General features: G+C 62.6%; 210 protein-coding genes, 1 tRNA gene, 1 other RNA gene and 4 pseudogenes (2 of these 216 running past the window's edge). 94 read left to right on the top strand and 122 right to left on the bottom strand.

Annotated elements, in window-relative coordinates; translation table 11 throughout:
• Nucleotides 1–579, bottom strand: the start of a protein-coding gene (gene glgA / locus GR303_RS07725; RefSeq protein ID WP_246205475.1) for a glycogen synthase GlgA. The gene continues 903 nt to the left of window position 1, outside the view; the window shows 579 of its 1,482 coding nt (coding positions 1–579); it begins with the start codon at nt 577–579; the stop codon falls past the left edge of the window.
• 292 nt (nt 580–871) lie between these two features.
• Between glgA (GR303_RS07725) and treZ the strand changes: the two genes are divergently transcribed.
• From treZ to glgX, 4 genes are all read left to right on the top strand, one after another.
• Nucleotides 872–2,692: a malto-oligosyltrehalose trehalohydrolase gene (gene treZ / locus GR303_RS07720; protein WP_161722515.1), complete on the top strand. Its 1,821-nt coding sequence runs from the start codon at nt 872–874 to the stop codon at nt 2,690–2,692.
• Entirely contained in the window at nt 2,689–7,530 is a 4,842-nt protein-coding gene (locus GR303_RS07715) for a malto-oligosyltrehalose synthase (protein ID WP_161722516.1), read from the top strand. Before treZ ends, GR303_RS07715 begins: the two co-directional genes overlap by 4 nt.
• 146 nt (nt 7,531–7,676) lie before the next feature.
• Entirely contained in the window at nt 7,677–9,923 is a 2,247-nt protein-coding gene (gene glgB / locus GR303_RS07710) for a 1,4-alpha-glucan branching protein GlgB (protein WP_201751944.1), read from the top strand.
• A gap of 80 nt (nt 9,924–10,003) precedes the next feature.
• A complete protein-coding gene (gene glgX, locus GR303_RS07705) occupies nt 10,004–12,214 on the top strand; it encodes a glycogen debranching protein GlgX (protein WP_161747577.1) in 2,211 nt (736 codons plus the stop codon).
• A 13-nt stretch (nt 12,215–12,227) separates the two neighbouring features.
• Here glgX and glgA (GR303_RS07700) read toward each other — a convergent pair whose 3' ends face one another.
• The 4 genes from glgA (GR303_RS07700) to GR303_RS07685 all read right to left on the bottom strand — a co-directional run bounded on the left by glgA (GR303_RS07700) (nt 12,228) and on the right by GR303_RS07685 (nt 16,258).
• Complete coding sequence (gene glgA / locus GR303_RS07700) at nt 12,228–13,679, bottom strand: glycogen synthase GlgA (RefSeq protein ID WP_161722519.1); 1,452 nt, start codon at nt 13,677–13,679, stop codon at nt 12,228–12,230.
• On the bottom strand, nt 13,676–14,959 hold the full coding sequence (gene glgC, locus GR303_RS07695; protein WP_161722520.1) for a glucose-1-phosphate adenylyltransferase: 1,284 nt from the start codon (nt 14,957–14,959) through the stop codon (nt 13,676–13,678). Before glgC ends, glgA (GR303_RS07700) begins: the two co-directional genes overlap by 4 nt.
• A gap of 151 nt (nt 14,960–15,110) precedes the next feature.
• Entirely contained in the window at nt 15,111–15,446 is a 336-nt protein-coding gene (locus GR303_RS07690) for a DUF2934 domain-containing protein (RefSeq protein ID WP_161722521.1), read from the bottom strand.
• Between the two features lie 206 nt (nt 15,447–15,652).
• A complete protein-coding gene (locus GR303_RS07685; protein WP_161722522.1) occupies nt 15,653–16,258 on the bottom strand; it encodes a VTT domain-containing protein in 606 nt (201 codons plus the stop codon).
• 160 nt (nt 16,259–16,418) lie between these two features.
• Here GR303_RS07685 and GR303_RS07680 point away from each other — a divergent pair, with 160 nt between their 5' ends.
• Nucleotides 16,419–17,918: a phospholipase D-like domain-containing protein gene (locus GR303_RS07680; RefSeq protein ID WP_343038419.1), complete on the top strand. Its 1,500-nt coding sequence runs from the start codon at nt 16,419–16,421 to the stop codon at nt 17,916–17,918.
• Nucleotides 17,919–17,921: 3 nt separating this feature from the next.
• On the opposite strand, the gene GR303_RS07675 is transcribed toward GR303_RS07680, so the two are convergent.
• Nucleotides 17,922–18,866, bottom strand: coding sequence for a putative bifunctional lysylphosphatidylglycerol flippase/synthetase (locus GR303_RS07675; protein ID WP_161722524.1), 945 nt, complete (start codon nt 18,864–18,866; stop codon nt 17,922–17,924).
• Nucleotides 18,867–18,958: 92 nt separating this feature from the next.
• Nucleotides 18,959–19,723, bottom strand: coding sequence for an endonuclease/exonuclease/phosphatase family protein (locus GR303_RS07670; protein WP_161722525.1), 765 nt, complete (start codon nt 19,721–19,723; stop codon nt 18,959–18,961).
• A 409-nt stretch (nt 19,724–20,132) separates the two neighbouring features.
• Here GR303_RS07670 and serA point away from each other — a divergent pair, with 409 nt between their 5' ends.
• The 3 genes from serA to GR303_RS07655 all read left to right on the top strand — a co-directional run bounded on the left by serA (nt 20,133) and on the right by GR303_RS07655 (nt 22,832).
• A complete protein-coding gene (gene serA, locus GR303_RS07665; protein WP_161722526.1) occupies nt 20,133–21,380 on the top strand; it encodes a phosphoglycerate dehydrogenase in 1,248 nt (415 codons plus the stop codon).
• Nucleotides 21,381–21,396: 16 nt separating this feature from the next.
• Nucleotides 21,397–22,068, top strand: coding sequence for a hypothetical protein (locus tag GR303_RS07660; RefSeq protein ID WP_161722527.1), 672 nt, complete (start codon nt 21,397–21,399; stop codon nt 22,066–22,068).
• Nucleotides 22,069–22,307: 239 nt separating this feature from the next.
• Nucleotides 22,308–22,832 carry a hypothetical protein gene (locus GR303_RS07655; RefSeq protein ID WP_161722528.1) on the top strand — a complete coding sequence of 175 codons (525 nt, stop codon included), beginning with the start codon at nt 22,308–22,310 and terminating at the stop codon, nt 22,830–22,832.
• A 24-nt stretch (nt 22,833–22,856) separates the two neighbouring features.
• Here GR303_RS07655 and GR303_RS07650 read toward each other — a convergent pair whose 3' ends face one another.
• From GR303_RS07650 to GR303_RS07635, 4 genes are read right to left on the bottom strand one after another with little or no spacing between them, the layout of a single operon-like run.
• A complete protein-coding gene (locus tag GR303_RS07650; protein WP_201751942.1) occupies nt 22,857–23,816 on the bottom strand; it encodes a Rossmann-fold NAD(P)-binding domain-containing protein in 960 nt (319 codons plus the stop codon).
• A 16-nt stretch (nt 23,817–23,832) separates the two neighbouring features.
• Nucleotides 23,833–24,795 (bottom strand): pyridoxal-phosphate dependent enzyme, encoded by a 963-nt coding sequence (locus tag GR303_RS07645; protein ID WP_161722529.1) that lies wholly within the window; start codon nt 24,793–24,795, stop codon nt 23,833–23,835.
• Nucleotides 24,796–24,798: 3 nt separating this feature from the next.
• Nucleotides 24,799–26,187 carry a M20/M25/M40 family metallo-hydrolase gene (locus GR303_RS07640; RefSeq protein ID WP_161722530.1) on the bottom strand — a complete coding sequence of 463 codons (1,389 nt, stop codon included), beginning with the start codon at nt 26,185–26,187 and terminating at the stop codon, nt 24,799–24,801.
• Nucleotides 26,188–26,201: 14 nt separating this feature from the next.
• Complete coding sequence (locus tag GR303_RS07635; protein ID WP_161722531.1) at nt 26,202–27,317, bottom strand: aminotransferase class I/II-fold pyridoxal phosphate-dependent enzyme; 1,116 nt, start codon at nt 27,315–27,317, stop codon at nt 26,202–26,204.
• Between the two features lie 179 nt (nt 27,318–27,496).
• Between GR303_RS07635 and GR303_RS07630 the strand changes: the two genes are divergently transcribed.
• Together GR303_RS07630 and GR303_RS07625 are read left to right on the top strand one after the other, a co-directional pair.
• Complete coding sequence (locus GR303_RS07630; protein ID WP_161722532.1) at nt 27,497–28,612, top strand: aminotransferase class I/II-fold pyridoxal phosphate-dependent enzyme; 1,116 nt, start codon at nt 27,497–27,499, stop codon at nt 28,610–28,612.
• A complete protein-coding gene (locus GR303_RS07625) occupies nt 28,609–29,253 on the top strand; it encodes a helix-turn-helix transcriptional regulator (RefSeq protein WP_161722533.1) in 645 nt (214 codons plus the stop codon). Before GR303_RS07630 ends, GR303_RS07625 begins: the two co-directional genes overlap by 4 nt.
• On the opposite strand, the gene GR303_RS07620 is transcribed toward GR303_RS07625, so the two are convergent.
• Together GR303_RS07620 and GR303_RS07615 are read right to left on the bottom strand one after the other, a co-directional pair.
• Nucleotides 29,244–30,077: an inositol monophosphatase family protein gene (locus GR303_RS07620; protein WP_161722534.1), complete on the bottom strand. Its 834-nt coding sequence runs from the start codon at nt 30,075–30,077 to the stop codon at nt 29,244–29,246. The genes GR303_RS07625 and GR303_RS07620 overlap by 10 nt on opposite strands.
• Nucleotides 30,078–30,204: 127 nt before the next feature.
• Complete coding sequence (locus tag GR303_RS07615) at nt 30,205–31,185, bottom strand: S1C family serine protease (RefSeq protein WP_161722535.1); 981 nt, start codon at nt 31,183–31,185, stop codon at nt 30,205–30,207.
• Nucleotides 31,186–31,461: 276 nt separating this feature from the next.
• Between GR303_RS07615 and GR303_RS07610 the strand changes: the two genes are divergently transcribed.
• On the top strand, nt 31,462–31,761 hold the full coding sequence (locus GR303_RS07610) for a hypothetical protein (RefSeq protein WP_246205443.1): 300 nt from the start codon (nt 31,462–31,464) through the stop codon (nt 31,759–31,761).
• Between the two features lie 420 nt (nt 31,762–32,181).
• Here GR303_RS07610 and denD read toward each other — a convergent pair whose 3' ends face one another.
• From denD to GR303_RS07590, 4 genes are all read right to left on the bottom strand, one after another.
• Nucleotides 32,182–33,162, bottom strand: a complete 981-nt coding sequence (denD, locus tag GR303_RS07605) for a D-erythronate dehydrogenase (protein WP_161722536.1) — start codon at nt 33,160–33,162, stop codon at nt 32,182–32,184.
• Nucleotides 33,163–33,288: 126 nt separating this feature from the next.
• Nucleotides 33,289–34,299 carry a TRAP transporter substrate-binding protein gene (locus tag GR303_RS07600; RefSeq protein ID WP_161722537.1) on the bottom strand — a complete coding sequence of 337 codons (1,011 nt, stop codon included), beginning with the start codon at nt 34,297–34,299 and terminating at the stop codon, nt 33,289–33,291.
• 29 nt (nt 34,300–34,328) lie between these two features.
• A complete protein-coding gene (locus GR303_RS07595) occupies nt 34,329–35,612 on the bottom strand; it encodes a TRAP transporter large permease subunit (protein ID WP_161722538.1) in 1,284 nt (427 codons plus the stop codon).
• Nucleotides 35,609–36,151, bottom strand: coding sequence for a TRAP transporter small permease subunit (locus GR303_RS07590; RefSeq protein WP_161722626.1), 543 nt, complete (start codon nt 36,149–36,151; stop codon nt 35,609–35,611). Before GR303_RS07590 ends, GR303_RS07595 begins: the two co-directional genes overlap by 4 nt.
• A 276-nt stretch (nt 36,152–36,427) precedes the next feature.
• On the opposite strand from GR303_RS07590, the gene GR303_RS07585 reads away from it, so the two are divergent.
• Nucleotides 36,428–37,627: a mandelate racemase/muconate lactonizing enzyme family protein gene (locus GR303_RS07585; protein WP_161722539.1), complete on the top strand. Its 1,200-nt coding sequence runs from the start codon at nt 36,428–36,430 to the stop codon at nt 37,625–37,627.
• Between the two features lie 15 nt (nt 37,628–37,642).
• Nucleotides 37,643–39,019 carry an FAD-binding oxidoreductase gene (locus GR303_RS07580; protein ID WP_161722540.1) on the top strand — a complete coding sequence of 459 codons (1,377 nt, stop codon included), beginning with the start codon at nt 37,643–37,645 and terminating at the stop codon, nt 39,017–39,019.
• A 471-nt stretch (nt 39,020–39,490) separates the two neighbouring features.
• Here GR303_RS07580 and GR303_RS07575 read toward each other — a convergent pair whose 3' ends face one another.
• The 5 genes from GR303_RS07575 to GR303_RS07555 all read right to left on the bottom strand — a co-directional run bounded on the left by GR303_RS07575 (nt 39,491) and on the right by GR303_RS07555 (nt 55,115).
• Entirely contained in the window at nt 39,491–41,599 is a 2,109-nt protein-coding gene (locus GR303_RS07575) for a response regulator (RefSeq protein ID WP_161722541.1), read from the bottom strand.
• On the bottom strand, nt 41,596–47,445 hold the full coding sequence (locus GR303_RS07570; RefSeq protein WP_161722542.1) for a HAMP domain-containing protein: 5,850 nt from the start codon (nt 47,443–47,445) through the stop codon (nt 41,596–41,598). Before GR303_RS07570 ends, GR303_RS07575 begins: the two co-directional genes overlap by 4 nt.
• A gap of 251 nt (nt 47,446–47,696) precedes the next feature.
• Nucleotides 47,697–51,998: a translocation/assembly module TamB domain-containing protein gene (locus GR303_RS07565; protein WP_161722543.1), complete on the bottom strand. Its 4,302-nt coding sequence runs from the start codon at nt 51,996–51,998 to the stop codon at nt 47,697–47,699.
• Nucleotides 51,998–53,968, bottom strand: a complete 1,971-nt coding sequence (locus tag GR303_RS07560) for an autotransporter assembly complex protein TamA (RefSeq protein WP_343038420.1) — start codon at nt 53,966–53,968, stop codon at nt 51,998–52,000. The genes GR303_RS07565 and GR303_RS07560 overlap by 1 nt, the downstream gene beginning before the upstream one ends.
• A 322-nt stretch (nt 53,969–54,290) precedes the next feature.
• Nucleotides 54,291–55,115: a DUF2189 domain-containing protein gene (locus GR303_RS07555; RefSeq protein WP_161722545.1), complete on the bottom strand. Its 825-nt coding sequence runs from the start codon at nt 55,113–55,115 to the stop codon at nt 54,291–54,293.
• Between the two features lie 200 nt (nt 55,116–55,315).
• Between GR303_RS07555 and tam the strand changes: the two genes are divergently transcribed.
• The 3 genes from tam to GR303_RS07540 all read left to right on the top strand — a co-directional run bounded on the left by tam (nt 55,316) and on the right by GR303_RS07540 (nt 58,704).
• On the top strand, nt 55,316–56,089 hold the full coding sequence (gene tam, locus GR303_RS07550; protein WP_161722546.1) for a trans-aconitate 2-methyltransferase: 774 nt from the start codon (nt 55,316–55,318) through the stop codon (nt 56,087–56,089).
• Between the two features lie 212 nt (nt 56,090–56,301).
• Entirely contained in the window at nt 56,302–56,814 is a 513-nt protein-coding gene (locus tag GR303_RS07545; RefSeq protein ID WP_161722627.1) for a FecR domain-containing protein, read from the top strand.
• A gap of 3 nt (nt 56,815–56,817) precedes the next feature.
• Entirely contained in the window at nt 56,818–58,704 is a 1,887-nt protein-coding gene (locus GR303_RS07540) for a CHASE2 domain-containing protein (protein ID WP_161722547.1), read from the top strand.
• Between the two features lie 42 nt (nt 58,705–58,746).
• On the opposite strand, the gene GR303_RS07535 is transcribed toward GR303_RS07540, so the two are convergent.
• Together GR303_RS07535 and hmgA are read right to left on the bottom strand one after the other, a co-directional pair.
• Nucleotides 58,747–60,441: a tetratricopeptide repeat protein gene (locus GR303_RS07535; RefSeq protein WP_246205444.1), complete on the bottom strand. Its 1,695-nt coding sequence runs from the start codon at nt 60,439–60,441 to the stop codon at nt 58,747–58,749.
• 787 nt (nt 60,442–61,228) lie between these two features.
• The gene (gene hmgA, locus GR303_RS07530; protein WP_161722549.1) at nt 61,229–62,587 is read right to left on the bottom strand and encodes a homogentisate 1,2-dioxygenase; all 1,359 of its coding nucleotides are present in this window, start codon (nt 62,585–62,587) and stop codon (nt 61,229–61,231) included.
• Nucleotides 62,588–62,646: 59 nt separating this feature from the next.
• Between hmgA and GR303_RS07525 the strand changes: the two genes are divergently transcribed.
• Nucleotides 62,647–63,084 carry a MarR family winged helix-turn-helix transcriptional regulator gene (locus GR303_RS07525; RefSeq protein ID WP_161722550.1) on the top strand — a complete coding sequence of 146 codons (438 nt, stop codon included), beginning with the start codon at nt 62,647–62,649 and terminating at the stop codon, nt 63,082–63,084.
• Between the two features lie 26 nt (nt 63,085–63,110).
• Here the strand turns inward: GR303_RS07525 and hemN are convergent, their stop codons facing one another.
• From hemN to GR303_RS07510, 3 genes are all read right to left on the bottom strand, one after another.
• Nucleotides 63,111–64,463, bottom strand: coding sequence for an oxygen-independent coproporphyrinogen III oxidase (gene hemN / locus GR303_RS07520; RefSeq protein WP_161722551.1), 1,353 nt, complete (start codon nt 64,461–64,463; stop codon nt 63,111–63,113).
• A gap of 264 nt (nt 64,464–64,727) precedes the next feature.
• A complete protein-coding gene (locus tag GR303_RS07515; protein ID WP_161722552.1) occupies nt 64,728–67,562 on the bottom strand; it encodes a Calx-beta domain-containing protein in 2,835 nt (944 codons plus the stop codon).
• 308 nt (nt 67,563–67,870) lie between these two features.
• The gene (locus tag GR303_RS07510) at nt 67,871–68,308 is read right to left on the bottom strand and encodes an Lrp/AsnC family transcriptional regulator (protein WP_161722553.1); all 438 of its coding nucleotides are present in this window, start codon (nt 68,306–68,308) and stop codon (nt 67,871–67,873) included.
• Nucleotides 68,309–68,432: 124 nt separating this feature from the next.
• Here GR303_RS07510 and rocF point away from each other — a divergent pair, with 124 nt between their 5' ends.
• Nucleotides 68,433–69,383 (top strand): arginase, encoded by a 951-nt coding sequence (rocF, locus tag GR303_RS07505; protein ID WP_161722554.1) that lies wholly within the window; start codon nt 68,433–68,435, stop codon nt 69,381–69,383.
• Nucleotides 69,384–69,386: 3 nt separating this feature from the next.
• On the top strand, nt 69,387–70,442 hold the full coding sequence (locus GR303_RS07500) for an ornithine cyclodeaminase (RefSeq protein ID WP_161722555.1): 1,056 nt from the start codon (nt 69,387–69,389) through the stop codon (nt 70,440–70,442).
• A 24-nt stretch (nt 70,443–70,466) separates the two neighbouring features.
• Here GR303_RS07500 and GR303_RS07495 read toward each other — a convergent pair.
• Nucleotides 70,467–70,805, bottom strand: a pseudogene (locus tag GR303_RS07495) (antibiotic biosynthesis monooxygenase family protein).
• Between the two features lie 220 nt (nt 70,806–71,025).
• Here GR303_RS07495 and GR303_RS07490 point away from each other — a divergent pair.
• From GR303_RS07490 to GR303_RS07465, 6 genes are all read left to right on the top strand, one after another.
• Complete coding sequence (locus GR303_RS07490) at nt 71,026–71,778, top strand: TerC family protein (protein ID WP_161722556.1); 753 nt, start codon at nt 71,026–71,028, stop codon at nt 71,776–71,778.
• 438 nt (nt 71,779–72,216) lie between these two features.
• Nucleotides 72,217–73,767 (top strand): UbiA family prenyltransferase, encoded by a 1,551-nt coding sequence (locus GR303_RS07485; RefSeq protein WP_201751941.1) that lies wholly within the window; start codon nt 72,217–72,219, stop codon nt 73,765–73,767.
• An 80-nt stretch (nt 73,768–73,847) separates the two neighbouring features.
• Nucleotides 73,848–74,243, top strand: a complete 396-nt coding sequence (locus tag GR303_RS07480; protein ID WP_161722557.1) for a GtrA family protein — start codon at nt 73,848–73,850, stop codon at nt 74,241–74,243.
• Nucleotides 74,240–75,574: an FAD-binding protein gene (locus GR303_RS07475; protein WP_161722558.1), complete on the top strand. Its 1,335-nt coding sequence runs from the start codon at nt 74,240–74,242 to the stop codon at nt 75,572–75,574. Before GR303_RS07480 ends, GR303_RS07475 begins: the two co-directional genes overlap by 4 nt.
• Entirely contained in the window at nt 75,574–76,314 is a 741-nt protein-coding gene (locus tag GR303_RS07470) for an SDR family oxidoreductase (RefSeq protein WP_161722559.1), read from the top strand. The genes GR303_RS07475 and GR303_RS07470 overlap by 1 nt, the downstream gene beginning before the upstream one ends.
• Nucleotides 76,315–76,446: 132 nt before the next feature.
• Entirely contained in the window at nt 76,447–77,994 is a 1,548-nt protein-coding gene (locus GR303_RS07465; RefSeq protein ID WP_161722560.1) for a hypothetical protein, read from the top strand.
• A gap of 17 nt (nt 77,995–78,011) precedes the next feature.
• Here the strand turns inward: GR303_RS07465 and GR303_RS07460 are convergent, their stop codons facing one another.
• Entirely contained in the window at nt 78,012–79,199 is a 1,188-nt protein-coding gene (locus GR303_RS07460) for a glycosyltransferase family 87 protein (RefSeq protein ID WP_161722561.1), read from the bottom strand.
• 872 nt (nt 79,200–80,071) lie between these two features.
• On the opposite strand from GR303_RS07460, the gene GR303_RS07455 reads away from it, so the two are divergent.
• The 7 genes from GR303_RS07455 to GR303_RS07425 all read left to right on the top strand — a co-directional run bounded on the left by GR303_RS07455 (nt 80,072) and on the right by GR303_RS07425 (nt 89,194).
• The gene (locus GR303_RS07455; protein ID WP_161722562.1) at nt 80,072–80,905 is read left to right on the top strand and encodes a hypothetical protein; all 834 of its coding nucleotides are present in this window, start codon (nt 80,072–80,074) and stop codon (nt 80,903–80,905) included.
• 650 nt (nt 80,906–81,555) lie between these two features.
• Nucleotides 81,556–83,031, top strand: a complete 1,476-nt coding sequence (locus GR303_RS07450; protein ID WP_161722563.1) for a site-specific DNA-methyltransferase — start codon at nt 81,556–81,558, stop codon at nt 83,029–83,031.
• Nucleotides 83,032–83,042: 11 nt separating this feature from the next.
• On the top strand, nt 83,043–83,495 hold the full coding sequence (locus tag GR303_RS07445; RefSeq protein ID WP_161722564.1) for a DUF5681 domain-containing protein: 453 nt from the start codon (nt 83,043–83,045) through the stop codon (nt 83,493–83,495).
• Nucleotides 83,488–84,960: a phage terminase large subunit gene (terL, locus tag GR303_RS07440; RefSeq protein WP_161722565.1), complete on the top strand. Its 1,473-nt coding sequence runs from the start codon at nt 83,488–83,490 to the stop codon at nt 84,958–84,960. Before GR303_RS07445 ends, terL begins: the two co-directional genes overlap by 8 nt.
• A gap of 351 nt (nt 84,961–85,311) precedes the next feature.
• Nucleotides 85,312–86,640: an SIR2 family protein gene (locus GR303_RS07435; RefSeq protein ID WP_161722566.1), complete on the top strand. Its 1,329-nt coding sequence runs from the start codon at nt 85,312–85,314 to the stop codon at nt 86,638–86,640.
• Nucleotides 86,637–87,173: a hypothetical protein gene (locus tag GR303_RS07430; protein ID WP_161722567.1), complete on the top strand. Its 537-nt coding sequence runs from the start codon at nt 86,637–86,639 to the stop codon at nt 87,171–87,173. Before GR303_RS07435 ends, GR303_RS07430 begins: the two co-directional genes overlap by 4 nt.
• Nucleotides 87,170–89,194: an AAA family ATPase gene (locus tag GR303_RS07425; protein ID WP_161722568.1), complete on the top strand. Its 2,025-nt coding sequence runs from the start codon at nt 87,170–87,172 to the stop codon at nt 89,192–89,194. Before GR303_RS07430 ends, GR303_RS07425 begins: the two co-directional genes overlap by 4 nt.
• A gap of 230 nt (nt 89,195–89,424) precedes the next feature.
• On the opposite strand, the gene GR303_RS07420 is transcribed toward GR303_RS07425, so the two are convergent.
• From GR303_RS07420 to GR303_RS07400, 5 genes are all read right to left on the bottom strand, one after another.
• Nucleotides 89,425–89,844, bottom strand: coding sequence for a very short patch repair endonuclease (locus tag GR303_RS07420; RefSeq protein ID WP_161722569.1), 420 nt, complete (start codon nt 89,842–89,844; stop codon nt 89,425–89,427).
• 2 nt (nt 89,845–89,846) lie between these two features.
• Nucleotides 89,847–90,779 (bottom strand): DUF4928 family protein, encoded by a 933-nt coding sequence (locus GR303_RS07415; protein WP_161722570.1) that lies wholly within the window; start codon nt 90,777–90,779, stop codon nt 89,847–89,849.
• A gap of 256 nt (nt 90,780–91,035) precedes the next feature.
• Nucleotides 91,036–92,187, bottom strand: a complete 1,152-nt coding sequence (locus tag GR303_RS07410; protein WP_161722571.1) for a DNA cytosine methyltransferase — start codon at nt 92,185–92,187, stop codon at nt 91,036–91,038.
• A gap of 313 nt (nt 92,188–92,500) precedes the next feature.
• Entirely contained in the window at nt 92,501–92,668 is a 168-nt protein-coding gene (locus GR303_RS07405) for a hypothetical protein (RefSeq protein ID WP_161722572.1), read from the bottom strand.
• The gene (locus GR303_RS07400; RefSeq protein ID WP_161722573.1) at nt 92,661–93,761 is read right to left on the bottom strand and encodes a hypothetical protein; all 1,101 of its coding nucleotides are present in this window, start codon (nt 93,759–93,761) and stop codon (nt 92,661–92,663) included. Before GR303_RS07400 ends, GR303_RS07405 begins: the two co-directional genes overlap by 8 nt.
• Nucleotides 93,762–94,229: 468 nt before the next feature.
• Between GR303_RS07400 and GR303_RS07395 the strand changes: the two are divergent.
• A pseudogene (locus GR303_RS07395) lies at nt 94,230–95,035 on the top strand (IS5 family transposase).
• On the opposite strand, the gene GR303_RS07390 reads toward GR303_RS07395, so the two are convergent.
• The 7 genes from GR303_RS07390 to GR303_RS07360 form a co-directional block, all read right to left on the bottom strand.
• Nucleotides 95,032–95,538, bottom strand: coding sequence for a hypothetical protein (locus GR303_RS07390; RefSeq protein WP_161722574.1), 507 nt, complete (start codon nt 95,536–95,538; stop codon nt 95,032–95,034). The pseudogene GR303_RS07395 and the gene GR303_RS07390 overlap by 4 nt on opposite strands.
• 317 nt (nt 95,539–95,855) lie before the next feature.
• On the bottom strand, nt 95,856–96,572 hold the full coding sequence (locus GR303_RS07385; RefSeq protein WP_161722575.1) for a hypothetical protein: 717 nt from the start codon (nt 96,570–96,572) through the stop codon (nt 95,856–95,858).
• Nucleotides 96,573–96,898: 326 nt separating this feature from the next.
• Nucleotides 96,899–102,829 (bottom strand): DEAD/DEAH box helicase, encoded by a 5,931-nt coding sequence (locus GR303_RS07380; protein ID WP_161722576.1) that lies wholly within the window; start codon nt 102,827–102,829, stop codon nt 96,899–96,901.
• 17 nt (nt 102,830–102,846) lie between these two features.
• Nucleotides 102,847–104,994, bottom strand: a complete 2,148-nt coding sequence (locus tag GR303_RS07375) for a hypothetical protein (protein ID WP_161722577.1) — start codon at nt 104,992–104,994, stop codon at nt 102,847–102,849.
• Nucleotides 104,995–105,014: 20 nt separating this feature from the next.
• On the bottom strand, nt 105,015–107,375 hold the full coding sequence (locus GR303_RS07370; protein WP_161722578.1) for a hypothetical protein: 2,361 nt from the start codon (nt 107,373–107,375) through the stop codon (nt 105,015–105,017).
• A gap of 908 nt (nt 107,376–108,283) precedes the next feature.
• Nucleotides 108,284–109,180: a hypothetical protein gene (locus tag GR303_RS07365; protein ID WP_161722579.1), complete on the bottom strand. Its 897-nt coding sequence runs from the start codon at nt 109,178–109,180 to the stop codon at nt 108,284–108,286.
• 133 nt (nt 109,181–109,313) lie between these two features.
• Complete coding sequence (locus GR303_RS07360; RefSeq protein ID WP_161722580.1) at nt 109,314–109,733, bottom strand: phosphatase PAP2 family protein; 420 nt, start codon at nt 109,731–109,733, stop codon at nt 109,314–109,316.
• Between the two features lie 77 nt (nt 109,734–109,810).
• Here GR303_RS07360 and GR303_RS07355 point away from each other — a divergent pair.
• The 7 genes and pseudogenes from GR303_RS07355 (at nt 109,811) to GR303_RS24645 (ending at nt 117,946) form a co-directional block, all read left to right on the top strand.
• A pseudogene (locus GR303_RS07355) lies at nt 109,811–110,509 on the top strand (IS6 family transposase).
• 350 nt (nt 110,510–110,859) lie between these two features.
• Nucleotides 110,860–111,864: a hypothetical protein gene (locus tag GR303_RS07350; RefSeq protein ID WP_161722581.1), complete on the top strand. Its 1,005-nt coding sequence runs from the start codon at nt 110,860–110,862 to the stop codon at nt 111,862–111,864.
• A gap of 65 nt (nt 111,865–111,929) precedes the next feature.
• On the top strand, nt 111,930–112,985 hold the full coding sequence (locus tag GR303_RS07345) for a catalase family protein (RefSeq protein ID WP_246205447.1): 1,056 nt from the start codon (nt 111,930–111,932) through the stop codon (nt 112,983–112,985).
• A 45-nt stretch (nt 112,986–113,030) separates the two neighbouring features.
• Nucleotides 113,031–114,152, top strand: a complete 1,122-nt coding sequence (locus GR303_RS24335) for a hypothetical protein (protein ID WP_201751940.1) — start codon at nt 113,031–113,033, stop codon at nt 114,150–114,152.
• Between the two features lie 131 nt (nt 114,153–114,283).
• On the top strand, nt 114,284–114,892 hold the full coding sequence (locus tag GR303_RS07335) for a hypothetical protein (RefSeq protein ID WP_161722582.1): 609 nt from the start codon (nt 114,284–114,286) through the stop codon (nt 114,890–114,892).
• Nucleotides 114,893–114,959: 67 nt separating this feature from the next.
• A complete protein-coding gene (locus tag GR303_RS07330) occupies nt 114,960–116,891 on the top strand; it encodes a LodA/GoxA family CTQ-dependent oxidase (RefSeq protein WP_161722583.1) in 1,932 nt (643 codons plus the stop codon).
• Nucleotides 116,892–117,502: 611 nt separating this feature from the next.
• A complete protein-coding gene (locus GR303_RS24645) occupies nt 117,503–117,946 on the top strand; it encodes a hypothetical protein (protein ID WP_246205448.1) in 444 nt (147 codons plus the stop codon).
• A gap of 408 nt (nt 117,947–118,354) precedes the next feature.
• Here GR303_RS24645 and GR303_RS07320 read toward each other — a convergent pair whose 3' ends face one another.
• From GR303_RS07320 to GR303_RS07305, 4 genes are all read right to left on the bottom strand, one after another.
• Entirely contained in the window at nt 118,355–119,848 is a 1,494-nt protein-coding gene (locus GR303_RS07320) for a M48 family metalloprotease (protein ID WP_210254025.1), read from the bottom strand.
• 6 nt (nt 119,849–119,854) lie between these two features.
• Nucleotides 119,855–120,313, bottom strand: coding sequence for a hypothetical protein (locus GR303_RS07315; RefSeq protein ID WP_161722586.1), 459 nt, complete (start codon nt 120,311–120,313; stop codon nt 119,855–119,857).
• Nucleotides 120,314–120,874: 561 nt separating this feature from the next.
• A complete protein-coding gene (locus tag GR303_RS07310) occupies nt 120,875–121,903 on the bottom strand; it encodes a S1C family serine protease (protein WP_161722587.1) in 1,029 nt (342 codons plus the stop codon).
• Nucleotides 121,904–121,920: 17 nt separating this feature from the next.
• Nucleotides 121,921–122,592 (bottom strand): M12 family metallopeptidase, encoded by a 672-nt coding sequence (locus GR303_RS07305; protein WP_246205449.1) that lies wholly within the window; start codon nt 122,590–122,592, stop codon nt 121,921–121,923.
• A gap of 351 nt (nt 122,593–122,943) precedes the next feature.
• On the opposite strand from GR303_RS07305, the gene GR303_RS07300 reads away from it, so the two are divergent.
• The 3 genes from GR303_RS07300 (at nt 122,944) to GR303_RS07290 (ending at nt 127,337) form a co-directional block, all read left to right on the top strand.
• Entirely contained in the window at nt 122,944–125,085 is a 2,142-nt protein-coding gene (locus GR303_RS07300) for a hypothetical protein (protein WP_161722588.1), read from the top strand.
• 407 nt (nt 125,086–125,492) lie between these two features.
• Nucleotides 125,493–126,446, top strand: a complete 954-nt coding sequence (locus tag GR303_RS07295) for an endonuclease/exonuclease/phosphatase family protein (protein WP_161722589.1) — start codon at nt 125,493–125,495, stop codon at nt 126,444–126,446.
• 162 nt (nt 126,447–126,608) lie between these two features.
• Nucleotides 126,609–127,337 (top strand): hypothetical protein, encoded by a 729-nt coding sequence (locus GR303_RS07290; RefSeq protein WP_161722590.1) that lies wholly within the window; start codon nt 126,609–126,611, stop codon nt 127,335–127,337.
• Between the two features lie 103 nt (nt 127,338–127,440).
• Here the strand turns inward: GR303_RS07290 and GR303_RS07285 are convergent, their stop codons facing one another.
• The 3 genes from GR303_RS07285 to GR303_RS07275 form a co-directional block, all read right to left on the bottom strand.
• On the bottom strand, nt 127,441–128,598 hold the full coding sequence (locus GR303_RS07285; RefSeq protein WP_343038421.1) for an RHE_PE00001 family protein: 1,158 nt from the start codon (nt 128,596–128,598) through the stop codon (nt 127,441–127,443).
• A 360-nt stretch (nt 128,599–128,958) separates the two neighbouring features.
• Complete coding sequence (locus tag GR303_RS07280; RefSeq protein ID WP_161722591.1) at nt 128,959–129,540, bottom strand: hypothetical protein; 582 nt, start codon at nt 129,538–129,540, stop codon at nt 128,959–128,961.
• 520 nt (nt 129,541–130,060) lie between these two features.
• On the bottom strand, nt 130,061–130,339 hold the full coding sequence (locus GR303_RS07275) for a hypothetical protein (protein WP_161722592.1): 279 nt from the start codon (nt 130,337–130,339) through the stop codon (nt 130,061–130,063).
• A 171-nt stretch (nt 130,340–130,510) separates the two neighbouring features.
• Here GR303_RS07275 and GR303_RS07270 point away from each other — a divergent pair, with 171 nt between their 5' ends.
• The 13 genes from GR303_RS07270 (at nt 130,511) to GR303_RS07210 (ending at nt 143,371) form a co-directional block, all read left to right on the top strand.
• Entirely contained in the window at nt 130,511–130,885 is a 375-nt protein-coding gene (locus GR303_RS07270; RefSeq protein WP_161722593.1) for a helix-turn-helix domain-containing protein, read from the top strand.
• 236 nt (nt 130,886–131,121) lie between these two features.
• Nucleotides 131,122–131,391 (top strand): hypothetical protein, encoded by a 270-nt coding sequence (locus tag GR303_RS07265; RefSeq protein ID WP_161722594.1) that lies wholly within the window; start codon nt 131,122–131,124, stop codon nt 131,389–131,391.
• Between the two features lie 115 nt (nt 131,392–131,506).
• Nucleotides 131,507–132,055, top strand: coding sequence for a DUF3489 domain-containing protein (locus GR303_RS07260; protein ID WP_161722595.1), 549 nt, complete (start codon nt 131,507–131,509; stop codon nt 132,053–132,055).
• Nucleotides 132,056–132,063: 8 nt separating this feature from the next.
• Nucleotides 132,064–132,597, top strand: a complete 534-nt coding sequence (locus tag GR303_RS07255) for a DUF2924 domain-containing protein (protein WP_246205450.1) — start codon at nt 132,064–132,066, stop codon at nt 132,595–132,597.
• On the top strand, nt 132,594–134,180 hold the full coding sequence (locus GR303_RS07250; RefSeq protein WP_161722596.1) for a recombinase family protein: 1,587 nt from the start codon (nt 132,594–132,596) through the stop codon (nt 134,178–134,180). Before GR303_RS07255 ends, GR303_RS07250 begins: the two co-directional genes overlap by 4 nt.
• Nucleotides 134,181–134,323: 143 nt before the next feature.
• Nucleotides 134,324–135,076 carry an ImuA family protein gene (locus GR303_RS07245; protein WP_161722597.1) on the top strand — a complete coding sequence of 251 codons (753 nt, stop codon included), beginning with the start codon at nt 134,324–134,326 and terminating at the stop codon, nt 135,074–135,076.
• The gene (locus tag GR303_RS07240) at nt 134,994–136,493 is read left to right on the top strand and encodes a Y-family DNA polymerase (RefSeq protein WP_161722598.1); all 1,500 of its coding nucleotides are present in this window, start codon (nt 134,994–134,996) and stop codon (nt 136,491–136,493) included. Before GR303_RS07245 ends, GR303_RS07240 begins: the two co-directional genes overlap by 83 nt.
• Nucleotides 136,490–139,768 carry an error-prone DNA polymerase gene (locus GR303_RS07235; RefSeq protein WP_161722599.1) on the top strand — a complete coding sequence of 1,093 codons (3,279 nt, stop codon included), beginning with the start codon at nt 136,490–136,492 and terminating at the stop codon, nt 139,766–139,768. The genes GR303_RS07240 and GR303_RS07235 overlap by 4 nt, the downstream gene beginning before the upstream one ends.
• A gap of 126 nt (nt 139,769–139,894) precedes the next feature.
• A complete protein-coding gene (locus GR303_RS07230) occupies nt 139,895–140,749 on the top strand; it encodes a hypothetical protein (protein ID WP_161722600.1) in 855 nt (284 codons plus the stop codon).
• Nucleotides 140,750–141,815: 1,066 nt separating this feature from the next.
• Nucleotides 141,816–142,280, top strand: coding sequence for an HNH endonuclease signature motif containing protein (locus GR303_RS07225; RefSeq protein WP_161726035.1), 465 nt, complete (start codon nt 141,816–141,818; stop codon nt 142,278–142,280).
• A complete protein-coding gene (locus GR303_RS07220) occupies nt 142,277–142,651 on the top strand; it encodes a hypothetical protein (protein ID WP_161726034.1) in 375 nt (124 codons plus the stop codon). The genes GR303_RS07225 and GR303_RS07220 overlap by 4 nt, the downstream gene beginning before the upstream one ends.
• Complete coding sequence (locus GR303_RS07215; RefSeq protein WP_161726033.1) at nt 142,644–143,162, top strand: hypothetical protein; 519 nt, start codon at nt 142,644–142,646, stop codon at nt 143,160–143,162. Before GR303_RS07220 ends, GR303_RS07215 begins: the two co-directional genes overlap by 8 nt.
• Entirely contained in the window at nt 143,162–143,371 is a 210-nt protein-coding gene (locus GR303_RS07210; RefSeq protein WP_161726032.1) for a hypothetical protein, read from the top strand. The genes GR303_RS07215 and GR303_RS07210 overlap by 1 nt, the downstream gene beginning before the upstream one ends.
• Before the next feature lie 36 nt (nt 143,372–143,407).
• Here GR303_RS07210 and GR303_RS07205 read toward each other — a convergent pair whose 3' ends face one another.
• The 17 genes from GR303_RS07205 to GR303_RS07125 all read right to left on the bottom strand — a co-directional run bounded on the left by GR303_RS07205 (nt 143,408) and on the right by GR303_RS07125 (nt 156,843).
• The gene (locus GR303_RS07205) at nt 143,408–143,755 is read right to left on the bottom strand and encodes a hypothetical protein (RefSeq protein ID WP_161726031.1); all 348 of its coding nucleotides are present in this window, start codon (nt 143,753–143,755) and stop codon (nt 143,408–143,410) included.
• The gene (locus GR303_RS07200; protein WP_161726030.1) at nt 143,748–144,212 is read right to left on the bottom strand and encodes a hypothetical protein; all 465 of its coding nucleotides are present in this window, start codon (nt 144,210–144,212) and stop codon (nt 143,748–143,750) included. Before GR303_RS07200 ends, GR303_RS07205 begins: the two co-directional genes overlap by 8 nt.
• A 3-nt stretch (nt 144,213–144,215) precedes the next feature.
• On the bottom strand, nt 144,216–144,563 hold the full coding sequence (locus GR303_RS07195; RefSeq protein ID WP_161726029.1) for a hypothetical protein: 348 nt from the start codon (nt 144,561–144,563) through the stop codon (nt 144,216–144,218).
• Between the two features lie 10 nt (nt 144,564–144,573).
• Nucleotides 144,574–145,254: a lysozyme family protein gene (locus tag GR303_RS07190; RefSeq protein WP_161726028.1), complete on the bottom strand. Its 681-nt coding sequence runs from the start codon at nt 145,252–145,254 to the stop codon at nt 144,574–144,576.
• 109 nt (nt 145,255–145,363) lie between these two features.
• Nucleotides 145,364–145,717 carry a hypothetical protein gene (locus tag GR303_RS07185; protein ID WP_161726027.1) on the bottom strand — a complete coding sequence of 118 codons (354 nt, stop codon included), beginning with the start codon at nt 145,715–145,717 and terminating at the stop codon, nt 145,364–145,366.
• Nucleotides 145,714–147,537 carry a hypothetical protein gene (locus GR303_RS07180; RefSeq protein WP_161726026.1) on the bottom strand — a complete coding sequence of 608 codons (1,824 nt, stop codon included), beginning with the start codon at nt 147,535–147,537 and terminating at the stop codon, nt 145,714–145,716. Before GR303_RS07180 ends, GR303_RS07185 begins: the two co-directional genes overlap by 4 nt.
• Before the next feature lie 59 nt (nt 147,538–147,596).
• On the bottom strand, nt 147,597–147,944 hold the full coding sequence (locus tag GR303_RS07175; RefSeq protein ID WP_161726025.1) for a hypothetical protein: 348 nt from the start codon (nt 147,942–147,944) through the stop codon (nt 147,597–147,599).
• A 2-nt stretch (nt 147,945–147,946) separates the two neighbouring features.
• Nucleotides 147,947–148,363, bottom strand: a complete 417-nt coding sequence (locus GR303_RS07170) for a hypothetical protein (RefSeq protein ID WP_161726024.1) — start codon at nt 148,361–148,363, stop codon at nt 147,947–147,949.
• Nucleotides 148,364–148,879, bottom strand: coding sequence for a hypothetical protein (locus tag GR303_RS07165; protein WP_161726023.1), 516 nt, complete (start codon nt 148,877–148,879; stop codon nt 148,364–148,366).
• A gap of 3 nt (nt 148,880–148,882) precedes the next feature.
• Complete coding sequence (locus GR303_RS07160) at nt 148,883–149,263, bottom strand: hypothetical protein (RefSeq protein ID WP_161726022.1); 381 nt, start codon at nt 149,261–149,263, stop codon at nt 148,883–148,885.
• Nucleotide 149,264: 1 nt separating this feature from the next.
• The gene (locus GR303_RS07155; RefSeq protein ID WP_161726021.1) at nt 149,265–149,696 is read right to left on the bottom strand and encodes a hypothetical protein; all 432 of its coding nucleotides are present in this window, start codon (nt 149,694–149,696) and stop codon (nt 149,265–149,267) included.
• A complete protein-coding gene (locus tag GR303_RS07150) occupies nt 149,696–153,046 on the bottom strand; it encodes a host specificity factor TipJ family phage tail protein (protein ID WP_161726020.1) in 3,351 nt (1,116 codons plus the stop codon). The genes GR303_RS07155 and GR303_RS07150 overlap by 1 nt, the downstream gene beginning before the upstream one ends.
• 2 nt (nt 153,047–153,048) lie before the next feature.
• Nucleotides 153,049–153,564 carry an HNH endonuclease gene (locus GR303_RS24640; protein ID WP_161726019.1) on the bottom strand — a complete coding sequence of 172 codons (516 nt, stop codon included), beginning with the start codon at nt 153,562–153,564 and terminating at the stop codon, nt 153,049–153,051.
• Nucleotides 153,561–153,977, bottom strand: a complete 417-nt coding sequence (locus GR303_RS07140; protein WP_161726018.1) for an NlpC/P60 family protein — start codon at nt 153,975–153,977, stop codon at nt 153,561–153,563. Before GR303_RS07140 ends, GR303_RS24640 begins: the two co-directional genes overlap by 4 nt.
• Nucleotides 153,977–154,513: a DUF1833 family protein gene (locus tag GR303_RS07135; protein ID WP_161726017.1), complete on the bottom strand. Its 537-nt coding sequence runs from the start codon at nt 154,511–154,513 to the stop codon at nt 153,977–153,979. Before GR303_RS07135 ends, GR303_RS07140 begins: the two co-directional genes overlap by 1 nt.
• Entirely contained in the window at nt 154,514–154,879 is a 366-nt protein-coding gene (locus GR303_RS07130; protein ID WP_161747576.1) for a hypothetical protein, read from the bottom strand. It lies immediately after the preceding gene.
• Between the two features lie 2 nt (nt 154,880–154,881).
• Nucleotides 154,882–156,843: a hypothetical protein gene (locus tag GR303_RS07125; protein WP_161726015.1), complete on the bottom strand. Its 1,962-nt coding sequence runs from the start codon at nt 156,841–156,843 to the stop codon at nt 154,882–154,884.
• 10 nt (nt 156,844–156,853) lie between these two features.
• On the opposite strand from GR303_RS07125, the gene GR303_RS07120 reads away from it, so the two are divergent.
• Nucleotides 156,854–157,231, top strand: a complete 378-nt coding sequence (locus GR303_RS07120; protein ID WP_161726014.1) for a hypothetical protein — start codon at nt 156,854–156,856, stop codon at nt 157,229–157,231.
• A 475-nt stretch (nt 157,232–157,706) separates the two neighbouring features.
• On the opposite strand, the gene GR303_RS07115 is transcribed toward GR303_RS07120, so the two are convergent.
• Genes GR303_RS07115 through GR303_RS25400 form a run of 3 tightly spaced genes read right to left on the bottom strand, consistent with a single transcriptional unit; the run spans nt 157,707 to nt 159,006 of the window.
• Nucleotides 157,707–157,880 carry a hypothetical protein gene (locus GR303_RS07115; protein WP_161726013.1) on the bottom strand — a complete coding sequence of 58 codons (174 nt, stop codon included), beginning with the start codon at nt 157,878–157,880 and terminating at the stop codon, nt 157,707–157,709.
• Nucleotides 157,877–158,761: a P63C domain-containing protein gene (locus GR303_RS07110; RefSeq protein WP_161726012.1), complete on the bottom strand. Its 885-nt coding sequence runs from the start codon at nt 158,759–158,761 to the stop codon at nt 157,877–157,879. The genes GR303_RS07115 and GR303_RS07110 overlap by 4 nt, the downstream gene beginning before the upstream one ends.
• Before the next feature lie 23 nt (nt 158,762–158,784).
• Nucleotides 158,785–159,006 (bottom strand): Arc family DNA-binding protein, encoded by a 222-nt coding sequence (locus GR303_RS25400; protein ID WP_161726011.1) that lies wholly within the window; start codon nt 159,004–159,006, stop codon nt 158,785–158,787.
• A gap of 86 nt (nt 159,007–159,092) precedes the next feature.
• Between GR303_RS25400 and GR303_RS07100 the strand changes: the two genes are divergently transcribed.
• The gene (locus GR303_RS07100; RefSeq protein ID WP_161726010.1) at nt 159,093–159,416 is read left to right on the top strand and encodes an Arc family DNA-binding protein; all 324 of its coding nucleotides are present in this window, start codon (nt 159,093–159,095) and stop codon (nt 159,414–159,416) included.
• 488 nt (nt 159,417–159,904) lie between these two features.
• Here the strand turns inward: GR303_RS07100 and GR303_RS07095 are convergent, their stop codons facing one another.
• The 15 genes from GR303_RS07095 to GR303_RS07025 all read right to left on the bottom strand — a co-directional run bounded on the left by GR303_RS07095 (nt 159,905) and on the right by GR303_RS07025 (nt 169,677).
• Entirely contained in the window at nt 159,905–160,336 is a 432-nt protein-coding gene (locus GR303_RS07095) for a gene transfer agent family protein (RefSeq protein WP_161726009.1), read from the bottom strand.
• The gene (locus GR303_RS07090; RefSeq protein ID WP_161726008.1) at nt 160,333–160,773 is read right to left on the bottom strand and encodes a phage tail tube protein; all 441 of its coding nucleotides are present in this window, start codon (nt 160,771–160,773) and stop codon (nt 160,333–160,335) included. Before GR303_RS07090 ends, GR303_RS07095 begins: the two co-directional genes overlap by 4 nt.
• Before the next feature lie 22 nt (nt 160,774–160,795).
• The gene (locus tag GR303_RS07085) at nt 160,796–161,200 is read right to left on the bottom strand and encodes a DUF3168 domain-containing protein (protein ID WP_161726007.1); all 405 of its coding nucleotides are present in this window, start codon (nt 161,198–161,200) and stop codon (nt 160,796–160,798) included.
• On the bottom strand, nt 161,197–161,706 hold the full coding sequence (locus tag GR303_RS07080; RefSeq protein WP_161726006.1) for an HK97-gp10 family putative phage morphogenesis protein: 510 nt from the start codon (nt 161,704–161,706) through the stop codon (nt 161,197–161,199). The genes GR303_RS07085 and GR303_RS07080 overlap by 4 nt, the downstream gene beginning before the upstream one ends.
• The gene (locus GR303_RS07075) at nt 161,703–162,041 is read right to left on the bottom strand and encodes a phage head closure protein (RefSeq protein WP_161726005.1); all 339 of its coding nucleotides are present in this window, start codon (nt 162,039–162,041) and stop codon (nt 161,703–161,705) included. The genes GR303_RS07080 and GR303_RS07075 overlap by 4 nt, the downstream gene beginning before the upstream one ends.
• Nucleotides 162,041–162,229, bottom strand: coding sequence for a hypothetical protein (locus tag GR303_RS07070; protein WP_161726003.1), 189 nt, complete (start codon nt 162,227–162,229; stop codon nt 162,041–162,043). The genes GR303_RS07075 and GR303_RS07070 overlap by 1 nt, the downstream gene beginning before the upstream one ends.
• A gap of 1 nt (nt 162,230) precedes the next feature.
• Nucleotides 162,231–162,593, bottom strand: a complete 363-nt coding sequence (locus tag GR303_RS07065) for a hypothetical protein (protein ID WP_161726002.1) — start codon at nt 162,591–162,593, stop codon at nt 162,231–162,233.
• 2 nt (nt 162,594–162,595) lie between these two features.
• A complete protein-coding gene (locus tag GR303_RS07060; RefSeq protein ID WP_161726000.1) occupies nt 162,596–163,156 on the bottom strand; it encodes a head-tail connector protein in 561 nt (186 codons plus the stop codon).
• A gap of 3 nt (nt 163,157–163,159) precedes the next feature.
• Nucleotides 163,160–163,375 carry a hypothetical protein gene (locus tag GR303_RS07055; RefSeq protein ID WP_161725999.1) on the bottom strand — a complete coding sequence of 72 codons (216 nt, stop codon included), beginning with the start codon at nt 163,373–163,375 and terminating at the stop codon, nt 163,160–163,162.
• 65 nt (nt 163,376–163,440) lie between these two features.
• Complete coding sequence (locus tag GR303_RS07050) at nt 163,441–164,634, bottom strand: phage major capsid protein (protein WP_161725998.1); 1,194 nt, start codon at nt 164,632–164,634, stop codon at nt 163,441–163,443.
• A 32-nt stretch (nt 164,635–164,666) separates the two neighbouring features.
• The gene (locus GR303_RS07045; RefSeq protein WP_161725997.1) at nt 164,667–165,344 is read right to left on the bottom strand and encodes an HK97 family phage prohead protease; all 678 of its coding nucleotides are present in this window, start codon (nt 165,342–165,344) and stop codon (nt 164,667–164,669) included.
• A gap of 11 nt (nt 165,345–165,355) precedes the next feature.
• On the bottom strand, nt 165,356–166,108 hold the full coding sequence (locus tag GR303_RS07040; protein ID WP_161725995.1) for a hypothetical protein: 753 nt from the start codon (nt 166,106–166,108) through the stop codon (nt 165,356–165,358).
• A gap of 65 nt (nt 166,109–166,173) precedes the next feature.
• Complete coding sequence (locus tag GR303_RS07035; protein ID WP_246205793.1) at nt 166,174–167,427, bottom strand: phage portal protein; 1,254 nt, start codon at nt 167,425–167,427, stop codon at nt 166,174–166,176.
• Between the two features lie 23 nt (nt 167,428–167,450).
• Complete coding sequence (locus GR303_RS07030; protein WP_161725992.1) at nt 167,451–169,310, bottom strand: terminase large subunit; 1,860 nt, start codon at nt 169,308–169,310, stop codon at nt 167,451–167,453.
• The gene (locus tag GR303_RS07025; RefSeq protein WP_161725991.1) at nt 169,282–169,677 is read right to left on the bottom strand and encodes a hypothetical protein; all 396 of its coding nucleotides are present in this window, start codon (nt 169,675–169,677) and stop codon (nt 169,282–169,284) included. Before GR303_RS07025 ends, GR303_RS07030 begins: the two co-directional genes overlap by 29 nt.
• Nucleotides 169,678–170,448: 771 nt before the next feature.
• Between GR303_RS07025 and GR303_RS07020 the strand changes: the two genes are divergently transcribed.
• On the top strand, nt 170,449–170,667 hold the full coding sequence (locus GR303_RS07020) for a hypothetical protein (protein ID WP_161725989.1): 219 nt from the start codon (nt 170,449–170,451) through the stop codon (nt 170,665–170,667).
• Between the two features lie 158 nt (nt 170,668–170,825).
• On the opposite strand, the gene GR303_RS07015 is transcribed toward GR303_RS07020, so the two are convergent.
• From GR303_RS07015 to GR303_RS06970, 11 genes and pseudogenes are all read right to left on the bottom strand, one after another.
• A complete protein-coding gene (locus tag GR303_RS07015) occupies nt 170,826–171,440 on the bottom strand; it encodes a transcription termination/antitermination NusG family protein (RefSeq protein WP_161725987.1) in 615 nt (204 codons plus the stop codon).
• Between the two features lie 108 nt (nt 171,441–171,548).
• Nucleotides 171,549–171,725 carry a hypothetical protein gene (locus GR303_RS07010; RefSeq protein ID WP_161725985.1) on the bottom strand — a complete coding sequence of 59 codons (177 nt, stop codon included), beginning with the start codon at nt 171,723–171,725 and terminating at the stop codon, nt 171,549–171,551.
• A 33-nt stretch (nt 171,726–171,758) separates the two neighbouring features.
• Nucleotides 171,759–171,863 (bottom strand): annotated as a pseudogene (locus GR303_RS25395) (NrdR family transcriptional regulator); the annotation flags it as partial.
• Complete coding sequence (locus tag GR303_RS07005; RefSeq protein ID WP_161725983.1) at nt 171,860–172,717, bottom strand: YdaU family protein; 858 nt, start codon at nt 172,715–172,717, stop codon at nt 171,860–171,862. The pseudogene GR303_RS25395 and the gene GR303_RS07005, both read right to left, overlap by 4 nt.
• 2 nt (nt 172,718–172,719) lie before the next feature.
• The gene (locus tag GR303_RS07000; protein WP_161725981.1) at nt 172,720–174,132 is read right to left on the bottom strand and encodes a replicative DNA helicase; all 1,413 of its coding nucleotides are present in this window, start codon (nt 174,130–174,132) and stop codon (nt 172,720–172,722) included.
• A 2-nt stretch (nt 174,133–174,134) separates the two neighbouring features.
• Nucleotides 174,135–174,365 (bottom strand): hypothetical protein, encoded by a 231-nt coding sequence (locus tag GR303_RS06995; protein WP_161725980.1) that lies wholly within the window; start codon nt 174,363–174,365, stop codon nt 174,135–174,137.
• Nucleotides 174,362–174,604, bottom strand: a complete 243-nt coding sequence (locus GR303_RS06990) for a hypothetical protein (RefSeq protein WP_210254024.1) — start codon at nt 174,602–174,604, stop codon at nt 174,362–174,364. The genes GR303_RS06995 and GR303_RS06990 overlap by 4 nt, the downstream gene beginning before the upstream one ends.
• 44 nt (nt 174,605–174,648) lie before the next feature.
• Nucleotides 174,649–175,218 carry an MT-A70 family methyltransferase gene (locus GR303_RS06985; protein ID WP_161725976.1) on the bottom strand — a complete coding sequence of 190 codons (570 nt, stop codon included), beginning with the start codon at nt 175,216–175,218 and terminating at the stop codon, nt 174,649–174,651.
• Nucleotides 175,218–175,562, bottom strand: coding sequence for a DUF1064 domain-containing protein (locus tag GR303_RS06980; protein ID WP_161725974.1), 345 nt, complete (start codon nt 175,560–175,562; stop codon nt 175,218–175,220). Before GR303_RS06980 ends, GR303_RS06985 begins: the two co-directional genes overlap by 1 nt.
• A 2-nt stretch (nt 175,563–175,564) precedes the next feature.
• Nucleotides 175,565–175,849, bottom strand: coding sequence for a GapR family DNA-binding domain-containing protein (locus GR303_RS06975; RefSeq protein WP_161725973.1), 285 nt, complete (start codon nt 175,847–175,849; stop codon nt 175,565–175,567).
• A complete protein-coding gene (locus GR303_RS06970; RefSeq protein WP_161725972.1) occupies nt 175,846–176,349 on the bottom strand; it encodes a hypothetical protein in 504 nt (167 codons plus the stop codon). The genes GR303_RS06975 and GR303_RS06970 overlap by 4 nt, the downstream gene beginning before the upstream one ends.
• A 771-nt stretch (nt 176,350–177,120) precedes the next feature.
• Here GR303_RS06970 and GR303_RS25290 point away from each other — a divergent pair.
• Nucleotides 177,121–177,738, top strand: a complete 618-nt coding sequence (locus GR303_RS25290; RefSeq protein ID WP_161725968.1) for a S24 family peptidase — start codon at nt 177,121–177,123, stop codon at nt 177,736–177,738.
• 8 nt (nt 177,739–177,746) lie between these two features.
• On the opposite strand, the gene GR303_RS06960 is transcribed toward GR303_RS25290, so the two are convergent.
• On the bottom strand, nt 177,747–178,673 hold the full coding sequence (locus GR303_RS06960; protein ID WP_161725967.1) for a hypothetical protein: 927 nt from the start codon (nt 178,671–178,673) through the stop codon (nt 177,747–177,749).
• Between the two features lie 315 nt (nt 178,674–178,988).
• On the opposite strand from GR303_RS06960, the gene GR303_RS06955 reads away from it, so the two are divergent.
• The 17 genes from GR303_RS06955 (at nt 178,989) to GR303_RS06880 (ending at nt 187,442) form a co-directional block, all read left to right on the top strand.
• On the top strand, nt 178,989–179,393 hold the full coding sequence (locus tag GR303_RS06955; RefSeq protein ID WP_161725965.1) for a hypothetical protein: 405 nt from the start codon (nt 178,989–178,991) through the stop codon (nt 179,391–179,393).
• Entirely contained in the window at nt 179,393–179,560 is a 168-nt protein-coding gene (locus GR303_RS06950) for a hypothetical protein (protein WP_161725964.1), read from the top strand. The genes GR303_RS06955 and GR303_RS06950 overlap by 1 nt, the downstream gene beginning before the upstream one ends.
• 2 nt (nt 179,561–179,562) lie before the next feature.
• A complete protein-coding gene (locus tag GR303_RS06945) occupies nt 179,563–179,808 on the top strand; it encodes a hypothetical protein (RefSeq protein ID WP_161725962.1) in 246 nt (81 codons plus the stop codon).
• Nucleotides 179,808–179,936: a hypothetical protein gene (locus GR303_RS25120; RefSeq protein ID WP_281351545.1), complete on the top strand. Its 129-nt coding sequence runs from the start codon at nt 179,808–179,810 to the stop codon at nt 179,934–179,936. The genes GR303_RS06945 and GR303_RS25120 overlap by 1 nt, the downstream gene beginning before the upstream one ends.
• Entirely contained in the window at nt 179,933–180,076 is a 144-nt protein-coding gene (locus GR303_RS06940; RefSeq protein ID WP_161725961.1) for a hypothetical protein, read from the top strand. The genes GR303_RS25120 and GR303_RS06940 overlap by 4 nt, the downstream gene beginning before the upstream one ends.
• Nucleotides 180,076–180,333 carry a hypothetical protein gene (locus GR303_RS06935; RefSeq protein WP_161725959.1) on the top strand — a complete coding sequence of 86 codons (258 nt, stop codon included), beginning with the start codon at nt 180,076–180,078 and terminating at the stop codon, nt 180,331–180,333. The genes GR303_RS06940 and GR303_RS06935 overlap by 1 nt, the downstream gene beginning before the upstream one ends.
• Before the next feature lie 4 nt (nt 180,334–180,337).
• Complete coding sequence (locus GR303_RS25115) at nt 180,338–180,844, top strand: siphovirus Gp157 family protein (RefSeq protein WP_161725957.1); 507 nt, start codon at nt 180,338–180,340, stop codon at nt 180,842–180,844.
• Nucleotides 180,844–181,503 (top strand): trna delta -isopentenylpyrophosphate transferase, encoded by a 660-nt coding sequence (locus GR303_RS06925; protein ID WP_161725955.1) that lies wholly within the window; start codon nt 180,844–180,846, stop codon nt 181,501–181,503. Before GR303_RS25115 ends, GR303_RS06925 begins: the two co-directional genes overlap by 1 nt.
• A gap of 1 nt (nt 181,504) precedes the next feature.
• Nucleotides 181,505–182,020: a hypothetical protein gene (locus tag GR303_RS06920; RefSeq protein WP_161725954.1), complete on the top strand. Its 516-nt coding sequence runs from the start codon at nt 181,505–181,507 to the stop codon at nt 182,018–182,020.
• On the top strand, nt 182,020–182,427 hold the full coding sequence (locus tag GR303_RS06915) for an HNH endonuclease (protein WP_161725952.1): 408 nt from the start codon (nt 182,020–182,022) through the stop codon (nt 182,425–182,427). Before GR303_RS06920 ends, GR303_RS06915 begins: the two co-directional genes overlap by 1 nt.
• Entirely contained in the window at nt 182,424–182,681 is a 258-nt protein-coding gene (locus tag GR303_RS06910; RefSeq protein WP_161725951.1) for a hypothetical protein, read from the top strand. The genes GR303_RS06915 and GR303_RS06910 overlap by 4 nt, the downstream gene beginning before the upstream one ends.
• A 220-nt stretch (nt 182,682–182,901) precedes the next feature.
• Complete coding sequence (locus GR303_RS06905) at nt 182,902–183,723, top strand: hypothetical protein (RefSeq protein WP_161725949.1); 822 nt, start codon at nt 182,902–182,904, stop codon at nt 183,721–183,723.
• A gap of 335 nt (nt 183,724–184,058) precedes the next feature.
• A complete protein-coding gene (locus GR303_RS06900) occupies nt 184,059–184,472 on the top strand; it encodes a hypothetical protein (RefSeq protein WP_161725947.1) in 414 nt (137 codons plus the stop codon).
• Nucleotides 184,469–184,987 (top strand): DUF551 domain-containing protein, encoded by a 519-nt coding sequence (locus tag GR303_RS06895; RefSeq protein ID WP_161725945.1) that lies wholly within the window; start codon nt 184,469–184,471, stop codon nt 184,985–184,987. Before GR303_RS06900 ends, GR303_RS06895 begins: the two co-directional genes overlap by 4 nt.
• Nucleotides 184,980–185,822 (top strand): DUF5131 family protein, encoded by an 843-nt coding sequence (locus GR303_RS06890; protein WP_161725944.1) that lies wholly within the window; start codon nt 184,980–184,982, stop codon nt 185,820–185,822. Before GR303_RS06895 ends, GR303_RS06890 begins: the two co-directional genes overlap by 8 nt.
• A gap of 235 nt (nt 185,823–186,057) precedes the next feature.
• The gene (locus tag GR303_RS06885; RefSeq protein WP_161725942.1) at nt 186,058–187,095 is read left to right on the top strand and encodes a tyrosine-type recombinase/integrase; all 1,038 of its coding nucleotides are present in this window, start codon (nt 186,058–186,060) and stop codon (nt 187,093–187,095) included.
• Nucleotides 187,092–187,442, top strand: a complete 351-nt coding sequence (locus tag GR303_RS06880) for an HNH endonuclease (RefSeq protein ID WP_161725941.1) — start codon at nt 187,092–187,094, stop codon at nt 187,440–187,442. The genes GR303_RS06885 and GR303_RS06880 overlap by 4 nt, the downstream gene beginning before the upstream one ends.
• Nucleotides 187,443–187,513: 71 nt before the next feature.
• Here the strand turns inward: GR303_RS06880 and GR303_RS06875 are convergent.
• Nucleotides 187,514–187,589: transfer RNA gene (locus GR303_RS06875), tRNA-Lys, on the bottom strand.
• A 274-nt stretch (nt 187,590–187,863) separates the two neighbouring features.
• Complete coding sequence (locus GR303_RS06870; RefSeq protein ID WP_161723628.1) at nt 187,864–189,426, bottom strand: 2-isopropylmalate synthase; 1,563 nt, start codon at nt 189,424–189,426, stop codon at nt 187,864–187,866.
• Nucleotides 189,427–189,849: 423 nt separating this feature from the next.
• Between GR303_RS06870 and GR303_RS06865 the strand changes: the two genes are divergently transcribed.
• The gene (locus tag GR303_RS06865) at nt 189,850–190,158 is read left to right on the top strand and encodes a hypothetical protein (RefSeq protein WP_161723627.1); all 309 of its coding nucleotides are present in this window, start codon (nt 189,850–189,852) and stop codon (nt 190,156–190,158) included.
• Here GR303_RS06865 and GR303_RS06860 read toward each other — a convergent pair.
• From GR303_RS06860 to pdxY, 3 genes are read right to left on the bottom strand one after another with little or no spacing between them, the layout of a single operon-like run.
• Nucleotides 190,149–190,862 (bottom strand): NUDIX hydrolase, encoded by a 714-nt coding sequence (locus GR303_RS06860; protein ID WP_161723626.1) that lies wholly within the window; start codon nt 190,860–190,862, stop codon nt 190,149–190,151. The two genes, GR303_RS06865 and GR303_RS06860, sit on opposite strands and share 10 nt — an antisense overlap.
• The gene (locus GR303_RS06855) at nt 190,859–191,764 is read right to left on the bottom strand and encodes a PhzF family phenazine biosynthesis protein (protein WP_161723625.1); all 906 of its coding nucleotides are present in this window, start codon (nt 191,762–191,764) and stop codon (nt 190,859–190,861) included. The genes GR303_RS06860 and GR303_RS06855 overlap by 4 nt, the downstream gene beginning before the upstream one ends.
• A gap of 4 nt (nt 191,765–191,768) precedes the next feature.
• The gene (gene pdxY / locus GR303_RS06850; RefSeq protein ID WP_161723624.1) at nt 191,769–192,617 is read right to left on the bottom strand and encodes a pyridoxal kinase PdxY; all 849 of its coding nucleotides are present in this window, start codon (nt 192,615–192,617) and stop codon (nt 191,769–191,771) included.
• Nucleotides 192,618–192,769: 152 nt separating this feature from the next.
• Here pdxY and GR303_RS06845 point away from each other — a divergent pair, with 152 nt between their 5' ends.
• From GR303_RS06845 to GR303_RS06835, 3 genes are all read left to right on the top strand, one after another.
• A complete protein-coding gene (locus GR303_RS06845) occupies nt 192,770–193,291 on the top strand; it encodes a DedA family protein (protein WP_161723623.1) in 522 nt (173 codons plus the stop codon).
• 67 nt (nt 193,292–193,358) lie between these two features.
• Nucleotides 193,359–193,514, top strand: coding sequence for a hypothetical protein (locus GR303_RS06840; protein WP_161723622.1), 156 nt, complete (start codon nt 193,359–193,361; stop codon nt 193,512–193,514).
• A gap of 107 nt (nt 193,515–193,621) precedes the next feature.
• The gene (locus GR303_RS06835) at nt 193,622–193,969 is read left to right on the top strand and encodes a hypothetical protein (protein WP_161723621.1); all 348 of its coding nucleotides are present in this window, start codon (nt 193,622–193,624) and stop codon (nt 193,967–193,969) included.
• 20 nt (nt 193,970–193,989) lie between these two features.
• On the opposite strand, the gene GR303_RS24630 is transcribed toward GR303_RS06835, so the two are convergent.
• The 3 genes from GR303_RS24630 to ilvC form a co-directional block, all read right to left on the bottom strand.
• On the bottom strand, nt 193,990–194,817 hold the full coding sequence (locus tag GR303_RS24630) for a patatin-like phospholipase family protein (RefSeq protein WP_343231984.1): 828 nt from the start codon (nt 194,815–194,817) through the stop codon (nt 193,990–193,992).
• Nucleotides 194,818–194,840: 23 nt separating this feature from the next.
• Nucleotides 194,841–195,740 carry a Crp/Fnr family transcriptional regulator gene (locus tag GR303_RS24625; protein WP_246726424.1) on the bottom strand — a complete coding sequence of 300 codons (900 nt, stop codon included), beginning with the start codon at nt 195,738–195,740 and terminating at the stop codon, nt 194,841–194,843.
• A gap of 159 nt (nt 195,741–195,899) precedes the next feature.
• Nucleotides 195,900–196,919: a ketol-acid reductoisomerase gene (gene ilvC, locus GR303_RS06825; protein ID WP_161723619.1), complete on the bottom strand. Its 1,020-nt coding sequence runs from the start codon at nt 196,917–196,919 to the stop codon at nt 195,900–195,902.
• A gap of 275 nt (nt 196,920–197,194) precedes the next feature.
• Here ilvC and GR303_RS06820 point away from each other — a divergent pair, with 275 nt between their 5' ends.
• The gene (locus tag GR303_RS06820) at nt 197,195–197,743 is read left to right on the top strand and encodes a DUF924 family protein (RefSeq protein ID WP_161723638.1); all 549 of its coding nucleotides are present in this window, start codon (nt 197,195–197,197) and stop codon (nt 197,741–197,743) included.
• Nucleotides 197,744–197,747: 4 nt separating this feature from the next.
• On the opposite strand, the gene ilvN is transcribed toward GR303_RS06820, so the two are convergent.
• The 3 genes from ilvN to GR303_RS06805 are packed head-to-tail and all read right to left on the bottom strand — an operon-like array spanning nt 197,748 to nt 200,791.
• Nucleotides 197,748–198,290: an acetolactate synthase small subunit gene (gene ilvN / locus GR303_RS06815; protein WP_161723618.1), complete on the bottom strand. Its 543-nt coding sequence runs from the start codon at nt 198,288–198,290 to the stop codon at nt 197,748–197,750.
• A 30-nt stretch (nt 198,291–198,320) separates the two neighbouring features.
• Nucleotides 198,321–199,001: a glutathione S-transferase family protein gene (locus tag GR303_RS06810; RefSeq protein WP_161723617.1), complete on the bottom strand. Its 681-nt coding sequence runs from the start codon at nt 198,999–199,001 to the stop codon at nt 198,321–198,323.
• A 17-nt stretch (nt 199,002–199,018) separates the two neighbouring features.
• The gene (locus tag GR303_RS06805) at nt 199,019–200,791 is read right to left on the bottom strand and encodes an acetolactate synthase 3 large subunit (RefSeq protein ID WP_161723616.1); all 1,773 of its coding nucleotides are present in this window, start codon (nt 200,789–200,791) and stop codon (nt 199,019–199,021) included.
• Nucleotides 200,792–201,064: 273 nt separating this feature from the next.
• Between GR303_RS06805 and GR303_RS06800 the strand changes: the two genes are divergently transcribed.
• Nucleotides 201,065–201,889 (top strand): RMD1 family protein, encoded by an 825-nt coding sequence (locus GR303_RS06800; RefSeq protein WP_161723615.1) that lies wholly within the window; start codon nt 201,065–201,067, stop codon nt 201,887–201,889.
• Here GR303_RS06800 and miaA read toward each other — a convergent pair.
• Entirely contained in the window at nt 201,867–202,799 is a 933-nt protein-coding gene (gene miaA / locus GR303_RS06795; protein ID WP_343038459.1) for a tRNA (adenosine(37)-N6)-dimethylallyltransferase MiaA, read from the bottom strand. The two genes, GR303_RS06800 and miaA, sit on opposite strands and share 23 nt — an antisense overlap.
• 14 nt (nt 202,800–202,813) lie before the next feature.
• Here miaA and serB point away from each other — a divergent pair, with 14 nt between their 5' ends.
• Nucleotides 202,814–203,722: a phosphoserine phosphatase SerB gene (gene serB, locus GR303_RS06790; RefSeq protein ID WP_161723613.1), complete on the top strand. Its 909-nt coding sequence runs from the start codon at nt 202,814–202,816 to the stop codon at nt 203,720–203,722.
• Nucleotides 203,723–203,803: 81 nt separating this feature from the next.
• Here serB and GR303_RS06785 read toward each other — a convergent pair whose 3' ends face one another.
• From GR303_RS06785 to GR303_RS06745, 9 genes are all read right to left on the bottom strand, one after another.
• Complete coding sequence (locus GR303_RS06785; RefSeq protein ID WP_161723612.1) at nt 203,804–205,312, bottom strand: DegQ family serine endoprotease; 1,509 nt, start codon at nt 205,310–205,312, stop codon at nt 203,804–203,806.
• An 89-nt stretch (nt 205,313–205,401) separates the two neighbouring features.
• Nucleotides 205,402–205,593, bottom strand: coding sequence for a DUF2065 domain-containing protein (locus tag GR303_RS06780; protein ID WP_161723611.1), 192 nt, complete (start codon nt 205,591–205,593; stop codon nt 205,402–205,404).
• A gap of 7 nt (nt 205,594–205,600) precedes the next feature.
• The gene (hflC, locus tag GR303_RS06775; protein WP_161723610.1) at nt 205,601–206,530 is read right to left on the bottom strand and encodes a protease modulator HflC; all 930 of its coding nucleotides are present in this window, start codon (nt 206,528–206,530) and stop codon (nt 205,601–205,603) included.
• Complete coding sequence (hflK, locus tag GR303_RS06770; protein WP_161723609.1) at nt 206,527–207,681, bottom strand: FtsH protease activity modulator HflK; 1,155 nt, start codon at nt 207,679–207,681, stop codon at nt 206,527–206,529. Before hflK ends, hflC begins: the two co-directional genes overlap by 4 nt.
• Before the next feature lie 136 nt (nt 207,682–207,817).
• Nucleotides 207,818–208,330, bottom strand: coding sequence for a dihydrofolate reductase (locus GR303_RS06765; protein ID WP_161723608.1), 513 nt, complete (start codon nt 208,328–208,330; stop codon nt 207,818–207,820).
• The gene (locus tag GR303_RS06760) at nt 208,327–208,809 is read right to left on the bottom strand and encodes a GNAT family N-acetyltransferase (protein WP_161723607.1); all 483 of its coding nucleotides are present in this window, start codon (nt 208,807–208,809) and stop codon (nt 208,327–208,329) included. Before GR303_RS06760 ends, GR303_RS06765 begins: the two co-directional genes overlap by 4 nt.
• Nucleotides 208,810–208,899: 90 nt before the next feature.
• The gene (locus tag GR303_RS06755) at nt 208,900–210,399 is read right to left on the bottom strand and encodes a M64 family metallopeptidase (RefSeq protein WP_161723606.1); all 1,500 of its coding nucleotides are present in this window, start codon (nt 210,397–210,399) and stop codon (nt 208,900–208,902) included.
• 77 nt (nt 210,400–210,476) lie between these two features.
• Nucleotides 210,477–210,788: a DUF2293 domain-containing protein gene (locus GR303_RS06750; protein WP_161723605.1), complete on the bottom strand. Its 312-nt coding sequence runs from the start codon at nt 210,786–210,788 to the stop codon at nt 210,477–210,479.
• 5 nt (nt 210,789–210,793) lie between these two features.
• Nucleotides 210,794–211,588 carry a thymidylate synthase gene (locus tag GR303_RS06745; RefSeq protein WP_161723604.1) on the bottom strand — a complete coding sequence of 265 codons (795 nt, stop codon included), beginning with the start codon at nt 211,586–211,588 and terminating at the stop codon, nt 210,794–210,796.
• 68 nt (nt 211,589–211,656) lie between these two features.
• On the opposite strand from GR303_RS06745, the gene ssrA reads away from it, so the two are divergent.
• Nucleotides 211,657–212,013, top strand: a transfer-messenger RNA (tmRNA) gene (gene ssrA, locus GR303_RS06740).
• Nucleotides 212,014–212,036: 23 nt separating this feature from the next.
• Nucleotides 212,037–212,648 (top strand): SspB family protein, encoded by a 612-nt coding sequence (locus tag GR303_RS06735; protein ID WP_161723603.1) that lies wholly within the window; start codon nt 212,037–212,039, stop codon nt 212,646–212,648.
• On the opposite strand, the gene GR303_RS06730 is transcribed toward GR303_RS06735, so the two are convergent.
• On the bottom strand, nt 212,645–214,084 hold the full coding sequence (locus GR303_RS06730) for a cytochrome P450 (RefSeq protein ID WP_161723602.1): 1,440 nt from the start codon (nt 214,082–214,084) through the stop codon (nt 212,645–212,647). The genes GR303_RS06735 and GR303_RS06730 overlap by 4 nt on opposite strands.
• 89 nt (nt 214,085–214,173) lie before the next feature.
• On the opposite strand from GR303_RS06730, the gene fumC reads away from it, so the two are divergent.
• From fumC to GR303_RS06715, 3 genes are read left to right on the top strand one after another with little or no spacing between them, the layout of a single operon-like run.
• Nucleotides 214,174–215,568 (top strand): class II fumarate hydratase, encoded by a 1,395-nt coding sequence (gene fumC / locus GR303_RS06725; protein ID WP_161723601.1) that lies wholly within the window; start codon nt 214,174–214,176, stop codon nt 215,566–215,568.
• 14 nt (nt 215,569–215,582) lie between these two features.
• Nucleotides 215,583–215,771 carry a DUF4169 family protein gene (locus GR303_RS06720; RefSeq protein ID WP_161723600.1) on the top strand — a complete coding sequence of 63 codons (189 nt, stop codon included), beginning with the start codon at nt 215,583–215,585 and terminating at the stop codon, nt 215,769–215,771.
• On the top strand, nt 215,772–216,011 hold the full coding sequence (locus tag GR303_RS06715) for a ribbon-helix-helix domain-containing protein (RefSeq protein WP_161723599.1): 240 nt from the start codon (nt 215,772–215,774) through the stop codon (nt 216,009–216,011).
• On the opposite strand, the gene GR303_RS06710 is transcribed toward GR303_RS06715, so the two are convergent.
• Together GR303_RS06710 and GR303_RS06705 are read right to left on the bottom strand one after the other, a co-directional pair.
• A complete protein-coding gene (locus GR303_RS06710) occupies nt 215,985–219,551 on the bottom strand; it encodes an AsmA family protein (RefSeq protein ID WP_161723598.1) in 3,567 nt (1,188 codons plus the stop codon). The genes GR303_RS06715 and GR303_RS06710 overlap by 27 nt on opposite strands.
• A gap of 83 nt (nt 219,552–219,634) precedes the next feature.
• On the bottom strand, nt 219,635–221,050 hold the full coding sequence (locus tag GR303_RS06705) for an FAD-binding oxidoreductase (RefSeq protein WP_161723597.1): 1,416 nt from the start codon (nt 221,048–221,050) through the stop codon (nt 219,635–219,637).
• Nucleotides 221,051–221,233: 183 nt separating this feature from the next.
• Here GR303_RS06705 and GR303_RS06700 point away from each other — a divergent pair, with 183 nt between their 5' ends.
• Nucleotides 221,234–221,776 carry a thioesterase family protein gene (locus GR303_RS06700; protein ID WP_161723596.1) on the top strand — a complete coding sequence of 181 codons (543 nt, stop codon included), beginning with the start codon at nt 221,234–221,236 and terminating at the stop codon, nt 221,774–221,776.
• A 22-nt stretch (nt 221,777–221,798) separates the two neighbouring features.
• Here GR303_RS06700 and GR303_RS06695 read toward each other — a convergent pair whose 3' ends face one another.
• Nucleotides 221,799–222,056: a hypothetical protein gene (locus GR303_RS06695; protein ID WP_161723595.1), complete on the bottom strand. Its 258-nt coding sequence runs from the start codon at nt 222,054–222,056 to the stop codon at nt 221,799–221,801.
• Nucleotides 222,057–222,207: 151 nt separating this feature from the next.
• Here GR303_RS06695 and GR303_RS06690 point away from each other — a divergent pair, with 151 nt between their 5' ends.
• Nucleotides 222,208–224,583 (top strand): ATP-dependent helicase, encoded by a 2,376-nt coding sequence (locus tag GR303_RS06690; RefSeq protein ID WP_201751939.1) that lies wholly within the window; start codon nt 222,208–222,210, stop codon nt 224,581–224,583.
• A 57-nt stretch (nt 224,584–224,640) separates the two neighbouring features.
• On the opposite strand, the gene GR303_RS06685 is transcribed toward GR303_RS06690, so the two are convergent.
• Nucleotides 224,641–225,522: a manganese catalase gene (locus GR303_RS06685; RefSeq protein ID WP_161723594.1), complete on the bottom strand. Its 882-nt coding sequence runs from the start codon at nt 225,520–225,522 to the stop codon at nt 224,641–224,643.
• Between the two features lie 205 nt (nt 225,523–225,727).
• Here GR303_RS06685 and GR303_RS06680 point away from each other — a divergent pair, with 205 nt between their 5' ends.
• Nucleotides 225,728–226,999, top strand: a complete 1,272-nt coding sequence (locus tag GR303_RS06680; RefSeq protein WP_161723593.1) for an SAM-dependent methyltransferase — start codon at nt 225,728–225,730, stop codon at nt 226,997–226,999.
• A gap of 159 nt (nt 227,000–227,158) precedes the next feature.
• Nucleotides 227,159–228,079 (top strand): 50S ribosomal protein L11 methyltransferase, encoded by a 921-nt coding sequence (locus tag GR303_RS06675; RefSeq protein ID WP_161723592.1) that lies wholly within the window; start codon nt 227,159–227,161, stop codon nt 228,077–228,079.
• Between the two features lie 140 nt (nt 228,080–228,219).
• Here GR303_RS06675 and GR303_RS06670 read toward each other — a convergent pair whose 3' ends face one another.
• On the bottom strand, nt 228,220–228,444 hold the full coding sequence (locus GR303_RS06670; protein ID WP_161723591.1) for a hypothetical protein: 225 nt from the start codon (nt 228,442–228,444) through the stop codon (nt 228,220–228,222).
• A 287-nt stretch (nt 228,445–228,731) separates the two neighbouring features.
• Here GR303_RS06670 and GR303_RS06665 point away from each other — a divergent pair, with 287 nt between their 5' ends.
• A protein-coding gene (locus tag GR303_RS06665) for an aminopeptidase P family protein (protein WP_161723590.1) crosses the window boundary here: on the top strand, nt 228,732–229,263 show its 5' portion. 1,289 nt of this gene lie beyond the right edge of the window; the window shows 532 of its 1,821 coding nt (coding positions 1–532); its start codon is at nt 228,732–228,734; its stop codon lies beyond the right edge, outside the window.

The raw sequence follows: 229,263 nt of genomic DNA, 5'->3' as shown, positions 1-229,263 counted from the left end.
GCGCTCGAAATTGCCCTGATAGGCGAGATTGTGAATGGTCAGGATGGTGGGAATGCGCTGTCCACGCCATGCCAGATAGGCGGAGGCAAGGCCCGACGGCCAGTCGTTCAGGTGAAGCAGGTCCGCACGCCAGAGCGGATCGCCATTGCCGCTGGCGATATCGGCGGCGGCGAGCCCGAGACGCGCGAAACGAATGTCGTTGTCGCACCAGTCGACGCCGAAGCTGTCGACATAGGGCGAGCCGTCCCGGTCGTAGAGTTCCGGGCACAGGAGAACGTAAACGATCAGGCCGTCGCGCGTCATTGCGCGGCCGAGGCTGCAGGCCGGAATGCCGTAGGAGGCCGACAGCCTCGCGACCTCTTCAACGGCTCCGATCTGCGACAGAACCTGACGGTAGCCAGGGATGAGGATGCGCACGTCGTAATGATGGCGCAACGCGCGCGGAAGCGCGGCCGAGACCTCGCCGAGACCGCCGGCTTTGATGTAGTCAGAGATTTCGGATGTGACGAAAAGAATGGACTGGCGCCGCGTGACGGAAATCGATGGCTGGGAACTGCACTGCAGTTCGGCATGCGCCATGGTCGAGACAGCCGAACCGGCGTCCAGTTGATATGATTCCAGCATGTTCGCTCAGAGGCGCGTTCCCGACACGACCCCCCGCGCCATAGGCAGTCGGCCTTTTAACTCGCTGCCTCCAAGTGTGGTTCCACAGGAATTTGAAAAAATTACTGGTTAGCTCGAAAGGATATCGGCCTGCCTCCGAGTGCGTGAACAAGGTTACGCAAAAAGCTTGGCTGTTTTTTCACGCAAGCCGGAACATTGATCCGTCATGCTCGTTCGCAAGTGCCTCCCCCTTGCTTCCGGAGATCCAATGCGGCGCGTTCACTCAATGCCCTTCGGGGCTGAGATAACACCCGACGGTGTTCGCTTTACCTTATGGGCACCAACAGCTCGCGAGGTCAGCCTCGTTCTCGACGATGCCGAATTGCCCCTGGAGGCGGCAGGCGACGGCTGGTACCGGCATGTTGCCAAGAATGCCGGCGATGGAAGCCGCTACGGCTACAAGATCGACGGCAATCTCGTGGTGCCCGATCCGGCGTCGCGCTTCCAGCCCGACGATGTCCACGGGCTGAGCCGCGTCGTCGACCCCGGCGCCTATGCCTGGTCGGACATGGCATGGGCCGGACGACCTTGGGAGGAGACCGTTCTTTATGAGATCCATGTGGGGACGGCGACCCCTGAAGGAACCTATGCCGGACTTATGGCCAAGCTCGATGCTCTGCGCGATCTCGGCGTCACCGCGATCGAACTCATGCCCATCGGCGAGTTTCCGGGCCGGCGGAACTGGGGCTACGACGGCGTTCTCCCCTACGCTCCCGATGCGGCCTACGGCAGCCCGGAGGACCTGAAGCGCCTTGTCGAGCACGCCCATGAACTCGGCCTCATGGTTTTTCTCGATGTGGTTTACAACCATTTTGGACCTTCCGGGAATTACCTTCACGCCTATGCCAAAAGCTTCTTCACGGAGCGCCATCCAACACCCTGGGGCGCAGGCATCAACGTGGACGGAGACGGCAGCCGAGTGGTGCGCGACTTCCTTGTTCACAATGCGCTCTACTGGCTGGAGGAGTACCACATCGACGGCCTGCGTTTCGATGCGGTCCATGCCATCACGGATGACGGCAAGCCTCACTTCATTGAAGAGCTCGCAGCAAGAATCCGTCAGGCCATCCCGCATCGGCAGATCCACTTGGTGCTCGAGAACGAGGCCAACCAAGCGCGCTGGCTTGAGCGCGACGCGGACAGGAAGCCGAGGCTGCACACGGCGCAATGGGCCGACGATATCCACAATTCATGGCACGCCCTGCTGACGGGAGAAAATGAAGGCTACTACGAGGACTATGCCGACCGGCCGCTCCAGCATCTTGCACGGGCGCTCGCGGAAGGTTTCGCCTACCAGGGCGATCCTTCGCCGCACAAGGATGGCGTGCCTCGCGGTGAGCCGTCAGGGCACCTGCCGCCATCGGCCTTCGTCTCGTTCCTGCAGAACCACGACCAGGTGGGAAACCGGGCTTTCGGCGAACGCCTCTCGCATCTCGTCTCACCGGAACGGCTGGAGCTTGCTCGCGGCATCTTCCTTCTCTCGCCACACATCCCGCTTCTCTTCATGGGCGAGGAATGGGCGGCCTCGACACCGTTCCAGTTCTTCGTAGACTTCGAAACCGAACCGGACCTTGCCAAGGCCGTCCGGGACGGGCGCCGGGGTGAGTTCAAGCGCTTCAAGGCCTTCTCGGATCCGGAGATGTCGCAGCGCATTCCCGATCCGACAGACAGGGCGACCTTCGAGCGCTCGAAGCTCATATGGGAAGAAGCAGACAGATCTCCTCATCGCGACATCCTCGCCACAACGCGCCGGCTGCTTGAGATACGCCATGCCGAGATCGTGCCGCTCCTCAAGAGCAGCTACCGCGGTTCGCAATACCGCATCTCGTCTGACAGAATCATCGAGGTTACCTGGAGTTTCGTGGACGGAGGGCTCCGCCTGATTGCAAATTTCGGTGACGCTGCCGCGTCTCAGAGCTATGAATCGAGCGATCGTGTTCTGTGGTCCAGCCGAGGTGCCGGTCTGTCGGGAACTGACATTGAGCTTCCCTCCTGGAGTGCCGTGATAATGAAGGGAAATCCTGCATGAGCAAGCTGAACGCTCTGCTGGAGCGGATGGCCGCCCTTGTCGGTATCTCCACTGACTACACGGATGCTTTCGGCAACCGCATCGAAACAACCTCGGAGACGCGCGAGGCGTTGCTTTCGGCCTTAGGGCTCGACATCACGTCGGAAAGTGGGGCTCTGGAGAGTCTGGCGCGTCTGGAACGCCTAAAATCGGGAGCGATCCCGGCTGTGATTCCGGTCGAGGCCGACAAGGGGTCCAAGATCAAACTGCGGATTCCGCAGGATGCGCTGGCATGGACGATCCTCGAGGAAAGCGGCGCCACGCATGAGGGGCGGCTCTCGACGAGTGGTGCCATCGACATTCCGGCTCTTCCCATGGGCTACCACCGCCTGCTCCTCGGCGAGATCGAGGCGACCATCATCGCGGCTCCGGCCCGATGCTGGGAGCCCGATGCCTTGCAGGGCGAGGCGCGGTTCTGGGGCATGACTGCCCAGGTCTACTCCCTGCGATCCGAGCGCGATTTCGGCATCGGCGACTACACGGATGTGGCGCTTGCAGCCGGGGCTGTCGGAGAACTCGGCGGGGCCTTCCTGGGGCTCAGCCCGGTGCATGCACTCTTTGCGGCCGACCGTTCGAAGATATCGCCTTATTCTCCCTCCTCGCGCCTCTTCCTCGAGTCCATCTACGTCGATCCGACAGCGGTCGAGGGCTACGAGGTGAGCGGAGCCCGCGCGCTGCTCGACACGCCCGAGATGCAGTTGCGCCTTTCCAAGAGACGCCAGGCTCAGCTCATCGACTATGCGGAGGTTTGGGCCGTCAAACGGCCGCTGCTCGATGCTTTGTGGGCGTGGTTCCGCAGGTCCGGCGACACCTCCGGTTTCGAGGAGTTTCGCAAGGCTGGCGGCGAGGCTCTGGAAGCCCATGCCACCTTCGAAGCGCTTTCTGAGCATTTCCGTGAACAGGGCCGCTTCTGGATCGGCGAATGGCCCGAGGCCTACCGCTCCATCCGGTCGGACGAGGTCGGGCGCTTCCGCTCCGAGCAAGGGGAACGGGTCGCCTTTCATGCTTGGCTGCAATGGCTTGCCGATCGCCAGCTCGGCGAGGCCGCTGAGCGTGCCCGTGCCGCTGGCCTCGTTATCGGCCTCTACCGCGATCTCGCCGTCGGTGCGGATGGCGGCGGCTCGGAGATCTGGTCGACGCCGGAGCGCTACGCACCAAAGCTCTCCATCGGGGCGCCTCCCGATCCCCTTGGGCCGCAGGGGCAGGACTGGGGATTGCCGCCCTTCAATCCCCTGACTCTGGAAGAGCAGGGCCTTGCGGCCTTCCGAGACCTGGTGTCCTCCAACATGCGCCATGCCGGAGCGATCCGGATCGACCATGCCTTCCAGCTTCAACGCCTGTTCCTAATCCCGTCCGGAGCCCCGGCCTCGCACGGTGCCTATGTGGATTATCCTTTCGAGGCCATGCTGGCGGTTCTGCGCGTGGAGAGCCACCGCGCCCGCTGCCTCGTCATCGCAGAGGATCTCGGCACGGCGCCGGAAGGCTTCTCCGACGCCATCATGGAATCCGGGGTCCTGAGCTATCGGGTCCTGCCCTTTGAACGCGAGGGCTCCGCATTCAAGGCTCCGGGCCGATACCCCCGCTCGGCCATGGCCGTGATCTCAACTCACGACCTGCCAACTTTCACCGGTTGGTGGCAGGGCCTCGACATCGATCTGCGCCAGACCCTCGGCATCTTCGATCCCCAAACCGCCGCTGGCGAACGCGCCTCGCGAAAGGCAGACAAGCAGCATCTGACGGAGGCGCTTGCACGCGAGGCACTTCTCCCATCGCCTCTCGTTCCCGAGAACCCGCCGCTGGAGGCGACTGTGCGCTATCTCGCGCGCACCTCCTCCGTACTCACGGCTCTGCAGATCGAGGATGCCTCGGGCGAGTTGAACCAACCCAACATGCCAGGCATGGATGCCGGACACCCCAACTGGCGTCGGCGCCTCTCCAACACCATCGAGACCATCGCCGCCCCCAACAGCCGGCTCTCCAGACTTGCCGCGGAGCTCGCTGAGGAAGGGCGGGATCTTCGCGGACGTCGCAACATGCTCGCCGCGCCGCCACCCAGGGCGACCTACCGCCTGCAGTTCCACAAGGACTTCACGTTCGACGATGCGGTGAAGATCGTCCCCTACCTCGCGAAGCTGGGGATCAGCCACGTGTATTCGTCGCCTATTCAGAAGGCGGCGCCGGGCTCCACCCATGGCTACGACATCGTCGATCATTCCGTCATCAACCCGGAACTCGGAGGAGAGGACGGATTCCGCCGTTTCTCCGCAGCCCTGAAGGAGCACGGTCTCAAGCTCCTGCTCGATATCGTGCCGAACCATATGGGCGTGGGCGGGCAGTCCAACCGCTGGTGGCTTTCGGTTCTCGAATGGGGACGACTGTCGCCTGTGTCCCAAGCCTTCGACATCGACTGGGAGCGCCCGGGGGCTGGAGGCAAGCTGATCGTACCGTCGCTCGGAGGCCTCTACGGCGAGGTTCTCGAACGAGGCGAGCTCCAGCTGAAGTTCGATCCTGAGGAGGGGAGCTTCAGTGTCTGGCATTGGGAGCATCGCTTCCCGATCTGCCCCAGGACCTATCCTATGGTTCTGGACCATGCCCTGGCCACCCTTTCCGATCAGGCCGAATCCGGCAGGCTGCGCAAGCTGACCGAGCGCCTGCGCTCCGCCGCAGCCCAAGCCTTGCCGGAGCATTTGGAGGACGGCGAGAGCCTCAAGCGTGAGCTGGCGGAGGCATCGCGCCCCCTGCTCGAGGCCATCGACCATGCCGTCAAGATCTTCAACGGCACCCCCGGCGAATCCGAGAGCTTCAACAGCTTGCACCGCCTTCTCGAGGCACAGGCCTACCGCCTCTGCTACTGGCGCGTGGCATCGAGCGACATCAACTATCGCCGCTTCTTCGACATCAACACGCTCGCCGGCATCCGCGTCGAGATCCCGGAGATCTTTGAGAAGACGCACGAGCTCATCGTCCGACTTGTGGATGAGGGGCACGTCCACGGCTTGCGGATCGATCACATCGACGGCCTCGCCGACCCGGAAGGCTATGCCCGCGCCCTTCAGGACCGGGTCGGGCCAGGCTTCTATGTGGCGGTGGAGAAGATCCTCGAACCCGGAGAGAAGCTTCGCTCCTGGCCGGTCGCCGGCACCTCCGGCTACGATATTCTCAATGTGATCGACGGCGTGCTGGTGGATCCAGCCGCAGGCGAGATCCTGGAGCGCATCTACCGCGATGCATCCGGGCTGCAAGGCTCCTACGAGGAGTTGCTGCGGCAGGCGAAGGTCGAGATCACCGAAAAGAACTTTGCCAGCGAACTGGAAGTCCTCGTCTCGGACATCAGAGGGATCGCTGATGCATGCAGGCGCACGCGCGACTACACTGCCTTCTCCCTGCGCCGCGCCCTCGTCGAGATCATCGCTGCCTTCCCGGTCTATCGCAGCTATCTCAGACATGAGACGCCGGCCGCCGAGGACCTGGAACTCATCGAGCGAACGGTTGCAGCTGCCAAGGAGTCCAGCACCCTCCCCGACCGCAGCGTGCACGACTTCATCGCTGCGACGCTGCTCGGGCGGAGCGAATCTGCCGACATCGAGGACGTCCGGCGCTTCCGCCGCCGCTTCCAGCAGCTCACAGGTCCCGTCATGGCCAAGAGCCTGGAGGACACCCTCTTCTACCGCTACGGCCGCCTGATCGCACTCAACGAGGTGGGCGGTGACCCGGGCCATTTCGGTCTTACTCCGGAGGCCTTTCACGAGACCAATGCAGACCGCGCCCGCCATTGGCCGCATACCATAATCGGCACCACCACCCACGACACGAAGCGGGGGGAAGATGCCCGCGCGCGGCTGCTCGCCCTCTCCGAGGATCCGGAGGAATGGGCAAAGGCTCTCGCTCTTTGGGAGGACGTCGTCTCGCCTCACCTGTCGGATGTGAACGGCGCACCGGCACCGGACGCGAACGATCGTGTGATCCTGCTGCAATCCCTCCTCGGCGCGTGGCCGCTTGAGCTTCTGGACAGAACCGACGAGCAGCAACTGGCCTCCTTCCGCACGCGTATGGAAGCATATCTGACCAAGGCCCTGCGGGAGGCGAAGCGGCATACCAGCTGGATCGACCCGAACGCGGCCTACGAAGCTGCAGCCATGAAGCTTCTCCATGCCGTGCTCGACGCGAAGGGCGCCTTCATCGAGCGCTTCCGGCCGCTCGCGCGGCGCCTCGCCTTGCTGGGCGCCCTGAACGGGCTCTCACGGACCGTCCTCAAGCTCACGCTTCCGGGGGTGCCGGATATCTATCAAGGCACCGAGTTCTGGGACTTCTCTCTGGTCGACCCGGACAACCGGCGCCCGGTCGATTACAGGGCCCGCTCGGTGGCCCTAAGCGCAGAGGCCCCTCTGGACACACTCTTGGCAAGCTGGCCCGATGGGAGGATCAAGCAGAGGATCACGGCACAGATACTCCATGACCGCGCACAAGCCCCTTTGCTCTATGCGGAAGGCGATTATCGGCCGCTCCTTGCCACTGGCCGCAGGGCCGAACATCTCCTCGTCTATGTGCGTCGGCACGGAGGGGAGGAATTGGCTGTGATCGTGCCTCGGCTCTGGGCCACGCTCGAGCCAGGGGACAGCCTGTCCGTCGATCCGGAAGCATGGGGCGATACCATGATCGACCTGCCGCGGGGAGGATGGAGGAATGTGATAACAGGCGAGGAGTTCCTTCTCCAAGATGCGAGTTGCGCCATTTCGAACCTCCTGAAGCCCCTGCCCTTCGCCGTGCTCAGGAGGAGCGGCGGCGGCATGAAAGGGTGAGCGTGGGAGGAGGCTCGATGTGTCCCAATGCGTCTGGTCTGCTGCCGCCTCCGCTCCATAATGAGGTCCTCCGAACCGAACGAGGCACATTGGAGCCGGCAGCGCTCCGCCTTGGATAGAGCCCGCACATGGAAGGGGATGCCAGCATGGATCAGCACCGGAGTGGATCGCAGAGCGCGGCAGTGCGCCCGGCCGAGCCGCAGACGGTTGCCGAGATCGTCAATTCAGGCGATCCCTTCTCCGTGCTCGGCCCGCACGAGGTCTCCCCCAATCGCTGGGAGATCCGTGCGATCTTGCCGGAAGCCGATGCTGCAGCGATCCTCGACCGCGACGGGGTGACCGTTCTTGCGCCGATGGAGAAGCGGCTCCCGGACGGCTTCTTCGTCGGCACGCTCACCGCCTCGGAGCGACCCGATTACAGGCTGCGGATCGAAAGGCAGGGCCGGACGGAAATCCGCCACGACGTCTACAGCTTCGGGACCTTTCTCTCCCATGATGACCTGATGCAGATCAGCGATCCTGCGAGCGATGCGGTCTATACTAGGCTCGGGGCGCACCACCGGGACCTTGGCGGCATCCAAGGCTTCCTCTTCGCGGTCTGGGCTCCCAATGCACGGCGCGTCAGCGTGGTGGGAGACTTCAACGACTGGGACGGACGACGCCATCCCATGCGGCGGCGGCACGAAGGCGGCGTGTGGGAGCTCTTCATTCCGAACGTGACGCCGGACCAGCGCTACAAGTTTGAGATCGTCGGCCTTCAGGGCAACCTCCTCGCCCTGAAGGCCGACCCCATCGCCTTTGCCGCCGAGCACCCGCCGGCGACTGCGTCCATTCTCAAGGGCGAGCCTGAGTTCCGGTGGCAGGATGGCGAATGGATGAAGTCCAGAGCTGCCCGGAACCACCGCAAGGCGCCCATGGCGATCTACGAGTGCCATCTCGGCTCCTGGGCCCGCGTTCCCGAAGAGGGCAACCGGTACCTGAGCTACCGGGAACTGGCCGTGCGTCTCATTCCCTACGTGAAGGACCTCGGCTTCACCCACATCGAGCTGCTGCCGATCACGGAATTTCCGTTCGACGGCTCGTGGGGCTATCAGCCGATCTCGCTCTATGCCCCGACGAGCCGCTTCGGCACGCCTGAAGACTTCGCAGCCTTCGTGGAAGCGGCGCATGCGGCTGGGATCGGCATCATCCTCGATTGGGTGCCTGCGCATTTCCCGAACGATCCGCACGGGCTCTCCTACTTCGACGGCACCCATCTCTACGAGCATGCCGATCCTCGCCTGGGCTTCCACCAGGACTGGGGCACCTACATCTACAATTTCGAGCGCCGGGAGGTGATGAGCTTCCTCGTTGCCAATGCCCGCTTCTGGCTCGAGCGGTACCATCTCGACGGGTTGCGGGTCGATGCGGTGGCTTCGATGCTCTACCTCGACTATTCGCGAAAGCCCGGGGAGTGGATTCCGAACCGCTACGGCGGCAACGAGAATCTCGGCGCGATCGACTTCATCCGTACGATGAACGAGGTGGCCTATGCCTCGTCTCCGGGTGCCGTCACCATCGCGGAGGAGTCGACCGCCTGGCCGGGGGTCTCACACCCCACCTATACGGGCGGCCTCGGCTTCGGCTTCAAGTGGAACATGGGCTGGATGCACGACACCCTTCGCTACATCAGCAAGGACCCGGTGTTCCGCCGCTACCACCATCACGATCTGACATTCGGCCTGCTCTACGCCTTCTCGGAGAACTTCATCCTGCCCTTGAGCCATGACGAGGTCGTGCATGGCAAAGGATCCCTCATCGGCAAGATGCCGGGGGACCAATGGCAGCGCTTTGCAAACCTGAGGGCCTATTACGGCTTCATGTGGGGACATCCTGGCAAGAAGCTCCTGTTCATGGGAGGTGAGTTCGCGCAGGAGCGGGAATGGAACCATGACGTAAGCCTCGACTGGCACCTTCTGAGCGAGCCTCTCTACAAGGGCATGCAGGCGCTCATCCGCGACCTCAACCGGGCCTACCGCTCCATCCCGGCGCTGCATGAGAAGGATTGCGAGGCCAGCGGCTTCGAATGGCTCGTGGCCGACGACCGTGACAACAGCGTCATCGCCTGGGCACGTCGCGGCGACGAGGAGAACTCCCTTGCGATTGTGGTGTCCAACTTCACGCCGGTTCCGCGGGTAGGGTACCGGATCGGAGTGCCGCTTGCAGGGCATTACCGCGAAGCCGTCAATACGGATGCGGCGATCTATGGCGGCAGCAACATGGGCAATCTCGGCAGGGTGGCAACGGAGGAATCCCCGAGCCACGGACACCCCTTCTCCCTCACGCTCACCATTCCCCCCCTGGCTACCCTCATTCTGGTTCTCGACCATGAAGGCGCCGAGGCGAAGATATAGTTCCGCTTCCAAGGGACTTCCCGGGACCTCACGCGTTGACCGAATGAGATTGTTGCTGCGCTTCTCTGCCGAGTTCTCCCATGAACGATAAAGTCGACACCCGCGAGCTTTCCCAGGCTCCCATCGTTGCCCCGAACGTGCGGCGCACATCCCGCGTCAGGGAAGGACTGCCCTATCCTCTCGGCGCCACCTGGGACGGGCTCGGCATCAACTTCGCGCTCTTCTCGGCCAATGCCACGAAGGTCGAACTGTGCCTCTTCGATCTTGAGGGACGGCAGGAGCTGGAGAGAATCGAGCTGCCGGAATATACGGACGAGGTCTGGCACGGCTACCTGCCGGATGCGCGTCCCGGAACCACCTACGGCTACCGCGTTCACGGCCCCTACGAGCCCACCGCCGGCCACCGCTTCAACCCCAACAAGCTCCTGCTCGATCCCTATGCACGGCAGCTCATCGGCGACCTGACCTGGAACCCTGCCCTCTTCGGCTACACCATCGGCTCGCCCGACGCCGATCTGTCCTTCGACAAGCGGGACAGCGCCCGATACATGCCGAAGTGCCGAGTGGTCGAGTCGGCCTTCACCTGGGGGCGCGTGCGCCGGCCGCAGATCCCGTGGGAGCGCACGATCATCTACGAGACCCATCTGCGCGGCTTCACCATGCAGCACCCCGCAGTGCCGCGGGAGCTGCGCGGCACCTTCTCGGGGCTCATGCAGCATGAAGTCATCGAGTACATCCGCAACCTTGGTGTCACCGCAGTCGAGCTTCTGCCGATCCACGCCTTCGTGGATGACAGCTACCTGATCGAGAAGGGATTGCGGAACTATTGGGGCTACAATTCCATCGGCTTCTTCGCGCCGCAGCCGCGCTACCTCGCCACGCCCTTCGTGAACGAGGTGAAGGAGATGGTGAGCCACCTCCATGACGCCGGAATCGAGGTGATTCTCGATGTTGTCTACAATCATACCGCCGAAGGAAACGAGCTCGGCCCGACCCTATCCTTCAAGGGCATCGACAACGCGTCCTACTATAGGCTCGCGCCCGACAAGCGCTATTACATCAACGACACCGGCACGGGGAACACCGTCAATCTCAGCCACTCCCGCGTGCTGCAGATGGTCACCGACAGCTTGCGCTACTGGGCGCAGGAGGTGCAGATCGATGGGTTCCGCTTCGATCTGGCAACGATCCTCGGGCGCGAACCCCATGGTTTTGAGGAGGATGGACGCTTTCTGGACACCTGCCGCCAGGACCCGGCCCTGAGCCAGGTGAAACTCATCGCAGAGCCATGGGATTGCGGTCCCGGCGGCTACCAGGTCGGGCGCTTCTCGCCCGGATGGGCCGAGTGGAACGACCGCTACCGCGACACGGTGCGGTCCTACTGGAAGGGTGACGAAGGCAAGCTGCCGGAACTGGCCTCCCGCATCACGGCCTCCGCCGACATCTTCAACAAGCGCGGACGCAGGCCATGGGCCTCGGTCAATTTCGTCACGGCCCATGACGGCTTCACGCTCAACGACCTCGTTTCCTACAACGACAAGCACAACGAGGCGAACGGGGAGGACAACAAGGACGGACACGACCACAACCTCTCCTTCAACCATGGCGTGGAAGGCCCAACCGACGATCCCGAGATCCGCTCGCTGCGCCTGCGCCAGATGCGCAACATGCTGGCCACCCTGCTCTTCTCGCAGGGAACCCCCATGCTGCTGGCGGGAGACGAGTTCGCGCGCACGCAGCACGGCAACAACAATGCCTATGCGCAGGACAACGAGATCTCATGGATCGATTGGGAGAGCATCGACGAGGACGGCATCGAGCTCCTGGAGTTCACCCGCAAGCTGATTCAGCTTCGCCAGAACCTGCCCATCCTGCGCAGAGGGAGATTCCTTTCGGGCGTCTACAACGAGGAACTCGACGTCAAGGACGTGACCTGGCTCACCCCGGCCGGAGACGAGATGACCCCTGAGCACTGGCAAGACCCCAATGCCCGCTGCATAAGCATTCTGCTCGACGGTCGTGCTCAGCCGACAGGCATCCGACGGCGAGGCACGGACGTGACCCTGCTCATGATCCTGAACGCCTACCATGATGTGGTGCAATGCACCCTGCCGGAGGTCGTCGGCGGATCGGCATGGATGTGCCATATCGATACCAACCAGCCGGATCTGGAAGCACCGGCGGAGTTTGCCTTCGGCAGCGAGTATACCGTCACCGGACGCTCGCTCCTTCTGTTCCAGCTGAAGCCTGAAAAGCAGACCAGGACGGAGAGGAAGAAAGGCGCGTCATGACGCGCCTCCTGCCTCAGGCGGCTCGTGCGCAGGCGCGGTAAAGATCGGCATACCGCCTTGCCGGGCGCCGCCAGCTGACATCCGCCTGCATGCCGGTCATCTGCAGCTGCCGCCAAGCATTCCTGTCACGCCAAAGCGTCTTCGCTCTCTCGAAAGCATCGATGGCTGCACCGAGACTGACGGGACCGAACTGGAGGCCGGTTGCCGCGCCAGAGGCAATGGCCATTTCATTGGCATCGATGATCGTGTCAGCCAACCCGCCGACGCGCGACACGATGGGAACGCTGCCGTAGCGCATGGCGCAAAGCTGCGTCAGGCCACAGGGCTCGAAGCGCGACGGCACGAGCAGCGCGTCGCTGCCGCCCTGAATCCGATGGGCCAACGCCTCGTCGTAACCGAAGAAGCACCCGATCTGCCCTGGATAAACAACGGCGGCCGTCCGAAAGCTCTCCTCAATGGTCGTGTCGCCGGATCCGAGCAGGGCCAATTGGGCATTTCCGGCAAGGAGGCGCGAGAGACCAGCGAGGACGAGGTCCAATCCCTTCTGCTCGGTGAGGCGGCTGACCACCCCGAACAGAAGAGCATCCGGGTCGGGTTTCAATCCCAATCGCTCCTGCAGGGCCTGCTTATTGAGCACGCGGGAATCCAGGCTGCTGCGGTCGTAAGTCTGCACAAGGTGCGGGTCGGCCGAAGGGTCCCATACTTTTTCGTCGATGCCGTTCAGGATCCCGGAGACGGCACCCGAGCGGGAGCGGAGCAGTCCATCGAGCCCCATGCCTCCCTCGGGCGTTTGGATTTCCTTGGCATAGGTAGGCGAAACGGTCGTGATCCGGTCTGCCAGCTGGAGGCCCGCTTTCAGGAAGCCGATCTGCCCATAGTACTCGACCCCGTCGACCGTGAAGGTGCTGGCGGGGAGCCCGAGCTCGAACAGCAGATCGGCAGGGAAGATGCCCTGGAACGCGATGTTGTGGATCGTCATCACGGTTCCGGGACGCGATGCTCCGGCGAGGCTCAGGTAAACGGGAACGAGGCCGGCCTGCCAATCATGGGCATGGACCACATCCGGGGTGAATCCTGGGGCCACCCCCTGCCCGAGATCGGCTGCGGCCCGGCTGAGAGCGGCGAAGCGCCGGGCATTGTCCGGCCAGTCCCGTCCGTTGGGGGCTAGGTAAGGCGAGCCCGGCCGATCAAAGAGATGCGGAGCATCGACCACGAACAGGTCGAGTCCCGTTGCCCGGCCTGACAGGAGCCGTGCCGGGCCTCCGAAGAGGTTTGGATATTGATGCACGACCTCCACACGTTCCAATGCCTTCAGAACGGCTGGATAGCCGGGGACGATGGTGACGAGCGTTACGCCCTCCTCGGCGAGCGCAGATGGCAGGGCTCCGGCCACATCGGCCAGGCCGCCTGTCTTGATGATGGGGAAGACCTCCGACGCAACCGACAGAACGTTCAGAGAACTCATCCGGACAATCTCTCGATCATCGGCTTCGTGATGAGGCAGATGCCCTTCTCGGTGCGGCGGAAGCGCTGGGCATCCAGCTCCGGATCCTCGCCGACCACGAGACCGTCGGGAATCTTCACGCCGCGGTCGATGACCACGTTCTTCAGCCGCGCTCCGCGGCCGATATCCGCATAGGGGAGGATGACGGCACCCTCCACCTGAGCATGGGAATGCAGGTGAACACCCGTGAAGACGAGCGACTGGCGCAAGGCTGCCCCCGAGACGATGCAGCCGCTCGACACGAGCGAGTTGATGGCGTGGCCGCGCCGCCCTTCCTCATCATGCACGAACTTCGCCGGCGGCCATGTCTCGGAAAAGGTCGAGATCGGCCAGTCGCGATCGTAGAGATCGAGGGAGGGAACGATGGCGGTCAGGTCGATGTTGGCCTCCCAGTAGGCATCCACCGTCCCCACGTCGCGCCAATAGGCCTCGGCATCGCTGCCTCCGGCTTCGGCGCCGGACCGCACGCAGGAGCGCGTGAAACGGTGCGCCACTGCTTTTCCATGCTGCACGAGATAGGGAATGATATCCTTACCGAAATCCCTGTTGGATCCGGGCGTTTCCGCATCCCGCCTCAACTGTTCGAACAGGAACCGCGTTTTGAAGACGTAGATGCCCATGCTGGCGAGCGCCATGTCCGGCTTGTCCGGCATGCCGGGCGGATCAGCAGGCTTTTCGAGGAACGAGACGATCCGATCCGTCTCGTCGACGGCCATCACCCCGAAGCCGGTCGCCTCCATGCGCGGCACCTCGAGGCAGCCGACGGTCACGTCGGCTCCCGAGTCCACGTGCTCCCGGAGCATGATCTCGTAGTCCATCTTGTAGATGTGATCGCCGGCGAGGATGATGATGTACTCAGGATCGATGCTCGCGATGATGTCTATGTTCTGATACACCGCATCGGCCGTGCCTTCGTACCACATCGTCTCCGACACGCGCTGGCTCGCCGGCAGGATATCGAAGCTCTCGTTCCGTTCTGCCCGAAAGAAGTTCCACCCGCGCTGCAGATGGCGGATGAGGCTGTGCGCCTTGTACTGGGTCGCAACACCGATGCGGCGAATGCCGGAATTGAGGGCGTTCGAGAGGGCGAAATCGATGATCCGCGTATTGCCGCCGAAATAGACAGCAGGCTTGGCGCGGATGTCCGTCAGCTCCATCAATCGGCTGCCTCGCCCACCCGCAAGAATGTAGGCCATCGCGTGGCGGGAGAGAGGTGCGTAGGGAACGCTGGAATTCGGCAAGATTGAGGTCCTCACATCTTGGGCAGACTCCTGCCCCGCTCTATAGACGCTGAAATCAGCCGCAGGTTCTTGGAGCGTATCGCGCCTTGAGTCGATTTCCTGCCCTGGAACGCCCGATGGGAGGAACCGGGGGCCGCTCCCCTGCAGGATTTCAGGTCACGCGGGTTGTCCGCCGACGCTTGGGCGCAGCGGCAGGAACGGCACTGCCCTCCTCCGCCACAGGCTGGGCGGGACTGCGCTTCTTGCGCGTCTTGGGAGCAGCCGGGGCGGAGAGAACCTCATCCGCCGTCATGCTCGTCATTCCCAAAGGCGCAGGATCGATGATCGGCAGATCCTCCTGCTGTGTCCCCGCTCCCTCCTGGCTTTCCCCCAGGATCTCGCGCTCCGCCTGATACCAGTATTCATCGGCGCGTCCGGGCAGGCTGCCATGACGCATCCAAAGCTCGTATGCCCGCTCGCGGATTCTTTGTTCAAGCTCTGTGTCCATGATCGCCCTTCAATCCTGATGACAAGCCCTATCGGATGAAGCGCAGGCAGGGCAAACGGGAGCCCTGCCTCCTTGGATGCGCTCATCGAAAGCGAACTGCGTAAATTATTAGGCGGTTCCCGCGATTGACAACGGCCAGGCCTCAAATCCTTTGCGATGGCTTGCCCGGACTTCGGGCACAGAGACGCAGTTTCGGGCAGCCTGCCTCAGGAGGCTCCCGATGCCTTGAACCGTACGACCCGGTAGACGTACCAAGCAGCCAGCATGGCAACGACAATGTTCGAGACCGGATTGAGCCATTCCGAAACTTGCTCGTACTGGCTCTCGAGCAGGTAGCCGGCACCGGCCAGAAGAAGAGTCCAGAGAGCGGTTCCAAGGGAACTCCAGACCAGGAATATCGGGATCGGGACGCAGTTCACCCCCGCCGGGACGGAAATAAGCGACCGGATGGCCGGGATGAGGCGTCCCATAAAGAGAGCCGTTGCCTGATGGCGCGAGAAGAAGGCTCTCGCTTGGTCGACCTCATCCGGATGGAGCGTGAGCCAACGGCCATGCCGGGCGGCAAAGCGCTTCAGGCGCCGCGGGCCGATCCAGCGGCCGACCAGGAACCAGAGATAGGCTCCCGCCAGGGACCCGATGGTTCCCGAGAGCACCACCCCTGCGAAGCTGAGCGTCCCCCTGGCTGCGGAAAAGCCTGCCAGCGGCATGATGAGCTCCGAGGGAATGGGCGGGAAGACATTCTCCAGCAGCATCAGAAGGGCGATGCCTGCATATCCGGCCTTATCGATCAGGCTGACGATCCAATCGAACACTCGCTTCTCCCTCTCTGAAGGGTTGGAAGGGAACCTGCCCCCAAGTCCTTAACCGCAGATGAGCCATCGATCACAACGCCCGGTGCCACTTCGTTGCACAGCCGGAACCTTGGCTTCTATCCCGAGTTGGCAAGGTGAAGCTATTGGGATGAAGGGCGACGTGCAGCTATTGGAACAAACCACCGGCCTGCAAACACTCAGCGCCGCCTGGGAGGCGGCGGAGCTGCCGCCGGGTTCCATCCTGCGGCCTGGGCAGAATTGTTGGCGCGTCGCGTGCGCGGCAAGGGCTGGCATCCTGATCGACGGAGCCGCATACTTCTCCCGCCTGGAAGCGGCGCTGCGGGCCGCCCGGCGATCCATCATGATCATCGGCTGGGATTTCGATGGGGGCATCCGGCTGCGACCTGATGTGAGCCCCGAGGAGTCGCCTCCTCTCGGGCAACTCCTGCGCTCTCTGGTCGAGGCGAGGCCGGATCTTGAGGTGCGGGTTCTTGTCTGGAGCGTCGCGGTCGTTCATGCCCCAGGGGCTCCGGGACCGCTCATCTTCGGAGCGGACTGGCAAAATCACCCCCGGATCCAGGTCAAGCTTGACACCCACCATCCGCTTTACGCTGCTCATCATCAGAAGATCGTGAGCATCGATGACGACCTGGCCTTCGTCGGCGGCATGGATCTCACCGTCGAGCGCTGGGATACCGAGCGCCACGCCTGTGACGATCCGATCCGGCTGCGGGAGGACGGGACGGTTTACGAACCCGTCCACGACCTTCAGATGGTCGTGGACGGGGAGGCCGCGCGCTCTGTTGCCGAGGTGGCCTACGGCCGGTGGAAATTCGCTACTGGGGAGGATCTTCATCCATCTCCAACTGCCGAATCCGACCCTTGGCCGTCCGGCCTCGACCCCGATTTCGTGAATGTGCCTGTTGCCATCGCGCGCACCTACCCGGCCTGGGGGGAGCAGCCCGCGGCACGGGAAGTCGTCGCCCTGACGATCGATGCGCTTTCCGCGGCCGAGAGGACCATCTACATCGAGGCGCAATACATGACGGCGCCTTGCATCGGGGACGTGCTTGAGCGGCACCTCGCCAGCCCGGACGGTCCGGAAATCGTGGTCATCCAGACGCACGAGTCCCACGGCTGGGCCGAGGAACTGGTCATGGGCACGAACCGCGACCGCCTGATCCGCAGGCTGCGCAAGTCAGATCCCCATGATCGCCTTCGGGTCTACTACCCTGTGATTCCCGATGGAAAGGGCGGAGAGTGCCAGGTTCTGATCCACTCCAAGATCATCATCGTCGACGACGTATTCCTACGCATCGGATCGTCCAACCTGAACAACCGTTCCATGGGTCTCGACAGCGAGTGCGACCTCGCCATCGAGGCTACGAATGGGGAGATGCGCCAGACGATCGCCAGCCTGCGCGACCGCCTGCTGGCGGAACATCTGTCCACCCAGCCGGACATCTTCTCGCGTGCTCTGCTCGATGAAGGCGGCTCCCTGATCCGCGCCATCGACCGGCTCAATGCAGGGGAGCGGGGCCTTCGCGCGTTCCGCGCCATGTCGGACGACGGGCCTGATGCTCCGGCCCCGGGAACGAGCCTTCTCGACCCCTTGGAGCCTTTCGAGCCGCTGTCCCTGTTCCGGCGCCGCAAGGACTGAGCTTCAGGCCTTTGCCCCCACGCGGGGATTGGCCGGGTATGTTCCACCCTGCCGCCCCAGGATCAGTTCCGTCGCCGCGAACAGAAGCCCCCCAAGGGCGAGGGGAACGAGGAAATAGACGAACCGGAAAACCAGGAGAGGTCCGATCAGATCCGCCTGGGGCAAAAGGTACATGACCACGCTCTCGATCACGCCAAGCCCGCCGGGCACATGACTCACGAGCGCCGTGGCGTTGGCGATCACATAGACGGACGCCACGCCCAGATAGGCTACGTCGGCGATAGCTGCGAGGGCCTGATGGAGGCAGGCTGCCACGAAAGCGAAGTTGATGGAGCCGACGAGAACCTGGCCTATGGCCAGGCGCAAGGACGGCACCTCGAGGTTCCAGCGGCGGATCCGCAGCGGGCTTCGCACCAGAGCTGCCAGCACGAGGTAGATCAGCGGAATGGCGAGGCAGCCGGTGCCGAGGGCGATCACGAGTGGCTGCCTCAGCCCCGTAATCTCTACGGCCAAGCTGGTGCGCAACAGGAGCGCCGCGCCGCCCAGCGTCAGGAGGCCCAGACCAACAGTGATGCCGCAGAAGACGACCACCTTGGCGACCTCCCCTGCCGTAAGCCCCCAGCGGCTGTAAAAGCGATAGCGGACCGCGCCGCTGCTCAATGCCGCCAGCCCAATGTTATGGCCGAGAGACAGGGCCGTGAAGGAAGCCAGCGCAGCCTTCGGGTACGGCAGGGGCCGACCGACATAGCGCAATGCCAGGTAGTCGAAGAAGGTCAGGGTCATGTAGCTGGCGGCGGCGAAGCCGGCCGCACCTGCAAGCTTGGCGGTCGGTACGGCGGCCACTGCGCCGATCAACTCATCGAGGCTGTAGCGGCTGAGCGTGCGGTAAAGCAGGAAGGCTGCAAGGCCAATGGCAGCCGCAGCGACCATGTATTTCCAGTTCCGCATCCGCTCTCCTGATCCCGAGGGGCTCTGCCGGGCGTCAGTCCGGCTCCGGAAGCTAAACGCGACGGGTCGGTCAACGATCCGCCCGCCGTCCCTCATTCCTGTGCATAGGCCAGACGGGGCTTATGCCTCTTCCCTTGTGCGACCTGGAACTCGACGAGGAGCGGGAGGTGGTCCGATGCGACGCGAGCCAGGGGCGTCCGTACGGTCTCCACCCGCAGAACCCGGATCGCGCGGCTGACGAAGACATGGTCGAGGCGCAGCATCGGCAGGCGGGAGGGGAACGTGGCCTTGGGGCGTGAAGACCCGACCTGGGCCTGAGCGTCCCAAAGATGGGCAGCCAGCCGCCGGTAGGCCCGCGAGCGTGGAGTAGCGTTGAGGTCTCCGACGAGGATCACCGGCTCCCGGCAGGCCTGGTGGCCCAGCCAGTGGGCTCCCAGGAGGGTATCGACCTGCGCCAGCCGTTCGTGCCGACGCAGCCCGAGATGGGTGTTGATGACCTGGACCTCGGCCCCCCCGATATTGATCGCAGCCCAGAGGGCGCCGCGCGGTTCAAGCCCCGGCAGTCCTGGAAGAGCCGCCGCCTTGACGAGTTCCGACGGCCTGTGGGTCAGGATGGCGTTGCCGTACTCCTCCTCCAGGACGCGCAGACTGGCATGAAAGTGGACCTGCATGCCAAGCGCCTTGGCGATGGCATGGGCCTGGTCGACGCCTCCGGTCCGGGCTCGCCCCACGTCGAGTTCCTGAAGGGCGACCACATCGGGCTCGAAGGCGGCGATCACGTCCGCGATCCGCGTGGGAGACAGTTGACCATCCGTACCGAGGCACCGGTGCACATTGTAGGTCAGGATTCGCGGCACTTTGCCCCTTCTCTTCCTGTTCTGGCCTGGAACGGTTCCATGGAAGGGAACCAGATGGTTCGGTGGGACAAACTCATATTTCCGGGATTGGATCCCGCATGGGCGGGACCGACAGGAGGCATGCTCGGCGAGGCACAAGGCCCTGGACAAAAGGAACGGGAGCCGTGCGTACATCCGGCACCGGCTCCCGTCCTGTCTGGCCGGCTGCAGCCGCAACCGGATTGGCTCATGATAGCCCAGGCACATCGAAGCGGATCTGCGAATTGGGGGTATGGGCCGTATCCTCTCGGAGATGGAACCGACCCCGGGCTTGGCAGTGCCGGAATTGTTCTGCCCCGCAGAACCGGGAGGGTTTTCGCAGCCGCTCTGGCGCGCTATGGCAGGCCGTCATGTGGTCCATGGAGCTGAGATGACCGAGATGTTCTCCCTTCAGAAGGATAAGATCCGCGTTCTGCTGCTCGAAGGCGTGAACGAGAGTGCCGTCCAGCTGATCCGGGATGCCGGCTATACGAATGTGGCTTACCTCAAGACCGCTCTGGACGAGGACGCGTTGGTCGAAGCCTTGCAAGGCGTTCACCTGCTTGGCATCCGTTCCCGGACCCAGCTGACCGGCCGCGTGCTGGATGCCGCCAACAGGCTGATCGCTGTCGGCTGCTTCAGTGTGGGCACCAATCAGGTCGACCTGGATGCTGCAAGGCACGCAGGAATCCCCGTCTTCAACGCTCCGTTCTCCAACACCCGAAGCGTGGCCGAATTGGTCGTCGGCGAGATCGTCATGCTGCTGAGGCGCGCTTTTCCGAAGTCGACCGCAGCCCATGCGGGCCAGTGGGACAAGTCCGCCGCCGACAGCCACGAGGTGAGAGGCAAGACGCTCGGCATCGTCGGCTATGGCAACATCGGCTCGCAGCTCTCCTATCTGGCCGAGGCCATGGGCATGCGCGTGATTTTCTTCGACCAGACGGACAAGCTTCGTCACGGCAACACGGAACCGGCCGAGAGCCTGCATGCGCTGCTGGCCCAAAGTGATGTTGTAAGCCTGCATGTTCCCGAAACACCGGCAACGCACGGCATGATCGGCCGGGCCGAACTCGCCGCGATGAAGAAGGGTGCGTACCTTATCAACAACAGCCGGGGCACCGTGGTCGATCTTGATGCGCTCGCGGATGCCCTGAAGAGCAAGCACCTGCGGGGAGCCGCCATTGACGTCTTTCCCGTCGAGCCCGCCTCCAACAAGGAGCCGTTCGTGAGCCCCCTGCAGGGCCTCGACAACGTGATCCTGACGCCGCATATCGGCGGCTCGACGGAGGAAGCTCAGGAGCGGATCGGCGCTGAAGTGGCCAAGAAGCTGATCGACTATTCGGATGTCGGCACGACAGTGGGCGCCGTCAATTTCCCACAGGTGCAGCTGCCGTCCAGAGCCACCGGGACACGCTACATTCACGTGCACCGGAACGCGCCCGGCATGCTGGGCCGCCTCAACAGCGCCTTCTCTCAGCGTGGGCTCAACATCACGGCCCAGCATCTGCAGACGGATGGAGAAATCGGCTACGTCGTGATCGAGGTGGAAGGACTGCCGGAGCAAAGCCGGGAAACGCTGGACGAGATCCGTGCGCTGGATGGAACCATCCGCGCCCGCCTGCTCTACGCCCGCGGGTAGCTGGCTCAAGGAAAACATGGCGACGTTCCTGAAGCATTCGCCTTCAAGACGTGGTACCGTCCAGCGTTCCCCATGGCGAGGAGCCGGATGCACAGGCTACCTGGTGCAGCCGTGGAACGGTGACCGCGGGATTCATGCCAAGTTGTTCGCCCTCTTCCGAAAAGTGGTTGCCAGTTTCACGCGCACGACAGGAATGCCCGCCATTACCGTGCAGGAGACGGAGGGTGTGCTGGGTGAAGCGCCCTCGGTCGGTGAAGGCCGGCAGCCGGATGAGACCCACCGCCCGCGGCCTTCCTCAACCGCTACCCTGGAACGTCAGCTATCCGACGTGCTGGGCTCCCTTCCGCAACAGACGTCATTCGACCCGGACCGCCCGACCGACATGAACGAATCCATCGACACTCTCGCCCAGCAGATGCTGACCCTCGTCGAGATCGTCTCGGCCCAGGAGAGGGACATTAAGGTTCTCAAAGAGGAATGCCGCAGGCTGCAGGAGCATGACCAAGCCATTGCGGTCGCCTTCTCAACCTTCTTCCACATCCTCGCAGCAGGACGTGTGGCCAAGTTGAGCGAGATGGCCAATGTCCTTAATCACATCACGCAGATTGCGGAGCAGGAAGGCAGGCCCGCCGCATCGATCAAATTCCTGAAGGATCTTGCAAGCCTGCTCCCTGAAGATAAGGGCTGACGATCCTAGATCTGGCTGACCATTGGCAAGATCCCCCGCTTAATCGTCTGTTTACTCTGTTGCTTTACCATCGCGGGAGGTCGGATCGGAGGCAGGGAGCCCGCTTCCGGCATCTGTGAAGCTCGGGGCGGCGAAGGCGGGCTGTATCGATGGAGAGGGCAGAAGCCACAGTTGAGAGTGCGACTGAAACGGGCCTGGCTCCGGCCATCCATTCGGGCTCTCGCAACTTTGGCAAACCCATGGCTGCTCAGGTCCGCAGTCGTATCACCGACAGCTTCACCGCAGTCGAACTCCATATCGAGCAGGACAACCATCCGCCGGCGCTCGTCACGTTCTACCGCAGGGTTGCTGCATCATTCTCCATCCCGGAAGGGGAAACGGAGGCCTCCAATAGAGCTCACCTCCTTGCGGGTCTCAGGAGCAGCCTCGGGAAGCTCCACACTAGACAGGCCAAAGCATCGAGACGCACTTACCTCGTTCACGCTCGGGAGCAGCTTCTGATCGAGCGGCAGAGACTGATTCTCAAGAACGAGATCATCCAGGGTTACGGGCGCATCGAGGTTTGGCTTCTGTCGGTCGCCTCCCTGTCCCTCCTGATGTTCAATTCCGTCAGCCTGCTGTGGGCCTTGCCCCCACTCGCTCTGAGCATCGGCCGGTCCTGGTATTTGGACCGGCAGTGCAAAATGCGTCTTAGAACGGTGTCCGAGATCGATGCTCTCATCGGACGCATCGAGGGGGTGCTGCAGGATCCGCCGTCAACCTAGCGTACCATGAGCAGCATCATGCGCTCAGGATCGTCCTAGGACGGCGGACGCCATCACGATGTCCTGGACGGCAAGGCCGGAGAAGGTGGAAACGGTGATCTGGTTCGGTGCGCTGCGGCCCTGTGCCTTCGCTTCTATGATTTCGCCGATTTCGGCGACCTTGCTCATGGCTAGGTCATCAGCGCCGTAGGCATGACCCAGCTCTCCCCGGGAACGGGCTTGGCTTCGGCTGTCCGTCACCACAAGATCGGCATTGTAAATGATGGAGCGGTCCAGCTCCTGCTTGTCGGCGCTGTCGGCGCCGATGGCTGTGATGTGCGTTCCGGGCCGGATATCCTCCCACTGCAGCAGGGGCTTCGGGCTTGCCGTCGCCGTGACGATGAGCCGACTGCGCGCAGCGACCTCCGAAGGTGAATGCACGACGTCAACCAGGAAATCCTTGTCTCGCATCTTCTGTGCATAGAGCGACACACGCTCGGGATTGCGCCCCCAGACGGCGATTCTGCGGCACGGCCGCACAGTCTGGAGAAGCTGCACCTGAAGCTCCGCCTGGATGCCGCTTCCCAGAACCCCGATCGTGTCCACCTCGTTCGGGGCCAGATGCTTGGCGGCAACGGCCCCTGCTGCGGCCGTGCGCAGATCCGTCAACCGACCCCTGTCGTTCAAGACAGCGGTCAGCTCGCCCGTCTCCTTCCTGAAGACGAGAAGGAGCCCGTCGCTGCTGCTCAAGCCTCTCTGAGGGTTGTTCCAGAATCCGGATGCGATCTTGACGACATAGGTCTCGCCTCCCCGTATATAGCCGTACTTGAGATGAACCTCGCCCGGCGGATCGTCGAACAGGAGTTCACCGGGAACGGGCACGACGGCTTCGCCCCGCGAGAAGGCGGCGAAGGCCCCTTCCATAAGGCCGATGAGATCGACGTTCTCGAGGCGCCGCTCGATCTGCGGGAGGTCGAGGATGATCGGCAGGTTGGCTCGATCCATGATGTTCTTCCGGATTCTAGCTGTAGAGAACCGAGAAGATCTTGCTGTGGTCGAAGTTGGCGCCGCACAGCACCACGACGTTCCTTTGACCACGGCAGCGCCCGGAAACCTTGAGAAGCCCTGCCAGCGCGAGAGCAGCCGCGCCTTCCACGATCTGGTTTTCCCTGTAGGCAAGCTGCTTCAGTGCATCGGCGATCTCCGCCTCCGTGCAGGAGACGACCTCGTCGACGACGGCCATGGCAAGCGGCAGGGTCATGCTGTCCTCGTCCATGCCTCCGGCAACCCCATCGGCCAAGGTCTCGAGATGCTCGGTTTCGACGACGCGCCCTGCAGCAATGGAAGCCGCGAGCGCCGCCGAGTTCTGCGCGGCTACGCCGAAGATTCTCGTGCCCGGAGAGAAGCTCTTGAGAACCGAGCCGATGCCGCCGATCAGCCCGCCGCCGCCCATGGCGATGAAGACATTGTCGATCTCCTCGGCCTGCTCGAGCAGCTCAAGCCCGATCGTGCCCTGCCCTGCAACGATTTCAGTATCGTTGTAGGGCGAAACATAAACAAGATTGCGATCCTTCGCCTCTTTCTGCGCGTGCAGTTCGGCCTGTCCGCTCTCCGCCCCGTGCAAGATCACGTTCACATTATAGGAACGGATCTTGTCGAGCTTCGCGGGAGCGACCGTTTCGGGAAGCACGATGGTCAACGCCTGTCCGATCGAGGCGGCGGCCTGGGCGGAGGCGATCCCGTGGTTTCCGGATGAAGCCGTGATGACGCCGCGCTCGATGCCGAGGGAGGTCATCTTGCTGGCGGCACCGCGAATCTTGAAGGAGCCGGTGAGCTGAAAGTTCTCGGCCTTGAAGAAGAGGGATGAGCCGATGTCTCGCCCGATCTGCCGCGAGGGCAGAAGCGGCGTTTCGTAGATATGGGTGCGGATGCGACGGCGCGCCTGCACCGACCGGGCCGCAGCCTGAAGAACAAGGCTGTTCATGGTTCACTCTCCTGCTCGGTTGCTGAGCCTTTCGGCCGCCTCTGCTGTCTGCCGGCGGCCCCGCTCCGCAAGCTTCTGGAAAAGACCGGCCGAGCATTCGATCATGGCGGAGAACTGCTCCACGATGATGTTCTCGTTCGGCGAGTGGAGCATGGCCCCGTGATGGGTGATCCCGATGCCGACGATGCTGGCGCCGAGCTGCTCCACGAAGGGATGGGATGTACCGGAGGCCGGGGAACTCGGCTGGATGATGGGCGGAAGGCCGAAGCAGGCTTCGAGCATTTCCCGAGCGTCCTGGATGAACCAGTGATCCGTAGCCGACCTGACAGGCTTCACATTGGCATCGTGCACCACGATTTCGATGTCGCCGAATCCTGCCCGATCAAGGTGGGAGCGAAGGAGGGTGACAACCTCCTGCGGGTCCTGATCGGGAACGAGGCGGAAGTCGATCTTGACGCTTCCTTCTGCCGGCAGCACGGTCTTTGCCCCTTCGCCGGCATAGCCGCCGGAAAAGCCGTTGACGTTCATGCAAGGGCTGAAGTTCATCGCCCGGTAGAAGCTTGCCTCATCGATCCCACCGAGAGCCCGCTGCCCGCCGGTGGCCTGAACAAGGCTCTCGAAGGTGAACGGAGGCTCGGCAGACAGGGCCTCCTCCTCGCCGGCAGGTTGGCGGATCCTGTCGTAGAAACCCTCGATCAGCACCCGTCCAGACGGGTCGCGCAGCGAGGCCGTCGCTGCCGCAAGACGCCAGAGCGGGTTGTCGAAGACGGCTCCGAGACTAGAATGAAGATCGGCTTTCGCCGTCCTGCAGCGCAGTTCGAGCGCCATGACGCCCTTGAAGCCGCAAAGAACGATGGGACGGCCGCTCGTGTCGATTTCGCCGTACTCCCACCAGCACACATCGACACTCTCGCCCTGGAAGCGGGTTTTGAGAAAATCCTCGACCGACGGACTGCCGATCTCCTCCTCCCCATCGACGAGCCAGATCAGTCTGAAAGGCAGCGGGCCGGGGCACTGCTCGCGGAACAGTCGCCATCCGGCCAGGCGGCTGACGAACTCGCCCTTGTCGTCGGCCGCTCCACGCCCATACCAGCGTCCGTCGCGCTCGCTCAGCTCGAAGGGAGGGCTGTGCCAGAGAGCAACAGGATCCTCAGGCTGCACGTCGTAGTGATTGTAGATCATGACGGTCAAAGGACCGCCGCCCACCTCGCCCACGACGAAGGGACCAACCTTTCCAGGGTGAACCTCCGTCCGGAAACCAGCCTCTGCGAGAAGATCGCGAACGGCATCGGCGCATTCGGCCAACCCTTCCCCGCGCGCACTCACCGATGGGAGTGCAACGAGCCGCCGTAGATCTTCCTTTGCGCGCAGCAGGCGATGACTTTCCAGCATGGCTTGAACCCGCCTCAGGAAAGTCCGTGACGGGAGAGAAATCTGTCGAGGCGCGCAAGTCCCTCCACAAGATCCTCTGCCTTCACCCCGATGCCGATGCGGATGTGGTGCTCGATCCCGAACCAGCTGCCTGCGACGACAAAAACGCTCTCCTGCTCACGCAACTCGTTCGACAGGTGCTCGGAAGGCATGTCGAAGTCATATCGCAGAAACGCCATTCCACCGGCTGCCGGACGCTGCCAGGACCAGCGGTTCCGCGTCTCGACCCACTGCCCAACGATGTCCGCGTTCTTGCGCAGCAAGGCCCGCCCGCGCGCCAGGATGCGCTCACGGTTCTCCGGCTCCATGACGGACGCGCCGAGCATCTGGCTCAGGATCCCGCTGCCGATGGTCGTGTAATCCTGCCGCTTGGCGGCTTCCGAGATCACCACCTCGGGAGCGACGATCCATCCCAGGCGCAGACCGGGGCATGCAAAGGACTTCGAGAGGCTGCTGGTGATGATGACGCGGTCATACGTCCCGTAGAACGTCTCCGTCTCCTCCCCGTCGATCTCGCCGCCGCGGTAGATCTCATCGACGAGGAGCCAGGCTCCTGCCTTTTCCGCTGCCTCCAACAGAACCTCCCGGCTCTTGCGCGACAGGACGGCTCCGGTCGGGTTGCCGGGATTGGTGACGGCGATCATCTTCACGCCCTCGGAGATCGCATCGGCTAGCCCCTTCGGATCGATCTGCCATCCCTGATCGGCCAGCAGGGGAAGCCGCCGGACATTCATGCCGAGGGCGCGCCCAAGCCCATCGACCTGCATGAAGTTGGGAACTGCGAAGAGAATCCTGTCCTCGGGCTCGACCAGTGCCATCAACGTGACCATCGTCGCTTCGGACGAGCCGTTGGTGACCAGCACGTTGGAGGCCGAAGCGCCCGGGTACCACCGGGCGATCCCGGAGCGAAGGTCCGGACGTCCATCCGTCCAGCCATAGCCAAGCGGCAGCCGCAGCAAGGACTGAGCTTCGTCGGATGGAAGGATCTCCTCGATCGTGCAGGGATGCACCCCGCTTTCGGTGAGATTGATCTCGACGCCGTTTTCGTAAAGCGTCTGGTTCCGTTCCATCAGAAAAGTATCGAACTGCACCCACATGCTCCATTTTGGAGGAAGCTGCAGACCTGCTCTGCGCCAGTTCCTCCCATGCCGCCTCGCGAGGAGCGGACCATGCCAGGGGAATTTTTGAACCGTCAAGTCCAAATTGGACTTTATCGTCTAAATCCCGAGTGCTACAGAGCCGAAAGATTTGTTTTTCACCGCGAGGATCCATGAAGATCGAAGAGTTCACGCTCGAGCGCATCCAGTCGCTCTATGAGAACACGGTCGAGTACAATCTGTCCGACAGCGGTGTGCACCCCTATTCCCTCCGGGAGCTCCTCACGCCGGAGCAGCAGAACCAGCTGCTCGACGTGGAACTGGGTTACGGCTGGACGAATGGCCGCGTGGAATTGCGCCAAGCCGTCGCAAACCTCTACGCCAACCGCGGCGGCGACGAGGTGATCGTCACCAACGGATCGGCGGAAGCCAATTTTCTCATCGTGATGTCGCTTCTCGAGCCCGGCGATGAGCTGATCGTCTTCGTTCCCAACTACCTGCAGATCTGGGGCTGGGCTCGCGCCATCGGCGCGACCGTGAAGGAGGTTCTGCTCCGCGAGGAGCTTGGATGGGTTCCGGACCTCGACGATGTGCGGAAGGCTGTCTCCAGCCGCACCAAGATGATGACGATCTGCAATCCCAACAACCCGACGGGAAGCGTCCTGCCGCTCGAGACGATGGGCGGCCTCGTGGCCATTGCCCGGGAGCATGGGATCTACCTCCATGCCGACGAAGTCTACAAGGGGGCGGAGCTGGAGCAGGAGGAGCCTCCGAGCTTTGCCGATCTCTACGAAAAAGCCATCGTCACGAGCGGCCTCTCGAAGGCAATGGCGCTTCCCGGCCTGCGCATCGGCTGGCTCGTAGGGCCTGCCCAGGAGATCTACGCCTCGTGGCAGCGCAAGGACTATACGTCGATCACCACATCGGCAGTGAGCGAGTTCGTGGCCGAGATCGCCGTCCAGCCGGCCAAGCGGCAGGAGATCCTGTCCCGCAGCAAGCGGATCCTGCGCGAGAATCTGGCCCTCCTGCAGAGCTGGGTGGATGCCAACAAGGACCTGTTCTCGTTCGTGCCTCCGAAGGCCGGCGGTATGGCCTTCATCCGCTATGCCATGCCCATGAACTCGACCGAGCTCGTGCACCGCATGCGCGAGGAACGCAGCATCATGCTGCTGCCCGGGGACGTCTATGGCATGGATCGCTACATCAGGATCGGCATCGGCGCTCCAGCCCATCATCTTGAGGCAGGTCTCGAACGGCTTGCCGAGTTCGTCCGCTCGGAACTGTCATGAGTCGAGCTCAAGAGGCACAGCCCAGGCCTGCGCTGCCGTCGGAGCTCGCCAGCTATGTTCCCGTCTGCGATGCCATTGCCCTGCTCTTCCGGCCTTACGCGGAGGTGGTGCTTCACGATCTCTCCACCGAGACGGTCGTGCATCTCTCGAACCCGTTTTCCAAACGGGAGCTTGGAGAACCTTCCCTGCTGCATGAGATCGACTTCAAGCCGTCCGATACGATCATCGGTCCTTACGAGAAGGTGAACTGGGATGGAAGGCGCATCAAGTCCGTCAGCGCCGTTCTGCGATCCGGCATGAGGGCTGTCGGCATTCTCTGCATCAACGTGGACGTTTCGCACTTCCATGCGGTCATGCAGACATTGACGGCCTTGGTCGCCGTGCCGCAGACCGCTGAAAAGCCTGCCTCATTGTTCAAGGAGGACTGGCACGAGCGGATCAACGAATACATCCAGAGCTGGACGCGCGAGCGCGGCCTGACCATTGCCGAGATGAGCCGCTCGCAGAAGCAGCAGCTCGTGATGGATCTCGCAGGAGACGGAGCTTTCGGCGGCCGCAACTCGGCGGCCTACATCTCCCGCGTGCTCGGCCTCGGGCGGGCCACGGTCTACAACTACCTTCGTCGGATGGATCAATCCTGAGACGCGAGCAGCGCGTCGCGCACGGCCTGCCAGCTTTCCCTGTCGGGCGCTGAGATAAGGCCGCCGCTGCGATTGACGGGCCGGTAGGGAGAGCCGTCGAAATGCGCCGTGTAGCCCCCCGCTTCGCGATGGATCAGCCATCCTGCGGCATGGTCCCACGGCATGACGCTCGATGAAAAGGAAAAATGCAGGTGGCCGGCCGCGATCAGGCGGTAGGTATGAGCCGAGCAGCGCAGATCCGCTGCCATCGCCACCTTCGGCAGACGCCCCGTAACCATGGGCCGGAGTTTCTCCGGAAGATAGCGCCAGGAGACATTGCCGCTCATTTGCGCCAGAGGCACGGGGGATGCAACCTGGAGGGACCGGGTGCCGCCATCGGGACGCTGGATCCAGGCTCCCTCGCCTCGCACCGCGATGGCCCAATCGTCGGAGATCGGGTCCAGGATGACCCCACAGACCACTTCGCCTCTCGCTACGACAGCAGCGATAACGCCGAAGAGAGGCAGTCCGGATGCGAAGTTCAGCGTGCCGTCGACAGGATCGAGGATGAAGGCCAGATCGGCCTCCGCCAAGCCATCGAGCAGCCGAGGATCGCGGCTTACCCCCTCCTCCCCGAGGATGAGCGCTCCGGGATAGCGGCGACGCAGCTCGGTCTCCATGACCCGTTCGGCGGCCTCATCGGCATCCGTCACCAGATCGAGTTGAGACGTCTTGGTGCGGACGGCCCCGGTCGAAAGGTTCCGAAAGCGCGGCAGGATCTCGGCCTGTGCCGTGGTCCTGAGAAGCTCTGCAAGATTCAACGCGTCGGCTCGGGAGAAGGTCATGAGCGTGGAAGCGTCCAGTTTTGTCGATGGATCGGCAGCATAATGAGCAGCATAATGATAAATGTTCCCGCCTCAGTCAGGGAGGCCCACTCATGCTTCGTCTCGGAAGCATCATGCAACATCCCGATCACTGGAGCCGTGGCGTCTTCATGAAGCGGCCTCTATCCGCGGATCGAACGGCGACGTCGAACCTGTCACCCTCCCGCTCAAGGGTGAGCGGAACGTCAACGCCGGCGTGACCCAGCGCCCATATGGTACGGTAGAATTCGGCCAGGGATCCTACGGTCCGGTTGCCGACCGCATGAACCCGGTCGCCGGCCCGCAAACCGGCCCGCTGCGCCGGAGCATCTCCCGCGAGGCCGATCACCGTGATGTGGTTGTCCTCGGTCTCGGCGACATAGAAGCCGAGCCATGGCCGCGGCTGACGCTTGACATGGCCAAGGGTGAGAAGATCGTTGAGGATCGGTTTCAGGAGGTCGATGGGTACACTCATGTTGAGGGGCACCACCGTGCCGCCCGACGTCTGGTGCTGAAGCTGGAGCGAGCCTATGCCGACGAGGTCGCCCCGCGGGCCGATCAGAGCCGTTCCTCCCCAGTTCGGATGCGCCGGCGCCGTGAAGATCGCTCCGTCGATGAGATACTCCCAATACCCGGCGAATTCCTGACAGGCCACGACCTGTGCCGCTAGGGAATGGCTTTGCCCGCCGCTGCCGGCGACCACGACCGAGTCTCCCGGCGCAAGACGGCGCGAGTCCCCCAAAGCCAGGACCGGCACACCCAGGGGCTTCACGGCTTGGACGAGACCGAAGCCGCTCTCGTAATCATAGGCGAGCACATGCGCCTGAACGGCTCGGCCCGTCCTCGTGGTGAGCCAGATCTCCTCCGCCTCTGCAATCAGGTAGCCGATGGTGACGACGAGGCCGTCATCGCGAATGACGACTCCCTGCCCTGCCCTTTCGGTACCAAGCGTCTCAGCCGTGAAGGCATCGTCGGGAACTCGCGCGCGGAGGGACACGACGGCAGCCAGAGCCCCCTGCAGGTCATAATCAAGGGCATGAGGATCGGGCTGGAACTCGGGAGGAATTTCCCATTCATCGGGTGTTTGCATGAAAAGCTCCCCAAGCTCTCTGCCGAGAGGCAGCACGTCTGAAGATGGCAGGAAACCGGCTCCCTTCAACCGGACTTGCCTTTTTGCCACACAAAAAGCCGTGATCTGATCGCCATGAGCGCTTCTGCGATCCGGAAGCCCTAGCAGCCCAAAGGGGCTCTGGACTGGTTCGGCAGACGGGTTGCTCACCTTGTCGCCACGCGACACCCAAGGCGGGCGGAAACTTCGGCGCCTTATTCGCGTTAACCCAGACCATATGAGGCGCGGGGGCCCGCTATGCTCGACAAAGATTTTGCCTTTCACGGTTCCGCACACCCCACCTATATGCTCTCTCGCACTCGGAGCAACAGACCTTCCTTGCCGATTCCGGTTCAGGAGCATCTGGGAAGGATGCTGAGGGCAGATTATTTCGAGAGAAGCGACAAGCCTCAGTATGTGGGTGATCCAGCCCTGCCGCTGGAGTTCATTCCTCATCTCGACCGCCTCGCGCGCTCCGAACATACGGCACGCCTCAATCGAATCCGCGAACAAGGAAGAAAAGCCGTTGCGGACGCCCTTTCGGGGCTGGTCCTGTAAATTAGCCACCGAAGCGGGTTCCTTACCGAGGCTTTCCGGAACCTCCGCCCATAAACGATCTTTCCCTGTCATGAGGCATCAAAGCGGAAGAGCGGTCCTGAGACAGGCCTTCAGAAACCTGGAGCACGAAGTGCCAGGCAAGGTCGCCACTGTCCTGCGCAACCTCAGGCATCCTCAGGCACGATGGATCAGACTGCCCGCAGGAATTCTGCTCATCCTCGGCGGCATCTTCGCCATCCTGCCCTTTCTGGGTTTCTGGATGCTGCCCTTGGGCCTTCTCCTGATAGCTTATGACCTGCCCTTTCTCCGGAAGCCTGTTGGGCGCTTTACAATCTGGGGCATCGAAAAGTGGCGAGCGCTTCGGCATTGGGTAGCGGCAAGATGGCGCCGGCCTTAGCCGCAGATCTGGTCTTTGCCAGATCAGGCAGGAATGGACCCGCCAAGCTCATCCTCGATATAGACGAAAATGATCTCGTCGAAGCTTGCCTCGGCTCGAAACCCGAGACTTTCCGCGCGCCGAGCATCGAAGCGGCGCGGCCACCCTTCGACGAAACGGATGATTGTCGGATCGAGCTCCTGCCGGATGCGGGCGGCGAAACGCTCGCCGGCCACACGCCGCATTGCATCGATCTGCTCGGCCACGGTCACGGAGACGCTCGGCATCGTCAGGTTGCGCCGGGGACCGACCTCCGCCGTATCGAGCGTCGCCGCATGGATCAGGAAGTTGACCGCAGATCGTGGCGAGGCATGGGAGTGGCGCACATCCAGTGGCACCGGCAGAACGGCCTCCTGGCCGTTCAGGGGCTCGCGGATGATGCTGGAGAAGAAGCCGGAGGCGGCCTTGTTCGGCCTGCCGGGTCGCACACAGATCGTCGGCAGCCTGATTCCCACACCATCGAAGAAGCCGCGCCGCGAATAGTCAGCGAGGAGCAGTTCGCCGATCGCCTTCTGTGTACCGTAGCTGGTGAGCGGCGTCAGGAAGAACTCGTCTCCGATAGCCTCCGGAAAGGGCGCTCCGAAAACGGCAATCGAGGATGTGAAGACCAAACGCGGGCAATACCCGTCACCAATGAGACGAATGGCATCGAAGAGGAAACGGGTTCCGTCGAGGTTGATCCTATATCCCTTCTCCAGATCTGCCTCGGCCTCGCCCGAGACGATGGCAGCCAGGTGGAAGATGACGTCCGGCCGGTTTGCCACGAGCCTTTCCGCCTCTCCGGGAGCGGAGAAGTCGGATGTGAGCGTATCGACCGGGAACGGCGCGTCAGGCCGGAAAGGCGTTTCCACGTCATGCAGGATCAGACGCGAGATTGCTGTTCCGCCGAGTTGCCCCTCCTGCACCAGACGGTCAGCGAGCTTGCGTCCGACCATGCCGGCCGCGCCGAAGATGAGGATTTGCATTGGCATGATCCAATCACAAGGCAGCGGATCCATGCACCCCAGGGACTCCGCTCCGGCCAAGACGATCAAGAGAAGCACTGTCCGGAGGTCGCTCCGGACAGTGCTCTCGACAGGAGGGGATGAGCTTTACTTCTTGCGGATCTTCTCCAGCTCGTCCTGCATCATCTTGACGGTCTCGGAGCCGATCGTAGCGGCGTGCTTCTCCCAGACGGGCTTCGCCTGCTCGCGCATGCGCTGCGCTTCCTGTGCATTGAGCTCGTTGACGACGATGCCGGCCCCCTTGATCTTGTTGAGCGACGCTTGAGACAGCTCGCGGGACACCTTGCGCTGCTCGTCGCGGGCAACCACCGCGCATTCCCGAAGCGCCGCCTGCTCATCCTTGGACAGCCCATCCCACAGCTTCTTGGAGTAGAGTACGAGGAACGGGGTATAGGCGTGGCGCGTCACCGACAGATACTTCTGGACCTCGTAGAACTTGGAAGTGTCGATGGTGACGAAGGGATTCTCCTGACCGTCGATGGCCTTGGTCTCAAGAGCGGTGAACACCTCGCCGAAGGCCATGGGCACCGCATTGGCCCCCATGTTCTTGAACGTGTCGAGAAACACATTGTTCTGCATCACCCGAACCTTGAGGCCTTTGAAGTCCTCCCACTTCTCAACCGGGCGGCGTGAGTTGGTCAGGTTGCGGAAGCCGTTTTCCCAATAGGCCAGGTTGACGAGCCCGGCGCCTTCCAGCTTCGCATCGATATGCTTGCCGAAGCTGCCGTCGAGGACTGCATCCGCTTCCTGCTCATTGGCGAAGAGGAACGGCAGGTCGAAGACGCCAAGCTCCGGCAGGATCCCGATCAAGGGCGAGCTGGATGTCACGACCATCTCCTGAGTGCCCGAGCGGAGCGCCTGTGTGGCTTGAAGGTCGCCGCCAAGGGCATTGCCCCAGAAGCCCTGAACCTTCAGCTTGCCGCCCGACTTGTCGGCAAGACAGGTCCTGAACTTCTCGACCCCCTTCCCATTCGGATGGTCTTCGTTCACGCCGTTCGACAGGCGAATACTTCTTTCGCTGAACTGCGCGTAGGCAGGTGCGTTGGCGAGAACGGTTGCTGCAATTCCGGCAGCCAGTGCAAATTTGAGCGCCTTCATGGTTTTCCTCTCCTTTGGTATTCTTCAACTTACCGTCCCCGCAGCCAGGCAAGTGGTACGGTGACGAGTTCGGGGATCAAGATTAGCAGAACGAGTACGACAAGCTGCGCGATCAGGAACGGATTGACGCCTCTGATAACAGCCCCCATCGGTACGCGGGCGACACCGCTCACCACGTTGAGCACGATTCCGACCGGCGGCGTGATCAGGCCGATTGCATTGTTGATGATGAAGAGCACCCCGAAATAGACAGGGTCGATTCCGGCCTGCTTGACGATCGGCATCAGCACCGGCGTGAGGATCAGAACTGTCGGCGAGAAGTCGAGAGCCGTTCCGACGATGACGACCAGGAACATGAGAGCAAACATGAGCAGCGTCTTGTTGCCCATGAGCGGCTGAATCAACCCGCTGATCTCGCCAGGGATGTTCGCCTGGGTGATGAGCCAAGCGGAGACAAGCGCTGCAGCGACCAGGAACATCACCACCGCCGTGGTCTTTGCCGCTGTCAGAAAGACGCCGTAGAGCATCGACGGTTTCAGCTCGCGATAGACGAACATGCCGATCACGAGCGCATAGACTGCGGCCAGAACCGCCGCCTCGGTCGGCGTAACGATGCCCCATTTGATGCCGCCCAGGATCAAGACAGGCATCAGAAGCGCAAAGAAACCGTCCAGAAAGGCCTTTCCGCGCTCCCGCATCGTGGTGCGCGGCGAGGTCTGCATCTTGTCTTTTCTGCTGACGATCGCCCATGCGACGACGAGGGAAATCCCCATCATCAGGCCAGGCACGATTCCGGCCAAGAAAAGCTGCGAGATCGATACGTTGGCGGCAACGCCAAAAATGATGAATCCGATGGAGGGCGGTATCACCGGAGCGATGATGCCGCCCGCAGCGATGAGCCCCGCCGACCTGGGAAGGTTATAACCCGCGTCTCGCATCATCGGGATGAGAATAGCCGCCAGGGCTGCGGTATCCGCTGCGGCAGATCCGGACAGAGCGGCAAGGATGAGCGCCGCAACGATCGCAACGTAGCCGAGCCCGCCGTGGATATGGCCTAGGCATGACAGGGCGAAATTGACGATGCGCTTCGACAAGCCTCCGACATTCATCAGCTCGCCGGCGAGGAGGAAGAACGGCACCGCCAGCAGTTGGAAGTTGTCGGCTCCGATGATCATGTTCTGAGCGACGATCTGGCTGTCGAAATTCCCGAGCCAGAGCATGAGAGCCAATGCGCACACGACGAGCGCGAAGGCAATCGGCATGCCGAGCGCCATGGCTCCGAGGAGCGAAGCGAGGAATACGACGATCGTCACTCGAGGCGCTCCCTTAAGGCATGTGCCGCGTCGTCGCTGTAATCCCCGGCGAAAGCCTTGAGCTCATGCTCGCTGATGGTTCCAGTGAGGACACGCAGGATTCGAAGGAGCGCCAGGATTCCCAATCCAATGCTGGTGAAGAACCCGACACCATAGATCCAGAGCATCGATATCTCGGTAATCGGCGCGTAGTTCGTGGCATTGATCTCGGCCTGCTGCCACGTCCCCCAAAAGAACACGGCGCAGCAGACGATGATGAGCAGATCCGAGAGAATCATGCACAGCTTGCGCCCCCTATCCCCAAGTCTGGCCACGAGCGTCTCGACACCCAGATGCGCATTCTCGCGGCCGACGACGACAGCCCCGATGAAGGTGAGCCATACAAAAAAGTAGCGGGAGAGTTCCTCGGAGACATCAATGCCGGTGTCGAAGAGGTAGCGCAGCAAGACATTGCCGAAGACCATGACGACCATGGACGCCAGGAGAAGCACCAAGAGCGCTTCCAGGGCCTTGAAGAACCAGTCGACTATCCTGCTCACTGTCACTCCCTGGCTTGGGCTTATCGAGCCCCCATGATTCTGTTCACCTGTGCAGGCTGTTCAAGCCTGCACAGGTGCAGATTCCTCCGATCTAAGGCACAGATTTTCGGAGTGTCAATTCAACAGCGGCCAAGCTGCTCGGGACCACGTCCATACATGAAACAAAATATCAACGTGTACCTCCTCGCCACAGGTGCGCTTTAGGATATCATAGAGCCCCGATCCCGGATCCCGCTTAGAACCTCGCGTTCGAGGCGACTCGATAGGAAGCACATCATGAAGCTTACCGGCCTTGAGACAATCCGCTTGCAGGAGTTCCCAAACATCATCTGGGTGCTCCTTCATACGGATGAGGGTCTGTCCGGGCTGGGGGAGACCTTTATGGGGGCTGCTGCCGTCGAGGCCTATCTGCACGAAACCGTGGCGGCGAAGCTGATCGGCCGCGACCCTCTTCAGATTGAAGCCATCAACCGGGACCTCCAGAACTATCTCGGCTGGCGCTCCGCAGGCGTCGAGACGCGGGGCAATTCGGCTGTCGACATCGCGTTATGGGACCTGTTCGGGAAAGCGCACGGCAAACCCGTCTGCGACATGCTGGGCGGACGGTCCCGGGACAGGATACGAGTCTACAACACCTGTGCTGGATACCGATACATCCGGGACAGCCGAGCCCAGAAGGTTGCGAACTGGGGCCTCGGAGATGCCGAGGGCGCTTACGAGGATCTGGAGGCCTTTCTGCATAACGCGGATGAGCTGGCTCACTCCCTGCTGGAGCAGGGCATCACGGGGATGAAGATCTGGCCCTTCGACTTGGCCGCCGAGCGCAGCCATGGCTATGACATATCGTCCGCAGAACTGCGGACAGCTCTTGAGCCTTTCGCGAAGATCCGCAAAGCCGTCGGCGACAAGATGGATATCATGGTCGAGTTCCACTCCCTGTGGAGCCTTCCGATGGCGAAGAAGCTCGCCTCAGCGCTCGCTGATTTCGATACCTACTGGCACGAGGATCCATTCCGGCTCGACAATATCGGCGACCTGAAGGAATACGCCCGACACTCCAAGGCATGGGTCTGCGCCTCCGAAACCCTTTCCTACACCCATGCGTTTCGCGAGTATCTGGAGACGGGCGTTGCCGGCGTCGCCATGCTCGACCTCTCCTGGTGCGGCGGCCTGACGGAAGCGCGCAAGATCGCAGCACTCGCCGAAGCGTGGCACGTGCCGGTCGCGCCGCACGACTGCACTGGCCCGGTCGTCTATGCTGCATCGTGCCACTTCTCCCTGCACGCCAGGAATGCCCTCATCCAGGAGAGCGTCCGAGCATTCTATACGGGCTGGTACACCGAACTCGTTACGGAGCTGCCGACGGTCACCGCAGGAGAGGTCACGGTGAACATGAAGCCCGGCCTCGGGCTCGAGCTGCTTCCGGACATCAGAAAACGCCCGGATGCCATCGTGCAGGTGACCCGATCCTCTTGAAAAGGGCCCGGATCAATGAGCAACGTCATCGAAGCCCTTGTCGCCGCTCTGGGATCCAAGGTTCGCACAGGAGCCGAAATCCCGATCAGGAATCACGCCGATGCAAGCGGCTTACCACCTGTATCGCCCAAGGCCCTGATCCTGCCGGACACGACCGAAGACGTCTCGACCGTTTTGCGGATCTGCCATGATCATGAGCAGCCCATTGTCATCCAAGGCGGCCTGACGGGGCTTGCCGGCGGCGCTCGTCCTGAAGCTGGCGAGATCGCGCTGTCGCTGGAGCGCATGACAGGTGTCGAGGAGATCGATGCGGCAAGCGCAACTCTCACTGCCCTTGCGGGAACACCTTTAGTCGTCGTACAGCAAGCTGCTGAAGAGGCTGGACTTCTTTGCGGTGTCGACCTCGGCGCGCGTGGAAGCTGCACGATTGGCGGGAATGTAGCCACCAATGCCGGCGGCAACCAAGTGCTGCGATATGGCATGACCCGTCGCAACACACTTGGTCTTGAGGCCGTTCTTGCCGATGGCACGGTGGTCCGCTCCCTGAACAAGATGCTCAAGAACAATGCGGGCTACGATTGGACACAGCTCCTCATCGGCAGCGAGGGGACGCTCGGCGTCATCACGCGTGTCGTCCTCGGCCTGTATCCGAAGCCTCTCGGTGTCCAGACGGCTCTCTGTGCCGTTGGAAATTTCGAGGACGCCCTGATCCTTCTTCGGCAGATCCAGCAGGTTCATCCGGGACGGCTGCTGGTCTTCGAGGCCATGTGGCGGGAATTCATGATCGTTGCTACCGAGATCTGCGGCCTGCCGCCTGCATTTGAAGCGGATCATGACGTCACGCTGCTCATTGAAGCAGACATGGGGGAGGAACCCGCAGGAAGCGAGGCGTTCTCTTCTCTCCTCAGCACATATTATGAGCAGGGCCTTATCAGGGATGCGGTCGTTGCCCAGTCGCAGGCCGACAGAAACCGGTTCTGGGCCTATCGGGAAACGCCTTACGAATACGGACGATTCCTGCCCGAGGAGATCCGCTTCGATGTGAGCGTACCTCTCAACCGCATGACCGAGGCCGTGGAACACCTTCGTCGGAACATGCGGGTGCACTGGCCCGATGCCGTCTATGTCGTCTTCGGTCATGTCGCCGACAGCAACATCCACATCAATGTCGCCATCGACAAGATGGACGAGGACCTCAAGAAGGCCGTCCAGAAACTCGTCTATGATCTCGTCTCGGGTCTTGGCGGATCCATTTCCGCCGAGCACGGCATCGGGCGGATCAAGCGCCCCTATCTTTCCCTGACCCGAACCGCGCCCGAGCTGGAACTCATGCGCGCCATGAAGCAAACCCTCGACCCCAAAGGGATCCTCAATCCAGGGCGCGTTCTCTGAGCCGCCACGCGGCGGCGCAACGGTTATCAAGAAGTCCACCATCAAGCTGGCGGTTGCCTTCTGCGCTGGATGCGGTTAGCAACTGCGCCTGTGATTTGCCAGATCAAGCGACTTGGGAGATGCCATTATGCCCCATGGAGCGTACTGCGTTGCATTCAAGCATAATCGATGGACAGTGACCCTGTCAGGGCACGATCTCGGCTCATTCCACTTTCGTTCGAAGGCGCTGAAGTTCGCAGTCGAGTCGGCCACATGGTCCGCCGTGCCGAACTCCGCCACCATCTTCATTTTGGATCGCACCGGCGATTTTTATACTGCCTGGCGGGGGGGCAGAGACATATTGACAGCAAGTCTTTAGCCATCTTGCAGCCGCACCCTCCTTTGCAAGTCAGGAGGGCGCGGACGGTATTATGGGAATCTTCCAGAGGTTCTGTACGCTGCCGCTATGCCAGACGAAAATGAACTAACCCATCAGGCGACTGCAGCGGCGCGTTGTTTTTGCGCGTTTTCAAGATCAACCTGATGCGGCAGCTCCATCAGCGCTTGGATCTTCTCGGCCAGATCTGTCGCCCGGTACGGCTTATAGAGAAGATGGAGACCTTCTAGCTGGTCCTCACCGTCGAAGTACCCGGTCGTGAGAAGAACCTGTACGCCGGGCATCTCGCTTTGGATCAGGCGGGCGAGATCTATACCACTCAGTTCTCCCGGCATTCTGACATCGGACAGCACGAGGCTGATCTGCTTGTTCGATTTCAGCATCAGTGCAGCCTCGTCCCCGGTTTCAGCCTCCATCACCTTGAAGCCGAGAGTATTGAGCGTGGAGATGGCAACCTGCCGGACGGCCGGGTTGTCCTCGACGACCAGCACCGTACGACCCTCACCGAAGGGGTGAGACAATTCGGGCTGGCGTTGAGACGGACTTTCGACAGCATCGTGCGAGCGTGGAAGCAGAATGCGAATGGTGGTGCCAGCATTCGGGGCGCTCTCGACTTCAATATGACCACAGCATTGCTGGACGAAGCCGTAGACCATGCTCAAGCCGAGCCCGGTTCCCTTTCCGCTCTCCTTCGTCGTGAAGAATGGCTCGAAGACCTTTTCCAGAACTTCGGGTGGCATGCCGGTGCCGGTATCGCTCACGGCGATCATCACGTAATCCCCGGCGGAAATCGATTTTCCTTCTTCCACTGAGCGATTTTCGATCCTGATGGTGAGGTCGCCGCCATCCGGCATGGCATCGCGCGCGTTGACGGCGAGGTTCAGGAGTGCAGCCTCCAGTTGGGCGCGGTCAACCTGAACTGGCCAGATGTCCGGCTCGGCATGGAAGCTGGCATTGACATGCTCGCCCAAGGTTCTGCGCATCAGTTCCAGAAGGCTCGGCATGAGGCTTAAGACATCAATGGTCGAGACTTGAAGCGCCTGCCGTCGCGAGAAGGTCAAGAGCCTGTAGGTCAGGTCCGCACAATGCTGAGCGCTCTCCATCGCCATATGGACGCGACGCTCGGCCTTGCTGTTTCCTTGGATCGACTTCTTGAGAAGGTCGAGGTTTCCGATGACGACGCTGAGCATGTTGTTGAAGTCATGCGCAATTCCGCCCGTCAACCTGCCCAGGGCCTCGAGCTTGCTCGCATGGAGCAGGTTCTGCTCCATCTGCTTGCGCTCGGTGATGTCGAACCACATGCCAAAGATCTCGCGCGGATGCCCATTGTCATCCCTCATGAGAACCGTCTGGTCGAGGAAATGTCGCTCGACGCCATCGGCACAAGTCCAGCGATATTCAAGGCTGAGAGCGTCCTCCTGCCCCAAGCGCTGGAGCTGCGTCATCACGCGCTCCCGATCTTCTGCATTGAGCCTCGACGACCAGAAGTCGGAGCGCTCAAGGAAAGCCTCCGGCCGGAATCCGGTGATGCGCTCGATGCTTTCGTTGGTGAAGTGAAGTCGGCGGTGATCCTCCTCCAAGGAGGCCGTGTAGAGTGCGATCGGGAGGGACTGCAGGACGATTGACTGATGTTCTTCACGCCGGCGCAGAGCCTGCTCGGCTTTCAGCTTCTCGCTGCGAACGCGCAGATTGTCCATGAGCAGATGGCGCTCCTGCTCGGCCTGCCGCCGGATCTCCTCGGTCTTGCGGTAGAGATCAACGAAGATGTCGACTTTGGATTTGAGGATCAGAGGCTCGATCGGCTTGAACACGTAGTCGACCGCACCGGCCGAGTAGCCCTTGAAGACATGCATGTCGTCCTTGTTGAAGGCCGTCAGGAACAAAATCGGCACACGCGATGAGCGTGGCCGGTTCCGGATCAGGCCGGCCACCTCGTACCCGTCGAGCCGAGGCATCTGCACGTCGAGCAGAATGACGGCGAAGTCGTCCTGCAGCACGTGCCGCAAGGCCGCTTCGCCGGAATCTGCCGTGACGACCTGCACGCCAGGGGAGCGGATGACCTCCTCCACGGCCATCAGGTTCCGGGGATCGTCATCGACCACCAGAATCTTCGCCAAGATGGGGGCGATCAGGGGGCGAGCCGCTACAAGGTGGAAATCATCAGCCTTCAAGTCCGGCACCACCCGCCCAACGTCATCAGTCATGAGTTCAACCCGGTCTCTGCCGCGCCATTCGGAACAGTCTTTCCGTCAGGGATATAGGTGCTCCGACTGAGCTGAACGCGCAAGACAGCAAGAAGTTGGTCGATGTCCACAGGTTTGGAGACATAGTCTGTCGCACCTGCCTCAAGACATTTCTCACGATCGCCTTTCATGGCCTTTGCTGTGACGGCAACCAACGGCAGATCACGGTAGCGCGGGATGCTCCTGATCTCCCTCATGGTCTCGTAACCATCCATCTCTGGCATCATGATGTCGATCAGAGCCACATCCACATCCGGGTTGTCCTTCAGCTTCTCGATGCCTTCGAGACCGTTCTCGGCAAAAACGACCGAGATGCCGTGCTGCTCGAGAGCGCTCGTCAGCGAGAAGATGTTACGCATATCGTCATCGACAATCAGGACTTTCCTGCCGCTGAGAGATTCATCCGAGCGCCGCTCGACAATGATGTGCTTGTCCTCCGGGATCGCACTGATGGCGCGGTGGAGGAAGAGCGCTGTATCGTTCAGGAGGCGTTCCGACGAGCCTTCTCCTTTGACGATGATCGTTGCGGCGATGCTGTGAAGCCTACGCTCCTCCGCCTTCGACAGGTCCTGACCGGTATAGATGACGATCGGCAGTTCCTCACCCCCTTTCGTCTTACGGATTCGCTCGATCAGCTCCGCCCCGGGAAGGTCCGGAAGGCCGAGATCCACGATGGCGCAGTCGAACTGCCGCACCTGGATCACCTCCAGCGCACTTTCCGCAGTTCCAACTGCCGTCACGTCGACCTGCTCATTCTTCATGAGCTCGGTGAGGCTCATGCGCTGATTGTCATCATCCTCGACCAGGAGGAGCTTCTTTACAGGCCTGTCAATGAACTCCTTGGTCCTGTTGAGGGCGCCCATCAGCGCCTCACGGTCGACCGGCTTCTCCAGGAACCCGAACGCCCCGGCCTTAAGGCCCCGCTTCTTCTGGTCGTCCACCGAGATGACATGGATTGGGACGTGACGCGTCCTCGGATCGTGCTTGAGAAGATCGAGGAGCGCCCATCCATCCATGTCCGGAAGGCCGATGTCGAGCGTGATCGCATGCGGCTTGTAGCGGTGAGCCAGGGCCAGAGCCGAGGCGCCATCCATGGCGATCAGCCCCTTGAAACCCTGTTCGCGAGCGAGTTCGAGCAGCACTGAGGCAAACATGGCGTCGTCCTCGATGATCAGAACGACGTGATCCCCGGTCGTGATCGCGTGGCGGTCGTCAAGAGAGGCCGAGAGCGCCATGGCGGCGGCCGGCTGGCGGATCAGGGTGCCCGATTGCTCTTCGCCGAAGTTGGAATGGCCGGCGCCCTCCCCGTTGGTCTTGAGCGAGCTTCCCACTCCCGTCGTTCCGTGGCTTGCAGGCGGCTCGACCGGGATGAAGAGCGTGAAGGTGGAACCTGCTCCAGGCGTGCTCGACACCACGATTTCGCCGCCAAGCAGACGAGCGATCTCGCGGCTGATCGACAGGCCGAGGCCAGTGCCGCCATACTTGCGGCTCGTTGTGCCGTCGGCCTGCTGGAATGCTTCGAAGATGATGCGCTGCTTGTCCTCCGGAATGCCGATACCGGTGTCGGTGACCGATATGGCAACCCACTGACTGCCGGCGCGCAGGGGCGTTCCTTCTGCGGAGCCGATCTGCAGTGTCACCCCTCCACGCTCCGTGAACTTGAAGGCATTGGAGAGGAGGTTGCGCAGAACCTGCTGCAGGCGCTTGGAGTCCGTCCTGATGGCAGGTGGCAGCTTCGGATCGACCTGAACATGGAAGTCGAGCTTCCGCTCCTCCGCCACCTGCCTGAATGTCCTGTCCATGTTCTCGACGAGGTCTTTGAAGCTGACGCTCGACACTTCCAGGCTCACGGTTCCGGACTCGATCTTCGACAGGTCGAGAATGTCGTTGATCAGCGACAGCAGATCCGAGCCGGCCGCATGGATCGTCTTAGCAAACTCCCTCTGCTTCTCGGTCAGGTTGCCTTCCGTGTTCTCGGTCAGGAGCTTCGACAGGATAAGGAGTGAGTTCAGCGGCGTTCTCAGCTCGTGGCTCATATTAGCCAAGAACTGGGACTTGTAGCGCGAGGTGAGCGACAGCTGCTCGGCCTTTTCCTCCAGAGCGGTCTTGGCGACGGAGACCTCCTGGTTCTTTGCCTCGACCTCCCGCTTCTGGAGCTCGAGCAGGCGGGCCTTTTCCTCCAGTTCCTCGTTGGTCTTCTGAAGCGCCTCCTGCTGCTGCCGCAGGAGCTCCTCCGACTGGCGCAGGGTCGCTGCCTGCTGCTCCAGCCGATCATTTGTGTTCTTGAGTTCTTCCTGCTGGCTCTGCAGCTCCGTGGTCAGAAGCTGGGACTGCTTCAGCAGGCCCTCCGTGCGCATGTTCGCGGCGATCGTGTTGAGAACGATGCCGATGGATTCCGTCAGCTGGTCGAGGAACGACTGATGGGTTTCCGAGAACCGGTTGAACGAAGCAAGCTCGATGACCGCCTTCACCTCCTGCTCGAACAGAACCGGCAGGACGATGATGTTGAGCGGTGGGGCCTCCCCAAGAGCAGACCCGATCTTGATGTAGTCGCTCGGCGCATTGGTGAGCAGGATCCTCTTCTTCTCATAGGCGACCTGGCCGACGAGTCCTTCCCGGAGGCGGAACCGGTTGGCAAGATGCTTACGCTCGGTGAAGGCATAGGATGCGACGAGCTCGAGGACCGGCTCGTCGCCGTTGTTCTCCACCGTATAGAAGACACCCTGCTGCGCGTTCACGAGCGGCGCGATCTCCGACAGGATCATGTTGGAGACGGTTGCGAGGTCGCGCTCGCCCTGCAGCATGCGGGTGAACTTCGCAAGGTTGGTCTTGAGCCAATCTTGCTCCGCATTCTTGAGCGTCGTGTCGCGCAAGTTGCGGATCATCTCGTTGATGTTGTCTTTGAGCGCCGCAAGCTCGCCAAGGGCTTCCGCGGTGATCGATCGGGTCAGGTCGCCGCGCGTCACGGCCGTGGCGACTTCCGCAATGGCTCGCACCTGGTTGGTCAGGTTGGCAGCGAGCTGGTTCACGTTGTCGGTCAAATCCCGCCAGAGGCCCGAGACGCCTTCCACGCGGGCCTGGCCGCCGAGCTTGCCTTCCGTGCCCACCTCTTTCGCGACGCGGGTCACCTCGGAGGCAAACGAGTTGAGCTGGTCCACCATGGTGTTGATGGTGTTCTTCAGCTCCAGCATCTCGCCCTTGACGTCGACGGTGATCTTCTTCGACAGGTTGCCGTTCGCCACGGCGGTGGTCACGTCGGCGATGTTGCGCACCTGGCCCGTCAGGTTCGCGGCCATCATGTTCACGTTGTCGGTCAGGTCCTTCCAGGTGCCGCCCACGCCGCGGACCTGCGCCTGGCCGCCGAGCTTGCCTTCCGTGCCCACCTCACGCGCCACGCGGGTCACCTCGGAGGCGAAGGAGTTGAGCTGGTCCACCATGGTGTTGATGGTGTTCTTCAGCTCCAGCATCTCGCCCTTGACGTCGACGGTGATCTTCTTCGACAGGTCGCCGTTCGCCACGGCGGTGGTCACATCGGCGATGTTGCGCACCTGGCCGGTGAGGTTGGCCGCCATCATGTTCACGTTGTCGGTCAGATCCTTCCAGGTGCCGGCTACGCCCTTCACCTGCGCCTGGCCGCCGAGCTTGCCCTCAGAGCCCACCTCACGCGCCACGCGGGTCACCTCGGAGGCGAAGGAGTTGAGCTGGTCCACCATGGTGTTGATGGTCGACTTCAGCTCCAGCATCTCGCCTTCGACCACGACGGTGATCTTCTTCGAGAGGTCGCCCGTCGCAACGGCGGTCACGACCTCGGCGATGCCGCGCACCTGGCCGGTGAGGTTCGCCGCCATGAGGTTCACGTTGTCGGTCAGGCCCTTCCAGACGCCGCCGACCCCCTTCACCTGCGCTTGGCCGCCGAGCTTGCCCTCGGAGCCCACCTCTTTCGCGACGCGGGTCACCTCGGAGGCGAAAGAGTTGAGCTGGTCCACCATGGTGTTGATGGTGTTCTTCAGCTCGAGAAGCTCGCCGCGGACATCGACGGTGATCTTCTTCGACAGATCACCATTCGCCACCGCAGTGGTCACATCGGCGATGTTGCGCACCTGACCCGTCAGGTTCGCCGCCATCATGTTCACGTTGTCGGTCAGGCCCTTCCAGACGCCGCCGACGCCTTCCACGCGGGCCTGGCCGCCGAGCTTGCCTTCCGTGCCCACCTCTTTCGCCACGCGGGTCACCTCGGAGGCGAAAGAGTTGAGCTGGTCCACCATGGTGTTGATGGTGTTCTTCAGCTCGAGAAGCTCGCCGCGGACATCGACGGTGATCTTCTTCGACAGATCACCATTCGCCACCGCAGTGGTCACATCGGCGATGTTGCGCACCTGACCCGTCAGGTTCGCCGCCATCATGTTCACGTTGTCGGTCAGGTCCTTCCAGGTGCCGCCCACGCCCTTCACCTGCGCCTGGCCGCCGAGCTTGCCTTCCGTGCCCACCTCACGCGCCACGCGGGTCACCTCGGAGGCGAAGGAGTTGAGCTGATCCACCATGGTGTTGATGGTGTTCTTCAGCTCCAGCATCTCGCCCTTGACGTCGACGGTGATCTTCTTCGACAGGTCGCCGTTCGCCACGGCGGTGGTCACGTCGGCGATGTTACGCACCTGGCCGGTGAGGTTGGCCGCCATCATGTTCACGTTGTCGGTCAAATCGCGCCACAGGCCAGCGGCGCCAGGCACGAGAGCCTGGCCGCCCAGCTTGCCTTCGATGCCCACCTCGCGCGCCACGTTCGTCACCTGATCGGCGAAGGTGGCCAGCGTGTCGATCATGCCGTTGATGGTATCCGCCAGAGCGGCGATTTCGCCCTTGGCATCCACGGTCAGCTTCCGGGTGAGGTTGCCCACGGCAACGGCGGTCACGACCTCGGCGATGCCGCGCACCTGACCCGTCAGGTTCGCCGCCATCATGTTCACGTTGTCGGTCAGGTCCTTCCAGGTGCCGCCCACGCCCTTCACCTGCGCCTGGCCGCCGAGCTTGCCTTCCGTGCCCACCTCTTTCGCCACGCGGGTCACCTCGGAGGCGAAGGAGTTGAGCTGGTCCACCATGGTGTTGATGGTGTTCTTCAGCTCCAGCATCTCGCCCTTGACGTCGACGGTGATCTTCTTCGACAGGTTGCCGTTCGCCACGGCGGTGGTCACTTCAGCGATGTTGCGCACCTGGCCGGTGAGGTTCGCGGCCATCATGTTCACGTTGTCGGTCAGGTCCTTCCAGGTGCCGGCTACGCCCTTCACCTGCGCCTGGCCGCCGAGCTTGCCTTCCGTGCCCACCTCTTTCGCCACGCGGGTCACCTCGGAGGCGAAGGAGCTGAGCTGGCCCACCATGGTGTTGACCACCTTGCCGATGCGGAGGAATTCGCCTCGCAGGGGCCGGCCTTCGATTTCAAGCTGCATGCTCTGGCTGAGATCGCCCTTGGCGACAGCACCGATCACGCGGGCCACTTCGGTCGTCGGCTGGACCAGGTCGCCGATCATGGAATTGACCGAGTCGATGCACTCGCTCCAGCAACCCGTCGCAGCAGCCAGACGCCCCCGCTCGCCGATCCTTCCCTCCTTGCCGACGACCCTTGCCACCCGGTCAAGTTCCTGAGCGAGCCCCTTGTTCAGATCGGCGATGTCGTTGAAGGCTTCCGCGATTTCCCCGTCGATCCCTGTCAGGTCCGAAGGCAGGCGAACCGAAAAATCGCCTTTGCGGAAGGCACGCAAGGTTTTCAGAAGCAGCCTGGGATCAAGCTGCGAAGGAGAAGTCTCGACTTGTGCCATGAAAGCCCCCGTTACGCTGTTCCAGGCGTTACTCGCACCTGGATCCCCATGTTCCGATGTTCCAAAAGGTACTTTGTTCGTATTCAGATGGAACTTGACCTTACATAACGCTCGAGCGCCACTTAGGTTCCATGGAGCATACATTTTTTCGGAGCCGCTGGAATGGATTTCCCGATTCTGTCGAAGCTACAAAGCTTTAGGCCCCAGGACCCAAGCCGGGCATCGTCCACCCCCTCGATGGCTTCGAACCTTCAATACTCCAGTTCGAAACCTAGCCCCACGGAGCTTCCACCTTCAGCGTTGACCTCGCCCTGAGCCTTGAGGCGGCGTGTAATATCGATATCCACTGTCACACCGCTTTCATTCGGTTGAGCCCCCGCCCTGACGCCCACGCGAACATTGTCACTGATGTAGCGCGAAACGCCCACGCCCGGCCCTCCGCCGGCGCCAACGGTGATGTCGAGGCTGTCCACCCCGAGCGACCGCCGCAGGCGCTCGAAGGCGTCGTTACCACTTCCCCCCGACAGTTGCGCGACAGCCTGGGCAAGCTGGAGCGCCTGACCGGCCGAGAGGCCCCCGGAGGGTCTCTGGAACAGGATGCGCGAGAGAACTTCGTCCTGGGGCAGATCGGGTTCGGAACTGAAGGCGAATTCGGGACCGGAGGCCGGTCCGGTGACTGCGATACGTGCCGTAACGTCCCCAGCCTGGGTCTCGGCCAGGAAGTCGAGGGAGGGCGTAAGGTCCCCGATGAAGTCGAGCCTTCCGCGCACGAACTCAATCCGCCGCCCCAGCAGATCGAAGCGGCCGCGCCGGAGTTCGAAGGCCCCGGTCGCGATGGGGTCCTGTGTCGTTCCCTGAAGCCTGAGATCCCCACCGAGTTCGGCATTGATCCCCCTGCCTCGGACGAAGATGCGGTTCTGCGCCGTAAGCGTCAGGTCGAGTTCGGCTCGGAAGGGCGCTCCTCTGGTGGCAGCGGATTGCCGCCGCTGGGCCAAGGCAAGGCGGGCTGCGGCGGTCGGTGTAGGCCGCACATGCTTGGTCCCAGGCAAGGGCCGCAAGGTCGTCGGAAGGCGATCGGGCACCGAAACATTCATCGTGATGATGTCGATGCGTCCGGCGGCTCGGGGGCGGGTCAGAAGAGGCCCGGACAGGGTGAAATCCAGATCGGCGCTCGCCTCGACAGTCCCATTGGAGACGAGCTGGGCGCGACTGCCCACGATCCTGATCTCTCCCGGCAGTCCAGCAGCGGGATCGAGCGCGACCTGTCCCCGGGCGGAGAGCGAACCGCCATTGGGCGTCTGAGCGGTGAGGCTCTCGATCGACAGCACCTGTCCGCGCGCCGCCAGGCGTCCAGCAATGCCGTTCAGTTGGATGCCTTGAAGAGCATCGACAAAGCTCCCGTCGGAGATCGTGACCGCACCTTCGATACGGGGCTGCGAGAATGCCCCGGCAATCGACAGGTCGAGATTGGCGAGACCCGCGAGGCGCTGTCCGGAAGCCGAGAGGAAGGTATTGGCGACAGCCAGATCGGTCCGGCCGGCAATCCTGAGAGCCAGCTCGTCGGCTTGATCGAGCGGGACGCTGCCCGAGACCTGCAGGGTTCCGGCACGGCCAATGGTGACCCGCGCATCCACTCCTGCGCGCCCACCGGCCAGCCGGCCCTGAGCCTCGACGGCGAGAGGCGGAAGGCCGGCCTGACGGGTCTGGGCCGTCGCGAGGCCGGTGACGTTGAGGCGATACGTCCCGGACAGGTTCTCCGTCGGCCCGGCGATGGCAGCACTGCCGTTGGCCGTGCCGGCGACGCCCAGGCTAGGCGCCACGACGTCGATCGTCTGGAGCGGCAGGTTGCGGACGTCCACGGAGAGATCGAGCCTGTCACCGATGGTGCCGGACAGGGCAATCCGGCCCTGATCGGCGGCAATCACCAGATTGGATGTGCTGAGCGTCCCACTTCGCAGAACGAGGGTCGCAGGCTGGGCGAGGGACAGCCTTCTGCCGCCGCGGCGGGCCGTGAAGGCGGCGAGATCAATGCGCGTTGCATCCCCGGGAACGAGACGCCCCTGAGCGTCGAGGCTGAAGCCCTGGCCAGCGGCGGAGGCGCTGAAGCGCGATGCATCCGGCGCTCCCTCAGCCACGAACCGCAGGTTCCTGTAGGCCTGGCCCCCGGCGGTGAGACTGTCGGCCGAGACCGTCCCATCGATCATGGGGCGGTGGTAGAGGTCCTGAACCAAGAGCCTCGCATTGAAATCACGCAAAGCCACATCCGCAACGGCAAACCGCACACCTCTCGCCGTGACGGTGACGTCCTGCCGCCCGTCCTGCGCCTTCAGTGCAACGACGGCGTCGAGCGATCCATCGAGCTTCGTCAGGACGATGGGGCTGAGATCGTCGAAGTTGCTGCCGGACAAGGAAATCTCGCCTTGCGCAAGCCGATCGGAGCCCAGGCGGAGGTTGCCGTTGAGAGCGACAGAGCCGGCATCGATGTCGAGCCGGTCGAGCAGCCATCCCCCTTCCTGCGTCCTTGCAAGGTGCAGGGAGCCCGTTGCCGAATTTCGATCGACCAGCCCATCGAGCCTCAGGGAGGCGTCGAGTGCGCCGGTCACGTCCTGAGCGTCGAGATCAACCGCGAGGCGAGGAATGGCGCGGCCGAGCGCACGAACATCGCTGAACGTCGCAGTGCCCTTCACATTCGGCGTATCGAGGGATCCGCCCAGACGAGCTTCGACCCTTGCCCTGCCCGCAGTCACGCTTTGGTCCACATGCCTCAGTTCATCCACCGTAAGGTCAAGGCCAAGATCGGCAGACGCCTGCGAGGCGCGCCCATCGATACGGGCATCGAGATGCGCACCGTCGATGCGAAAATCGTCGAACCCAAAACCGTTCGGGATGCGGCGCACCGTCCCTGCGGCGCTCACCGTGCGGCCCAGAAGCCCATCGAGAATGGCAGTTCCCGTCGAGAGCTCCCGCACCCGAGCGTCGATGACCGCTGCCATGTCGTAGCGGCGCGGATTGCCGGACAGGCGGGCGGTCAGCGTTGCTGATCCCTGCAGGGGACGATCCGCGATGCCGGAAAAGGGCGCCAGCGCCGGGATGGCAGCATCCAGGGTACCATCCAGAATGGTCTCCCCTACCCGTCCCGCGAAGCCCGCCTGCGCCGTGGAAGTTGTGATGCGTGCCGTCTCGATGCTGGCAATGCCTTCAAGGTCGAAGGAGCCGCGGGACGTCACAGCGAGCGTAGGTCCGACTGCCCGGGCAATCGCTCGGTCGGCGGGGCGGATGCCGGAGGCATTGGCATCGATGTCGAAAGAAAACCGATTCGGAGGGTCGGTGCCGCCGATGGGGTTCATGCTCACGCGGGCGGTCAGCGCATCGAGAGTTCCCTGCGGCAGCCTCACATCGGCAGCGTCGAGCGAGCCGTTGATCCGCGGCGCGTTCATCGGCCCCTGAACCTTTCCGTCGAAGTTCATTCGGGCAATCTCGGCATCGCCCGCACGAGTTTTGGCCCCTTCCGTCGGCAGGGCCCGCGCGCTGAGGCTGAGATCGAGGACGCGGCTGGAGCTGACGGCTCCCGTCATGTCGAAGCGGGCCACATTCGACGTGACGCGGAGGGGCTGGATGCGGATGGCTCCATCATCGGCAACCGCAATGTTGCCAAGGAGCTGGGTAGTGCCGCTGAAGACCGGTGCGATGGGGGGCGGTACAAGCCCTTCGATCCGAGCCGCCAGATCCGCATTCACGTCATAGGCTGCGCCGGTTCTCCTCACCGTCGCAGTGCCTGATGCCCCGATGCTTGGCCCGGCGGAAAAATCGAGTCGCGCTGCAAAATTGCTCAAAGGTCCCTGGCCAGACAGCCGCAGATCCACCGGGGGCAGTCCGGGCAGATTCATGAGCCGCGCGGCGATGCCGCCCTCGGGCTCCTGATGATTCAGCTCAAGCGTGAGGCGGTTCGTCTGCGGCACATAGCGAAGATCGATGCCGAGACGTCCCGCTGCATCCAGGCGCTGGGCCGCGAAGGCCAGGTCAAGGCCTTCGGACGGGTTGCCGATCTGGGCCGAGCCCTGCGCCGAAAGTCGGGCTGCGGTTCCGAGCACCGGCTCGCCGAAAGCGAGTTCCTGCAAGGCAAAGCGATCGACAACCACACGGACGGGAAGTTCGGGCAGGATCGGCTCATCGGAAACGGGCGCATTCTCCTCAGGCGGACGAGGTCTGCGCAGAACCTGCAGGCGATCGATGGCGAGTTCATTGACCTGAAGGCGCCCACGCAGCAGAGCCGTCCGGCTCCAGACCAGACGGGCGCGATCGAGGTTGAGCCAAACGCCGTCGCGATCCGCAATGCGCACATCGCGGATAACGGCATTCGAGGATAGCGCCCCTTCAATGCTGCCGATGCTAACCCGCGTCGTCGGCGTCGAGAGCAGGCGCGAAATGAGGCTGGCCAGCACACTCTGATCGGTCTGCGCCTGGCTCGGGCGAGCGGCGATCAGCCAGGAACCGGCAAGAGCCAGGGCGAGGGCGACGATCAGGAGGGCAACGGGGCGGATGGTCTTGCTCATCAGAAAGCCTGCCCGATGCCCACATAGATGCCGAAAGTGTCGTCACCCCGCTGCCGGTTCAGCGGCACTGCAACGTCAAGACGGATCGGTCCGATGCCGGTGTAGTACCGCAGCCCCAAGCCTGCCGAGAAGCGGACGCGCTCGTCAAAATCGGGATAGCTCGACGCAAAGGCCGTACCTGCATCGACGAAGGGCACGATCCCGATCGTGTCCGTAACCTTGATCCGCGCCTCGACCGAGGCCTCCAGAAGGCTCCTGCCGCCGATGGGCTCCCCCAGGAAGGTCGGCCCCAGCGTCCGGTACCCGAACCCGCGGACGGAACCGCCCCCACCCGCGAAGAAGCGCCGATTGGCGGGAATTTCCTCGAGATCTGCCCCGACAATGGAACCTAGACCCAGACGCCCAGCCAGCACGTAGCGCGCTTCATCATCGAGGGAGTAATAGGCCGAGGCCGTCCCCCGCGCGACCGTCATGGGTACGGAAGAGCCCAGGAACTCCGGATATGGGGTTACGGAGGCGAGCAGCCTGACGCCTTCCGTCGGGTTGAGGGCGTTGTCCGTCGAGTCGTAGCTGAGGGAGACCGGCAGCCCGACGAGCTGGTAGTCGATCTGCCCGAGAACATCCGTCGTCTGCCCGCGCTCGTACTCGACCCCTCCCTGGATCGAGAAAGTCTCGCTGAAGCGGTGGCGGATCCCGGCCGTCCCGTTCACCAGACGGCTGGTGTAGCCTTCCGTCCGGTCGCGCTCCACAAGAGCCTCGGCCAGAAGATCGTTTCGGCTGCCGCCCAGGGCGGGCTTCAGGAAGCTCGCGCGGAAGCGCCCGCCAAAGTCCTCCCATCGTGGGTCGCCCTCCCTGTTTGGCCGGCCGCCGTCCTCTGTGAGGTAGAAAAGATTGCCTTCCAGTCTCAGCCTTTCGGCTCCGCCGAACAGGTTCCGATGCGCCCAGTAGGCTCGCAGAGCTGGTCCGTCGGTCGTGGAATACTGGATCGAGGCGCCGATGATCCGCGGCTGGCGCTCCGTGACCTCCACGAACAGGGGCAGGTTGCCATAGGCGTCGAGGGTCTCTCCCTCGCGGATCCGCACCGATGACAGAGCTTCGATCTGGGCGATCGACCGGCGCATGGAAGCGAGCGTTGCCGGCGAATAGGGATCGCCGGGCTCCGTATAGATGAAGGAGCGCACCACCGCGGGATCCACGTTCTCTGTTCCTTGAACCCTGATGACCCCTATCCCGGCACGAGGGCCCGGATCGACACCCAGGGTGACATCCATGACCTGGCTCGGGTGGTACACGACGGGCTCGCGGTCAGGCACCTTCGCGAAGGGCCGCGATTGAGCTCGGAAGTGATCGACGATGCGGGCTTCGGCAGCGAGGATGTCGGCCGAGCGCGCCGGATCCCCAGGTTGTATCTTCACGATCCGGGGCGGAAGCTCGGCTGGCGTGAAGGTGCCTCCGGTCCTTGCATCGCGGATGGAGACGTTTCTCAGCACAAACTGAGGCCCTGGATCGGCAACGATCTGAACAGGCACGAGGGCACGCGCCTGATAGGTGGAGGCGGCCCGCACGGCAGCATCGGTGCGTGGAGCCTGCAGCGCCAGCGGCACGCCGGCGACGTTGATGCTGACGCGAGCGTTGTAATACCCGGCTCCCCAGAGCGCATCGATGAGGCGTGGCAGATCGGCCTCTGCGCGGCTGACCAGAGCGGCGGCATCGGGGGGAGGATCGGCTTGCAGGCTTTGAAGCGTCGAGGCGTCTTTCAGCACCTGTTCCAGATCGCTGCCGCCGCCGTTGATGCCGTAGTCGAGGGAATACGGCAGAGCCTCCATGTCGGGAGGAGGCGGAGCATCAGCGCTTCCTCGGAACCATCCGAACAGGTCGAACGCAAGAGCCGGCGCCCAAGGCAATCCACCGAAGAGAACGCCTGCAAGGAGGATCGACGCAACCTGCCGTTTGGTGCTCAGCCGCAGCACGTGGGGCACTCTCTCCCTTGCAACACTAATTCAAATTGCCCTCGGTTCGGGGATGTACCTAACCATAGTTTCCCTTACGGCAAAACCCCAAGGCTCCGTCTCGGCCAGACGTTGGATTTAAGGCACATCACATCGCAGGGAAGATATGTTCATCCAGCGGACAATGATGCCGCTCATGAACGGGCGATAGGGTTATAAACCACACAAGCTCCAGGCGAATGGGGCATTTACCATCTCGTTGAATTCGCCCCAGCCCGAAGCAATGGTGGCATCCGAAACAGCGGCGCCATCGCGCCGCCTTGCGATCGGAAGTTTCACCCGGTCAGGTTGCCGAATGCGCCTCTTGAGGGTGTGGCGGCTCGACCACCCGACGGTACAGGTGCCAAGTAGCGTGCCCCAGCACAGGCATGACGATGGCAAGTCCCACGAACAGCAGGATGGAACCGAAGAACAGGGCACCCGCAACGATAAGGCCCCAAAGGGCCATGGTGAGGGGGTTCATCGCGACCGCCTTGATGGAGGTGTAGACGGCCACGGCTGCCCCCACATCCCGGTCGAGCAGGAGCGGGAACGAGATGACGCTGATGCTGAATGCCACCAGGGCAAAGACAAAGCCGAGCGCATTCCCGAGAACGATCAACCGCATGCCTTCAGCAGTGGTGAGAACCTGATCGGCGAATTGCCCATAGGATGCCGGTGCCGCATACCCGAACAGGGACTCGTACAGCAGGCGGGCGGTCGCTAGCCAGGCGAAGAAGATGACCAGCAGCAGTACCCCGAGAGCGGCGATCGATGGAATCGATGGCGACTTGAGCACATCGAACGCATCCTGCCACGCGATTGGAAGCCCCTGTTCGCGTCTCCTGCTGATTTCATACAGCCCAATGGCTGCGAATGGTCCTATGAGCGCGAAGCCGGAGGCCAACGGGTAGAGGAGCGGCAGCGCATTGTTGGTGAAAGTCAGAGCAGCCAGGACAAAGCCGATGATCGGGTAGATCAATCCGATAAAGATAAGGTGAGAAGGCATCGCCCAAAAATCGTCGAAGCCCCTTGCCAGGGCTTCTTTCAGATCCGCGAGTGTGATCTTCCTGACAACGGGATAGGCCGGAACCTCGCCGGCACCGGCGACGACGTGAAAATGAGCCATAATCGCTCCTCCAGGGCTGAACCTTGGCAGTTGAGATCACGGCTCAGCGTGCGTCATCGATGGTCACGCCTTACCGCAACCCGGCGCCACTATACGCTCGAAGGCGGCCGCTGGCGACAGGGGCCGCGGCGCACGAATGCGTGAGACGGGTCATTCTGGTTCTGGTAAGCAGGTGTCGGAAAGGGACAAAGGAGCATGCCTTGGCCGACTGGAACGCGGGACAATACCTGAAGTTCGAGGACGAGCGCACGCGTCCGGCCGCCGACCTGTTGAGGCGTGTTCCGGTGGTCTCCGCCCGGAACGCAGCCGATATCGGCTGCGGGCCCGGCAACAGCACGGAGTTGATCGTCAATCGCTATCCGGATGCCCGGGTGCTCGGCCTCGACAACTCACCGGACATGCTTGCCAAGGCGCGCGAGCGGTTGCCCGGCGTGACTTTCGAGGAGGCGGAGATTTCGGCATGGGAGCCGGGCGAGCGCTTCGACCTCATCTTTGCCAACGCGGTGCTTCAATGGCTTCCGGACCACCCTGCCCTGCTCCCGCGTCTCGTCTCGTTGTTGAGCCATGGCGGATGTTTGGCCGTTCAGATGCCGAACAACCTCGATGAACCGTCCCACAGGATCATGGAGCAGGTCGCCCGGAACGGCCCCTGGGCTGGGAAGCTCGCCCGGGCCTCGGAAGCGAGAGAGAAGATTGGATCCTTCGAGGAGTACTACACCTGGCTGCAGCAGGCAGGATGCTCCGTCGACATCTGGCAAACCACCTATGTTCACCCTCTGGCAGGAGCCGGTGCGATCGCAGAATGGTTCAAGAGCACAGGGTTGAAGCCGTATCTGGATCCTCTCTCGCCCGAGGAGAGGTTCGGCTATCTGGAACTCTATCGCACTGAGATTGCCAAGGCCTATCCTGCGCAGCCGGACGGCAGGGTTCTCCTGCGTTTTCCCCGGTTGTTCTTCGTAGCACAGCGGCTCTGAGAAGCGGGATCAAGGCTGAAAATCATGTGTTCGCCGATGCGAATGCGGTACATCGAAAGGTGATCTCCGGCACGTCGCTGGCTCCCACAATCCGTTCATAGTATAAGCGGTCGGTATCCTTCTGCCGACTGGGACGGAACTTTGTCCGGTGGTTGTGGAGATGCAGCATGGCACCGCAAGAGCCAGGTTATTCGAACATTTGCGCCGGCGCCATGCGGCTCCTGTTGCCCTCGTTGCTGGCTGGAATCCTTGTGAACGGGCCTGCCGCCGCACAGAGAATCGGTTGCGTGGTCCAAACCGCTGCAGCCCCACACAGGCAAGTGCTCCATTGCCGTGATGGGCTGATCCTCGAAGCGGAGGCCGGAGCGGGTTTCGACCTCATCGACAGCAACCGGGATGCTTCGCCCGATGCTGTGAGGCTGCAGAACCGGGCCATCTTCATCGATGCTTCGAAGCGGTCGGGCCGGCAAGGCTTCCGGGTGATCACCCCGCAGGCCATTGCAGCCGTCCGCGGTACCCAATGGGCTGTCGATGTGAGCGGAGGCAAGACGGCCGTCTTCGTGGTGACCGGCCGCGTCTCGGTCCGGCGGGCAGCCGGCACCACCGGAAGCGTCAGCCTCGGACCTGGAGAAGGCGTGGACGTCGAGCCAGGTGCGGCTCCGCTCGCGGTCAGGCGCTGGCCAGCAGCCCGCGCCGCCGCGCTCCTGGCCCGCTTCGGGCGATGATCCATGTGGCACAGGCGGCATGCCCCTACCCTGGCGGCAGCGGTGATTGCCTGTCTGTGGGGACTGGGGCTTGCACTTGCCCATTGGGAGGGACACCTGTCCGGCCTGGAGCGCATGGAGGCGCCCCTCGCGGATCTGCGCTTTCTCATCCAGGGACCACGGCCTCCGCCCAGCACCATCGCGATCATTGCCATCGACGACCGGACAGTGCGCGAGGCAGGCTCCTATCCCCTGTCGAGGACTGCGATGGCACGCCTCGTTTCCAAGCTCGCGCGCATGAAGCCCAAGGTGATCGCGCTCGATATTCTCTTCGTCGATTCCGGTCCCCCGGACGCCGACCTTGCCCTAGCCTCTGCGCTCCGCGAGGCGCCGACCGTCCTTGCAGCAGCGGGCCTCTTTGAACGCGACGCACGGCGCGGCCAGGCTCCCGAGCAAGGCACCCTGGATGAGATCCCGGCTGCGCAGAGCCTCCTCCTTCCCATCGAAGCCCTTGCAAGCACATCGGCCATAGGGGTTGTCAACATCGCGACGGATCCGTCCGGCGTTCCACGATCCATTCCGCTTCTTCTGCGCGCAAACTCAAGGCTGCTCCCCTCCTTTCCCCTTCGCACCGCCTCCGTTGCCGCAGGAAGCAACCCTGCCATCGCACAGGATGGAGTCACGTTGGGCGATGTTTCGACCCGCACCGATGAAGGCTTCAACCTACCCCTGCGGTTTTATGGTCCCTCAGGCACGATCCGCACGATCAGCGCAAGCGAGATTCTGAACGATGAGGTCGATGAAAGTGCGATCCGCCACAACATCATCATTGTCGGCGCAACTGTGGCGGGAGGGGGCGATGCGTTCCCCACGCCGTTCGATCCGCTTCTGCCCGGTGTCGAGGTCCTGGCCACGGCGACGGCCCACCTGATCGAAGGTGACGGGCTGGTGCGCGACAGACGCACGCGGCTTGCCGATGGTGTGATGGCCGTAACCCTGCCTGTTCTTCTCGTGCTTCTCCTCGCGTGGCATCGCAGCCTGTGGGGCTTTGCCATGATCGCGGCGGCGGCGGCCGCCTGGATCGCCGTGACGGTCATAGGGTTTACGCACGGCCTCTGGCTCAGCGCCAGCCTGCCCCTCGCGGCCGCAATGCCGCCTGCGGTTCTTTTCGGAGCTGCACAGCTCTGGCTTGATCGGGTCCGTGCCGAAAGACTCCGGCAGCAGAGCCAAACCCTGCGGAGCTTCCAACCCCCGAGTCTCGCCAGACGGCTGGCAAAGGACCCGGGCTTCCTCTCCACGCCCGTACGACAGGAAGCAGCGGTCGTCTTCGTCGACCTGTCTGGATTCACGGGACTGAGCGAGATCCTTCCGCTCGATGACACCCGTGAGATGCTCAGGCAGTTCCATACGCTCGTGGACAGGGAGGCCGTGCAGCGCGAAGGCGTTGTCGCCAGCTTCATGGGCGACGGCGCGATGATCCTGTTCGGGCTTCCTGATCCGGGATCCATGGACGCGTGTCATGCGGTTGAGTTTTGCGTTCATCTTTGCTCCCGCATGGAGGAATGGATCGCCACCCTGCCCGATCCGATTGCATCGCGCATCGGCTTCAAGATCGGCGCCCATCACGGCGTGATCATCGCATCCCGCCTCGGCGGCGACAGCCATCAGCACATCACAGCCATTGGAGATACCGTGAACGTTGCAAGCCGGCTCATGGAGGTCGCGGCATTCCACGAGGCGGATGTGGCCTTGAGCGACGATCTCTACCAAGTCGCAGGATCGGCCAGCTCGATCTTCGAAACCGGTGTGCTGGACGGCGTCGTCGCCACATCGATCCGCGGCCGCGCGAACCCGATCTCGATCTGGCTGTGGAGGAGAAGGCCGGTCCTTGAGAAGCGAAGGGCTCCGTGAAGCCTGCCGGAGCCCTTCGCAAGGATGAGTTGGAGGCGAACGTCAGAGCTGCTCGGGTGCCGGCAGGCCCTCTCCAAGCCAGTTCTTCTGCATCAGTTCTCTCGCCTCTTCGAGCCCCTTCTGGTCCCCCTGCGCTTGGGCAGCGAGGAGCAGCCCCGCCGCCGCCCAGCCATTGTTGGGCGATCTCTGAAGCGCCTCCTGGAAAGCCGCCTTCGCCTCTGAAGCCTTGCCTTGAGCGAGAAGCGCGGCACCGAGGGACTGATGCACCGGATAGTACCAATATGGGGGCTCCATGTAGGGCAGCCGGTCCTGGATGGCTGCCGCTTCCGCGAACAATGCGGCGGCTCGCGCCGGGTCTCCCGCCCGTTGTGCGATTCTGCCCTCGATTTCACGGACGGCAATGGACAGAACGTCCGGCCCGGGAATTCCCGCATCAGGCAGCGATGCGATCTCAGGGCGCTGAGCCAGGGCCTCGATGGCAGCTGCCTCGGAGCGGGCCTCGTCCGCCCGTCCCAGACGGGCGAGTGCAACGCCGCGTGCATAGTGCCAAGCGGCTTTCACATAGGGGAAGTCTCCTTCCGGTGTCGGCAGGGACAGCACGGTTTCGGGCGTCGAGAACAAGACATGGGCGTTGTAGGGCGCCGCCGCGATGGGCTGCGTCCAGGGAACCTCGCGCTTGGCCCGGTCGGATATGAGTCCTGAGAGCTTGTGCGCCGCATCCACGGCCGTGCGACCATCGCCACCGCTCAAGGCAGACACCATGACGAAGTGAACATTGTGCGCATAATACGCTTCCGAGTACAGGAGGCTCGCACCTCCCTGCCCGATCTGCGCCTCGTCAGCGGCCGCAGCCCTGATGTTGGCGTCCAGGCTCTCGCGCCAGCGGCCCAGGCGATACCAGATGTGGCTGGGCATGTGGACCAGATGCCCCGCTCCAGGCATGAGGCTCTCCAGGCGAGCCGCGTCGGGCGCAGCCCGCTCCGGCCGATCCGACGCCTCCACGGCGTGGATGTAGAGGTGGATGGCTCCGGGATGATCGGGACTCGGCTCGAGGGAGCCGAGCTGTCGCTTCCCCAGCACGCCTTCGAGCAAGGCGACGATCCTCTCCGTCTTTCCCTTCGGGGTCTTTCCGCCATCGGCCCAGTAGTCCCACGGCGTGAGGTTCATGAGAGCGTCGGCCGTCAACACGGCGACATGGGGATCGTGCGGGAAACGCGTCTGCACCGCCTCCATAGCATCGGCGTAGGCTTGATCGAGAGCCTTGCGGTCAGCGTTCGGATCCGGCGAATGCCGTCTAGAGAGCGCCTCTACCAGAGCCTCCTGCATGTCTCCGCTTTGGGCCGCTAGGACTTTTGCCTTCTCGAGCACGGCGATGGCCCGCGCATTCGCGTCGGCATCCATGGGATAGTTGATGTGGGGGCCGAGGACCCAGGCCTCGCCCCAGAGGCACATGGCGCAGCTCGGGTCGATCTCCTGGGCTGCTCGGAACGCGCGCGCAGCCTCTGCGTGATTGAACCCCCACCCCAGCCGGTAGCCCTGGTTGAAGTAGGCTTGCGCATCACCGGCCGGATCTCTCGTCACCGGCCACGATAGAGATCCGAGATTGCCCTGGAGCGGAGGTTTGGCGTCCGTCTGGGGGGCCGCTGCCCCACGGGGCAGATCGCGTCCATATGTTCCAAGCTCGCTGCGCTTCGGCTTCGCATCCGGCACCGTCGGCTGCAGCTGTGCCACGGTCATGTGATGGGCAGCCCCATGGTGACCTGGCTTTTGCAGAGCATGCAGCATGCGGACGCGCGGGGAATCATGTCCGCCAAGCGGGCACGCATAAGCCACGCCTCCCGTAACAAGGGTCAGGGTGGCCGTTGCAGCAAGAAGGGCGGAGCGCAAAGAGCGACGACGATGCTGAAGGTTCGATGTCGTCATGGGAAGGTCCTCCTGGCGAAGAATCAGGAGGATACTCGCGCGGGCCGATTGCATCTGTGCCAAGCGGCACATGAGGCAAAGCGCAACTCAACTGATCGAAATTGAATCGCTACAACGTAATAAAAATGAGTATCGGATCTGTGCCGGCGCCTGCTGAACGTTTCACAGCTTCGGCAGGGGATCACATCCCCTGCCCTCAAGCGTCAGAAACACAATCCGCTCAAGCGTTCTGTTGCTCCGGCGAGCGGTTGCTGCGGATGGAGCGTCTCCTCTCCCGCCTCAGTCGCTTCATCAAGGCAATAGACGCAATCATCGTGCGTTCCAGTTCAACCAGAACGGAGTTCGTGTCCGGCACGAGCGAACGGTTCTTTCGTTCCAAATTCATCAGCAGCTTGTTCCGCGTTATGCTTGTTGGTCGGGCACGCGATGGACGTGCCCGGCGGCAACCAAAGCGTTGCAGTGCGGCTGCAATGTGGCAACGAGACCCGAGGATAACCAGCAACAGAATAGCGCAATATCGATGCGCGGCAGGATGATCTCACATCCACAAAAAAGCCACCGGAGCTTGAGGCTCCGGTGGATGGTTGGGAGATCCTCACGCTCAGCGCTTGTTCGGATCGAAGTGCTTCTTGAGCTTGTGGCCGTAGGAGGCATAGTCCTTCTGCAGCGACTCCGTCTGCGCCGCGAAGGCCGTCACGCGCTGCGGGAAGCGAGTCTCGAACATGAAGGCCAGCGTGCCTTCCAGCTTGTGCGGCTTGAGCTCCACGTTGCTGGCCTTCTCGAAGGCGTCGACGTCAGGTCCGTGCGGCAGCATGGTGTTGTGCAGCGACATCCCGCCCGGCACGAACCCCCCGCCGGTCTTGGCATCGTAGACGCCATAGATCAGGCCCATGAACTCGCTCATCACGTTCATGTGGTACCAGGGTGGCCGGAAGGTGTTTTCCGCAACCAGCCAGCGTTCGGGGAAGATCACGAAGTCGATGTTGGCCGTGCCGGGCGTCTCGGAGGGCGAGGTCAGCACTGTGAAGATCGACGGATCGGCGTGATCGTAGAGGATCGGTCCCACCGGCGAGTAGCGCCGCAAATCGTACTTGTAGGGCGCGTAATTGCCGTGCCAGGCGACCACATCCAGCGGCGAATGGTCCATGTCGGCCACCCAGAGCGAGGCGCCCCATTTCACGTACATTTTCGAGGGAACATCCCGGTCCTCATAAGCCGCCACGGGCGTGAGGAAGTCCCGCGGATTGGCCAAGCAGTTCGCGCCGATAGGACCTCGCTCGGGCAGCGTGAATGCGCCGCCATAATTCTCGCACAGGTAGCCCCGGGCCGGGCCGCCCGTCAGCTCCACCCGAATCTTCACGCCCCGGGGGATGACGGCGATCTCGCCCGGCTCGATATCGATGATGCCGAACTCGGTCCACAGACGCAGCGAGCCCTGCTGAGGCACGAAGAGCATCTCGCCATCGGCGTTGTAGAAGTACTCGTCAACCATCGAGCGGGTGACGAGGTATACATGCGCTCCCATGCCGGCCTGCGTTCCGGCGTCGCCAGCGGTTGTGATGGTGCGAATCCCCTCCAGGAAAGAAACCGGCTCGGATGGCAGCGGGATGGGATCCCACCGCATCGGCGCGATCGGCACCTCCACCTCGGCAGCGGGCGCCGTGCGCCACAGGCCGATATCCGCTTTCCTGAACTGACCCCAATGGGAAACGGTGGGCCGGATGCGGTAGAGCCAGGAGCGCTCGTTGGTGGTGCGCGGCGCGGTGAACGGGGAGCCGGACAATTGCTCGGCATAGAGGCCGTAGGCGCATTTCTGAGGGGAGTTGCGGCCGATGGGCAGCGCGCCCGGGAGAGCCTCGGTCTCGAAGCCGTTGCCGAAGCCGGACATGTAGCCCGGCTGGATGGCGCTCTCGATCCGGTCGGTGGCTTGCGACTGCAGGGACGGGTTCTGGACATTCATGGGCAGGATCTCCACAGTTGGTCGCAAATGTAACTGTTTATTTTGTAACCAACAACACCATGACCACGCTCCGGCTTGAGACATTCCTGCCCTATAGGCTCAACCGCCTGGCGGCTGCGGTGTCCCAGGAATTCCGCTCCGTCTACGGTCCCCACCACGATCTCACCATTCCCGAATGGCGGGTTCTAGCCACGCTTGGACAGTTCGACGGGATCAGCGCCAAGGCCATCGGCCGGCACTCTTCCATGCACAAGACCAAGGTCAGCCGGGCCGTCCGAGCCCTGGAGGAGCGGCATTGGCTCAAGCGGCGCACAAGCGAAGAGGACCGGCGCGAGGAGATCCTGTCCCTCACGCCGCTCGGCCGGAAGATCTATGGGGAGATCGTTCCCCAGGCCCTCGCCTTCGAGCGTCGCATTCTTGCCGAACTCGGGCCGGACGCCAGGCCGCTCCTGGCAGCCCTGCAGAACCTGGAGCGGATCTTCATGACTGACCGATAAGCCCGACTTAGGAAGATGCCCAGCCCTTAGACCGCCCTGCTATGGGTGCGCCCGGAGGCACCGAGATAGGCATCGAATGCGGAAGCGACGCTCCTGACGAGGAAGCGCGCATCCTCGTTCACGGAAAGGACGTTGCCCTCCAGGCGGATGATGCCGTCATCCTGGAGCATGCGCAGCTTCGGGATCACCTCGAGGATGGACTCGGGTGCCGTTTCGTGCTGCCGGCAGACCTGTCCCACATCGACCCGAAAATCGCACATGACCCGCTCGATCAGGTCGGCGCGCAGGCGGTCGTCGGCGGTCAGGGCATAGCCCTTTGCGGTTGCGAGCTCGCCACGCAGGATGCGCTCGGCATAGCGTCCGAGCACAACCTCGTTCTGCGCATAGCCCTGAGTCAGCCGCCCGATGGCCGAGGCTCCGAAGCCGATCAGCACATCGCTGGGATCGGTGGTGTAGCCCTGGAAGTTGCGATGCAGCACGCCTTCGTCCTGCGCCTGGACCATGGTGTCCTCGGGCAAAGCATAGTGGTCAAGGCCGATCCGGCGGTAGCCGGCCGCCACGAGCGCCTCGGCGATGGCCTCGGCCTGCGCATAGCGCGCCTCGCCGTCGGGCAGAGCAGCCTCGTCGATCTTGCGCTGGTGCTTCTTGAAGGAAGGCACATGGGCATAGCCGAAGACGGAGAAACGCTCAGGGCGCAGCGCGATGCTCTTCTTGACGGTCTCGACGCAGGATTCAACCGTCTGGTGCGGCAGGCCGTAGATCAGATCGAAGTTTATCCCGCGGATGCCGGCCTCCCGCAGGCCCTCCGTCGCCCTCGCCGTCTGCTCGTAGCTCTGGATGCGGTTGATGGCCCGCTGAACCACGGGATCGAAGCTCTGCACGCCAAGGCTGGCGCGCGTGACACCTGCAGCCCCGAGCGCCGCCGTCATGGCGCGGGTCAGGGTCCGAGGATCGATCTCGATGGCAATCTCAGCACCCTCGCCAAGGGAGAATCTCTGCCGGAGCAGGTCCATGAGGCCGGCGAACTCGGCCGGCTCCATGATCGTCGGGGTGCCGCCGCCGAAATGCACGTGGCGGACGTCCATCGGCTTGGCGATCCGATCAGCGACCAGGCCGATCTCCCGGCGCAGGACCGCAAGGTAGTCGAGGATCGGCGCATCCCGCTGGGTGATGGTGGTGTGGCATCCGCAATACCAGCACATGGAGCGGCAGAAGGGAACATGAAGGTACAGCGATGCGGTCGCCTCCGGCGCCAGATCGGACAGCCATTGTCCGTAGGCCTCATGCCCGACGGCACCGGAAAACTGCGGCGCGGTGGGATAGCTCGTGTAGCGGGGAAGCCGCTCCTCGCCGTATCGCGCTCTCAGGTCGTCTCTCATGCCAGCAAACCCCGATGCTGGAGCGGCTCACCGCTCGCTGCCGCCCCACGAATGTTTCATGCTGCATGTAACCGGGTTCGGGCCGCGCTTCTTTGACCTTCGTCAATCGCCCCTCCGCAACGGAGGGTCGGGCCCGACATTGATTGAGATCAAATGCAGCACCGGCGGCTGCGCTGCGCTCATAAAGCAGAGCCTCCGCCTTATGACAGGCGGAGGCTCTGTTGCTCATTGGATCGCCAGCAGAGGATGGCAGGCCGTGGTGACCTACAGCACCCAGTCGAAGGAGCTGGACGACGCGCTTCCGGCCGCCTGGAAGCCGAAGACCACCTCCTGCCCCGGCGCGATCTTGCTGTTCCACGTCGCATTGTGGAGCACGTAGGTATCGCCCGCGCGGCTGGCGATCTCGGCGTTCCAGATGTTGGAAATATTGACCGGAGTCTTGAGCTGCAGCGTCCAGGCATCCACAGTTGTCGTGCCGGTGTTCTTGACCGCCACATTGGCCGTGAAGCCGCTGCCCCAGTCGTTCGTAACCGTCGTGGTCGCCTTCAGGCTCGACGTCGTGGATGGAGGCGTCGGGGGCGTGGGCGGCGGTGTCGTGACGCTGCCGTCGTCGTTCACGATGGTGGCGGTCGCCGCGGTCCTTCCGAGGGTTGCTCCCGTCGGGCTGGACAGGGCAATCTGGAAGGCCTCGTTCGCCTCCTGAAGGGAATCGCCCGCCACCTTCACCGTAACCGTCTTCTTCGTCTCGCCGGGGGCGAAGGTCAGGGTTCCTGAAACCGGGGTGAAGTCGCTGCCATCGGCCGTGTCGGCCACGGTCTTATAGGCGACCGTCACCGGCGTTGCCGAGGCGGCCGACAGCTCCACCGTGAAGACCGCATTGGTGGTGCCATCCACCGTGGTGCCGCCACCGCCCGTTTCGAAATCGAACATGAGGGGCTGAAGCTGCGTGACCTTGTTCTGGTGGACGGATGTCCAGTCGTCCTGCAGGATCCCGCCCGTATCGCCGGAATTGGGATTCCACGACCACCAGGTCCAGTGGATTCCCTGCTTGCCCGACGCGATGTCCGTAGTGCCGTTGGCGTCGAAGTCACCCGAGAGGTAGGCTTTGATCTTGCTAAGCCATGCCAGATCCTTCGGATCCGTCAGCCGGCTGCCGAACTCACCGAGGTAAACCGGCGCGATATTCTGCTTGTAGATGTAGCCCCACATCTGATCGAATTTGGACGGCAGATTGTTGGGGAAGGATGGATCGTTGAACCAGGGCTGGCCATAGATCGAGTTCGGATAATCGTGCGCCGAATAGACAAGGCGCCCCGGCACGTCGAGCACGATCGGGCGGTCCTTCACGCCCATCAGGTTTCCGCCCCACCAGTAGTACTGGTTGTTGTAGGCTTCGATACCCTCGACGAAGATCAGCCACTTCGGGTTTGCCGTCAGGATGGCATTGCCGGCGCGCTCGGCGGCTGCGGCCCAATCCGTCGCTCCGCCGCCGCCCCAGGTGGCCGGCCCGTGCGGCTCGTTGTGCAGATCGGCACCGATGACCGTGGAGTTGCCTGCATAGCGACTAGCGAGCATGCTCCAGTTGGCGATCCACTTCTGCTCCGTGTAGGCCCCCTCGTACCAGAGACCGCTGCCGTTGGCGCCCGCACCGGCACTGGAGCGGTGATGGTCGAGAATGATCTTCATGCCAATCTGGCCTGCATAGGCCACGATCTTGTCCATGATCTGAAGGCCCGTGAGGCCGATGAGATCGGGGTTCTTGCCGAAATCGATGCCGTTCGGCCGGCTGCCGGCCTCAAAGAGCTGATCCGAGAACGGCAGGCGGATGGTGTTGAATCCCAGATCCGCCATCTGGTTCATCATGTCCTTGTAGCTGCGGGCATGCAGACCGTCCGGCGCATAGCGGTCTGACTCCATGCCGAACCAGTTCACGCCGGCGATCTTCACCGTGTTGCCGGCCTCGTCGAGGATCTGGTTGCCCACCGTGTGGAAGAACCCGACGCCTGCGCCGGAGCCCGTGCCCGGCACGGTGACAGGATTGCCCTCCTGCACGGAGATGTCTCTGACGGTAATGGTGGGCGTCGGGGCGACCGTGTCGTCGTTGACGATCGTTCCCGTGGCCTGGGCCTTGGCAATCGTGGCCCCGGATGCATTGGACAGGTTGAAGCTGAACGTTTCGTTCGCCTCCGACAGGAGATCCGCGATGACGGAGACATCAACCGTCTTCGAGGTTTCGCCCGGTGCGAACGTCAGAGTGCCGGATTTCGCCGTGTAGTCGGTTCCTGCAAGAGCCGTCCCATTGCTCGTTCCATAGGAGACGGTGACAGGCGTTACGGATGCGGCCGAAAGGCGAACGGTGAAGGCGGCATTGCTCGTGCCGCTCTGCCCTTCCGTGATGCTCACATCGGCCACGCTGAGCGACGCTGGAGGGGCGGCCGCATCGTCATTGGCGATGGTCACCGCGCCCTGCCCGTCGGCAACGGTGGCCTTCGAGGGAGAGGAAAGGTTCACGAAGAAGGATTCATTGTTCTCCACGACGGTATCGCCGAGGACCGGTACGGCAATCGTCTTGGTGGTCTCCCCCGGCGCGAAGGTCAGCGTGCCTGACTTGGCCGTGTAATCCGCACCGGCCAAGGCCGTGCCGTTCTCCGTGGCATAGCTCACGGTTACGGTCTCAGTTGAAGCTTTGGAGAGCGAGACGGTGACCAGGGCTTCCTTCGTGCCCGTGTTCCCCTCAACAAGGCTCATATCTCCGACGGAGAGCGACGGGAGGACCGGGGTCGGTGTCCCACCGATGGCCGTGCCGTTGACGATGTAGCCTGCCGGCTGTGGGACCGGTCCTGTGCTGTTCGCCTGGAAGCCGAAGGTCACGGTGCCATTCGGAGCAACGGAGCCGTTCCAGGACGCATTCCGAACCACGTAATGGTTGCCGACCCGGCTGACGATTTCCCCGTTCCAGAGATTTGTGATCTCGAACGGGGCATCGAACTCCACCACCCAGCCGTTCATGGCACTGGGGTTCGCGTTGACCAGGGAAATGGAACCGGTGAAGCCCGAGTTCCAGCTGCTGTCAACTTTGAAAGATGTAGTATACCCCATCCTCGTACCCGTTGTTGTGATGAGATTAATATCCCACAGAGGTTATATGTGCAGATGGGGAGATCTAACTGACATTGCGGCAAAATATGGACCACCTCATCATTCCATGATGACAATTATACCAGATGTAAGAATTTTTCTTCTTTGTCTCTAATGAACACAACCTGAAATCTATTCAAGCAACCCACTACAACGCTGTATTTATTGTATTGTAGTTACATCCTAAAGAACCAGGAAACCTGCTGCTCTTGATATTATGCCGATCATGAGGAGCTCTGCTTTGCTGCGGCAATCGGCATGAACGCGCCCTACAGCCGGGCGCGCGTGCTTCGCGGCGTCGCCAGCAGGAGGTTCGTTTCCGAGGCAATGACGCCGGGGATCAGGCGGACACGCCGCAGGATGGCGTCGAAGTCGGACAGGTTGCTCGCCCCCAGTTCGACGACGAGGTCCCATTTCCCGTTGGTGGTGTGAATGGCGCTCACCTCCGGGAAGCCGCCGAGCGCGTCGACGACCCGGTCCCCGGCCCTGCCCTCCACCTCGATCAGCATGATCCCGCGCACGGGCAGGGCAACCGCATCGGCCCGCAGGATCACCGTATAGCCGACGATATCCCCGGAGCGCTCCAAGCGCTCCATCCGGGCTCGGACGGTGGCGCGCGAAACGCGAAGTTCCAAGGCGAGGTCCGAGACGCTCCGCCGGCCGTTATGTCGGAGGAGCGTGATCAGCCGTTGGTCGAGATCGTCCATGGCAAGCCAGAATGAAACGCATAACTTGCCATTTTGATCAGGTATCTTGCTCCGTTTGTCAATTTAATCTGTTCAATACGCCGGAAGCCCTCGGTAGCTTGGCGATTGCTCAAGGAGACGAAGAATGGGATCGACCGCGTGCATCATCCTCGGTGCGCCCGTGCAGGAGGGCGCCGGGCGGCTCGGCTGCGACATGGGGCCAAGCGCATTCCGGACCGCCGGTCTGGTGCCTGAGTTGCGCAACCTGGGCTATGCCGTCGAGGACCGCGGCAACATCGCACCCGCACCGCTTCGCGACCTGCACCACCCGAACCGCGCCATCAGGGCCCTGCCTGAGACGGTGGCCTGGACCGAATCTATCGCCAAGGCTGCCTATGAGGCGAGCGGAGATGGCATTCCGATCTTCATCGGCGGCGATCACAGCCTCTCGGCGGGCTCCATGACGGGGCTCGCCCGCCGGGCCGCCGAGGAAGGCCGGGAGTTCTTCGTTCTCTGGCTCGACTCCCACCCGGATTTCCACACCCTCGAGACCACGACGAGCGGCAACCTCCATGGGATCCCCATGGCCTATGCCACGGGCCTCGAAGGGTTCGAGGGCTACTTTCCGCCCGTGGCAGCGCCTATCAACCCGCGGAACGTCTGCATGATGGGCATCCGCAGCGTCGACCCTGCGGAACGCGCCGCCCTGTCGACATCCGGCGTGACGGTCCATGACATGCGCGCCATCGACGAGAACGGCATCGCGCCTCTTCTCGGCGCCTTCCTCGAACGCGTCGCCGCTGTGGACGGGATTCTCCACGTGAGCCTCGATGTCGATTTTCTCGATCCGGGCATCGCGCCCGGCGTCGGCACCACCGTTCCCGGCGGCGCAACCTTCCGTGAGGCGCATCTCATCATGGAGATGCTGCACGACAGCGGTCTGGTGAGAAGCATCGATCTGGTCGAGCTCAACCCCTTCCTCGACGAGCGGGGTCGGACGGCCTTGCTGATGGTCGATCTCGTTTCAAGCCTCATGGGCCGGCGCGTGCTCGACCGCCCCACGCAGAGCTACCGCCATACCCCGAAGACACCCTGAGCCATGATCCCGAAACTGAACATCGTCCCCTTCGTCAGCGTGGACCACATGATGAAGCTCGTCCTCGCCATCGGCGTGGAGCGCTTCCTGCTGGAGCTTGCCGAGTGCATCGAGGCCGATTTCCGACGTTGGGAATCGTTCGACAAGACGCCGCGGGTCGCCTCCCACAGCCGCGAGGGGGTGATCGAGCTCATGCCGACCAGCGACGGCGAGGTCTATGGCTTCAAATACGTGAACGGCCACCCCAAGAACACCCGCGAAGGGCGACAGACCGTGACGGCCTTCGGGGTGCTGGCCGATGTGGGAACCGGCTATCCCGTTCTCCTGACCGAGATGACCATCCTCACGGCCCTGCGCACCGCTGCCACGTCGGCCGTTGCGGCCAAGCACCTGGCCCCGAAGGGCGCCCGCTCCATGGCCATCATCGGCAATGGGGCGCAGGCGGAGTTCCAGGCTCTTGCCTTCAAGGCCCTCCTGGGCGTGGACACCTTGCGCCTGTACGATATCGACCGTTCCGCCAGCACGAAATGCGTCCGCAACCTTGCCGGCATGGGATTCGGCATAACGGTCTGCAACTCCATCGAGGAGGCGATGGAGGGCGTTCAGATCGTCACCACGGTTACTGCCGACAAGCAGAACGCGACGATCCTGACGGACAACATGGTCGGCTCGGGAATTCACATCAACGCGGTCGGCGGCGACTGCCCGGGCAAGACCGAGCTGCATGCCGATATCCTGAAGCGATCCGACATTTTCGTGGAATACCCGCCGCAGACCCGGATCGAAGGCGAGATCCAGCAGCTCCCTCCGGATTACCCGGTCAAGGAGCTGTGGCGGGTGATTGCCGGCCTGGAACCCGGGCGCACCGGCGAGCGGCAGATCACCCTCTTCGATTCCGTGGGATTTGCCATCGAGGACTTTTCGGCCCTGCGCTACGTCAAGCGACAGATCGAGCAGACAGGTCTCTACGAGGAACTCGACCTCCTCGCCGATCCGGACGAGCCGCGCGACCTCTTCGGCATGCTCCTGCGGGCAGCGGCTGCGCCGACGGCGGCCTGAAGGCTTGTCCCGCCGCTCCGGGGCTCACACCAAGTCGAGCGATCCGGGAGCCTGCACCCGGTCCTGGGGGCCGTAATCCCGCACCGCCTCTGCGATCCGCAGGCGGTAGTCGGCAAACAGCTCGCGCCGGCCCAGCGCCTGCGCCTGCCGATGCTGGAGGTGGCTGCGTCATTGCCGGATCGCCTCCTCATCGCGCCAGAACTGAAGCGAGAGGAGCTTGCCCTCCTCGTAGAGGCTCTCGAACCGCTCGACCGAGATGAACCCGTCGATCTGCTCCACCTCGGCCCGCAGGGCAGCGGCAAGCCTCAGGTAGTCCTCCTTGCATCCGCTCGCGGGCCACACCTCGAAGATCACTGCCATCATCGGAAGAACTCGCTCCTGGCGCGAGGCAAAGACCGCAGAATGCCGGGTACCGCAGGAAAGCATGGCCAAGCGGCAGGAGAGCATCAAGGACGGGAGCCGCCACCTTTCAGAATGGCGGCGGACGTCACAAATAGGGGGGCACGGCCAAGCTGACTCGTTCTCGGCTTTGCCAGAGGATGAAATAGGATATCTCGATGTCGAGAGTTGAAAGGAATCTTGAATGGACTTTACCTGGCTATCCGATCCGACAGCCCTGGCGGCCCTCGCGACCCTCGTCGTGATGGAGGTGGTGCTCGGCATCGACAACCTGATCTTCATCTCGATCCTGACCAACAAGCTGCCTGAGCACCAGCGCTCCAAGGCCCGGCGTATCGGCATTGCGCTGGCCCTGATCCTGCGCCTGGGCCTGCTCGGCACCATCGCCATCATCGTGACCCTGACGGAGCCGATCTTTACCCTTTTCGGTCATGCCTTCTCCTGGCGCGACCTGATCCTGATCGGCGGCGGCCTGTTCCTGGTCTGGAAAGCCACCAAAGAGATTCATCATAACGTCGATTCCACCCCCACCGACGACATGTTCGACACGACGAAGGCCACCATGACGTTCGGGGCGGCGATCACCCAAATCCTCCTGCTCGATCTCGTATTCTCCCTCGACAGCATCATCACGGCGGTCGGGATGACGGATGTGGTCATGATCATGGTGATTGCAGTCGTCGCAGCCGTGACGGTGATGCTGGCGGCGGCCAATCCGCTGGCCCAGTTCATCAACAACAACCCGACGGTCGTGATGCTGGCGCTGGGCTTCCTCCTGATGATCGGCATGACCCTGATCGCCGAAGGCTTCGGCGCCCATGTTCCGAAGGGCTATATCTATGCGGCGATGGCGTTCTCGGCCCTGATCGAGGGGCTCAACATGCTCTCTCGCCGTGCCGCACGCCGCAAGGCTGCCGGCACCCAGGAGCCGAAGTAGCCATTCGAGGGAAGGTGCGTCCCCTGCACCTTCCCTCCCATTTCCGCAAAGCGCCAATCAGGAAGCGCTGTCCACCCCGGGATCTCAGAAATAAACCTCGGGAAGAATTCTCAATCGAGGCAAGCGTGTCCGATGTCACGATGAGCGTGTCACCGCAGCAATGGCATCTTGCAACTTTTTGCAGACTAAGCCGTTAGTGGGCTGTTCCTTATGTACCAGCATCGGCCGATGCCCTTGCTGCCAGTGTTGATGCGCGGTCGGAGACGAAGTCTCTCAAGCGTTACGCTAGTGATCGGAAAAGTTGGACGACAAAGGTGAAACTGCCGAGCGTCACCGATCGTTGTGACGCCGCGTCTGCGCCGGGTTCGTCCCTTCGCTTTTCAGCTTGACCGTTTGCGTGGACTACCGGGATGTTCTCCTTGAGGCGGAGTGTTTCTATTGTCGTCGTTCGAGGTGAAATCGCAAGGGGCGCGCCGTAACAGTTCCTCTCTCGGCCGCGATGAGGCGGAAAACCGCACATACGAACGAGATGACAGCCATTGGACGACCATTGTCGTCGAAACACCCCCAGCCGGTCCCGGCCGCCCGCTGGTGGTCGATCTGGACGGCACGTTGATCGCCTCCGACCTGCTCATCGAAACTGCCTTTGCCGAACTGGGCCGGCGTCCGCACTCCCTGTATGAGATGCTAACTGCCCTCTCCCGGGGAAAGGCGGCTCTCAAGCATCGTCTGGCAGAACCGGCGGATTTCGATCCCAGCACCCTGCCGTATGATCCGGAGGTTCTTGCCCTGATCCGCCGCGCCAGGGCAGAGGGACGTCCGGTCTACCTCGCCTCGGCAAGCCACCGGCGCTTGGTTGAGAGCATTGCCCAGCATCTGGGGGAGTTTACCGGCTGGTTCGCCTCGGATGAAACCACCAATCTCGCTGGCGCCCGAAAGGCTCATCAGCTCGTCGAGGCGTTCGGGGAGCGCGGTTTCGACTATGTCGGCAACGATGCCGCCGACGTGGCCGTATGGAGCAAAGCGGCGAAGGCATATGCGATCCGTGCGCCCTACGGCGTACGCAGAAGACTCATCCGAACCGGACTTGATGTCGAGCATCTGCCATTCCAACGCGTCACTTGGCGCACCTGGCTCAGGATGCTCCGTGTCCATCAGTACGCAAAGAATGCTCTCGTCTTCCTGCCGCTCCTGACGGCGCATGTCTTCACCCCAGAGGCCGTGCTCCAGGCTATTCTGGCCTTCTTCGCCTTCTCGCTGTGCGCATCGAGCGTCTATATCCTGAATGACCTGGTCGACCTGAAGGACGACCGAGGGCACCGCACCAAATGCAGGCGCCCTCTCGCAAGCGGCGCCATTCCTCTCATGCATGGGGTTATTGCCATTCCGCTCCTCTTCCTGGGAGCAGTGGCGTTGAGTGCCGCCGTCTCCTTGACGTTCCTCGGTGTGCTGCTCGGCTACTTCGCTCTCACCACGGCTTATTCATTCGCGCTCAAGCGCATCATGATCGTGGATGTCCTCACCCTGGCAGGCCTTTACTCGATCCGCGTGATCAGCGGCGCGGTCGCCACGGGCATCGCTGTCTCCGAATGGCTCCTGGCCTTCTGCATGATGATCTTCATGTCGCTGGCTCTCATCAAACGCTACGTGGAGCTGGCAGCGCGACGGGATGCAAGCCTGCCCGATCCGACAAGCCGGGACTACAAGCTCAGCGATCTCGACATCGTCGCCGCCCTGGCGGCGGCAGCGGGTCTCAATGCCGTAACGGTGTTCACGCTTTACATCGCCAGCGATGACGTGAACCAGCTCTACACCCGCCCTCAGCTGCTTTGGCTTGTAGGTCCCCTCCTGATGTACTGGATCGCCCGCGCCATGATGCTGGCGGGCCGGCGCCAGATGGATGACGATCCTGTGGTGTTCGCCATGAAGGACAAGGTCAGCCTAGCGACGATTGCCGCGACAGCCCTGCTGATTTTCGCAGCAATCTAGGCCATGGTTCCTTGTATGCCGGAACGGCAGCTAGGCTTTGCCCAAAGCCCGCCCTACATTGCGTCCGGAGAGCTGAAGCAATGATGTTCGTCCGGTACGGGCTTTTCGCCGTCGTGGCCACGCTGGCCAATCTCGTGACGCAGGAGATCGTTATTCGGGCGGCTCCCGTGGCGGCCTTGCCGTTGTCCATTCTCATGGGAACGGTGGCGGGGTTCCTTCTCAAATACCTGCTCGACAAGAAGTGGGTCTTCGCAGACGACTACAGCGGTTACCGGGACGAGGTTCAGAAGATCTCGCTCTATGGTGCCTTCAGCATCCTCACGACCCTTATCTTCTGGGGCTTCGAGGTAGCCTTCTGGATGATCTGGGGCACAGATTTCGCGAAGTACTCCGGGGCGGTCATCGGCCTTGCCATAGGCTATGTCGCCAAGTTCATCCTCGACCGAACCTTCGTGTTCAAGGAGCGGCGTGCATGACCCCCCTCACCGGCTGGGGCCGTTATCCTCGCCATGCCTCCGAGCTGATCACGGCGGCATCGCCGGCCGACCTGCCCTCGCTTATGGCCTCGAATTCCGGCTTTGTGGCTCGGGGGAACGGCCGTTCCTATGGCGATGCCGCCATCGGTGAGCGGATCACGCTCTGCGCACGAGGCCTCAACCGCATCCGGGCCTTCGACAGGGCATCGGGCCGGGTGCGTGTGGAAGCGGGCGTCCTGCTGTCCGATCTTCTGGACGTCGTTGTTCCGAGAGGGTTCTTTCCACCCGTTGTGCCGGGAACGAAGTTCGTCACCATCGGCGGCATGATCGCGGCGGATGTCCATGGCAAGAACCATCACCGGGATGGCGGCTTCGGCGACCATGTTGAGGCATTCACGCTGGCCCTGCCTGATGGGCGCGTCGTTTCATGCTCCCGCGGCGAAAACCCCGAGCTGTTCACGGCCACGATTGGCGGCATGGGGTTGACCGGCACCATCATCGAGGCTGCCTTCACGCTCCGCCCCATCGAAACCGGCTGGATGCGCCAGACAATCCATGTGGCCTCGGACCTGGAGGAGGCCATGAAGGCGCTGCGGGATTCCAGTGCCTCAACCTATTCCGTCGCCTGGGTCGACTGCCTGGCGCGCGGAAAGGCGCTCGGGCGCTCCCTGATCTTTGCGGCCGAGCATGCGACCCTGCACGATCTGGATGCGCTTCGTCCAGGGACCCCCACCTTTCCTTCTGCAAAACTCGGGCGGCTGCTCATTCCGTTCGACCTCCCCTCCTTGACGCTCAACCGGCTGTCGGTCTCCGCCTTCAACGAATTGTACTTCCGCGCCGGAGCCGTGAAGGCGGACTACCCGCATCTCGTGCCGTGGGATCCCTACTTCTTTCCCCTGGACAGCATCGGCAATTGGAACCGGATCTACGGTCGGTGCGGCTTTCTCCAGCATCAATGTGTGGTTCCGACAGATCATGCGCCGGCCGTTCTGGCCGAGATCCTCGATCGCATTTCCCGGCGTGGCACACCCTCCTTCCTCGCGGTTCTGAAGCAGCTCGGCCCCGGCCACGGTGATCTTTCCTTTCCCCTCGAGGGTTTCACCCTCACCCTCGACCTGCCGGTGAGCGATTCCGCTTTCGCATTGCTCGACGACCTCGACCGATTGGTTGTCGAAGCCGGGGGACGGCTCTATCTCGCCAAGGATGCACGCCAGTCGCCCGCCACCTTCGAGGCCGGCTATCCCGGACTTGCCCGCTTCAAGGATGTCAGACAGGCGATCGGGGCGCCCGGCAAGATATCCTCTCATCTGTCAACGCGGCTCGGTATCTGATGACCACCAGAACACTTCTTCTGATCGGCGGCACCTCGGATATCGGGCGAGCGACAGCCTTACGGTATGCTCAGGAGGGCTGGCGCGTGATGCTGGCCGCCCGCAACGACGAGGAGGCGCAGCGGAATGGCGAGGATATTGCCGCCCGCACCGGAGCCGAGGTGACGGTCCACAGGCTCGACATCCTCGAAACGGAAAGCTTTACCTCCTTTCTCGACAAGCTGCCCCACCAGCCCGACACAGCGGTCTGCGTCGTGGGGGAGCTTGGCGACCAGGTGCGGGCGCAAAGCGACCCCGACCATGCCCGCCTCCTCCTGCGCACTAACTTCGAAGGGCCTGCGCTGCTTCTCGGCATTCTGGCCGAGCGGTTCCTTGAGCGGCGGTCGGGGGCGATCGTCGGCGTGAGTTCGGTTGCTGGAGATCGAGGGCGCGCCTCGAACTATCTCTACGGAGCGGCCAAGGCTGGCTTTACGGCCTTCCTGTCAGGCCTCCGCAATCGCCTGGCTCCGGAGGGCATCCGGGTCGTGACGGTCAAGCCGGGCTTTGTGCGCACACAAATGACCGCTGGCATGAAGCTCCCACCGCTGCTGACGGCCGAGCCGCAGGAAGTGGGAGCTGCCATCTATGAGGCTGCGGAGAGGGGCAGAGGCGACGTGATCTACGTTCGCCGTCTCTGGCGGCCCGTGATGATGGCGATCCGCTTCATTCCGGAGCCCCTCTTCAAGCGTTTGAAACTCTGATCGGGACCTGTGGTGGCCGATGGCGATGCGAGGCTGGAAGGAACCGGTCGACCTCTTCAGTGTTGGCGCTGGGGATGGAACTCGACAATGAGGATGCCAACTGAGAGCCGGGCCTCCGTAGCAGGGTTGGTCATGGCTATAGCCATGGCCTGCGCGCTACTGCTCGCTCTCCCGGGCGAAACCGTCACGACCAAATACCTCAACGATCTGTTCATTTTCCTGGACGGCGTTCACCGCATCAGCGCGGGTCAAGTTCCAAACCGAGACTTCCACACCGCTCTTGGGCCGCTGGTCTATTATGCGCCGGCCGCCGGGTACTGGCTTTCAGGCAGCTTCGGCGCTGCGATGCCGGTGGGCGTGGCCCTCGTCATCGCAGCTCTCGCCCCGGTCGCCGCTCACATCCTCAGTTCGCGCCTCAGGCCGGCGATTGCAATTCCCCTTGCTGCTTTCCTGTTCCTGATCGCGGCCGTTCCGATCAATCCAGGCGAGGGCATAGAGGCCCTCTCCTTCGCCATGTTCTACAACCGCATCGGCTGGGTTGCACTCGGCTTCCTGCTGATGATGTACGTGCGGCCGGCACGGCAGAGCCCGTATCAGATCCTGCTCGATGCGGGCTCTGCCGCATTCCTTGTGATCCTGATGCTGTATATGAAGATCAGCTATGGGATCGTCGGAGCAGGCTTCCTGGTCCTGATGCTGCTCGATCCCCGCCAATGGAAGTGGGCGGCGACAGCCATCGCTTCCGTGCTTGCCATAGGGCTGATGATTGAAGCCGTCTGGGGCGGAACGGCTGGGCATCTCAAGGATCTGCTCCTCGCCGGAGGCGTCAGCGGCAAGGTGTCCTCGATCGAGGCCCTGGCCGGAACGCTCCTCAGGAGTCTTGCCGACTTCGCGCTGTTCACCCTCTTCTCGGCTCTTCTGCTCTGGCGCACGCGGAGCATTCGCGACTTTCTTTTCCTGGCGTTCTGCGCGGGCGCAGGCTTCATGCTCATCATCCAGAACTATCAGAGCTGGGGAATTTTCAGCCTCCCCGTTGGAGCCGCCGCGGCTGCGGAACTCATGGCTCGCACCGGCGAAACGACCAGCGAGAGGCATCGACGCCTCCTCACCGTTGGGGTGCAGCTCGCTCTGCTTGCTTTCCTGCTGCCGGCCGCCATTCACAATGCCGCAGCCCTCGGCCTTCATGCCAGGCTTGCCAGTACGAACCAGGGACAGCCCGTGCCTTTGCCGAACTTCAAGGGCATCCGGCTCGTGCAGCTGCGGAGTGAGAGGGATTTCCAACTCTTCAACCGCTATCTTGCGAGCCTGGAAGATGGCGCACGAGCTATCGAAGGCCTCGAACTCGGGAACAGCAGGGTTGTCGTTCTCGATTTCGTAAGCCCATTTTCCGCAGGCTTGGGTCTTCATCCTCCGCAAGGAGACAGCACCTGGTACCATTGGGGCCGTACGGTCAACGAAGAGAACTACCTTCCCGCCGACGAACTTTTCCGCACGGCGCATGTGGTCATGGATCCGAAATGGCCGATCGAGGTCTCAACGGCGGAGGGGCTTCGCAGGCTCTACTCCGATTACGTCGAGGAGCATTTCGATCTTGCGCAGGAGACAGCGGACTGGAAGGTCTATGTGCGCAGAACACCCTCCAGCCAACAGGGTGAACCGGGAGTTCCATCCAGCCTTTGAGGAGGCATGAGGACGGCTCACGCTGCAGGAGGCGATTTCCGGATCCTCGAGAGAAGGCTGCTCCGACCGCTCGCCTCGTTTTCCGTTTCATCCTGCCTATTCTGACGCCACTCGACGGCAATGAGATCGGCAAGGCACAGCACCAGCGCCCACGCATAAACGGAGCCGATTGTGAACTGAATCCAGGTCGTCTTGGTGAACTGGTCGATGACGAAGGGCACGGGAATGATGAGCAGGAGCGCAACCACACGAATGGCGGGCCGATGCCAATGGGTCAGGAGAACGGGGAGCAGGAACAGGGTATAGTGAACCCATCCGAGAGGCGACGCGAGGAGCGCTGCGAGAAGTGCCATGCCACTGACGGAGACGACATTGGGACGTCGCCAATAGGCCCACGCGGCAAGGCCCGCCAGGAGCCCAAGTCCCAGGAAAATTCCCAGAGCCGGAACGCCCGCTCGTGCGGCCAGCCCTGCAAAGGATGCATTCGTAAGAAAGAAGGCCCGCTCGCGGTCGGACACGACGAGTTCGAGCCATTGGTGATAGATCTCCGGTCCATAGACCGCGAGAGGCACGGCGCTGATCACGGCGGCCGTGCCCGCGGCCGCGAGAGCCACGGGACGGTGGCCGGACAGGAACAGAAGCGCCGGCCAGACCAGGAAATTCGGTTTGATCGCAACAACGAACCCGATAAGGACGCCAGCCCACAAGCTCTCTTCTCGCTCGAGCAGAAGCCAGGCCAGTACCGTTGCGAAGACAAGGGGCAGGTAGATCTGGCCGAGGAGGAGCGTGTCCCAGAACCCGGCCAGAGCAAAAGCCCATACGGCGATGACCGGCGCCTGCGGCCCCTGGAAGCGGCGTAGCAACAGAAGAACCGCCGCTCCATAGAACAGGATGGATATCCACCGCCAGACCCGGAGCACCGCACGCGGATCGGCCACGTCGAAGAGCTGGAATATCAAGGCCGAGATCGGAGGATTGAGGTTCGGGTTCCACGATTCGAAGCCCGGCAGCTGAACATGAAGGGTCAGCGGATAGACGCCGTACGGGTTCGACCCCGCGCGGGCGGCCCGACCGGATTCGACGAAGGAGCCGAAATCCCACAAGCCGCCATCCGCCATCCGGGGGAGCCCAGCGCGAATTGCGAGAATGGACAGAACGACCAGCGCTATGCCTGAAATCCACCGCGCCGCAGCGGCTAGCCTCATGGCTGCTCCTTGGATGGATCGGCGAAGACACGCTGGTTATAGTGCGGCGCTTCTCCGAACCTAGGAGCCGAGACCCATCTCGCCTTCGCGGCGAAGCTCCCAGTGCACGACCGCAGAAGCGCGTGAGTTGAGGTGGACGGGCATCCAAGCCCACACCTGAGCCGGCCTGTCTACTCTAAGCTATTGGTCGTCAGGGAAGAATTGGTGGTTGCACAAGGACCTGAGCCTCGGACCCGCTGATTACGGGCGACTGCGAACGTGGTACTTTCAAGGCCGATTTCGGCAAATTTCCTTTTCGTTCCCGCATTGACGGGAAAGGGAAATTCCTTGTTCCGACTATTACGCACAGGCCAGCTACCGCCCTACACCTGAGCAACTCCGCTTCCGAGATCAGCATCGGGAGCGAACCGTCGATGCGCCGAGCAAGGTGCGATTGCCGTTAAGGCAGCCTTGTTGACGCTCGCCATGTTCCTGGGTTCCTCACTGATGTATACGGTCAAAACCGAGACAGTCGACGGCGACACCATCGACGTCGGGTCGAGCGTATTCGCATCTTCGACATCGACGCCCCTGAGTGCTTCCGCTCGCGCTGTGAGGCGGAGCCGAGGCTTGCCCTCCCCTGACAGGAAGGCAGCAAAGCCAAGGAGGGCTGGCTGCAGGCATTGTGCGGACTCTGATCCGTCTTTTAGCTACTTGCTATGTAATTCTATTCGGCACATTGAAGTTTACTTATTCCCCTCGATAATGACTTGGGATAGCAAGTAAATCACGGTCCAGATCTGAGATGTTTGTCTTCAGGAGTGGAACTTATTTCCACATGGCTGCGTCTTTTCGCAGGAGCCCCGAAGGGGTACCTCCGAAGGAGCAGAGCAATGGATGCGCATGGACATTTGGTCAGCCTCGGCCGTGGGGCTTCGGTGATTGGCGCGGCAGTTCTCCTGGTTACATTTCTGGCCCCGGATCCGGCCCTATCCCGCGACCTCGGCGTTGGCGTCAGTATCGGCGGAGAAGGAGGCATCTCGGCCGGAGTCGGGGCTGGTCTCGGCGGTGAGCGCGGCACCGGAGCCGGTGTTGGCGCAAATATTGGCGGCGACAGAGGCGTGTCCGCAGGAGGCGGCGCCAGCATTGGTGGATCGAACGGCGTTTCGGCCGGCGCAGGGGCAAGTATCGGAGGTTCTCACGGCACCAATGCTGGCGCGGGCGCCAATGTCGGCGGCGCCTCAGGTGTCAGTGCCGGTCTCGGCGCGAGCGTGGGTGGATCTTCGGGGGTGAATGCCGGTGCGGGTGTGAATGTCGGCGGCTCCGACGGCGTCGGAGCCGGAGGCGGTGCAAGCATTGGCGGCTCGAGGGGCGTCAATGCCGGACTTGGGGCGAACGTCGGCGGCTCGAACGGTGTTGAGGTTGGCATCGGTGTGGGGATCGGCAGTGGCGGAACCAGACCCCCTGGTGGCGGGGTCGTCGGGGGCGGGACAGCCAACCCGTCGCGTCCTGGCGTTAGCAACCCGCCTGCCACAGGCGGCCTCAATCCCAACCGGCCAAGCAATCCACCCGAGGCCGAGCGCCTCCGGGCGGAAATCCGCAACATGTCCGAGGATGAACGCCTGAAGCTGCGGCGCAGCTGCGCCATGGTGTCTGCCGCGCCGGAAAGCTACGATGCCGACATGCAGGCCCTATGCCGCCTCATGAGCCGTATGTCCGCGCTTTAACGGCAGGGTACAAGGCAAGAAATATCGGCGCGGTGTTTCCAATACCGCGCCGATTCGGTCTGCGAGGGCGCTACGAGCACGCGTTCTGAACGCTCTTCATTCGCTCCTCGGAAGGTACATCAGAAAGGCTCGTCGTATACTTTGGCGAGCGCTTCTCGAACTCTGTCTTCTGCCGCACGTCCAGACGCCACCATTGCTTGGATTGAAATCAAGATTGCGCTTGTGGCAGCTATAAGGTTGCCAGGCTCTAGCGAAACCTGCCGCAACTTCACCAAGCTCTTGGAGAATTTGGTGGTGCAGGCAGTCGGGTACGAACCGGTCTCCCCTGCCCTTTTCACTGCTTTGAGGGAAATCTGCAGGGAAAATCGAATCCTATCCCTCATGAGCCATGAGGTCCTGACGACCGCCGTGCGATTAGCCATGGATACTCTCTTTGTAAAAAGTCACTTTCTTTCCAATAGCTTGACCAAAGTTCATCGCTGGCTTATCTCTTGAATCGTTCAGCGGCAGTTTCCCTCGGGAGCAATTCGCGGACAGCCCTCGGTTCATGTCGAACCGAACCACTTCTCGAGATCGACTGATCTCATGGTGATCGTTGTCGAAGCGTCTCGGCAGCGGGGTTGGCCTCTATTGTTCAAAGGAACGTCGCCATGCGCGAACCAACCGCTAATTCTGTCTCGGCCCTGAACTCAGGGGCCGCCGCTTACCCTGCCAGCCACAAGGTGAAGGCTCTCTACCGTGACCTGAAGCTCGCGGTCGAGTATGTGCCGATCGAAAGCGTCAAAGCCTACAAGCACGCGCTGCGTACCCATTCTCTGGCTCACATCGAGCAACTCGCAGCCTCCATCCAGGCCTTTGGCTTCGTGCAGCCAATCCTGATTGATGCTGACGGCGAGATAGTCGGCGGGCACGGAATCTTCGAGGCTGCCCGCAAGGCTGGCTACAGCTCCGTCCCGGTGGTGCGCCTCACCCACCTTGATGAAGCCCAGAAGCGCACTCTGCGCATCGCCCTCAACCGCCTGGCGGAACAGTCCGGCTGGAACCAGGAACTCCTGGCGCTTGAGTTCAAGGAGCTGCTTGAGCTTGATCTCACGCTTGATCTGGACTTCGATCTCACCATTACGGGCTTTGCCTCGCCTGAGATCGATCAGCTCATCGAGCGCCAGGAGCAGGCCCCTGATCGCGACCCTGATGATCGTCTGCCTGGCGACATCACTGAGACTCCCGTGTCGCAGCTTGGTGACCTCTGGCTTCTTGGTGAGCATCGCCTGATCTGCGGCGATGCCCGGGATGAAGCTACCTATGTCAAACTTCTGGGAGATGAGCAGGCTGCCATGGGCATCCATGATGCTCCCTATGACGTGCCGATCTCCGGCCATGTGGCTAAGCCGGGCCGGCATAAAGAGTTTGTCATGGGCGCGGGCGAGCTGGGCGAGGCCTTCACCCCCTTCCTGAGCGCTTTCCTGCAGGCAAGCTCCGCCTTCCTCATCCCGGGTGGGTACCAGTTCTGCTTCATGGACTGGCGCCATATGAGTGAGATGCTGTCAGCCGGACAGGCGGCCGGCCTGGAGCTGAAGAACCTTTGCATCTGGAACAAAGGCTCTGGCGCCATGGGTTCACTCTATCGCTCCCAGCACGAAATGGTTTTTGTCTTCAAGGACCCGAAGAAGCCCGGGGCCAACCACGTGCAGCTGGGCAAGTTCGGACGCAACCGGACCAACGTGTGGGATTATCCAGGTGCTGCAAGCCTGCGCAAGGAGCTGGAACTGCACCCCACTCCGAAGAATGTGCGGATGATTGCCGATGCCATCCGGGATGTGACCAGCCGCAATGACATCGTGCTCGATGCCTTCTCCGGCTCGGGCACAACCATCATCGCCTGTGCCAAGGTCGGACGGCGTGGCTATGCCGTGGAACTCGATCCGCACTACGTCGATGTAGGTGTCCGTCGCTGGGAGCAGTGGTCCGGTGAGCTCGCCCGCCATGCTGAGACCGGGCTGACCTTTGCCGAAATGGCTGAGCTGCGCACGTCATCACCTGATCGGCAGATCGGCCCTGAGCAGGGCTCGCAGAGCGATGCCGCTCAGGCGGTCAGGATCCGGCAGCGCTCATCGCGTGCGGCGTGAGGTGATGTGCCATGGCTACGAAGAAAACCACGAGTGCTCCGGCCGCCTATGAGGTTGGCCGGGGCAAGCCACCGCGTTCCAGCCAGTTCAAGCCGGGTCAGTCCGGCAACCCAGGCGGCCGCAAGAAGGGCAGCGTCAATCTCAAGACCATCATGACAGCTGTGCTGGAGAGCGAGATTGAGCTCACTGAGAATGGCCGCAAGCGCAGGGTGCCGCTTCTTGAGGCTATCATCCTGCGTCAGGCTCAGGATGCCCTGCGCGGGCAGCTGCGGGCGATTGACAGCCTGCTTGACCGCTACGAACGGCATGCTGGTCATGAGGTCAAGCGCCCGGACGAGTTGCCGGAGGAGGATCTTGTTCTCCTGGAGCGGGTGCTCGGTCCATCCCGGCGGCACGACGCATCAAACGTGATCCGACGCTCAGACAATGACGGCCTCGCTGAGGAGGGCCAGGATCATGACTGACCGTGCACGCCTCCTGCGGGCTCTGCTGCGGCAGGATTTGTCCGCCTTCAGCCACAAGGTCTTTGCGACGCTGGAGCCCGGGACACCCTACCAGCACAACTGGCACATTGAGCACCTGTGCTGGCAGCTGACCCGGGTCGCCCGGGGCGAGTTGCGCCGGCTGATCATCAACGTCCCGCCCCGTTCGATGAAGTCGATCACCGTCTCGGTCGGCTTCACCGCCTGGGTGCTGGGCCGGGATCCAACCCGGCGGATCATCTGTGCCTCCTATGCGGACGATCTTGCCCGCAAACTCTCGGTCGACACCCGCACCGTGATCGACAGCCCCTGGTACCGGGAGCTCTTCCCGCAGATGCAGCTCGCCTCCAAACGTCCGCGCAACACCGAGCTGGTCACGACTCAGCAGGGCTACCGCTATGCCGCCGGCATAAGCGGCTCGATCCTGGGCCGCGGCGCGGATCTCATCGTCATTGATGATCCGATCAAGGCGACTGATGCTCTGTCCGAGAAGGAGCGCCGGCGGGTGAACGAGGCCTTCGACAACACCCTCTACACGCGTCTGAACGACAAGCGTACAGGTGCGATCGTGATCATCATGCAGCGCCTGCACCAGGATGATCTGGTCGGGCATGTGCTGGCCAAAGGCGACTGGGAAGTCGTCTCGATCCCGGCGATCGAAACGGAGGAGCGGGCCTATCAGCTCAGTGATGACCCGGATGATGTATATCTCAGGCGCGCCGGCGAGGTGCTGCATGCCGCTCGTGAGCCGCGGGAGATCCTGGAGCAGATGCGCCGCTCGCAAGGGTCGCTGACCTTCTCGGCTCAGTACCAGCAGGCGCCGGTGCCGCCGGAGGGGAACATCGTCAAACGCGAATGGCTGCGCAGCTATGCGGTGCAGCCCTCTTCCTTCGATATGGTGATCGCCAGCTGGGATACCGCGTCCACCCTGTCGGAGACCTCGGATTACTCGGTAGGCACCGTCTGGGGTGCCAAGGGGCTCGACTTCTATCTGTTGGATCTGGTGCGGGGTCGTTTCGAGGTGCCGGAGCTCCGGCGGAAGGTGCTGCGCCTGTCCCAGACCTGGAAGGTCGATCAGACGATCATCGAGGATACGGACATCGGCCGGGCGATCACACAGGATCTGCGCCGGTCGGGGGAGTGGAGGGCTATCCTGCGCAAGCCGCGCTTTGACAAGGAAGCGCGCTTCCTCGCTCAGTCTGCCCGGTTCGAGTCAGGACAGGTGCACGTGCCGCAGGATGCGCCCTGGTTGGCCGTCTGGATGGACGAGCTGCTCGCCTTCCCGAATGGCCGCCATGATGACCAGGTGGATTCAACCAGCCAAGCACTCGATTACCTCACCGCCCGCACCCATCCGCTGCATGCCTCTGACACACCGCGTGAGCGGCCAAAGACTGTGCATCGCCCAGCCGGGTTCAAACGACCTGCTGAACTCGAAGGGAGATAGCTCTAACAACCTGCTTCAAAAATGTTGGATCAGTGCTGCAACTAGGCGCGTCACCCTTCTGTAACCATAGCGATATCATGACTTTCATGATGGGAGAGAGAAAAAATCCGGTAACATATCTTATGGAACTTAAGTTATTGAAATAGTTAAAAAACATACGTTTACTTGCTGGGCGGGCAATCACATGACTTCGATCGTCAGCGTACAATCTTAAGATTGCGACAGTCATCCTGCTAACGGATGTACAGCTTTGTCTAAAGATGTGTTGCACAAAACAACGCCAAGTAGATAGAAAGATGCTCCTTTCAATCTTGCCTGGTAACAAAATATCTATTTGGGGGCTCTTGGTTCATGAAAGGGATTGAGTTCGAAGAGGGCATAGAAATTGCTCTCGACTCCCTGCTGAACAACCGCTTGGCCGTCCTCTGTGGCGCAGGCCTATCCATGGCCCCACCGAGCGCACTGCCGAGTGCGGCAGCGCTCGCCGCTCAGGCCAAACAGGCCTACGATGCGAAGTATGGCGGCATCAGGGAGCCTCTCCCGGCGGGGATCGAAGAGCAGGCTGAGTTCTTCTTCAAAAGGAAGGAGCTTGCAACGGTCTACCTGCGATCTCTGATCGACCCGAACGCGTTTGCCGGGCGTCCGAACCCTGGCCACCATGCTGTCGCCGATCTGCTGCTCGTGCGCGGCATCCAAGCCGCGGTCACGACGAATGTCGACTGTATGGTCGAGACGGCCGGGCAACTCCTCTTTGGCCAGATCGGCATGGGCATGGACGGCCACCAGCTCGCGAAGCTCCCGGCCGGCACGGCCCCTTACCTGAAAATCCACGGCTGCCGAACGCAAGACCTGGACAACACCGTGTGGGCTCCTGGGCAACTGACCATCGAACCGGTGGCAGGGCGCATCGCGTCGAGCGAGGAATGGCTCAGAATCAACCTTCTCGACCGCGACCTTGTCATCGTCGGCTATTGGTCCGACTGGTCCTACCTCAATGGCATTCTGGAGCGGACGCTCGGAGCGGTGCGTCCCTCACGCGTCATTGTGGTCGATCCGGCAGACAACGCCACCTTCGAGACGAAGGCCCCTGCCCTCTACGCGCTCGGCCAACGGGCGACGTCCGAGTTCCACCACGTTGCCGCATCCGGATCGGACTTCCTCGACAGGCTGCGCTTAGAGTTCTCGAAGTCGTTCGTGCGCCGCGTGCTGTGGTCGGGCAAGGAGGCCTATGCCGAGACGACAGGTAACGCTCCCGACGATGACTGGCTAACGGCACCGGAGATCGACAACGACGCGCTGTGGCTCGCCCGGCGCGATTTGGAGGGCCGCAGGCCAGGGAAGCCTGCCTGTGACCGTGATCCTCCTCAGGAGGCCTTGCTTGGCCTGACCCTCATCCAATTGAGGGCTGGTGGCGCGACACCCGACGGTTCATACTGGTCGATGGACGGGCGCCGCATCCGTGTCCTGCGTACGCCGAACCAAGCGCTCCATCGCGTGAAAGCCGAGTTTGAGCGCGAAACGGCACCGGCAGTCGCGCCCGACATCGTTATCGCCGTCGGTTCGGAGACCCAAGCCCTGCCATCCGACATCGTGCGGGACGGAACGACGCCGACTATCATTCGGAGCAGTCCGAGCCGTTGGCTTACCCGCTCCGAAGCCGTCGAGGAGTTGAAGCTGTGATTGACATCATTGAAGCAAGCGCGGAAATCCTTGGCGAAAACGGCTTCGCCACAGCCCGGAGCGCATCCGAGGACACGCCGTTCCTGACTTTCGAGAACGGAACCATCCTCGGGTTCCTGTTCGCCTATGACGATCCCGCCAGATTGGCGGCTTCCTGGGAGAACGACGCCGACCGCGCTGTGGCGACACACCAGTTAGGCCTGCGCCGCGCGGGTCAGAAAGCGTGGAATGCCTACACGGTACTGCTGGCCCGCCAGGAGGCCAGCTTCGCCCAATCTACTGTTCTCGGGACCATTGAGGAGAGCCTAGTCGGGACCCGAAAGATCGCCCGCGCTGGGATCACCGACACGTCCGACCTGAGGGCGGCTCTTCTGCCGTTGCTCCCTTTGCAGGCAGCTCCCAAGCTCGACGCCGTTGATATGGTCGAGGAGATCCGCCTGCGCACGACCGAGCTGCCGCCGCGGGCCCTAGAGGCGTTCTTCTCGGGTGCAGACGAAACTGCGATCATGCAGGTGCTGGAGGAAGCGCCATGAGACTTGCCTATGTAGACGTGTGCGGTTTCCGCGGGTACCGTAAGCCAGTCCGGATCGAGTTTGCTGAGAGCTTCACCATTATCGATGGTCGCAACGGTGTGGGAAAAAGCACCGTCTTCGACGCGATCGAGTTCGCCCTGACCGGAACCCTGAGCAAATACAAAGATGCCAAAGCGTCCGGTCAAACCGTCGCCGACTATATTTGGTGGACCGGCAAGGGTCCTGTACCAGAGGACCGATATGTGGACGTCGGCTTCGATGTCGGAGGTAAGATCGCCAGTATCCGCCGGACCCAGTTCGGAGAGCCGGACCAGCAGCAGCTGGCGATCGTGTCCGGGCAGCTCTGTGACAGCGAGCTGGCCCCACCCGCACCCCTGGAGCAGCTTTGCTCAGCCTCCATCATTCGTGACGAACACATTGCAGGGCTCAGTCTCGACCTGAAGGAAACGGAACGTTACGCGCTCCTACGTGATGCCCTGGGTGCTAACGATGCCGACGAGTGGATCGCCAAGGCCCACCAGCTCCTGGCTGCCGCGAAGCGTCGGACCAGCGCCGCCCAGGAAGCGGTCAACGCAGCCAACAGCGCGGTTTCTCAAGCAGCACGACGTATTGATGAAGTGCGGGCGAACATCGTCGCGGACGAAGTCATGTTCGAGGCCATCCGCCGTCTAAGGGCCTTCACGGACACGCAGGCTTCGCCGGATCGGCTCATGGGACCCGTGCGTGATCGCATCGCGTCCCTGAATGCACAGGCAGACGCGTTGGAAAGTCTGGCGAAACGCTGGAGTGAAGCTGCCCACGCGCGCGTACGCCTCGCGGAACTTGAAGCCATCGAGGAACAAGCTAGAAGTGAGCGGGATGCGGCAAAGGCTGCATTGGAGAACCTTATCGCTGAAGGCGCAGGTGCTGTACCCTCCTCCGCACTTGCATCGGAAGTGCGCCATCTGATCCAGCTGATTTCCCTTGGCCGCACTATTGGCTTGAAGGACGGATGTTGCCCCCTTTGCGCCAAGGGCCAGTCGCACGCCGAGTTTAATGAGGGCATGGCAATTGCAGAAGCGATAGCGGCGCGTTTGGACGAGGCTGCCGCTCGCGAGGAGCAGCGAGAACAAGCAGTGAAGGCTGCGGACGCTCGGCTCGCCAGCGCCGAGCGTGCTGTGGCTACGAGCAAAGCGGCGTCCGAGCAAATTCGCGCGTTCATGCAATCCTTTGATCATGATCGGAACATGCTTGGAATTCCCGATACCATTGGGCTCGATGAGCTTGTGGGACGCCAGGCAGAGATCAGAAGTTCAGTTAGCGCCGCGCGTCAGGATCTGAGGATCCTGGAAACGCTCCGTCTCAACGGCGAGCTGGAACGCGCCCAACATGCCGAGGTAGAGGCTAAGGCGTTGCTGGCCCGGGAGCAGGAAAAGTTCGGACGCGCTCGTAGAGCGGAGGTGAATGCCTCCGCCATCCACGATGCGGCGCGCCGGGCCGCCAGCGAAACGCTTGACCGACGGCTGGACCGGGTCCTTCCGCTGATGTCTGAACTCTATCGCCGTCTACGCCCGCACCCAGTCTGGCGTGATATCGAGTATTCGATTCGGGGCGACGTGAAGCGTTTCCTGAAGTTGCAGGTAGGCGAGAACCTGAATCCTCAGTTTCTCTTCTCGAGCGGGCAACGGCGGGCTACGGGCTTGGCCTTTCTTCTGTCGGTGAACGCGTCGCTAGCCTGGAGCCGATGGCGCTCGATCCTTCTCGACGATCCTGTACAGCACGTCGATGACTTCAGGACCGTCCACTTGGCTGAAGTGGCGGCCCAGCTTGTGACCGAAGGTCGGCAGATCGTCTGCGCTGTGGAGGATGCTGCTTTGGCAGACCTACTTTGCCGCCGGCTTCCAGTTCAGCGCTCAGGCCAGGCGAAGCGGGTTACCTTGGGGCCTGATAGTGATGGCGCATTGTGCAAACTGCGCGAAAGGGATTTGTCGCCGATGATATCGAGGGCCCTCGTGACCGGCAGTCAATCACGGGTTGGCTAGAGACCATGAAGTACGTGTCCTGTGCGCTGACGACTAATCTGACATTGTTCCTTCTGACGCGTTCGCTCGAAAACGGTCATCTATGAAGGGCCAAATCCGGCCAGATTAGATGCGGCGAATTTTCTAGAGAGCTGCACCACTCAAAATCTTGCCTCAAATCAAGTTGCTCATTTCGTGCTACAAACGGGTTCTGAGCGACTTTAGTTATGTGCGTGTGGGACGACGAAAGTCTAAAGCCGACGTGTACAGCGGCGAGGCAAACCTAAGAATTGGGCTATCGCTGACCTCAACTCTTCCTGTTGGCTCACAGCTGTTTGGCACTCCCATATTGTTAGCACTTCCCATCCGGCCTCTCTCAAAGCCTTTTCATTTCTACGGTCTCGATCGCGGTTTTTTTGCACTTTGGCGCGCCAGTATTCTGCATTCGCCTTCGGCTGGCGCGCTCCCCGCTTGCAATGATGGCCGTGCCAGAAGCACCCGTTCACCAATATGACTTTCCGCCGTTGGGGAAAAACGAGGTCTGGCTTCCCAGGCAGGTCTTTGGCGTGGAGCCTGTATCGATAGCCCATCCCATGAACGAGCTGACGGACCACGAGCTCAGGCGTCGTGTCCTTTGATTTGACAGCGCGCATGACGGCGCTGCGATCCATCGCTATCCCTCGAATTCAATGCGCAGGCTCGGGTCGCTCTCGCACTCTGAGACGATCTTGTTGTAGCGCTCGATTAAGCTCCGAACAGTGTCAGGGCGGGAATTCCGATCAAAGGCGCTCCACTCGTAGATGTTCGTTGCCATAAACTGTTCGATCTCTACGACGTCGATCCTGTCCTCAAGGCCGATTTGTTTGGCGAGAGCCTTCGCGCCGCCCACGCCATCGTCTGTCGTGATGATGAGAGGTCGAAGACCTGTTCCCAGGTTGTTCTGACACTTTCGAATGAGGGCCTCGCCTGGGGCTGTGGTCACATGGATGGCGACATCGCCGATCAGAAAGTCGCCCGACCGATTTGATGGCGCGTCGGCGACCGAAAACCCATGGTGCTCGAGCTTGCCGTCGGCGATCCTGTCAAGCTTCGCGCCAACAAGGTGCTGCATAACGGCCCCAGCATACATCGTTCCCCTGACCTCGCGTTGCCGCTCGACAGCTTGTCGCAGAAGATCGCGAACGCACGCGCGCAGGGACTTCACAGGGTCGAGTTTGAACGTGAACGGTTGAGAATCGAAGTAAAGCTGGGCTTGTTCAACCCAGTAACTTTCAGCAGCTTCAAGGTCGAGACTGCCGGCTGCGTGAAGTTCATTCAGCAGCGCGATGTAAGCCTCCATGCGCTCCATGTTGCCGCGGCTCGTCCGTCCTCCCTCACTCGAGAGGATTCGTTCGACTCCATGATCTCTCAATATGCGAGCGACAGCAGAGCCGCCAAGGCCTGCGACCTGGCCTCCACTGGGGGTTATGAACTGCGACCGATTCAAAGGGAAATCCTTGAACCTCGCGTTTCTCGTCAGAATCAGGACGAGCGACAGCGACCCTTTTGAGAGGCCGATGTGCTGTTTATTGAACTCGGCGAGTTGCGTCGCCTGATCCTGGCTCATAAACGTCCTCTCGCCGCACCATGCGGGTTCTCTTTGAGCGAAATAAAGGCAACATGTCCGCTGGGCATGGTCACCGGGGAGCTGTCGGGATGGCGCTGAGCCGCCCTCTTCCATTTCGCGAGAGAGCCGACGCCCTCCCTATCATTCTGGAGGCACCTGGTGGGGCCCTGAACCTCACGGGTTGTAGCGGAGAGCCAACCGGGCGCCGGTTCGACTGCGCTGCGCAACAGGCTGCATTGATCAAAATCCTTCTCGCTCATGCAGCTTGCGAAACCTCTCGAACGCCAGCCAAGATCGGCTCGATCAAATGTTTTGCAAGGTGACGCACCACAGGCACCGCCACGCCGTCGCCGGTTAAATGGTAGGCTTCATTGTAGTTCGGCGGCAGCTTGTATTTGTCATCCAATCCCATAAGACGGGCGGTCTCTCGCGGAGAGATCAGGCGGGTGCGCACGTTTTCGCCATCAACTATGATGATAAGCTGACGACTGGATCCTCCCGCCGGAGTTCGCAAACAGCCGGACACATCATCAAAACGGACCTCCGCTCTTTGGACCTTCATGCCACTCGCGTTCGGTCGAGTCCGCTTGTAGATCCCTCCCACCATGCGACGGCCAGCCCTTTTAGCCTGCTCAACTTTAGCGAGGTTAATCGAGCTCATCATTGCGAGAAGAGCATTCGTTTGCTCGGGCGTATGCCAGCGGACCCCATTAGGATGCTCCTCAATCACATCCGCAAAATCCGTCTTTCGGGCGGACGGAGCGGGAAGACGCCACCAAATCCACTCTCGCTGCAATTCTGGGCTGAGCTTGTTATAGGCGGTCTGGAGGGCTCGGGTGTGCCACAGCGACGAAGGCTTTCCCGATTGCACTCGCTCCGGGACACTCACGTCGCTGCGAACCCCAATGACGAAAAGCCGAGGGCGAGACTGGGGAACAAATAGCGCAGCGTCGATGACGACGGCGCCGAACCGATACCCGGCCGCTCGATACGTGGAGCAAATCGCCCCGAAATCCTTTCCTTGGTGTGAGGTTAGCGTCCCGCAGACGTTCTCAAGAGCAATGACCGCCGGACCCCGCCCTTCAGCGATCAAGCCGTTCATGAGGTCCCAAAACGGATAGAAAGTTCCCGATCGCTCTCCCTTCAGCCCAGCTCCAGCGCCAGCTAAGGATAGATCCTGACAGGGAAAGGAGGCCCACGCCAGATCGGCCTCGCCCGGGAGATCCGCCGTCGTGAGGGCGCGGATGTCGCCAGTCACGAGCTCTTCGCCGCCCCAGTTAGCTTGGTACGTCTGACTCTTTTTGGCATCAAAATCATTGGCAAACAGGCAGCGCCATGTTTTCCCAAGGCCGGCCCTGGCCATGCCCCCGCCGGCGAAGAACTCGTAGAAGGTACGCTGATGAGCCATGTCGAAAGTCGCTGTTTCGGATCAGGTTTCGGCTATCGTATAGCAGAGCTCAAGGGAAAACAAAAACAGAACGTGAACGGTTCCGCCTAGACCATAATGATCCACAAGAAGGTTGTCTGAGATCCACGACGGAAGTGCTTAAGAGCGGCGTTCCATGAGAGAAAGCCTCTTAGGCCGCCTTCGATCAGACTGGTGGCCTTCCTGAGGCATCATTCAGGATCTTCGCCCCCGCTCTACAGGTCCTGAAGACTGGGGCCGTTGCAAGTCGACCCAGATGGGTGAGGCTGCCCAACCATAGACACCTCTAGGGCAGTCAATCGAACTGCCAATAGTATTTCTCCTCAGGCTCTCCGAGCGGATCATGGAGCTCATCAGCGTCCGGGTTAGGGAATAACCTGTTCTCCGCCAATTGCTTTTCAATTCCATCGGGTTCAATGCTGGCGGCGAGGCTGTCTAGCTCGGCTTGGACCCATTCAACCATGCGCCGATAAGCGCTTGCCAGGCCTCTGCTCGGCGACTGGCCAGCTGTCATCCAGCCACGCCTGCAGACGCGCGATCTCGCGATGGATCTCGATGACATGGTCGATGAACGGACCCCGGTCCGCTTCGCGTTTAACGCGAGCCTTCGCGAGCTCTCTCCTGCGGCAATACTCTTTCCACTTGCGCTCTCGTTCCTCGCGCCAATCCCGCTCAGCTTTGCGCGCGGCGATAAGAACCTCGAAGCCGTGCACAATGGAGGGAACGAGAACCTCAATTGTCTGGGTTTTACCGTCCGCCCATTTGCGCCGGACGCCGTCATTGTAGCCCTCAATCTGAAGAAATAGCCGCCCTGTCCGGAGAATGTCTTTCTCGGGCCAAGCCTTTCCCTGGAATGATGAGTCCCATGAAATCTCACCGCGCCAGTATCGCTCCCGCCGCTTCTGCCGCCTTGCCTCCTCAGCCAGTTCAGCCTCAGTTGGCTCGTGCGGCACAGTCCGGGTCACCTCATTGAGAGTGAACTCTACCTTTTCGGGTCTGTTTATGATTCTCATCTGATTGCCACTTGGGGCAACCTGCAGACCCTTTTCAGCAAGAGCACACGCAAGAGCGTCAAGGATTGTGATCGTTCTCTCTATCGCCTGAATGCCCACTTCAACGCCGCATAGCCCTTCGCCGAAAGCCCTGGCCACCTCACCATCCTGTGCAGAGCGGCTGCGCAACGTTTTGGCAGTCAGGCGGATGGCCGGGTGAAGATCGCCTGTGGCTTTTGGTGGAGGTGACTCGACGAGTGGAATAAAAACCTTGCGCTCCGCTTTGTGGCGTACAACGAGCTCCCTGACAGGCTCTGGGAGCTGAGCGAGATTACCGTTGATCTCAATGCGATCAAGCTGGGGATCGTCAACCTCCACAAACAGCGCCTGTTTGACCTTCTGCCTGGCCTCGACCTTTGCCCAATACCCTCGGGGCGGAGTAGGCACGCGGTGCCGGTCACAGATCTTGGCTAAGCCGACATCGGAGATCTGAAACTCAGCCGCCAGTTTGGTCATTGGCTTGCTCCAGACGAGATCATACAAAGCGCGGCGTGTCAGTTGCATGGCGAAAGCGCCCCAGGGCCCTCAAATTATCTGCTTACGGCTCGCATTCTGAGCATATCCAACGGCGGATATTGGACAATTTCAACAGATGACGTCCGCTCGATGTCATATTCATAAGCGATCGAACCAGGGCTGCTCGCGCACATATCAAGGCGCTCCATCATTCTAAACTACGGCCTGGGCCATCATGCCCTCGGCATGTGGAGCAGCATTCTAGGCCAAGCTGCCGCAGGTTAGATCCAGCCTGACAAAGGCAACCTAGGGCCTTCTGTTTTAGATTGCTAAGTGGGTTTTAGTTCGCAGCATAGGCCGAGCGACCAGCCCTTTATCGTCAGCCGACCAGGATAGAGCCGAGAAACGCTCGTGAAACAGATAGGATGCTTATTTTTTGGTTCTTGTCAAAAGTCAGCTGCTCCGCCACTAGAGGCTGTTATGGACCTGGAGTGAGATTGTTGCCGTTGTGACGGGATGACCGCTGCTCGCAAACCTTACCCTTCCGATGTCTCCGGTGAGGAATGGGCACTGGTGGCGCCCTACTTGACCCTTTTGCCCGAAGAGGCTGGCCAGCGGGAGCACTCTCTGCGCGAGGTATTCAACGGTCTGCGCTACATCATCAAGACCGGAGCACCCTGGCGCTGGATGCCAAATGATCTGCCACCTTGGGCGGCGGTCTACCGGCAGGCCCAACGCTGGCTGCGGGCCGGTTGCTTCGAGGAGTTGGCGCATGATCTTCGCGCCGTGCTACGCTTGGCCGCTGGGCGCCCCGAGGAGCCCTTGGCGGCAGCGCTCGACAACAGCACCCTGCGCTCCACGCCCGAGAGCGGGGCCCGGGCAGGCTATGATGGTGCCAAGTGCAAGAAGGGCTCAAAGCAGCACATCGCGGTGGACACGCTCGGTCACCTTCTGGCCGCCCATGTGACGCCTGCCACGACCGACGACCGGGCCGAAGTTGGGAAACTGGCCCAAGCCGTGCAGGTAGCCACCGACGAGAACATTGATCTGGCGTATGTGGACCAAGGCTATACGGGCGAGAAAGCTGCGGCCGCAGCGCGGGAGCATGGTATCGAGCTGGAGGTGGTCAAGCTGGCCGAGGCCAAGCGCGGTTTCGTGTTGCTGCCGCGCCACTGGGTGGCCGAGCGGACCTTCGCGTGGCCACGCGCTTTCGCCGTCTAGTGCGGGACTACGAGCGCTTACCTCAGACCCTTGCCGACCTGCATCTGGTTGCCTTGGCCAGCCTCATGCTCACGCAGGCCGCGAGATACGCCGCCACTTAATCCAGATTGCTCGCAAAGCACTTTTTCGAAAAGGCGTGGATAGCAGTCCCTGTCGTGCGTGCGGCCATAAACGTACCCGTTTCCATCGTCATCACACTCACCTTTCCAGATTGAGCCTCCTCAAATGCGCTGGCCAGCGAGGAGAGGTCGACACGCGATAATGGCGGGGAGATCAGAGTATCGATCAGACCCATATCGGTAATCTGAAGGAAGGTCTCCAACTTCCGGCGAATGTCACCGATAAAGATCGTTGCTTTGTCGCCAACTCCTTCGCGGATGCTCTCGCGGGGCCCTGGAAGCTGTGCCTTCATTGCGAGGCGGATTTGGTCTGGCGATGAACAAATCAGGGATAATGATCCAGTTTTCCAAACTATGGACTTGGACGCCAATTCGAGAGCGTCGGGCACTTCGTTGGTTCCCTCATGAAAATCGCTCCATCTTACAAATGCCAGTCTAGGATCGCTATCCAGTGACAAACATATGCCCCAAGCAATGGCGAGCATTGATCCTGTGAGCGCAATCGATCTGCCTAAGGTCATTCCTTGTCTGACTTCATCTTGTCGTATGATGGTTGACCAGCATTGGCCCTGGCGACGTGCTCCTTCATTATGAGTGCTGAAACACGACCAAGTAAAGTTCATCTACCCTGTCTGTGGACTATTCTTCGCGAGACCTCATTCGGCATTAAAGCAAGGCCGTGGTCCATAGCATCCTCTAGGCGGAGCAACATTCTAGAATTCAGAAGCCGTGGCGAGCCCGCTTCTCAATCCTCGGCTTGCTTTAAACATCTGGCGATTTTCGTAGATTATCTCAACAGCTGCTACGGAAATAGCCAGCCATCAATACGAGCTTCTTTATAAAGTGATTCGAACAAGGAGTTTATTGCCGCCAGAGAGAACAATCGGACGCCATTGACGACTTGAAGATCAGTATCCGCACGGGCGATCTCGAAAGGCTGCATGGCTGACAGCTCTCTATTGTTCCAGTGAGACGATTCCGTAGTGTTTATTTTTCGTATCCGCTCGACCTTATCCCGCCGCGCCTCGATATTGGGTCTCTCGCTTCGTTCGCTAAAAAAGGCGCTCACCCGCAGCGGCCGATGATTGATGATCACGATCATGTCTGCCTTGAGCTTCCAATCAGCACGAGGATCGTAGAGCACGAGTCCCGCTTTGGATTTGTCCTCAACTGCCTCAACCAAACAAGCATACAGATAGGCTTCCGCCATTCCCGACTCGTACCACGCCGAAATACGCTGGCGCATTCCAGCCAACAGAGGGTCTTCGAAGAAACGAGAGTAATAATTGCTGTTCGGGTGACGTTTGGTATAGGCGCTCTCGCAGTACCGAAAAAAGTCCTCAAAGGATGGAAGCCGATAACCCATGCTATGACCATAAAGGCAAAGAGAGGTGAAAAGAGCGCGCCATGCCGGAATTTTGTGATTCCAGACAAGACTAACTCGGCTGTCATCTGGCACAAAGCGAGGCAGCTTCTCCAACTCCTCGCGAAACCGCTCCTCATACATATCGACTGACATCAGCCTACCTCGATTTCGAAGCGCAATCCGTCCTTGCTCTTATGGCCCTCGAGTTGCCATTGCGATCCCAGCGTTCCCCTAGAGAGCGGCCAGCCGCTTGGCAATGGCGCTCCTTACGTACTTGGGGTAGGACGGACCTGCGTCCGTTCGACGAGCTCCGCACGACCAGCCAGGCCTGAGATGTCGGGCCCGCAAACTCGGACGATCAGCGCTCGCGTCACACGCGATGTGATAGCCTAAAGACGTGAAGATCTACAGCATTTGTCAAAGGAGCCGAATGGTCCCCCTATTGGGGACAGGTTGCAATTGCTGGTGGGGGGCGAACTTCAGCCACGCTTTAGATAAATCACTTCATCTACGAACTCCGAGCGCTGCGGCATCGCCATTTGACCCTGCGCTATCTCGAGGGCCCGAAGAGGACGCCGCTCAAGGTTGAAAGTATCCACGAATCTGGTTGGCGTCTCACTGCGGCTGCCCAGCAGGCGATACTCTGCCTCTGCGTCAAGGCGCCAGAGCGGATGCACAATGACCGTTCGGCGGACCAGGTCGCCATGGGCGTCCACCTCGACGAGGCACGGCAATTGATAATCCCCAACGGTCTGCAATCGAAATACGCGAGGGCGCATAGCCGACGTCGACTGAGCCAAGTCATGAGCTCTGGTGCGCCAGCCTTGAAGCTCAGGATAGGCCTCGTCAGCTTTCTCAAGGCCGCAGGCAAATCCCGGAGCGACAAGCGCACGAAGGTACGCGAGGCCTAAGCGCCAGTCCAAAAGTCCATGATAGCGGCGGTTCCCATATTGTTGGATGCAGCGGTAGCAAGAGGTCTGGCACCTATCCGCATGGCTGCCCTCAGAGTCCGTTCGAAGGAAAGCATTCAGAGGCCATGTCGTCCGATCCGTCAGAATCTCATGGATCATGTGAATGATCTCTGGGCGGCCATCGCTGCGGAGTTCGCCGAGGCGGCGCGATAGGCCAGACCCATTGATCAGCGCGTCTGCGATCTGCAACATCGGCCGGCCGTTCCGAAGCCGGGGCTCGAGAGCCTCAAATTCATCAGGAGCAACGTCAAGGCTCAATGCGGCCTTCTGCACCAAAATGTGGGTCGCGCTGATCGCCGCAGCTCGCGTGGCGATGTGCGACCACGCCCCTGTACGAGCGACAAGATCGAGAGAGAGTCTCGGGTCAAAGTCCAACATCTCGAGGTATATGGCGTCCGTCTCTTTTTGGGAGACGAGGCCGAATTCCGCCCTCGTCCCGGGCCGAACTGTCCACCTGTTCTGCTGACTTTTCTTGTTCAAGAAGTCCGTTGTGATTGCCTGTTCGTCGTCAAGGCTTGCTGGGCGATTGCGGCCTGGTACTGGAACGCCCTTGTCTTCAGCCTCTTCCACAGTGAAGCGCGTCGGAAGCCCTTGGTCGTTCTCGACGCCGTCATTGAGATGCATGACCGTGACGCCCGCTCCGCGACGCACACGAACGTTTCCATGATCGCTCGGATTGCCTGAGCGGAGGACGGTCGCGACAGTTCTCAGGGCCATATGCCCGATTTCGTCGAGATCGTTCCCCTCAGGCTCGAAATCGGTTCGAAAGGCCGATGGGGTGACGTACCGTTTAAAATGTTGGGTCGAAACCCCCGAACGGCAGTCATCACATTGTATCGGGTCAACTGGTTGCTGCGCTCCATGGCTGGCTGAGCCGCAGTTTGGACAAAGAGCGACATAGGCCTCCGACTCAAGCCATGAGGAAATTGGAAGGAGGTCGACGTTCGTCCCTCGGATGGTTGGCTCCAATAGATCGCCCGTGAAGCCGATGACGCGGTGCTTCTGCTTGTCCTTCGTGAGGATCGCGCCAGGAGCAAACTCGAAGATCGCCAGATCGAGGTCCCGGTCCATGGAAGACCAGTAGTACTCGTCGCGCCCAATCTCAGCTTTCTGCTGAAGGCCGAGATACAGCTCGCGCACTCGGGTCGGCATTCCATACATGGGCAACAGACCACGCTCGGCGAGGAACACCGCGAGACCTTTGCGAACGGAAGGCCTATAAGCGCTCTGCGCGTCTATCTCATCGACAAGGGCGTCCACCTCAGAAAGAGCGATGAGCCGTTCCGCTTGGGCCTTGTCGATGGTGGCGGCGGCTACAAACCTGTCCCGAACCGAGATGGTTTGCCTAAGGGCATTACGCAGTTGCCCCGACCAATCCGCGGCATGGTCCAGATAATAGTCGTCGGTCGTGACATATTCGCCATGCACATCGGGAGGCACGAGATCGTCTCCTGGATAGCGCAATCCCGCGGCATGACAATTTTCGCGAAGCAACTTAAAAGCGGCTCGAAGCCAGACCTTCCGCAAAAGCCTCAGTGGGATAGGATCGTGGTCCACCGCTAGGAACGGAGGAGGCGGAGGATCGCCAGTAATTGCCTCAGGACGGGCAAAATAATAGGCGTCATGGCTACGGCCTCGGCAGAACGTAATCACAAATGAAAATGCCTGACCACGTCGTCCCGCTCGGCCGACCCTCTGCTGATAGTTGAACCGCTGAGGCGGCATGTTCGCTTGATAGACGCTTTGGAGCGAGCCAATGTCGATGCCCACCTCCATCGTAGTGGTGACCGACAACATATCTATTTCGGACGCGAGCCTCTCAACTTCTCGCGGCTGGTCGACAAAAATGCCCTTGAACTTTCGCAAACGGTCAGCGAAATCGTCCGTCTGCCCAGTCAGCTCCTCACACTTCAGCCGGAAGCGAGGCACGTTCTCTTCGTGCCCGCGCACGATCCGGCGTCCAAGGAAGTTAGTACGCCAGAGGCGCTCCACGACGTCCGTCGGCTCCTCGCGCAAAGGCTCGTAGCAGCGAGTGCATCGTCCCACGCCTCTGTGTAAGTGAACCCGCTCGCATGACGAGCACCGCCAGAATGGATCGTCTGCCGTGGCGATCTTGAGAAACACTGAACCCACGCGGATGACGCCATTGCCATGCCCGACGGCGTTCAAATGGGAGAGGACGCTGTCGAGTCCCGCGTCGCGGCCCTGGGTGCCGAACAGAGCGTTCGCAAACTTCCCGACCCGGTTTGTATCGGGAATGTCGCGGGCTGACGCCCACTGCCGAACCCGAGAGGGGTCAAAGTACTTGTTTCCTTCAACGCGGGTCGTGCTGGCGAACACGCGCAGCCAGGCGTCCATCTCATCGACCTGCGGGCCTGAGCCGCGCGTCAGAGACGGGTACGCGAGCCCAGTTTCCTCAAGCGCGAAGAACGTATTCGCGAAAATCACGTCGTCAACGAGTTCGTACTGGGTTTTTAGGATTTCATTGCTCAGTTCGCTAATCTTGAGCTGCGTTAGCCCAGGGTCAAAGCGGATTGTGTCGCCTTCCTTCACGAACGCCGCCGACCAATGCCTGCCGTCGAAGCGCTTCCGACCCACCTCGTCGAACGGATGGATGCCGAGCCGAACGTATTCAGATACGAGCTCCGACACTGTGCCGCCCTCTGACGTCGAGTATTGGAAGAGCCGATCAATCCGGACCTTGCGATTGGCGACGTCAACGTGGGGATCTGTCGCGAATTTCTCAAACTCCGCCGCCTTTTTCAGCAGCTCATCAGTTCTGCCGGCCTGTGCAAGTTCGGTGAGAATTTCTCCTTGCTTCTCCTTAGGCACCCACCGGCGCTCAAGGTCGGCCATGTAATCCCGAGCGACGGAAACCAAGACCTCGCGCCTCAGGTCCCTAAGATGCAGGCGTTCAATCTCGAGCGCCTGATTGGCCGCGTCCTGACGGCTATCCGAAAAGACGATGCTCTTTGCTTCAGCTCGAATTGCGTGAAGAAGTTCAAAGAGCTCTGTCGCAACCAACTGCGACGCCTTGGTCACGCCAGTGCGGAAGGCGCGGATTGGCGATCTGGATCGATTGGAGCTGGGACGGTTGGAGTAGTCCGTCCCGCATTTGGGACAGCAAAACGGTTGGGCCATTCGTCGGCGCACCGCTTGACCCCTGGCGTTCGTAAGGGCTGCGTCCTTCTGGTAATAGAGGTATCCACCAATATGGCCGGCGGGGACATCCTCTCCTATGGTCACAACTCCAGAATCTGGATCAAGGCTCGCCTTGTCCCAATGGTCATAATCCTTTTCGGAGACTTCCGGACTCAAACGTCGCGGCCAGAAGACAGCGAATTGGTCGTGAGTCATGCTGTCGTAGTACTCGGACGCCCCCTTCTCGGGCAGCCCCTCAAGATCGGCCGCCGACGGCAGAAGTTCTGTTTCACAGGAAGTCCCAACTGGCTTGCCCCGCTGGCCCCCGAGGAGGATGTCTCCACACGCTTCGCAGTAGAGCATCTCGAACAAGCGCCGACCGCGGGGCCGCCCTTCCCCAGCCGGGCCATGGGAAGTTCCTCGCTCAACCGTCAGATCGAGGAAGCGGACGCCCTCGTCGGTCAGAACGGGAGCCCCAAAAAGCCCCTCGATGTTGCGAATAAAGGTATGGACGCGAAACGACGGAGTTCCCTCTGGCGTTTTAGCAGGCCATGCGCGGCTCTCAGGGAGCGCCCGCGCCAACATCAAGCCTCGCACCGCGTCGGCTGAGGCTTCGCCGGCGAACGCTCCGAACGCGATGTCTAGAATGGACTTCGCCCGCACGCCATCTTCGGTCCTGCAAGCTCCAACTAATACCTCAGCCGCTTTGGCGGCGATGGAGGGGACAAGGTCCTTTGGATCGTCCCCAGCGATGCCGAACGCTTGCGCGACGCTCCGAACCGCCTTGTCGAGTTCGTCGGTCCGCGTGAGGCCGGCGACGAATCCGGACCCTGAAGGGTCCGCGGCGCGCAGGAGCTCTAGGAATGGCGCAGCCGGGAGCTTGACGCCGTCCCACGAAGGGGTGGACGCTTTGCCAGGAACGACAGCGTCTCCCCAGAAGCCTTCGTCCGTCGAGCCGGGATCACCTGGCCCCGTGCTTGTCCCGAACGGGGCGAACAGATCCCGCAGGTATTTCCGGCTCTGAGCGCCCTTTTCGCCCTCCATTGGCAGTGAAGCGCTGGAGGCGAGGATTCGCAGCTTATGCATGTGTCCTGGCTGATCGAGGCCAAGGCGTTGGATGAGAGATTTCACAAGGAACGCAACTTCAGTGCCGGCCGATCCTCGGATGAGGTGAAGTTCGTCGAAGACAAGGTAGAAATAGGCGTCCTCATTCTCCATCAGCCACTGACGCGTGACCTCGAACATACCTTCCTCAACTTCCCGGGAAAGCATGGCGCCGAGCATGGAGGCGTTCGTCACGAGAATGTCAGGCGGAGCCGCATGCATGTCCCAGCGTGAAACCATCTCGCCGCCGTCGAGGGCGGGAAAGATGAACCTGGTTTGCTCCGGAGGCTCGCGACCCTCCGCGATCGCGCGACGGAGGTTCTCTTCATCCTGCCGCCGCGCGGCGTCCTGGTTCTCCGCGAAACGGCGCATGGCCGCCCTGAGTTGGCCAAGACGCCGGCGTCGGCGCTTCTTCTCGTCGGGATCGTTGCTGAGACGCGGGTGGCGCGCGTACCCGGTGACAGGCGTTGCGCTGGTGTATTGTCCAAAGAAAATCCGATTGCCGGAGAACCGGTCGTCCATGGTGCGGCGGGCTGTCGGGGAGTCGAGCGATCGACGCAGACGCACCATTTGGTCTTCGACAAGGGCGTTCATGGGATAGAGGACAAGCGCCCGGATGGCGGCGGGCCTGTTTTCACCCGCCCGTTGCGGTCGCCAGTCGGCGCTTTCCTCGTTCCACCAGGCGTCGCTCAGATACCCAGCATCGGGCGTTGCCCACTTCACCGCCTCGTTCGAAATCGCGGCGAAGATTGGAAGCGAGAATGCTTCGGTCTTGCCCGACCCGGTGCCGGACGTGACGATCGCAGGTTGGCCGGGGCGAACGCCCCGCCCGAGCATGACGCTCTGGTGCTGGTAAGGCGGATACTTTGATTTGCGGCGCAGCTTCACCCCTTCCGTATCTTCGCCGTCGAACATGCCGGAGAGAGCGAGCTCAACGAATGCCGTTCGCCCTTCCTTAGAGATTGGGCCGAGGACATCGTTTGGGTCCGTTTCGATTAGTTGCTCCAAGGTGCGGTCGGCGGGTTCGTAGCGAAGAACTGGCTCCACATAGGGGACGGTCGCAACGACATCGGGCGTTTGCAGCAACTTGCGCCGCGCCTGAGCGGTCAGCGGATCGGAGATGCGGAAGTTTGTCTCGACGTAAGAAACGAAAAAGCCCTGAATTCGGCCAAAGCCCCCCACCGGATCGAGCATTCTAATCCCCTTGTAATTTATTTCACGATTTTAAGGCCGGAAGAGGCCTCGCTGCCGGGAGGCCTCGGATTGCGCATCATAGCGGCGATGTCGGCGGCGAGATTCGATAACTGACGGTCCCCGATAAAGGCGGACGCCTCAATGCAGATCCGCGCGAGGCGCTTGGCGTCCGCCACGCCAAGGCCTGCGGCGGCGACGCCCAGGAAGCCGACAGCCCCGGAGAGGTCCTCAGGAGGCTCGCCGGGATCGAACTCATTGCAAATGCCCCGGACTCCCCCGCCCAGGAGCACAGGCGCTGTCAGCGCCGCGCCGTCGGCGATCACGGACGAGATCTCGAAAGAACAAGCGCGGACTGGCGCCGCCATCGCCTCCTCTGAATTCGGGTCCTCCAAGGCGACGCAAAGCAGGAGGCGGCGCGGAATCTCGCCACGGCGAGCGCGCGAGACTAAGTCTGGGTACCAGAAGCGAAGACCAGACTGATCCGCACGACCGATAATTCCGAGCGTCGTCATTGGGTTAGCGGAAACTGCCGCAGCGGCTGCGCTGCGCAGCGGCGTGCCCGTCATGGCGCCGGGGCGAATCCATAGGTCATCGAAGGATATTATCGTGGGATCCGCCTCGATCCGGGCCGATCGCCCTGAAGAGACGAGCGCCGCTGCAATCTCGAGGAAATCGTCGACCTGAGGCCCATGCAAGATCGGCGCCTCCCCAGCCAGCATTGCGGCGAGGAAGCGTATCATGACGGCCTTACCGGTCTCCGATAGGAGGGGGCAGCTCTCAACAGCAGCTGCGAGAGCCTGCGCGTTAACGGATGTCCCTCGCCGCGCTAAGCTAGGGACCGAAGGTGAGACCGGACATATCGGAGAGGCGTGTCCGCCCCTCGGCGTCGCCTCTAGAGCGGTTTCAGCCTTTTCAAGACGATCAATCCTCTCCAACGCCTGCTGTTCTTCGAAGACCATCTTGTCGATGCTCGTCTTCAGGGCCTGGCTGCGAGCATCGGCGTCAGCGAGCTCAGCGGCGAGCGATGTCCCGCGATCTTCCAGCTCTTTGATTTCGGATTCAAGTTCAGCCTTTCGGCGCGCGAGCGCTTCATCGATCGCTCTTATTCCACGGTGTTCCCGCTCACGTAAGGCCGCATCGATCTCCCTCTCCCGCAAAGAGATGTGCTCTGCGAGGATCGCCTCCATCTCGGCCTTGAGGTTCTCCATTGCTCGCGTCAGCTCCGCCTGACGCTGTGCGCGCTCGCGGGATATCTCCTGTTCAAGTTCGGTCTGGGCTCGAACAAGAAGGACTTCCCGCTCTCTCGCGACGAATTCGTCGATAGCGCGCTTGATCAGGCTCTTGACGTCAGGATCTGTCCGGACTGCGTCAAAATAGTCTTGAAGAACACGGCGCTCCTCTGCCAGACGGGAAGCGAGGCTTTTCGCTCTAAGGACGTTGTAGGCCGCTCCAACGTCCGATGTTCCAAGAACCGATAGGCGTGCATGCATGTCGTCGCTATAGCGCTTAAGCCAATGAGACAACGAGGCCAGCATTGAGCCTTCGGCGGCTTCCGGTAGAGCCTGAACGATCCGTCTCACGTAGTTTGCATCCGAGGACCAATCAATCCTCCCAATGTTGGTGGCGTTCGCGCTTATGTTATAGAGCTTGGTGTCGCCTCCCTCAGTCGGGATGGTGAGGATTGCTTCCTCGTTGAACTCAAACAGGGGGACCTGCGCTAGATCCTTGCCTTGAGCGCGGACCAAGCCGTCCACGCCTCGCGCAAGCGTCATATTAGCGACGGTCTTGGCGTCGAGACGGATAGTCCAAGTTCCCTCCGAACGGGCTAGGCCCAGCTCGACGAGCAGAGGTCTGATCGCCTCAAGGGAGCCGATATGAGACAAGTCGCAGTATCGGGTTAGACCTTGAGGATGGATGGCTTTCGCCGCGGTCCCGCCCCTGCGATCGTTTGGGCCGACTTGGAACAGGAACCAGTCGCCAGGCTTCGTCGCTGCGGCTGCGATGCCTCTGAGTTCGACTTCGCCGGTCTTTGGAAAGACTTTACGCGGGTTTGCCAGTAAACTGTAGGACCCTTCGGCGCTCCTCTCGGCAAGAACTTCGATATAGGCCGTGGTGTCGCGGCTCCGCACCCCACGTCCAACAAACCATCGACCTTCAGCCGCCATGCCTCTGCCCTTTTATCTATTTATCTGATATTTATTCTCATTTTGCCGCCAATCCATAGGGGACGAATTCGCGCACCCGAGCGACGAGATAAAGCCAAGATTTCTGCGGCGGTCGCTGCCGAAGCTTCCCGAACTCCGCCGATGCATCCTGCCATAATAGCTTGCAGCCACTGCGCATCTACATCGCAGAAGGGGTAAACATAAGTATCGTCGACCGGACCAGCGTTTCGTAGATTACTGACTCGTAGGCGCATCGCCGCCACATCTGGCAGTCCGCCTTCCCGCGCCACACGCACGAGCCAATCGTCTTCGATTCTGACAAAGGCCTCTCGAGCGAGGCCATGAGCCAGTACGATTGATGCCGTCCGAGAGAGATGGAAGCTCTCGTGTCCAGGACTTTCAACGACATAGACGTCGTGATCTCGTCCGCCCGGATGCTGCCACCGTGTCAGCGCCACTCTCCCTTCGGCGACATGGCAGCCCACCGTGAAGCGACGCATTTCCCAATCCCATCGTGAGGCCACCAGGTAGCGATCGTTCCGCTTTGGCGTCGTTTCGACAGCGAAAGGAATAGGTGGGGCTAGATCCTTCGTGTGAGCGATGGGCCATCCAAGCTTTTCCGCTAGGTATTGAGGGTCGGCGCCCGCACAGCCAATCGTCGGCGGACTCCAAACAGACACAGCCGCTCTACGGAACGGCGCGCCCCCGCCTCCCTCGGCTGAGCGCCTAAAGGCGTCCGTTAGTCGATCGCACAGAGCGCCTTCAGCTAGAACAATGTCTGTTTCCCTTCCTTTTACGATCAGAAGAGAAGGAGGAGTCAGCGTCCAAACGCGCCCTTTCCAATGTTGTCGCAGGCGAGGACAAAGATATCCCGCGTCGTGAAGAGACCGCAGCGTAGTCCAAGGATCGACGGCTCCGCCAACGCCGAGACGAATGACCTCAATGAGATCCATCTCGTCCCAACCCGTGCGTCCGCCTGCGTAAACAGCCTCAAGGAGATCGCCAATCGCACAGCCGCCTTCGTCCCATTCAAAGCCACCGCTCACATGGCTTGTAAGCCCCTGTTCCTCAAGAGCCGTCCAATCGCGAAGAGGAAGAAGATCGTCTTTGGAGCCGCCATAGGCAGTATGGGGCACTGCGTCCCGGACGAACGAAATCCGACGCGACCATGGCGGCGGGCGACCACCCGCTACCTTCGGAGAGACGACGTATGCGCCGTCCACTGGCGAACTTGCCTGCAGTCGCAAGGACCCATCATCCGAGATCGTCAGCGGGCCGCTGAGATTTCCCGGCGCGGGGACAATACATAGTTCCGATGTGTCGGCGACAATGCGTGGCAAGAAGGCCGGGCGTCCAAGCCACAGGTCGGCGCTCTGGATGCCATCGCAGACCGACACGGGCACGAGCCAGTCCTCTTGGCGACGAGCCCCGCCTAAGCGGGCGACGGCGCTCTCAATCACACTAACTGGAGACGGCTCTTTGAGAAGAGCCCATGACCCGCTTGACGGGAGATGGCCGATGAGCGCTTCGACCCGGGGCGCAATCTCGGACCTGCAGCCGAGGAGGATCCGTCCAACGCACTCATCGACGTTCAAAGCTGATTGCCAGCGGCCATGGCCGACCCGCCGAAACAGCAGCCAGCCACGCGCAAGGGCTGGTGACAGAGACGTTTCGCCTGCAGCCTCGACCGCGTCCATCGCGGCCCCAAGAGTAGGCGCGATGGTTCTCGGCTTGTCCCGGACACTCCCAACGGTCACCACAAAGATGCGTCCGCCGTCCTCGTCGAAGCTCATCTCGACGGCGGCAGGTTTTGGTCCAGCCAAACGCTCGCCACCGTTCAGGCCGGTGACGAAGCGCCAAAACCTATGTCCGGCGAGCGCTCGAGAATCGGTGAGATACGCGCTTCTAAACTCCTCATAGGCTTGCTTCAGCCCCCAAGAGGCTTGCGGCCCTAGCGCAGTCGCCTCAAAATTGGCGATAAAATCGCCAGGACGCTGCGTAGACCTAGGATGGTCGGTGAGAAAGCGCTCTACGAGCCGGACATCGCGACGCGCAGGAAAGGACAGCCGGCGAGTGTATCCGATATGGGTCCAGGTTCCGTGCGGGGGGAGAACGATGCACCGGAAGGGTTCTCCCGCATCCACTCGCCGGTCGAGCCACCCTACCAAGTGCTCCCACATGGCGGCGACCCCCTCGAGATGAGAGAAGCTCCGGCCGAAGCCAAGCCAGGTGTCGAGCTTCTCTCGGTATTGGCCGATTCCGGCGTAGACGTCGTCAAGAAGGCTATCGATGTAGAGCGTTAATGCGAGAAAGGTGAAGCAACCCGGAAGGCCTTCGCGGTCGAGACGGAGGAACTCACCGCGTTCGAGCGCGGGGACCACGACGCTCTCATACTGGAAGGCCGATCGGAAGCCTGCTTCGACTTCAGTATGCGAGTCGCCACCGCGGCCGCAGGCTTCCGCCAGAGTCGCTAGCGTGACCTCTAGAGAGCGTATGGGCGTGGCGTCGCCGTTAGAGCCGATCATGAGAAAGTGGCGGCAAAGCACTTTCTCCCACTCTCGCACGATCCGTGGAACCTCAGACCTCAAGATGGCCCTCGCAGCAGACTTCGCGGCAAATATGCAGCGACAGTCAAAGTTTCATGTAAGTAGTGCAACATTCTTTCGATTTGTGCAGTTCCTCATTCTCTGCATTGATGTCGGCCTGAGCAACTCAGGCACCTGCGATCAGGCCTCCTGTTCCCTCAGGGTAGCTTATGTGCTGGTAAGTGAAAGTAGGTCTTCTGGATAATGGCCAACGCGTGGCAGGGCTTTCAGGAGATTGATTTGCGGCAATGGGCGGTGGATTTGAGCGGACTCTTTGACAAGTGAGATGACAAGAGCGAGTGGTTCAGCGTTTCTGCCCATCCGGCCGGCAAACACGTGGCGAGCTGTTGCCGCAACGAGATTGGGCTTTGCTGATCACAGCATTGCGCCGGATACCCAACTGGCAACGGATGATCAGATCTCATGGCGCGAATGCTCCAGCCCCCTAACAGCTGCCCGGGAGACGTTTCCATAAAGGAGCCTTTAAGCTGCCGGGGCGTGCCCACCTCTCGCCCGGAAGTGGAGTAAAAAAGTGGATTGTCAGCGTGAAGGGAGCAGTCTTCATGCCGCCGCCCTGCTCATTTGATCCTGCTTATGACCCGGACCTTCTGCATGCGCCTTAATCATGGGGCATGCGGCTTCAGCGCCACAGCTGGGCGTGTACCAAGCGGATGCTAGCCGCCGCTCCCACCTTTGGCTGCCATTTAATACCCAAACAGCCATAGACCGTAGACATTGGTGTAGTTCTGAGGGCGAAAGAGGGCGGACATTCGCTTACATACGAACTCAAACTCTTTCCTTCCGTTCGCTGCGCGTACTTGCGGCACCACAAGAAAGAGATAATTGGCCTTATCGCAGATATGACACTTCCAAATATCAAACATGTCCATGTTGTTGTGGGTAGTTTTTCCGCGCTCGACTTCTACAATGATGCCGTTTCTGCCTGAAGAACTTGGGCGGCAATAATCAGGTCTGACATTTGGACTATTTGTTGTCCCAAAAAGACCTACGTGTTCTTCCTGAAATCCATTTGCCTTAAGGAATGATAGGAGGCAATTTTGTATTTCTTTGCTGTCGGCACCGCGCACGTCCTTCTGACGGATTTGATGGTATATTTCGTCTTTGTCCATCTCAACTAGGAGCTGCTGGGCGAGAGCTCTCGCCTCCATAAGGCTCGTCTCAGATTCCTTATCCTCTCGCACAAGTTCACGAAATTGAATTCTTGAGCTGCTCGCGCCTGCTCGGCGTTGTATATTGACGGAGGAACTACATTGCTGCGCGGGCATTCTTTCTTCTTCGGCAGAAGCGTCCGATCCTCCTTTAGTTTCAAAAGTGCTTGGCAAATCAGACTCGTCGATGGCAAAGTGGGCCTCAATCAAGCCCACGTAGCGCTTACGCGAGGCATAGCCTGTTTCCAGATTCCAGCGGAGATTGGCCGTCGCGCTGAATTGGCGAGCATTCCATATACGCCTTACGTGCCTACGGTCTTCGAAGACCTGAAGAACATGGACGCGCCTTTTCTCGACGACCATTAATTTGAAGGCTTCTTCGTTCCTAGGGTATCCTTCAATCCGAACACCATTCTTCGAATAGCTTAGCATGGAAAGGATCCCGGCTGCTTTGAAAGAACAGCTTAAACAATAATAATTCAGAGCAAACTGCTCATTAGAGGCAGATCATAATTTCAATGCACATAGAGCTAAAAGCGACACCGCTTCAATCCAGCGTGCCGACTCATTCAGACTGTCCGTTCCATCGATGCGGTGTCTCACGGGCACAATAAACCGTGATCACGCCCATGGCCGCATGGAACGAGGGAAATGCCGCGAGACCAGGTAGGTCGTTCAAACGAAATGTATGGTCCGGGTTGGCGCGCACGGCATGTAAAGCGTCGATCCAAAACGTTCCTTCGCGAGGCGAGACATTGACCAGAGTGTTGGGCTCAAGCGCATAGAACACCATAGTCCCGTCGGCCGGAAAGAAGAGGCCAATGACCGATACGACGATTGCGCTCACGAAAAACAGAACCAAGAACTCCTTCGTTCTCTCCTGGCGGCTGAACAGTGTGAGGAGGATGAAAACCACACACGAGTATAGAGTAAGACTCCAATAGGTTCGGTCCATCACGTCGAGAAGATGTGGGTGCCGATCCAACCATCGAACGTATTCGGGGACTGTTGCGTTAACCTTGGCTGTATAACGAGGAGCGATCCCATAAGGGAGCCGCTCCTGTGTCGATCTTCAAGCGCCGTCGCTTCCCGGTCGAGATCATCCTTCTATGCGTGCGCTGGTCCTGCAAGTACGGGATCAGCTAACGCGATCTGGCCGAGATGATGCAGGAGCGTGGTGTCGGGGTCGATCCGTCCACTCTCTTCCGCAGGATCCAGCGCTACGCCCCCGGGATCGAGAAGCGGGTGCGTCCGTACCAGAGAAGTCGGTCCGGCTCATGGCGTGTCGACGAGACATACGTGCGGGTCGGTGGGAAATGGAAGTACCTGTTCCGGGCTGTCGACAAACACGGTCTGCTGATTGACTTCATGCTGGCAGACCGACGAAACACTCGAGCAGCCTATCGCTTTCTGCGCAAAGCCCTCAAGACGAGGAACAATTGTCCACGTTCCTCCATCACGACAGACAAACTGGCGTCGTACCCCAAGACAATCCGGCGTCTGCAGAAGGAAGGTCTGCTGTCAAAGGATGTCGAGCACTGCACCTCAAAATACCTCAACAACATCATCGAGGCGGACCACGGCGCGCTCAAGCGCGTGATCCGGTCGACGCGCGGCTTCCAGAGGATGGCAGCGGCTTCCGCTACCATCAAAGGCTTCGAGGTCATGCGCATGATCCGCCGCGGTCATTGCATCCTGCTCAGACCGGGAGTCACAGGCGAAATCCGCCTCGTCAACCAGCTCTTTGGTCGTTCTGCCTAAGCGCCCCTTTCGATAGGGTTCACTGTGTCCCGTCCAAGTTACTGCAACGGAGCCCTCCAGAATGGGATATCTTCCGGTGTACTCATTCTGCGGGGGCAGCAGCTGGCGGTGGGGCTATGGTGGGAGCTGGTCCCGCAAGAGATCAGAACCTGTGAGGTTCAAGACGGCGCGACGCCGCCCCATCCCTGGATAAGGCAGCGTGGGATCAGAGGATCACTGCACTCCTCAGAGCGTCGGCACGCCGGCTACGGGGGAAAGACATAGCCGGTCGACCAATAGGCGTATGCCCTAATAGTTCGTGACTCCATCGACAGCTATGGCAGTCTGCAAGAGCGACGCAGGAGGAGATCATGGCGCTCAGGCAGCTTCCAGCAGTGGTCGTCACCATGCTCGCGTCGCGTCGACACCGCCTGCGCCACTTCCTCTGGCACGCTATCCGGGGCGCGTGGAATGACCCCGACTTGACCCCCGAAGTCAAGCAGTTCATCCGCGACAAGGGTTGGGCGCCGCCGAACGACCGGGTGCCGTTCGACGCAGCGGACAAGCTCATCCTCGACAATTACTCCGGGGAGGACTTCCTCTACATGCACCGGCAGATGATCAGGGAGGTCAACAATCTGCTGGCTCAGTTGGGCGAGCCGCCGCTTGACCGATGGCAGGAGATCCCTAAGCCTGGGGAGGAGCCGGACTTCGAGGTCCCGCCAGCTTGGGCCTATGCCGATCCCGCTGGGACCGAAGAGCAGAACGCCGCGGCGACAGAACGCCTGCAGAGGGTGAAGTCGGACGCCTACTCCCACAATCCGCTGGCGGTGTGGGAGGCCTTTTACACTCATCCAGCGAACCTCACGCGCCTGTCGCTCGGCGCCTATGGCAATCTCCTGGAGACGACGATCCATAACAACCTCCACATGCGCTGGGCGCAGGAGCCCGTGGGATACATGCCGTCGCCGAACCTTGAGGACACGTCCTCGATCGACACCCGTTGGGACCAACCCGATTATGACTATCTGGGCGATACCTACTCAAGCCACGTGAATGCCGTGTTCTGGTACCTGCACGGGTGGGTTGACGCTTGCATCGACCGCTGGGCCGCCGCCAACAACGTGGTTGAGATTTCTTGGGTCGGAACCTGGACAGGCAAGCTGGAAGACGGATGGTCGCATGGCCAGCCGCAGGCACTGACCCTCGCCATCCAGCGCGAGGCCTTCATAGCTCATGGCATGACGATGCCGGGCCACGCCCATGGCCATGACCATCGCGACCACGACATCGCCGATATGGAGGAAATCGTGCGCCGACTCGGCTCGTGCCGTGTCATCCGCAATTTCTACGATCTCCTCCAGGAGATGCCCTGATCACATGCGGCTCAGCGAACGATGAGCCGAACGCTGCCGCGAGCCGGAACGTTGGGAGGAGAAACATGGCAAAATCGCTCGTCGACCTGCGCGCGGCTGCGAAGAACCTCCTCGATGATGGCGTGCCGGCCGCGGCGCATCAAGCGGCCAAGACCGCATGCGAGGTTTCGTTTCGCGAGGAAACGCGCCGCATCTTCGTCGACGTCGTCCAAGCTCGGTTCATCGCGGCGGGGCAGAGGCCCTCGCCGCGGCCGGTGTTTCGCAAGGTCCACGGAGTGGCAAAGGGCACCCTGCGCATCGATCTTGCCCTTCACGAACGGTACAGGTACGGGCTTTTCGCGCAACGTGAATTCACCGCGTGGGTTCGTTTTTCGAGCGATACCTCGCCTGATGCGCCCGACAGCTCCAATGCGACCATCGGTATTGGGATCAAGCTCTTTGGCGTGCATGGCGAAACTCTGGATTCGGACGACCCTGATTCTGGCACCGCCGATTTGCTGATGCAGAATCACGATCGTTTCTTCGTGGACACAGGACGCGATTTCTGTGCGTTCTCCGACGCCGCGGTGTTCGGTGATTTCGACGCGTACCTGGCTGCCAATCCCGAGACGAAGGCCGTTCTCGACGAGATGGCGAAGCCAGAGACGAGCGTGTTGGCGGCGACCTACTGGAGCGTGCTGCCCTACGCGTGCGGCCCGGAGGCAATCGTGAAATATCGCCTCCGCCCGGTCAAAGCTCCGAATGGCTCGCTTGCAGCCGAGGGAGATCCGCACTTCCTCAGGACCGACGTGGAGAGGCACCTGCTCGGTGGTGAAGCGAGCTTCGAGTTGGCCCTCCAACCGTTCTCGACGGATGACGAGACGCCGGTTGATGCCGCTACGCGGCGCTGGCCGACGCCGTTTCAGGCAATTGGAGCGCTGACCCTCGCACAGCAGGACCTAAAAGCCACGGGACAGGCCGCCTACGGAGACAATCTCTCGTTCAATCCGTGGCGAACGCCTGACGCCAATCGCCCGTTAGGGTCGATCGCAGACGCGCGCCAAGTTTCTTACCGGTCCGCGGCTTACATGCGTCGCACGACGAACGGCGTTCCTGCGGTGGAACCGGGGAGACCACGCTAGGCTAAGGGACGGCTGTCCGAGCACAATGCCGGAGGAACCAACGCGATGAATTTCGTCGATATACCAAAGCGGCGCCGGCGCTGGCGGACCGCTCCAGGCGCTGGGGGTGAGGCGCCCGGAGCTCTCATCCTGGGCTTTGAGGTGACGCAGGCCATCCAGAACATGGCGCACGAGGTGAAACTCCTTGCCGGGAAAACTACGGTCGTTCGGGTCTACGTCGCGCCGCGGGGCCTTTCGTCCAACCTGCGCGTGCGCGGGGAGATCGTCGTGTCGGCCCACCCAGGCGCGCCGGGCGCCTATGTGGCGTCTGCCAACGAGACTGTGCTGCGTGCAACGCAGCACCCCGGGCTTGCCGAGCAACGCCGCGACGCCGCGCTCACGTTGAATTTCCTGTTGCCGGCGCCACCCGCCAGTCCGATGACGGTTAGGCTCAAGCGCATCCCCGTGGTTGCAGGCGGCGACGACTTCCCTATCCTAGAAGAGGGGAACGAACTGCAGGTGACCTTCACCTCCGCACCGATGCTGCGGGTGCGGGCCTTGGGGATCCGGTATACGGACCCGAGACAGGATCCGCCGCGGCAGTTTGCGCCGGATGCGACGCACTTCGACCATCTTCGGTCGTACTTGACTCGTGCGTATCCGGCGGCGGGGATCGACTGGAGCCAGGCGGTGATCAACGCTCCAGCGACCTTCGTTCCTCCCTTTTCCGGACCGCAACTGCCCAACGGCTTCGATCCACTGTGGTGGGCGCTGCTGGGCATCCTGCACCAGCAGATGCTCACGATCCGGCAGGCTGATATGGATGCCGGATGGGACCCGCGAACGCACTACTATGGCCTGGTCTCCGACCATTCAGGCTTTTTCCGCGGTGCGGCCAATGATGTCCCGACCGCGCCTGCACCCAACACGATCGCCGTCGGCCCCTGCGGCAAAGCCGGTCCCGGCTATTGGGACGACGACGGCTCCTACGGAGACTGGTATGGGGCGCACGAGCTGGCCCACACGTTCGGCCGCTTCCATCCTGGGTTCTGCAACCAGAGCAGCGACGACCCGCATTTCCCATATGCCAACGGAACGATCTCCGACGCAGGCCAGGATTGCATCGGGTTTGACGTCGGAGATCCGGCCCTCAATCTGCGGATGCGCGCCTACCCGCATGAGCACTAGGCCGACTTCATGACCTACTGCGACCGCCAGTGGGTGTCGAAATACACCTATGATGGCCTCTACGACAGGCTCGTTGCGGAAGACACGCAATTCGCCCCGAGGATCGTTTGAGCAGAGCGAGGGATGCCGCGATGGCGCGAAAAATGGATTATGGCGACTGGGCCCAGATCATCGGCACCTTCGACCTCAGTGCTCGACGGGGCACCATCCTCTCGATGCTGCCGACTAAAGTCGCGTTCGCGTCGTTGGAGGGTGGCGAGGAGAGGGTCCGCGTCAAGGGGGTCGACGAGGCCGGCGCGGTTCTGTTCGACCTCGCCGTCAACCCAATGACAGTGTCGTGTGGGATAGCCGGGAGCGACCGCATGTTTGAGGAGTTCGTTCCCGTAACGCCGTCCCTGCGTTACGTCAGGCTTTTCATCGACGGCATCGAGGTCTCGCAGTATGCGCCTGGCAGCGCCGAGCCGAAAGGTCAGGTCGAGCTTGCTGCGCCGGCGCCTGGCCGCGAACACCACATTCCTCTCTCGGGAAACGCTCCTGCCGAGCCGAATGTGTCATACCTGCTCCAAGTCCGTCCGGACGGGGACACGCGCTGGCATACGATGGCGGCCGGACTCGACCGTCCAAACGTGGCCGACGTTGACATCAACCAATTTCCCGGCGCATCGGCCCTTGAGATCCGTGTGCTGCGCAGCAACGGCCTCGAAACGACCGAAGTCTTTCAGGAGCGGCGGGAATTTTGAGGCTTGGACATTGTCAGGTGGCGGATCGTCAGGCCTGACATCCCGCGCTCCGCATCGGAGGAGTAATATGGCGAAAGTAATTGTGAGGGCGTCCATCCATCCGGCAATCGGCGTCGCGCGGGTGGGGAGTAGCGAAGTTGCATACCTGCTGGCGCCGCAGGTCCCCTACCCACCGCCCCGCCCGGTTGACAGCTCGCATGACGCACGCGGCCTGCTCAAGCGGGAGGCCGTGGAGTTCCGCATCTACGGGTACGACAAGGACGACAACGTCGTCGCCGAGCTGACCGCCGACAACGCTGACATCACTTGGCACGTCCACGTCGCGAACTCCAAGGCCACCTGGTTCAAGTTCCGGCATGCGATGGATCTGGAGACGCTCAAGGATACGATCATCGAGCGGCGCAACCCGGGCATTGTCGATCCCGAGGAGCGTCGCGGCCTGGTGATCGATCCGGGCCGCCGTTCGATTTCAGGGCGCAACCAAGGCGGGGCGGCAGAGTACCGGTTCGACACCGGCACCTTCAAGGGCATGCCCGTAGACCTTGGCGAAATCCGCACGGGCGAGGCAGGACGCCTCCTTTTCCTCAGCGGCCATGGCATCTCGCGCTCCCCGAGCGGGGCCCCGCCCTTCGTCGGCTCCGAGAACGATCCCTTCGGCAATGCTACGGACTGGCATGACGACGTCGCGGACGGTCCGGTGGATGCAACGGTACGTGTCAACGGCACGGAAATCCCAACGGAGGGAGCCTGGGTCGTGTCCGCGCCTCCGAACTACGCTCCCGACCTGAAGTCATGGCGGACGTTCCATGACCTGCTGACCGATCTGTACGTCGACGCGAAGTGGCTCCCGCCGAAGGACAGCATCTCGTTCACCGAAGACGTCTATACGATCCTCGCCCGCCTGAGCAGCCTCCAATGGGTCAACCGGGCTTTCGCGGCGGTATTCGGCCATAGCGGACCGTTCGATTTCTGCGACGGAGCCCACATCGAACGGATCAGCAAGATTCACGGCGGTGCCACCGCCGACGTGTTCAAGCCGCTGCGGATGGCCATCTTCAAGATCTTCAGGGAGCAGACGCCCGACCCGTCAGACCCGGCCGCGTGGCCCTGGCTGTACGGCGACTCTTTCGGCACGGGAGATCCCAGCGACCGGTACCAGAACCTCGCGCTGGGCGGAGAAAGATTGCGCTATCTCAAGGCCTGGAGCGAGGGAGATTTCGTCGCGGACTGGGGGAAGGTCCCCTCTCCGCCCAAGGTGATCGACGATTATCCACTGCGCGACCAGCCGGCTACTCTCGATCGTGCGGCGCTGGACTTCTGCGCGGCGGATGCTTTCCATCCGGGGATCGAGCTCACGTGGCCTATGCGGCACCTGTCGATTTATGCGAAACCGTTCCGCATCGCGCGCGCCACGGGACCCGAGCCCGATTACGGGACCCACTTGGACGCGGGAACGGCGACGGGTCCAAAGGGGCCGCTGCACGGACAGTTCCCAGGCTCGCTGACGCGATGGATGCTGCTGCCCTGGCAGATCGACACAGGCGGATGCTTGGCAGGGTATGACGACAAACTGGTGTACGATGCGCCGAGTTTCTGGCCTTCACGGGTTCCCAACTTCGTCCTGTCCCACGCAAACTACAAGCGGGCGGTCGACCCGTCGCTGCCGCGCGAGGAGCGGATCAATGCATTCCTCGAGAGGCGGAGCTGGTTTTTTCCGCTTAACAGCCTCGCGCAAGACTGGGGAGAGCACCTGATCCACCAGTTCGGGACGATGGGCGTGGTGGAGGCTTACCCGGGTGTCGCCGGCGACCCTGATTTCCCGCCGGTGATCTACGTAGAGACGCATCCCGGAACGAAGAACAAGGCGCCAGCCGCCGTATCCGGCGCCGTTGTCCCGCCGCCATCCCCTCCATCGCCTGCGGATTTACGGGCCCAGGCCGCCGGGTTCGCCGATGAAGCCGACAGAGCCGCGGTGCGCCGGATGCGGTTTGGCAGATGACCTCTGCCGAGCGCCACCACGGTCGCGCAGCCGTGATCGGCAGCGGCCCCGCAGCCTTAGCAGTTTCAATCGCCCTGGCGCGGCGTGGCTGGACCATCACGCTTCACGCCCGCCCACACCGGCCGGATCGACAGTCACGGGTCGACGTTTTGGGAGGATCCGCCCTCACCACACTGGCGAGGCTCGGGATCTCCCGCGACGACATGCTCGCTGTCGCACAGCCGTGTCCTGGTGTGTGGTCACATTGGGGCACCGATGGAGTCTCTAGCGCGGACTATATCAACACGCCCTACGGGTGCGCCTGGGCCGTCGACCGCGTTGCCTTCGAGAGTCTGCTCAGCAAGCGAGCCGTCGACGCAGGAGTCGCCATTGCAGAGAGTGAACGCATGCATCGTGATGATCGAGGGTGGTGTATCCTCGCGTCCGGCTGCCTTGCGACACCTTTCGGACCACGAAGTGCGCGGGAGTATGACGACAAGCTCGTAGCTCTTGTCGGTACCGGCACGATGTCCACATCCGGAGCTCCAGTCGACGCTCGTCTGATGATTGAGGCCGGTCACGACGGATGGACCTATGGAATTGCGGGTCCTAACGGCCTCGCATGTATCGGGGTGATCACCGACGCGCTGTCGCTGTCCGGACAGAGGCCGCCTCTGTTCGCGTCCGGGCTCCTTGCGCGAACGGAACGTATCGCACGATTGCTGGAACGGCTGCACGACGCACCTGTGGTCCGGGCTATGCCCTTACCTTGCCGATGGCTGCCGTTGCGGGCTGGCCCGAAATCAGTCCGGATCGGCGATGCTCACGCCAGTTTCGACCCGCTCGCCGGCCGGGGCCTCTGGGAGGCAATCCGCAGAGCGGAGGAGATCGCGCTGGCACTTGATACGGACCCGGCCCTGTTGGAGAGCATTGAGCGAAGCTCCAAGAAGGCGTATCAGCGCTATCTGGCCGAGCGAGCGGACTTCTACCGCGATGGCTGCATCCGATTCGGAACGGACTTTTGGGTCCGCCGGTGCTTGTCCGAATCAATACAAAGCGAAGAGCAACCCATTTAGTCTTATTGGAGGACAAAGGCGTGCCGCTTTGGACCTCTAAAATCTGCCATCAAACGATGCTCGCCACCTTCATCGGACTTAATCAAAGCCTGCGGATCGTCGCCAACAGCTGGTTCACAGGGGCGGTGACCGACCGTACCGCCACTCCGCGGCCCCGACCATTGGAGATGGTGCATATGATCACGGTGAAGGGCAAAGGGCGAACTGTGGCACAGGATCGGTACGGCCGTGGCCGTCAGCATGCGCGCCGCCGCAGCCCATCGATCGCCGGTCCCCGCGATTCTGTCCGTGATCGTGTGCCGCCGGGACGGCGTACTGGACGCCTGCGCCGATCGCTCTTCAAGGCCCCAGCGGCCGCCGGGCACCCCTCCCGAGGCCGGAACGGTCCCGAGCCCGCCGCGCGACGCATCAGCGGATATAGAACCGCAGGCCGGCGGAGAGGGCGAAGGCGACCGGCAGAGCTGCGAGCGCAGCCGTGCCGCCGCGGGTCAGCGACCAGCGGCCTTTGTCGCCGATGATGAGCAGGATTGCGGCAACAACACCCAAGAGATAGGCGGCATAAACCGATGCTCGGTCGGGGTCCGCCTCGACGACGGCGTCCAGGCGCCAGCCGAGGCTGCTGAGCTCCCACAGGACCGTCTGGCTGCTCACAAGGGCGAGGCCGACGCCAACACCGACCAAGAGAGGGACCTGCGTGACCAACCGGGCCGGGACCTGCCTTGCGCCTGCCGCGTCGGCGAGGACCTTCACCCGCCTGAACACGAGCAGCCCGGAGACGAAAGTCAGGAGCGCTGCCGCGACCATGAGGGTCGTGACCGTCAGGGGAAAGTGTTCGAGCACGAGGAATAGCTGTTGCTGCCTCTCCGCCAAGGTCGACACGTTGGGGGAGGCATTCACGAAGAGCACCTGCAGCAGCATCTCGATTACAGTGGCGGCAAAGTATCCCTGCAGGACGAACAGGATTCGGTCAGCCTGGAAGGCGACGGTGTGCTCCGAAAGCGCACGGCGGCGGAAATGTTTTTCGGGATGATCGCTGACCAGTCGTCGGACCCATCGGGTCAGTGCCCCACCCCCGGCGCCTTGCAGCCTGTCGATCGCGCTGGCTCCCGGCCCGACCAGAGCGGTCGCCACCGCGTCGGCGTGGAACTCGCGCAGGCGCATCGCGGACCGGCGCTCGAAGAACAGAAGGAGCGCCAGCGTGCCCATCGACATGGCGTTTGCCGCCAGCGGGAGCGCCGCCACCCTGAGGCTGCCTGCCACCGCATCCGGGCCAAAGCGCCACGCCGTCGCGGCGGTGCTGCCCACCTCCCAAAGGACACTGCCGAACGTGACCAGCATGAACACCGACGCCGCAAGATAGGCGCAGGCAATCCAACGGTCGGCGCGCGGATCGCCGGCCGCGAGATGGGCGAGCTCGTGCGCCAGCGTGAAGCGGAACGCCTCGGGGTGCGTGTTGACCTCGCGCAACCGGGCGGTCGCGATCCGCACGATGCGCCGGCGCCCGACCGCCACCGCCTCGATCCCGCGGCTCCTCAATCCTCCAAAGGGCTGCGCCTCGGCTTCGATCCCCACGCGCCGCGCCAGATCCTGCAGCACGTGGGAGACGGTCGGTCCGACGCCCGGACTGGATTCGGGAACACGTACCTTCCGGCGGGTGAGTTCGGCGGCCATTATCAGTAAGATGCAGAAGGTGCCGGCGAACAGCAGGCCGGCATGGGCCATGTGGCTGAGCGGCGGGCCGAGCGGAAGCAGAAGATCCGTCAACGTGAACGGGAATGACGTGCCGACCAGCAGACTCGGAACGACCGACACGATGAGGAGCAACAGCCATGTCCGCAGCCGCGACTCACGCCGCATCACAGCAGCGATGGCGGCGGCGCGCACGGTGTTGGATGCGGCCATAGCATGCTACCGAGTCAGACCCAATTGTCTCGCAGCGGCAGCCAGAAGTTTGGCTTGGTCGTCCTTGGAGAGGCCGGCCGCGCGCGCGTCCCGCTCCACGATGGCCAGGATCTCCACCTTACCAGCGCCGGTCAGGACAGCTCCGAGACTTTCCTTCGCGGGGGCGCGGAGCCAGCGCTTGAGCTGCTCGGCGGCGGCATCGGTCAGGACCTTCTTGGCGACTTCGCCGGCGAGATCGGCGCTCCATTCCAGGACTTTGTCGAAGATCGATTGTCCCACCAGCACCGCAGCCATCCCGAGCAGGCCGGCAAACTCCGGCGGCGGACCGAACCCAGTCCCGGCCAAGCGGTCGTCAGTGGGGTTCGCGGCTGCCGCATCGTAGACGTCGAAGAATTCTCCCTCGTCGGGGGCCACATCACGCAAGAGGGCGCGGGACAACTCCTGCCGGGCGGTTTGGTCAGACATGCGCCGTTCTCCTCCTCCGAGCCGATGATGAGCATGCCGTCATCGGATTCGTAGCCGAATCTCCGGGTCGCCCTCGTACAGGATCCCATCGTGACTTATGGCCGTCATTCTAGCACTGCTTTGGGCAAATGCCCGTAAGATTTGGTAGCCAACGCCCGCCTGCACGAGACCGTGTGCCGGTGCTTGATAGGCAATCACGTGCGCGAAGTCATGTCTGACCAGTTCGGCGCAGCCCGAACTGAAAGGACCGATGCGTCTCATGGAGCGGAACTCACATCCATCTCACACGGATGATCCGAATATCAGCAACCGAAGCCTGGGGCGTTGCATTGCACCGGCACACCGCGCTGGTCGGATAGCCCGCCTCATTGAACAATCCGCGTGATCTTTGGAGCTGGCAGCGTATCGCCTCCACTGTCAGCGCGATCCCCTCGTTGCAAGAGGCTACCCCGGCATCTCCAATCAGGATGGTCCGAGGGCGCCTACAGCATCGCGCGACGCGACTGCTCCTGAAAGCAGCAAATTGGGCCGGCAGGTTGGGCTGGACAATCGCACAAGGCTTCATTGTATCCGCTCCTGGGCCAAGGTCACTGTACCGCCCCACCAACCGCGCCACTGGTCAACCATGGGGCCGCTCGTCAGCCGGAACAAGAACGTGGCTGACGCCCCTCCCGGGCCGATGTTGCAGGCAAGGTCGCCGTGATGATTCTCGCTCAAAGCGTTCCAGGTGCATTCGGTGATCCGATATCCGGGTTCGGCACCGAAGGTCTTCGTGTACGTCTCTGAGTGCGGGGCGAAGGCGACGGGATGGTCGTCCTTTGTTTCGGCCACCGTATAGGTCTTGCGAATTCTCGGCGGCGGCGCAACGGCTTGCGAAACTGGCGGCCCAGTGTCCTCCGTCCAGCACCGGCGCTCCGCCGGGAGGGCGGAAATCTTCCCGAACAACGGGCTGTTGACGATGCGGGCGGCCGGGATGAGAAAGTTCACGCCCACCACTCTCCGGGTCTCTCCGCCGATCGTCCAGTTCACCACGCCACCGACTGCGATTCCCACGAAGGCGCCGGTCTTGTCGAAGACGGGCCCCCCGCTGTTGCCGGGGTTCACGGGAGCGTCAGTCTGCCATTGGTTCTTCGGCCCGTTGTGATTGCTGATTAGCCCATCGGTGACGCTCAGGTCCTGATCGACCGGAAAACCCATCATGTAGATTGCGGTGCCCATCGGCGCGCGCGCCGCATCGAGCACGACCGGCATGGGGCATCGCGGACCGCCCGCACTGGTCGCTGCCCCGGCGAACTCGAGCAAGGCGAGATCCCTCTCCTCGTCCCGATGAATCGCTTTGACGGCGTGCGGGCTGAGCAGGCGCGACTTCAACCTGACGGCGACGACCAAAGACTTATAGTTCTGCTCGTTGGGAATCACATGGTTGTTCGTCAGGACATAGCTGTCGCCCACGAGCAGGCCGGAGCCGCCGCCCACTTCCTGCGTGCCGTTGAAGAGGGTGCCGATGGTTTCCACGTGCGCGGTCCGTGCATCATAGCGCGCAGCGACCGCGACGGCGTCTTGCGCGAGAGCCGGGTCGATGCCACCCATGACGAGCGCGGTGCAGACTACTTGCCGTAGAACTTCTGCACCGCCTCGATGTCGAGCGCGCTGAGTTTTCCGTCGCTGTTCCATTCCGGATTACAGTAATTCATGATCGACACGGGATCATACTTGGTGACATTGTAGTCGCCCTTCGTGCCCTGGGCGTTCTCGGCCCGGCACTCCTTGGGAGCGTCGTCCCGGTTCTGCTCGTGCGCGAAGCCCAACGCATGCCCGAACTCATGAGCCGCAACGGCATAGACGCAAAAGTCCCGCGTCTGCTGGCAACCCGGGCTCCACTCTCGGAAGGTGAAGTTGAGCACCATGCCTTGGGGCCTCTGATCGAGGTAGCGTCCCAGCGCCTTAACGTGTGGCCCCTCGTCCGCGATCCGGATGTGAATGCCAGGTGCATTGTCGCTGCACCTGCCCCACCCGGTGAACCTCACAGCGGAGTACCGCTCCCAGGTCTCCTCGACCGCAGACCGCGTGATGGAACGGTAATGGGCGTCGGCGGCACTGGGGTTCTCCCAGCATACCGGAATAGGGAGCGTCTCCCACTTCGACGCGCGCAGCACCGTCCCGAAGAGTTGCTCGTCCGACACCCCAGCGGGCCGGGTGCCCTGGGCTTGGACGGGCGCGGCAGCGAGCATCGCGCCGATCCCGATCGCAAACATGGCAGCTCGGAGCAGCATCGTCATGGTCCGCCGGCCTCATCACGTTTGGGCAAGGAGCCTCAATCTGGCATGATGCCAGGCTGAGAATGCAGGAGCACACAGCGTCCTGAACACGGCAAATAAGTATAAGGCACGAATAAGACGGCGTAGACGTCTGTTCCCAGGATCCCTGCACCATGGCAGGCCGGCATCAGCGGCCGATGAGCCCAATGGAGCAGCCTTCTACTTGCATCATTGCAGCGAGCTCCTTTGGGCACATCCTTGGACTGACCAGGCACATCGGTGCGGCAGCTCGGAAGCGACCGCATCATCCCATTGCGCCCGCCCGCATGGCAGGGGCCATGCTACATTGCCCTAACGCAAGGAGGATGGTCGATGCGCGACGGATTGCCTTGGCTGGCCTGGCACTCCTGTCTGCCCCGCTTCGGGTTTCAGGCATTGCTGCTCTTCGGCTTCAGCACCAGCCATGCCCTGGCTGTCACCTATGTCGCCACGCCGTCCGGCGGTCCCGGTTACGATGCCGCCGGCCGGGAGGTGGCGCCCAAGACGCGCGCCCTCGACAAGGCCATGATCGATCTCTTGCAGCCCGGTGACACCCTACAGCTCCTCGCCGAGACTCCCGCGGGCGTGACAGTCTACTCGGATCGTCTGGTGGTCTCCCAGAAGGGCACGTCGAACTCCCCGCCGATCACCATCAAGGGGATCGGCGCGCGCACGAAGTTCGCCGGCAAGACGATCGAAGCGCTCCAGGCCTGCACGATGCCGGATCAGGACAGCGAGAGGACATGCGCCGACACCTCGCTTGTGATCGCCGGCCTATCCGGGGGGCAGCGCGACCTGCTCGTCACCCTCACTGAAGCGGCGGAGCGTGAGATGATCGCATCGTCCAGCAATTTCGCCGTGCCCGCCTTCGGGTCGAGCGGTCGGCTCAAGGCGGCGGCTTGCGTTGACCTCGATCGCGTCGACGGGCTGATCCTTGAGGACCTTACGTTCGAGGACTGCTGGTTGTCGGCCGTCCGGGCTGTGGGCCGCCGGCGCGTGACCCTCCGCAACACGCTGATCCGCGGCAGCAGCTACGGGCTGGCCGTCAAGGGCTCAACATCCAACCCATCCGATGCGATCACGGTGGAGGGGGTCACCTGGGTCCAGGACACGAGCGGATATGCCAAGACCAGCCTTGCGGGCCCACAAGTGTGCGCAGCGCAAGCAGCAGGTGCCGAGCCACGGGTTGCCAGCTTGGGCTGCCCGGGCCGGACATGGCGCACCCTGCCCTGGGGCGTGACCCACCACGGCGTGGCCGAGCACTACAACGGCGCGCTGCTTGGCGGCGTCGACGTAAGCGGCAACGTGGTGTTCCGCAGCAACCGCGTCTTCAGCGCCTACAACGGGATCCGGCTGAAGGCGAAGAAGTGCGAGGAGCTCCCTGCGTCGCAGCTCACACCTCAGACCTGTCGTTTCAATACGCGCGTGCAAGTCGAGGACAACACCTTCTCCTATCTCCGCGACAACCCGGTCGAGATGGAGGTCTTCTCGCGCGACGTCGTGGTGGCGCGCAACCGCATCCACAACGCGCACGCCTGGTTCTCTTTCGACGACATGGGCGGCGGCCCGGTCTACATCTTCGGGAACACAGGCTGGTTCGACGACATGCCGGCCTTGGGATGGTCAAAGAGCGCCGGCGGCGGCCCGCCCTGCGAGCGCCATCCCATCCCGAAGCCGGTGGCGGGAGGCAGTTTCGATCCGGCGCTCGACCGCCACTTCGACTACGCGGCCGCCACGTGGCTGCCGGTCGCCCTTCTGGAGCGCGAACTCCGCAATGGCAAACTGGCGGATGTCTGGATGGAGGAGCAGGACCAGCGCTGCGATACCAGTATCGCTGGGCGCGTCCTGAAGTTTTCCCTTCCGGACAAGGGCATGGAGGCGGACACCTTCCGCTATCCCACCTTGGGGCCGGTCTATGTCTTCAACAACAGCTGGTACCTTCGGGCGCCGGTGACAGGAACCGGGGCAGCGGTGCATCTGCGTCATTGGAACAACGCGATCCTGTTCTGCGAGTCCGGAACGCCGGGCTATGACGCCGAGCTTTGCTCTCCTCGTCCGGTCACGTTCGACGCCACTTGCGGCGAGCGGTTGGTCCGGGGTGAAGAGTTACGGCGGTTTAAGGGGGCGACCGGCTCATTGCCTTTTTTCGACTGCTTCCGGTGGTTGCCCGTCGACGAGGTGGGGCGCGAACGGCCCGACCTCGCGAGCGAGTTTGACACCGATGTGAGCTCGAACGGGTTCCCCGCGGATCCGTCGCTCGGGCCTACGTTCGAGGCCCGCGGCCGGCATGGGGATCCCGGCTTCGTCGCACCCGCGGCAGGCGACTTCCGCCTCCAGCCGGGCGCTCTGGCGGCGCAAAGTCCATGTCGCGTGCAGTCGGTCAATGGGGGGCTCGCCTGCGTCGCAGGCGACGGGGCCTATGCCGGAGCCCACGCGCCGGACGGAACGGTCTACCCTGGTCCTGGTGGACTGTAGGGAATGCGAGCTCTGTAGCGCCTGCCGTGTGCTCGGGGTCATTGCGGTTCGACCCCAGCACGACCAACGCCCAGGCTGCCGCAGCAAACACAAGCTCGTTGCGCACGGCACGGCTCCCGTGCACCCGTCTAGGGCTCCTTCGCCTTCCGAAACCTGTTCTGGGCAGTGCGGGTGGATGTTTCGCGCCAAGTGCAGGCCAGGTGCTGCCGCCGCACCCCTCAGCGATGGACAGGGGTGACCTGATGGCGCTGATCCGTATGAGCCAGGGAAATTATGGTCTGGTCCGGTTCTGCCCGGCTTTGCGGCGCGCCCGGTGGAGAGCAGAATGCCTTAGACGGCGGTATCATCTGATCACGGCGCGCTGCCTTCCGCCCGTGGCCAAAACCGCGCCTTCCTGCAGGCGACTTATGCTGCGGCTTCTCATCACCCTCGCGACCGTATTCTTGACTTGGGCGAGCGCCGCCGCAGAACAAGTGCGCGTGGCGACGTGGAACATCGCCAATTTCTGGCATGTTGAAGGCGAATACCTAAGGCCGGAACCCGGCGGAGGTCCGGGACAGATCAGAACAGCCGCCGATTACCGGGCCATCGCCGACCTCGCACGCGAGCTCAATGCTGACATCGTCGGGCTGCAGGAGATGGGCTCGACCGAGGCGGCGCGGCGGGCGTTCCCCGAGGCGACGTACGACTTGATCTTCTCCCGCCGGTTCGAGGAGGACCTGCGAGCCGACCCTAGCAAGCTCGCGAATCCGAAGAAACGCGACATCTACACGGCGCTGGCTCTACGCAAGGACAAGGTGAAGTTGATCCGCATCGAGCCCATTGCCGAGCTCGCGATCACGGACCGCGAAGGCCATCCGGTGCGGGACGGCACGGCCGCCTTGGTCGAAGCCGGGGGCCGACGCTTCTGGGCCGTCAGCCTGCATCTCAATAGTGGTTGCGCCCGGATCGAGGATCCGGCCTCCTACCGGAACCCCTCGCGTCCCAACCTTGAGGAAGCGTGCGAGATGCTGGTGCGGCAGATTCCCATCCTGGAGCGCTGGATCGATGTGCGCGAGCGCGCGGGCGAGGACTTCGTTTTGCTCGGCGACTTCAATCGGGTGTTCGACCGCGCCAACGAGCCCCTGTGGCGCGACCTCGATGATCGAGACCCACAGACGCTCGACCTGTTCATGGTTCCTTACCGCCAAGCGCTCGTGTGCTCCGGACACTCGCCCGAGCCGGACCGCTCAATCGCTTATGTAATCCTGAACAAGCGGCTGTGGGCTTGGGCTGAACCCAGCGACAGCCCAAAGCTGGACGTGACCGGCAAGAACGTGAGCGACCATTGCCCCGTGTTCCTCGACCTGCGTCTTCCGTGAGGAAGATGGAACGGCTTGAACGCCAAACCAGCACCTGTCCGCTGCCACTCCTCAAAATGGGCTGTCCCTCCGCAGCCCGAGGCCCGGAACAAGCAAGCCGATGCCCGGCGGCGCCGGCCGAGGGCCGCTTCTGTGTGAGCAGGATCAGGGAGAACTTCGTATATGGAATCTTGGAAGCCTTTGGTGGAACACTGGGAGCTCGCCGTTACGTTCCTGAGCCTCCTCGCGACGTTGGCGACCGTGACGCTGGCGTACTACGGCATGCGTGCGGAACGGGAGCGGTCGGAGCGAGAGATTCAGCTCCGCAACGAGCAGCAGGTCCGGGAGGACCGGATCCGTGCTGAGCAGCTTGCGCGTGAGGACGAGATCCGCCGCATCGAGCGCAGCAGCGTGCCCCGGACCGAGTTCGACCTTGAGTGCCGTTTCCTGGGGCCGGTGCAAGGGGAGTACATCACCGACATTCGCATCATCGTGCACAACAAGAGTCAGGTCCGCCGCAAGTTCGGCAGCATACAGGTGCCCATGCTGGGGCTCCGGTCGGGCGCGCCCTTAGGCTATTGGGATAGGGGACAGCAGCGACTCGAATTTCCAGAGAAGTTGCTCAAGGTCGACCTGCTCCCGCAGGAGCCACTCGGACGGTACTATTACTTTGTCGAGCCCGGCATTCGCCAAGTCTTCACCTATCCGACCAAGATCCCTAGCACAATCTCGCATGTGCTCCTTCATGTCCGGTTCCAATCGAGAGTTGACGACGAGCATGGCGGGTCTACCGAGTCGGAGTACGAGAGCGTGTTCGACGAGGAGCGGCTGTTCGAGGTCAAGCCGGATGAGCCGAAATCCCGTTGTGCCATCCTGGGGCGGCGCTGGCGACCGCAGGCGGATAGCCACTAAACTTACGACGCGCCGATGAAATGAACTAGATTTTTGCAGAACCCGGCTCTCGTCGGGAGCACGGTGTCCGTGTGACGATCCCCAACTTTGTTGTCAGCAGCCTCTACACGATGCCCCAAGCGCGGTAGCGGGTTCGGCCGGTGAGCTCGCGCGGCAAGGCGCCCCCGAGCTGGGCCAGCATCAGGTCGACCGCCTTGGGCGTGACCTGCAGCAGCTTGGCCGCGAGCGGCACGGTCACCAGCGGCCGCGACAGAAAGAGCTCGATCAATCCCGGCAGCTTCGAGTTGGAGCGACACTCCTTCGTCACCCGCTGCATCAGCTCGCGGGCGAGGATCAGCCGGTCGAGATCCTTGTTCCCGATGGCGAGGGCCGCCTCGAGCACCTGACAGAAGCCCTCCAGCGTCTCTGTCGCCCCTTCCCGCCCCTGGGGCCGGAATTTTGATTGCTTGAACCCGGCGGCGAGCGGCAGCAGGTGACCAGTCAGCCCCCTCGCCCGCAGGATGGATGCGGCCATGATCAGCCCGAGCCAGGGCAGGCGGGGGTAGAGGTTGAGATCGAGCCAGGCCTTCCAGGCCACCGCCGCGGCCGCCACCGCCGGCCAGTGCGAGGTCCGTTTCACGACGTCGAGCCACAGGTCCTCGTTCTCCGCCTCATCGACATCAGGATCGTAGACGAGATGCGACCGGCTTGTCCGCAGCGGGGTCTCGCCGGCGAGGATCGTATTGGTGCGCTTGAGCAGGGCATCGATCTCGGCGAAATGCGCCTGCCACGGATCGGCATCGTCGGCGAAGGGCGGATAGGCCGCCTCGTCGTCCGGATCGGGCCTGCCCCGGGGCCGGGTGTGATTCCCCTCCCCTCTGACCGGGCCGATGCCGCGCAGAGCCGCGAGACCGTCGATGGAGAGCGGCCAGGGGGCGGGGCGGGCCAGGGCGGTGCGCCGCGCCCGGAGCGCCGCGGCGGCGCGGGTGAGCGCGTGGGTGGGGTGACGCACGTCCATGCCGGCATCGTGCAGCACGAGATCGCCGACATCGACGAGATGGCCGTCGAGGAGAAGGGCACGCACCGCTTCGGTCAGGTCGCAGCGCGCCTGCCAGCCGGCCGCCAGGCCGGAGGCGGCGAGACGGGCGTCAAACCGCAGGATGCCGATCGTGAGCTGTTCCAGACGGCCGGCGATGCTCTCCCATGGGAGGTCCGGCAGAGCGTAGCTGCGCGGAACCAGCTGGTCCTCACCGAAGTCCCCTGCCCCGCTCAGAAATGCCACGCTCCCGCCCCGCATCTAAGTTATTGAGCAAACGACCTATAACTTGGCATACGGAAGCTAAGCAAGTGATCGCTACGCTGTGAGCTGAGGCAGCTCGACCTTCTGCACGATGGCATCCGCAGGGCCCCGGTGCCGTGCTGCGGATGCTCTTTGCTCCACTGTCCTGTAGCCCTGCAGAAGCGCAAAATGGCTCCAGAAGCCCTGGTTTTAAGCCATTTTGGGCGGCTGAGCGGAAGCCCTGCCCGTGCCAGCTGGTTAACAAAATGACTTGAGAGACGTTTTCAAACGATCCGTTGATGACAAGCAAAGGTCCTGAACAGTCAGCCTGGGTTTGAAACCGCAACTCTTGGCGCAATGGACCTATTGTTCCTGATATCCTTGAGCCACAAAGCACCTGCGCATCACGTCAATTCGGAGCCGGATGGCCTGATCCGGTGCAAAGCGCGGATCCCCCAATGGATAGATCTGGTGAGCTCGGGTCACACACAGCATGGCAACATCGCCTGGCGGCAGGGTTGCCGCGCCTGTGCGCCAGTATTCCTGCTCAAGCCGCCTCGTCATCTGCATTGCAAGCGCCTGAATTATCGCCGTCTCCTGAGACCGTGGTGGATTTTGAACCGGAACAGTCCTGCCCTCCGTTGCTGGTGCCGCGCCGCCGTCGCAGCGATACAGCTTGAAGCTGTACATCTGCCCTGATGCATTCGCGAAGGAGGTGTGCATCGAACTCTTCGTGATCTGGCTGAAGACGACCCTCATTTTGCCATTGAGTACGATCGAGATCGACTCCAGGCCTCCCTCATTATCAGGTCGGATATCTGAGACAGCCATCGTATCAATCCCAGGGACGAACCACCTGTCGCGGGTAAGCGTACTGAACTTACGGCAGTCTCCCGGAATATCACTCCAGTTGCCTTCAATCGACGCAAGGCTCTGCTGAGCCAAGCTCCCGCTGCTGAATGTGACAGCCAGCAGACAAACCAGAGATGCCGCTGACCGAGAGAACAGCAAACACCGTGTCCTTCTGCTCAGGCAGTTTGTCAGCAAGCTGATCATCCACTTCCCATGATGACCTCTTTTGTTGTCTCCTATCATGAGTGGGCCTGCTACACTCACAGAGCCCTGGACCCCGACTGCCATCTTCATTGCATATCTCCCCGAATTTTGGCTCGTCTCACGCTATATTTCCCAAATCCAGCCTCGTGTTCATGTCCATCATTCGTAATCACCTCCCGGCCTTTGATCGCTTCATTGAAGCTCGCTTGTGGACGGATAATTTTAGTCCGCATACCAGCGTGCGGGGCTGTCCCAGAAGGCTCTCGCCAAGACGATCAGGCGCACACCTGAGAGCAGGCCGACATCAAGCGATGGCGATGCGCAGCATGCGGCCCTCCATGAGACAGACAGTGATGCTTGGCCGGGTGTCCGCAGGGAGCATCAGTGCATCTGTAGGGGCCAGTTTCATTCAGGGCTCGCGCAACTGGATCCGATGGCCCGGCCGGCCGGCGGCAATCAGGGCACATCCCAGCAGCATGATGCTGAAGCCGACCGATGCTGCGAGACTGGCAGGAGCGAGGTCTGGTGGGTTGGGCATGCTCAGTCCCGACTGGCCGATCTGACGCAAGGACTGATTGAGCGACGCCGTGCGTCCGGCATCTGACATGTAAGACTGCCACTCCGTGAAGCCGTAGAGGCCTGCGCCGTTGAACAGAAGGAAGCCAGCCAGGAAGATAATGAAACGCATGATTGAGCCTCCTCCGTTCAGCGACCCTGTTCGGCCCCGACCAACGGACAGCCCCTATCTTTACTCACACCCTGTACTGTCATCGCCCCTCGAACTCCGCTTCGTCTTCACATGCATTGCTCGAACTACGGTTCATGGTCAAGTGCATCTTTCGAAGTCACGTTTCGGCCTATGGCCGATTCATTGAAGCTAGCTTTGGGATTGCGGGTTCAGGCGGCGCGCCGGCGTGCGCGGCTGACCCAGGAGGCTCTTGCCGAGAAAGTCGGCCGCACACCGGAGAGCATCTCGAACATCGAACGCGGCCTACAGCTGCCGACGATCGAAACGCTTGCCGATCTCGCCCGGGTGCTCAGCGTTCCGCTGCCGGAGCTTGTGGAAGGGATTGCCGAGCGCAAGATTGCACCGGAGCGGCTGCAGATTGAGCTCCAGCTGCGGGAAACCACGCGCATTCTGTCCGATACGGATCTGAAGATTGCCCTGGAACTGGTTCAGGTGCTGGCCCGGGCCAAAGGCCGGACCCGCCTGAAGGCCGGCACCACGCGATAATCGACGCTCAAGGGTTCTGCCGGTCCAGGTCTCGCATCCGCGGTGACAGGACTTCTGAGCCCCCTCCTTATGCGCGTTGCTCAGCCATAGGCTCACGAGAGAAGGCCTATAACGGCGCATTCAGCGATGGATCTGCCTTTTCGTCTTGCACATGATCATGACAGGACAAAACCAGGGCCAACAACGCAATGCCATGGCTCTGATCATGCTCGACTTTGAGGCGCAACCGAGCACTCATGGTGGCCATGACGGAGACGAACACCACCATGAGCAAGCCCGAAACACCCGCTGCCCTGACGATCGAGACTGGTCTTGAGGCGATCTGCCTGCGCCTGCGGGACGCCTCGGCCGTGGCCCAGGCTGCCCTGACCTGCGCGCAGGCTGGGGCCAGCAGTCATGCGGTCGAGATGGCGCTGTCCCTGGAAGAGCCGGTGCGCGAGGCCAGGACCCTGCTCAATGCCATCTGCCTTCTCGAGCGGCTTCAGGAACGATCCTCCACATCCTGACCACCAGACACCGTTCTCACAACGCTGACGATCCTGCTCCCCTTGGTATTGGGCCGATGGGGAGCCTGAGGCGGTGGCAGCCATCAGCTGTCATTCTCTGAGAAAGGATCGCCTTATGAAACTCACTGACACCCAGCTTCTCCTGCTGTCTGCCGCCTCCCAGCGGGAGGATCTTCTCCTGGTTCCGCCCATCAACCTGAAAGGCAAAGCGGCGAATGCTGTTACAGCCAAACTGCTTCGCGGCCAGCTGATCGAGGAGATCATGGTCCAGCCCCACCAGCCGCACTGGCGCGAGAGTGAGGCAAACCGCATCGGCTTCAAGCTGACACCCACCGGTCTCCAAGCCATCGGGATCCAACCTGATCAGGATTGTCCTAACCCTGCGGCAGCTGACGTTGCACAGGTGACGGATGCCCCGCCTGCCAGCGCAGCACGAGACGGGTCAAAGAAGGCGCTTGTGATCTCACTTCTGCGTCGCGAGCAGGGCGCAACCCTCGACGATCTTGTGGCCGCCACAGGCTGGCTGCCGCACACTACCCGTGCCGCCCTCACCGGCCTGCGCAAGAGCGGCCATACGATCACCAACGATAAGAACGAGACCGGCCGGAGCGTCTATCGCCTCACGCTGCCGGAGAACGAGACCTCTGCCGGCCAAGCAGCATGAGGTCACCGATGCTCACGAATTCCCTTAGCATGCACCAGGGCGCAGCGGAGGCTGCGTCCTTCCTGACCACCAATCTCCAAGCCGAGCTCGATCGCCTCGACAGCCTTGACCTGCACGAACTGAGGATCCGGTGGCGCAGGCTTTATCGGTCACCGGCTCCGGCCCACCTGAACCGTCCGCTTCTCGTGCGCATGATCGCCTATAAAATGCAGACCAATGTCTTCGGTGATCTTGATCGCGAGACGATCCGGTTTCTCGAGCGGATTGCGCGCCAGCGCAAGGGTGGAAAGCCAGCGACCAGGACCGTCCCTGCGGTCCCTGAAAAGAAGACGCTCAAACCCGGTACCGTGCTCGTGCGGGAGCATGGGGGGATTCTGCATCAGGTTGTCGTCAGCGATACCGGCTTCCGCTGGAATGGAGCCCATTTCAAAAGCCTCTCCGAGGTCGCACGGGCGATCACCGGCACCAGCTGGAACGGCCCCCGCTTCTTCGGCCTGCGGGACAAGACAGCGTCAGGCCCTAACAGGGAGGAGCATCCATGAAGGCTCCTGCTCCGAAAACGCTCCGCTGCGCGATCTACACCCGCGTCTCGTCGGATTCCGGTCTCGAGCAGGAATTCAATTCCCTCGACAACCAGCGGGAAGCGGCAGAAGCGTATATCAAAAGCCAGTCTCATGAGGGCTGGCGGCTGCACCCTGCCCGCTATGATGACGGTGGATATTCGGGAGGGTCTATGGAGCGCCCTGCCCTCCAGTCGCTTCTCAACGACATCCGCGCCAATCTCATTGATGTCGTGGTGGTCTACAAGGTGGACCGGCTCACACGTTCCCTGGCGGACTTCGCAAAGCTGGTGGAATTGTTCGACGCGCACCGGGTGTCGTTTGTCTCGGTCACGCAGGCTTTCAACACCACGAACAGCATGGGACGCCTGACGCTCAACGTGCTGCTGTCGTTTGCGCAGTTCGAGCGCGAGGTCACGGGTGAGCGCATCCGGGACAAGATTGCAGCCTCGAAGAAGAAAGGCATCTGGATGGGCGGTCATCTACCACTGGGCTACAGGGTGGAGGATCGCAAGCTCGTTATTGATGAAGCGGAAGCCGAACAGGTTCGGATGATCTTCGAGCGCTATCTTGCCTTCGGCAGTCTCACTCTCCTGCTGCAGGAGCTGCGTGAACGAGGCATCGTGTCAAAACGACGACCTCTGGCCTCAGGTAAGACCCGTGGCGGCATTCCCTTCTTGCGTGGCCCCCTCGCCTATCTCCTCAAAAACCGCACCTATCTCGGCGAGATCCTTCATCGCGGACAACGCTATGAGGGTGAGCACGAAGCCATTGTTTCCAGAGAGCTGTTCGATGCGGTGAACGAAAGGCTCGCCCAACAATCGCGTGGCAGGTCGCAGGCCAGAGCTGCCACGACCTCAATCCTAGCGGGACGGATTTTCGATGACCGGGGTCACCGGATGTCCCCAGTACACACCCAGAAGGGCTCAGCCCGCTACCGGTACTATGTGTCCTGCGCTCTGGCACAGGGGCGCAAACACGAAGCTGGTTCGATCTATCGCGTTCCTGCCCCTGAGATTGAAGCCGTCGTGGTTAACACCCTCCGCAATCTGGCACGAACCGGCAATGGGCCGCAGATGTCGGCGGAGGTCTCCGACCGCGAGCTTGTGGAGGTTTGCATCGATCGTGTTGTGGTCCGGAAAGGGGAGCTCAGTCTCACGTTGCGGGATCAGGCTGAGTCTCAGGCGTCGCACATTCTCTCCTGGTCGCCAGCCCCTCATCGACGGCGCCGGCAGGTGATTACTCCCTCTGCCGACGTCCCCGGAATACCCCGGCAAAAGCCAATCCGGGCCGAGGCCCGTGTCCGGCTGATCGACGCGATTGCAAAGGCTCGGTCATGGGTTGATGAGTTGGTCTCCGATGCCAACGTAACAACAGACCTGATTGCTGATCGTGAAGGCTGCAGTGAACGCTCGGTGAGGCTGACCCTGAACCTCGCTTTCCTCGCCCCGAACATCGTGCAGGCGGCGATCAATGGCACACTCCCGGGTGGGGCCGGCCTCTCACGTCTGGCGCAGCTGCCCCCGGACTGGCAGGAGCAGCTCCGCCAGATTGGCTGTTTCTAGCGTTTCTAAAGCGTCGTTGAACCCCATCTGTGCAACACCCTTCTCCCCAAAATTCACAGACACTTCTGCGTGTGGTTTGACACCTTCCGTAACGAGAACATAATAGGAACGTCCTCAACACGAACTTGAATGGGCACGGAGCCATGCATGCCGGGCGACAGGACAGGCTTGCCGCTTTGCGGCTCCAGATTGCCCGGTTGGACGGTCGGTCGCAGAAGACCAAGCCGCTTCCCTTCGGCCTCAAAGCTCTCGACAGCTACCTGCCGGGCGGCGGCCTCGCCCGAGGCGCGCTTCATGAGATGATTGAGGCGGGTCACGCCTCCGAATTTGCCGGCTGCACGACGCTGTTCACCGCCGGGATCGCTGCTCGCCTTAAAGGCCCCGTACTCTGGTGCCTGACGCGTCGGGATCTGTTCGCCCCCGGACTGCTTCGTGCCGGCCTGCATCCGGATCGGGTGATCTATGCCGAAGCCGAGCGTGAGCGGGAGGTCCTGCCGCTGATCGAGGAAGGCCTGCGCGAGAAGGGACTGGCGGCTGTTGTCGGCGAGGTCACGCGCATGAGCCTCATCGCTTCCCGCCGCCTGCAACTGGCGGCTGAAGCGACGGGCGTCACCGCCCTGGTGATCCGGCGCTGGTGGACCCTGGCCGAGAAGGATCTGGTCCACTTGCCGACCGCCGCCGTGACCCGCTGGCGCATTGCCCCTGCCCCATCCGAGCTCATGCCGGCACCTGGGCTCGGACGGGAACGCTGGCAGGTCGAACTCCTGCGCTGCCGCGGCGCCGAACCCCGTACCTGGATTGTGGAGGCTTGCGATGCGAAGGGTCGTCTCGCTCTACCTGCCGACTTGGCCGACCGACCGGATCAGGCGGCGGACCGGCGAGCCGCCGCGTCATGAGCCGCTCGTGACCGTGCACAATGTCGGGTCGCGCCGCGTCGTGCGCGCCGTCTGTGCGGCCGCGCAGGAGCTCAGTCTGCACGTCGGCATGGCGCTGGCCCAGGCCCAGGCGCTCGTTTCCAATCTGCATGTGGCGGAGGCCACGCCTGAGGAGGACGACGCCTCCTTACGGGAGCTGGCGCGCTGGGCCATCAACTACTCGCCCGTGGTGTCGCCCGATCCTCCGGACGGGCTTTGGATCGACATTGCCGGCGTGGCGCATCTGTTCGGCGGCGAGGAGGAATTGCTCCGGGATCTCACGAGCCGCCTGACGCGCCAGGGCATCGCGGCGAAAGCGGCGGTCGCCGACGCGCCGGGTGCCGCCTGGGCGGTCGCTCGCTATGGAGCCGGCGGCGTCGTGCCGGCGGGTCGGACCGTGGATGCGGTCGCGTCCCTGTCGATCCGCGTCCTGAGGATCCCCGTGGACAAGCTCGCCACCCTGCATCGTCTCGGCATCGAGCGGATCGGCCAGTTGGCTGCCATGCCGCGTGCGCCCCTGGTCCGTCGCTTCGGCCGCGACGTCGCGCTGCGGCTTGACCAGACCATGGGCCATGCTTTCGAGCCTATCAATCCCCTCATCCCCAAGGACAGTGTGAGAGCCGCTATCGCGTTTGCAGAGCCGATTGGCCGGATTGAGGATCTCAAATCCGTGATGTTGCGCCTCGCCAAGGATCTGTGCCGGCAATTGGAACGCCGTGGAGAAGGCGTGCGTCGGCTTGATCTCCTGTGTCAGCGTGTCGATCAGAAAAGTGCCTGCCTGCGCGTCGGAACTTCGAAAGCCAATCGGGATGCGGCTCATCTCACCAAACTCTTCGATGAGCGTCTCCAAACCATCGATCCCGGCTTCGGCATTGAAGAGATCGTTCTTGTCGCGAGCAAGGTCGAACCACTGGCGGAGACACAGGTCCAAGCACGCGGACTTGGCGATGAGAGGGAAGAGGCCGACATAGGCCAGCTTGTCGACCGTCTTGGCGCCCGCGTCGGCATGAGAAAGATCTACCGTCTCGCGCCCGTCCAGAGCCTGGTGCCGGAACGCATGACGCGCCGGATCCTACCGCTTGCGCCACCAACAGGCGCCGTCTGGCCGGAGAACCTGCCGCGACCCACGCGGCTGCTCGATCCACCCGAGCCTGTGGTCGCGACCGCCCTGCTCCCAGATCACCCGCCGCGCTTTTTCATCTGGCGAAAGGTCAAGCACAATGTCGTCAAGGCCGACGGTCCAGAACGGATCACGCCCGAATGGTGGAAGGGCGACAGGAACTCGGCTGCCCGTGACTATTATCGCGTCGAGACAGAACAGGGCGGCCGCTTCTGGATCTTCCGCGATGCGCCCACTGCGGAAGGCGGGCGCTGGTGGATGCATGGGTTCTTCGCGTGACTGAGCGCCCTGCAGGCCCTATCTACGCCGAGCTTCAGGTCACCACCCACTTCTCGTTCCTGCGCGGCGCCTCGAGCCCGCAGGAGCTGTTCGAGCAGGCCAAGCTCCTCGGCATCTCGGCGCTCGGCGTCACCGACCGCAACTCGCTGGCTGGGATCGTCCGTGCCTACGAGGCCTCTCGGGATACAGGCGTGCGGCTCGTCGTCGGCTGCCGTCTCGATCTCATGGATGGCACGTCGCTCCTCGTCTACCCGACGAACCGGGCCGCCTACTCGCGTCTGTGTCGCCTGCTCAGCCTCGGCAAGAGCCGCCGCGGCAAGGGGCAGTGCCATCTCATGTGGGATGATGTGGTCGCCTGGAACGAGGGACTGCTCGCCGTTCTGCTGGGCGATCATGCTGACGACAGGCTTAAGGCCAACCTCGCCCGTCTCAAACGGACCTTCGGCAACCGCGCCTACATGGCCCTGATCCGGCGCTTCGCGCCCAACGAGCACCTGCGGCTTTATGCGATTGGGCAAGCCGCACAGGCCGCCCGGGTGCCGACCATCGCCATGGGCGACGTGCTCTATCACCACCCGAACCGCCGCCGCCTGCAGGATGTGGTCTCCTGCATTCGCGAAGGCTGCACCATTGATGAGGCAGGCTATCGTCTCGAACGGCATGCCGACCGTTATCTTAAGGATCCACTCGAGATGGAACGCCTGTTTGGGCGTCATCCCGAAGCGTTCGGGCATGTGCGCGAGGTGCTCGAGCGCTGCACCTTCTCGCTCGACGAGCTGCGCTACCACTATCCGTCCGAGACAGAGCCTGGAGAGACCGCGCAGGAGAAATTGGAGCGGCTGACCTGGAAAGGTGCAAGGCAGCGCTATCCGGACGGCATCCCCGATGCGGTCGCGGCGACCTGCCGCCATGAGCTGCGTCTGATCGAGGAACTGGGCTATGCGCCCTACTTCCTCACCGTGCACGCCATTGTGTCCTTCGCTCGGTCGCGCGGCATCCTGTGCCAGGGCCGCGGCTCGGCGGCAAACTCCGCCGTGTGCTTCGTGCTCGGCATCACCTCGATCAATCCGACCGAGCACGACCTGCTGTTCGAGCGCTTCGTCTCACAGGAGCGGCGCGAGCCGCCGGACATCGATGTCGATTTCGAGCACGAACGCCGCGAGGAGGTGATCCAGTGGATCTACGACACCTATGGCCGTCATCGCGCGGCGCTCACCGCCGTCGTCTCCTGCTACCGCGCCAAGGGCGCCGTGCGCGAGGTCGGCAAAGCGCTCGGTATCCCTGAGGATGTGACGGCAGGATTGGCCGGCCTCGTCTGGGGCTGGGGCAATGACGGGGTTTCGGACAAGGAAGCCAAGGAGCTCAACCTCAACCTCGACGATCCGCGCCTGCGCATGACCTTGGAGCTTGCAAGCGAGCTCATCGGCACGCCGCGCCATCTCTCGCAGCACCCGGGCGGCTTCGTGCTCACGCAGGACCGCCTCGACGATCTCGTGCCGATCGAGCCGGCCGCCATGGAGAACCGTCAGGTCATCGAGTGGGACAAGAACGATATCGACACCCTCAAGTTCATGAAGGTCGATGTGCTGGGTCTTGGCATGCTGGGCTGCATGCGCCGCGCCTTCGATCTCCTGCGCGAGCACAAGGGCGAGCATTACGACATCGCCACGATCCCGGGTGAGGACGAGGCGACCTACGCCATGATCCGCAAGGCCGATACGGTGGGCACGTTCCAGATCGAGAGCCGGGCCCAGATGGCGATGCTGCCAAGGCTGAGGCCGAGAACCTTCTACGACATCGTCATCCAAGTAGCGATCGTCCGCCCCGGCCCGATCCAGGGCGACATGGTGCACCCGTATCTGCGGCGGCGTGAGAAGCGCGAGGAGGTCGAATACCCGCGCCCCGAACTCAGACGCGTGCTGGAAAAGACGCTCGGCGTGCCGCTCTTCCAGGAGCAGGCCATGCGGGTGGCGATCGAATGCGCCGGCTTCACGCCATCGGAAGCCGATCAGCTCCGGCGCGCCATGGCGACGTTCAAGTTCACCGCCGGCGTCTCGAAGTTCCGCGACAAGCTGATCACCGGCATGGTCGCCCGCGGCTATGACGCCGCCTTTGCCGAACGCACCTTCAGGCAGCTCGAAGGCTTCGGCTCCTACGGCTTCCCGGAGAGCCACGCGGCGAGCTTTGCCAAGATCGCCTATGCCTCGTCCTGGATGAAGTGCCACCACCCGGACGTGTTCTGCTGTGCGATCCTCAACTCGCAACCCATGGGCTTCTATGCGCCGGCCCAACTGGTGCGGGATGCCAAGGCGCATGGTGTAGAGGTGCGCCCGATCGACATCAACCACTCGCGCTGGGACTGCACCCTGGAGTCGACCGGAAACCCGACGCGTTTTGCCGTCCGCCTCGGATTCCGGATGGTGCATGGCCTTTCCAATACGGATGGTGGGATGATCCCGATTGTTCGTGCGGAACAGCCGTTTACCTCCATCGAGGATCTCTGGCGCCGCGCCGGGATCTCGGTGAAAGCCCTCAGGCACCTCGCCGAGGCCGATGCCTACGGCTCGCTTGGTGTTAGCCGACGCAATGCGCTCTGGACCATCGAGGGCCTGTCGAACCAGGTGCTGCCCTTGTTCGCAGCTGCCGATGAGCGGGAGCGCACCATCAGGCCCGAACTCGTCGAGCCCGAGGTCGCTCTCGTTCCCATGACGGAAGGCCGGGAGGTCGTGGAGGATTATCGCGCGATCGGATTGACGCTGCGCCGGCATCCCCTCGCCTTCCTAAGGCCGGAGCTGACCGAGCGCCGGATCCGTTCGTGCGCAGATCTTCACCATGCCCGGGACGGACAGCGCGTCACGGTGGCGGGCCTCGTGCTGGTGCGCCAGAAGCCGGGCTCCGCCAAGGGCGTGACCTTCATGACCATCGAGGACGAGACGGACGTCGCCAATCTCGTGATTTGGTCCGCGGTGTTCGAGAAGCACCGGCGCCTGATCCTGTCCTCAGGCATGATCGGCTGCCGCGGCCGGGTTCAGCGCGAAGGCGTGGTGACCCACCTGATCGCCGAGCACTTCATCGACCTGTCGGATCTCCTCCGCTCGGTGGCGGATCGCGACACCGAACTACGTCTCAGAAGCGGCCGCGGCAACGAGAGTAGGATCGGCACCCGGGATAGGCTGAGAGGCGCCTCGTTTGAGCCTTTCTCCCAGGTTGATTCAGGCAGCCATGATCAAGAGAACGTTCCTGAGATCAAGATCGCAACGCGAGACTTCAGGTAGAACAAACGCAAGTCATATTGCGTGGCTAGGATCGCCATGGCGCATATTTACTGGAGCGGCTCTGTCATCGCTGGCTCGGTTCCGCCATGAGCCACTTGAAAACGCCCTCGTTTCGGAGCTGTGCCATTGGTTGATCGCCGTGCATTGGCTCTCACGGGCGGGCACTTCAATGATATTTTGGCTGGGGGAAGTGTTATGGTTCGAGAAGAAAGCATGCAGAAGTTAGACCGGACAGCGGTTAAGGCTCTCGCGGGATATGCCGAAGGGCGGCTGAGAGAAAGCCTTGCTCAGCTTGGGGACGCGCCAACCATCTCAGTCCGGACCAGGGAAGGGGTCGCGAAGCGCCTTACCGCCAAGAACGTCACGAGCTATTCAACTGCAGAAAAGCTCCCGTTCCTCATTGCAATGGAAATCGAGAGCTTAGGCGATCGGATCCGGCTTTATCCCTTCACGACCCGATACCGGGAAATCATCAACTCAGGACCCCGCGACATGTCGATGGCATGGCAGATACATAGCTACAGCCTGCGGCAGGGCGAGCTCTACATCATTCAGGAGCGAGGCGCTGAACTGATCAGGTTCCTGCACTACGTTGCATCGGATCTGGGCGTCCCCACGGTGGACCGATCGAACAACTTTCAGAAGGCATTCAAGAAGCAGTTCGATCGCAGGCTTCGCGAGCGGCACCGCCTTGTTCATGCCCATGAGCGGCCATCGCTCACTTCACGGGTCATCGACTTTGCTCTCGTCACCGAAGACGCAGACAGGGAAACGGTTGGCGACACTTTGGCCGGCCTCGCGGTCAATATCGCCCACCTCCTGCCCGGAGAGCCTCCCGAAAATGCACAGGACATCTTGCAACGTCTTTCCGAGCTTCGCAACAGCTATGTGACCTTCGCTGAGACGGAGGCTAAGGACATGTTCGAGATCCTCTCAACCGAGGTCCGGACGACATTGGATCCATCATCCAGTGCCAAGTGATGCACAGCGGCACCTGGATCAGGCGGGTACCAGACAGCCGGGTTTTCGCCAAAAGAGGTGTTGAAAACCCAGGAAACCATGCAACCTTCTGGTTGCATGGTGCTTAGCCGGAACTACCGTTGTTCATAGTATGGAGATCTCGTTCGCAACTGAGGAGTTGAAGGAAGTCTGCCTTGCGCGTGTGCCTGAGGCTGGTGCTTTGCCCAATGATGTCATAAGGGCAATCCATGCATTCTATCATGCAATGCGGAACGCGGACCACGTCGGGGAACTGCCGTACGGGCACCCGGAGCAAGGCGACTTGCAGCCCCAATAAGTTCGATCGCATCCCCCTTTGTTGGCCTGATCCGATGGCCGTACTTCAGGAGGTCCTGGAGACCCTTCCTCAAAAGGTCGTCGAACGTTTCGCCCTCGATGAACATTGCGCCTCAGCCCTTGGCGAGACTTGGGAAAAGCCTGTGCCCTGCAACCTGTCAGATGCGCTTACCCTATCTCCGCGAGCTTGAGCAATAAGCACAATTGCTGATCAACGCCACAAAGATCCCGAAATAGATTGTTTCACGACCGTGTAGCTGAAGCAGAGATTGGAGGAAGCGACTGAGAAACAACTCGGGACTATAGGCGCGCATTGCTGACCTCAACATCTGTCAAAGAGATCAAAACAAGTCTCAGTCGTGCCTCGAACCAGTCTCGGACTGCACGGAGCACAGACCGACGGAAAGTGCATTTTCAAGGCGGGAGAAATCATCGCCTCAACATGCGTGCAACGGCCATTTTGAAAGGCCCATTATGTGGCAGAGATAGCGTCGCGAAAAGCCAAGCCATTGAGAAATGGCACTTTCTCTGGCCGTTTGGGAAATGATCTATTCTCGCCGGAATGATTGGTGGGTGTGCAAGGATTCGAACCTTGGACCCGCTGATTAAGAGACACCTCTTAATCGAATGAAATCAGTCACTTGGGTGTAAACCGAGACTCATTCGGAGCACGCAAGATCAATGACTTACAGCAGAAATGTAAACCGAAAATCGGGCTTCTCGACCCCTCTCACAAGCGGGAGGGCGGCCCATGGCTAGTTCTCCTCAGGCGCTTTGGCCCCGCTTCCAGGCCAAGATAGATCGCTCCTCTTCCCCGTGCGGGTGCTGGCTTTGGACGGGCAGCACTGCGAAGGGCTATGGGAAGATCCGGTACAATGGCGTGTACGTGACCGCCCATCGAGTCTCCTACATGCTTTACAAGGGGCCGATCCTTGACCGGCTGTTCGTCTGCCACACGTGCGACACCCGCCTTTGCGTCAACCCGGATCACCTGTTCCTGGGGACCAATCTCGAAAACCAGCAGGATATGTGGAGCAAGGGCCGCTATGGGTTCGGGGGCGGCAGGTCAGTGCTGACCGAGGATGACGTTAGAGCAATCCGCGCCGATACTCGAACACATAAGGCTATCGCCACGGCATATGGCGTCGCGTCCTCAACCATATCCATGATCAAGACCGGTCGGAATTGGGCTCATATCAAGCAGGAGGCGGCATGACCGGGAAAGATCAATCAGCCGAGAGGCAAGCCGCTATGGAGAACAATTCCGTGAAACGCTATTGGGTTAGCTGGCTCGCAGACCATGGGCCGTTTGAGCTTCATTCTCCATGGTGGTTCAGCGGAATGCGGGCATCAGACGACGTTCCAACTGTCTGCGCCGCTGTTATGGCCGAAAGTGAAGAAGCAGCACGGGAGGCAATTTACGCCTGCGTGGACAGCCGACCGGCTCATATTGAGTTCCGGTTTATCGAGGAACGTCCTGACGACTGGACTCCGTTCAATAGCCGCTTTCAGCGTCGCGATTGGATGAACTGGCCCGACGACGACCTCCCGATGAGCGAAAGCGAAGGAGGGCACCCCCATGTCTAGCCTCTTGAAAGATCAATCCATGTCGAAGGAAGAGGGTAAAAGGGTGCTGCGCACTCCGGCTCAACGTCTGCGCCAATACAGCGAGAACAGTACCTTTGGGTTTCAGCCGCTTTTCATTGAGGCGGCTGACCTTATCGAGCAGAGGGAACGCGAGTTGGCCGCAGCCCTGGAACGCCTCTACAAGGCATGCGAGCAGCGAGACAGGGCTGAGGCTGAGGTCAAGAGGCTACGCTCCGAGGGCTGGGTTCTGGTCCCGAAAGAGCCGACCGAGGCGATGCTGAGTGCTGCCCTACTAGATGGTTATGACGATCCTTTCGATGAGGCAAGCCAGATCGGCCACAGATGGGTGCGCGAGGCAATCTGGGAAGCCATGCTAGACGCCGCCAGCGTCAGCGATGGAAGCCGCGAAGCGGGCGAGACCACAGGGCTCGATCCGAAGGACGACAGCGCGGTGACCGAAGGTCAGACGTCCGTCTCAAACCCCTCTCTTCAGGAAGGAGACCGGGGATAATGTACGAGCCTCTCGCAGCAGCCTTCGGAACGCAGATCATTGAGGTTGAGCCCGGGTACGAGGCTAAAGACCCGATTACTGGAGAGACCGCCATCGTGGACGACGAACACGCCGTTTCGGTAGGTCGAACCATCTTCGTTACGATGAAGAACTATGAAGCCATCAAAGCCCGCGCCTCCCTCCGCTCTCCTGGACAGGGAGGGGGATGAGGTGCCATTCTTCGCCACTATCGAGGCTAGCATCGCTCAAGATCGCTGCTTGAGCAGATGGACGAGTTCCTGGAATTCCCGGCGCACCGCCGTCATCTCGTCGAGGGCCCGGTCGATCTGGTGCCGCCTCGCCTGGTCGTCCCTCTCCTCCCGCATGATGGCCACGGCCTTGCGCACGGCGTCCGCAAGCTCCCCGATGGCTGCAGCCATCTGAACGCCCGCATCCTTATCCGTGATCGCCGCGACGACCCCAAGAGGAGCGGATTGGACAGCCTTGTCCACTTCCCGAGCCCTCTGCCGCTCGGCCGCCCGGTACATGAAGATGGCGCCGATGGCCGGCAGCAGAACCCCAAGAAGCGGGGCAATGTCCTTGAGCTCAAGCACTCTTCGACACCTTCGATCTGGCTTGGCGAAGTCTCAGGCTGTCGAGGGCCTCGGCATCGGTGCCGCATCTGAGAGCCGAGAAGAATTCGAGCACGAAGAGCGTGCCGGACATCGCCAGCAGGATCGGCGGGCCCAAGCCCTCACCCCGGTCCACGCTGGCCACCGAGACGGCGAAGGTGAACCAGAAGCCGCTTCCGGTCAGGCAGCCGGCGATGCGGGCGATCGGGCTTGATCTCCAGCGCCCGTTGATCACCAGCGCCGTCGACCGGAGAATGCCAACCGAAGAGAGGAACCAGCCACCTTGATCCTCGGTCAGCCAGCGCACGAGGCTGGCATAGATCGGAGAGGCGAAGGTATCCCCTGGCCAGAGCAGCGTGACCCCGCATGCCACCATGAGAGCGGCAAGGCCCATCTCGAGCATGCGGGTCTGCATGTAAGCGGTGGAGGAGATGATCATGGCTCACGCCCCCAGCGGCTTCCGCGCCTTCCAGCGCCCGTAGAGCGTGCCGATGCCGCCGCCGATGCTGCCAAGCGGCGGACCGTAGGTTTCCCACGACAGAGGCACCCCGTTGGCGGCCATCGTGCCGATGGTGGCGACACCGCCCAGGATCGCGAAGATCGCGCCCCAGCTGACGCGGGAACGGTACCAAGGCTCATTGTTCGTCAGGTGCTCCAGGACCGGCTGCAGCTCCTTGGCGACCTCCACCTTCACGACCGGCTTCTCTGGGGCCTCAATCGGAACGGAGGGGGATTTGACGAGCCGGTCGGCAATGCGGGCAGCGATGTCGAGAACGATAAGCGGGGTCATGGCGCGTCTCCTATGGGATCATGGCTTTGAGGGCTGAGGCGTCGATGCCGAGAAGGGCTGCGACGGCGACAAGAGCGGTGATAAGGGCCGCCATGGCAGCCAGAGCGGCGGGTGATGGCGCCTGAGCGACCGGACGGGAGGGCGGGACGGGAGCCGCGCCGGCCGCCCCCTTGGCCTTCGTGAGAGCCGCCTCAACGGCCTCTGCCGAGACCAGCGACTTGTTCAGGCCGTCGCCGGCATAGTAACTCTGCCCCCGCTCCACGGTCCGGTGCGCCCCCTGCATGCGATAGGGCACCGGGAACGAGGCCCACTCCTTGGCCAGCTCGATCATGAACGCGTGATCCGACATCCGGCCGGAGATCCACCGCTCGTAGCCGCGGCGCCGGAGCAGATAGAGACCGAGCCGGTCCTGATAGTCGGGCGTGAAGACATCCTCTGCCTTCAGGTTCATCTCGGTCGCCAGATCCCGGAGGGTGGCGTCCATGAACTGATACCGGCCGCAAGCCGAGGAGCCGAAGGTCTTGGTGCGCCACTTCCCCTGATCGAGAACCTCTTTCATGGTCATGGAGGTGAGCGGCTTCGGCATCCGGTCCATGCGATTGCCGTAGACGGTATCGTAGCCTTTCGGGGCTTCCTTCGATCCGATGAAGTCGAGCAGCATCGCCGCCGGCCTGGGGACGGTCCTATCCATGGGGATTCCTCGGTTGTGGGGAGTTCAGTCAGAGGCCGTCCACCCGAGCGACAGCGCCCGCCCGAATGTCTCGGTGGTCATGGTGGCCTCTTGGTCTTGATGTGAGGTTTTAGGCCGGCAGCGCCGCCGCCTGCTCCATCAGCTCGTCGAGCTGCTTCTCCGTAATGCCGAGCCCTTGAGCGAGCATAGGCACGAACACGCCGTCCCGGTCGAACACGTCGCCGCGCTCGAGCGCTTCTTCGGCTGAGGCCTTCTGCAACGGGTCGGAGAGCGCCGCAATTGCAGCCTGCACCGCCTGGAACAGCGTGCCCTCGCCCCACGGCGTCACCTTCATGATCGTGCGCGCGCGCCACATGGCGAGGGAGCGGATCTTCGGTATCGCGAGATCGGCCTCCGGGAGGTTCAGCTCCGCACGATCCACATCGATGATCTTACCGTCCCGCCAGACTTTTACCTTGGTCATGCCAGATACTCCACGATCAGCTCCGAGCTGCTCTTGAGGTTGCCGGATGTGGCGAACAGCCGAACGTTAGTGAGAGCAGCCGTTGCAGGGTAGTAGCCCGAAAACTTGTAGTTCCAGATGTCACTGTTCCCATCGGTCAGCCCGCCGCTGCCCGACACACCGATCAGGCGGTTCGCACTCCAGTTCGCAATCAAGGCTTCGATCACCGGCGGGACGTTGCCGCCTAGCGCCGTGGTGGTCAGCTGAATGCGATCGGCACTGAGGCTGGTGTGCGCCGGGGTAGCGCTGCCCGAGCCATAGAGCACGCCGAACTTGTAGTCCGTCGCTCCAGCCTTGTAGGTCGCGCCATTGTCGAAGCTGAAGCGCATTCCGAGGGCCGCGCTCGTGCCCACCGTCCACTGAAGAGCGCCAGTAATGCGGATCATTCTGGCGGCGGCCGGAATCGAAATATCGATGGCGGCCACGTCCGCGCCGAGCGTGATCCGCTGGAGCGGTCGCCAGATCAGACCTGTGTTGTCGCGGGCCTGCTGCTTCTGCGCTTCGGTAAGGGCTTGCGCCGCGTCATAGCGCACGACCGGCATGATGCCGGCCGCTTGAGCGCCTGTCAGATCCTCCGGGTCACCTGTTCCGGACGAGACGCGCCCCTTGATCGTGCCCGTCGCCATATCGGCCAGCAGCGTGTTGTCGACGCTGTTCGCGCCCACTGCCGGACCTGCGGGGCCACGGATGTCGACGGCCTGAGCGATATCGCTCACAAGCCCGGCCGAGCCGACGTAGCTGCCGGTCGCAGGCTTCGTGCCAGCACCCCCTACCCAATCCGTGACCTGAAGCACGCGCCGGGCACTGTCGCTGACGATGGAGAAGACAGGGGACCAACCTTTATCGCCCGTAGTGCCCTTGTCGCCGTTGCGGGTCCAGGTGAGGACAACCGGGTCGTTGTCGACGAAGGGGCTCGCGGCGCTGCTCGACACATGAACGATGCTGAACCGCTTGAAGCCGGTCACGGCAGTTTCCGCCCAAATGTAGTACAGGATCCATTTGGTCGGATCAGATGCGTGGGTCAGGCGAATGTAGCTCTTATAATCGCTCGTCGACTGATTGAAGTGCGAGAGCGCCGCCGACCAATCCGCGCCGTTTTTGTCGACGAGATCAATGAAGATTTGGGTCGCCAAGCTGGCCGTCGCATGGTTGAGTCTGACCTTGCCTGCGCCGGGATCAGTACTGGCCGTAGCCGCCGAGAACGTGAGTTCCATGGCGAACGCGCCACCGTGAGCGCCTTGGAGCCCCTGTAAGCCTTGGATGCCTTGTACGCCCTGCGGCCCGCGGATGTCGATGGCCTGCGCGATATCCGTCACCAGCCCTGTCGCGCCAATATAGCGCCCGACCGGAGGCTTGGCGTAGGTGGTCCCGGTCGCGGTCCAGTCGATCACCTGCAGCACGCGCCGGGCGCCGTCCGCGACGACCGCGATGATAGGGCTCCAGCCGGGCGGCCCGACCTCGGGCAGAGGCCGGATGCGGGTGAGGTATTCCGAAACCCTGAGCGCATAGACGCGGGGGTCCGTGTGCTTGGTCCAGCGGACCATGAAGTACGGCACATCCGTCAACGTCGGGCCGGACCAGGGCGCCGCAAGCTTGATCTGGTCGACGGCGAGCACTTCCTTGATCACCGCCATGCCCGAGACGCCGTTGTTCGGGAACACGAAGTCGAAGGGCAGAACAGCCGGGTCCCAGGCAACCAGCTCGCCTGTGGCGATATCGGAGCCGTTGGTGAGGGTGATGGTGCCGTCGTTGTAGAAGAAGTAGGACGGATCGAGAGCCATGGATATCCTCCCGGCCAAGAGGGCTTGGCCGTTGGTTCAGGCATGGAGGGTGGACGGGTTCAGCGGGCGAGCGCGATGCCGTTCTCGGAGAGCAGCTTGCGGATCTTCTCCGCCGTGAGGGCCTTGCGCACCTTCAGCTTCAGGGCAACGCGCTGGTCTTCCATCGCCTCGTCGGCATCGGCCAAGGCGACGATCTGGCGGGCGATGTCGTCGGCCTTGATGTGCCGGCGCTGGGCCTCCCGGTTGATCATGGCGGAGGGCCTGCCGGCGAGGTGCTGTTCGGCTCTCGCGACCTTGCGGGTGTAGAGCGCCATGCGGTGGCGCACCGGCTCGAAATGCCGGTCGATGGCGGCTTCAGCCAGTTCCCGGAGCTGGTCGACAGTGGGGCCGATTTCGAGACGCGCCATGCTCAGCCCTCCCGCCGCTTGGCCTCGATCAGGATCGAGACCGGCTGGTATGGGAACGGGTCGAAGGTCACGGCATACTGCCCTGCGATGCGCAGCACGAGTTCCAGGTTCTCGCCATCCGCTTCGACCGACTGCCCGCCTTCCGGGCCGTGCACGTTGACCGTCACACCGGCCGGGATGCCCGAGATCACCGCAACCGTGTCCTCTCCTTCCCGGGTCTCGGTGACGGTGTAATCGAGCTTGGGCCGGATGGTCGGCACGCCGTCCGGGAAGTACCAGAACGATTCGTTCCACGGCGGGATGTCCCAGGCCTTCCCCTCCTGCTCCGCCCTCACCTTCTCCAGCACGCCCGGAGGCGCCGGATAGACCTGATCGAGATGGCCGAGGTAGCGGCCCTGTTCATCGGTATAGAGGATCATTCAGAACTCCAAAGCTGCCCAGCGAACCCGGATGCCGTTGGCGGAGTAGTTGCGGATCGTGAGCGAGGACGAGGTCCAGGCGATGCTCCAGCCGCAGCTTTGAACGCCGCCCTCGCTGGTATCGCCTTCGAACAGAAACGGCGTCACCCATTCGCCGACCATCGCGGAAACGCCGTTGTACTGCGAGTACGGGTTCCCGCTGTTCACGTCGGGATGCTGTGCGCGAATGAACCATGTCCCGTCCTGGTATTCGAACCCGGTTGTCTGGTAAGTCGATTCCGCCACTCCGATGCAAAGAGACGGATCGACCCCATGGGAGATCGTAGCCACGGTCGGAACGCTGGGCTGCGCCGCCGCCCCCACAGTACGCACGCCTGTCGCCGCCACCCGCGCCGGGATATTGTCGGCATCGAAGATGATCTGATCGAGCGATGCGGCGGCTGCATCGACACCCGGCTCCGAGACCCTGAAGCGGTATCCCGCCCCATGCTTGCCCAGAATGATGCGTCTTGCCACGGGCTAGGTCTCCGTCTTCATGATCGCGAACCAGCGGGCGGTGGTGCCCTCAGCAGGATAGGTGAGGAAATGTTCGTCGCGGATCGCTCGGAGATAGAAGCCCGATGGGTCCGCGTCGGTACTCACCGGCAACCTACGCGGGTAGTGTGTGAGCGAGCCTGCGAAAACCAGTGGCGTCGAAGGATAGGTGTCGGGGAAGGCCACGCGAACGGCGTTCCCCCCGGACGGTACGGTGACAGTGCCCGAAGCGAGCACCATCCCGGCCCGTTCCGTCATGGTGAACAGCAGCTGCGAGTCCGTCGCACTCAGCGCATCGTTGGCAGGCTTCGACACCCACAGGCCGAACACGGCGCCGCGCCGGCCCAGAACCATCCGCCTTGCCATGTCAGTCCTGCGAGAGGGTGTAGAAGAGATACTTGTCGCCTGCCGAGAAGGCGTGGTTGCCCCAGCTGACCGCCTGAATGGCCTTGACCCGGGCGGTCTGGACCACGAGGCAATACGGCGTCCCATGGAAAACGGCGTTGGCTTCCGTGGGATGGGGCAGATACTCGTAATGATTGAAGATCACCCGGCCGTTGATCTTGACGGCGGCGAGCGTCGGGGGCGGATCGGCGAAGGTCTTGCCGAAGCTGACCCATGTGTTGAGGCTCGATATCTGCCCTGCCGCGCCCACCTTGGCCCGGGCGGCGCGCTGAGCCGAGAAGCTGATCTGCCGGCTGTCGTTCACGTCCGCCGCCAGCGCATCGACGCCCCGGCGCGAGATGCGCAGGTCGAACGTCCCATCGGGCATCCGGCCCATGACCACGCGGCGGGCCATCAGGTGTTGTCCCAGATCTCGAAGCGCTGGTTCGGGCCGTCGATCAGGAAGCCGCCCGTCGTGTAGCTTGCGCTTGACGAGACGGTGCCGATGTTGGCGGTGATAGCCGACAGGCTGAGCACGTTGATCTGATTGGCGTTGATCGAGCCGTCTGCGAGGAAATCGCCACGCAGGACCATGCGCCCGACCCCATTGCGCGTGCCAATGGAGAAGACAGCCTCGGCACCGAAGCCGCTATCAGGGGCACCGACCAGGAGCTTGTCAACCGCGATCTTCAATTCGCTCTGGAAGCCGCCCGGGCCGCTGGCCCCGACCAACTGCAGGCCGGTGAAGTAGCCATTGGCCCCGATTGTGACCTTCCATGCGCCGATGAGTTGCCCCGTCACGTCGGCAACGGCCGTGAAGCGCTCCCCGACCGTAATGGCGTTGTTGTCGTATTCGGCCACGACATCGGTGCCGAAGATGGCGAGCGCCTTCTCGGCCGTGACCTCGACCTCGGCCACCTGAAGAATGGCAGCCCTTGCCCGCTCGTCCGCCTCTTCGGCTACGACCCGGGCCTCGCCGCCCAAGTCCGCGATGCTGTCGAGAAGGCCTAGGCTTTCCAGATCCCGGCTAAGCGCTGGCACGAGATCGTCGGGCTGGACCTTCATGATGAAGAAGTCGTTGGACAGCACCAGCGGCGGCGGATTGACGATGACGATGCTGTAGGCCCCGACCACGTTGCTCGAGGTGACGCCCGCCACCCGCACCCGGATCGTCTGCGCCCCGGCGACGGTTGCCTCGAACGTGGTCTTGTCGCCGCTGTAGGCCCGGACCCAGGTCTGCCCGTTGTCGTAGGAGACATCGGCAACATAGGTCAGAGCTCCCTTGGCCGGCTGCCAGCCCGCCTGCAGGACGAGGTTCATGTGCCGCTGGTAGACCTGGGCCGCGAGCGTCGTCACCACCGGCAGGGAGGACGAGAACACGTCCGGGATGGTCGGCAGCGGCGTGACGCCGGTCTCGACCACGGCATAGACCGCAGGATCGTCCACCACGCCGGTCAGGGTGATGTGCTCCCCGTCCGTGTCGGGAGTGCCCTCGGTGATGAGCACGCGGAATGTGCGAGGCTGCCCAGGGGAAAAGGCGGCAGTCGGACGGTCGGCCAGATCCGAGCGGGCGACGGCATCGGCGAGCGTCATGCCCTGCCGGGTCGCCTCCGTCGCCATGTCGGCGGCGTTCACGGTGGCAATGCGGTCTGAGGTGCCACGCGTGACGCGCACCGGCCCCCAGGGCTGACCGTCCCGGCGTCTGACCTCGATGTAATGGTTGGTCGCGGTCTCGTCCCAATCGAGGTCGTGATCGAAGGTGATCTGCCGGGTGGCATTGTTGTAGCTGACGATCTCTGCCGACTGTCCCCAGGTCTCCGGCTCCTCGCAGGACAGCAGAACCAGATCGCCGCGCTTGAGCAGGCGGCCTTCCGCCCGGGCCGTCCAGGAGACCATGATGCGGCGGTGCTGGTTCTCGCCGGCCATGAAGCGCACCAGACCCGCCGCCTGGCTGCGCTTGGTCACGCCGGGAAGCTGAACTCGTGCGGGCTTGGCAAGCGTCACCCCATCCGGGGCGGACGAGACTTCGGCCGGCTTGAAGGTGGTCTGGTCGATGTACTCGCCCACGATGCCATCGGCAAAATCGTCGTTCGCCAGCTCGTAGCTGATCTCCAGGCTGTCCCGCACGATGTCGTAATCGGTGAACATCATGCGCGGGATGCCGCGGGGCTCGTCGCGGACGATGGTCAGGCGGTCGCCCACCGGTGCCGGCATCGCCCGCCCCGCCTTCATGATCGTCTCGAGCGCGTCGTCGAGGGTCTGCGGCTCCTTGAAGACGTGATCGAAGGTGTGGCCGAGCGAAGTCCAGAGCTGGTCGTAGGCATAGAACGACTGGAAATCGACCTGATCGAGGGAGAGCCCGGCGCCGTAGTCGGCATTGCGCCAGATATCGAGGGCCGCCCATGCAATCGAGCGGGAGGCCTGCTCGACGAAGCCCGTTCCGTTCCAGACCGGGATCTTGCGGGTGGCAATCACCCCCACCTGCCCATTCATGATGCCCTGGAGCGCCTCGTTCGCCTTGGCGCGGATGGCGATGCAGGTCACGCGCGGGAAGGTGTTGGGGCCATCGATGTGCGCCCGCAGAGCGGACCAGACGAGCTGATCGGCGCCCCCGAGGCGGGAGTCCTGCTCCAGTTCGCTGATGGGCAGGTTCGTGCGCCGCACCCGAACCTCGTAGCGGCCGTTCGCCACCTCGATCCGCTCGGTCATGCGGATCTGCGACTGCTTGTTGAAGCTGTAATCCTTGGTCCAGACCGTGTTCCAGGGGCCGGTCGGAGCTCCGGCAGCATTGACCGGGCGGGCCTGCACCTCGACACCCACCGTCCACACGCGGGTTTCGCCCTTCCAGGAGAAGAAGCAGCCGGACGGGAAGATGAAGTCGAACAGAAGCTCCTTGGCCTCGGTGCCGGCCGCATTGGCGGTGAACCCGGGCGAGAAGCTCGTGGAAAGATCGATGCCCGAGACCTCGGAGGCCGTGACCACGTTGACCGGGAAGAGGTTGACCTTCTCCCCCGGGTTGACGATCTCGATCTTGATGCCCGGGAAGGAGGCGTTGTAGCCGTTGGCCTTCGTCCAGATCCGGGTATCGGCGATGCGCAGCTCCTCGATGTCGTACTTGCCGCAGCCGAGGCAGAGGAGCGCGTACTCCGTCATGTTGTCGCCGTCGAACTCGGAGTATTTCGGCGCGGCGAAGTCCGGGAAGGACAGGGTGCGGCCATAGCCGACCGGGATGGGCTGCAGCGGGCGAGCCTGGTTGCCGCCGAAGCCGAAGGAGTAGATCTCGTCCTTCTCGGCCGTCTGCCCGCCTGCCTTGGGCTTGAGGAAGTGGCTGATCGCCATCGCCCCGCCTGCGATGAGCAGGGAGGAGGCGACCGATGCCATCATGGTGCCGGCGCCGAAGATCGCGCCCGCCGCATAGGGGGCCAGCGCCGTCAGCGCCACCATGGCGACGATCGCACCGATGCTCTTGGCCGAGGAGCCGCCGCCGCTCGACCCGCCAAGCGGACGGGACAGGAACTCGACGTTATCATTGGCGGCGAGCCGGTGCGTGGCCCATTCGGTGCGGCTGTAATAGACACCGTTGACCTTGCAGACGGTCGGCAGGTCGAACCGCCAGCCGGTCTCAGCGAGAACCTGCTCGATGGTGGGCTTGCGCTTGCGGGTCTTGTGCTCGGCAATGGGGAGCACGAGGCCGCTCTCGACCTGGCGAACGTCGTCGCGCTCCGGGTCGAAGACCAGGAGCGAGTGCTTAACCGCTAGTTTCATTGTTATGCGACTCTGGCGTAAGGCCCGTAGAATTTATCTGACGCCGTGCAGTAGGCTTCGTAGGCAGCTTCGCGAGTATCAAAGAAGCCGAGGCAGATCGCCTTCTTGTTGACGCTGATAGAGGCCATCCAACGCTTGCGCACCTTGTGCCACTGGACGCCCTTTAACCCAGTAGTGTTATTCTTCTGAATAGGGCGATTGGCACCCTGCTGTGAGCGTGTAGCCTGACGAAGATTACACCAGCGATTATCCGATGGATCGCCATTGGCATGATCAATCTCGCCGTCTGGCCACGATCCGGTCATATAGAGCCATGCGAGGCGATGCTCATAGTAATAGCGCTTCTGGATACCGATGCGCCGATATCCATTCGGCTTCATAGTGCCAGCCCTGTCGCCGGGCTTGGCGGATCGGCGCAAGACCCGGTTGGTGAATATTCCAGTTTCAGGGTCGTAGTGAAACTCCGACCGCAAGAGATCGGCCGTGATGGCAGATACATTCTCGCCCCGATGGTTCACGAGACCCTCTTGTAAAACTTCATGTAGTTCCAGCCAGAGGCTTTGAGTGCGGGCATATCATCAAATACAACACCAGCCTCTTTGCTAATATGAAGCACTCCACCTACTGTTGATGGTACTACATATGTCCCAAGATGAAAATCTCTCTTGGCTACATTCCCCATTAATACTAAGCACAAGTCTTCTGGCTCTTCTATCTGAACCCAATTATTGCGCTCCGGATGATCAAGGAGGGCTTCTGCTTGCTGCCGTGTTGTTGCTGGCCGCGCGTCCACATCTGGCAATTGAACGCCCGCTAGCTCTCGTTGGATATATTGGGCCAGCCCATAACAATCGAAAGAACCATCTTCGCCGTTCGCCCCGATCCTGTAGGGCTTGCCGATCAGGCTCTCATAGAAGGCGAGACGATCCATCACGACGCCTGCAGCAATGACGGGAACCGAACCATGTCGTAGACCTCGCGCATAACGCGCATGTTCTGGGGGCGGGCAATGGCAAGCTGCCCCTCAAGAATGCTGCCCTTGCGCTTCACAGAGCGCAGGATCAGCTTGTAGGGCCCCTGCCCGACTGTGTTGGGGTCGGAAGCCAGATAGCCCCGGAAGATCGCCTGGATGGGCGTGTTCATCTTCACCGCCTCGTGGAGATAGCGGGAGGTCTCCCGGTTCACGTTGTCGAGCCGGATGGTGGCCTCTGCTCCGAGGCTGCCAATGCGGGGGTAGTCGATGTCGAAAGGGATGGCCTTGAAGAGTACGACCGTCCCGCCGCCCACCGGCGCCCCGGCCTCAAGCCGGAAGTTCATGTCCACCGTGTTCCTCACCGCCCTGATCGGAGCCGGCTGCCCGTTCTCGACAAAGACCGGATGGATCAGCTCGATGGTGACGAGCATGACCTCATCCTTGGGCGCGGAAGCGGCTGCCTCGGCCCAGGCTTGCGTTGCGGAGATCGGCACTTAGAGATCCCACACGTCGAGGGAGAAGGAGACGTCAATCTCGGAGCCCACACGCATGGGGGTGTAATGTCCCTTGTTGCGGAGCTTCACCCTCCGTACAGGACAGCCCGTCAGGTCCCACACCGGCATTTGGAAGTCCGCGGTTCCATGGCTGAGCGTGTCGCGCACGAAGGCTTTGAAGGTCTGGAACTGAGCCGTCGTCATCCGGATGGTCATGTCCACGACCCCGATCACAACGGTTGCCGTGCGTCGGGAACGGGTGTTGCCCGCCGTCATCTCGCTTTCCAAAGCGCCTCGGAAGGGCTCCGGGATATTGTGGGTGTGGGGCATGTGCGGCACTGAGGCTGGCCAGACAGGCAGGGGCATGCTCAGCCTCCCATCCGGTTGCGCCGCATGGCCTTGAGAGCGTCCCCGGTCTTGGCCCCCCTCATGAGAGCGGCAGCGACCATCTCGTCGATCTGCACCTCAAGGCGCGGCCCCTGCGGGCCTTGCGTCTGACGTGTGGAAACCTGGGTGTTGGCGTTGTTGTTGACCACGACCTGAAGGCCTCCGCCGCCCGCCCCTTTCCCCAGAGCAGAGTTTGGCTTGATCATGCCGTTGCGGCCCATTCGCAGGAGCTCAGGGCCATTCTCACCGACAAGATAGGTGCCGCCCGATTGAACCGAGCCGCCCGAAGCACGCTGGCCTGTGATCGCTCCGACGATGCTCGACAGGAAATTGCCCCCGCCCGCCCCGTTCATGTTCTTGAACAGGCTCGTGATGGCTTGATCCAGCGCCATGTCAATGAGCCGGGCCGCGACACGCTTGAGGGCGTTGTCGAGCGCCTCCGCGGCGTCCACGCCGGCCATGATGTCGGCAGCAATGCCCTGCAGGCTCTCCGTGGCGATGCCCTGAAAGTCCTGCATCATCTGTTGCTGCTTGGCGTGGGCTTCTTCCGCCGTCTCAAGCGCAGCCGACAGGGTGCCATAGGTGGCGGCAAGTTGGGAGATCGTCGCACGTTGAGCGTCGGTCAGGGTGATCCCGTCCCGCTGAGCATCGTTCAAGAGATCCTGCTCGAACCGCAACCGCTCGGCTTCGGCGGTCGTCAGCCCTAGGGTCTGCTGTTCCAGGCGAAGGTTCTCGATACGCTGGTTCGCGACGAGCACCATCTGCTGATAGCTCTCAGCCAGGCGCTCGGCCTCCTTCTGCGCCTTGCTCATGCCGTCGCCGGAAGCCGGCAGGATAGTCGGCTTTGCCGGCTGCGGCGGCTGAGTGCCGACCAGGGATGGGAGCGCGGGCTGCGTCTGGACCTGTGGCGCGGGGAGGTTCTTGAGAGCGCGTTGCTTTCTCAATTCCAAGAGGTCGCGGAGTTCAGCTTCTTTATCTGCAGTGATGCTCGTACGCCGCCCGTTCTGCCGAGCAAGAAGTCCCTGGATCGTTTTGATCTGCTGATCCAAGCCGAACTCTTCCGGGCTTGGCACATTCGCCCCTCCCAGGTTCTCTCGATACCCCTTTACCTTATCGAGAAGGGCAGCGAACTCACCCAAGGACGCGGCGGCGGAAACGATCGCTCCCTTGACATTCATCCCTACTGTTCGGGCGATCTTTGCAAACTGATCATCAATACGCCGCGCCTTTTCGATCAGCTCATTTTCGAGGACCGCGCCGGAGTCCTTCGCCTCCTGCATCATCTCCCGGAGCCCGGCTGAACCTTGTTTGAGCATCCCGAGTAGCTCAGGGCCTGCTGCCCGCCCGAAGGCACGGACGGCCAGTTCTAGCTGCTCCTGAGGGGTTCGCGCGTTCTTGACTAGATCGGCAAACTGCTCAAGCAGGGAAAGCACCGGCAGCAGCCTTCCGTTAGCATCTGTGAAGGCGACATTGTTGGCCTGGAGGATCTTGTAAAGCTCCCCTCCTCCGGCGCTCGCGTCAGCCAACCCGGCTGCAAAGCGGACTAGCCCTGAATTCACCGCCTCCACACTGCCGGCGTTCTGTTCACTCGCGAACTGGAGAGCTTGGAGCGCCTCTGCGGTGACTCCAACCTTTTCGGCGACGTCTCCAATTTTAGCCAGCTCAGCCGCTGCGGCCCGGGCGGTATCCACAAGGGCTGAGAACCCTAAACCTGCCACAAGGCCACCGGCCCCTAGGACCGAGAGCCCAGTAACCAGACCAGCCGCGGCCGTCCGCCCAGCGTTCGTCATAATGGCCGTGAACTTTTGACCCGACGTAACGGTATCCTTCTCGATTGCCCGCATGTTCCTGGCTGTTACAGTGCGGGCACGATTCATCTCGCGCTCGTAGCTCCGCATTTGGGCTTCGAGGCGAACGACCAACGTCTCAAGTTCTTGGGCCATGAGGTATCCTGTGAACAGATCCGCCTTACTATGTATTTCCAGCCTGCTTTTCGCGCTTCCGGCGTCCAGTCAGAGCGAAATTCAGCGGTATAAGTCTGAAGCTGAGCAAATAGAGGCAAAAGAAAAACGCGACAGAGATTTAATTGAACATGTAGCTTACGCAGCATTCCTCATCGAATTATGTGCAGATGACTTCGATTTCTCACAGAAGGGCAGATTTATAGTCGAGAACGACGTTTCGCGTTCCAAGTGGATCAATCGTTACATTGAGCTTGACTCACAACCAAACAAACCGAACAAGCCACGCGCCTGCTATGAATTGCTGACGAAGTACGGGCCGGAGGGAAGTGTGGCCCGTGGCTGGGTTGAGAAAAAGGGCACCCCATAGAGCGCCCTTTGTGCTTCAAGATGCTGCGAGAACCGCTTTCACCTCCGCCTTCAGTACCGGGTCATCATGCAGCCGCCGCTTCAGCCGATGCCAGAGCTGCATTTCCTCCTCGGTCTGAGGATCGTCTACGGGCTCCGTCACCCAAATTCCGCCTGTCTCAGGGTGAAGAACAAGAGCTATGCGAGCGCGCAAAGCGTCTTGGATCAGCTGCTCTGCACGAAAGCGGAGCATTTCTGGCTGCTTAGACAGAGGGGCTCCAGCAACGTTCCCGGCGAGAATTGTGGCTGCCGCCCCTACTAAAAGGGCGCGACGTGTCGTATGTTGTCCATGAGCCATGGCAACTTATCCTATCTAAGTTGTTGGGGTTAGGCCCTCGCCCGGTGTGCCAGCACTGACGAGGGCCGCTTCTTTTCTAGGCTTGGTTTTCGAGCGCCCTGCGGACTATCTCGCCATCGATGGTCTTTTCCATCGACTGCTACCAAGCTTCTTCTTCCTGAGAGTCCAAATCGCAGAGGGCCAAAATCAGAACATTATCAGGCGTCCCTGGGAAGGCTCTCCTGGCTGCCTTGTAGGGGTCGAGCCCATTAGCTTTTGCCTCGGCCATATACGTGATGATCTGGGCGCGGATTTGCTTCCGGATGTCGCTCATGCCGCCTCCGCTTGTGGGAAGTTCATGAGAACCTGCTGGCCGGGACGATAGAAGGCAACCGAGCAGCGAGCTTCGAAGTCTTTGTAATCGACCGATGAGCGAGCAATCATCATCACAGCGTCACGCTGCTTTTCGAGGAGCTTTAGACCGCCCTCCTCCGTGAGCCACTGATGCAGCTTCTCGGATTTGGCCCGAGACTTCACCTCCGCAATGATCTCAGGCGGGAACACGACGCCATAGACCCAATCCATCGTCACCTTGCCGATGACTGGCGGCAGAGCCCGATGCTTGTTCCCGTACTTGAAGCCCCACAGCTTGCAGAGAGCCGAATAGTACTCCGGGTGGAACCGGCGTTCCCAATCGGCAGCCGTCTCGCGGATCAGTTTAGAGAACAGATCCTGAAGGGCGTCGGGGGCCCTGTGGTACTGGTAGCCGGTAGCCTCGTGGATCAGAGCGACCTCACCAACTTCTCCCAAGGCCTCGATCAGAGCCTGACATGGCGCGATCATGTGCTTTTGGTTGGCCTTCAATCGCCCACGCAACGCCGAGTCGATGATGCCTCCGGCGAGCTTCGTGAGAAAGCCTGCTTCAACCCATACGGCAGAGCCGCCGTGGGGCATCACGACCTCTTCAAAGCGCGAACCCGATTTCTCTAGGAATTCCAAAGCTTTAGGAGCGAATTTCGCGCAAAAATCCTCAAAAGCGCGAACCGGAAGTTTGCGGTTCATCCCCACAGCCGTCTGTAGGCTCCGCTGGATGTAGCCGCTCCGGCCATCATCGAGAACAGCGCACTCCATCCCGAGCTTGCTTGCTCCAAAGTAGGCCACCCTCGGTCGGCTCTTGTTTTCTGCCTGAGCCGGAGGCATTTTCCTGTCAGTCATTCGATGGTCCTTTCATCGAGTGGTTAGGCCCGGCTGGTAACCGGCGCCGATTGCGACGATGACGGGGCTCGGTCGCCAAACTTCACCCCGTCATCGTTCTTCTCCCCCTGCCGGGGCAGGGAGCGATCTAGCTGAAACACCAGTTCAGCGTTCATTGTCCGAAAATTCGTCTGGGCCGATGCCCGAAGCCGCTCTCTCAGATCTTGAGGGATGCGAACCCTCATGTGCGGGTCGCCACGCGCCATATACATCTCCTTGTCCAATCAATGGCCATTACTTTGTACAACCGTGTGGCATCGACGTCAAACGATTTTTTGGCCATAGGTGTGGCATGTCGAGAGAAGATCCTCATTTCCGCCTGCGCTTCCCAGAAGAGCTTCGCGCCAAGGTCGAGAAGGCCGCCGAAGCCAACAGGCGTTCTATGACGGCCGAGATATTAGCGCGCCTGGAGCGTAGCTTCGACAAAGAGCAAAGGTTCGATATCCTATCGAGAATGTCGAAGGAGGCCCTTCTCCAAGTCGCCATTGACCAAATCGACCGCAACCAAGAGACCTTAGCGGAAATCCGAGAGGCGCTTGAACTCTTCCAGGCTGCCCCGGCGTCTACCAAGAAACGGGACATCAAGCCCTCCCCCTCCTCTGAAGGCGAAGAATGAGCCTTATCCATAACGAAAGAGCAAAGCTCTCAGCCACTTACCTGAATGGTGTTGCCATTGCCGTGGTTGCTGTTGGCGGGTTAGCCCCTATGATCTCCGCCCTCAATGGCTCGCCAGCGACCTCGTTGCTGGGAACCTCTATCAGCGGCGTGATTTGCATAATCATCAGCGTCGTCTTACATCTCCTGGCAAGGGCCATTCTTGGGAGCCTCAAATGACCACTGCGCAGTTTCTGTCTCTGATGGTTACGCCTGTTGGTGCCCTGATTGTCGGCGGGATTGTCTATTGGGTTGCGACACGCCCCGAAAAGCCCCACCCCCGCCCTCGCTAGCCCAATCCCTCCGACACTGAAGGCTAGCCGTTGATCCAATCAGCGTGACGGCTGAGCATGTCGTCGAACTCCTCGGCCGTCAGAGGATCGACAGGCTCTTCCTCGGCCGCATGTGCGCGGTTGTGCCCGTCGATCGCAGCGGCGAGTTCCCAGAGGCTCAGTTCGTCGACGGCTCGGGCTGTCCACCCGAGGACGGCTCCGGATCCGTAGAGCTCGGAGAAGCGGAGCCGTCCGTCGCTCGGTCGGTCTCCTCCGGCTTCTGTTTTCCCACGGGATCTTCCGGATTGCCGAAGATGGCGGCCGAGAGGATCGCCTTGGCGGGGTTGACGCTCTCCGCGAGAGGGCGCCCCTCGACATAGGTCCGAACGAGACCAAGAGCCTTCAGCGGATCGACCTTGCCGCCGATCAGACCGAGGCGGATGGTTTCGCGCAGGTCATCCACCCGCCATGTACCATCGATCAGGCGGGCAAGCAGAGCATAAGGACCGACGCCGGTCTTGTCCTGCAGCTCCCGTAGTTGGCCGATGGCAAGCCTGAAAGTGTACTCGCCATCCGCCCAATCGAACGACACCGAAGCATCAGAACTCATGTGGCAGCCACCCACGTGATTTCGCCGTCGTTCTGAAGCTCGATCTCAACCCCGACTTTCTCGCCGTTCTCGCCGGTCACGTTGAAGGTCGTGCAGAGGAACTTGCCTTCCCAATGGCCCCAGCCGGTGCCGCCGTCGATCCGGATGCGGCAGTTGCGGGACTCGGTCGAGAAGAAGAACGTGCGCCAGGTCGCGAGGGCTTCCTGAGCCAGGACACCCGAGCCCGATACCGTGCCGCTCAACGCGGTCGTCACGCGCTCCACCCACTGCGGGGCGTCCGGATCGGCGCAGTCAGGAACCTGAGTGTCGTTCGTCTCTTTTGAGAAGTTGATGCCGCGGGACGTGAGGCCGCAGGGGGCGGCGAACACTTCGGGGGTGGCACCATCCCCGATCAGAATGAGCAGCTTCGCTGCCGATACGGTGGTAGGCTTTGCCATCGCAGATATCTCCTGGCTGGGTTTAGACGCGCTCGATGAGCGCCCGGAAGCTGATGCGAGCGCGGGTCAGCAGCCCGTCGCCACCGTCCCCGATCTGGGTGTCACGGTGGCGAAGTTCGACAAGCGCGTAAGGCTCATCGAGAGGAATGTCCTGCTCATGCAGCGCATCGCGAACGAGGCTCGCAATCTGGGACGCCTGAACCTTGCCTGGGGTGTCGGACCAGACATCGACATCCCCATAGACCTCCCAGGCATCCCCGCACGACGTGCTGTCGTCGATCTCCTGGAACTGCCGCAGATGGACGTAAGGCAGGGTTTCGCCCGCATTCACCCGGTCTAGCACTCGGCTTCCGACGAGGGCCTGCAGGGGAGCGGTGCTGCGCAGCGTGGTGTTGATGCCCTTCTGCAGGGCAAGAGCCGCGCTCATTCGGAGGCAACCTTCTTGATAGCCTGTTTCGTGGCGCGGGTGATACGGCCTTTGACGCGCCGGCGCAGCGCCCGGTAGGCAGGATAGAAGAAGGGCCTGGGCTTCGCACCAGGGTGCGAGACGCTCTCGATCATGCGGCCATAGACGTTCAGGAGCCCGCCCGGGCGCTTGGGCCGGATCTCGTGCGGCGCCGTGCCGAACTCGACCAGGCGGGCGTACCAAGCCTTGTCATCGCCGGCCACTATGTGCACGGTCAGGTCCGGATCGTTCCCTTCTGCCGCACTCGCGCTCATCCCACGGACATTCGCGTTCTCCGGGGTATAGCTTCCCTTCACCGCCCGAATGGAGTTCCTCAGGTCGCCGCTCTGCTTTGGCGCAAGCTGCTTCTGCAGCGACACGATGTCATTCGCTCCAGCCTCGATCGCAGAGGCGATATCCTTGCGGATCGCCTGCGGAATGGCCGCCATCTTCTTGAGTAGCCGCTCCCGGCCGCCGATCTTGCTCATGCCGAGCCTCCTGCGGTGCACATCATGGTGATGTACTCGCGCCGGCGCTCCATGTCGGCAGCCGTCTGGATGTTGTAGGTCGTCCCGCTCCGGGCATCGACAGCCCGCCATTCGGGCGTGATGGTCGCCGTCTGCGAGTCGTAGCGCACGAGGATAAGCGCCGGTTGCGTGCCCTGAAGCCGAGACGCGATGACCTGTTCCGAACCCTTCAAGGGCCGGATCTCGGCAGCCCGCTCGAATTGGGGCGTCCAATCCGAGACGGTGTTGCCATAGCCGTCATCGGCCTCCGCCCGCTTCTCGAAGCGGATACGGTCGCGCAGGGCACCTGCAGACATCAGCCCTTGGCCTTCGCCTTGGCTTCGGTCTGAGCCGGGGCAGCCTCCCCCTCAAGCACCCCGGCTGCTTTCGCTGCCTCGTAGTGGGCTTCCGGGATCAGGCCCTCAAAGCCCTTCTTGTAGGCGACCTCTTTGCCGAAGCTGACGCGGTAGTCGTAATCCTTCGCGAACTTTGCCTTTTGTGCCATGTCAGGCTCCTCTGCTGATGGTGCGAGCAACCTCAAGGAGCGGCACGCCTGTGGCATTGGCGAACCGCTGGATCGCCAGCACGGCCGCTTCCTCGAGGTAGTGGATCTCTGTTGCCGGGGCTCCGCTTGCCACATCCCGGAGCGTCGGGGAGCAAGGCAGGCCGAGCCAGTAAGCGAGAAGGGAATGGGTCAGATCGTGGTCGCGGTTCATGGCAACTGCGTCCCGGTAGCCGAGACTCCTGGCGGTATCCGCCTGTCCGGGCTGTTCGGCATGATGGGCGTGGACTTCCTTGCCGTCCGCAAAGCGCGTGACGGTATAGCCGTCGTGCGTGGTGACGGCGACGGAGCCGAGGTGGACCGGCATGATCAGACCCCGAATACCCGATAGGGAGCGAGCAGGTACTTGATCGCCGGATCCTCGGTGAGGTTCTCGGGCACCATCTCACCGCGGCTTGCGAAGAGTTGGCCAATCATCAGGAGGATGGCCTGCCTGATCGGCTCGGGAACGCTCTCGTAGCCGGCCCGATAGCGGATTGTCACCGCCTCGGGGCCATAACGCAGCGAAGGCCAGGACGCGCCACCGGTAAGCCGGATGCCGCCCTGCCCACCGATCCCGAAGGCCCGGTAATTGGCCGGGGCATAGGTCTGCTCGGCCCCATCCGTGTCGATGTACTTGACCGATACCACCTCGATCAACGGGGGCTTCGGCAGGCGAATGTCGAAGCCCCAACAGATATCGTCCGAGCCGATGCGGTAATCCCAGGTCGTGGCTCCAAGAGTCCGCTCCAGCCGCTCCGAGACAGCCGTCGTCGCGGCCCCGATGAGGGCCGTGATATAGGCGTCATCGTCCGTATGCTCGACGCGAAGGTGGTGCTTCGCATCTGCCAGAGAGACGACCGGAGTGGATGGAGTGACTGGGATCAGCACGGATTAAGCCTTGGCCTTGGAGGCGCCTGCCGACTTGTTGGCGACGGCGGGAGCAGCCTTGTTCGCGACTTTCGGGACAGCCTTTTCGCCTCCATCCGTCGCAGCGCGCACGGCGCCCCTAGCCTTGAGCCGGTCGAAGTCGGCTTGGCTGAACTCGCGTTCGGTGCCTTCCGGATCGCCGTCGAGGGGTTTGGTGAGGATAGCTTTGATCGTGGCCATGTGGGGTCTCCTCTCAGTTCATAGAGAGGGCAGCGTGAGCCGCCCTCCTTGATGAACCGAACGGGTTACGCAACGCGGCCGAGGTCGCCGTAGACGAGGGCCTCTTCGCGATAGATGGCAAGGGCGAGTCGCTCTTCCGCGCGGATCGTGACCTTGTTCTTCACGAAGTTGTCCTGATCTTCGGTAGACACCTCTACCGTCGCGTCCTGACGGTCGAAGATCTGCGCTGCGAGGTCGAATGCGCCGACGAGGAACTTGTCCACGCCCATCGCCTGGGTCGGCACCACCGGCAGGCCCCAGAGTGTCGGATTAAGCGTGCCCTGCGGGTTGCCGATGAGATAGCGGCCATCGCCATCCTTCATCATTTCGATGAAAGCCCAATCGATCGGGTTCAAGACGATGCCGTTCGGCGGGTACTCGGCAAGCGCCACCTGAAGCATTCCCAGGCGCACCGTGTCGATCATCTGCCCTGCGGTGAGCCCGCCGGGAGCCGCGAACGGCGTCGCTACCGTCACAAGGCCTTCGAGGTTCTGGCCGGTGCCGCTGCCATTGAGAAGCTGGTTCTCTTCGACATAGGCAAGACCATACCGGAGGCGGTTGTCGATCATCGAGCGGAGGCCGGGGGCATCCGCAAGGATCTGGACCGAAGCACGCATCCAGTGTGCGATCGTGCGAACCGGGGCGGTCGCCTCCTCGTACTGGATTTCGGATTGGGGCTTCAGAGCACCTTCAGCGACCGGAGCCGCATTGTTGGTGAAGCCCTTTTCCTTGTCGTACTCGATCGAGTTCGACCCGGTGTTGCCCTGAGCGAGCAGCGCGCGGATCGTCAAGCGCCGGCGCGGCAGCTCGACAGGGGCCGCCCGGTCCGGGCGCACAAGAGTGCCCACGGAACCGGGGGCATCGGTCGTAAGAGACGTAATGTCCTTGACCTCGACGATATGACGGCCGCGCGGGCGGGTCTGACCGGCGAACGCCTTGAAGCCTTCGTCCTCGACGAACCGCTGTCCGGCAGTGCGCTCGCTGTCGCTCTGCTCGCGGCGGCGAGCAAGCTTCTGCTCCATCTCGTCCAAGCGGGCCTTAGCCTCGTTCATACCGAGGATGGCTTGGTCAGCAAGCTCCTTTGCCGTGGCTGCCATCGGCACGCCTTTCTCGGCTTCAGCGAGCGCCTTCTCGGCAATCTCCTTCACCTTGTCGTGCTTGGTTTCGAATTCGCGCTTGACCTCTGCGGCCAGTTCCGCCGCAGTCTTGTGTTCCGACATGGGAACCTCCTGATTTTGGTTGATGCTGGGCGTCAGCCCTTAAGGGCGCGCAAGAACGCGAGCCCTTCGTCAGCCGCTTCGGCAGGTTCCCCCTGCCCCTTCAGGTGGAGGCGTGCGGCGCGCTCCGCCTGCGAGTTGGAGAGTCCTGCGGCGTGCCGCATGAACAGCTCAAACTCTCTTTCAGTCAGCCGGTCCCCGGCTGCCAGTTTGCTCTTAATCTGGTGTATGGCCTCGGCCTTCACGCCATCGACTAGGGCGTTTCGGTTGGCGGGCCAATTGACCACCGATACTTCGCGAAGGTCGATTTCCTTCAGATAGTAGACGCCCTTACGCTCGGGGTCCGGCTCGATGCCACCCGAGGGGATCACGTAGCCAATAGAAAGGCCATTTACGCGGCGTTTCTTCAAGGCGCGATGAACCCGCGCGCCTTCTGGGTCGTCAAGGTCGAGTTGGCCTTTGACGCGTAGTCCCTTCTCGTCCTCTACCATCTCGATCCAATCGCCGATGGGGAGTTCGTCCGCTTTGTGCCCGAAGAGCATGGAGGGCATGGACTTTTCGGCGGTGTACCGTGCCAAGGTCTTCTTGAATGCGCCGGGAAGAACAATGTCCCCGTAGGCATCCGGCTCGCCGAAGACCGTGCTGGCGTAGCCCACAAAAGTGCCGTCCTGCTCCACCTCCTCAGTGGAGAAGCCGAAAGACTTCTTGAACATTGAGAGTTCTCCTAGACCAAGAAGAGGCGCTGTGCCTTTTTCTTGATGTTCTGCTCCGCCCATAAGGGTTGCAGATTGGTCAGTGCCCATGCCGCCCGAAAATCCGGGTGCTCTGCGCTATCGAAACTGAATGAGGCGAGCGGCAGACGATGATCTAAGTGCCAATCGCCCATATTGTGCCAGCCCATGCCGGGAAGGAACTGCCGCTCTAGATGAGCTTTCAACTCCTCAACGCTATAGCCGACCAATTCAGACCACGAGCGCCCGCCCTTGCCAGATTTGAGGGTCTTGTGAATGCCTGCACGAACGCGAGCATTCAGCCTTACCTCTGGGGTCGCACTCTCGGCCTTCTGGCGGCAGGATCGGCAGCAAAACACCTGCCGTTTAGCCTTCACCGGGAACCCGCCCCCGCAATGACGGCAGGTGCGATGCTCCCCGGATATGCTCGTCGCTGTCGGATTCCTCAGATAGTAGTGCTCAGACGGTCCTGCTTCGCGGGCTTCCGCCCTGCACGGATCACAGTAGCGCACCCATGCCTTGGTTGTGACGAACTCCGTCGAGCAGCCGCAGCATTTCCTTTGCTTCTGCACCGACCTATCGCGCGGGTTCGCCGCATCATACTTTCGAGCCGAGGCCAACCGCGCCTGTTTGGCGCATGCCTCACAGAACTTCTTTGTCCGTCGAATGCCTTGGATTGAAGCGGCGCAACCCTCGCAAACGAAGTTGCGGAGCGCCCTCGGCGCGTCTAAAACAGTGTCAGCCATTGTCGATGTTCCTGCATCGTGATGGTCAGGCCCGGCTTGGTGTTCCTGCACCTTGTCGGGCCGCTTTATTCTTCTACCACCCCTTGGGCTTGCCGTGAATCGCTGATCGCGTCTTTCAACGGGATGTCCTGCATCTGCACTGTCACCACATCGCCGCCCTCAATCGGCGGCAGGTTTTCGAGGGCCCGGCACTCGTTGCGGGTCGCAATTCCCATCCGGATGGCCCGCTCATAGGCGTTGTACCGGCTCTCCGTGTCGCCGCGCAGCAGCCCCTCGAAGTTGAACTCGATCGTGATCCCTTGAATCCGCCGCTCGGCCAGGGGCACAAGCTGTTTCAGGAGGGCCTGTTCGATACGCTTCAGGCGCTTGCGGAGGGTGAACTTCTGGAAGCCGAGCACGTCGACTTCCTTGCCCGTTCCCCAATTCGAAGACTTGTCCCCAAAACCCACCATGGCGGGGGGCACCCCAAACAGACGGCAGATTTGCTCGCCACTGAACTTGCGGCTCTCCAACATCTGAGCGTCCTGGGGGTTGATGGAGAGCTGGGTCCACTTCATTCCGTTGTCGAGCAGCATGGGGCGCCCGTTGCGCAGTGCACCGACATACTTTTCTTGGAGCAGCTTCTCGAGCTGTTCGCGCTGCTCCTTCGTCAGGGCAACCGTATCAGACGTGCTCAGGATACCGCTTGGGTTCACCCCGTTCTGGAACATCGCTCCAGCGGCCGTCTCGGCCGCGATAGCATCCTCGAATACACTCCGACAGGCGGAGAGCGTCGAGACGCCCGAGAGAGCGTCACCCATCGCCCCGCGGATATGGAGCACCTGCTCGCCAGACTTCACGACGCGACGGCCGTCTTCTGTCCACTCGTATTCGAGGCCGCCATTGTCCAGGCGGCGCACCCGCACCAGATCAGGCCGGATCGGGTGCAGGGCATTCAGGGCCCCATCCGAGCGCCGCTCGATCAGGGCGTAGGCGTTGCCTTGCAACTCGATGGCCGCCGCCATGAACTCCCAGAAGTCTACGGCCGTCTGGTCATAGTTCGGGCTGTCGTGCAGCACGAAATAGAGCGGGTGATCCCGGGCGACGCGACGGATGCCATTCGCATCCGTCCTGTAGACCATGAGCGGCAGCGAGGCGATAGTGCCGGCGATGAGCTGCACACAAGCCCAGGTGGCAGATAGGCCAATAGCTGCCGAACCACTTGCCAGGCGAAGGTCGCGATAGTCCGCAAGCGTGACCTGATTGGTGACGAAGTTGTTACCGTTCTCGGTCGAAGCGAGCCCGGATCGCCACGGCTCAATGTCCTTCTTGCCGGTCATCCGGAGCGCTCGTTTTAGCCAGTTCATGCGTAGCTCGCGATCCAGGCATCGAGGTCCATACCAGCAGCGCCTTCGTAAGAAGCGGCCGCACCCACGGCCATGCAGAGGGCAACGGCGCAGTCAATCTTGTTCACGGCTCGCTCCTTCGCGAGCCAACGATTGCCCCAGCGGTCCTCATCCGTCACCGCGCTCATCATGGCGGAGATCAGAACCGGGTTCTTCTTCAGCCGGATACGGCCTTCCAGAATGGCGTCTTCCAGCTCCCGAACCGACCCGGGCATCCAGAGGCCTTCCGGTTCGCGATCCGCCGCCTCAGCCGCGGTTCTCATCGCCTCGTTGGGCTTGCCCTTCTTCGTGCCGCCCTGCGGGTGCTCCACGAACTCGACATCGATGCCAAGAGCGGCGCATTCCGGTTCGAAGCCACGGCGGAAGGCATAGCGGTCATAGGCCACACACTCGACCTTGAAGTCATGGGCGTATTCGGCCAATGCCTGCGCAACGTGGTCGTACCGGATGCTCTCACCCTTCGGGGCGTGGATGTGCCCCGCCTCAGCCCACTGCCGGTACGGCGCCTTGTCTCTCAAGGAACGGGCGTCCATGGTATCGCCAGGGGTCCAAGCCTCGATCCAGGCGTCATAGGTCGGCTTGCGAACCGTCTGCCTCTGACCGTTGCGTTCGGACGTGATCTCAACCTCTCCTGTCTTCACAACAGCGGCCAAAGCCGTGATGTCCCGGTTCTGGGACAGGTCGCAGCCGATCCAGACTGGCTTGCCGTGATGTTCCTTCGGATCGAAATCAGCAATGGCAGGCTCAAGGGCGGCTCGTGTCATCCAGGCCGTATCTGCATCCGTCCACTGGCAGAAGTGCAAGCGGAGGATGCCGTTCAACTTGCTCGGCATGGCCTTGGCCTGAGCGACGACGCCAGCCAAGTACTCCTCTGTGATCGTCACTCCCAGCAGTGGATTGGCCTTGATCCAGCAGGACGGATCGTTCAGGGGATCATCCCCAGGATCGAGAGCGCACACATAGGAGAACGTGCTGTCGTCCAGAACCTCTCCCAGGTAGTGGGCATCGTCGTCCTTGGCGTCGATGTTACCCGCCGCCACCCTTACCGCATGCTCGTGCTCGGCCCAGCAGATCGAATTCCGGTCGGACCCGCTGTTCGTGATCATCAACAGGAGCGGTTGCCGGCGAAACTTGAAGCCGCGCTCCAGGATCTCGATTATACCGCCATCGGCATGCTCGTGCACTTCGTCCACGAGGGCGAAGTGCGGGCGCGGCCCGGAACCTGTTTTCTTCGTCTCCCTTGAAACAGGCCTGAAGAACGACCCTTTGGGCAGATACGCCAGGTTATACTCCCGGCCCGGCCCTCCGCTGCGCTTCAGCCGCCTGTCGAGGTCGGGCGATTTGTCGACCATCTTGACGGCATCGCGGAACAAGATGCCAGCCTGCTCCTTGGTCGCGCCTGCGGAGTAGATCTCGGCACCAGCCTCTCCATCAGCCGTCAGGCCATAGAGCCCGATGCCCCCCGCGAGTGGTGACTTCCCGTTCCCCTTGCCCTGCTCGATGTAGGCCCTGCGGAACCGGCGCCGCCCGTCCAGTTTCTTCCAGCCGAACAGCGAGCCGATGATGAAATCCTGTGCTGGCTGCGACCGAAACGGCTTGCCTTCGAACTGCCCCTCGCTGAGCCGAAGCTTCTCCTCAAAAAACCGGAGGGCCTTGGCTGCGGCGGACTCATCGAAAACGATGTCATCCCGCTTAAGGTCGTCCAGATGACGGCGGCAGGCATTCCGAACGTGGGGCCCCGCAATGATATCGCCCCTGGCGACGGCCTCTGCATAGAGGGTAGCGCGGTCAGTCGTCGAAGAACTCGTCCTTGTCATCTTTCTCGATGTCGCCGCGGTTCCGCTCGTCGGTCAGACCGAGCTCGCTCATGTAGGCCCGCATCTGCCCATGCTTCGAAGCCGGGAAACTGGTCGGAGCGAACCGGAACTCCTGCCACAGCTCGCAGAACGCGATTGCTGCCGGCTCCCGCGAGGCATCAAGCCACGACGCCGGTTCGATGTATCTCTTCCATGCCGCCAGAGCCTCGCCCTTCAGGTGCTTGGGTCTGGTCAGCTTACCGAAACTCTGGATAGATGCCTCTGCCGCCTCCTTGACCTTGCCTTCATCACCGTGCCGCGTGGTCCGGTGAGTGCCGTCAATGATACGAAGATGCGCTGGTTTCGGCTTGGCTCCACGAGCCGCCATAATTCAAACCTCAGAACATTAATCTGGCTTTGTGAGAAGTTTTGGTGGGGCGCCGGTGCATGGGCGAGCGGCCCTAAGGTTTTGACTACCCCCCCCCGCGTGCTCAGAGGGGCCACCCATCCTCACCTACAGCCTGGAACCGGCCTCGCTCCTCTCGCTGCTTGTCCCTGTTGTGATGGGGGTCGCAGAGGCTTTGGAGTTCGCCTTCCCAGAACAGGATCGGATCGCCTCGATGGGGAATGACGTGATCGGCTACTTTGGCCGGGGTGATCCTGCCCTCTGCCTTGCACTTGCGGCAAAGGGGTTCGACCCTGAGCTGGTTCTTGGCCCTCTTGCGCCATCGGGCTGTCCAGTACCAGCGGCGCCAGGGCTTCTCCTCAGTGCGCTTGGCATCGTGCTCTCTCTGCCTTGCTCTGTGATCCAGGGGCTTGGGCATTCAGGGCAGGATCTTGCCAATGCTCAGGGCAAAGATCAGGAGGATGCCCCAGGAAAGCACTCGGAACGGGGCCATGCTCTCTGCCTTGCTTTGAGATCGGGAGGACGGGGCATTCAGCGAGACGAAGCCATGCCCGCAAGGAAAATGACAATGATGAGGACGGTGATCAGCGTGGCGATGTCCATGCCCTACCTCAACAGCCCCAGCCTCTCAGCGATGCTCTCTTCCACGTAGAGGTTGGGGCTGATCTCGATCATGAGACAGCCGTCGTCTCGGATGTAGGATTTGCGTTTATCTGCCATTAGGTTGAGGGCGTGTTCAGAACGGAGAACAATGTGTTTGCGTGGTTCTGCAGAGCAATCGGGCTTGCCCTCGCCCTAGCGATCGTCATCCCTGACTATAAGAAGACAGGAGATCTCATCACGGCCATCGTATGGCTCTGCTTCTTTTTGGTAGCCTTTGAATTGCTGTATTGGCTTAGCAAGCTGGAGAGCCTTGGCGCATCTGCGATGATGGAGAAGATAAAAGCCTTTTTCGGCCTGAAGCCCCGGTGAGGGAGCCCCGCGCGATCATCTCGCCGGGGCTGATTTCTTGCAGGCTTCGCACTCTGAGGGACAGCGGCCGTGGCTCCATCCCTCTCACGCGGTCGTAGCTCAAAGCCCAATCGGGCGAGCACACTGCACCACAAGAATATGTGAAGGTATAACTAGCATCAGGCAGCTAGGGTTTCAAGCTTCTCGAAGACGTTTGTCAACAAGAGCTTCTCCCCTTCCACGAGACCGGAATGGATCGCCGGGAAATGTCCGAGCACTTCACCCTTATACCACAGGGCTGCCACGAGAGGCGGCCTGATCCGGTCGGCAAACCTTTGGAGCTGCTTGACCCCGAACGGCCCCATGACGCGGTAGAACGGACGCTCCTGCACCATGCGAGCGTCGCAGACGAGTTCCCTGCCCTCCTGGTCGATCACCGTGAACGGCTGATCCCCAGCCACGATCCTATCGTGATAGGCCCAGAGCTCCTCGTGGCCGCACTTGTCGGGCGTAACGCCAACGAACAGGTATCCCGCAGCCGGCCTCTTGCCGACTTCGTACACCCTGCCCCGCCGGCGCACCATGTCCGTGTCGACGGGCCGGTAGGTCGTGAACCCGGCCTGCTCCAACCCTCTCTGGACCTTCACCTCGGTCTTGGCGTTCACGCGGACCACGTACCACTTCCGGCTCTCGTCAATGACGACCTTGAGCCGCTCCAGGCGGATGAAATGCGAGGGCGTTACCTTCGGGGTTTCGAGGTAGCGGCGGTGTTTCTTGCGGCGGTTCTTAGCCATGTGCGGGGGCTCTCACTGGTTAAGGGTTAGCGGGGATCGGCAGACAGGGCGAAGCGGGGGGAGTTCGTCATGCTGCTGCCTTTCGTTCGATGCGGGGTGCGGGATGGGTCATGCGACACCCCATTGCTGATAGATCTCCCTGACGGGCCTCCCCAGCGCCTGAGCGGCCTCGCGCGCCTTTCTGCGGAGGCTGGAGCGCTTGCGGTTCTGCCGGTACCATTCGGGGTCCGCTTCCACCTTCTTCCGCCAGGCCTCGGTGCTGGCGCCCTTGCGGCGCGGTTTCATGGTTGTCGGGACCTCGCGGCTCTCAAACGTCGGGAAGCGCTCCCCGCATGCCTCGCACTGGCGAACGCGCTTCACGACGTGCGGCTTGGGATGCCGACTGTCGACGACGCGGGTCTCTCCTCCACACCTGCAGATCATGCGGCGGCCCTTCCGTAGCCATGGGCCGCCAGGATGTGGGTCGGGATCGAGCAAGCTGGATCGTCAGGCGGCATGCTCCACTTGCCGTAGGACCAGTGCCGAGTCCGCTTGTAGCCCTCAATGGCGCGGCTCCAAACCTCATCGGTGAACACGTTGTCTTGCTTGGGCTGCGCAGGCTTCCGGTCGCGCTCGACAGCCGCCATGATCTGCGGAACCACGTTCTCCCAGGAGAACAGCTTGCGGCCGGCGGCGTGGGCGTTCTTCGCCTCCTCGTGGATGACCGGCAGAACGTGCTTCTCGAAATCGGCTCCGGCTTCCAGGCATTCGAAGATCGGTTGAAGCTTCATCGAAATGCGGATTGGCCAATCAACCCCAGGCGGCAATTCAGCCAGCATGCGGGCTTGCATGTTCGCGGGCACGCGCCCGCGCTCTTCCGTAGGAAGTATAGGTGTAGGTGTAGGTGCTTTCGGTTTGCTTTTCTCCTGAGAACCATTTGCTTTCTCTGGTTCTTGGTTTTTCAATGACTTAGGGCGACCGCCTTGCTTTCCGGCGTTGCGTCTCTTCTCAACTTTTTCTTCAACGAATTGACGCTCGCGAGAGAGCCTCGACTGAAACCAGCGACCGTTCTCAAGCCTCCAAAACGCCATCACGGCAGCCTTCAACGAGGCCCACTTCTTCGGTGTGACACCGAGCATGCGGGACAGCTTCATGTCGTCATCCGGCAGCCCGCAATCGGGGGACCGCCAGGCGAACATGAGGAGCCGCAGGTACGCGCCATGCTCCTCGTTGGTCAGGTGGGCCGTGTCGGCAATGTAGGCGTCGGTGAAGAGGGGGAGTGAGGGATACTGGCTCATGATCAATACTCGCTGAGCTCGGAGACGGCGTTGCAGTTGATGGCGCAGAAGAGGCGAGCGCGGCCGGTCGGGCCTTGACGCTGCTTGAGGATCTCGATCTCGATCACATCCCGGCTGGCTTCCAGCTTGGCGAGGTCTTCAGGGGTCGGGTTGGCCTTGTGCTCGAGATAGTAGGCTTCTCGGTAGAGCCCCATGACCATATCGGCATCCTGCTCAGTCGAGCCGGAATCACGGAGGTCGGACAGAACCGGGCGTTTGTCCTCGCGCTTCTCCGTTTCACGAGAGAGCTGCGACAGGACCAGGACGGCAGCGTTGAGTTCCTTAGCGAGGACCTTGATGGCTCCAGTGATCTCCGTCAGCTCCTGCACACGGTTGCCGGAATAGCGTCCTGTGGCTTTGATCAGACCGAGGTGGTCAATCACAACGACGGACAGGGGAATGCCCTTGCGCTCCATAGACGCGCGGGCCTGCCGGGCGCGGGCCGCGATTTGTGAGATGGTGAGCCCCGGCTGCTGCTCGATGACCAGCGGGAGCTTGCTGAGGCGCTTCTGGGTCTCCTGGAGAGCCCAGATATCTTCGTCACTCAGGTCCTTGCCCTTGGCAATCTCACGGTAGCTGATCGGGTTCTTATCCCGCGGCGAGAAGGCTGCGGCGGCAAGAGCCCGCTCACCGAGCTCTTGCGCGACCATCTCGAGCGACACGAAGTAGACGCCATGCCCCGCCTTGGCGGCATTGAGAGCCAAGGCAACACCAACTGTCGTCTTGCCCATCCCAGGGCGGCCGGCGAGTACGATCATTTGGCCCGGGCGCATGCCAAGGGTCATTCGGTCAAGGCTTGGAATGCCATAAGGCGCCCCCCGTTCAAGACGGCCTTCCCGGGCCGCCACGGCAGCATCAATGGCCTGCTGGGAGGCCGATCCGAGGGTGACACGCTTCAGGCTTTCGTGGGTGCCGGAGGTGGCAACCAGATCGAGTTCCTCGATCATCTGCGCGGCATAGCGGGAGGGATCCTGCACGGCGCCAGAGGTCATGGCCGCCACGCCGTCACGGCAGGCTGCCAGAAGCTTGCGCATCATGGCAGCATGGCGAATAGCCCTAGCATAGTCCGGAGCATTCGAGACCGTCGTCGCGTGGGCATAGAGCCGCGCCAGGTATTCTCCGACCGTGATCCCCCCGAGGTCCTGATCCCCAATAGCAATGCGAACGAGCCGCCCGTCGATGTTCTCGCCAGCATCCCGGCGCTCGCACATTGTGCGGAAGATCGTGGCGTTTACCTGCTCGTGAAAGTCATCGGCCTCGACGATACCGCGCACGCGGTCGATCACGTCGGTGTTGTGGAGAATGGCCCCGAGAAGACCTTGCTCGGCAGAGAGGGCGTGTGGCTGTTCGATGTAATCGACAGTCTCTGGGCGCATGGTCAGCCTGCTCGCCTCTGGAGGCTCTTGACCTCCCCTGCCCGGTCCAGCGACTCGCGTTGATCTCCGCTCATGAAAAGATCGAGCCACCGGCGCCATGCCTTGCCAGCCGCAATCCCATCCTCGACAGAGAGAGTGGCTTCCGCCTGCATGCGGGCGGCACAGTATTGAGCCCAGGTCTCCTCAATCCGCCGCTCTCGCAGGGCTTCGAGGTCAATGACGCGCTCGGTCATGCCGCGCTCCGTTGGCTGCCGCCGTAGTTGCTCTCACGGCGGACGGGTTCGTTCAGGAGGTGAAGGCGATCCAAGCGACCGGCCATGTAGCCGAGGCAGGCAGCAATCCGGCGCAGGCGCTTGGCCCTGTTTTCTAAGGCTGTCATAATCTCAGGCTTGGCACCCAATTGTTTCAGCGCACTCAACGACTGCTCTGACTCTTCCGCGATGCGCTCAAGGAGCATGGCGTCGGCTTCCATGGCTTCGAAACCGGACAAAGCCTCTGTGGGATATGGAAAGCGCCTCATGCTGCTGCCTCGTCGAACTTGGAGGCCTCATCGCCCCAGGTGTCCCATCCAGACCGCTTTTGACGGCTAAATAGTTCCAAGCGCCGTGCGGTCGGCATCAGCGCCTCGGCGGCGGCGAAAGCCTCGTCAGGCTTGCGGGAGTGCTCACGAAGGGGGCCTTCGATCACCGTACGCACGTTTCTGGCGGTCTCAGGATCGCCATTGGTGGCAAGCAGGAAGGGCTCAGACGCGCACCGGAGGCGGTAACCGGTGCCAAAGGCTAGCCCGCCATTGACGGTGCGCTTCACCCAGACGCCGGATGTGACGAACCGTAATCCCCAGGCGGCGATGACTTCCAACTGCTGTGGGAGCATCGGATGGGTTGCCCAGAGCCAAAGCACGCAGTCACGGCTCGCGAGATGGCCGACGGGGAGCGCCTTGATCTCGTCAAGCGTCATCGTCGAATAATGCGACTCGGGGCTTTTGTGCTTCTTGCCGGCGAGGCTCCACGTGTCGAAGCGCCACGGCGGGTCAGCCATGATCAGGTCATATGAGAAAGGGCGCAGGTCACCGAAGGGCCAAGTCATCAGAACTCCTCTACCTTCCACCCGCCGCCCTCTTTCTTCGGAAGCACTTGGGCTGCGATGAACCGGAAGGGATAGAGATCAGCGGCGACCTTGATCTTCACGCGGGCGTCGTCGGTCCAGAAGCCCTTGACCTCGTGCATTTCGAGGGTGCCGTCCGTGAGCATCACGGCGAAATCGACGGTCAGGAAGGTATTGTCAGCCAGCCGGAGCTTGAAAGCTTCGAACTTGTACCAGGCGACCTCACCCGCGATGCGGCGGAGCTCAAGGTGCGCAGCATAGGCCTCCTCGGTCTTGTTCATCTGACCGGTCTTGAGGCGACCAAGAGCGCGAGTGGAGAACTTCATGCTCAGCCCTCACGCGTACGCGCGGGCGCATGCGCATGCGAGGCTTCCTCGTAAGCCTGCAGATACAGGTCGCGGATGGCCTCACGCTCGGAGAGCTTCTCCGGGTCCTTCTGCAGCTTGCGGATGCGGGCGATGGCGTCACCCAAAGCCGTCTTGTCGAAGCCCATAGCCTTGGCCTCGGCATAGATGCTCTTGATGTCCTCCTTGATCTGGTCCTCTTCCGCTTTCAGGTTGAGGATCCGATCCATGAAGGATGTGACTGGTTCGGTGTTGGCGCCGTCGCTCATGCCGCACCGCCCGTCTTGCGCATCGGTACCGGAGCATTCAGGTCGCGCTTTGCGTCACGTCGAAACTCCGCGATCTCGATCTGCAGCTGCGCGGCGAGAGCCTCGAGCTGAACCAGCTCCACGGCATCGATGCCGTCCCTGCGGGCTTCCTGGAGCTTAACCATCAGGGCGCAGGCGGCGCGGGTCAGGTCGGTGGCATGCTCGTCGTAGTCCGCCTCCTGCTTGAGGGAGCGGTCACGCGGGACAAGATCGCAGTCGTGAAGATCCGCAAGGATGCGGGTGACGATGGGAGCGTTCGCCTTCGCCTCCAGATCCGCGATCACATCCACCGGAGCGTTGGTGGTCTCGTGCGGGCTGCCGTAGCGGGAGAGACGGGCCGGATCCACGCGGGTGATCTCGGCTGCCGCCTTCGGCCCCCCAACGTCCGGGTGCTTGATGAGCTCGTCTTGCGCCTTCTTCAGGCGGTCGTAGTCGATGCGGGCGAGATAGCGAGAGTTCATGCCACGTTCTCAGGAATATTTGCAGTGACGGTGGACAGGCGGGATGCGACAACAGCAGCCGTGGAAGCGGGGGCTGAAACAAAAGCGCGGGCGGCAGCGGGGCAAGGGAGTGTGCCGCCCGCGCTCCTCACATCGGCAGTTCCGGAGGCGGTGCCGATGGAAGGGAAAAGAAGGGCACGAACCGACGAAGCCAGATGGGCAGGCCGGCCCGTGCAGGTGCCATCAGCCAGGGAGGACACGCTGATGGAGGGAACGACGGGGAAAGGGGGCATCAGGCGGCCTCGCTCTGGGAGGGCGCCGGACGCGGAACATCAGAGGGCCATTCAGCGCCTTCCGGCCAGTTGGCAGAGAGCCATTCCATCACGCGGTCAAAAGTTCTGACCGTAAATCCCTGCCCTTCTGAGATCCGGGCAAAGAACGTGTTGTCGTTGAGCGCGCGCTTTCCGAGGGTTGCGGGCGTGACCCCCGTGGCCTCCTCGAACAAGGCGGCGCATTCAAAAAGGTGGGCGCGAAGTGTCTCTTCCATGCGGACAATATGAACGGAAAATTCCGTACATGCAACGGGAAATTTCCGTATCGCCACGCTTTTCGGAAAAGCGGATAATTCCGCCTATGCGACCACACAGCCCTGAACGACTCCGAGCCAACCTTTCCGCCCTGATTGACTCAAGGGGGATCGATCCGACCAATTTGGCGAGGAAGATTGGCCGCGGGCCGGACTACCTTCGCGACTTCCTTAAGGGGCGTAAAAAATCCCTAGGAGCTGCCGAGGTGACGGCGCTCGAGGAGGAGTTCGCTTTGAAGCCGGGATCGCTGTTCAAGTTTGAAATTGGGGAAGAGGACACTATCCGCAGGGTTCCGGTTGGCGAGGAGTTCGAGCCGGATCCGGAGTTCATCGAGGATCGCACGGCCCATGCGGTGGAAATCCGCATCCAGCGGGGAGACTTGAAGCCGGGAGAGGTGCCGGAACGGAATGTTGTAGCGGGGCTTGGCGAGGGCGGCCTCGCGCCTGGCGTGATGGTCGATGGGAAGGTTCTGGATGGAGTGCGGGCGGTGTGGCGGCTGCCGGTCGACTATTTGCACACCGAGCTGCGAGCCCGAGAGGCAGAAGTCGACTTCATCCCAGTCGACGGTGATTCGATGATACCGACTTTGCTGCCGGGGGATCGAGTCATGATCAACCGTGCTCAGACGGCACCCTCTCCTGACGGCCTGTTCGCCATCTTCGATGGCATCGGAATAGCGGTGAAGCGGCTAGAGGTCGTGAAGGGCAGCAATCCGGTCAAGATACGAATTAAGTCGGACAACCCGGCACATGGAACCGATGAAATTCTTGCCGAGGATCTGCAGGTAATCGGCCGCGTCGTCTGCAAAGTAACGAGGCTTTAGTTACCTTCTCACAGCCTGAGCGTTTCTGGGGGCCTATAAGGTCGGTGCTCTATGACCTTCAGGATCTCGTACTGAGATTTGAAGCCTCCGTCTGTGCGAACGGCAGTCTCTCTCACTTGGCATACCAAGAGATCTCCCTTTGCGAAGCGAGCAACTCCCGTGTCGATACGATCTAAGAAGTCCTCGTCCAAAATTGTGACGTTTCGAGCACCTTGCCCGTCATGAAGCTTCCATTTGTTGCCCGCTTTAAACGACAACGTAACTATCGAAAACACCTTGTTGTAAATAGAGGTGAATTCAGACTCAGAAGCTTCCGCGCTCAAGAAATGAACGCGCTCCGACTTATCAACTACTACTTGCTCACTTGCCTCGCTGGAGAACTTAACAATATCGATGCCGTCCTTCTCGAGAGGGGTCGCGATAGCCTTTTCGATCCCTGAGCGAACGATTGGATCGCGCGCAGCTTCAAGAACACCAGGGCCAACAATTATTTCAACATTCTCAATTGTAACTCTCGCCGCCCCGTTCGGTAGCGCTTCCTGCTTTTCTATTGGGCGACCTTTGCGCCACTTGAGAAACTTAACGACGCCTGCAGTTGCTGCGCCCGCAACTGTTCCTCCCATCAAGAGAGTTTCTACGACGGCCTTTGCGGTCTGTACGTCGTCTGTTTGGTAGAACTGCTTTATTATGGTCCATGCAAGACCAACGTCACCGTTCGTTACGGCGCTCATCAGGACCTCAAATGATCCTGTCTTCGTCGTACGAACTTTAAGGCTCACGTCCGCGTCAGGACCAAGCACGATCTTGCCCGTTGCCTTCACAGCTTGACCGAGGGCCAACAGAGCAGGAGCTAGATCGGTGACGTCGATCTCGCCGTCACGGACAGCTGGCCCGTCATAAGTCAGACTAAAGTAAGCTTGGGTCATCGTGGCCATGGCATAACCGGCAAGCCTTGCTGTGTCATTAAGATCTTAGCCTAAGAAAAGTGTCGTGATTGGCACTTGAGAGTTATTCTACTCTGTGGATTGCGGGGAACAAAACAAAAACATTTCTTCCGTATGCAACGGAAGGAAATTTCCGTTTTGAGGTTGACATACGGATTTTTCCGTGCAGACTTTGTCCATCCACTTCCACATGGATGGCCCACATGCCCCTCCTCCGCACCTTCCTCACCAACCTCGTTGAACTCTGCTGCCTCGGGATCTTTGCCGTGAGCATTGCCATGCTCTCGATTGGGATGGGGGCGTGAGATGGCGAGGAAGCTTTCCCTTATCAGAGATGATGTTTTTCAGATCATGACGAATAAGGGGCCTCAGACGGTGACGGGCCATCGCTACGGGGCTCTTGCTGTTCATGAAGCTTACGGCGGCGATGGGTACGTCATTACTCACATCCCGAGCGGCCTGAATTTCAACAGTGCTTACGGCTGGTTCTTGGACGAAGAGAAGGCCGTAGCAGCGATGTTAAAGGTCGCTGAGGTCACTGAATGGGAGAACCTCAAGCAAGAGGATACCCCGAAGTACGGACCTATTTGCCGGGATATTCTTCATGCCGCTGGTGGGCAGCATCCCGGTACGCGCTCGCCTATGCCAGAGGGCTACCGTTGGCAGCCTATCAATGGCTATCCAGGCTCGGCACCGACGGAGGCTGCATAATGCGCCAGCGCACCATCGGCTTTTCTGGCGCCATCCGCGACATGAAGAACGCCCGTCGCGTCGAGCTCACTCCCGAACAGCGCAAAGCCGCCATTGAGAAGCGGGCGAAGGAAGCCATCGAGGCTGCCAACAAGCGCCGTCGCTACTTCTCGAAGATCGGAGGCTGATCATGGCCGAAGTCATCCCGTTCCCGCTTGCTCCGTCCTTCCGCTGCCGTCTGGTTCACAGCGCGGACGTCGAGCAAATCCAGCAGATCCTTCGCGACACGTTGAAAGAATGCCCCGCCTGCAAAGGGCGCGGATCGTTCCTGCACAAGATCAGCGGCAGCCGGTTCGGCGTCTCTTCCTGCCCCTGCGGCGGCGATGACGAGAACCGCATTGATCTGGACGGACCTGATTATCCGGGAGCCGCGTGATGTCCTTCAACTCTCCCCGCTGCAAGGCCTTTTCGGAGAAGGTTGAGAACGCTCTCTGGATGCTCATCGGAGCCGTCGTCTTCGGCCTCTGGTGCTTCTCCCTCTTCAAGATCGTGGAGGCGCTATGAAGCGCGTTCCGGTCACTCCCCGCTATCGCGGCCCCATCACCCGCTACACCGAGAAGCGCCGCATCGACGTGATCGCGGAACTCTCCAAGCACTGCGGATGGGGCAAGCCCATCGTGAAGCTCCCGAAGGACAAGCACTGATGCCGAACTTCGATCACATCGCCTTCGGCGTCGCCGCCAGCCGGATCAAGATGGATGCCGACAAGCTGTCCAGGGCCGTTCACCTTGCACTCGTCTACGCCAAGGACACGGCACGAGGAGCCGGCCAAGCCGATTTCGACCTGCTCCATGCCGCCGCGTGCCTGGAGCTTGCCGCCCGGGATTGCCGCCTCCTGCATGCCAAGGTGCAGCAGCTCCGCGCCGATCAGAACAACCCTGCCCTCATTGCCGCGGAGTGAAGCCGTGAACGCCCAAGCCACGTTTTCTCAAGAGATCGCCACCGCCGCCTTTGTCGTCCAGGCGCTGAAGGATGCCGGGATCACGCCGGATGACCCCGATTTCGAACAGCTTGTCGAGAGCGAATGCGATGCTCTGGAACGGCTGCGCCGAATGCTCCGCGCCGCCCGCTGGGCCGAGGGGCAGGCCAAGGCCGCCAAGGACATCGAGGCGGAATTGAAGGAGCGCCGCCAGCGTTTCGAGAGCAAAGCCGAGACCCTCCGCGCCATCGTCAAGCAGGCGATGCAGACCCTTGGGTTGCCGAAGATCGAGGCTCCGGATCTGACCGCCTCCCTCACAAGCACCCGTCCCAGCGTGGTGATTGAGGACGAGGAGGCCATTCCGTCTCAGCTCTGCAAGATCGTCCGGACCCCGGACAAGGCGGCCATCAAGGCAGCTCTTGAGCAGGGCGAGGTTGTCCCTGGCGCGTCCCTATCCGCTCCGTCCCAGACACTCAGAGTGAGCCCCCGCTAATGAACACCACCGACAAGAAAATCTCCGAGGTGCTGGCCAAGTTCGGCGAACCCATGGCTGGAAACGTCTGGCGGGTTCAAGGAACGGCGGTGATCTATCACAAGGCGCTGGAGCGGATCGCAGCCCAAGCCAAGATCACCTTCGACGAGCCGACCATTATCCGCGCCGGGCGGGACGAGGCCGTAATCCGCGTCACCGGCCGCATGGGGGATCGTGCCGAGTGGTCGATCGGCGAGGCGCTGATCGGCGTCAACTACCGCGTCTCAGGCAAGCAGGCAGCCTACGTCTACGCCATGGCCGAGAAGCGCGCGAAGGATCGCGTGATCCTCAAGCTCATCGAGCTGCACGGCTATGTCTATTCCGAGGAAGAGGCCGACGAGTTCAAGCAAGAGCGCCCCGGCAACGTCGAGCAAGGGCAGGAACAGCGTCAGCCGGCCAATGATCGGCCGATGGACCCCGACAGCCCTGCAGGGATCGAAGCCGCCCTCAAGCAGAAGATCGACAAGTGCAAGACCATCAACGCGGTCACGGACCTGATGCTTCATGCCGACACGCAGAAGGATCTTGCCTGCCTCGCTGAGGGCATCCGCGACGGGGTTCGAGACCACGCTAAGGCGAAGCTGGTCTCTCTCGGCTGGCCTACCAAGAAGGCGCAGTGACATGACCACGGCACCGATCCTATACCAGTGGAACGGGGAAGCGATGGTTCCGCACCCGCGCTTCCGGGCCGAGTGCGACCGCTCCTTCGTGGTCGGCGAAAACTACCGCCTCGCCATCCATGAGGATCGCTCTCTCTCCAGCCATAACCACGAGTTCGCCTTCGTGGCTGAAGCCTGGGCTCAACTGCCCGAGCACCTGACGGAACAGTTCCGGACGCCGGAGCACTTGCGCAAGCGGGCCCTGATCGACGCCGGCTACTTCAACCAGCAGGAGGTCGATGCCGGGAGCCATGCCGCCGCCCTGCGGGTCGCCAACTTCCTCGCCTCCATGGACGAATACTCGGTGGTTGTCGTGCGCGGCCCGATCGTGGTTGTGCGGAAGCCCAAGAGCCAGTCCCGCCGTGCAATGGGAGCCAGGGAGTTTCAGGAGTCCAAGCAGGCCATCCTTGAGATCATCTCTGCCATGATCGGTGTTCAGCCGGAGACGCTGAACCGGAATACTGGAAGGGCGGCCTGATGGGCTACTTCATTCCAGAGGATGTCGGCACCACGATCCGCGGCGGTCTGTCCAAGACCAAGGTTCTCGCCATCTGGGAGCGCCATAAGGGCGTCTGCGTCAACTGTGGCCGGCCGATCGATGGCGCCCGCGACAAGTGGTTCTGCGAGCACATCAGAGCGCTAGAGCTCGGTGGCACGGATACGGAAGACAATCTCGGGCCGGCGCATTGGGAATGCAAGCGCGACAAGGATGCCGAGGATCACGCCAGGGCTGCTGAGGCGAAACGGGAAAAATGCGTCCATCTCGGGATCAAGGATCCTCACCGGAAGCCCTTGCCCTTCGGGCGCAACAGCAACTTCAAACGGAGGTTCGACGGGACAATCGTGGACCGCCGCACAGGCCAAGTCATCAGGGGCACTCGATGAACCAACCCATCCGCATCTGGCATATCTCCGCCTTCCCGGACGCTGAGCACACCGCCTTCCTGCAGGCCATCCATGGCGAGGAGACCATGGCGAGGGTCGATGCTCACAACGCCCGAGTCCTGAGCGCCTGGTTTGCGCATGGCCCTGCCTGCAAGCCCTTCACCCCTTCCGCTGTGCCGGCCGATCTGGCTGACCTGTCTCGCGTTCCTGCGGCCGAGCACGGCGGTTCACTTTCTGAGGAAGCTTGCGCATGACCGGCCAAAGAAAAGGGCCGCTGCGATCAGCGGCCCAAAGGTGGGACCAAGGTCCTTCCAGAGGGAACGACGCGAGCGGGAGGATACGTCGCGTCCGCCCCGAGATGGGTGCGCCAAAACGGGTTCGTTACCCTTCCAATAGCCAAGCTGGCATGCACTACACGCAAACGTCCTGCCATGCTTCCGCCAAATTTTATTACCCGCCGAAGGAAGCCCTTTCATGAGCACCACGGAAAACACGGCGAAGATGAGGGCTGAAAGCCCGAAGGATGTGAACCCTAATGTCTCACAAGGAGAGCATGCGGAGCTGGTGGGACACACGCCAGGGCCTTGGAAGTTCGAGGACTGGGACGGGTACACCCTCTGCGTCTATGCGCCGTGGAGCGACACAGTAACCCCTAACGCGAGTGGCTACGGTGATTATCGCGGCATCTACATTTGCAAGATTGAGCACCAGAACAGCAACGAATGCGTCAGCAAAGCCCAAGCTGTGGCCAACGCCCGCCTGATAGCCGCTGCTCCAACTCTACTTGCTGAGAGAGCGGCCTTCGCCGAGAGGGTGAAGGAGCTGGAGGCTGCGCGGGATGAAGCGCGAGACATCGTGGCTCTCGCCAACAACTCTGTATTCGGCTCATGGGGCTATTTCACGGAAGCTTCAGGCAAGACACTGGCCGAGGCCATTGAGGATCTGAAAGCATATGTCCGTGAGAACGCCACCCTCCGCTCAGAGAACGAGACGCTCAAGCGGGAGAGGGAGGAGTGGAGGCGTCGTTATCATACCGACGGTGTTTGCGAGATTAGCGCGGTCAACCCGAACGTCGCGTCATACATGGATCATTGGGAGCGCCGTGCTCTCGCCGCCGAAGCCCGCCTGGAGGCCATGCAAAAGGCGCTGGAGCCGTTCGCTGATGTGAGCGGCGAGGGCGACGAGGATTTTCCTGACGATACCAAGGTTATCGTCCAATTCGGTCGCACAACTCACTGCGCTCTGACCCTCGGCGATTTCCGTCGCGCCGCCCTCACAGGAGCAGGCCATGAGTAGGCTGACTGATCTTGTGCGGCAAACCCTGCAAGCCGCCCTGCCTCCAGGCGTTCCTCTGTCGTTCAGCGCTATCGTTTCGGCTGTTGCCGAGGGAACAGGGCGGAAGGCGACCATCCGAGCTGATCTTGTGATGGTTGACGGCCTGCCTGCCACTGTTCGGCTCTCACGATGGGCAATGGGCTGGTCGCATCAGTGGCTCAACCTCCCTGGTGGGGCACTCTCATTCGAGAATGGGAACTGGGTCCGCATCGGGCCAGACGGCGAACCGATACTTCCGCTGTTTACTGCCGCCGAAGCCTCCCGCACCGCCCTCAAGCAGGAGAAGGGGCCCTCCCATGACCAGTGATGTTCTCCTCGCCCTCAAGACAAGGCTGGAAGAGGCCAAGGGGCCGGATCGGCAACTCGATATGGAGATCGTCTGGCAACTACTTCTGCCAGAGGACAGCAAGCGGGTCTTCAATGGCGTCCGTCATGTTGAAAGCGGCTGGCATGTCGAACACGGCAAGACGTTCTTGCCATACGCAGACCGTTTCGAGGGATATGACCTAACCGCCTCCCTCGACGCCGCTCTCTCCCTCGTGGAGACGCTGTTGCCGAGTGCACTCATCACGATGGGGCAGACTTTCGACGGTATCTGGTACGTCAGCTTGGACGTGAATGCGGTCCATCGGGGGCAACATAGGCACCTTCCCCTTGCCCTCCTCCTCGCCCTCGTCAACGCCCTCATCGCCCAGGAGCAGCAGCCATGAGCACGAAGCTGAGAGAGAAGATCGCTCGGATTATCGATCTCGACGCGCACAGCTCGTGGCAGAGGCTCTACGACCTTTGCCTGCGGGATGGCGATGATGAAACCAAGGCCCGAGAGATAGCCGATTTCGGCTACGGCAAGTCCGTTCGGGCTTCTCAGGAAAAAGCGGACGCCATCCTCGCCGCCCTTGCCGCTGAAGGACAGGGGCGGGAGGGCTGGCAGGACATCAGCACGGCTCCGAAGGATGGAAGGGCCGAAATCATCGGCATCGACGGGTGCGGGCGGGTTTACAAGACTTGGTTCTTCGCCCCGTCGGGTCGGACGCAACAATGGCTTCGGGCGCACGATAGTGTTCCCTGGCACCCCACCCACTGGATGCCTCTTCCCGCCCCTCCCCCGGTCAGCGGAGAGGGTAGTTTGTGCCCTCCTTCGGGCCAAGGCCCTCATCGGGAAAGCTCAAGCAGCGTTGAGGCAAGCCGCCAGGTCGCGCCGCCTGAGGGAGGCGCCAATGGCTGAGAACACCGCCATCCAGTGGACCAAGCACACCTTCAATCCGTGGTGGGGCTGTACCAAGGTCGGGCCCGGCTGCGATCACTGCTATGCCGAAACCTTCGACAAGCGTGTTGGCGGCTCTCACTGGGGCACAGGCCAACCACGCCGGCTCGTGAAAGACTGGAGCAAACCGCGTCAGTGGAACCGTGAGGCCGCCAAGACCGGCGAGCGCCCATGGGTGTTCTGCGCCTCCATGGCCGATGTCTTCGACAACGAAGTGCCGGACGAATGGCGTGATAGGCTTTGGGATCTCGTGAGGGAATGCCAGAACCTGAACTGGCAGTTCGTGACGAAGCGCGTCGGCAACGTGGCCAAGATGATCCCGGCCGATTGGGCTGAGAACTTCCGGCATTGCGGGATCATCGCCACGGTCGTTCATCAGGAAGAGGCTGACCGGGACATCCCCAAGCTGGTGCGGCTCAAGCCTGCTACCCGCTGGATCGGCCTTTCCATCGAGCCTCAGATCGGTCCTATCGACCTCAGTCCTTGGCTGAATAGCCTCGATTGGATCATCACCGGAGGCGAGAGCGGTCACGGGGCGCGGCCCTACGATCCCGTCTGGGCAAAGAGCCTCATCGACCAGGGCAGGCGCACCGGAGTGCCCGTCTTCGTCAAGCAGATGGGCGCCAAGCCTGTGGGGCTCAAGCTCGTGGATGCCAAGGGGGGCAACGCGGGTGAATGGCCGCCTAGCCTGCAAGTGCGGCAAATGCCACGGATCGCGTTTGAGCCTCCGTCCGCAAACACGGCGAAGAGGAGCGAAGCGACGGATGTCACCCCCAACCTCCCCCAGGGAGAGTGAAGCATGGGACAGGCAGAGCATTCACGATTGCTGACCCGTGAGGAAGCGGCGGCGCACTGCCACCTCAGCCCGTCCGGCTTCTCCCGGTGGGTGGCCCAGGGCAGGCTCCCCCGCCCCCTCCCCGGCACGCGCCGCTGGGACGTGAGGGCCATTGACCGGGCGCTGGACAGATTATCCGGCCTATCCGACTCTGAGGCGGGGCAAAGCGCCTACGAGCGGTGGAGGGCCAACCGGAATGCGCGTCATGCTTAAGGGGATACACCGGGTACCGCGGCGGCTCGCGGACGGGACAAAGACGATCTATTACTATGCCTGGCGAGGCGGCCCGCGGCTCCGCGGAGAGCCGGGGAGTTCGGAGTTCCTCGCCAGTTATCAGGAGGCCCACAAGGGCCGCACAATTGCCGCGGACGGCACCCTGCACCAGCTCGTGACGGAGTTCCGCGGCAGCAGCGAGTACAAAAGCCTCTCGGATAGCTCCAAACGGGCTTATCAGACCTATTTGAACCTGATCGATGCCGAGTTCGGGGACCTCCCCTTGGAGGCTCTGACAGCCCCGGAGATCCGCGGCGACTTCAAGGCTTGGCGGGACGGCATGGCGGACACGCCGCGGAAGGCGGACTATGCATGGACGGTCCTGGCTCGGGTGCTTTCGGTCGCCAAGGACCGCGGCCGGATCACGGTGAACCCCTGCGAACGTGGCGGACGGCTCTACAAGGCAGATCGGAATGACCTGATCTGGACAGAAGACACCCTGCGTCGCCTCTTCACCGTCGCCTCTCCAGAGGTGATGTCGGTTGTCATTTTTGGGCTTTGGACGGGGCAGCGCCAGGGCGACCTGCTGCGCCTACCCTGGTCTGCCTATGATGGGAAGTATCTTCGCCTCAAGCAGGGGAAGACCGGCGCCCGCGTGACCGTGCCCGTGGGGGTGCGCCTTGCCGAGGAAATCGGCTCCTTGAAGAAGCATGGCACGATCATGCTTACCTCTTCGGACAAGACGCCCTGGACATCAGACGGTTTCCGGGCGTCATTCAGGAAGGCCTGCGCCAAGGCGGGGATTGGGGATCTGCATTTCAACGACCTGCGAGGAACCGCGGTCACGCGACTTGCTATCGCCGGAGCAACAGAATTTGAGATTGCGGCGATTACCGGCCACACTGTCAAAGATGTCCACTCAATTTTGGACCGGCATTACTTGAGCCGTGATGTCGTTCTGGCTGAAAATGCTATACGTAAACTTGAGGCGCACAACGCACAGGGACGGTCCAGCGCATGACGACGCGAATTCAACTTTATAAGAACCGCAAGCCCACCGACCTCTACGCTCTGGTTGATGACGACGTGGCCCATCACTTTCAGCAGCATCGGTGGTCAGTTCATAAGCCCAATGGCTCACGGACGATGTACGCCCGTGCCTCAATCCGCGGAGCGACCGTCTACATGCACCAGCTCATCATGGGGCAGAAGGATGGCATGGAGATCGACCACTGCGACGGCAACGGCCTGAACAATACCTCGGAGAATTTGCGGCACGTGACCCATGCCGAAAACATCCAGGCGATCCACTCCCTGAATGCCTATCGAACCTGGAAGGCAGGACGGAAACAGGAACGCACTTTGTAAAATGGCATGTAAACGGGTGTAAAACGGTCGACCCGTTCTATCCATCAACCCATCTAAGTGATTGATTTTATTGGTGGGTGTGCAAGGATTCGAACCTTGGACCCGCTGATTAAGAGTCAGCTGCTCTACCAACTGAGCTACACACCCGTCGCCGAAGCGAGTTCAGCGGCGCGTTGTCCGCTGAAGAGGCCGTGCGTGTAACAAACCGGGGCAAGCCTGTCTAGTCCCCGAAGGCGAGGTTTTCCGCCCCGGTTCGGGATTTTTCCGGGTTCAGCCCCTGTCGCCCTTCGAACCCGCTTCCGGGGCTTTTCCGATGCCGCACCGCTTCGAAGAAGGTCCCTGGAAAAGCCCAAGCTTGCAGGTTCGATAGCTTGCGCCGCCCGGCAGAGAAAAGGCCCGCCGGAGCGGGCCTGATCGTGTGTTACTCCGCCGCATGTTGCGCGTGCAGGCGGGCGCCCCGGCTCAGGAGCTTGTTGAGGGCGCCCAGATAGGCCTGGGCGGAGGCGACGAGCGTGTCCGGATCGGCGGCTCGGGAGGTGACGCTGCGGTTGTCGGCGGAGAGGCGAACCGAGACCTCGGCCTGAGCATCGGTACCTTCGGTGACCGCATGAACCTGATAGAGCTCCAGCACCGCCTCGTGGGGCACCAGGGCTTTGATGGCGTTGAAGGTGGCGTCCACCGGGCCGTTGCCCTCCTGCTCCTCGACCACGATCCGGTCATCCACCTGGAGCCGCATGGTGGCGCGCTGCGGGCCGCGGGTGCCCGCCACGATATGGAGCGAGACCAGCTTGATGCGATCGTGCGCCATGGCGATGTTCTGATCGACCAGCGCCTCGATGTCCTCGTCGTAGACGTGCTTCTTCCGGTCCGCGAGTTCCTTGAAACGCTCGAAGGCGTCCTGGAACTGGTTGTCGGAGAGGCTGTAGCCCAGCTCCTCCAGCTTGTTGCGGAAGGCCGCCCGGCCGGAGTGCTTGCCCATCACCAGAGAGGTCTTGGACACGCCGACGCTCTCGGGCGTCATGATCTCGTAGGTCTGAGCGTTCTTGAGCATGCCGTCCTGGTGGATGCCGCTCTCGTGGGCGAAGGCGTTCCGGCCGACGATGGCCTTGTTGTACTGCACGGGGAAGGAGGTGGCAGCAGATGCCAGCTTCGAGGCCCGGGTCAGCATGGTCGATTCGATCCCGGTCTCGTAGGGCAGCACGTCGCCGCGGGTCTTGATCGCCATCACGATCTCCTCGAGAGCCGCGTTGCCCGCCCGCTCGCCGATGCCGTTGATGGTGCACTCGATCTGCCGCGCGCCGCCTTCCAGCGCCGCCAAGGAGTTCGCGACGGCGAGGCCCAGATCGTTGTGGCAATGGGCCGAGAAGATCGCCTTGTCCGCATTCGCCACCCGCTCACGCACCGCCCGGAACATGGCACGGTACTCGTCGGGCGTCGCATAGCCCACCGTGTCCGGCAGGTTGATGGTGGTGGCGCCGGCCCTGATGGCAGCCTCCACACAGCGGCACAGATACTCGATCGGGGTACGGGTGGCATCCATGGCGGACCACTCCACATCCTCGACCAGGTTGCGCGCCTGGGTCACGGTGGCGGTGATGATCTCCAGCACTTCCTCTTCCGACTTGCGCATCTGGTGCGCCAGGTGAATCGGGGATGTGGAGACGAAGGTGTGAATGCGAGGCCGCGCCGCATGGCGCACCGCCTCGCCGGCACGAGCGATGTCGGCCGCAATGGCGCGGGCAAGTCCGGCGACGGTCGCCCGCTTCACCTGCTTGGCGATCAGGGAAACGGCCTCGAAATCCCCGTTGGAGGCGATGGGGAAGCCCGCCTCGATGATGTCGACGCCCATGGTGTCGAGCAGTTCCGCCACCTCGAGCTTCTCCTCCAGGGTCATGGTGGCGCCGGGGCATTGCTCGCCGTCGCGCAGGGTGGTGTCGAAGATCAGAACGCGGTCCTTGGAGGAGCCGGATACGGGGGTGGTCATGGGTCTAGTCCTTCTCGGGAGGAGCCTTAGGGCTCAAGGTTGTTCCTGCTTGTCCAGAACCCCTGAGAGCCCAGGCGGCAACGCCCAGCCGACCCTCAGGGGCAGCTAAGGAGAAGGAGGCCAAGAAGGCGCGCGAGAGCGGCCGCAGGAGCGGGGCCGTTCATTCTTGCGCTGGGGGAGCCGATGATCATCGCTGCCCAAATCCTCCATGGCCGCGGGCTTTCAGCCGCGAACAACGGGCACGTTTGTAACGGCGCTCCCTCAGAATGGCAAGCCTTTGAAACAAACGAAAAGCAAAAGCTCGACCGTCGTGCGGGTTATGGCTCGACGCTAGGGCAGGACTGGTCAACGTGCAGTCTGCCCTAGATGAAGTCGAGCTTGACCATACTTCCCGGTTCGAACAACCCACGAGGAGATGCTCTCATGAAAACTGCCACCATGCTGACCTTGGCAGGAACGCTGGCGCTGGTCGCCTGCAACCAGACGGCTTCCGGCCCCGCCTCTCCCGCGTCGGGAGCCATGGCCTCCGCCTCCGGCACAGGCTGCCAGGGCGAGATCACGCGCTACCGGGCCGTGATGAGCAACGACCTCGCCATGGGCCATGTCAACCAGTCCGTGTACAACCGGGTCGATCGGGAGATCGGACAGGCCGAGGCGGCCTGCGCTGCCGGACGCGACGCGGAGGCGATCCGCATGGTCAACGCCACGAAGGCGCGGCACGGCTATCTCTGAGCGAAGACCCATTCGAAGAAGGACTGAAGGAAAAGCGGCATCCGCTCCCGGTCGATATCCCCCGGCCCGCGGATGATCCGCACGTCCTGCAGCTCAGGCTCTTCCTGGCGGGAGATGTTGGCGCGGATGGCCGCCGCGCCCTCCTCTGCCGTGACCGGCAGCGTCACCATGCGCAGGAAGGCGATGGTGGGCCAGCGCTGAACGATGATCCACTCACCGTCCACGCGGTACTCGCCTTCCGCAAGCCCCGTCTCCTCGGCGAGCTCACGGGTGAGGCTGGTTGCCAGATCGACGGTGCCGTCGGGTCTGAGATCGGTGGGATCCGGCGTTCCGGCCGGGAAATAGACCCTGCCCGCGTTGGTGGTGCCCTGCCCCATCACCCCGCAGAGATAGGCGCCGTCGGACCCGCGCAGCGCCCCCATGGCAAAACCGTTGGCGATGGTCGGATCTGGATACCCCTTGTCGATCCAGGCCACGAAGTCCGCATAATCCACCTCGAAATAGGTGGAGCGGCACAGATCCTGCTCGAAGGCGACGTCCTGCAGCAGCAGGACCCGCCCGTTGAACATCAACGGCTTGCCCGCCGTGCGGCGCTTCCAGTTCTCCTCCACGAAGGCTCGGTTCTGCTTGGGCCAGGCCCAGTCCAGCGGCCGGCAGCACGCCTCGACGCGGGAGACGCGGTGGAACGCGAGCTCGCCCCTCACGCCAGAAGCTCGCCGCGGCTCACCATCACCGCCCCACCCCCGATCTCGGCGGAGACGAGGGCTCCGTCCTTGATCGCCATCTGAAGCAGGATCTCGCTCGGGCGGCCCATCTCGACGCCCTGCTCGATGACGATGTTGTGCTCGCCGTCGCCCAGAGGCTCGCACTGCATGAGGGCACCTGCGAAGGCCGCAGCGGCCGAGCCGGTGGCCGGGTCTTCCACGATGCCCATGCCCAGACCAAACATGCGGGCACGGTAACGCAATCCATCGGCCTGAGGGATGCGGGTATAGACATAAGGTGCCGGGTGATCGCTGTCGCCGAAGGCCTTGTCGAAGGCCTCGCCCTGTGGCTTGGCTCTGGCCAGTGCTTCAAGCGATGCGACAGGCACGAGATCATACGCGACGCCTGCCGAATGGCGGCTGGGGATGTGGCGATCGAAACCGATCTCCGTGGGGTCAAGACCAAGCGCCCAAGCACATGTGGTCGGGTCCTTGCCCTCACCCCAAACGAAGGGCAGACGCGGCAGGCGGAAGCGGGCCGTGCCGCTGGTCCCATCCTTCACCTCGACGGCACAGGGTACGATGCCGACCTGCTCTTTGAGCCCAAAAGCCACCGCGCCCGGCTGGCCGTCTTGGTCGAGCAACGCAAGAAGCACGGCGGTTCCCACGGTGGGATGTCCTGCGAAGGGCAGTTCACGAGCCGGCGTGAAGATGCGGATATCGGCGCGCTGGCGCGGCTCAGAAGCCGGGAGGACGAAGACCGTCTCGGAGAGATTGAACTCCTTCGCGATCTGCTGCATCCCCGCCGTCTCGAGTCCCTCGGCGTCGAGGACCACGGCCAGGGGATTGCCGGCGAAGCGCTCGCCCGTGAAGACATCCAGGGTGACAAACCGGCGGGGCATGGGATCAAACCTCTTCCACGTCGAAGCGGTGGGTGGGGGAGACGAATTCGTCCTGCGCCGCAATGGTCAGGATCTCGCGGGAGCCCGCCTCTTCCGTGCGCTTGAGCAAGCCGTAGATGGAGGCGGAGGCTTCCGCAAGAGCTGCCGGGGCCGAGCGCGAGCGCGCATAATGGACGAAGAAGAGCGCGGCGATGGCATCCCCTGCCCCGTTGACGGAGAGCGACAGCTTCGGGGTTCGCACACGCCAGAAGCGCCCGCCTTCGCCGGCCACCAGGTCCACGCTGTCGGAGGGTGTTTCCCGTGCTTCGACGGAAGTGACGAGCACCACCCTGGGGCCCATCGCATGAACGGCGGCAACCGCCTTCTTCACGTCGTCCATCGTCCGGGTCGTAAGGCCGGAGAGATAGTCGAGCTCGAACTGGTTGGGGGTGATGATGTCGGCTGCAGGCACGGCCTGATCCCGCATGAACTCGGGGATTCCGGGGCGCACGAAGATGCCGCGGCCCACATCGCCGATCACGGGATCGCAGCAGTAGAGAGCCTCCGGGTTGAGGGACCGCACACGCGCCACGGCGGAGAGGATCGCGTTGCCGATGTCGGCCGAGCCCATATAGCCGGAAAGCACGCCGCCGCAGCGGCCGAGCACTCCGCGCTCGGCAATGCCCTCCACCAACTCCTCGATGGCCGGTCCGTCGAAGACACGGCCCTTCCAGGAGCCGTAGCCGGTATGGTTCGAGAACTGCACGGTGTGGATCGGCCAGACCTCGACGCCGAGGCGCTGCATCGGAAACACGGCTGAGGCGTTCCCCACGTGGCCGTAGGCGACATGGGACTGGATCGAGAGAACGTTCATGGCTCTTGCCCCCTTGCGTCCGGGTTACCGCAACACGAACTTCGCTTCAAATCGCGTGATGTGATCCCATCCATCACAAAGTCGATTGGGTCCTTTCGATCCATGGAGCATGCCTGTATCAACCCCACCGAAACGGGAGCCGGACCGCATTGATGGACATCGATTTCTGGAAGACCAGCATCCTGGATTTCGTGCAGGCCCATCGGGCCTATGCCCCGTTCGTGCTCGGGATGATGACCTTTGCCGAATCGCTCGTCTTCGTGTCCCTGCTCCTGCCCACCATGACGATCCTGATCGCGGTCGGTTTCGTGCTGGCTGCGGCCGACATCCCTTTCTGGCAGGCCTGGACCGGGGCGGTCTGCGGCGCCTTCCTCGGAAACTGGCTCTCCTATGCCATCGGCCAGCGCTACAAGAAGACGGCCTATGGGATCTGGCCCCTGTCCCGCAATCCCAAGCTGATCGCGCGAGGCGAGGAGTTCTTCCAGCGCTTCGGCCCCTGGGCCGTGTTCCTAGGGCGGTTCTTCGGGCCGATCCGGGCCGTCATCGCCCTCATCGCCGGCATCTTCCTGATGCCGGGCGTGCTGTTCCAGGCCGCCAACCTCGCCTCCGCCTCCGTCTGGGCCTTCGTGATCCTCGCGCCCGGCGCAGGTCTGGCCCAATACCTGCTGTGGTAGGGGCGCGCACCCGGGAACCCGAGGTCCGAAGGGGCCATTAACCCTCGTCACCACAGGAGGTCCCCTCATGGGCAAAGGCAAGATGAACGGCGACAACTCCGCCGAGAGCAAGAAGCACCTCGACGATCACACCCGCGGCTCCGGCGGCACGATGAAGAACCGCAAGGACCCCGGCAAGCAGGACAACAACAAGGCTCAGAACACGAAGAGCAACCAGCAGTAAGAGCTGGGCATCCTCCCTGGAAACTGCGCTTTCCCCTCCGTTCCTGGAGGTTTCAGCCCGGTTCCGCAATGTTAAGAGCTTAGCTATAACGTTGCGGAACCATCACCGTGTCCGATCTCTCATCCGGCTCCATCGGCGAGCTTGAATACGCCCCGCAGGCGGCCGCCGCCTCGAACCCGCTTTCCGCAGGCCTGCCTGCGGCGTGGTGGCCCTCTATCTGGGGTATCGCCGCCCTTGTCTATGGCTCGTTCTGGATGACGGAGAGCTGGAGCACGGCCAAGCCCCTGCTCGGCCCTACCAGGATCAACCATCTGACCCAGGACATGTGGAGCCTGCTGGTGACGCTCGTCGCCTGCTGCGCCTTGTACCGGTTCTACAAGCGGCGGTCGCAGACGCTCGGAATCCTGCTGACCGTGATCGTGGCGGCTCTGGCCATGATGTGGCACCGCCTCTGAGAGGCTCAGGCCCGGCGCTTCTACGCAGCTTTGAAGCTGTCGAGCGCGCCGCTTTCGATCCGTTCACGCGTATGCTCGTAGCCGATCTCGACCACCCTCTCGAACTGCTCCCAGCCCCGCAGGGGCACATCGGCCAGGGGCGGATGGATGACCAGGGCCGCATGGGCACGGGCCTTGAGGGTCTGGGCATCGCTTGAAATGGTCGCCGCACGGTAGAGCAGGCTGACGATGTCCGGAGCATTGGCCGGCAAACCCAGAAGCCGGCGCAGGAGCGGCGCCTTCTTCTCCTCCTCGCCGGGCGTGGTGAAGGCCACGTCGCGGGCCACGTCGATGCCGAGCACCGGCCCTCTCTGGAGATCCGACATCACATCGGCCGGCAGGTTGTTCATCATTGCCCCGTCGACGAGAACCCCCTCCGGCTCGACCACAGGCGGGAGGAGGCCCGGGATGGCCAGGCTCGCCCTCAAGGCCCGCCAGAGCGGCCCCTGGCGATGAACATGAGTCGTGCCCGTGGTCAGGTTCGACGAGACGCAGAAGAACGGCAGCCAGAGTTCCTCGATGGTCCTGTCGCCGAAGTGCTCCATCAGCCGCGCATCGACCTTCTGGCCGCGCACCAAGGCCACGAGCGGCAGGGTGTAGTCGTTCAGCGGCGGGTTTCTGACGAAGGCCTCCCGCATCAGGGCCTTGGCCTCGTCGAGCCCGATCTGGATGGCGCAGGTGGCCGCCATCACCGCGCCGATGCTGGTTCCGCCGACCAGATCGACAGGGAACCCGTATTCGCGAAGCGCCTGGATGGCACCGAGATGGGCGAAGCCCCGCGCCCCTCCCCCGGCCAGTACCAGGCCCACGGCCCGTCCGCTCGACGTGCGGATCAGGCGCTGGAGATCGGCAGGCTTCTCTCGCGCACCTGGAGCCGCTGGTCGACAGGGAGGCGGGCGAGCGAGGGGTGAGCCGGCAGCGGGCGGGAGGCGTCCGCCTTCTGCAGCAGCACGAGGTCGTGACGGCGCCAGGACGAGACGGCACAGGTGAGCGCTTCCGCCTCGGGAACGAGCGGCTCGCCGGGACGGGCGACGAACATCACGTGGTCGGCATGCCGGATGCAGCGGCTCGTCCAGGCGCCGGACGGTTCGGTTGCGACATAGATGACGCGCTCGCGACCGGCCTCGAAGCGGTAAAGCCAGTTCTCGTCCGCCTGGGTCGGCATCGCCTCGAGGAGGTCGACGCCCGCTCCATGGCTGCGCCGCATTTCTTCGAGGAACGCCTGGGCGAAGTCGGCCACGGCCACGCCCTGGGTGACGGGCACGATCGCGAAGGTGGTGGGCTTGAAGCTGATCGGGCTGCTGCGCGTGGTCGCACGGAGCCGGTCGGCGAGCAGACGCGACAGGTAGACCATCACCGTGGGACAGCGCTTGACGAGGCGCTCGAACGCCTCGCGGGTAAGCTTGAGCAGAACCGAGTCGCGCAGGGCGGTGACGCTGGCCGAACGGGGGGCATTCGAGATCAGGGCCATTTCCCCGATCGTCTCCGGGGGGAAGATGCGTGCGACGCGCCTCTGCTCCCCATGGCTGCCCTGGATGGACACGCCGAGCGCCCCGGACACGAGCATGTAGAGCGCGTCCGCCGGGTCCCCTTCCTGGAAGAGAATCGCGCCTCCCGGGAGGATCACCTGCTGGAGTTCGGCCTGGAGTTCCAGACGCGCCACGGGATCGAGATCGGCCCAGAGGGGCGCCTCGAATTCCGGGAAATCCTTGGTCTGGATCGATGCACTCATGAAAGGTCGAACCTTGCGCTACGGAAGCCCACTAGCCGGAAATGCCCGGGCTCGCAAATTCACATCCGGCTTAGCGCAAGAGAGATAGAGGCGGCGCGGAGGAGACTTCCTTTTCCTTGAGAGGCAAGGATTTCCCAGGCGTCGCGCCGCCTTGCGGCCTTAGTTCCGGCTCTTGTCGACCAGAGCCTTTTCCTTGATCCAGGGCATCATGTCGCGCAGGCGGGCGCCGACATCCTCGATGGGATGGGCGGCGTTGCGGGCACGGACGGCCTTGAAGGAGGTCTGGTTGACCTTGTTCTCGAGCATCCAGTCGCGGGTGAACTTGCCGGTCTGGATGTCCTCCAGAACGCGCTTCATCTCGGCCTTGGTCTCGGCCGTGATGATGCGGGGACCCGTCACGTACTCGCCGTACTCGGCGGTGTTCGAGATCGAGTAGTTCATGTTGGCGATGCCGCCCTCGTAGATGAGGTCGACGATGAGCTTCACTTCGTGGAGGCACTCGAAATAGGCCATCTCGGGGGCGTAGCCCGCCTCGACGAGGGTTTCGAAGCCCGCCTTGATCAGCTCGACGAGGCCGCCGCAGAGCACCACCTGCTCGCCGAAGAGGTCGGTCTCGCACTCCTCCTTGAAGGTGGTCTCGATGATGCCGGCGCGCCCGCCGCCATTGGCGGAGGCATAGGAGAGCGCGATGTCATGGGCGTTGCCCGTGGCGTCCTGGTGGATCGCGATCAGGGTCGGCACGCCGCCGCCGCGCTGGTACTCGGAGCGCACCGTGTGGCCGGGGCCCTTGGGGGCGACCATGAGCACGTCGAGGTCCTTGCGGGGCTCGATGAGGTTGAAATGGACGTTGAGGCCGTGCGCGAAGAGAAGGGCGGCTCCCTCCTTCATGTTGTCGTGCAGATCGTTGCGGTAGATGTCGGCCTGCAGCTCGTCGGGGGTCAGCATCATGACCACGTCCGCCCACTTGGCGGCCTCGGCCACTTCCATCACCCGGATGCCGGCCTTCTCGGCCTTGGCCGCGGAGGGCGAGCCCTTGCGAAGCGCCACCACGATGTCCTTCACGCCGGAGTCGCGCAGGTTCAGCGCATGGGCATGGCCCTGGCTGCCATAGCCGACGATGGCGACCTTCTTGCCCTTGATCAGGTTGATATCTGCGTCGCGATCGTAATAGACACGCATGGTCCTCAAGTCCCTTGTCTCAGAGGGGGCATTCCCCCGGCCTTCGTTGACGCTGCACCGCCCGGATGGACCTGCGCAACATTTTGTTCATCAGGCGCCGCTTTTAGCGAATAAAACTGCGCTGACAAGTTGTTGTTTGTAGCAAAACTGCTGCCCCTCCCTGCATGCGGTGCAGGACGGCCCGTTTGGCCCAAACGATCCGAGCCTGGAGAGTTCAATCCGCTCCCCAATGCTCTAGATTGGTGTCCAAGCTCCTCCTCGAGAAGGACAACGCCATGCAGCGCCTTGCCACTCCCGACGAAGTTGTCTCCTTCTGGCGCGAAGCCGGACCGGCCAAGTGGTTTTCGAAGGACGAAGCCTTCGACCAGACCTGCCGCGACCGCTTCCTGTCCACCTATGAGGCCGCCGCACGAGGCGACCTCAACGAGTGGGAGCTGACGCCCGAGGGCGCGCTCGCCGTCGTTCTCCTCCTCGACCAGTTCCCCCGCAACATGTTCCGGGGACGACGCGAAACCTACAGAACCGACCCGGTCGCCCTCATGGCCGCCGACCGCGCCATCGAGCGGGGCTTCGACCACAAGGTGGAACCGCAGTTCCGCCGGTTCTTCTACCTGCCCTTCATGCACTCGGAATCCTTGGCGGACCAAGAGCGCTCGGTGGCCTTGAACGAAGCCCTCGGCGAAGAGGATTCCATCAAATGGGCGCGCCACCATCACAGCATCATTGCCCGCTTCGGCCGCTTCCCCCATCGCAACGCCATCCTGGGCCGCGAGACCACGCCGGAGGAGGAGGCGTTCCTGAAGGAGAGCGACTTCAGGGGCTGAAAGCTCACATTCCTTCTGCGCCGCGCGCCATGGCGGCGACCCCGGTGCGGGAGACCTCTACGAGACCCACGGCCGTCATCAGCTTGATGAAGCGCTCGACCTCGTCCGTCGTGCCGGTCAGCTCGTAGACGAAGGAGGTCAGCGTCGCATCGAGCGTGCGGGCCCCGAAGGCCGAGGCCAGGCGCATGGCCTCGACGCGATGGTCGCCCTTGCCCACCACCTTGACGAGGCACAGCTCGCGCTCCACGGCCTCACCCGTGAGCGTGAGATCCACCACGCGATGCACCGGCACGAGGCGCTCGAGCTGGCTCTTGATCTGCTGGATGATGCTGTCGGTGCCCACCGTGACGATGGTGATGCGCGAGATATGCGCCTCGTGCTCCGTTTCGGTGACCGTGAGGCTCTCGATGTTGTAGCCGCGGCCGGAGAAAAGGCCGGCGATGCGGGCAAGAACGCCCGGCTCGTTGTCGACGATCACCGCGAGCGTATGCCGGTTGACGGGCTCGACGCGGGTGGCATCGGGATAGTGGGTCTTCATCTGGAGCATGGTTGTGTCTTCCGGCTTCGTCTTCTGGTCTCAGGCTGCGATGCGGTAGTTCTCGATGGCCTCCTCGTCGACCTCGTCGGCATCGACGATCCACGCCTCCTTCAGCGCGGCGCCGCGCCATTCCTGGAAGGCGGGCAGCGAGAGGATCGTGCTGACATAGGCCTGCGTGGCGGGATCGAGAGCGATGGAATAGGTGTCGAGGCGCGTCGCAAGCGGGGCATACATGGCATCAGCCGCCGAAAAGGCGCCGAAGAGGAACGGCCCGCCCGCGCCGAAGCGTTCGCGCGCCTGGCGCACGATCTCGCTGAAGCGGGCGACATCACCGGCGACCGCCTCGCCGCGGTCTCGCGGGCCATATTTCCTGCCGAGATTCATCGGGCATGCGGAGCGCAGGGCCGAGAACCCGGCATGCATCTCGGCCGCCACCGAGCGCGCCATGGCGCGGGCCTTGCGATCCTCAGGCCACACGGGCGCGCCGTAAGCCTCGCCCACATGCTCCATGATCGCGATGCTCTCCCACACGGTCACGTCGCCGTCGATGAGGATCGGCACCTTGCCGGCCGGCGAATGCCGGAGCACCTTCTCCTTGGTGTCCGGCTGGTCGAGCGGGATGACGATCTCGTCGAACGCCACACCCATCTGCTTCAGAAGCAGCCAGGAGCGCAGCGACCAGGACGAGTAGCACTTGTTGGCGATGACAAGGGTGGGCATGGCTCTCACTTTCCGGATCAAACCAGCATCTTGCCCTTCTCGTCGATCACCGAGCCGATATCGGCTCCGGTCTCGCCGAGATAGTCGTTGAGCAGCATTTCGTTGTGCGCCTTGCCCGAGGGGATCATCGGGAAGCAGTTTTCGGTCTTGTCGACGACGCAGTCGAAGATCACCGGGCGGTTCACGTCGATCATCTGCATGATCTTCGCGTCGAGCTCGCCCGGCTTCTCGCATCGGATGCCGACGGCGCCGTAGGCCTCGGCGAGCTTCACGAAGTCGGGAAGAGACTCGGAGTAGCTCTGGGAATAGCGCCCGCCGTGCAGCAGCTCCTGCCATTGGCGCACCATGCCCATGTACTCGTTGTTCAGGATGAACACCTTGATCGGCAGGTTGTACTGCAGGGCCGTCGACATCTCCTGCAGCATCATCTGGATCGAGGCCTCGCCCGCGATGTCGATCACGAGCGCATTCGGGTGCGCGAGCTGCGCGCCGACGGCTGCCGGCAGGCCGTAACCCATGGTGCCATGGCCGCCCGAGGTCATCCAGCGGTTCGGCTCCTCGAACTTGAAGTACTGGGCCGCCCACATCTGGTGCTGGCCGACCTCCGTGGTGACATAGGTCTCGCGGTCCTTGGTGAGCTCATAGAGGCGCTGGACCGCGTGTTGAGGCTTGATGGTCTCGTCCGAGTTCCGGAAAGCGAGGCAGTTGCGCGAACGCCAGCCCTCGATCTTGCTCCACCAATCCTTGAGCGCCACCTTGTCGGCCTGATGCGCGCCCTGCCGCCACAGCCGCACCATGTCCTCCAGCACATGGGCGCAGTCGCCGACGATGGGGATGTCCACCTTCACGGTCTTGTTGATGGAGGAAGGGTCGATGTCCACGTGGATGCGCTTGGAGAAGGGCGAGAAGGCATCGAGCCGTCCCGTGATGCGGTCGTCGAAGCGCGCGCCGATGTTGATCATCACGTCGCATTCATGCATCGCGAGGTTAGCCTCGTAGGTGCCGTGCATGCCCAGCATGCCGAGCCACTGCTTGTCGGACGCCGGATAGGCGCCGAGTCCCATCAGGGTCGAGGTGATCGGAAAGCCCGTGAGCCTGACGAGCTCGCGCAGCAGCGTCGAGGCATGAGGTCCGGAATTGATGACGCCGCCGCCGGTATAGAACACCGGGCGCTTCGCATTCGCCATCAGCTCGACCGCGGCGCGGATGTGCTCCATGTCTCCCTTGACGGTCGGGCGGTAGGTCTTGTGCTGGTTGCTCAGCGGCCGGACATAGGCGCCGGTCTTGAACTGGATGTCCTTCGGCAGATCGACCACCACGGGACCCGGGCGGCCGTTCTGCGCCACGTAGAAGGCCTCGTGCAGAACCCGTGGCAGGTCCTCGATGGATTTCACGAGATAGTTGTGCTTCGTGCAGTGGCGCGTGATGCCCACCGTATCGCATTCCTGGAAGGCATCCGAGCCGATGAGATGGGTGGGCACCTGGCCGGTGATGCACACGAGCGGGATCGAATCCATCATCGCATCGGCGAGGCCGGTGATCGCATTCGTCGCGCCGGGGCCCGAGGTGACGAGCACCACGCCGGGCTTGCCCGACGAGCGGGCATAGCCCTCGGCCGCATGCACGGCGCCCTGCTCGTGACGGACGAGCACGTGCCGAACCTTCTCCTGATGGAAGAGGGCATCGTAGATGGGGAGTACCGCGCCGCCCGGATACCCGAAGATATGCTCGACCCCCTGATCCTGCAGGGCTCGGATCACCATCTCGGCTCCGGTCATCATCTCGCTCATCGTCCTCGCTCCGTCGGTCTCGTCTGCTGTGTCTGTCGAATTCGGGCAATAAAAAAGGCCCCTGAGGGGCCTGTGCGCCATCGCCGGACCTGCGGGTCAGTCCCGCTCCGTCGATGGCGCTCGTACTACGAGAATAAGCTTGCGCATTTGGGCAGCTCTCGGTTCAAAAGTTGCGCAGACGCTAACCGATGCTTCCCAATAGGTCAAGCGGGGTGGTCCTGGCCGACGACGGCTTAGCTTTTCGGGCAAGGCCCCTATTTTAGTCGTATGACCATGACCGATACGAGCTCGACCGGGGCGCCGATGCAGAATCTGCGCCTCACCGCCCGCGCCCTTCTCCTGGGAGACCGCCTCGACGTGGCGGGGCTGGAGCGCAGCGACGTTCTGTCCACGACGCCCCTCGCCTTCCGGGCCGGCCAGGACGGCTTCGTGGCCCTGTTCCGCTACGGCGTGGCGGTGCTGGTGGGCCTCACCCCCCTGGAGGAGGACGAGGTCATCCGCAGCCTTCGCCAGCGCATTCAGGGCGAGTTTGCCCGCCACGAGGAGGAAACGGCCGTTATCGAAATCTCCCCGGAGCGGGATGACCAGATCCCGCCCGGAGGCCCGATCTACATCAGGCAGCTCTCCACCGAGCGGCTGATCGTCATTGCGGACGCTTTGTCCAAGAGCGCTACCCTTGCCCGGGACGAGCGGGAGGCGACCGCCGCCTTCGAGCTGGTGGAGCCCTCCGTCGAGCACCTGGCCCAAAAGGGCCGCCGCCCGCGAGATCGCCGCAAGATCCTGAAGCATGTGGGCCGCGCCCTCCTCGTCCGGCAGCGCATGTCGGGCCGGGTGGCCGTGGAGGAGAAGCCGGACGTCCTCTGGGACCGCCCGGACCTGGAGCGCCTCTATGCGCGCCTGGAGGACGAGTACGAGCTGAAGGAGCGCGCAGCCGCCCTCCACCGCAAGCTCGAAGTGCTCGGGGACACAGCCCAGGCCCTGACCGACATCATCGACACCGAACGCTCCCTCCGCCTCGAGCTGATCATCGTTCTCCTGATCGTGTTCGAGATCTTCATCACCTTCTACCAGATGCTTACGGGCTCCCTGGCGCATTGATCCGGTCCATCGCCGCATCGAACGCCTTTTCGGGCTCGACCCAATGCCAGTCCGGCAATTGATGCCGGAACCAGGTGAACTGGCGCTTGGCGTAGCGGCGCGTGTCGCCCTGCCCTTTGGCGATGGCCTCGTCGAGGGTGAGCTCGCCGCGCAGATGGGCGAGAAGGCCGGGAACGCCGTGGGCGCGCATGGCCGGGAGCATCGGGTCGAGATTGCGCCCGCCCAAGGCCTTCACCTCGTCGAGCGCCCCCTGCTCCATCATGGCGAGGAAGCGCCGGTCGATCCGCCGGCGCAGGTCGTCCCGGTCCGGGGCCAGGAAGAGCTTGACCAGGTGGCGACCCGCCAGAGGCCCCGGCTCGCGCACTCCGTGAAAGGACACGAGCGGCCGCCCGGTGGCGGCGAAGACCTCCAGGGCCCGCTGGACTCGCAGCCGGTCGGAGGGGCGTAAGGTTCGCGCGGTCTCCGGGTCACGCTCCGCGAGAAGCCGGTGAAGCTCCGGCGTTTCCAGTCCCTCGCTCTCCCGGCGCACCTGCTCGCGCACCTCATCCGGCACCGGAGGCATGTCGGAGAGGCCTTCCGTGAGAGCCTTGAAGTAGAGGCCGGTTCCGCCGACGAAGATCGGCAGCCTCTTGCCCTGGACCTCCTGCAGAACACGGACGGCATCGGCCACATAGCGGCCCACGGAGAAGTTCACGCCGGCATCCACGTGACCGTAGAGCCTATGGGGAGCTTGAGCCTCCTCCTCCGGGGTTGGGCGGGCCGTGATGACGCGCAGGTCCCGGTAGACCTGCATGGAATCGGCGTTGATCACCACGCCGTCCAGGGCCTGTGCCAGCCTGATTCCCAATGCGGACTTGCCTGATGCGGTCGGCCCTGCGATGAGGACCGCGCCGATCCTGAACTCATTCACAGCCGGGTCTCCCCATGGCCTCTTCCCCGAATTCCCTTGTTGCGACCCTGATCGCCAACCCATCCCAGCCGGCCGTCACGGAGGAGGTCATTGCCTTGGCGGCCCGAGCGCTGGGACAAGAGACGGAACAAGCCGTCCTGGCAAGGGGAATCGCAGCGGACCTGATCCCTCCAGGTGCGCCGGATGCAACAGCCGTCGACGCAGCTCTGCGTGGCGTCCTGGCAGGGCGGCCCATCGACATCGTGGTGCAGCCGCAGGCGACGCGTCGCAAGCGCCTCTTCCTCGCGGACATGGATTCCACCATGATCGGCCAGGAATGCATCGACGAGCTGGCCGCCTATGTCGGGCTGAAGACGGAGGTCTCTGAGATCACCGAACGGGCCATGCGCGGCGAGATCGCCTTCGAGCCGGCCCTGCGCGAGCGCGTGGCTCTCCTGAAGAACCTGCCGGTCAGTGTGGTCGACGAGATCATCGAGAAGCGCATCACCCTCACGCCCGGTGGGACGGCACTCGTCCGGACGATGCGCGCCAACGGCGCCTATACCTGCCTCGTCTCCGGCGGCTTCACGCTCTTCACCGGCCCCATCGGCTCGAAGATCGGCTTTGACGAGCACCGCTCCAACCGCCTGATCGTGGACGGCGAGAGGCTCTCAGGGCAGGTGGAGGAGCCGATCCTCGGCCGCGAGGCGAAGCTCGCAACCCTGATCGAGCTTCGCGATCGCTTCGGCCTGGCTCCGCACGAAACCATGGCCGTCGGCGACGGCGCCAACGACCTTGCCATGCTGGGTGAGGCAGGTCTCGGAGTCGCCTTCCATGCCAAGCCGGCGGTCGCCGCAGCGGCCCATGCACGGATCGACCACGCCGATCTTTCGGCGCTGCTTTACTGCCAGGGATACCATGCCGAAGAGATCGTGCTGGATTGATCCGTTACTCACGTCCGGCACTAAAAATAAGAAAGGCGGCCACAAGGGCCGCCTTCTTCGTCATGATGGAACGGCTGACGATCACTCGATGGACAAGGCGACGAAGCGCACCTCGCCCTGTGCATTCGCGACCAGGAGCAGCGCCGACTTGCGGCCCTGGGCCTTGAGGTCGTCGATCCTCTTGGTCACGTCCGCGGGGCTGGTCACCGGCTCCTGATTGACCTCAACGATCACCTCGCCGGCCTGGATCCGCTTGTCGGAGGCGGCCGAGTTCGGGTCGACGCGGGTGATGACCACGCCCTTGAGATCATCCTTCAGGCTGAAGCGGCGGCGCAGCTCGTCGGTCATGCCGGACATGTTCAGGCCGAGGGCTTGACGGGTTGCGGTCGGCGGCTCGGTCGAGGGCTGCTGCAGGCTCGCCTGCTTCTCCGTGTCCTCGAGGCGGCCGAGGGTGACCTGCTTGGTCATTTCCTGGCCCTTGCGGACGATGGTCACGTCGACGGCCTTGCCAACCGGCGTGGAGGCCACGATCCGCGGCAGATCGCGGGAATCCTTCACCTCCCGCCCATCGAAACGAACGATCACATCACCCACCTCGAGACCGGCAGGCTTGGCGGGACCCTTGTCGTCGACGCCCGCGATGAGAGCACCCCGGGCCGAACCGAGATTGAGCGCCTCAGCCGTCGCATCGTCCACGTTCTGGATGCGCACGCCGAGCCAGCCCCGGCGGGTCTCGCCGAACTGGCGGAGCTGGTCGATGATCGGAACGGCGGTGGAGGCCGGAACCGCAAAGCCGATGCCGACCGAACCGCCGGTGGGCGAGAGGATGGCCGTGTTGATGCCGATCACCTCGCCGTTCATGTTGAACAGCGGGCCGCCGGAATTGCCCTTGTTGATGGAGGCGTCGGTCTGAATATAGTTGTCGTAGGGACCGGAATCGATGTTGCGGCCGCGGGCCGACACGATACCGGCCGTGACGGAGCCGCCGAGCGCGAAGGGATTGCCGATCGCCATCACCCAGTCGCCCGGGCGGATCGTCTCGGAATCGCCGAACTTCACCGCCTTGAGCGGCTTGTCGGACTTCACCTTCAGGACGGCCAAGTCCACCTTGGAGTCCTTGCCGACGATCTCGGCCTTGAGGCGGGTGCCGTCGGGAAAGATCACGCTGATGTCGTTTGCGTCGCCGATCACGTGATTGTTGGTGACCACGATGCCCGAGGGGTCGATCACGAAGCCGGATCCAAGCGAGTTCGAGCTGCGCGGACGCGAGGGGCTGCTGTCTCCATTGCCTTGGCCCCGGCGGTTGAAGAACTCCTCGAAGAGATCCTCGAAGGGCGTGCCGGGCGGCAGCTGGGGCAGGGTGCGGTTGCGGGCTTCGACCGTGGTCGAGGCCGAGATGTTGACGACCGCGGGCATCACCTCCTGAACCAGATCGGCGAAGGACTCGGGCGCGGAGCGGGCATAGGCCGGCAGCGGCAGGGCCGTTGCGGCGAAGGCAAGGACCGCAAGGGCGGAGGCGGCCAGCCGGCGCAGGGAGCGTCGAACCTGCATCGTCTCGGAAGGCGCCAGCGCGTTCGTGGCAATGCTCATAGGCAATCCTCTCTCGGGGGTTCCTGGATATAGATTGGTGCTCGGTCCCGCCATTCAAGCAGGCATTGCGGCGGAAGCTTGGCGGCCTGTCAACCGAATTGGCGCATCAGCCAGATGACCCCGAGCCCGATCACGGCCGAGACGATGCCCACGATCCGCATCTGGTCGCTGGGGCTGTGGGCCGCCTCGTACATGGCCCTGCGCATGCCGTCGGGAAAGGCCGCAAAAAGAATGCCCTCGACCGCGAGAGCGAGGCCGAGGGCTGTAATCAGGTCCGACATCGGGGCCTTATTGAGCTGGGGCCGGCTGCGCCGGAGCGGGCCGAGCGGGGGCGCTTCCTCCGTTCCTGCGACCGGTCGGGTCGTTGAAGTAACGGAAGAAGTCCGAGTCCGGGCTGAGCACCAGGCGGGTATCCCCCGACTTCAGGCCGTTCTCGTAGGCCTGCATCGAGCGGTAGAAAGCGAAGAACTCGGGGTCCTGCCCGAAGGCCTCGGCCAGAATGCGGTTCCGGTCCGCGTCGCCTCGGCCGCGCAGCTCCTCCGCTTGGCGGTTCGCCTCTGCGCGAATGATCGTTGCCTCGCGCTCGGCCTGGGCGCGAATCGTCTGCGCCCGCTGCTGGCCATTGGCGCGCAGATCGGCTGCCTCGCGCTCGCGCTCGGTGCGCATCCGCTGGTAGACAGCCTGGCTGTTGGCGGCCGGAAGGTCGACGCGGGTCAGGCGCACGTCGATCATCTCGATGCCGAGGCTTTGCGCCTGCCGGTTCACGTCCTCCTGGATGCGGTTCATCAGAGCGGCGCGCTCGGTGCGGACGATGGCATCGCGGGATGCGTTCGCCAGAACGTTGCGCATGGCCGAGTTGGTGAAACTCTGCAGGCGCTGGTTCGCGAGAGCGATGTTGCCCACGGCCTGATAGAACCGCAGCGGATCGACGATGCGATAGCGGGTGAAGGCATCCACCTCGAGATTCTGCCGGTCGGCCGAGAGGACCGTCTGCACCGGCAGATCGAGGTCGAGAACACGCTTCTCGAAATAGGTGACGTTATCGATGAGCGGCACCTTGAACTTCAGCCCCGGTTCGGAAATGGCCGACTGGACCGCGCCGAACCGCAGCACGAGCGCATACTGCGTCTGCTGCACGATGTAGATCGCGCTGTAGAGGCCGACGGCAATCAGCGCCAGCGCAATGAGAAGGACAGTGCGAAGGGTCGAACCGTTCATCGTGTCGTTCCCTGCTGGTTGGCCGCGTTGCCTTGCGGCTGCGGGCGCTGATTCTGGTTCTGGAACTGGTTCAAGGGCAGGAAGGGCACGACGCCTTGGCCGTTCTGATCCACGATGACCTTGTCGAGCCCGCCGAAGACGCGCTCCATGGTCTCGAGGAAGATGCGCTCGCGGCTCACGTCGGGAGCCTTGCGGTACTCCTCATAGACCTGCCGGAAGCGAGCCGCCTGACCGGAGGCATCGGCGACGGACTGCTCGCGATATCCCTCGGCCTGCTGGACGGTGCGGGCGGCCTCGCCTCGGGCCTCGGGCACGACGCGGCTGGCGAAGGTCTCCGCCTCGTTCTGGAAGCGGACGGCATCCTGCTGGGCGGCATTGACCTCGAAGAAGGCCTGGCGCACCTCCGCTGGAGGCTGAGCGGCCTGGAGCTGCACGAGGTTGACGAGCACGCCCGCACCATAGGCATCCAGCGTGCTCTGCATGATCTGGCGCACCTCCTGGGCGACGCTCGCCTGCTCGGTGGTCAGGATCGCCTGGATGTTGCGGCGTCCGATGACCTCGCGCATGGCGCTCTCGGCCACGGACTTGATGGTGCCTTCGGGGTTCTGCAGGTTGAAGACGAAGTCCTGGGGACGCGCCGGGTTGATCTGCCAGACCGCATCGAAGTCGATGTCGACGATGTTCTCGTCGGCGGTGAGCATCAAGCTCTCCTCGATCACGTCGCGCGGACGGCCCTGCCCGGTCGGCGTGGACCGATAGCCCACCTCGACCCGCTGCTGGGCGGTGACGTTGGGCTTCATCACGCGGCCGATCGGGTAAGGCAGGTTGTAGCGCAGGCCTTCGCCGGAGGTGCCGACATACCGGCCGAAGAGCATGTTGATGCCGACCTCGTTCGGCCGCACCGTGTAGAAGCCGGTAAGCAACCAGACCGCGATCACGCCCAGGACGAGGATGATGAGTCCTCGCCCTCCCATGGAGCCGCCCGGGATGAAGTCCTTGAGGCGATCCTGGCTGCGGCGCAGAATATCTTCGAGGTCGGGGGGATTGCCGTTCCCTTGCGGACCGCCGGAGCCCCATGGGCTCTTGCCGCCTCCCGATCCGCCACGCTGACCCCAGGGGCCACCGCCGCCGCTTTGGTTACTCCAAGGCATAGGACGCCTTTCCTTACCTGCAAAAAGTCCGGCCGGAACGGCCGATGGAACCGAAGGCGGTTGTGAGTGCTGCCTCTTCCGCCTGTCAAGCCTGCGAATTGGGTATTCCGCGAGGCTTCGTCAACCTCGAATGGCGTCAGGTGCGCCGTTCGAGGTCGATAAAGGTAAACGGATGCTCGTCGTCGGGACCTTTCGGATGGCTCTCCCGCCGAACCTCGCGAAACTGTGACCGGTCGAAGGCGGGGAAGACCGCATCGCCCTTAGGCGCCGCCTGGACCTCGGTGAGGTACAGGTTCCGTACATGCGGAAGGGCCATCGCATAGATCTCGGCCCCGCCCGCTACGGCAATTGCATCCGCCCCCATCCGAGAGGCAAGCTCCTGGCCTCTCGCCATCGCCTCCTCCCAGGCATGGGCGACATGCACGCCTTCGGCGGCGAATCCCTTGTCGCGGGTCAGCACGACCGTTTCCCGCCCAGGCAGGGGCTTGCCGATCGACTGGAAGGTCTTGCGGCCCATGATCATCGGCTTGCCCATGGTCAGCCTGCGAAACCGGCCGAGATCGGTCTTCAGACGCCAGAGCAGCCGGTTGTCCCGCCCGATGACGCCGTTTTCGGCCATCGCGACGACGAGGATCAAGGGAACGGTCATGCCTCCTCCGCCAGCTGTCTCAGGGGCTCGCCCGTCATCCGCTGCACCGTCCATTCGTCCATGGGAACAGCGCCGATGGAGCGGTAGACCCGCAGCGCCGGCTCGTTCCAGTTCAGCACCCACCATTCGAGGCGCAGCAGGCCTTCGGCAAGGCAGCGGCGCGCCAGGTGCCGGAGCAGGGCCCGCCCGATGCCCCTGGAGCGGAATTCGGGCCGCACGAACAGGTCCTCGAGATAGATGCCGTGCCGTCCGCGGAAGGTCGAGAAGTTGTAGAACCACAGGGCAAAACCGACAGGCTCCCCCTGCCATTCGGCGATGTCGGCGAAGACCCGCGGGTTCTCGCCGAACAGCGCCTTGGCGATGTCGGCCTCCGTCGCATCGACCTCATGCGCCAGCCGCTCGTAGTCGGCGAGTTCGCGGATGAAGCGGAAGATGAGGGCGGAATCGGCGGCTGTGGCCGATCGGATGGAGAGAGTCATTTCTCCTGTTTACGGGAACAAGAGGACGCCGCCAATGCCTCACCCCTCGCCCATCCACTCCGGCAGAGCCCTCCGAAAGCCGGCAGGATCTCAAACCACGAAGAACTCGTGAAAGCTCATCGCGAGACCCTTGGCGAGCACCGCGATCTCGACGGGCTTGACCTTCGTTCCGGATCCGTCGGCGTCGTAGAGCAGCAGGCCCTTCTTCTTGTCGTAAACGATCCGATCCTCCCTGTCCTTCGCCCTGGACGCCACGACGAACAGATCGGACTCGAGCTTCTTCGGCCTTGTGAGCGTCCCAGGCCCGAGCTTCGTGAAAACCTTGCTGTCGAGCCAGATCGTATCCGAGGCTACGCTGTAATCAGCGATCTTGTCCCTGTTCGAGTTTTTGTCGGGCCTGACGTCGAAAGCGAAGGTATCGCGTCCCGTGCCGCCGATCAGAACATCGCTGCCGGCTCCGCCCCAGAGCTTGTCGTTCCCGCCCCTGCCCTGGATTTCGTTGGCCTGCGCATTTCCCCGAAGGCTGTTCGACGATCCATCGCCGGTGAGCAGGCGGTCATTCGTCAAGGTCCAGGTCACGACCTGCTCCAACGAGCTGCGATCTCCCCTCACCCAATCCGTCGGATCATAGGCCCGTGCCGTAAGGACATGCGCGCCGAAGCCGTAATTGTCCTGGGTCACGCTGAAGGTCTCTCCGGCATCGGCGAAGGTTCTGCCGTTGAGCGTCCAATCCACCTTGATGACGGCAGGATCGATGGTGTCGACGGAAAAATCGGACCGGTTGTGATGGGTGCTCCAGGGGTCGGTATACCCGTCCAGCGGATCGACCAGCTCGTAGAACTTGAGGACGAACTGTTCCCTCGCGATGGCGTCGAAGGGGCGACCCAGGGTCTTCATCTTGGAGTCGAGCGACGGGCGGTAGACCCCCGCCGCGTGGTAGTAGGCCCCCTCGTAAGCCCCGATGACCCCGATGCCGGGCTGGTTGTACCCGAGCCATTCGGACCATTTGCCGCCCGAGGCATCCGAGGTCACATTGGCGTAGGGGAGATCCGGGCCGGCATAAGGTCCCGTGGCACCGTAGTCATACTCATCGCCCAGCCCGGCAAAGGCATGGCCGATCTCATGAAGGGCAATCTCGTAGGCCTGGGAATGCCCGGCGGAGTAGATGCTGGAGTCGTAGCCTGCCCCACCGTAGGCGGCGCTGTTCACAAGGATGAAGCGCATCTCGGAGGCAAACCCGGCATAGCGCAGGACATCCTCTTCGATGGCATCCGCCTTATTGAGGTCGATGCTCAGCGCGCGACCGCTGTAGCTCGCGTCCAGCGCCGTATTCCTTGAAACCCCGGTCGACGGATCGTCCGCACCGGACTCGGCGGAGGCAACATCGATGGAATGGATGTTGAAGAAGTTTCGATAGCGTCCGAAGGGTTCGCTGAGCAGGCCCCCACCGAACATATAGCTCAGAAGGCCCTCAATCTGAGCATTATAGGCGGTGCCGATCTCCGTGGACGTGTAGCCGTCTCCCATGAAGACCATGTCGATGCGGTTCGAGCTGATCCCTGTCACCTGCAGGGCGCGGAGCGTAGGCACGAAACAACCTCAAGCAAAGAAATAAAGTATCACGATCCTTCTAGCCTATCATTCCTGCCTTGAACAGAGGTCGCCTTTCAGGAGGCCGAGCCCTCATCCTCCTCCAGGACCCGCCGGGGCGAGCCCCATTCCTCCAGGATCGCGTTCATGTGGTCGAGCACGAAGAAGCGGGCGCTCTCGACGTCGTAGCCCTCGTCGAGCAGGCTGTCATAGTCGGTGAGCCTATGCCGAATATAGGCCGTCATCGACAGCCAAGCGGCCGTCTCGGGCGAGGCGGCGTGCAGGCCGCGGCTGCCGAGCGCGTGGTCGGCCACGGCCTCGAACTCGTGCCGCGGAATGCGCGGGGCGAGGATGCGGATGGCGCTCTCGATGGCCTCGCGCCTGTTCATGGCCCTCAGACCGCGACGGGCGCCTTGATGGCGGGATGGGGATCGTAATCCTCGATGGCGATGTCGTCGTAGGTGAAGTCGAAGAGGGAGCGCACGGAAGGGTTCAGCCGCAGCTTCGGCAGCGGCCTCGGCTCCCGCGAGAGCTGGAGGCGGGCCTGCTCCAGGTGGTTGAGGTAGAGGTGCGCATCCCCGAAGGAATGGATGAAGTCGCCCGGCTGCAGGCCGGTGGCCTGGGCCATCATGTGCGTCAGCAGCGCATAGGAGGCGATGTTGAAGGGCACCCCGAGGAAAACGTCCGCCGAGCGCTGGTAGAGCTGGCAGGAGAGCCGCCCCTCCGCCACGTAGAACTGGAACAGGCAGTGGCAGGGCGCGAGAGCCATCCTGTCGAGTTCGGCCGGGTTCCAGGCGGAGACGATGAGGCGGCGGCTGTCCGGGTTGCGGCGGATCTCGTCGAGAACCCAGCGGATCTGGTCGACGGTGCCGCCGTCGGGCTTGGCCCAGGAGCGCCACTGCTTGCCGTAGACGGGGCCGAGATCGCCGTTCTCGTCCGCCCATTCGTCCCAGATCGTGACGCCGTTCTCCTTCAGGTAGCGGATGTTGGTGTCGCCCTTCAGGAACCACAGGAGCTCATGGATGATGGAGCGCAGGTGCAGCTTCTTCGTGGTGACCAGCGGGAAGCCCTGGCTGAGATCGAAGCGCATCTGATGGCCGAAGACCGAGATGGTCCCGGTTCCGGTGCGGTCGTCCTTGCGGACGCCCTCGTCCATGATGCGGCGCATGAGGTCGTGATAGGCTTGCATGAGGTGCTCCTGGATCCATTATAGGTCACCGGGTCAGGCTCTCCGAGTCGCAAACCGTCCCCATCCCCACCCTTTCAAAATCGATCCGGCCCACCTATATTGGGCATGCCGGTCGCAAGACCGGCTATGGCGATAAACGGCTATCGGAATAAACCCATCGGACCCGGGGGCGGTACCCGGCGCCTCCACCAAAATCCAGGCAGGATCTGGATTTCGGCGGGGGCGAAATAGGATCGACGAGGGCGTAAAGGGTAGACTTTCGCTCGGCATGGTTCCGCCGTTATCGGGCCGAATCTATAGTTGCCAACGACAACTATGCTCCGGTTGCAGTGGCTGCGTAAGCGGTCCCTAAAGCCGAATCAAAGCCCTTGCGGTTAGCACCGTAAGGCGGGGTCCGGAGGCACCTGGCAACAGAAGCCTCCACTTTCGTTTCTGCAAGGGCTCGCGCATGGCCGGTGGTAAAGACCTGATCCGCTACGATCTTCTGGTGCAGGACGCGCTGAAGGGCGTCGTGCGCAAGGTGCTGATCGATGCCGGAAAGGACGGCCTGCCGGGCGAGCACCACTTCTACATCTCCTTCCGGACGGACTTCCCCGGCGTTCGCCTCTCGAACCGCCTGCGCGAGAAATATCCCCAGGAGATGACCATCGTCCTCCAGCACCAGTTCTGGGACCTCAACGTCACCGAGCACACCTTCGAGGTCGGGCTCTCCTTCTCCGGCATCCCCGAGCGGCTGCTCATCCCCTTCGATGCGCTCACCGGCTTCTTCGACCCGTCGGTCCAGTTCGGCCTCAAGTTCGACAGCCAGGACGACGAGGGCGAGGAGGATTCCGAGGAAGCAGGCGCATCGCAGCCGGCCCGCAGCGGCGCCGCCGAGCCCGTGGAGCTGAAGCAGCCCCGTAAATCCCTCCCTCCGGCCGAGAAGAAGCCCGCGCCCGTCGCCAAGGTGGAATCGCCTGAAACCTCCGGGGACCAAGCCGCCAAGGAAGAGGCGGACGAGCCCGCCGCATCCGGCACCGCCGAGGTCGTCAGCCTCGACGCCTTTCGCAAGAAGAACTAAGTCTCCGCCACAGCTTCCACTCCGCCCTTGTGCTGCGCAGCCTGAGGGCTGCGCGGGGCGACGCGCATGGGAAGGCCGCCGCGCGGCCTCAGGGTGACGCGCTGCACGGGCTCGACCACGTGCCCCTCCGCCAGATCGAGCCGCACGGCGCGGGCGATGGTGGCCAGAACGATCACCGCCTCCTGCAGCGAGAAGCTCGCACCGATGCAGACGCGCGGGCCGGCTCCGAACGGAAGATAGGCGAAACGGTCGATCTTTCCCCGCGCCTCGGGCAGGAATCGCTCGGGCCGGAAGGCGTCGGGCTCCTCCCACAAGCGCCTGTGCCGGTGCAGCACATAGGGCGAAATGGCCACCATGGAGCCTGCCGGAATGTCCAGGCTGCCGATGCGGTCGTCCTGGAGCGCCGTCCGGCTCATGTAGGGCGCCGGCGGATAGAGGCGGATCGCCTCGTCGATCACGGCGCGGGTGTAGACGAGCCGCTCCAGGTGCCTCGGCTCCAACGGCCCCGCACCCAGCACCTCGTCCACCTCCTGCTCCACAAGGATGCGGGCCCGCTCGTCCTGGGAGAGCAGGTAGAGCGCCCAGGACAGGGCATTCGCGGTGGTCTCGTGGCCGGCGCCGATGAAGGTGACGATATTGGTGCGCACCTCGATGTCGCTCAGGCCCTTGCCGGTTTCCGGGTCCGCCGCCTCCAGGAGCAGGGTGAGCAGGTCCCGCGGTGCGGGCTCGCCCCGGGCGAGCAGCGCCTTGCGGGCATCGATCAGCTCGTTCACGGTCTCCTCGAAAAACTCGATGGAGGGCCGCGCCCGCAGGCGCCCGATCCGCGGGATCCAGTCCGGGAAACCGAAGATGTCGAGGGGATCGACCCGCCCCAGGGAGTTGAAGTAGCGGGTGATGGCACGGCCCAGGGCATCCGGGTCCTTGGGCACGCCTTGGGTGAAGATGGTCCGCTCCAGAACGTCGAGGGTCACCCGGGTCATTTCGAGCGCCGCATCGACCACGCGCCCGTCCGGACGCCTCTGCCAGCGCCGGACGAGGCGCTCCGCCGCCTCCACCATGGCCGGGAAGAAGCTGGCGACTGTGCGGGGCGTGAACAAGGGCGCCAGGGTGCGGCGCTGCAGCCTCCACTCCTCGCCCTCCGCCGTCACCAGCCCTCGGCCAAGCCCCGGCGCCAGGATCCGGATCTGCAGGTCGTCCTTCCGGTAGTTGGCAGCGTTGTCCAGGAGGATGTGGCGGATCGCGGCGGGGTCGTTCACCACGGTCATGCGGCCCAGAGCCCCCTCGCCCGTGACGATCGGCTCCTCGAAATGGGTGTGCATCCACATGGTGAGGGGGTTCTCGCGCACGGCCCTCAGGAAGGCCAGCATGCCGAGAGGCTCGGTGCGCGGCTCGGGATGGGGCGGGCGGAACAGGGGCGCTTCCAGGGTGTCGCTCATGCGAATTGACGAGGCCTCCGATGCGCGTTCGCAGTTGCGAGCGCCATCATTTGAGATAAGAGAACGCAACTCCATCGAAAGAGGTCAGGATGTCGCCCTCAACCCGCATCGAAACAGATACCTTCGGCCCCATCGAAGTTCCTGCCGACAAGCTCTGGGGCGCTCAGACGCAACGCTCGCTTCAAAACTTCCGCATTGGCACCGACCGGATGCCGCTCCCCCTCGTTCACGCCCTGGCGATCGTGAAGCAGGCTGCCGCGCTTGTGAACAAGGATCTCGGCAAGCTGGAGCCGCGCCTGGCCGACGCCATCGCCGCAGCCGCCGCCGACGTGGTGCAGGGCAAGTACGACGACGAGTTCCCGCTGGTGGTCTATCAGACCGGCTCGGGCACCCAGTCCAACATGAACATGAACGAGGTGCTCTCGAACCTCGCCATCGAGCGCCTCGGCGGCGAGCGCGGCAGCAAGAAGCCGGTTCACCCCAACGATCACGTGAACATGGGCCAGTCGTCCAACGACTCGTTCCCGACGGCGATGCACATCGCGGTGGCCCGCGAGATCAACGGCCGCCTGCTCCCCGCCCTCAAGCACCTGCTGAAGGCGCTCGAGGACAAGCAGGAGGCCTTCAAGGATCTGGTGAAGATCGGCCGCACGCACCTGCAGGACGCGACCCCGGTCACGCTGGGCCAGGAATTCTCCGGCTACGCCGCCCAGGTGCGCCTCGGCATCGCCCGCATCGAGCAGACGCTGCCCGGCATCTATGCGCTGGCCCAGGGCGGCACCGCCGTCGGCACGGGCCTCAATGCGCATCCGGAATTCGCGGACCGCTTCGCCTCCAAGGTGGTGGAACTGACCGCCCTTCCCTTCACCTCGGCCACCAACAAGTTCGAGGCACTCGCTTCCAACGACGCGCTCGTCTACACCCACGGTGCGCTGGCGAGCCTCGCGGCCGGCCTGTTCAAGATCGCCAACGACATTCGCCTGATGGGCTCCGGCCCGCGCTCCGGCATCGGCGAGATCTCCCTGCCCGAGAACGAGCCCGGCTCCTCGATCATGCCCGGCAAGGTCAACCCGACCCAGGCCGAGGCCATGACGATGCTGTGCTGCCAGGTCATGGGCAACCAGACCACGGTCACCGTTGCCGGGAGCCAAGGCCACTTCGAGCTCAACGTGTTCAAGCCGGTGATCGTGAACGCCGTGCTGCAGTCGATCCGCCTGCTGGCGGACGGCGCCATCAGCTTCACCGACAACTGCGTCGTCGGCATCGAGCCGAACAAGGAGCGGCTCAAGGAGCTGATGGAGCGCTCGCTGATGCTCGTGACGGCGCTCGCTCCGAAGATCGGCTACGATAAGGCCGCGGCCATCGCGAAGTCTGCGCACAAGAACGGCACGACGCTCAAGGAAGAGGCTCTCAAGGCCGGTGTCTCGGCAGAGGACTTCGACGCCGTCGTCCGCCCCGAGACGATGCTTCAGCCGGGCGAGTAAGCTACAATCGCGCCATGGCTGAGATCATCAATCTGCGCCAGGCGCGCAAGAACAAGGCGCGGGCCGAGAAAGAGGCCCGCGCCGAGCAGAACCGCATCAGCTTCGGCCGCACCAAGGCGGAGAAGAAGCTGACCAAGGCCGAGCAGGAACTGGCGAAAAGCCGCCTCGAGGCTCACAGGCGCGATCCCGACGAGACGCCGTGAATGGGCTTTGCCGTCGTCAAGCGCTCCGTCTCCATCGCGGGCCATCGCACGAGCATCTCGCTCGAGGAGCCTTTCTGGGAGGGCCTGCGCGAGATCGCAGGGCGGGAGAAGCTGTCCGTCCAGTCCCTGATCGGGCAGATCGACGCCGAACGCGGCGAGCAGAACCTCTCCTCCGCCATCCGGGTGTTCGTGCTGAACGATCTTCGCCGCCGCTTAGCGGATCGGGGCTCCATAGACTGAGGGCGGAGGAGCCACCTCCACCGGTGGATTCAGGGGCGGCAGGGAAGTTGCGGGGGTTGTCCCGGACTCGTCCTGGGGCTGGCTCTGCTGCTGCGACTGCAGCCGCTCCGCCTCGCGCCGGGCCCGCTCGGCCTCCGCCCGCGCCCGAGCCTGGCGGAGCGCCTCCTCCTCGGCGGCCCGGGCCCTCTGCCGCTCCGCTTCCCGCTGCGCGTCGATCTGGCGCTGGCGCTCGGCGGCAGCCCGCTCGAAGGCCTCGATCTTCTCGAGTTCCCGCTTGAGCACGATGGCGGCCAGGCCGTTGCGGAAGGGACCTGCATCGATCTGCCGGACGGGCGCCGTCAGGGAACCCTGCCAGTTCAGGCCGATGGAGGGCGGAGCACCCACCCATTCGGGGGGGGAAGCCTTGGCCGTCAGTGCGCCGCGGGCATCGAGCTGCAGCGTCTTGAGATCATACGTCACCCCGCCCTGCCAGACGGCTTGGCCCCCCTCGACCACGAAGGGGGAGAGCCGCAGGATGCCGCCGACGAGGGCAGCCGAGGTTCGGACCGAGGCGGCGCTGAGGGGCGCGCGTCCCAGTTCCATGCCGACGATGGCCTCTGCCCGACCTTCGGCGAGCGGATCGTTCTCGGCCAGCGCCCGCTTGAGCACCCGCTCGAAGACATTGGGATCGGCTGCCGGAATGCGGAGGTTCGTCACCTGCCATTCGCCTGCGCCGCCGAGATTGGCCACCAGTTCGGACAGGCTCCCGCCCGCCGCCCCGAACCTGAGCGGGCCGGACAGGACAGCCTCGAAAGGGCTCGATCCGGTGAGCGCCCAGAGCGGCACCTTCTCCAGCGAGCCTTCGCCGACGATGGTGGCAAGCGCTCCCTCGCGGGTGATGGTCGTCGCCCCCGTGATCCGGCCCGAGCCGATCGTGGCGTCGAAGTTTCGGATCGAGATGCCGTCGGGCTGGGCCCCGACCACGAAGGAGGCGCGGCTCGCCTGCAGGCCGCGCCCGAGATCGAGCGTGCCGGCCCGGAAGGTGACCTGGCCGCCGGAGACCAGCCGCCCGCTCTGCCCGAAACGGGCCGTCGACCAGATCGCCGTCGCGTTCGGATCCCCCGGCACGTTGAGCGTCAGGGTTGCCACCAGCCAGGGCAGGGAAAGGCGGCCCAGGGAGACCTCGCCGCTGATGTCCGAGCGGGAGGCGACGACGAGGCGCGCCTGAACGGGATCGTTCGCGACCTTGCCGTTGACCTCGAGGAGAGTTGACCCGCGTTCGCGGCCGAGGGTCACGCGGCCGGTCACGGGAACCGGAGGCGCGACGCCGGCCCCATCGCCCAGGAGCTGCAGGAAGGGCGTGATGTCGGGCGTCGTGATCTCGGCCTCGCCGCTGTCCACCACGTCGTCGCCCTCGCTCAAGGAGAAGGGCCGCGTGGTGGCGACCCTCACCCCGGCGATGTCTCCGGTCAGGGTGACGTTGAACAGTCCCGAGCCGACCCGCGTCCCGCGCAGATCCACCTTGGAGGGCCGGTTCAGGCTGGCCATGGCCGGACGGTTGACCCACCGGCCCGTGCTGTCCGTGGACAGGCTCAGGATCAAGCTCTCGGTTCGGCCGTCGATGGACTCGACCCGCCCCTCGAAGGGGCCGCCGGCGATCCGGCCGGTCGCGATCGTGCGCAGCCTCAGCTCGTTCGAGCCCGGAGCCGGCGCGACCCGCTCGGAGGCCACGTCGAGGTCGAGGGCGCCCTCGCGGACGAAGTGGGGTACGAGCTTGGAGATCCCGCCCACCCAGACGCTGCCCAGGAGATCGACCAGCGGATCGGCGCGCTGGGCCGTGACCTTGCCGGAGATGCGCCCGGAGCCGTCCGGGGCGATGCGCCCCCGCACCCGGGCATTGGCGCCGGCGAGATCCACGATGTCGAGGGTCTCCACGAGCAGCGCCGGCCCGTCGGAGAGAATCCGGGCCGAGATCCGCCCCGTCGGCGGGCTCCTGCCGGCGCTGACCGCGCGGGCATCCAGGATGAGGCCGATATCGATGTTCTGGGTGGCCTGGAAGACGCTGGAGACCTGCGGCAGGTCGTCGAGGTTGAGGTTCTGGATCGCGACCTGCGCCTCCAGCCGGCCGCGCTCGTTCGCCTCCGGCGCGGTGTAGCGAACATTGCCCGTGAGGGTGGACTCGCCCGTCTTGAGCCGCAGGCGGTTGAAGGACAGGACCGGATTGGAGAAGGCGATTTCCGAGGAGGCCTCGACCGGACGGCCGTCCAGCATCCGTAGCAGGGGCGAATTCAGGCCGATCCTGGCAAGATACCGCGCCAGCCGGTCGGAGGCGTTGGAGGCCAAGGCCACCTTGCCGTTGATGCCGCCCCGCGTGGTGAGCCCGAGCTGGCCTTCGACAGCCACCCGGGTCTCTCCCGGCGCGGTGAACTCGATCCGGTCGAGCTGCGCCCGGCCGGTGTCGAGGGACAGCTTCAGGATGGCGTTCGACAGATCCTCCTGCCCGAGACCGATGCTGTCGATCTTGAGATCGAGATCGATGGGCACACGGACCAGCGGCAGGGACCAGCTCTGGAGCCGGCTCTTGAAGTCCTGCCCGTTGGACGAGAGGATGAAGCTGTCCGCATCCAGCCTGCGCCCCTCGAGGCGCAGGGAAATCCGCGGCTCGTTGAGCCCGATCCTTCCGTCGCCGGTCATGCGAAGGCTCGCGCCGCCCTCCCCCGCTTCCACGCTGACGGGACCGAGCTCGACGGCGCCGGGAACGGTCCTGAACTCCGTCTCGACCGCAATGGGGATCGGAATGCCCGCCGCGGCCAGCTGCGCCGGCGGGCCGAACAGGACCTTCGCCTTGCCGGTGACGCTCGGGGTCGTCGCCTCGCCGGTGCCCTCGTTCAGCCCCAGCCGGGCATCGAGATCGAACCGGGGATAGATGTCGCCCCCGCCCGAGAGCTTGACCTGGATGGTCTTGTCCTCGGCCAGCTCGCCCGTGACCAGGCGAAAGGGCACGCCGGCCGTCGTGCCCTCGACCCGCCAGGGGCCGATGAGCTTCTGGCCCTGGATCACGACGTTCTCGGCGAAGGCCTGGTTCGTCCGGCCCGTGCTGGCGCTCTGGGTGGTGACGAGGAGCTGGGCGACGGACAGGTTCTCGATGGCCCATTCCCGGGCCCGGCCGCTGCCGGAGACCAGATCGGGCGGCAGGCGCCATTCGCCGTCTCCCGCGACCGGGATGCGGATGTCGGCCCGCCCCACCCGCGTCTCCGTGAACCTGACCTCGCCCCGCAGCAGCGGGGTCAGGGCGATCTCCGCCCAGACGGCATCGGCGGTGAGAACGGGTGAGTCCGGCGTTTTCCCGCCGAGCCTGAGCCGTCCGAGCTCGATCCGCGGCGTGGGCAGCAGGCGAACGGCGACCTCGCCCTCCGTCCGGGCTTCCGTGCCCGAGGCGCGCGCGATCATCTCGTCGATGCCGGTGCGGTGATCCTCCCAGCGGATGAAGGGAGGCGCCGCGACGGCAACGGCCAAGATCAGGATCACGATGGAGGCGATGATCGTCAGGATATCGCGCAAGAGGCTGCCTTTTCTCCGTTACACCAGCACGTCCTTATCCCATGGCATCGGGAACCGGGAGCGCCGTTCGCCGTGTTCCACCGTCAAAGCGCAACGATCTTGCCCGGATTCATGATGTTGTGGGGGTCGATGGCCTGTTTCAAGACGCGCATGAGGCCGAGCGCCGCCGGCCCGTGCTCGATCTCCAGATACTTCATCTTCTTTTGGCCGACCCCATGTTCGCCGGTGCAGGTGCCCTCCATGGCCACCGCCCGCCGCACCAGCCGGTCGATGAAGGCCTCGCAGGCCTCGATCTCCCTCGGATCGTCCACGTTCACGAGGGGCTGAACATGGAAATTGCCGTCGCCCACATGGCCGACGATGGGAGCCACGAGGCCGCTTTCGAGGATGTCCTGCTTCGTCGCATCGACGCACTCGGCAAGCCGCGAGATCGGTACGCAGACGTCGGTTGCCACCGACTGGGCGCCGGGGCGCAGACCCTTGGCGGCCCAGTAGGCGTCGTGCCGGGCCTGCCAGAGGCGGGAGCGCTCCTCGGGCTTCGTGGCCCACTCGAACGGCCCGCCGGCGAACTCGGCCGCGATGTCGCCGAAGCGCTCGGCCTGCTCACGCACGCCAGCGTCGGAGCCATGGAACTCCAGGAGCAGAAGCGGGCTCTCGGGGAGAGACAGCTTGGAGTGGAGATTGACCGCCCTCACCTGCACCTCGTCCAGGAGCTCGATGCGGGCGACCGGGATGCCGGACTGGATCGTCATGATCACGGCGTCGCAGGCGGCCTTCACGGACGGGAACGGGCAGATGCCGGCGGAGATCGCCTCCGGGATGCCGTGGAGCTTCAGGGTGATCTCGGTGACGATGCCCAGCGTTCCCTCCGAGCCGATGAGGAGGCGAGTGAGATCGTAGCCGGCCGAGCTCTTCTTGGCCCGGCTTGCGGTCTTCACGATCTCGCCATCGGGCAGCACGGCGGTGAGCGCCAGGACCACATCCTTCATGGTTCCGTAGCGGACCGCGTTGGTGCCCGAGGCCCGGGTGGCGACCATGCCGCCGATGGATGCGTCCGCGCCGGGGTCGATGGGGAAGAACAGGCCCTTGTCGCGCAGGTGCTCGTTGAGCTCCTTGCGGGTGACGCCCGCCTCGACCACGCAGTCGAGATCCTCGTCATGCACGGCGATGATGCGCTTCATCTGGCTCAGATCGATGCAGACTCCGCCATGGGGAGCGTTGATGTGCCCCTCCAGGGAGGTGCCCGCGCCATAGGGAATGATCGGAATTCCATGGGTGGCGCAGAGCTTGACGATCTCGGACACCTCCTCCGTCGTGCGCGGGTAGACCACCACGTCCGGCGGCTGGTTCTTCACCCAGGTGAGCGAATGGCCATGCTGCTCGCGCACCGCGGCCGAAGTCACGACCCGGTCGCCGAAGCGCCCGGTCAGCTCGGACAGGAGGGGGGCGAGGGAGGCATCCGTCGGGGCCTGACGGGCAGGAGCATGGGGGGCGTTCATGGAAGCTTCAGATCCGTTCGTGAGGCTTGCTTTCCCCATAGCTACCAGAACCGTTGCAAAGGCAACACTCCGGATGAGAAAGATGCCGCACCCCTCATGCACGAGCCGCCGGATCGTGCTAACATTGTTTCTTCCCGTCGGCGGGAGTGGACGTTTGAGGAGCATCAGGGGACGAGTTTGACCATGGGAAAGCGGACCCCCGTCTTTTTCTTCGCGCCCTTCGTGTCCTCCACGATGCGGGTCGAGCCCGCATGGATCGACTACAACGGCCACATGAACATGGCCTACTACCATGTGCTCTTCGACCGGGCGGTGGAGGAAGGGTTCAGCCTGGTCGGCCTGGGCCAGGATTACTTCGAAAAGCGCAAGGCGTCCTTCTTCGCGGCCGAGATCCACACCGTCTACAAGCGTGAGCTGAAGATGCACGACCGGGTGCGCGTCACGCTCCAGCTCGTCGACTACGACGAGAAGCGCATCCACTACTACATGGAAATCCGCCATGCGGGAGAGGGCTGGGTCGCCGCCACCATGGAGGGCCTGTCCCTCCACGTGGACATGGAGACCCGGAAGGTCCGCCCCTTCCCGGACGACATCGCCGCCAACCTGGCCGTGATGAAGACCACCCATGCGCGGCTGGCGAGGCCGCAGAACCTGGGGCGCGTCATCGGCATTCCGCGCAGGACCGAAGTCGGGGAGGCCATCCCGGCCTCGGGGACGCGCCACTGAGCGGCCCGGGCGGGAACAGGCATCACCCGCGCGGCATCGGCGGCAGCGGGCGAGGAGCGAACAGGCGGTCGCGCTCGATGCTCTGCCGGATCTGGTTGTTCTCCATCTGGATGCGCTCTTCCAGCCTGAGCAGGCGTTGATCCTGCTGGATCTGGCGGTTGATCGTCTTGGTCTTGCGCTCCGCAGGGCTTACGCGAGGCAGCCGTGTCTGGGCCTCCGCCGGCACGGCCAAGGGCAGGAGCAGGCTTGAAACCATGGCAGCGGCGAGGGCGAGACGCATGCGACATTCCTCCTCAAGAGCCTCATGCCCATATGTGGCCCTGGAGCCCTCCTCCGACAATGAAGCCGGGGCCTTCAGGTTCGCCCCTGCGGCAGGATCGACAGGCATTCCGGGCTCGACGCCGTTCGCCTTTTGATCCATGGTCCCGCCGATGAATCAGTCCGATCCCAGACCCGATCCGCAGGACAGCCTCGCCCATGAGCCGGCGTCCGGCTCGCTGAGCGCCCGCGCCCGGGCGGCGGTTGCGCCGCAATCCCCCTATCTGAACGGCCTGAACCCGGAGCAGCGCGCCGCCGTCGAGGCGACCGAAGGCCCGGTTCTCGTCCTGGCCGGGGCCGGCACCGGCAAGACCCGGGTGCTCACCACCCGGATCGCCCACCTGATCGCCACCGGGAAGGCCTGGCCGTCGCAGATCCTGGCCGTGACCTTCACCAACAAGGCCGCGCGCGAGATGCGCGAGCGCATCACCTCGGTGATCGGGGACGTGGCCGAGGGGATGCAGTGGCTCGGCACCTTCCATTCCATCGGCACCAAGATCCTGCGCCGCCATGCGGAGCTGGTGGGCCTGCGCTCCGACTTCACCATTCTCGGCACGGACGACCAGCTTCGCCTGATGAAGCAGGTGATCGAGGCCGAGGGCATCGACGAGAAGCGCTGGCCGGCGCGCCAGCTCGCCGGCCACATCGATGGCTGGAAGAACCGGGGCCTGGGCCCCGATCAGGTGCCTGCCGGCGAGGCCGGAGCCTTCGCCAACGGCAAGGGCGGACGGCTCTATCGCGCCTATCAGGAGCGCCTGAAGGTTCTCAACGCCGTCGATTTCGGCGACCTCCTGCTCGAATGCCTGCGCCTGTGGCGGGAACATCCGGACATCCTGGAGCAGTACCAGAACCGCTTCCGCTACATGCTCGTGGACGAGTACCAGGACACCAACGTCGCCCAGTATCTCTGGCTGCGGCTCCTCGCCCAGGCGCGCAAGAACCTGTGCTGCGTCGGCGACGACGACCAGTCGATCTATGGCTGGCGCGGCGCCGAGGTCGACAACATCCTGCGCTTCGAGCACGACTTCCCCGGCGCGACCGTGATCCGGCTCGAGCGCAACTACCGCTCCACGGGCCACATCCTCTCCGCCGCCTCCGGCCTCATCGCCAAGAACCAGGGCCGCCTCGGCAAGACCCTGCGCACCGAGGACGAGCCCGGCGAGAAGGTGACGATCACCGGCGCCTGGGACTCCGAGGACGAGGCCCGGCTCATCGGCGAGGAGATCGAGGCGCTGCACGCCAAGAAGCACCCGCTCTCCGAGATCGCGATCCTCGTGCGCATCTCCGCCCAGATGCGCGAGATCGAAGACCGGCTCGTGACGCTCGGCGTGCCCTATCGCGTCATCGGCGGCCCCCGCTTCTACGAGCGCGCGGAAATCCGGGATGCGCTGGCCTATCTGCGCGTCGTGAACCAGCCTGCCGACGACCTCGCCTTCGAGCGCATCGTCAACGTGCCCAAGCGGGGCCTGGGCGATGCCACGATCCAGGTGCTGCACAACCACGCCCGCGCCGCCCGCGTGCCGCTGATGGAGGCGGCGCGCTTCATCGTCGAGACCGACGAGCTGAAGCCCAAGCCTCGGGCCACGCTGCGCGACCTCCTCATCTCCTTCGGGCGATGGGCGAAGCTGTCCGAGACCATGAGCCAGTCCGAGGTGGCGCAGACGGTGCTTGAGGAATCCGGCTACACCGACATGTGGCAGAAGGACAAATCGGCCGATGCGGCGGGGCGGCTCGAGAACCTCAAGGAACTCGTGCGCTCCATGGAGGAGTTCCCGGACCTGCAGAGCTTCCTCGAGCATGTGTCGCTCGTGATGGAGGCGAACGAATCCGATACCGCCGAGCGCGTGAGCCTGATGACGCTCCATGCGGCGAAGGGCCTGGAGTTCGACACGGTCTTCCTCCCCGGCTGGGAGGAAGGGCTCTTCCCGAACCAGCGGGCGCTGGACGAGAGCGGCCGCGCCGGCCTCGAGGAGGAGCGACGCCTCGCCCATGTGGGCCTCACCCGCGCCCGCAAGCGCGCCAAGATCTACTTCGCCTCGAACCGGCGCATCCACGGCCTGTGGAACTCGACCGTGCCGAGCCGCTTCATCGACGACCTGCCTGAGTCGAACGTGGAGATCGTCGAGGCCCCGGCCAACTTCTCCTATGGCGGCGGCTATGGCGGCTCGCGCTTCGACCGCATGCAGCCCTTCAGCGGTTCTTCCTACCAGACTCCCGGCTGGCAGCGCGCTCAGGCGCACCGCGCCAGCACCGACGACGGCGGATACTCGGCCCGCCGCTCGGGCGAGCGGCGCGGACCCGTGCTGATCGAAGGCGAACTGGTGGCAAAGTCCACGGGCGGCTCGGGCTTCAGGGTCGGCGGGCGCGTGCTGCACACCAAGTTCGGCCCCGGCACCATCGAGGCGGTGGACGGCAACAAGCTCACGGTCGAGTTCGACAAGGCCGGGCGGAAGATGGTGCTCGACAGCTTCGTCGAGGCTTTGGGCTGATCCAAGAAGATGCCCGGCGCAGGGCCGGGCATCGCAACATATCATTTCAAGAGAACCCTACTCCGCAGCCGCGGGCGGCACGGGAGCCGGCGGCGTGCCGTAGGTGCGCGGATCGACCGGGTTGAGGTTGCCCTCATCCTCGGTGAAGGCCGGGGGACGGTCGACATAGGTGAAGGTACCCTTGCCGTCCGGCGAGGGCCCCTGCGCCCACCGTCCCTGCTGGCTCTCCGTGCCTTCCGAATGGTTCAGGAACTGGTAGGCCACCTCGCCCTTCTCCAGCTCCTGCGGGAAGTTCGACGGCACCGGCGTCATCTCGAGCCCGTCCTCCTCCAATTCACGGATGGCGGCGAGCCATTGGTTCTGGTGCATGGTGTCGCGCGCGATGAGGTAGGAGAGCATGTCGCGAACGCCGGGATCGTTCGTCATGTTGTAGAGACGGGCGACCTGCAGGCGCCCCTGGCTCTCGGCCGTCACGTTGAAGCGGAAATCGGCGAGCAGATTGCCGCTCGCGATGGTGTAGGCGGATGTCCAGGGATTGCCGACGCTGTCCGAGGGCCGCGCTCCAAGACCTGCCACGATGTAGTGCTGGGCATTCATGCCGGCCACGATGGCATCCTCGACCCGGGCGCCGCCCATCACGGCTCCCACCACCGAGTTCTTGGCCATGTCCTCCTGCTGCTCGATCGGCGACGTTTCGAGCAGGCGGGCGATCATGGTGGCGAGCATCTCGACATGGCCGATCTCCTCGGTGCCGATGTCCATGATCATGTCCTTGTACTTCTGCGGCCCGCGGCAGTTCCAGCCCTGGAACAGATAGGTCATCATCACGCTGATCTCGCCCCACTGACCTCCCAGGGGCTCCTGGAGCATCTTGGCGAAGAGCGGGTCGGGTTTTTCGGGCTTGGCGTGATAGGCCATCTGCCGCTGGCGGAAGAACATCCGCTTGCTCCTGTTCCTGTCGTGTGAGTGACGGCTCCCGGCCCCTCAGGAGTCAGCCTCTCAACAGGAGCGACTCCCGGTTGTTCCCGCATCAGGCCGGATTTCCTGCATTTTAGACCAGTTCTGATCTGGACCTTCGCCCTCTAGCCACCTGCTCGTAACTGTGGAACCATCCGGCCCAAACGACCGATCTCGGGAGGTGCCGATGTTTCCCCTGTCCAACATGCTGAGATCCTTCGTGCGTGCCGGAACCTTGAAGGTGATCGATGCGGAGGGAGGTATTCACACGTTCGGTGGCGAGAAGCCGGGCCCAAGCGTCACCATGCGGCTGACGGACCGCTCGCTCTATCACAAGCTCTTCCTCAACCCGGAACTGCATGCCGGCGAAGCCTACATGGACGGGCGCATGAGCTTCGAGGAGGGCTCTACCTTGCGGGACTTCCTGAACCTCTTCTCGATGAACCGCTCCTCCCTGGCGAGTTACCCGCTGCAGAGCGTGCTCAAGCGCATCTCGCGAACGGTGAAGCGGTTCCAGCAGGCGAACCCCGTCGGCAAGGCGCAACAGAACGTCGCGCACCACTACGATCTGGGCAACGACTTCTACAGGCTTTTCCTCGACAAGGGCATGCAGTATTCCTGCGCCTACTTCGTCAACGACGACGACACGCTGGAGGAGGCGCAGCAGAACAAGCTTCGTCTCATTGCCTCGAAGCTTAGGCTGAAGCCTGGCCTGAAGATCCTCGACATCGGCAGCGGCTGGGGCGACCTCGCGCTCTATCTCGCCGCCATGGAGGACGTGGACGTCACGGGAGTCACGCTCTCGAAGGAACAGTACGAACTCTCCAACGAGAAGGCGCGTCGGGCCGGACTTTCTGATCGCGTCCGCTTCGAACTGCTGGACTACCGCATGGTTGACAAAAAATTCGACCGCATCGTCTCGGTCGGCATGTTCGAGCATGTGGGCGTGCATCATTACGGCGAGTTCTTCGCCAAGATCAACGCGCTGCTCGACGACGACGGACTGATGGTGCTGCATTCCATCGGCAAGATGAGCCCGCCCGGCACTGCGAGCCCGTGGCTCAGAAAATACATCTTCCCCGGCGCCTATTCCCCTGCCCTGTCGGAGGTGTTTCCCGTCGTCGAGCAGAACCAGCTGTGGGTGACGGATCTCGAATTCCTGCGCGTGCACTACGCGAAGACGCTCAATCATTGGCACCGGCGCTTCGAGGCGAACCGCGAAAGGATTGCCGCCATGTACGACGAGCGCTTCTGCCGCATGTTCGAGTTCTACCTCATCAGCGCCGAGACCATGTTCACCACCGGCAGCCAGCTCGTGTTCCACATGCAGCTCGCCCGCAAGCGCGACGCCGCGCCCATCGTGCGCGACTACATCACGGATGTGCAGCGCGAGTACAAGGCGAAGGAGGCGGAGCGCCTCAAGGTTCTCGAGCCGGCCAGGGAGCTGACGCCGGCCTGAGATCCGGCATCAGCTCGAACGATCCGCTGCTCTTCAGGTGAGCGCCCTGTCTTCCCCGTCCCCAAGCCATCGTGGGAGAGCTTCCACCCTTACGGTTCCTCCCGCTTCCTCGATTCACGGACAGGTGACCGCCGGCGTGAGCGGTGATAAAGCGGGGTCATGCTCGAAGGACTGCACCCCAACCGCCCCACCCATGTGTTCCGCATCACCACGGACGAGCGCTCCGCGCGCGCCATGACCGAGATGATCGGCGAGATCTTCGACCCTGCCGAGACCGCTGTTGCGTCGTTCGAGACGGAGGACGGCGGGCCGTGGATGCTGGAGGCCTATTTCGCCCACCAGCCCGACGAGGCCGCGATCCGCAGCCTGCTGCGCCCCATCGTGGGCGCGGAGGCGGACAAGGGCGTGTTCCTGCCCATCGAGCAGAAGGACTGGGTGAAGGCCTCGCTCGAGGGCCTGAAGCCGGTCCGGGCCGGCCGCATCTTCGTTCACGGCTCCCATGACCGGGAGCAGCGCCGGCCGAGCGACATTTCCATCGAGATCGAGGCAGGCTTGGCCTTCGGGACCGGCCACCACGGCACCACCAAGGGCTGCCTGCTCGCCTTCGTGGACGAGCTGAAGACGCGCACGCCGCGCCATGTGCTCGATGTGGGCACCGGCACGGGCATCCTGGCTTTTGCGGCGGCGAAGGTTCTGAAGCGTCCCGTCGTGGCGGGAGATATCGATCCGGAGGCCGTCCGCGTGGCCCGCGAGAATGCGCGGCTCAATGGGATCGGCGCCTGGATGAAGCTTTACGTGGGCCCCGGCATCCGCCACCCGGAGGCAGACCGTCCGGGCCATTTCGACCTCGTCTTCGCCAATATCCTGGCAAGGCCCCTGCGGATGCTGGCGCCCTCGCTGGCGCGGGTGACGAGCAATCGCGGGACGATCATCCTGTCGGGCCTGCTTGCCCGCGACGTTCCCGGCGTGCTGTCGGCCTATGCCCATCAGGGCTGGTATCTGCAGCGCCGCTACGACCTGGAAGGCTGGGCGGCGCTGGTGATGAAGCGGGGCAGCGCGCGAGCGCTTCCCCGCCGGTAAGGATCGTTACTCGGCCAGGACGCCCGGATAGCGCTTGGCGAGTTCGCGGCGGAGCTTGAGGGTCTCGACCCAGACTTCGCGGATGGCCTTCATGGCGGCGACGATGATCATGATGCTGTCTTTCCTTGCAAACGGGCTGGTTAGATCTTGAAGGGCAGAGGCTCGGACTGGTCGAGGAACAGGGGCGAGTGATCCTGCCTGCGGGCGAGATCGGTCATGAACGCCTCGTGGCGGCGCAGCTCCCGGGTGGCGCTTCTGGCGCGGCTCTCCATGAGAGCGGCCGCGACGCGGGCGGCAAGCTGCGACAGCTTGGACGGGGCCTGCTCCTTGCGGACGAGACTGGACGAAAAAACAGCTGTGGTCATGGGCTCATCTCCAACAGAACGGTGCCGAGACCCTTCAGCGCTCCTCTGTTCTTGTTGAAAGGAACATAGGCTCAGGCCGACTTTAGTAGAAGTCATAGGATCACATGCGAGACATGCACTTGGTGCAGAACGGGCTTCCGAAAGATTAACCTTCAGGCACTCGACGCATGCGTCATGAGCAGATTGCCTTCGCAGGAAGCGCCTCCTGCAGGCTCATCACAGTTGCGGCCGCGCCCTCTCCGGCCTAGCGTGCTGGCCTCTCCATTCCGCTTCCGGTGCTGCTTTCCATGGCTCAGTTCCAGTTCTTCGACGACACAACCTCCCCTGCCCAGGGCCCGGCGCACATTGCCAAGCTGCGGGCCGAGATGGCCCGCCGTGGGTTCGACGGCTTCATCGTGCCCCGCGCCGACGAGCACCAGGGCGAGTACGTGCCGAAAAGCGCGGAGCGTCTGGCGTGGCTCACCGGCTTCACGGGCTCGGCCGGCACGGCCGTCATCCTGCAGAACAAGGCCGCCCTCGTGGTCGACGGGCGCTACACGGTGCAGGCCGCCGAGCAGGTGGACACCTCCGTCATCACGCCGGTTCAGCTGGCCGACTCCACCCCCGAGGACTGGATCGCCGAGCACCTGCCGCCCGGCGGCACCCTCGCCTACGATCCCTGGCTTCACACCAGCGACGGCCTGAAGCGCCTGGAGCAGGCGGTGAGCCGCGCCGGCGGGCGCCTCGCGCCCGTCGACATCAACCTCGTCGACGTGGTCTGGATCGACCGCCCGGCGCCCCCGCAGGCGCCGGTGCGCCCGCATCCGCTCGACTATGCCG

The organism is Microvirga arsenatis, from assembly GCF_009910705.1.
GTDB lineage: Bacteria > Pseudomonadota > Alphaproteobacteria > Rhizobiales > Beijerinckiaceae > Microvirga > Microvirga arsenatis.
Note: the sequence above shows the minus strand (reverse complement) of the source record. Positions and strands in the feature narration are given on the sequence as shown.

Excerpts from the sequence above, each read along its gene's own strand:
- treZ (WP_161722515.1), top strand. The coding sequence starts at position 872 with ATGCGGCGCGTTCACTCAATGCCCTTCGGGGCTGAGATAACACCCGAC.
- GR303_RS07715 (WP_161722516.1), top strand. The coding sequence starts at position 2,689 with ATGAGCAAGCTGAACGCTCTGCTGGAGCGGATGGCCGCCCTTGTCGGT.
- glgB (WP_201751944.1), top strand. The coding sequence starts at position 7,677 with ATGGATCAGCACCGGAGTGGATCGCAGAGCGCGGCAGTGCGCCCGGCC.
- glgX (WP_161747577.1), top strand. The coding sequence starts at position 10,004 with ATGAACGATAAAGTCGACACCCGCGAGCTTTCCCAGGCTCCCATCGTT.
- glgA (WP_161722519.1), bottom strand. The coding sequence starts at position 13,679 with ATGAGTTCTCTGAACGTTCTGTCGGTTGCGTCGGAGGTCTTCCCCATC.
- GR303_RS07690 (WP_161722521.1), bottom strand. The coding sequence starts at position 15,446 with ATGGACACAGAGCTTGAACAAAGAATCCGCGAGCGGGCATACGAGCTT.
- GR303_RS07675 (WP_161722524.1), bottom strand. The coding sequence starts at position 18,866 with ATGCGGAACTGGAAATACATGGTCGCTGCGGCTGCCATTGGCCTTGCA.
- serA (WP_161722526.1), top strand. The coding sequence starts at position 20,133 with ATGACCGAGATGTTCTCCCTTCAGAAGGATAAGATCCGCGTTCTGCTG.
- GR303_RS07660 (WP_161722527.1), top strand. The coding sequence starts at position 21,397 with ATGGCGACGTTCCTGAAGCATTCGCCTTCAAGACGTGGTACCGTCCAG.
- GR303_RS07655 (WP_161722528.1), top strand. The coding sequence starts at position 22,308 with ATGGCTGCTCAGGTCCGCAGTCGTATCACCGACAGCTTCACCGCAGTC.
- GR303_RS07650 (WP_201751942.1), bottom strand. The coding sequence starts at position 23,816 with ATGGATCGAGCCAACCTGCCGATCATCCTCGACCTCCCGCAGATCGAG.
- GR303_RS07645 (WP_161722529.1), bottom strand. The coding sequence starts at position 24,795 with ATGAACAGCCTTGTTCTTCAGGCTGCGGCCCGGTCGGTGCAGGCGCGC.
- GR303_RS07640 (WP_161722530.1), bottom strand. The coding sequence starts at position 26,187 with ATGCTGGAAAGTCATCGCCTGCTGCGCGCAAAGGAAGATCTACGGCGG.
- GR303_RS07630 (WP_161722532.1), top strand. The coding sequence starts at position 27,497 with ATGAAGATCGAAGAGTTCACGCTCGAGCGCATCCAGTCGCTCTATGAG.
- GR303_RS07625 (WP_161722533.1), top strand. The coding sequence starts at position 28,609 with ATGAGTCGAGCTCAAGAGGCACAGCCCAGGCCTGCGCTGCCGTCGGAG.
- GR303_RS07620 (WP_161722534.1), bottom strand. The coding sequence starts at position 30,077 with ATGACCTTCTCCCGAGCCGACGCGTTGAATCTTGCAGAGCTTCTCAGG.
- GR303_RS07615 (WP_161722535.1), bottom strand. The coding sequence starts at position 31,185 with ATGCAAACACCCGATGAATGGGAAATTCCTCCCGAGTTCCAGCCCGAT.
- GR303_RS07610 (WP_246205443.1), top strand. The coding sequence starts at position 31,462 with ATGCTCGACAAAGATTTTGCCTTTCACGGTTCCGCACACCCCACCTAT.
- denD (WP_161722536.1), bottom strand. The coding sequence starts at position 33,162 with ATGCAAATCCTCATCTTCGGCGCGGCCGGCATGGTCGGACGCAAGCTC.
- GR303_RS07600 (WP_161722537.1), bottom strand. The coding sequence starts at position 34,299 with ATGAAGGCGCTCAAATTTGCACTGGCTGCCGGAATTGCAGCAACCGTT.
- GR303_RS07585 (WP_161722539.1), top strand. The coding sequence starts at position 36,428 with ATGAAGCTTACCGGCCTTGAGACAATCCGCTTGCAGGAGTTCCCAAAC.
- GR303_RS07580 (WP_161722540.1), top strand. The coding sequence starts at position 37,643 with ATGAGCAACGTCATCGAAGCCCTTGTCGCCGCTCTGGGATCCAAGGTT.
- GR303_RS07575 (WP_161722541.1), bottom strand. The coding sequence starts at position 41,599 with ATGACTGATGACGTTGGGCGGGTGGTGCCGGACTTGAAGGCTGATGAT.
- GR303_RS07570 (WP_161722542.1), bottom strand. The coding sequence starts at position 47,445 with ATGGCACAAGTCGAGACTTCTCCTTCGCAGCTTGATCCCAGGCTGCTT.
- GR303_RS07565 (WP_161722543.1), bottom strand. The coding sequence starts at position 51,998 with ATGAGCAAGACCATCCGCCCCGTTGCCCTCCTGATCGTCGCCCTCGCC.
- GR303_RS07555 (WP_161722545.1), bottom strand. The coding sequence starts at position 55,115 with ATGGCTCATTTTCACGTCGTCGCCGGTGCCGGCGAGGTTCCGGCCTAT.
- GR303_RS07545 (WP_161722627.1), top strand. The coding sequence starts at position 56,302 with ATGCGGCTCCTGTTGCCCTCGTTGCTGGCTGGAATCCTTGTGAACGGG.
- GR303_RS07540 (WP_161722547.1), top strand. The coding sequence starts at position 56,818 with ATGTGGCACAGGCGGCATGCCCCTACCCTGGCGGCAGCGGTGATTGCC.
- GR303_RS07535 (WP_246205444.1), bottom strand. The coding sequence starts at position 60,441 with ATGACCGTGGCACAGCTGCAGCCGACGGTGCCGGATGCGAAGCCGAAG.
- hmgA (WP_161722549.1), bottom strand. The coding sequence starts at position 62,587 with ATGAATGTCCAGAACCCGTCCCTGCAGTCGCAAGCCACCGACCGGATC.
- GR303_RS07525 (WP_161722550.1), top strand. The coding sequence starts at position 62,647 with ATGACCACGCTCCGGCTTGAGACATTCCTGCCCTATAGGCTCAACCGC.
- hemN (WP_161722551.1), bottom strand. The coding sequence starts at position 64,463 with ATGAGAGACGACCTGAGAGCGCGATACGGCGAGGAGCGGCTTCCCCGC.
- GR303_RS07515 (WP_161722552.1), bottom strand. The coding sequence starts at position 67,562 with ATGGGGTATACTACATCTTTCAAAGTTGACAGCAGCTGGAACTCGGGC.
- GR303_RS07510 (WP_161722553.1), bottom strand. The coding sequence starts at position 68,308 with ATGGACGATCTCGACCAACGGCTGATCACGCTCCTCCGACATAACGGC.
- rocF (WP_161722554.1), top strand. The coding sequence starts at position 68,433 with ATGGGATCGACCGCGTGCATCATCCTCGGTGCGCCCGTGCAGGAGGGC.
- GR303_RS07500 (WP_161722555.1), top strand. The coding sequence starts at position 69,387 with ATGATCCCGAAACTGAACATCGTCCCCTTCGTCAGCGTGGACCACATG.
- GR303_RS07490 (WP_161722556.1), top strand. The coding sequence starts at position 71,026 with ATGGACTTTACCTGGCTATCCGATCCGACAGCCCTGGCGGCCCTCGCG.
- GR303_RS07480 (WP_161722557.1), top strand. The coding sequence starts at position 73,848 with ATGATGTTCGTCCGGTACGGGCTTTTCGCCGTCGTGGCCACGCTGGCC.
- GR303_RS07475 (WP_161722558.1), top strand. The coding sequence starts at position 74,240 with ATGACCCCCCTCACCGGCTGGGGCCGTTATCCTCGCCATGCCTCCGAG.
- GR303_RS07470 (WP_161722559.1), top strand. The coding sequence starts at position 75,574 with ATGACCACCAGAACACTTCTTCTGATCGGCGGCACCTCGGATATCGGG.
- GR303_RS07465 (WP_161722560.1), top strand. The coding sequence starts at position 76,447 with ATGGCTATAGCCATGGCCTGCGCGCTACTGCTCGCTCTCCCGGGCGAA.
- GR303_RS07460 (WP_161722561.1), bottom strand. The coding sequence starts at position 79,199 with ATGAGGCTAGCCGCTGCGGCGCGGTGGATTTCAGGCATAGCGCTGGTC.
- GR303_RS07455 (WP_161722562.1), top strand. The coding sequence starts at position 80,072 with ATGGATGCGCATGGACATTTGGTCAGCCTCGGCCGTGGGGCTTCGGTG.
- GR303_RS07450 (WP_161722563.1), top strand. The coding sequence starts at position 81,556 with ATGCGCGAACCAACCGCTAATTCTGTCTCGGCCCTGAACTCAGGGGCC.
- GR303_RS07445 (WP_161722564.1), top strand. The coding sequence starts at position 83,043 with ATGGCTACGAAGAAAACCACGAGTGCTCCGGCCGCCTATGAGGTTGGC.
- terL (WP_161722565.1), top strand. The coding sequence starts at position 83,488 with ATGACTGACCGTGCACGCCTCCTGCGGGCTCTGCTGCGGCAGGATTTG.
- GR303_RS07435 (WP_161722566.1), top strand. The coding sequence starts at position 85,312 with ATGAAAGGGATTGAGTTCGAAGAGGGCATAGAAATTGCTCTCGACTCC.
- GR303_RS07425 (WP_161722568.1), top strand. The coding sequence starts at position 87,170 with ATGAGACTTGCCTATGTAGACGTGTGCGGTTTCCGCGGGTACCGTAAG.
- GR303_RS07420 (WP_161722569.1), bottom strand. The coding sequence starts at position 89,844 with ATGGATCGCAGCGCCGTCATGCGCGCTGTCAAATCAAAGGACACGACG.
- GR303_RS07415 (WP_161722570.1), bottom strand. The coding sequence starts at position 90,779 with ATGAGCCAGGATCAGGCGACGCAACTCGCCGAGTTCAATAAACAGCAC.
- GR303_RS07410 (WP_161722571.1), bottom strand. The coding sequence starts at position 92,187 with ATGGCTCATCAGCGTACCTTCTACGAGTTCTTCGCCGGCGGGGGCATG.
- GR303_RS07405 (WP_161722572.1), bottom strand. The coding sequence starts at position 92,668 with ATGGTTGAATGGGTCCAAGCCGAGCTAGACAGCCTCGCCGCCAGCATT.
- GR303_RS07400 (WP_161722573.1), bottom strand. The coding sequence starts at position 93,761 with ATGCAACTGACACGCCGCGCTTTGTATGATCTCGTCTGGAGCAAGCCA.
- GR303_RS07390 (WP_161722574.1), bottom strand. The coding sequence starts at position 95,538 with ATGCTCGCCATTGCTTGGGGCATATGTTTGTCACTGGATAGCGATCCT.
- GR303_RS07385 (WP_161722575.1), bottom strand. The coding sequence starts at position 96,572 with ATGTCAGTCGATATGTATGAGGAGCGGTTTCGCGAGGAGTTGGAGAAG.
- GR303_RS07380 (WP_161722576.1), bottom strand. The coding sequence starts at position 102,829 with ATGCTCGATCCGGTGGGGGGCTTTGGCCGAATTCAGGGCTTTTTCGTT.
- GR303_RS07375 (WP_161722577.1), bottom strand. The coding sequence starts at position 104,994 with ATGGCGGCTGAAGGTCGATGGTTTGTTGGACGTGGGGTGCGGAGCCGC.
- GR303_RS07365 (WP_161722579.1), bottom strand. The coding sequence starts at position 109,180 with ATGCTAAGCTATTCGAAGAATGGTGTTCGGATTGAAGGATACCCTAGG.
- GR303_RS07350 (WP_161722581.1), top strand. The coding sequence starts at position 110,860 with ATGGCGCTCAGGCAGCTTCCAGCAGTGGTCGTCACCATGCTCGCGTCG.
- GR303_RS07345 (WP_246205447.1), top strand. The coding sequence starts at position 111,930 with ATGGCAAAATCGCTCGTCGACCTGCGCGCGGCTGCGAAGAACCTCCTC.
- GR303_RS24335 (WP_201751940.1), top strand. The coding sequence starts at position 113,031 with ATGAATTTCGTCGATATACCAAAGCGGCGCCGGCGCTGGCGGACCGCT.
- GR303_RS07335 (WP_161722582.1), top strand. The coding sequence starts at position 114,284 with ATGGCGCGAAAAATGGATTATGGCGACTGGGCCCAGATCATCGGCACC.
- GR303_RS07330 (WP_161722583.1), top strand. The coding sequence starts at position 114,960 with ATGGCGAAAGTAATTGTGAGGGCGTCCATCCATCCGGCAATCGGCGTC.
- GR303_RS07320 (WP_210254025.1), bottom strand. The coding sequence starts at position 119,848 with ATGGCCGCATCCAACACCGTGCGCGCCGCCGCCATCGCTGCTGTGATG.
- GR303_RS07315 (WP_161722586.1), bottom strand. The coding sequence starts at position 120,313 with ATGTCTGACCAAACCGCCCGGCAGGAGTTGTCCCGCGCCCTCTTGCGT.
- GR303_RS07310 (WP_161722587.1), bottom strand. The coding sequence starts at position 121,903 with ATGGGTGGCATCGACCCGGCTCTCGCGCAAGACGCCGTCGCGGTCGCT.
- GR303_RS07305 (WP_246205449.1), bottom strand. The coding sequence starts at position 122,592 with ATGACGATGCTGCTCCGAGCTGCCATGTTTGCGATCGGGATCGGCGCG.
- GR303_RS07300 (WP_161722588.1), top strand. The coding sequence starts at position 122,944 with ATGCGCGACGGATTGCCTTGGCTGGCCTGGCACTCCTGTCTGCCCCGC.
- GR303_RS07295 (WP_161722589.1), top strand. The coding sequence starts at position 125,493 with ATGCTGCGGCTTCTCATCACCCTCGCGACCGTATTCTTGACTTGGGCG.
- GR303_RS07290 (WP_161722590.1), top strand. The coding sequence starts at position 126,609 with ATGGAATCTTGGAAGCCTTTGGTGGAACACTGGGAGCTCGCCGTTACG.
- GR303_RS07275 (WP_161722592.1), bottom strand. The coding sequence starts at position 130,339 with ATGCGTTTCATTATCTTCCTGGCTGGCTTCCTTCTGTTCAACGGCGCA.
- GR303_RS07270 (WP_161722593.1), top strand. The coding sequence starts at position 130,511 with ATGGCCGATTCATTGAAGCTAGCTTTGGGATTGCGGGTTCAGGCGGCG.
- GR303_RS07265 (WP_161722594.1), top strand. The coding sequence starts at position 131,122 with ATGGTGGCCATGACGGAGACGAACACCACCATGAGCAAGCCCGAAACA.
- GR303_RS07260 (WP_161722595.1), top strand. The coding sequence starts at position 131,507 with ATGAAACTCACTGACACCCAGCTTCTCCTGCTGTCTGCCGCCTCCCAG.
- GR303_RS07255 (WP_246205450.1), top strand. The coding sequence starts at position 132,064 with ATGCTCACGAATTCCCTTAGCATGCACCAGGGCGCAGCGGAGGCTGCG.
- GR303_RS07250 (WP_161722596.1), top strand. The coding sequence starts at position 132,594 with ATGAAGGCTCCTGCTCCGAAAACGCTCCGCTGCGCGATCTACACCCGC.
- GR303_RS07245 (WP_161722597.1), top strand. The coding sequence starts at position 134,324 with ATGCATGCCGGGCGACAGGACAGGCTTGCCGCTTTGCGGCTCCAGATT.
- GR303_RS07240 (WP_161722598.1), top strand. The coding sequence starts at position 134,994 with ATGCGAAGGGTCGTCTCGCTCTACCTGCCGACTTGGCCGACCGACCGG.
- GR303_RS07225 (WP_161726035.1), top strand. The coding sequence starts at position 141,816 with ATGGCTAGTTCTCCTCAGGCGCTTTGGCCCCGCTTCCAGGCCAAGATA.
- GR303_RS07220 (WP_161726034.1), top strand. The coding sequence starts at position 142,277 with ATGACCGGGAAAGATCAATCAGCCGAGAGGCAAGCCGCTATGGAGAAC.
- GR303_RS07215 (WP_161726033.1), top strand. The coding sequence starts at position 142,644 with ATGTCTAGCCTCTTGAAAGATCAATCCATGTCGAAGGAAGAGGGTAAA.
- GR303_RS07210 (WP_161726032.1), top strand. The coding sequence starts at position 143,162 with ATGTACGAGCCTCTCGCAGCAGCCTTCGGAACGCAGATCATTGAGGTT.
- GR303_RS07200 (WP_161726030.1), bottom strand. The coding sequence starts at position 144,212 with ATGATCATCTCCTCCACCGCTTACATGCAGACCCGCATGCTCGAGATG.
- GR303_RS07195 (WP_161726029.1), bottom strand. The coding sequence starts at position 144,563 with ATGACCCCGCTTATCGTTCTCGACATCGCTGCCCGCATTGCCGACCGG.
- GR303_RS07190 (WP_161726028.1), bottom strand. The coding sequence starts at position 145,254 with ATGGATAGGACCGTCCCCAGGCCGGCGGCGATGCTGCTCGACTTCATC.
- GR303_RS07185 (WP_161726027.1), bottom strand. The coding sequence starts at position 145,717 with ATGACCAAGGTAAAAGTCTGGCGGGACGGTAAGATCATCGATGTGGAT.
- GR303_RS07180 (WP_161726026.1), bottom strand. The coding sequence starts at position 147,537 with ATGGCTCTCGATCCGTCCTACTTCTTCTACAACGACGGCACCATCACC.
- GR303_RS07175 (WP_161726025.1), bottom strand. The coding sequence starts at position 147,944 with ATGGCGCGTCTCGAAATCGGCCCCACTGTCGACCAGCTCCGGGAACTG.
- GR303_RS07170 (WP_161726024.1), bottom strand. The coding sequence starts at position 148,363 with ATGATCCTCTATACCGATGAACAGGGCCGCTACCTCGGCCATCTCGAT.
- GR303_RS07160 (WP_161726022.1), bottom strand. The coding sequence starts at position 149,263 with ATGGCAAGGCGGATGGTTCTGGGCCGGCGCGGCGCCGTGTTCGGCCTG.
- GR303_RS07155 (WP_161726021.1), bottom strand. The coding sequence starts at position 149,696 with ATGGCCCGCCGCGTGGTCATGGGCCGGATGCCCGATGGGACGTTCGAC.
- GR303_RS07150 (WP_161726020.1), bottom strand. The coding sequence starts at position 153,046 with ATGAAACTAGCGGTTAAGCACTCGCTCCTGGTCTTCGACCCGGAGCGC.
- GR303_RS07140 (WP_161726018.1), bottom strand. The coding sequence starts at position 153,977 with ATGGATCGTCTCGCCTTCTATGAGAGCCTGATCGGCAAGCCCTACAGG.
- GR303_RS07130 (WP_161747576.1), bottom strand. The coding sequence starts at position 154,879 with ATGCCCCTGCCTGTCTGGCCAGCCTCAGTGCCGCACATGCCCCACACC.
- GR303_RS07125 (WP_161726015.1), bottom strand. The coding sequence starts at position 156,843 with ATGGCCCAAGAACTTGAGACGTTGGTCGTTCGCCTCGAAGCCCAAATG.
- GR303_RS07115 (WP_161726013.1), bottom strand. The coding sequence starts at position 157,880 with ATGAGCGACATCCGGAAGCAAATCCGCGCCCAGATCATCACGTATATG.
- GR303_RS07110 (WP_161726012.1), bottom strand. The coding sequence starts at position 158,761 with ATGACTGACAGGAAAATGCCTCCGGCTCAGGCAGAAAACAAGAGCCGA.
- GR303_RS25400 (WP_161726011.1), bottom strand. The coding sequence starts at position 159,006 with ATGGCGCGTGGCGACCCGCACATGAGGGTTCGCATCCCTCAAGATCTG.
- GR303_RS07100 (WP_161726010.1), top strand. The coding sequence starts at position 159,093 with ATGTCGAGAGAAGATCCTCATTTCCGCCTGCGCTTCCCAGAAGAGCTT.
- GR303_RS07095 (WP_161726009.1), bottom strand. The coding sequence starts at position 160,336 with ATGAGTTCTGATGCTTCGGTGTCGTTCGATTGGGCGGATGGCGAGTAC.
- GR303_RS07090 (WP_161726008.1), bottom strand. The coding sequence starts at position 160,773 with ATGGCAAAGCCTACCACCGTATCGGCAGCGAAGCTGCTCATTCTGATC.
- GR303_RS07085 (WP_161726007.1), bottom strand. The coding sequence starts at position 161,200 with ATGAGCGCGGCTCTTGCCCTGCAGAAGGGCATCAACACCACGCTGCGC.
- GR303_RS07080 (WP_161726006.1), bottom strand. The coding sequence starts at position 161,706 with ATGAGCAAGATCGGCGGCCGGGAGCGGCTACTCAAGAAGATGGCGGCC.
- GR303_RS07075 (WP_161726005.1), bottom strand. The coding sequence starts at position 162,041 with ATGTCTGCAGGTGCCCTGCGCGACCGTATCCGCTTCGAGAAGCGGGCG.
- GR303_RS07070 (WP_161726003.1), bottom strand. The coding sequence starts at position 162,229 with ATGGCACAAAAGGCAAAGTTCGCGAAGGATTACGACTACCGCGTCAGC.
- GR303_RS07065 (WP_161726002.1), bottom strand. The coding sequence starts at position 162,593 with ATGCCGGTCCACCTCGGCTCCGTCGCCGTCACCACGCACGACGGCTAT.
- GR303_RS07055 (WP_161725999.1), bottom strand. The coding sequence starts at position 163,375 with ATGGCCACGATCAAAGCTATCCTCACCAAACCCCTCGACGGCGATCCG.
- GR303_RS07050 (WP_161725998.1), bottom strand. The coding sequence starts at position 164,634 with ATGTCGGAACACAAGACTGCGGCGGAACTGGCCGCAGAGGTCAAGCGC.
- GR303_RS07045 (WP_161725997.1), bottom strand. The coding sequence starts at position 165,344 with ATGTTCAAGAAGTCTTTCGGCTTCTCCACTGAGGAGGTGGAGCAGGAC.
- GR303_RS07040 (WP_161725995.1), bottom strand. The coding sequence starts at position 166,108 with ATGGCTGACACTGTTTTAGACGCGCCGAGGGCGCTCCGCAACTTCGTT.
- GR303_RS07035 (WP_246205793.1), bottom strand. The coding sequence starts at position 167,427 with ATGACCGGCAAGAAGGACATTGAGCCGTGGCGATCCGGGCTCGCTTCG.
- GR303_RS07030 (WP_161725992.1), bottom strand. The coding sequence starts at position 169,310 with ATGACAAGGACGAGTTCTTCGACGACTGACCGCGCTACCCTCTATGCA.
- GR303_RS07025 (WP_161725991.1), bottom strand. The coding sequence starts at position 169,677 with ATGGCGGCTCGTGGAGCCAAGCCGAAACCAGCGCATCTTCGTATCATT.
- GR303_RS07015 (WP_161725987.1), bottom strand. The coding sequence starts at position 171,440 with ATGGCTAAGAACCGCCGCAAGAAACACCGCCGCTACCTCGAAACCCCG.
- GR303_RS07010 (WP_161725985.1), bottom strand. The coding sequence starts at position 171,725 with ATGAAACCGCGCCGCAAGGGCGCCAGCACCGAGGCCTGGCGGAAGAAG.
- GR303_RS07005 (WP_161725983.1), bottom strand. The coding sequence starts at position 172,717 with ATGAGCCAGTATCCCTCACTCCCCCTCTTCACCGACGCCTACATTGCC.
- GR303_RS07000 (WP_161725981.1), bottom strand. The coding sequence starts at position 174,132 with ATGCGCCCAGAGACTGTCGATTACATCGAACAGCCACACGCCCTCTCT.
- GR303_RS06995 (WP_161725980.1), bottom strand. The coding sequence starts at position 174,365 with ATGACCGAGCGCGTCATTGACCTCGAAGCCCTGCGAGAGCGGCGGATT.
- GR303_RS06990 (WP_210254024.1), bottom strand. The coding sequence starts at position 174,604 with ATGGAAGCCGACGCCATGCTCCTTGAGCGCATCGCGGAAGAGTCAGAG.
- GR303_RS06985 (WP_161725976.1), bottom strand. The coding sequence starts at position 175,218 with ATGACTTGGCCCTTCGGTGACCTGCGCCCTTTCTCATATGACCTGATC.
- GR303_RS06980 (WP_161725974.1), bottom strand. The coding sequence starts at position 175,562 with ATGAAGTTCTCCACTCGCGCTCTTGGTCGCCTCAAGACCGGTCAGATG.
- GR303_RS06975 (WP_161725973.1), bottom strand. The coding sequence starts at position 175,849 with ATGAGCGACGGCGCCAACACCGAACCAGTCACATCCTTCATGGATCGG.
- GR303_RS06970 (WP_161725972.1), bottom strand. The coding sequence starts at position 176,349 with ATGAACTCTCGCTATCTCGCCCGCATCGACTACGACCGCCTGAAGAAG.
- GR303_RS06960 (WP_161725967.1), bottom strand. The coding sequence starts at position 178,673 with ATGGCCACGATGACCCAAGCTTACTTTAGTCTGACTTATGACGGGCCA.
- GR303_RS06955 (WP_161725965.1), top strand. The coding sequence starts at position 178,989 with ATGGCGAGGAAGCTTTCCCTTATCAGAGATGATGTTTTTCAGATCATG.
- GR303_RS06950 (WP_161725964.1), top strand. The coding sequence starts at position 179,393 with ATGCGCCAGCGCACCATCGGCTTTTCTGGCGCCATCCGCGACATGAAG.
- GR303_RS06945 (WP_161725962.1), top strand. The coding sequence starts at position 179,563 with ATGGCCGAAGTCATCCCGTTCCCGCTTGCTCCGTCCTTCCGCTGCCGT.
- GR303_RS25120 (WP_281351545.1), top strand. The coding sequence starts at position 179,808 with ATGTCCTTCAACTCTCCCCGCTGCAAGGCCTTTTCGGAGAAGGTTGAG.
- GR303_RS06940 (WP_161725961.1), top strand. The coding sequence starts at position 179,933 with ATGAAGCGCGTTCCGGTCACTCCCCGCTATCGCGGCCCCATCACCCGC.
- GR303_RS06935 (WP_161725959.1), top strand. The coding sequence starts at position 180,076 with ATGCCGAACTTCGATCACATCGCCTTCGGCGTCGCCGCCAGCCGGATC.
- GR303_RS06925 (WP_161725955.1), top strand. The coding sequence starts at position 180,844 with ATGAACACCACCGACAAGAAAATCTCCGAGGTGCTGGCCAAGTTCGGC.
- GR303_RS06920 (WP_161725954.1), top strand. The coding sequence starts at position 181,505 with ATGACCACGGCACCGATCCTATACCAGTGGAACGGGGAAGCGATGGTT.
- GR303_RS06915 (WP_161725952.1), top strand. The coding sequence starts at position 182,020 with ATGGGCTACTTCATTCCAGAGGATGTCGGCACCACGATCCGCGGCGGT.
- GR303_RS06910 (WP_161725951.1), top strand. The coding sequence starts at position 182,424 with ATGAACCAACCCATCCGCATCTGGCATATCTCCGCCTTCCCGGACGCT.
- GR303_RS06905 (WP_161725949.1), top strand. The coding sequence starts at position 182,902 with ATGAGCACCACGGAAAACACGGCGAAGATGAGGGCTGAAAGCCCGAAG.
- GR303_RS06900 (WP_161725947.1), top strand. The coding sequence starts at position 184,059 with ATGACCAGTGATGTTCTCCTCGCCCTCAAGACAAGGCTGGAAGAGGCC.
- GR303_RS06895 (WP_161725945.1), top strand. The coding sequence starts at position 184,469 with ATGAGCACGAAGCTGAGAGAGAAGATCGCTCGGATTATCGATCTCGAC.
- GR303_RS06890 (WP_161725944.1), top strand. The coding sequence starts at position 184,980 with ATGGCTGAGAACACCGCCATCCAGTGGACCAAGCACACCTTCAATCCG.
- GR303_RS06885 (WP_161725942.1), top strand. The coding sequence starts at position 186,058 with ATGCGCGTCATGCTTAAGGGGATACACCGGGTACCGCGGCGGCTCGCG.
- GR303_RS06880 (WP_161725941.1), top strand. The coding sequence starts at position 187,092 with ATGACGACGCGAATTCAACTTTATAAGAACCGCAAGCCCACCGACCTC.
- GR303_RS06870 (WP_161723628.1), bottom strand. The coding sequence starts at position 189,426 with ATGACCACCCCCGTATCCGGCTCCTCCAAGGACCGCGTTCTGATCTTC.
- GR303_RS06865 (WP_161723627.1), top strand. The coding sequence starts at position 189,850 with ATGAAAACTGCCACCATGCTGACCTTGGCAGGAACGCTGGCGCTGGTC.
- GR303_RS06855 (WP_161723625.1), bottom strand. The coding sequence starts at position 191,764 with ATGCCCCGCCGGTTTGTCACCCTGGATGTCTTCACGGGCGAGCGCTTC.
- pdxY (WP_161723624.1), bottom strand. The coding sequence starts at position 192,617 with ATGAACGTTCTCTCGATCCAGTCCCATGTCGCCTACGGCCACGTGGGG.
- GR303_RS06845 (WP_161723623.1), top strand. The coding sequence starts at position 192,770 with ATGGACATCGATTTCTGGAAGACCAGCATCCTGGATTTCGTGCAGGCC.
- GR303_RS06840 (WP_161723622.1), top strand. The coding sequence starts at position 193,359 with ATGGGCAAAGGCAAGATGAACGGCGACAACTCCGCCGAGAGCAAGAAG.
- GR303_RS24625 (WP_246726424.1), bottom strand. The coding sequence starts at position 195,740 with ATGAGTGCATCGATCCAGACCAAGGATTTCCCGGAATTCGAGGCGCCC.
- ilvC (WP_161723619.1), bottom strand. The coding sequence starts at position 196,919 with ATGCGTGTCTATTACGATCGCGACGCAGATATCAACCTGATCAAGGGC.
- GR303_RS06820 (WP_161723638.1), top strand. The coding sequence starts at position 197,195 with ATGCAGCGCCTTGCCACTCCCGACGAAGTTGTCTCCTTCTGGCGCGAA.
- ilvN (WP_161723618.1), bottom strand. The coding sequence starts at position 198,290 with ATGCTCCAGATGAAGACCCACTATCCCGATGCCACCCGCGTCGAGCCC.
- GR303_RS06810 (WP_161723617.1), bottom strand. The coding sequence starts at position 199,001 with ATGCCCACCCTTGTCATCGCCAACAAGTGCTACTCGTCCTGGTCGCTG.
- GR303_RS06805 (WP_161723616.1), bottom strand. The coding sequence starts at position 200,791 with ATGAGCGAGATGATGACCGGAGCCGAGATGGTGATCCGAGCCCTGCAG.
- GR303_RS06800 (WP_161723615.1), top strand. The coding sequence starts at position 201,065 with ATGACCGATACGAGCTCGACCGGGGCGCCGATGCAGAATCTGCGCCTC.
- serB (WP_161723613.1), top strand. The coding sequence starts at position 202,814 with ATGGCCTCTTCCCCGAATTCCCTTGTTGCGACCCTGATCGCCAACCCA.
- GR303_RS06785 (WP_161723612.1), bottom strand. The coding sequence starts at position 205,312 with ATGAGCATTGCCACGAACGCGCTGGCGCCTTCCGAGACGATGCAGGTT.
- GR303_RS06780 (WP_161723611.1), bottom strand. The coding sequence starts at position 205,593 with ATGTCGGACCTGATTACAGCCCTCGGCCTCGCTCTCGCGGTCGAGGGC.
- hflC (WP_161723610.1), bottom strand. The coding sequence starts at position 206,530 with ATGAACGGTTCGACCCTTCGCACTGTCCTTCTCATTGCGCTGGCGCTG.
- hflK (WP_161723609.1), bottom strand. The coding sequence starts at position 207,681 with ATGCCTTGGAGTAACCAAAGCGGCGGCGGTGGCCCCTGGGGTCAGCGT.
- GR303_RS06765 (WP_161723608.1), bottom strand. The coding sequence starts at position 208,330 with ATGACCGTTCCCTTGATCCTCGTCGTCGCGATGGCCGAAAACGGCGTC.
- GR303_RS06760 (WP_161723607.1), bottom strand. The coding sequence starts at position 208,809 with ATGACTCTCTCCATCCGATCGGCCACAGCCGCCGATTCCGCCCTCATC.
- GR303_RS06750 (WP_161723605.1), bottom strand. The coding sequence starts at position 210,788 with ATGAACAGGCGCGAGGCCATCGAGAGCGCCATCCGCATCCTCGCCCCG.
- GR303_RS06745 (WP_161723604.1), bottom strand. The coding sequence starts at position 211,588 with ATGCAAGCCTATCACGACCTCATGCGCCGCATCATGGACGAGGGCGTC.
- GR303_RS06735 (WP_161723603.1), top strand. The coding sequence starts at position 212,037 with ATGGCCGGTGGTAAAGACCTGATCCGCTACGATCTTCTGGTGCAGGAC.
- GR303_RS06730 (WP_161723602.1), bottom strand. The coding sequence starts at position 214,084 with ATGAGCGACACCCTGGAAGCGCCCCTGTTCCGCCCGCCCCATCCCGAG.
- fumC (WP_161723601.1), top strand. The coding sequence starts at position 214,174 with ATGTCGCCCTCAACCCGCATCGAAACAGATACCTTCGGCCCCATCGAA.
- GR303_RS06720 (WP_161723600.1), top strand. The coding sequence starts at position 215,583 with ATGGCTGAGATCATCAATCTGCGCCAGGCGCGCAAGAACAAGGCGCGG.
- GR303_RS06715 (WP_161723599.1), top strand. The coding sequence starts at position 215,772 with ATGGGCTTTGCCGTCGTCAAGCGCTCCGTCTCCATCGCGGGCCATCGC.
- GR303_RS06705 (WP_161723597.1), bottom strand. The coding sequence starts at position 221,050 with ATGAACGCCCCCCATGCTCCTGCCCGTCAGGCCCCGACGGATGCCTCC.
- GR303_RS06700 (WP_161723596.1), top strand. The coding sequence starts at position 221,234 with ATGGGAAAGCGGACCCCCGTCTTTTTCTTCGCGCCCTTCGTGTCCTCC.
- GR303_RS06695 (WP_161723595.1), bottom strand. The coding sequence starts at position 222,056 with ATGCGTCTCGCCCTCGCCGCTGCCATGGTTTCAAGCCTGCTCCTGCCC.
- GR303_RS06690 (WP_201751939.1), top strand. The coding sequence starts at position 222,208 with ATGAATCAGTCCGATCCCAGACCCGATCCGCAGGACAGCCTCGCCCAT.
- GR303_RS06685 (WP_161723594.1), bottom strand. The coding sequence starts at position 225,522 with ATGTTCTTCCGCCAGCGGCAGATGGCCTATCACGCCAAGCCCGAAAAA.
- GR303_RS06680 (WP_161723593.1), top strand. The coding sequence starts at position 225,728 with ATGTTTCCCCTGTCCAACATGCTGAGATCCTTCGTGCGTGCCGGAACC.
- GR303_RS06675 (WP_161723592.1), top strand. The coding sequence starts at position 227,159 with ATGCTCGAAGGACTGCACCCCAACCGCCCCACCCATGTGTTCCGCATC.
- GR303_RS06670 (WP_161723591.1), bottom strand. The coding sequence starts at position 228,444 with ATGACCACAGCTGTTTTTTCGTCCAGTCTCGTCCGCAAGGAGCAGGCC.